The sequence below is a fragment of the Chitinophaga sp. sic0106 genome (assembly GCF_019219075.1).
GTDB lineage: Bacteria > Bacteroidota > Bacteroidia > Chitinophagales > Chitinophagaceae > Chitinophaga.
Genome location: NZ_JAHUWJ010000008.1, coordinates 1 through 230686 on the forward strand (window position 1 = coordinate 1; position 230686 = coordinate 230686).

The following is a 230686-nucleotide window of genomic DNA, read 5'->3' on the forward strand; positions in this document are numbered from 1 at the left end:
AACTACTACTATTGGAAAACAACCCACCAAATGAACTTATTCTAACAAACCGCCGTATGCGGAACCGCATGTACGGTGGTGTGAGAGGACAGTGAGGGAAATAATCCCTCACTTCCTACTCGATTTTATCGCCGGGAGGCGACGAATTATTTACCCAGTTTCACTTTCAGGTTGTTATCCAGTGCTTCCAGGAATTCTTCTGTATACAGGTAATCTTTACCGTGTTCTACTTTATTTCCATGGATACAAACAGCGAGGTCTTTGGTCATTTTACCACTTTCAACTGTTTCGATACAAACTTGTTCCAGTGCCTGGCAGAAGTTGATCAGTTCCTGGTTGTTATCCAGTTTACCACGGAATTCCAGACCGCGGGTCCATGCGAAGATGGAAGCGATTGGGTTGGTAGAAGTTGGTTTACCAGCCTGGTGATCGCGGTAGTGGCGGGTTACGGTACCATGAGCTGCTTCTGCTTCCATGGTTTTACCATCAGGTGTAACCAGGGTGGAAGTCATCAGACCGAGGGAACCAAAACCTTGTGCAACGGTGTCGGATTGAACGTCACCATCGTAGTTTTTACAGGCCCATACAAAGTTGCCATTCCATTTCAGGGCAGATGCAACCATGTCATCGATCAGGCGATGTTCGTATACCAGGCCGTTTTTATCGAATTCAGCTTTGAATTCGTTCTGGTAGATTTCTTCGAAGATATCTTTGAAGCGGCCATCGTATTTTTTCAGGATGGTATTTTTGGTGCTGAGGTACAGCGGCCATTTTTTCATCAGGGCCTGGTTGAAGCAGGAGCGTGCAAAACCTTTGATAGACTCGTCGGTATTGTACATAGCGAGGGCAACGCCATCACCTTTGAAGTTGTAAACTTCAAATTCCTGTGTTTCGCCGTTTTCGCCTTCGAATTTAATGGTCAGTTTGCCTTTACCTTTCGTTACGAAATCGGTTGCACGGTACTGGTCACCAAATGCGTGACGACCGATACAGATAGGGGCAGTCCAGTTAGGCACCAGGCGAGGAACGTTGCTCATTACGATCGGCTCGCGGAATACAGTACCGTCCAGGATGTTGCGGATAGTACCGTTAGGTGACTTCCACATTTGTTTCAGGTTGAATTCTTTTACTCGTGCTTCGTCAGGAGTGATGGTAGCGCATTTAATACCAACACCTACTTCTTTAATTGCGTTTGCTGCATCGATAGTAACCTGGTCGTTTGTAGCATCACGATGCTCCATGCCCAGGTCAAAATATTTGATTTCAACATCCAGGTATGGAAGTATCAGTTTGTCCTTAATGAATTTCCAGATGATCCGTGTCATCTCATCTCCATCCAGCTCAACTACCGGATTAGCAACTTTAATTTTTTCTGCCATTTCGGGTTTTTTAAAAAATTAGATTAAAAATCTATCACAACAACTTTTCAAGCAAAGTCCCTTGTTAGGGATAATCACGAAAAATACGACAATTTTTATTTCTGCAAAATTTTTTGTGTAAAATTTACATAAAACATTTGTGTGATAGTGATTGCTGTTAAAATAGTAAAGCCCTGACCGGGTAGGTCAGGGCTTTAGTGGAGATATATCCGAAGATTATATTTTGTTTGGCAGATGACACCTTCGGTGCCATCTGATCGGGTGCCGCGCGGCGCGCGGAGATGCCAGGTGCAAAAAGATATTAGTGCATCTGTTTGATCACCTCGTCAGCAAACTCTGATGTTTTCACCAGGGTGGCATCATCCATCAGGTTGTAGAAGTCGATGGTAACGCGTTTGCGGGCGATAGCAGTGCTGAGGCCGTCTACAATGATTTTAGCTGCTTCTTTCCAGCCCATGTATTCCAGCATCATCACACCGGAGAGGATCACAGATGATGGGTTCATGGTGTTGGTGTTGGCAAAACGTGGTGCAGTACCGTGGGTAGCTTCGAAAACGGCATGACCGGTGATGTAGTTGATGTTACCGCCCGGAGCGATACCAATACCACCTACCGCTGCTGCGAGTGCATCAGAGATATAATCACCATTCAGGTTCAGGGTAGCTACTACACTGTAGTCCTGCGGAGCGAGGAGAATTTGTTGGAGGAAGTTATCTGCGATCACATCCTTGATCAGCAGTTTGCCTTCGGCAACTGCCACTTTCAGGGATTTGTTAGCCGCTTCTTCACCTTCTTCCTTCTTAATTTTTTCCCAGTTTTCCCAGGTATACACTTTATCACCGAATTCTCTTTCCGCCAGGGCATAACCCCAGTTTTTGAATCCGCCTTCGGTGAATTTCATGATGTTGCCTTTGTGAACGATGGTAACAGAAGGACGTTTGTGCTCGAGTGCATACAGGATTGCAGCGCGAACCAGTCTTTCAGTTCCTTCAACAGATACAGGTTTGATGCCCAGTGAAGAGGATTCAGGGAAACGGATTTTTTTAACACCCATTTCGTTCTGCAGGAAGTTGAGCAGTTTGTCACACTCAGGAGTGCCAGTCATGTATTCGATACCGGCATAGATATCTTCAGTGTTTTCACGGAAGATGACCATGTTTACTTTCTCCGGATGTTTCACAGGAGAAGGTACTTTGTTGAACCACTGTACAGGTCTAACGCAGGCATACAGGTCAAGTTCCTGGCGCATCGCCACGTTCAGGGAACGGATACCACCACCTACTGGTGTGGATAATGGGCCTTTTATGGATACCAGATACTCTTTCAGTGCATCTAAGGTAGCTTTCGGCAGCCATTCGCCGGTTTCCTGGAAGGCTTTCTCTCCGGCCAGTACTTCTTTCCATTCAATTTTCCTTTCAGTCCCATAGGCTTTTTCAATGGCAGCATCGAACACACGCACACTGGCGTTCCAAATGTCCGGACCGATTCCGTCGCCTATAATAAAGGGAATGATTGGGTGGGTAGGGACCTGTAACAGTCCGTTGTTCATCGTTATTTTTTCTCCCGGCATAAAACAGTTTCTTTATGCGTTACGTAATTGTTGTAATCGGGTGCAAAGGTAGGCATTTTAGGCCGAAAAGCCGGGCTGTTTTTGATAGTTTTAACTTAAAAACTGATGCTGTATATAACTTTTTGCTTATGTTAGGGTTAATACTATTTTGCTGCCTGTTTTCAAGCATCCACACCAATCAACCATTTATGAATTTATCTTATCTCGCCCTGGGCGACAGCTATACCATTGGCGAATGTGTGCCCGCCGCTGAATCCTTTCCTGCACAAACTGTTCAGCAATTGCGGCAAGCCGGCATTGCCATGGACGATCCCCGCATCATTGCCGTAACTGGTTGGACTACCGACGAACTCGAAGCCGGCATTGAGCAGGCAGGAATACGCGGAAACCAGTACGATTTTGTGAGTTTACTGATCGGGGTCAATAATCAATACCGTGGCCGCAGCCTGGAAAATTATGAAAAAGAGTTCACCGCATTGCTGGAACAAGCCATCGGATACAGTAAGCTGGGCGCCGCAAGGGTAGTGGTATTGTCCATCCCTGACTGGGGAGTAACGCCGTTTGCGGCCGACAGAGATGCCGAACAAATTGCCCGTGAAATAGATTTATATAATAACGCCAATCAGCGCATTGCCGCCCATCACCATGTGCAGTACATCGATATCACCCCGTTTACCCGGGAAGCGAAAGCTGATCCATCGCTGGTAGCGTCAGATGGATTACACCCATCCGGCAAGGATTACAGCAGATGGGCAGACCGCATCTCCCTGATATACCAGCAAATGATTTCGGGGAAATAGGCACAAAAGGCGGAATTTTTCATAATTTCAGTAACAATCTCTTACTCCAAAACCCATCACGTCAAATGGAAAGCCATATTGCAAAAATACTGTCCGTGACCCCTGTTACACATGATGTAAAACGATTTAAGGTAGCTAAACCACACGGTTATACGTTTGTGCCCGGACAGGCCACGGAAGTAGCAGTCAACAAACCCGGCTGGCAGCACCACAAGCGCCCGTTCACCTTTACCAGTTTGAACGAATGGGATCACCTGGAGTTTACCATTAAAATATACCCGGAACGTATCGGTGTAACCGACCAGCTGGGGCTATGCCTCCCCGGTGATGAACTGGTGCTGCACGACGTGTGGGGAGCTATTCACTACAAAGGTCCGGGTGTATTCCTGGCCGGTGGTGCCGGCGTAACCCCGTTTATCGCCATCTTCCGCCAACTGCAGCAGGACGGGCTGCTGGAAGGTAACACCCTGATCTGCTCCAATAAAACTGCTGCCGACATTATTTTGAAAGAGGAGTTTGAAAAGATGCTGGGCGCGCACTTCATAAATACGCTTACCAAAGAAGATAACCCAGCCTACGACCACCGCAAAATCGATGAGGCCTACCTGAAAGAAAAAATCACGGATTTTAACCAGCATTTCTATATCTGTGGCCCTGATCCTATGGTGGCTGCCCTAAAAGAGCTGCTCACCCGCCTGGCCGGCGATGAAGCCCTGGTAACGATTGAATTATAGCCGGTGAGTCCGGAGCCAACCTTTTTCCAATCATTTTCACCGGCATTTTCATGTGTTTTACCGGCAAACCACTCTAATTAGCCTAAGCGCTGTTGATACAGGAGGTGGGGCAACCTATTTTTGTATCATAAAATTTCACACATGGCAAACACAGTCACACAAGTCAACAGTTCCAGAAGAGGCAGAAGCGGGGTAGGTGGTATTTTCCTGGCCATCCTCGGCATCGCCCTCCTGGTGAACATCCTCGACCTGGATGTACACCTGGGATTACCGCACTGGGTTACTTCCTGGGAGGTAGTACTGATGGTGGTGGGTTTGCTGGTAGGTATTAAAAGAAACTTCCAGGGTACTGGCTGGGCAATAATGATGGGTATCGGTGGTGTCTTCCTGTTAAAAGATATCCTTAGCGTATCCTTTTTTATTGACCGCTATATATGGCCGGTAGGTCTTATCATCCTCGGTGTGATCCTATTATCCAAACGGGCATCCGCCAGAAAAAGAGGATAATCCTTACAAACCACCATTAATAGTTATAAAATTTTTAAAATGTCAAGTTCAGAAACTGAAATAAAAAAATCCAAAAGAAATGGCAACGCTGTAGGAGGGATCGTCCTGATCCTGGTAGGTGTAGGACTTCTTTTGAAGAGATTGGATCTGGATCTGCCTTACTGGTTATTTTCCTGGCAGATGTTGCTGATCGTAATCGGTTTGCTGGTAGGTATCAAGCATGAATTCCGTGGTGGTGGCTGGCTGGCCATGCTCATGGTAGGTGGTGTGTTTCTCGCCGGCGAAATATTACAATGGCCTTATAACACGGCACGCTTCATCTGGCCGGTAGTGCTGATTGGCGTAGGTATCGTCATCATGCTGAAACGTAATGAAGACTGGAATAACAGCTGTAAACATAAATGGCACAGAAACAGGGACTACGGCAAATGGAAACACGACGAAACACAAGGCTGGATAGAAAATGAAAGCTACAACAGCGAAAGTTACTCTGATGACAGAATCAATGCCACCGCCATCTTTGGCAGCGTAAATAAACTGGTTTTGTCTAAAGACTTCAAAGGAGGTTTTGTCAGCGCCATCTTCGGTGGAGGAGAATTGAACTTCAGCCAGGCCGATATCAAAGATACTGCAGTACTGGATGTTACAGCCATCTTTGGCGGATGCGAAATCATCGTACCATCCAACTGGAATGTGATCATCGATGTGACCACCATACTCGGCGGCGTGGATGATAAACGTAATCCGGAGCTGATGCGCGCCACCACGGCAGAGAAAACACTGGTGATCAAAGGCAGCTGTATCTTCGGAGGCGTGGAAATAAAGAGCTATATATAAGTTGAAATGTCCATCGGTTAACCCCCATTTTTTTCTGAAAAACTAATTATAATCCTGTAAAATCATCGTATATGCATTGGTTCGTTGCAAAAGTTGTTTACCAGATCATCGTTGGAGATGGCAACCATACACCGCAGTTTGATGAACAAATTCGCCTGATCAGCGCTGTCACCAAAAAAGACGCACTGGCAAAAGCTCATGAAATCGGCATCCAGGAGCAATATGCTTTCAAAAATCATCAGCAGGAAATGGTGAACTGGAAGTTCATCAATGTGCCTGAAATATATACACTCGATCAACTGACAGATGGTATGGAATTATACTCCCGCATCGAAGAGCCGGGAGATCCAAAGTCTTATGTAGCCTGGCTGCAAACAAAATCAGCCCAGTTACAGGAGCAACCTATAGCAGAACTTCATTAATATAAAAATCAGCGTGGGAAAAAGCATTTATACAGGCCCTGCAAGTAGAGTTTTCACTGCCACCTTTGCTATTGCATTCGTCGTTTATACGTTCCTGTTATGGCAATGGTTCGACTTCCCCTTCTGGCAGTCGCTTACAGATAGTTCAGTGCATATCTGCCTGCTGGGTTCTGTATGTCTGCTGATCAGCAGCAACCTGGCGTATTATCGCCCTAATCGGGGTCTGGCGCAGTTTGTATATGTGAGCGTAGTCAGTTGTGCCATGACTTTCCTTTGGGTAGCTGCCTCACAGTGGATACTGCACAAAACCTTCACCGGCGACGCATACTACCTCCTGTGGCTCACCAAAGGTATTCCCATCTACTGCATTGTAGGATGGCTCATCATCACCGGTATCGGCTTCCGCAGCATCATGCTGTACGATATGGAAGATCAGCAGGCAGAGCTGCAACGGAAAGAAGATACACAAAAGATAGTGAGAGAGGCGGAGCTGTTTAAACTGCGGCAACAATTACAACCGCACTTCCTGTTTAACAGCCTCAACTCCATCAATGCACTGATAATGCTGCGGCCGCAACAAGCCAGGGAAATGGTGCTGAAGCTGTCGGACTTCCTCCGCGGCTCCATCAAAAGAGAAGATGATCAGTGGATTTCACTAACGGAAGAACTACAGTACCTGGGGCTGTATCTCGATATAGAAAAAGTACGCTTTGGTCACCGCCTTACCACCAATGTTACCCATGACGACGGCGCCGAAAAAATGTTTATGCCACCCATGCTGCTGCAGCCTGTAGTGGAAAACGCCATTAAATTCGGACTGTACGATACCATTGGTGAAATAGCGATTAATATCAAAGCATGGGCCGGCGAAAACATGCTGTATCTGGAAGTGCAAAACCCTTTCGATACGGAATTACAAGCACCGAAAAAAGGAACAGGCTTCGGTCTTTCCTCTATCAAGCGCAGACTGTACCTGCTTTTTGCACGACAGGATTTGCTTGAAACTTCGGTTCACGAAAATATTTATACCACACTCATTAAAGTACCTCAAACACATGATAAAAGCAGTAATAATTGATGACGAGCCACTGGCAAGGGAAGTAGTAAAAGAGTATCTGCTGTCGTATCCGCAGGTACAGGTACTGCAGGAGTGTAATGACGGATTTGAAGGATTGAAGGCTATCCAGCAACATCAGCCGGATATCATTTTTCTTGATATACAGATGCCTAAGATTACCGGTTTTGAAATGCTGGAACTGGTAGAAAATATGCCGGCAGTAATTTTTACGACCGCGTTTGAAGAGCATGCCATCAGGGCGTTTGAGGTGAATGCAGCCGACTATCTGCTGAAGCCTTTTTCCAAAGAACGTTTTGATAAAGCCTTGCAGAAATGGCTGGAGTTAAAAGCTGCTATTGCCGCACCGGCACCTGCACCGGATACCAATGCGTTACTGGATGCTGCCGGTAGTTCACCAGTACAAAGCAACCGGGTGGTGGTGAAAATAAACGGTAAGATAAAGATTATTCCTGTGCACGATATTCACTACCTGGAAGCGGCAGATGACTATGTAAAAGTAGTAACGCAGGAAGGAGCTTTTCTGAAGAACAAGACCATGTCTTTCTTTGAGCAAACGTTGGATGCACAACAGTTTACCCGTGTGCACAGGTCTTATATCCTGAATGTAAATCAGGTGAGCAGGATCGATCCATATGAAAAGGAAAATCATTTGGCCATTCTGAAAAGCGGTGCCAAAGTGTTGGTGAGTAAAACAGGTTACCCAAGGCTGAAATCTGCTTTGGGCTTATAATACATCCGCCGGCATCTGAACTTTTCCCTTCCCCTCCCGGGAAAGGATGGGAAAGGTCAGGCGCCGGCAAATAGTTTCTCCAGTTTCTCCTTTTTTAATATTTTTTGTACCTGTGTGCCGGTAGCGATCAATTTATCGCCCACGTGAGCGGTATAGCTGCAGGTGATGGTGTGATGCAACACACTTTCAATAGTAGCGGTAAACAGTACCCTGCTGCCGTTCAGCGCAGGTGCGTGGTGCTCCACACTCAGCGAAGCACCAATGCCTTCTTCCCCTTCCTCTTTCATTTCCAGCACAAACAGGCGGCAGCACCATTCGGCATCTCTTGCCAATGCGAAAGTAGCATATACAGGATGCACCATACCGCTGTCGAATGCGGCGCAATCGGCCGGAGTAACTATGCGCTCAAACGTTTTGGTGTCGCCGGGTTTGAATAGCTGTTGCATGCGTTAAATTATTGTACAACCAGTACGGGCACTTTTACTTTGTGCCTTACCTGGTTGGCGGTTTCGCCGTAAATAAGATCTTTCAGTCCTTTGTGGCCGTGGCCGCCGAGTACGAGGAAGTCTGCTTTTTCTTCGGCCACGATGCGGGCAATTTCACTGGAGCGCCTGCGGAAGCCGAGTACCCCTTTAGCCTTGATGTTCCTGGACTTCAGCAATGCGAGGTAGGTATCCAGCTGTTCCTGGTCTTTACGTGTTTCGAGGTCGTCGGAGTCTTTTCCAAAATACTTAGCCGACGCACTTTCTACGATATGAATCAGGATATACTCCGTGTGTTCGTTACCGTGAGCAATGGCATTGCGGATAATCTGCTCGTCAAATTTGCCGAATTCCAATGCCATGGCGATACGGTGGTATACCGGTTCATCCAGTTCTCCCAGACTCACCTGGGCCTTGTGGATGTTAGGATTATCAGGTGTTTCCGGATGTTTGCGGATGATAGGGTAGATGATCGTGAAGCCGAGCAGCACCAGGAAGCCGATACCAACAATTATGATGGTTGCATCAATGAGGGTATTACTATTTCCGGAGATGTAATCGCGGGCTTCTTCAAAAACCATTCGTGAGTTCAGGTATACCAGCACGGCAGCAATTACCCAGGCAATGATTTTCGTGGGTGTTTTAATGGCGTAGGTGCCCATGGTGTGTTTATCACTCACGAAATGTATCAGCGGGATGATGGCGAAGCCGAGTTGAAAACTGAGGAGCACCTGGCTGAATACCAGCAGGGCGCCTACTTCCTGGTCGCCGGCGATGATGATCACGAGCAATGCCGGTATGATGGCCAGCAGTCGGGTGATGAGCCTGCGCAGCCATGGATTGATGCGCAGGTGCAGGTAGCCTTCCATTACAATTTGACCGGCGAGGGTACCTGTAACGGTGGAGCTTTGTCCGGCGGCGATCAGGGCTACGGCAAACAGGATAGGGGCCAGTTTGGTACCTAATAATTTCTCCAGCAGTTCGTGTGCATCCTGGATTTCAGCGATGTGGGTGCGGCCGGTGTTATAGAACACGGCTGCTGCGAGGATGAGTATGGCGGCATTTACGAAGAAGGCGAGGTTGAGGGCGATGGCGCTGTCGATAAAGTTAAGTTTGATCGACTGGCGGATACCTTTATCGTCGCGTTTTATTTTCCTGGTTTGCACCAGTGCTGAGTGGAGGTAGAGGTTATGTGGCATTACGGTGGCGCCGATGATACCAATAGCGAGGTAGAGGGCGGTGTTATCCGGGATGCTTGGTATGAAGCCGGTTACTACTTCACTCATTTTTGGTTTGGCGAGCATCAGTTCTATCAGAAAGGAGGTGCCTACGATGGCTACCAGTGCCACAATGAAGGCTTCCATTTTCCGCATGCCGAACCGTTGCAGTACGAGCAGCAGAAACGTATCCAATACGGTCAGACTAACGCCCCAGATGAGTGGCAGGCCGGTAAGGAGCTGGATACCGATGGCCATACCGAGTACTTCTGCGAGGTCGGTGGCGGCGATGGCTATTTCTGCGAGTATGTAGAGGATGAAGTTAACAGCGGGCGGATAGGTTTCGCGGTTGGCCTGTGCGAGGTCGCGCCCTCTGACGATGCCGAGTCGTGCGCTGAGGCTTTGGAGCAGCAAGGCCATGATGTTGCTCATGAGCAGTACCCACAGCAGCGTGTAGCCGTACTTGCTACCTCCGGCGAGGTCGGTGGCCCAGTTGCCGGGATCCATGTAGCCAACGCTCACGAGGTAGGCGGGTCCAAAGAAGGCAAATATTTTCTTCCATTTCGATTTACTTCCGGTGTCTATGCTTTCGTGTACTTCACTTAGTGACGGTCCCATATAGGTTTAATGTTATAGCGGTCTGACCATTATATTTTTAGCCACTTGCTCACTGATGGTGATGGCTGGCTGATTTTTTACTTTTATTTCAATGGAGTTGTCGAATTCGTAGTGTGCGATGATTTCCAGCTGTGTGCCCAGTTTAATGCTTTTGGCATTAAGGAAGGCCAGGAGTGCGGAGGACTGATCACTGACTGCGGTGACTACGAGGCGCTTGGCGTTTGCCTGGTCCAGGGATGTTTGTGGCCTGGGCTTGGTCATGCGGCCGTTAGCGTCCGGGATGGGGTCGCCATGGGGATCTATCACCGGGTTTCCGAGGAAGTCGCTTAGCCGGCTGATGAGTTTTTCGCTGCGTACGTGCTCCAGTTCTTCGGCGAGTTCATGTACTTCTTCCCAGGAGAAGGAGAGTTTATCAACGAGGAAGCACTCCCAGAGGCGGTGTCGTCTCACCACCTGAAGTGCTGTTTTACGGCCTTCGGGGGAGAGGGTGATGCCCTGGTATTTTTCATAGGAGATGAGTTTTTTCTCTTTCAGTTTCTTGGCCATGTCGGTCACAGAGGCTGGTTTGGTTTCCAGTTCATACGCCAGGGCGTTGGTGGTAACGGCCTGTTCTCCTTCCTGTAGCTTGTAAATGGCTTTGATATAATTCTCTTCCGCAACTGATAAATTCATACAACCTAAATTATTATTTAGACAAACTTAAATAATTTCCCCGAACTTTTCTATATCCGGTATGTTTTTTGATTTTGGAGCGCACATATAAAAATTTAGTTTAATTTTCGCCCAAGAATATAAATCTACTAATGAAGCGTTATCTGTTATTATTACTGGCTATAGGTGTATTGGCTGCCTGTAAAACAAAGAAGAACCCGGGTCGTGGCGGTGATGAGCCCATGACGCGGGAGGGCTTCCGGGAGTTGTTTCCGGTGGCTGCGTTGCCATACAAGTTAGTGTCAGACTCCCTGCAACTGAAAATGGCTGATTCGCTGGCATTGGACACAGCGGATGTAAACCGTTTTCTGACGGATACGCTTACAAAAGGGGATTTTCCCAAAAATGAAAAGGTACGTTTATGGCCGCTGCAGCGGATGGAGGGTAATCCGGTGGATTACATGGTAGTAAAGGCGGCAGGTCGTTCCGGCACAGTGGCTTATCTCTGTTTTATGGAGAAGAAAAAGGGCACCTTCCTGCGGCGTATTCGTGTAGCCGATGCCGGTAGAAGCGGGGTATATTCTTCCCTGCAGATAGACAGCAGAAATGTACTGAAACTTTCTACAGAGGTACAGCATGGACCGGTTCGTGACATGCAGCGGGAGGACTTTTACAGTGTGAATCCGGATGGTTCTACCATGCTGATTATGACTAACTCTGCTAACCTCTCTGTACCTGGTCAGATATTCAACCCATTAGATACTTTACCGCGTAAGCATCGTTTTTCTGCGGACTATACCAGTGGCGATATGAGTCTGGTATCTATCCGTGACGGGGAGGATGCGAAGTCGTTCCAGTTCTTCATTACCTTCTCTAAAGACAATGGCAAATGCAAGGGCGAGGTGAGCGGTGTAGGTCAGTATGTGGCGGGCAACCGGGGTGAATTCCGGGATAAGGAAACATCTTGTGGAATATCTTTCCAGTTTTCCGCTGGCCGGGTAAGTATCCGGGAGATTGGTGGTTGTGGTGCATACCGTGGAATCAAGTGTTTCTTCGAGGGTAATTTTGCGAAGAAAGTGGAGAAGAAAAAGAAGAAATAATTGTGCAGAAAACTAACAACTTGTATAAAAACTCATTGGAATCAGGATTGGTGTTACACCAATCCTGATTTTTTTCATACTAATTATAAACCTTATCTGTAAAGGGTTTGAATGTCATTGAAGTAGACGTGTTTGCAAACTTTTAATCGATTTTTCGAAAATTTATTTGGTAGAATAAAAATAGATTATACCTTTGCAATCCCATCGAACGAAAGGCTTGATGGTTACAAAGAAAGAATGGGAGTTTAGCTCAGCTGGTTCAGAGCATCTGCCTTACAAGCAGAGGGTCGGCGGTTCGAACCCGTCAACTCCCACTTCAATTTTACTGTAAAGATCTTTTTTGGGAGTTTAGCTCAGCTGGTTCAGAGCATCTGCCTTACAAGCAGAGGGTCGGCGGTTCGAACCCGTCAACTCCCACTTCAATTTACTGTAAAGATCTTTTCTAGGGAGTTTAGCTCAGCTGGTTCAGAGCATCTGCCTTACAAGCAGAGGGTCGGCGGTTCGAACCCGTCAACTCCCACACAACATGAAAGACCTGTGGTTACCACGGGTCTTTTTTTATCGACATTCAGTTTTCCATCAAGGGAGTTTAGCTCAGCTGGTTCAGAGCATCTGCCTTACAAGCAGAGGGTCGGCGGTTCGAACCCGTCAACTCCCACATAACAAAAAGACCTGTGCGTGGCACGGGTCTTTTTTTGTGCGTAGCGTCGTGCTGTTTGCCGCGATTGAATATTGTCGCGCAAAACTATATCTTCATATATCTATACCTAACTTATGAAAAAATTTGTCACCTTCAAGCGATTTCATACTGTAGAGCAAGCGGCCGAAATTGTAACCTTGTTACAAGAACATAACATCCCTGTTGAGTATGAGGAAGAAGTGGTGTTGATGGACCACGTGTACGTAGGGCAGAACTTTGATCAGCGCCACCTGGTGAAAATTCCTGCCGACTATTTTACCCAGGCGGATACCTTGCTTAAAAGCATGATCACTGTTTCGCCGGAGGAAGTGGAGCCGGATTATTACCTCTTATCTTTTACCACAGAAGAACTAAAGGAGGTGATTGCACAAAAAGATGAATGGGGGGATTTTGATTATGCACTTGCCTTAAAACTGCTGGAGAAACAAGGGATCACTTATACCCCGGAACAATTACATCTCCTCGGAAATAAAAGATTGGAAACATTAATAAAACCGCAGGAGTTGCCAGGTCACCTGGTATTAATCGGATACCTTTCACCACTGCTGATTTTTGTGCCTTTACCTTATGTGACTGTTTTTAGTTGCCTGGGAATTTTTATTGGTGCATTTGTACGGTTAACCAGGAAAACCTTGCCGGACGGAGCTCGTGTTTATGCGTTTTCGGACAAAACGAGGGAGCAGGGCACGCGAATGATTGTAGCAGGTATAGGGCTTTCGGTTATCTGCTGGATTATCCTGTTCAAATATTTCACCGTGTTATAAAGAGCGTGGGCTGACAAAAAAGTAAACTTACTTTTTAGTCAGCCCTAAAAGTTATTTCTTCGGTTTAAAAATCCTTTTCACCGCTTTTCCTAATTTATTCAAATTCTCCAGCTGCTCCTGGATAGGCGCCAGGGTGAGGTCTTCCGGTTGAATGCCTGCTTCTACATAATCCACCGCAATTTGTTCAGGGTATAGTAACAGCACGTTGTTATCTCTGAAATGCCGTTCTATTTTGCCTGGTATATTTTCCATATAGGCGTTGTATGACAAGGTGCCTTTACGGGCTGTAACCACTGCTACCAGGTCGTTTCGGCTTACTTCCCTGCTGATGGCGAGGAAATCCTCTGTACCGTCGTACACGCGGTATTGGATCTCCATGCTCATTTTAGATTGTACAATATAGCCATCAATAATTGTTTGGGTGGAATTGGCGCAAAACACTACCAGCTTTGCTCCTGCTTGTTTTGCGAGCATCAGCATTTTCTGGAGGTAATGCAGGAAGCCTTGTTCGTACTCCGCATTTTTAGGTAAGGCCAGCACCATTTTTTTAGTGGTGTTAAGCGGGTAGAGGAAGCGGCAAACATAAACAGTTTCCCAAACACTTTGCAGTACGTTATCGAGTGTACTACCGAAGAAAGAACCGAGGAAACGGTCGGTGGCGCTGGTTTTATCGGTCCATCCCAGTATAACGTCGCTGACCATCAGTTCGGTGGCAGCGCGGGAAATACCGTCTGAAATATTCAGGTCGATGCGCGTTACTACCTGTAGTTGACTTTCCGTGGCAGCGGCATGGATGATAGCTTTTTCCATCATCTTATTGCTGGCGTGAATACTCTCTTTGGCAGCACTGTTGTCCTGCACAATAGCGAGTGGATAGATCGGTGTATTCGCTTGCGGATCTTTGATCATTACGGCAAAGTCGAGCAGCGCTTCAATACGATCGGGATGTGCAACGGGAATGAGTATACGTTCCGGCTGATCGGGCAGTTCAGGCCGGGCAGAAGCCTCTTCTATGGCCATTTTACGACCGGCATTTTCTGTTACGAACGAGCCTGCCAGGCAGGTAACGAGTATGAGGATCACTGTGCCGTTGAGTACATTCTCATCTACAATATGCATATTAAAACCAATGAGAATAACTGCGATGGTGGCGGCAGCATGCGAACTGCTGAGTCCAAAAATCACCCTGCGCTGCGTGGGTGTATAACGGAATACCAGTTGTGTAAACCAGGCGGCGAGCCATTTGCTGCTAAGTGCCATGATTGTTAGCGCACTGGCAATAATCAATGCCTGCGGGCCTTTCATCAGTACGCGCAAATCTACCAGCATACCCACGCTGATCAAAAAGAAGGGAATGAAAAGGGCATTGCCTACAAATTCAATTCTGTTCATCAGGGGAGATGTGTGGGGTATCAGCTGGTTGAGTGCCAGGCCGGCGAGAAATGCGCCGATGATGCCCTCTACCCCCGCCAGCTCTGCGAGAAACGCGGACAAGAACACCAGCGCCATCACAAATATGAAGTGAGAGGTTTTATCGTCCTTTATTTTCTTGAAGAACCATCTGCCGAGCATGGGCATCAGCCATAGGATGATGGTGGCAAAAACAGCCAGTGATATGCTGAGTCGCACCCAGAATTCTGTGTTGAGGTTGCCAGCTTCCGCGCCGGTGATAACGGCCAGTATGACCAGCACTGCGGTGTCGGTAATGATAGTACCACCTACCGCTACGGTGACCGCTTCATTTTTTGTGATACCGAGCCTGCTTGCAAGCGGATAGGCTACCAGTGTATGTGTGGCAAACATACTGGAGATCAGCAGGGTGGCCATAAAATTAAAATGCAGTACGTAGGTGCATACGAGGTATCCCATCAGGAGTGGGATAAAAAACGTAAATGCTCCGAAAACCATGCTTCTGTAGCGGTTTTTACGGAACTCGTTCATGTCCAGTTCCAGGCCAGCCAGGAACATGATATACAGTAAACCGGCTTTGCCAAATAAGTCGATACTGCCTTTTTCAATGATTTTAAAACCGTGATCACCGATCAGCATGCCGGCCAGGATAAGCCCGATGATACTGGGTATACGAAATTTTCTAAGGATGATAGGGGCCAGCAATATGATGAACAATACCAATGAAAAAATAGGAATAGGATCTTTCAATGGTAAGGAGAAATTCATTAGTAAAACCAGGCTGTGCTTCATAAAACCAATTTTTAGGGATGTGCGGAAAAAATAAGCTGCAAATCAGGTGTGATTTTCAGTCATTATAAACCGTCATCAGGATTATCATTACTCAATAGTGGATAAATTAACGAATATTCCGCGTAATTTTGCATAAAGCTTTCTTTAATAATGATGGAACACACTAATACTGAAGTAATTACGGAGGAACAGGAGGATATTCTGGTAGCGGAAAATGAGCAATTTCCCTTTAATCTGGTGGTGTGGAACGATGAGGTAAATACCTTCGACTGGGTGATTGCCTCTCTGGTAGAGGTGTGTGGTCATACGGCTGAGCAGGCGGAGCAATGTGCGCTTATTATCCATTTTAACGGGAAATATGCGGTAAAGCAGGGAGAATACAGAAAACTACGTCCGCTTTGTGAAGCGCTGCTGGAAAGAGGTTTAAGTGCCACTATAGAAGAATCCGTTAGTCAATAGCATGATTTTCCGTCTCTCAAAAGAACTGATATTTCCGGATGTGAATTTTGCAGAGCCAGATGGACTGCTGGCAGTGGGTGGTGACCTGAAGCCAGAAAGACTGATCCTGGCTTATCAGTCGGGAATATTCCCCTGGTTTAATGAACCACCGATCCTTTGGTGGAGCCCCGATCCGCGGTTTGTATTGTTCCCCGGTCATCTGAAAGTATCTGCCAGCATGAAGCAGGTGTTGAAAAAAAATACCTTCCGCATTACCTATAATCAAAACTTTAAGGGAGTCATCCGCAATTGTCGCAAAATACCACGCAATGACCAGGATGGGACCTGGATTACGGGAGATATGGAAGCTGCTTATATTCGTCTGCACGAAATGAGCATCGCCATGTCGGTAGAGGCCTGGCAGGGGGAGGAACTGGTAGGAGGCTTATACGGTATTCGCCTGGGCCGGGCTTTCTTCGGTGAGTCCATGTTTGCGAAAGTCAGTAATGCTTCCAAAGCTGCCTTTATCACATTTGTACAGGATCATAGGCATGTGCTTGGTATGATCGATTGTCAGGTAGAAACGGATCACCTGCGCTCCCTGGGAGCTGATTTTATTCCGCGCAGTGAATTCCTGCAAACGCTGCGTACCCTGGAAGTTTCGTAACTTGTATTGTAATTACTGCATTTTAACCACCAATAATACCCTTCACGATGAAAATTTCCTATCTGTTAGTATTCGTACTGCTATGCTCCGCATTTGTTGTTCCACGCCCACCGCAGGAAGACAGATCCTTATTGCTCACTCAGTTAAAAGAAACCAAAGCGAACCTGCTAAAAGAAGTAGCCGGCCTTTCTGAGGAGCAACTGAAATATAAGCCTGCACCTGACCGCTGGTCGGTGATAGAATGCGTAGAGCACATCTACAGAACCGAAGGCGGCCTGTTTGCCTGGGAGCAGCAGCTGGTAAGCGCTCCGGCAGATGCTTCCAAAAGATCACTGATTAAACTCACCGATGAACAGATCATCACCGGTGTGGAAGATCGTAGTAAAAAGGCTAAAGCACCGGAAGAATTTGTACCTGCCGGTGGCCAGACTTCGCAGCAGATTATTGCAGGTTTTGTGGCCCGCAGAGATTCACTTATCAGCTATGTCATGAACTCTAAAGATGATTTGCGTAACCACGTGGTAGAGCAATCACCATTAGGACCTATCGATGCGTATCAGTTGCTGCTGCTGGATGCGGCACATACCAACCGGCATACGCAGCAGCTGGTAGAGGTGAAGAATAGCGCGGGGTTTCCTAAGTAAATAGCCTGAACAGGATATAAAGCCAATAAATGCAATTTGAGAGATTGTAGAAAGGATTTTCCCTTTTTACAATCTCTTTTCTTTTTAATCCACAAGTAATAATGCAAAGTTTCCTGGTAGTATACAGTGAGATTGGATTTGTTATCGGATAGTTAAAGAGTTATTCATGTGCTGTTTTAAGGTTGTTATAGCTTAATAACAAAGCCAGGTTTTATAAAAATATCAACATGAAAATCTATCACGATATTGAAATTCCACAGACCGAACCTGTGATTCAGGATTTGGCAACATTAGTAACGTCGTTGCAAGGGGAGCTATTTAAACTCAAAATGATGTGGGCACTAAGGCATTTGGAAAATGAGATTATAAAGGAGGGAGGAATGATAATAATTAAGCAGAATGGTCAGGTCCTTATAAAGGAGTTCACTGCTGAATTAACCGCAAAAATCAAGACAATACTTGGGGCTACGAACTGGGTTCATGATTAATTCAAGCCATTATTTAGATTAATTAAATATTTAGAATATTTATTATAAACTAGTTGTATTAGTGATGTGATTATTTTGTATAGCTAACCAATTTTTTCATAACTTTGAACTTAACTTAAAAGTGAAGTGTACTAAAGGCAAAATTATTCTATATCAGGCAATCGGCCGTTTTACCATTTATACTTTCAAAGTCAGCGGTGAGGAAAATTGTTTCGATCAGTTTATCAACAAATTTGAAAATCATTCTCAATACAAGAAGGAATTTGAAACAATATTGGCTGTGATTAGAGAGTTTTGTAAACGCGGAATAGATTTTAGGAAATTTAGGCTTAACGGTGAAAAGACGGTTGAAGCTTTACTTGCGGGTGCATATAATCTGCGATTGTATTGTATACCTTTAGGCACTTTTGAGTTACTTGTTGGTAACGGAGATGTAAAGACTGCACGAAGAGTGCAAGATTGTATAAACTGTAAACCTCATTGGGAATTAATGGTAGCGCTCGAAGCTGAACTGATGTCGCGCATTCAAAATTCAGAGATTTGGAGAGATGAGTCAGAAAATAGGAAAGATGTTGAAGTGTTAGCAGGTCAACTATTATTTGAATTGGGAAATTGTGATTAATTATGAGTACAAGATTCGAAAAAGTCCTTAGTAATATACCACCTGAAACACAGGCAATGGTATCTAAATCTTTTGATGTGGCGGAAAGAATCATGGATATTCTGACGGAGAAAAATATGTCACAAAAAGAATTAGCAGATCTACTCGGTAAACGAGAATCTGAAATCAGTAAATGGATGAAAGGTGGCCACAATTTTACACTTGAAACAATTGCCAGAATTGAAATTGCTCTAGGAGAAACTGTTCTGACTGTTCCTCGCAAATTGGGCGTAGGAATAACAATCTATAAAAATCAAGGCGCAGATAATGGGAATAGGGAGAACCGACACTCCAATCCCTGTAATTTATCACCCATTATTCCATTTCAACAAAAAGATATCCGCCAGTTCAAAGTGAGGTGACAAGTGATTTTCTTTTAGAAAAAAAGGAGCCGGATGTACACATCCGGCTCCTTTTTGTATTGTCTGGTAGTCAGTTTACCTCAACTCCCAGTCCACAATATTATTACTCCATTCTTCCCTGAATGGCGTTGTAATCTTAATATAGTTATCTGTATAGCCTTCCATCATGCCGTCTTTGTTATGCGATTCAAACAGCACTTTGCGGGTTTGGCCAATATGTTGTTCCGTAAAGTAATTCAGTTTTTTAACGCTGAGGTTACGGAGCATTTTGTTACGCTCGTGACGTACGTTTACCGGTACTACCGGCTGAATATCCAGTGCAAGGGTGTTAGCTCTTTCAGAGTAGGTAAACACGTGCAGGTAAGATACATCCAGACTATGCAGGAAATCGTAGGTCTCCTGGAAGTTAGCATCTGATTCTGCGGGGAAGCCCACAATAACGTCAACGCCTATGGCACAATGTGGCATAAACTGTTTGATCATGCCTACTTTTTCGGCATACAGTTCCCGGCGGTAGCGGCGGCGCATATTACCGAGCACTTCATTGCTGCCACTCTGTAAAGGAATATGGAAATGTGGCATGAACTTGCTGCTGTTGGCCACAAATTCAATGATTTCGGCGGTCAGCAGGTTAGGTTCGATGGAGCTGATACGATAACGCTCAATACCTTCTACCTTTTCCAGTTCCTGGATAAGTTCATAGAAAGTTTCTTCTCGCTTCTTACCACCTTCAAATCCTTTTCCGAAGTCACCCAGGTTTACACCGGTGAGTACGATTTCTTTCACACCGTTTGCAGCCAGGGTCTCCGCATTCTTTACTACGTTGGCAACACTATCGCTGCGACTCTTACCCCTGGCCATTGGAATGGTGCAGAAGGTACAGCCGTAGTCGCAACCATCCTGTACTTTCAGGAAGGTACGGGTGCGGTCGTGCAGGGAATAGGAGGAGTGGAAAGAGTTTACATCCTCAATATCGCAGGAGCAGATTTTTGCGCTGTCGCCCTTGGTGAGGTTCTTCAGGTGTTCGGCGATATTGAATTTTTCTGCTGCGCCGAGTACCAGGTCTACCCCTTCAATGCTCGCAATTTCTTCCGGTTTCAGCTGGGCGTAGCAACCCGTAATGACCACCATGCTTTCAGGGGCGCGGCGTTGTATACGGCGCACCAGCTGACGGCATTCCTTATCGGCATTATCAGTTACCGAACAGGTGTTGATCACATATACATCGGCGGTATTATCAAAATCCGTTTTTACAAAGCCATCCTGTTCCAGTAACCTGCTCAGCGAGGAGGTTTCTGAAAAGTTCAGCTTGCAGCCGAGGGTATGAAATGCTACTGTTTTTACTTGTTCCATAAAGGACGGCAAAGGTAGCAACTTTTTATGTCATAGACAGGTCAGGAATTTTGACTAATTTACGCCGCGTTATAATTTTATGAAATCTGTTCAAAAATATCTTCCGGTGCTGTTGCTGGGCGTTCTGCTCATAGCAGGATGGCACCAGGAATGGTGGAAACGAGAGTCAGGCACTATACCGGGAAGCAAAGGGCATGTTACCAGCCCGCCTACACCGGAACCTAAAATAGCCGGCGCCCTGCTTAACCGCGAGGCCAGGCTGGAATTTACGAAACATGCTAAATGTCGCATGGAATGCCGTCATGTGACGGCGGCTGAAGTGGCTGAAATCCTGCAGAAAGGCGAGGTCAACCTGGAAAAATCCAATCCTAACGATCGTCCCTGCCCAACCTTCGCCCTCGAAGGGTATTCCCATGATGGTCAGCATCTGCGCATAGTTTTTGCACCCTGTGATAAAAGCAGCGCCAGAGTGGTGACCTGTATCGACCTGGATAAGGACTGGACCTGTCATTGTGAATAATTCATAATTAGTAATATAAATCGTAGTTTTCCAGCCTAATTAAAACCATTGTCAAGGGGCGTTTATGAAGTTATTTATGAAATTGTTGCGTCTTATATATGTAGTATACGCCGCCATTATCTTTTTGGGAATCATGTTTCTGATCCTGCCGCCAATTTTCCTGGCTTCCCTGCTGGGTAAAGAGAAAGGTGGAAACATCATCTTCTATTTCCTCCGGTTCTGGGCCCATGCCTGGTTTCCGATGGTAGGAATGCGGGTTACCAAAGAACACGTAGTTGAACACGGCGATAAACCTTGCATTTACGTTGTTAACCATCGTAGCTACCTCGATGCCGCCATCGCTGTAAAGGTGATGCGCCTCCCTTTCCGCCCGCTCGGAAAGGTGGAAATGTCTAAAATCCCGTTTTTTGGGTTCATTTATAAGAATTCTGTAGTGCCGGTAGATCGTTCCAACGCACCTGCCAGAGCAAAAAGTGTTCGTGAAATGATGAGCCGACTCAAAGCCGGCATATCCATCCTGATGTTCCCGGAGGGTACTACTAACGAAACCAACGAGCCGCTGCGCCCATTCCATAACGGTGCTTTCCGTATGGCCATTGAAATGCAGATACCACTTAAACCGGTATTATATGTGGATGCGGGCGACCGCTTTCCTTCCGGTAAAGGGCTGATGCCACTCAATCCAGGCAAATGCCGCGTGGTTTTCCTGCCCGAAATACCGGTAGATGGCCTTACACTCGATGATATTAACACCCTCAAACAACGCGTTTACGAGGTAATGGATGCAGAACTGCGTAAACGTCGTGCTTACCCAACCTTGCAACCGACCGCATGAAGTATGCAGATGTAATATTGCCACTGGCGTTACCCAAGAATTATACTTATTCCATTCCTGAACATATGGAAAATACTATCCAGGTGGGCAGCCGTGTGGCTGTGCAGCTGGGTAAACAGAAAAAGTATGCCGGTATCGTAAAGGCAATTCATCAGCAGGCACCGGCCGATTATAAAACCAAACCATTACTGGACCTGCTCGACAAAGAGCCGGTATTATATCCCACCCAGCTCAATTTCTGGTCGTGGATAGCCAGTTACTATATGTGCAGCGAAGGAGAGGTACTCAATGCCGCCCTTCCCGCACACCTCAAGCTCTCCAGCGAAACACTGCTCCTTTATAATGATGCTTACGGCGACGACTACACGCAGCTGGACGATGATGAATACCTCATCGCAGAGGCACTGCAGATCCGCAAGGAACTGCGCATCGAAGAAGTACAGCTGATCCTCGATAAATCCGAGGTATACAGCGTCATCAAAAAACTGATTGAAAAGAAGGTATGCCTGGTATACGAGGAACTCAGGGAAGTATACAAAGAAAAGACGGAAAACTTTATCCTCCTGCATCCCGACTATCAGCAAGATGCCCAACTGGAAGCGCTTTTCAGCGATTTTGGCCGCGCACCCAAACAAATGGAACTGCTGCTGGCCTACCTGCACCTGTTGAAAACAACCGGTGAGGTCACACAACCTGAACTGCTCAGGAAATCCAACGCCACTACTGCACAGCTCAAAGGCCTGATCGATAAAGGTATCCTGCTCGCGGAAAAACGGGCAGTAGACCGTATCAAGCAACATAAGCTGGATGCCACGCTGGATTTTACACTGAGTCCTTCCCAGGAAACAGCACTCGCAGAAGTGCGTACACACTTTACGACTAAACAGGTAACCCTGCTCCATGGCGTTACCTCCAGCGGTAAAACGCAGGTTTACGTAAAAATGATGGAAGAAGCTGTGGCCGCCGGCAAGCAGGTGCTTTACCTGTTGCCCGAAATTGCACTCACGGCACAAATTATCCGTCGCCTGCAGAAACATTTCGGTAAACATATCGGAATCTATCACTCCCGTTTCAGTAACAACGAGCGGGTAGAAATCTGGAATAAGGTAAAGAACGGCGAGCTGCAAATTGTGCTGGGCGCTCGTTCCAGTCTATTGCTGCCTTTCCGCGATCTTGGCCTCATCATTCTCGATGAAGAACATGATCCCTCTTATAAGCAACAGGACCCGGCTCCCCGCTATCATGCCCGGGATGCCGCTATCTATTATGCCAGCTTGTTCAAGGCGAAAGTGCTGCTAGGCAGCGCCACCCCTTCCCTTGAATCGTACTACAATGCACAACAGGGCAAATACGGTCTGGTAGAACTCTCCGAAAGATACGGCGGTGTAGAAATGCCCGTGATAGATATCGTAGACATCAAGAAAGAAATGGCAGAAAAAACCATGGACGGTAACATCTCCCTGGCCCTAAAAACTGCCGTAACGGAAAGCCTGGCAGCAAAGAAGCAGGTGATCCTGTTTCAGAACCGCCGTGGCTATGCCCCTTTCCTGATGTGTACCACCTGTGGCTGGATACCACATTGCAAACAATGCGATGTATCGCTTACCTACCACAGAAACCAGGATAAGCTGCACTGCCACTATTGTGGTACCCGTTACCCTTACGTATACACGTGCGCCGCCTGCGGCAGCCAGTCGCTCATCCCGAAGAGCTTCGGTACAGAGAAAATCGAGGACGACCTGCAACAGATCTTCCCGGAAGCCCGCATTGCCCGTATGGACGTGGATTCTGTGAGAAATAAGGACAGCCATAACAAAATGATCAAACTCCTGGAAGACCGCGAAGTGGATATCCTCGTAGGTACGCAGATGGTAGTAAAAGGACTTGATTTTGATAACGTAAACCTGGTGGGCGTCCTCAGTGCCGATAGTCTGCTCAGCTACCCCGATTTCCGCGTAAACGAACGGGCCTTCCAGCTGATGGAACAGGTGAGCGGCCGTGCCGGCCGCAAACACGAAAAAGGTAAAGTACTGGTGCAGGCCAGCAATACACGGCATCCTGTATTGCATTATGTGACCAACCACGACTATAAAGCCATGTACGAAGCGGAGCTGGCAGAACGCCAGTTTTTCCATTACCCGCCGTTTTACCGGCTGCTGAAGCTCACGTTAAAACATAAAAACCAGCAAACAGTGGAACAGGCTGCACAGATCCTTGCCAGCTGGCTGAACCCGCATATAGGCCCGCAACTGGTAGGGCCGGCAGCACCTCCTGTTGCCAGAGTCAGAAATAATTATTTACAGGAGATGTTAATCAAACTGCCACGGGATACCAAAGTAATTGCGCAAACCAAACATATGCTGCGCGAATATTTTATACAGTTGCTGGCGGAAAAGAAATTCAGATCGGTGACAATTGTGCCGGATGTGGATTGTGTGTAACAGCTTACGCTGATCTTATAAAAAAGAAGGAAGAACTCATGTTCTTCCTTCTTTTTTATAAATCGTTTTCGGAGCGGATTGGTGAATGATACCTTCGGTGACATTGGCTGGGTTCCGCGCTCCGCGCGGCTTGCCTGCGACGGGGTTTGTAATTATTTCCCCAGAATCAGCTCCTGCTGCTTCAAGATCAGCACCCTCTCCAGTATTTTCTTGAACAGATCTTTATCTGCCCCTTTATAGTCCACTAGTTTGAAGTATTGTACTACAAAAATGTGTGCTTTGTTTCCATCCTGCACCAGGCGCATTTTCATGCCCAGGTTCTCATTTTTATCACCGATGTTGGCAGCAAAATCATCTTTGTTCATCAGCTTATAACCTTCCGGAATATCAATGTGGAGGCGTGTTTCGAAGTAGAACGGAAACGCCAGTTGCACTGGCAGCGTATCGTCCGGCATCACCGGATTGAGGATCAGGCTGCCGCTCAGCAGCTCACCCACTTTAATATTTTTTCCGGCGCCTTTATTCTCCACCATCGTAGGAGTGTTGAGTTTAGATTTCACCACTACCGGTTTATCCAATGGCTGGCTGGTGAATAACTCATTGGTGGCGCTATAGCTGGTAACCTTGCGTGCAGCCGGTTCCAGGGGAAGAATGGAATTAAAAGCAGCGTTTCTTCTGCCTTCATCGTTGCCGGCCCGCTCAAATCCTCTTTTTACATTGATGGCAGCATAGCCGCCATAGGACTGCGTTACGTCCCAGGAAGGATTGTTCAGGCCGGTGAGCGTGGCGTCCAGACTAATGTTGCTCAAGGTATAATCGGGCAGTGGTGTGTTGATCAGGTCAGTGATTACTTCGCTTTTATCGCCGATGAGGGTATCATGGCAGCGTACCGCCAGCAGATTGATCCAGTTGGCAGGATAGCATGGGAAGCGGGATTCCGGTTCACCCGGCGCCATGGCTTGTCCGAGGGTAGGGAAGTACAGCAATACGTTTGATGCCAGTTCCGGATTTACCAAATCCTTTTGCAATGGTATCTCATCTCTGGACGAGGTAAAGAGCACGTGCGTAGGGATGTTGAGATAATACAGGAAAGCATTCATCAGCTTGATCATCCCCATTTTATCTGTCCTTTTGGTGCGTATAGCGGCGGATAAATCGCCGGGGTTGAGGTAGGGATCAGTAGGTATGAGCTGGTAATTGGTTTTCATGTATTGCTCCAGGAGGTAAAGCAGGTGTGGCAGCGGAATGCGTTGTTGCAGGAACGGCAGGTTGCTGAGTTCTTTTTCCACCAGGCGGGCTTCCTGTTTGGTGATGGCGGCGTAAGGAATAAAAGTTTCCTTGCCGAAGTCCTGCCAGTTTATTTTAGTGGTTTTGCTGCCGGTTGTTATTTCCGCCAGGGCAAACTCCAGGCGTGCCAGTGCCGGCTTTATGTTATACAGCGCGTTGTTGCGTATAGGCATCACATTTTCCTGTGTGTACGTATATACGTTGCTGTTACCATCTTCGGTGGCGGTTGGGGTGGCCTGTGGGACGGTGGAGCTGAAAGTAAACTTCATTGTTTTCGGTGCCGTGAGGCGGAACAATGCTTCTGCACAGGGGATTTCCGACTGCATGGTGAACACGCCGGCATATCCGGTGGCTTTGGTGACGAGCTCGTATTCAATTTCATCGCCGGCATTAGCTTCCAGCCCTTCCACACTGATGGTGGTACCTCCTGCATTGTTATTCACAGCCCTGGCATTGCGGGCCAGGTTCACAACGGTACTGTCGGCGCTGATTTTACGAATATTAAAGCTGCGGGTATCCTCATTGGGACCCACAGAAAACTGTATGGAATTGAAAGTATCCCGGTTAAGGGTTTGCTGAATCTGGATACTCTTATACAATTTATGGTAGTAAGCCACTCCTGCGGCTTTATCTTCATTGTTGACGTTGAAGTCGAAGGTTTCGCGGTAAATGAGCGTAAAATACGGCACATTATACTGCGCACCTGCGGGTACAGGATGTTTTACGGCATTTCGCGGCCATACATCCGGAAACTTATTATCCTGGGCTTTACCGGGTTGGGATAAAGTTATCCAGGAGAGCGTGATAAGTAAGAATATAAGTCGTTGCATAAGCATTAAAGATACGTAGTGTTGGCCAAACTCAGCGGGGTGTTTCTCCTGTTTCCTGGATGGCATCAGATTCATAGACGGCGGTACCGGGAATATTCTTTTTTGCCACTTTTAGCATGGCGCTGGCTACTGTGGCGGCTTTGATGCCACGGTATTTTTTCCAGCGGCCCTGCAGCAGGAAGTAAAACAGCTGGATAAGATATTTGCTGAACCATTCGCCCAGCCTGAACTCCTGGCGTTGTCCGATGAGGAAGCTGGGACGGAAGATAGCGACAGAAGGGAAACCAACTCCTTCAATGGCGGCTTCCAATTGTCCTTTTGTACGGAGATAGAAATTGCGGCTATAGAGGTTTGCTCCGATACTGGACATCACGAGAAACTGGCCGACGCCATTTTCATGCGCGATCCGTGCACATCTCACCGGAATATCAAAATCTACTTTGCGAAAGTTTTCTTTGGAACCGGCTTTCTTGATAGTGGTACCTATACAACAAAACAATACATCTCCCTTTATCAAATTCCGCAGGGTGGCTTCGTCTGAGTAGTCAACGATAATACTTTCCAGCCCCGGCCTGGAGTTGAACCAGTGTTTACGCACCAGTACCCTGATGTGGGTATAATACCCGTCGTGCAGCAGTGCTGATACCAGGTGTGTGCCTGTAAGGCCGGTAGCTCCTATTACAATAGCAGTTTTTTCCATGGATAGAATTGTGCTGATGTTAGTAAATCCGGTTTATCTTTGTAGGATATAAAGTTAAGTTTTTTGAATGCTTAGTTATGCTCATATCTGAAAATGTTCTGTTAAAGCCTTATAATACCTTCGGAATTACTGCAACGGCCCGTTACTTTTCCACTTTTGCGAATGCGCAGGAGCTGGAATCCTTGCTGGCAGACGGGCGGGTATCCGGACAGCCCCGTATGATCCTGGGTGGAGGGAGTAATATCCTTCTCACCAAAAACTACGACGGCGCCATGCTGAAAAATGAAATTAAAGGGATTACCGTAGTTGCCGAGGATAACGATTACGTATATGTGAAAGCGGGCGCAGGTGAAAACTGGCACGGTTTCGTGCAGTATTGTATCGGGCAAAATCTGGCAGGACTCGAAAACCTCTCCCTCATTCCCGGTAATGTGGGCGCCAGTCCCATGCAGAATATTGGGGCGTATGGTGTGGAAATCAAAGATTGCTTTCATGAATTGGAAGCTTTTCATCTCCAGGAAAAAAAATTAGTAAAATTTAACAATACAGACTGCAAATTTGGTTACCGGGAGAGTGTGTTCAAGCATGAATATAAGAACCAGTTTGCCATCATTACCGTTACTTACAAACTGAGTAAACAACCGCACTTTAATACCAGCTATGGCGCTATAGAAGCGGAACTGGAGCATATGGGCGTAAAGGAACTTTCTATCCGAGCCATCAGTGATGCAGTGATTAACATCCGCAGTTCAAAGCTGCCAAATCCGGCAGAGATCGGGAATGCAGGCAGTTTCTTCAAAAATCCTTCTATAGACGGTGCCACCTACCGCCGGTTGAAAGAAACGTTTCCTAACGTGGTCGCCTATCCGTTGCCGGATGATCATTTCAAACTGGCTGCAGGCTGGCTGATTGAGCAATGTGGCTGGAAAGGGTTCAGGGAGGGAGATGCAGGTGTTCATGCCAAACAATCACTCGTACTGGTAAATTATGGCCAGGCAAAAGGGAGTGAAATCTACCACCTGTCGCAACAAGTGGTAGATAGCGTGCAACAAAAATTTGGTGTTACCCTCGAAAGAGAAGTAAATATTATTTAGGCCCTGCTGCGGATGTGCTGAATAATTTTATCAGCATGATCGCGGGAGTTTTCAATAAACCACACATGTGTGTCCATTCCGCCACAAACCACGCCGGCTAAGTATATGCGTGGCATATTGGTTTCCATCGTGATGGGATTATAGGCAGGATATTTTTTGGCATCGTCTGAAAGGGCGATGCCTGCTTTTTTCAGGAAACTGAAGTTGGGCTGGTAGCCGGTCATCGCAATCACGAAATCATTAGGAATGGTAACGATACCATCCGGCGTAAGTATATCTGCTTCATTTTCACGTACGGCTGCCAGGCTGGAATGGTAGTAAGCTTTGATACTTCCCTCACTGATGCGGTTTTCTATATCCGGTTTAACCCAGTATTTCACTCTTTTTCCGATCCCATCTTCGCGGATGATCATGGTTACCTGCGCGCCTTTGCGGTAGGTTTCCAAAGCCGCATCCACGGCGGAGTTATTGGCACCAATTACGATCACTTTGCGGGTGGCGTAAAAGTGAGGGTCCTTATAGTAATGCGTTACTTTAGCCAGGTTTTCACCAGGTATGTCCAGTGTGTTGGGGATATCATAAAATCCTGTGGCAATTACCACATGCCGGCCATGATATTTTCCTTTGGTGGTATGTACCGTATATTCGTTTCCGTTAGGAAGTATATCAGTCACCTCTTCAAAAAGTTTTACATTCAGCTGATTGCTGGTAGTCACTCTCCGGTAGTATTCCAGTGCTTCCGGGCGGTTGGGTTTGGGGTTGATACATACAAAAGGAATGTTTCCTACTTCCAGTCTTTCTGATGTGGAGAAGAAAGTCATGTACAACGGATAGTTGTACAGTGAGTTCGTCAAACATCCTTTTTCAATCACCAGGTAAGATAAGCCTGCCCGTTGTGCGGTGAGTGCACAGGCGATTCCTATTGGGCCACCTCCGATAATGATTACATCATATGCCGCGTCCATAGTATTATTTATTTAGCTGCCAGGTAATTTAACAAGTTAACCAGGGCATTGTTGTTGACGGATAATTGTGGGGTGTTAGCCAGGATGTGGTTGCGTTGCTGTACAAACGGCCCTCCGGCTGTGATCTCGGCCTGGCCATGATCAATCATAGCCACCAGGGAGGTGGGCGTGAGTTCGATATGGAATTGCAGACCTATAGCGTTGTCGTACATAAATGCCTGGTTGTTGCAGGCAGCAGAGGCGGCAAACCGTGTGGCGCCGTTGGGGATATCAAAAGTATCGCCATGGTAGTGAAACACATCCATATGTTGCGGCAGCACGTTAATCAGGTCGGCTGCCTGCTCCTGGAAAGTAAAATCAACCGGGTACCAGCCTATCTCCTTTTGCGTGTGTGCGTATACGTTAGCGCCCAGTGCTGCTGCCAGAATCTGTGAGCCCAGGCAAATCCCCAATACTTTCTTTTTTTGTTCCAGTGCTGTTTTAACGATATTGATTTCTGTGGTAAGCCAGGGGTATTGGTCCTGGTCGTATACGCCCATGGGGCCTCCCATGATAATGAGCCAGTCGGCGGTAGCGGCGGCATCGGCGTTGGCATCGGGTTCAAACCATTTGGTAGCGGTTAATGTATGGCCTTGCGTGCGGCACCATTCGGCTATGCATCCTAAGCCTTCGAAAGAAACATGTTGGAAATAATGAATGTGCATACTGGGTCCTGCTCTATGTGAAGAATCCCACAAAGATATTCAATCGGCCCGAGCTGTGGTATTATTTTAATGCGGCGCTTACTACCCTGAAGTATTCATATCCTTTCATGTGCCTGGCCGCTTCTTTATAGTATTGCCGGCGATAATCGCCCGCGCCGCCATCGTAGTTGACCTGCATATTTCTTTCGTTGAAGATGCTGGTCCACGTATCGGGATACATGCCAAAGTCGAAGTGCTCGCCCTTTCGGCCGAGGGTTCGGGATACGGAGCGGAAACCCCGGAATTCGCCTGGATTTTCTACCGCCGCTTTATGCAGGTAGGTCAGAATGATTTGTGTGCCGGCAGGGTAGCGTGTTACATATTCGAAGAACTCATCGATTTCTTTTGCTTTAAGGCTGGAGGTAACGCCTTCCCATAGGAACAGTGTTTTATAGTATTCCCGCTGAAGGTGTGTAATCATTTGGGAAGATAGTCGCTGTGTATGTATGTCCACCGGTACGTAATCAATCGAGGTAACCTGTTCGGGGATGACGTTGAAAAGGATCTCCTGTTTTTGCAGCTGGGATTCCAGCAGGTCTACTTCTACATATTGCACCGGGATGGTTGTTTTAAGCCGGTGTGCGCGGGTATCCAGCCGGGCGTTGATAATAATGACCTGGTTGATGCCCTGGTTATTAACGGCGTCGTGGATCATGTCGTCTATGAGCCGGGTACGCGCTACTGCGGCGGTATAGGCGCCTGGCCAGCGCAGCTGGAGAATGGTAGTGGTGATTTTCCTGAGTGGTCCGTAATGACAGCAGGCAACGACTTTTTGAAACAGGGGCGACAAAAATGCTGCAGCGAAGGGATCATATAGGAGTCTTTTATGTACGGGGGCTGTACTTTCTATAGCCCGTGATAATGCCATGAAAATTGTGGCACGGCCGCCGTGCTTCCAGCTCATAAGGGGATCGAGGTGTAATGGTTATCTAATAGCGATTTGGTTGACTACTAACCGGTGCGTGCGGGGAAATTCCTGACAATCCTTCAGTATTTCAAATATAAGCAAATGCGGCCATTTTTCCCGCAGCATGTCACCGCAGGAAAATAATGGCTGTAAGGGTGGCGGTGCTGATGAATACCCAGAGTAAAATACCCTGCAGCAATGGTTTCCAGCCAATCCCGCTGAGTACTTCCCTGCTCAGGTTACTACCTATTAGGAAAAGAGTGAGTGATAATCCTGTTTTGGCAGCACTGGTGAGGATATAACTGGCATGCCCCAACGGAAAAAAGGTATTGAGCAGCAAGGCTATCACAAACAGGCCAATAAACCAGGGGATTTTGATGTTGGAATGGCCATTCCTGAATAACAGTCCGGTAAGCAGGGATACGGGAATGATCCAGAGAGCACGGCTGAGTTTAACCATGGTGGCCACCTGTAAGGCTTCGGGGCCATATTTACCGGCGGCGCCCACTACGGAGCTGGTGTCGTGAATGGCGATGGCGGTCCAGAGGCCAAACTGGGTTTGACTAAGGTGGAAGAGGTGGCCCAGCACGGGAAAGAGGAACAGGGCTACGCTGTTGAGCAGAAAAATAATTCCCAGGGATACGGACAGCTGTTTATCATTGGCTCTAATCACTGGTGCAATGGCGGCGATGGCGCTGCCGCCGCATATCGCGGTGCCGCTGGATACGAGGTGACTGGTATTTTTATCGATGCCTAATATTTTTCCCAGGAGGTGCCCGAGCAGGAGGGTGGCAAAGATGGAAGCGATGGTGAGCAGCAGTCCTTCTTTACCTGCCTGCACTGCCTGGTGGGCGTTCATGCCGAAGCCGAGGCCTATGACGGAGAGTTGCAGCAGCCACTGCGTGGTGCGGCGTGTTAGCTGCGCATAGGGGTTGCCGGTAGTTTGTGCCAGTGCGATGCCCATGAGCAATGCCACGGGTGGTGATACTACCGGCAGCAGGGTGGCTGCGGCTGCGGTAAAAAACAGTGGCTTGCGAAGCGGGGAAAATCTGATTTTGTTACTGCTGATGTGCTGGTGTGCCATATGCTATACGATGGTTTTATGCAGGCAAAGGTCAGCACCAGCAAGGACGGAGTCAAATCTTTAAAAGTAATTGGTAATAACTAAAAGTTATGACCTTAATCAATTGAAACGATATAGGTGTTAAATTTTTTGCAGAAATCCTCTTTCAGATAATTGTCGATCCCTGGGAGGAAGTTAACGGCAAAGCCGCGCTGGAGGCGGCGCGGTGTAGTGCCTTGCCAGGTCAGCGGGCGGGAATGGAGGATGCCGATCAGCTGTTTGCCCTGGCAGATAAAGGCCAGGCGGTAGCCGGGGCTGGGATCATCGATGCCGCTTTCGTAGTTGTAGTAGAGGGCGTAGGGTTTGATGGCGCTGTCTTCATCCAGCTGAAAGTTGTGGATAAAGGGTTGCAGACCGGCAACGCTGTAGTCCTTATGTTGCTTCAGGAAGTTGATAGCTGCTACCTCAATGATGCTACCGGGACGGATACTGCTTTGTTCGGTGAAGCCATCGATGGTGGCCCACATGCGGTCGCCGTTGGTAGAAACGGGAAGTTTTACATCCCGCAGCAGCGAGCCGGCGGGCACGCCGTTGACAACGAGCTTGCGCCCTTTGCGGAAGCTGGGCTTGCGGTATTCGTCGGCCGTGATATCAAAATCTATACTCACCGGGTACCAGCCTTTGCGGATGGTGGCGCAGCGTACGGGTACATAGTCGAGCAAACTGGCAATGGCTGCCCCGTTTGGCTGCTGACGGATGGTGGCTGTTTTATTGATTCTTTCGCCGCCGATAGGTTTGGCAGCTTTGGCGGGTGTTTTCTTAGTATCGGTCTGCGTTTTGGCCGCACTGGTATCTTCCTCATTATCATACTTGCTGCTGCCTTTACGATCGCAGGCAATCAAAATAACAGCGAGTAACAAATAGGTAATCTTCTTCATAAGTCACACATATACAGGTGACTAAGATAAAGAAAAAAGGTTAGTGTGCCGAATAGATCGTGTGGTGATTCAATTCAATAGATTCTATTTCCTGCATGCTGGAAAATGGGTCGAGGGGCGACCAGTTATCCGCCACTACCAGCTGGGTTTCTTTCCCGGAGAGCTGTTGCAGGTCGGCAGCGGTAATCTGATGGTGTTGTTTGGTGTTGATGAAATAGATTTTCGGATCATTTTTCAGGTGAATGATAATGCCCGGGGAGCCTTCTTTTACTTCTTCAACTGTGGCTGTTCTGACTGCATGTTTTTCGTGGGAAGCCTTGCGGGAGCCGGGAATACCGGATACCAGGAGTCCGCCGATAATAATGGCGGCTAATATAAGTCCGGCAACGCCTTTGAAATTACGTGTAGTCATAGTTGTTGGCATCAGGTTTAGCTGTATAGGTGCATACAATTTAATATTTTTTTGGGAGATAGTAACCGGTATAAAAAGAAAGAGGACGATTTACCCCGTAAATCGTCCTCTTTCCATATATTTTGATAATCGTTATTTTTTGCTGGTATCGTCTTCATCTTCATCTACCCAGTCCTCGTCGATGTATTCATCATCGTCCCAGTCTTCATCATCATCTTCATCGATGAGCAGGCTTGCTTCAGAGCCGGGTTCTACCTGGTTATTGCGCCAGTAGCTGATGATTTCATTTGCTTTGGCACTAACGGGATCGAATGTACGGATGACATTGCCTTCGAAGAGTGCTTCGGTATCCAGGTTGGTGGTGATGGCATCGAAACAGGCCTGGAGGATGGCGAGGCTGCCGGCTGTGTTCCGCAGGGCGTTGTACGACAAGCGGATGGCATCGAAGGAGCCGCTGCTGTGAAATACTTCTTCGCCATTTAGCATAGGGAACAGCCATACGATTACATCGTCGCCGGCTTCTTCACTGTTAAGAATACCAAAAAAGTCGTCTAACTGCTCAAAGCCCAGTGGGGCCAGCTTCTCGAAGGCGTTATTACGAGGGGCAAATTTAGGATGTGTTTCACCCGTAATCAGGAACAAATCTCCGAAGCCAGGTTTCGTTTTAGTAAAACGGAAGTCAATGAGGATGTCATTTTCCATTGATGCGCATTGTAGTTTGTGGCGTAATTTAAAGGAATATTTGCAATATGAAGGGTAAATTATACCAATGGTAATTACGGTGTCGTTATGCGAATGTTATTCAAAAACAAAAGGGGCTGCGGTTGGCAGCCCCTTGCAAGAAATATGTACACTATGCAATTACATAAAATGGTAGCGCACGAAAGCTTCCATGGCTGCATATTGCTGTAATCCGAGTTTATCGTATAACTGAGCGGTATTTGCGTTACGGTCTTCCGCACGCTCCCAGAACTCGCGGCTATCAGTACCCTGGAAAGGTACTACGTCTTTCTGGCTCTGGTGGATGAAGATACCGAGGCGTTTTTGGTATACCTGGTCAGGGCTCATGGCTACTGCCATTTCGATTTCATGGATTTCCCATTCCTGCCATGCACCTTTGTACAGCCATACCCAGCAATCCTTAGCCCAGTCGTCGTTTTTAACGATTTCCAGTGCAGCAAAGATGATGTCCAGACATACTTTGTGGGTACCATGCGGATCGGCGAGGTCACCAGCGCAATATACCTGTTGTGGCTTGATTTTGCGGAGCAGGTCTACCGTCAGTTTCACATCTTCAGGACCCATTGGTTTCTTTTCTACCAGGCCGGTTTCATAGAAAGGCAGGTTCATGAAGTGCTCATTACCTTCGGCGATACCTACGTAGCGGCAGGTAGCTTTTGCTTCGCAGCGGCGGATCAGTCCTTTGATGGAGCGGATCTCTGGGGTATCTTTCTGGCTTGGTTTTTTGCTGTTGATAAACGCTTTGGCGTCAGCCAGAATTTGGGTGGACTTGCTACCATCGATATCGAACATATTTTCGAAACCCACGGCGAAGTCTACGAAGCGTAGTACGAATTCATCTGTAACAGCGATGTTACCGGAAGTCTGGTAAGCTACGTGTACATCATGGCCTTGCTCATGCAGGCGGATGAAAGTACCACCCATGGAGATGATATCATCGTCCGGATGCGGAGAGAAGATCAGCGCCGTTTTTTTGGCAGGCTCTGAACGCTCAGGGTGCTTAGGCAGCTGAGGACCAGGTTTACCGCCAGGCCATCCGGTGATGGTGTCGCGGATAGCGTTGAATTCTTTAATATTCAGCTCATATGCAGAACCGTATTGTACAACGAGGTCGTTCAAACCATTTTCGTTGTAGTCCTTATCGGTGAGCATGAGGATAGGCTTGTTCAGTTTGAGCGCGAGGCCGGTTACGGCTTTGCGGATCAGTTTAGGCGTCCATTCGCAGTCGCCGGTGAGCCAAGGCTCTTTAAAGCGGGTGAGGTCAGCAGCAGCCTGCTCATCGATTACGAATTTGCAGTTAGCATGCTGTTGCAGCAGGGATGCGGGCACCTGGTCGGAGCTCTGCCCTTCTACTGAACGGCGAACGATCTTTGACTTGTGGGAACCCCAGGCCATCAGCAGTACACGCTTAGCCTTCATGATGGAACCGATACCCATGGTGATAGCCAAACGGGGCACCTGGCTCATGTTAGGGAACTCATATGCGTTTGCCAGACGGGTACTGTTGTCCAGCGTGATCAGACGTGTGTGGGAGTTGATGTTCGAACCAGGCTCGTTAAAACCGATATGCCCGTTGTTACCGATACCCAGGATCTGGATATCAATACCACCGGCTTCTTCGATTTTTTTGTCGTACTGCTCGCAGTACTTTTTGATCTGGTCTTTCTGGATCGTACCATCCGGAACGTTGTAATTGCCTTCAGGAATATCCACATGATTGAACAGGTGTTCTTTCATAAAGCGGTTGTAGCTCTGGAGAGCATCCGGCTCTATTGGGTAGTATTCATCCAGGTTAAACGTAATTACATTTTTGAAACTCAGTCCTTCTTCCTTGTGCAGGCGTACAAGTTCGGCATAGAGAAACTTAGGAGTGGAGCCTGTCGCCAGTCCTAATACACATTGTTGATTGGCAGCCTGACGCTCGCGGATCAGCGCGGCGATTTCCCGGGCAACTGCTTTGGAACCCTCTTTGGCAGAGGAATGAATTTCCACAGCAATTTGCTCAAAGCTGTCGATCAGTTCGATTTCCTGATGATTAATCGTCATTTGTAAACGTTTTTGATTAGATGCGGTTTAAAAACGAGCCGGAAAATTAAAAAAAATACTGCTAATATCTACTTTTATTTAGCACTTATTTAATTGAAAATTATTCTGAACGGATAAAACCTTTTTATATCTGATTCCGTTATTATACTTGAATGCTATCGGGAATGCTTTTTTCATAATATAAATTAGGTGTAGGAGTCAACAAAAAAACCGTCTGGTGTATGCCAGACGGTTCTTTTTTTTCTTTCCTGTAGCGGATTTCCGGCATCATTGGGTGGGAGCCCTGCCAAGACAGGCACCGCATAATTCCCGATTAGTTAATTATAATTTCATCAATAAACATCCAGGCCGGGCTACCCGCACCTACAGCTCCCGCAGGGATATTACCGTAAGGAGTGGCTTGCACCTTCACATATTTAGCCCTCACTGGTTCGAATTTTCCTCTCCATCTGTACACACCTTCTTTATTAAAGCTATTCACGACCACCTTCTCCCGGTAAGTTTTACCATCTTCCGAAACAGAAAAAACAACAGACTTTGGTGGATAAATCCAGTCGGATTTAGCATTGACGGTATTAATGCCGAACTCGCTGATATCCTGAATGCTATCCAGTTCCACCACCGCAATGAGCGGAGTGGTTTTATATCCGAACCATTGATTGTCATTATATTCCGGTGCTCCTTCAATGCCATTTACCAGGGCAGCAGGGCTACCGGGGTTATAGTTTTTCTCCGGTTGGTTTGTCAGGGTAATTTTTTTGCCTACACCCTTATGATACAGGAATGCCTGGCTATACTCGGTGCCAAAAGGGATGCCATCCTGGAATACCTGCGCACGAACGGTACCGGTTTTTGTTACCTGAATCGGTTCAGTATACGCAGTGCCTTGTGGCCTAGGAGCTGTGCCATCGGTCGTATAAGTGATTTTACCACCATCCAGCTTGGCATCCAGTTTCACCTGCATACCACCTTTCTGGTTATCTTCCACCACGCCGGTGATTTCAAACACATGTTTAGCGTAGTTAACATGTTTCTGATCCAGGCGTTTTAAATGTACTTTCAACCTTTCTACAAAGTTGTTGTAATCGCGTTTGTCGGCCGGTGACCACAGTACCTCTGCCAGGGCAGTAGCGCGTGGGTACACCATGTATTCCATATGTTCAGGGCTGGCGATGTATTCAGACCAGAGATTGGCCTGCGCTCCCTTGATATATTTAGCTTCGTCGGCAGTCAGCTCCGTAGGAACCGGCTCGTATTCATATACCTTGCTCACCGGCAGGTAACCGCCGATCGCCAGTGGTTCGGTTTTGCTCTTGGACTGGTACTTATCAAAATAGCAGTAGTTGCCAGGTGTCATGATCACATCATGATGCTGTTTGGCGGCGGTGATACCACCTTCGATGCCTCTCCAGCTCATTACGGTGGCATTTGGCGCCAGGCCACCTTCCAGGATTTCATCCCAGCCGATGATCTGCTTGCCTTGTGCGTTGAGGTATTTTTCCATCCGCTGGATAAAATAGCTTTGCAGGGCATGTTCATCCTTCAGGCCAAGGGCTTTAATGCGTGCCTGGCATTTAGGACATTTTTCCCAACGTACTTTCGGACATTCGTCGCCGCCAATGTGAATGTACTTGCTTGGAAACAGCGGCAGTACTTCTTCCATCACTGATTCGAGGAAAGTAAATACGCTGTCGTTACCGGCGCAAAAAACATCGTCCAGTACGCCCCATCCGGTGCCTACTTCGTACGGGCCGCCGGTGCAACCCAGGTGAGGGTATGCGGCGAGTGCTGCCAAGGCATGGCCTGGCATTTCTATTTCCGGAATAACCGTTACGAAATGCTCAGCAGCATATTTCACTACTTCTTTTACTTCTTCCTGGGTATAAAAACCGCCATATGGTTTACCATCGAATTTCCCTTCCCCGTAGTGGCCGGCCATGGTTTCCTTGCGCTTGGAAGCTACTTCCTGCAAGCGTGGGAAACGTTTGATTTCAATTCTCCAGCCCTGGTCGTCGGTGAGGTGCCAGTGGAAAGTATTGTACTTATGCATGGCCATCAGGTCGATGTATTTCTTGATGAAATCCACTGGGAAGAAATGGCGGCTAACATCCAGGTGCAGGCCGCGGTAACCGAAGCGGGGTGCATCCTGAATGCTTACACCCGGTACATACATGGCATTGGCTTTTTCTACCGGCAGCAGCTGTATGAGCGACTGTACCCCATAAAAAGTACCGGCGCCGGTATTACCGTTGATGGTGATTGTTTTGTTATTTACCTCCAGCGTATAGCCTTCTGCGTTAGTAGTGTCATTGCCGCTGTGGAGCAGGATGGCATTGTCGCTGCCTTGGGCAGCAATCTCCAGTTCATAACCGGTAAGTTCTTTCACCCAGCTGTTGAAGAGGGCGGCTGTTTGTTTGTCCGCATCGTTGCCTGCCACGATCACGGTACGTTTGTTCAGCAGGAAAGAGTCGGCTTTTTCCTGCACACTAACCGGCATAGGAATGATGCTCACTTTGCCTTTCGGCGTGCCTGCATTGTTGCTGTTGCTGCAGCTGAACAGTCCCAGGAGGGCTGCTGTGAGGCCCCAGAGCGATAATTTTTTCAATGTCATATTACGGTGATAGTTGTTTAAAAGCTGATCTCTGCAAATACAGGACGGTGATCAGAAGCCATTGGCTCATTGATCACCTTTATCTGCGTGGCTTTCCAGCTGGCAGGTGCTTTTGCAGTCATGATATAATCCAGTTTGATCCGTGGTTTTTCCGAAGGAAAGCTCGGCCCTGAATCGGCAGATATATCGGTAAATAATTTCTTGAAAGTAGCGATGGGCTTACTGTCTGGCAAGGCATTGAAATCTCCGGCGATGATCACCGGCAATTTGCTTTTGCTGAAATGATTGCTGAGCAGTTCCGCTTCCTGGATACGCCAGGTGTCCTCATCTTCCACATCGAGGTGGGTGCTGGCAAAGCGTACGCCTTTGGTGCCTGGGATTTGTGCTACAATAATGCCGGATGCCCTTGGCTCTTTTCCTTCACCTACCGGCATTTGCAGGGTGGTGGCTTCCTTGATGGGATAGCGGGAAAGGATGCCGGTACCATAGCCACCACCATCGTATTTCATGGAGCGGCCAAAGTAACAATGCATGCCGGTGAGCTTAGCCAGTTCTTTCAGCTGGTCAATTTTTCCACTGCGGCCGGTAGCGCTGTCCACTTCCTGTAATGCTACCAGGTCGGGCATTTCCGCATTGATCACTGCTGCAATGGCAGGCAGGTCAATTACGTTTTTCATGTTGGCAGCATGGTGGATATTGTAGCTGAGTACTTTTATTTTATGTTGGGAGATGCCGGCGCTGCTGATTAAGGAGAGCAGCAGGGCGGCAATAAAAACTCTTTTCATTAGCGGCTTATTTAAATGCTTCCATAACAGGACGACCGGTCCATACCTGCGGTGTTTTCAGACCCAAGATCCATGCGATAGTAGCGGCGGTATCGTAGGTCATCACACTGTTTTTGATATGGGTATTCTTTTTAACACCAGGGCCCTGGATGATCCATGGGATCTGCATCTCATCCATAGACTTGCCACCATGGCCTTTCTTAATACCTCCGTGGTCAGCAGTAAGGATGATGATGGAATTTTCCCACATGCCTGCATCTTTTATTCCCTGGAAAATTTTTCCCAGCAGCACATCGTTTTTTTGTACCTGTGCATAGTATTCAGGCGTGTGGTGACCGATGTTATGACCTACCCCATCCGGTTCATCGAAGTGAATGAACAGGAAGTCAGGTTTCTTAGCTTTAAGATAAGTAATTGCTTCGGTGGTTGCAAGCGAATCGTTGTCGTGCGTAGCTACGCTGTGATTAACCGCCTGTTTAGGGAAGAGGTAGCCAATGCCTTGCCAGCTGTAGATCACGCCGATTTCAGCTTTCGGCTTTTGTTCGCGCAGGAGGGTATAGATAGAAGGGAACATGCCGTATTGATCCAGTACGCGGGAGGGCAGTTCAGGTACTTTGCTGTCCCACTCCGTATAGCCGTGCAGTTCAGGGCCAGCACCCATCACCATGGATGCCCAGTTAACAGCACTGGAGGAGGGGAGTACGCTTCTGGCTTCGAGAGTCCAGGCGCCGTCCTGCATCATTTTTTTCATTACGGGATTGTCGGCTTTAGGGAAGGAATAGGCGCCGAAGCCGTCCATTCCGATCAGGATAACATGGCGCACACCTTTAACCTGTGCGTGGGCGAAAGTGCTGCCCAGCAGCAATGCTGCAAGAATCAGTTTTTTCATATTGTTCACGTTTAAATTATAGCGTCGCTGTTAAGGCAAACGGCTAAAATAGGATTATTGGCTGGATATTGCCAATGCTTTTTCAGCTATTTCACGTATTAATCGCACTTCACTTTCCTGGGATTCGGAGATACCGTATTCCGGTACGCCGGGGATGCCGCCCATACTTACGTTTGGGTTGCGGTATTCCATTTTGCTGTCGGTGTAGGCTTTTGCGGAAGTATGAAATTCCGTTACGCCGGTGGTTTTTACCAGGGTATCGATGTTGGTGCTTCGCACGCCAGAACCGGCCATGATGGCTATTCTGTCGTCCGCCCTTTCTACCAGTTCCTTCAGTAGTTCTGCTCCTTCCATGGCGGTGTTGCGGCAGCCGGAGGTAAGTATTCTTTCGCAGCCGATGGAGATGATATCTTCCAGTGCTTCAAAAGGGTTGTCGGTCATATCGAAGGCGCGGTGAAAGGTAACGCCCATGGGCCATGCGAGGTCCACCAGCTCTTTACAGCGGGCTTTATCCACTTTACCGTTGGGGGTGAGTATACCGATGACAACGCCGTTGCAGCCTAGTTGTTTACACAGTAGCACGTCGCGTTTCATGGTATCGAATTCGATATCGGAATATAGAAAATCGCCACCACGGGGGCGTATGATCGGGTAGAGGTCAATTTTTACTTTTTCGCGTGCCAGGGCGATGGTGCCATAGCTGGGGGTGGTGCCGCCTTCCAGGAGGTTATCACAGAGTTCTATTCGGGAGGCGCCGCCTTTTTCTGCTGCGATGCAGGAGGTGACGGAGCCGGCGCAGATTTCCAGGGTGAGCATGGTGTAATGATTTGTGGTTTTCTTGCAAAGCAGCAAAACACCCAAGCAGCTAAGGCTGGTGTTTTGTTGTTTTGCGGCTTGAAAGAGGGCCTTCGGCCCTCTTTCAAGCCAGGGCTTCCACCCGCCGCCGGCGGGTGGAAGCCCCAGGGGAAATTATTTAAAATGCGATTTGCCGTTGATCAGCACATTGTTCTGTTCATTGGACAGCACAGCATAGCTAAAGCCAGGCTGGAGGCAGTAAGCGCCTACCTGTCCTTTTTTATTGAGTGCGAGGAAGCCTACCTGTATTTCTTTTGCTTTTGAAGGGCTGCGTTTAACGATGCGGGTTACCGCTTCTTTGCAGGCAGCTTCAGGCGGGTATCCCTGGCGCATGAGTTCTACTACGAGGTGGGAGCCTACGATTTTAATCACTTCTTCACCAACGCCGGTGCTGGTAGCAGCGCCTATTTCGTTATCCACATAGAGGCCGGCTCCGATGATGGGGGAGTCGCCTACGCGGCCATGGAGTTTGAATGCCATACCGCTGGTAGTGCAGGCGCCGGAGAGGTTACCGTTGGCGTCCATGGCCACCATACCGATGGTATCGTGGTTGTACTGGTTGCCTGGCAGCATGAGTGGGTTAAAAGCGGTGGCGCCTTTGCTGTCGTAAGCTTTATTTTCGATGTTGATAACCGGTTTGTATTCGGATTTTTTCAACCATTCCTGCCATGCTTTTTCAGCTTCCGGAGTGAGGAGGTTTTCTTTCTCAAAACCGTTTGCCAGGGCGAATTGCAGGGCACCGTCGCCGGCGAGCATCACGTGAGGTGTTTTCTCCATTACTTTACGTGCAACGGAGATGGCGTGGGTAACGTGTTCGAGGGCGCATACGGAGCCGGCGTTACCGAATTCGTCCATGATGCAGGCGTCGAGGGTTACGCGGCCGTCTCTGTCGGGAAAGCCTGAATAGCCTACGGTATGGTTGTTAGGATCTGCTTCCGGTACGCGTACACCTGCTTCTACGGCGTCGAGGGCGCGACCACCTTTTTTCAGGATGTCCCATGCGGCGCTGTTGGCTGCGCGACCAAAATCCCAGGTAGAAACAACGATTGGTTTACCGGTTACTCCACCTTTTTTTGCCTGCGCATCTGCTGCGGAGGCAATGCTGTCTAAAGAGAAAACAGCGGCGCCCATGGCCGCTGTTTTCAGAAAACTTCTTCTATCTTTCATTGTGAGATGTTTAATCTTTCATTTCCCAAGCCAGGGCACTGGCGCCCAGGATGGCGGCATCACTTTCCTTTAATTCCGAGAACAGCAATTTAACCTTATTCTGGAATATCGGCAGCATGTTATTTTCCATGTGGATGCGTACAGGTTTCATGAGCATATCGCCGGCTTTGGTGAGTCCACCAAAGAGGATGATGGCTTCAGGGCTGGAGAACATAACGAAGTTGGCCAGTGCTTCTCCGAGGATCTGACCGGTGTATTCGTATACTTCTTTTGCCAGCGCATCATTTTTCATGGCTGCTTCATAAATCATTTTGGAGGTGATTTCGTCCAGTGTGTACTGGCGCAGTGTGCTCTCTACCTCCGGGCGGTTGATGAGGAACTCCTTGGCTGTATTGCAAACGCCGGTGGCGGATGCATAGGATTCCAGGGAGCCGCGCATGCCGGTACCGGGGTGGAGGCGACCGCCGGGCTGCACGATGCAGTGACCGAGTTCACCTGCGAATCCATCGTGACCGTAGATCAGCTGGCCATTGGCAACGATGCCGCTGCCTACGCCGGTGCCGAGCGTGATCATGATGAAATCTTTCATTCCGCGGGCAGCACCATAGGTCATTTCACCTATGGCTGCTGCGTTGGCATCGTTGGTCAGTACTGTGGGCAGGCCGAAGCGCTGTTCCAGCAGGTTTGCCAGTGGTATGATGCCGCGCCAGGAAAGGTTTGGCGCATATTCGATGTTGCCGGTGTAGAAGTTGCCGTTTGGAGCGCCAACGCCTATACCTCTTATATTTTCAGATCCGCCAGCCTGCTCAATGAGTTTGCTGAGGTGACCGTGGAGTTCCGTTAAGAAATCCTCTACATTATCATGGCTTTTGGTTGACATCTTGCCATCACTCAAAATATTACCTCTGCGATCTACGATGCCAAAAACTGTGTTAGTTCCCCCAATATCAATGCCCACCGCTAATTGCTGACTCATAATCAATTCCTTGAGATTTTAGTATGTTTTTAACTTTGAATGCGAAGAATGCCAGGTATGCGAAACATAAGCCCGGGATCAGGTAAGAGTGGTGGATGCCAATTGCAGGAATATCCGCCAGACCGCCTTGTAATGGTGGTACCAGGGAACCGCCGAGGATCATCATTACGAGGAATGCAGAACCCTGACCGGTGTATTTACCCAGGCCGGCAATAGCCAGTGCAAAGATGTTAGGCCACATAACAGAGCAGAACAAACCGCCACTGAGGAATGCGAAAGTAGCCAGTGCACCGGTGGTGAATAAGCCGATTAATACGGAGAGTACACCCAGCAGACCAAAGACCATCAGTGTTTTGGCAGGTTTATCCTGACCCATGAAGAAGCCGACGATCTGGATGGCGATGCAGATAACGTAAGGATACAGTACACTTACATCGTTGCCTTTGATCACGTTAGCTCCGAGAACGATTGCGTAAGCCACAAAAGGAACAATTACACAAAGGATCTTACGGGTATTTTTGGAGACGTTAAATACGCTGATGGCACCAGTCCAGCGGCCAATCATCATTGAACCCCAGAAGAGGGATACATATGGGTCCAGTTCTGACTCCTTCAGTCCATTTGGCGTAAGGAAGCCAGGATGGGTGAGGAGTCCGCCGAGATTACTGGCGATGGTTACTTCCACACCTACATAGATGAAGATAGCCAGCATTCCCAGGATCAGCTGTGGATAGCGCATAGCGCCCCAGCCTTCCGGATTTTTACTGGAGGAAGATTGTGCTACCAGCAGTATACCGATGATACCTACGATACCAACTGTAAAGAATGGCAGTTCCATTTTCAGGGCCAGACCGGCGAGGATCAGAACGAACATCGCGGTGATACCGAGTATGGCGCGGGTTGCTTTAGGAGATGATTCGAAAGATTCGTCAGCCGTTTGGTTATCAGGCATTTTCACAAATGCGAAGATAGCTGCGGCAACGAGGAACAGTCCGATCAGGAGGAAATACAGCGTGTTGATTTTGCTGATATCTGTTTCTGCGGCTGCGCCACCGGACATACCGCCGAAGAGCAGCATGCTCACGATGATTGGTCCGATGGTAGTACCAAAGGAGTTGATACCACCCGCCAGGTTCAGACGGTGCGCTCCTTTTGCAGGATCACCGAGGATGATGGCGAATGGATTGGCGGCCGTTTGCTGTAGGGAGAAACCGAGGGCCACAATAAACAGGGCCATCAGGATCAGGGCAAAGTAGCCGAAGGTAACGGTTTGATTGAAGTCGGTACCTAAAACGGATAACACATTTTGCAGTTTATCTTTTGTAAACGTGCTGCTGTATTCCGTAGCGGATTCCGTGAAGCTGCCACCTACAGCTGCCTGGAGGTTGGTGTTGGACGCGTATTTGGCGCCTGCTTCATTTTTAGATACTAATAATGAGTAAGTATCCGCTTCTTTTTCGCGACGTATTTTCACTTCGCGGTCAGAAGTTTGCAGTTGCTGGCCAACCTGGAAACTGCTGATGTCAGCTTGGGTTTCCACGATGGGAACGATTTTCTCTTTGTTGACACAAGGGATCATGATGGCAGATCCAAGCACAGAAATTAATAAACCGTAAATAATACCCTTTTTATATCCGATCTTATTGAGGATATCTACCTTTCTTGCTGCCGATGCCAGATAGAGGATCAGTGATCCAATAAAGTAAGCACTGTAGAAAGCAAAATCAATCAGCTGAGATTCAAGCTGGGTAAGGTTAAAATGAGTTTTGCAGAACGGGATAAATATACTGTTGGATGCCGCCAGGAAGCCCCAAAAAAAGAACACTAAAATTAGCACAAAGAAAGAAGGATGGGTACTTTGCGCGTTTTGTTTTTGTTGCTGAGACATAAACGTGTTAAGTTACAGTGAATTTTTGCCCGATAAATGTATAAATTATTTTTTATCATTTTCTAAAAAACCGGATAAACACCTGTATTTTTTATAGGCGGTAAAACGTTTTAGCTAAGATATTTATGAAATATAGAAACTGTTTCTTATGTTCGCAAATACTTAAAACAATCTACTCAGCTTATGTCGAACCAAACAGTAACAATGGAAGCGCCCACTGCCAAGAAGGCCGGGTATGGACAGGCAATGGCTATTATCTCCATGCTGTTCTTTGTATTTGGCTTCGTGACCTGGTTAAACGGGGCACTGATCCAGTTTTTTGAAATTGTATGCGAACTGAATGTCTCCCAATCCCTGCTGGTGACATTTGCCTTTTACCTTGCCTACCTGTTTCTTTCTGTACCATCTTCTTATATATTGGAGAAAACGGGCTTTAAAAATGGTATGTCTATTGGACTTGGCATTATTGCCCTTGGTTCTCTGGTATTTATTCCTGCGGCTAATGCCCGTAGTTATCCGATGTTCCTGACTGGCCTGTTTATTCAGGGTGGCGGGTTGTCACTGCTGCAAACAGCGGTGAATCCTTACGCCAGCATTATCGGACCAAAGGAGAGTGCTGCTAAGCGTATCAGTATCATGGGAATATGTAACAAGGTGGCTGGTGCGCTGGCTCCGATTATCCTGGGTGTAATCCTGCTCAGTGGTGCCGAAGAGCTGAAAGGCAAAATTGCGGCTGCTACTGATCCGGTGGTGAAAGCGGGTTTACTGGATAATCTGGCTTCCCGTGTTATCGGGCCTTATACTGTCATTGCAATCGTATTGCTGATCCTGGCCGTTTTGCTGAAGAAAAGCAGTTTGCCTGAAATTGACACCAATGAGGAAGATGCGGCTACTGCTGCGGCTACCATTGGTAAAACCAGCATTTTCCAGTTTCCTCACCTGCTGCTTGGCGTGCTTTGCATCTTCGTTTATGTGGGTGTGGAAGTAATGGCGGGAGATGTGATTGGCTCCTATGGTAAGTCAATGGGTATGAGCCTGGATCAGACGAAATACTTCACCTCCTTCACGCTGGTGGCTATGCTGGCGGGATATATTATAGGTATTATTACTATTCCTAAATACCTGAGTGCGCAAAAATCACTGTTGATTTGCGCGGCGCTGGGTATTGTATTTACAGTACTGGCTTATACCAAAACCGGTTTCTCAGCAGTAACCTGCATTGCCTTGCTGGGGCTGGCTAACTCTCTGATGTGGCCTGCGATTTTCCCCATGGCAATTGATGGTTTGGGTAAATTCACCAAAACCGGTTCAGCACTGCTGGTAATGGGTATCGTGGGTGGTGCCGTACTGCCACAGGTTTATAGTGGTATGTTTAATAAAGAGTCTATGTTCAGCTTCCTGTACAGCCCGAACATCGATTTCAGACATGCTTTCCTGTATTGCATGCTCCCTTGCTACCTGTATATTCTGTTTTATGCAGTAGCGGGTCATAAAATTGGTAAAAAGCAATTAGTATTGGCATAAGCCATATTAAATAACAAGAGATTAAGGAACAAAGCGATTTTTCCACGGAAAAATTTCTTTGTTCCTTATTTTTTTCGCGTATTTTTAGGCGTAAATTTTACGTTTAATTACAGGTACTGAATGATACAAAAAACAAAAGAGCAGTTCATCAAACTATTCGGAAAAGAACCATTGATCGTTGTATCCCCAGGGCGAATAAATCTTATAGGTGAACATACCGATTATAACGACGGGTTTGTTTTACCCGCTGCCATCGATAAAAAAATTGTATATGCGGTAGCGCCAAACGGCACTAATCAATGTAATGTACATGCTGATTTTACCGGAGAAACGGCGTCTTTTTCCCTGGATGCTGTGGTACCCACACCCGGATGGATCAACTACATCATGGGGGTAGTGGCCATGCTTCAACAGCGCGGACTGGAAGTAGCAGGCTTTGATTGTGTGCTGGCAGGAGATATTCCGGTGGGTGCGGGGTTGTCGTCTTCCGCAGCGGTGGAAGGTGGTCTGGTAGCGGCGCTCGACAAACTCTTTGGTTTCGGACTTTCCCGCATGGATATGGCGCTGATAGGCCAGAAGGCAGAACACACCTTCCCTGGCGTGATGTGCGGTATTATGGACCAGTTTGCAAACCTCCATGGTAAAAAGGACCAGGTGATGCGACTCGATTGCCGGAATCTTAATTACGAATATTTTCCATTTGAATTTCCAGGATATAAAGTGGTGCTGTGTAATTCTATGGTGCATCACTCACTGGCGTCGTCGGAATATAATGTGCGCCGTCAGCAATGTGAAGCGGGCGTGAAAGCAATTCAGCAACATCACCCGGAAGTGAAATCGCTCCGCGATGCGAACCTGCAGATGCTGGAAGAAGTGAAGGATGTAATACCTGGAAAAGTTTACGATCGCTGTGTGTACGTGATTGAAGAAATTTCCCGCGTACAGGAAGCCACCGGTTTACTGCAACAAGGAAAGCTGAACGAATTCGGCAAGCTGATGTATGAAACGCATGAAGGCCTGAGCAAACTTTATGAGGTAAGCTGTCCGGAACTGGACTTCCTCGTATCCTTAGCGAGCGAGCGGGAAGAAGTAGCCGGCGCACGCGTGATGGGTGGCGGCTTTGGCGGCTGTACCATCAACCTGGTGGTAGCTGATAAAGTGGAGGAATACACGGAGTTTGTGCGTTCACGTTATAACAAGGAGTACAATAAAGATCCTGAAATCTATGTTACCACCATTGAAAACGGAGTAACAGTTTTATAAGTTCAATAATGCAAGCTGACATAAACCGCCTTTACAGGCGGTTTTTTTTTATTTTGTGGAGATGAGATTGTTTTAAACTCAGATGCGGAAAGAGATTGATAGTTTGAAAGCGAAATAATGCAAAAAATTTAGGTATATGGCGGTCAACAGGCATGTTGACCGCCATTTTATATGTAAATACGTATATTATTTCTGTTTTTTAATGAAATATACGTTTTTGCATATAATTTATTAAAAAAGAGGCAATTTATATCTATTTACATATATTTTTAGTATATTGAAAGAAAGGTGGAAAGAATGGAAACATTAGCGGAATTCGTAAAGCGGAGGCGTAAAAAAGCAAATTTGACGCAGGTCAGATTTGCTCAACTGAGCGGTGTAGCATTAACCGTAATACGAAAAATTGAACAAGGTAAAACTGATCTGCAATTGGATAAAGTGAATCTTGTACTAAGTATGTTTGGCCATAGACTCGCGCCTGTACCTACCAAAGACTTAGCAGAAGAAGTATAAATATTAACCATGCGAAAAGCTGAAATATATTATAAATCCAGTCTTGCCGGGCATCTGACTGAAACGGATGATGGCGAATATATCTTTCAATATACAGCTGAATATGTTGCACAGCATCCAGATGAGTTCCTTTCATTTACCATGCCTGTCAGCCCACAGCCATATATTGATCAACGATTGTTTCCTTTTTTTGAAGGTCTTATTCCAGAAGGTTGGTTACTGAATATTGCTACAAAAAACTGGAAGCTTCACCGGAATGATAAAATGGGATTATTGTTAGTATGTTGTAGAGACTGTATCGGAGCCGTAAGCGTAATTGCAATAGATCATGAAAACGAATAAATGTTTGCACTGCTATAAGCCCCTGTTGGCGGATGAGCAGGATTTTCATAAGCAATGCTGCAAAAAAATTTTTGGCGTGGAATCTCCGCCAGAACTGCCCTATTCCTCTGAAGATTTATTTCTGCTTGCAGAACAGGTAGTACAAAGGGGAGAAACAATACCGGGTGTACAACCGAAGCTATCATTAGAATTGCAGAGAAGACAAGGAGCATCTGAAAAAGAGAACAGGCTGACAATTATGGGTGTTTTAGGAGGGTATTACATCCTTAAACCACCAAATGCTGCTTACAGTCAATTGCCGGAAAATGAGCATCTTTCTATGTTAATGGCAAAGGAGATTTTTAATATCCGCATTGCTGATTGCACATTAGTTAGATTACTTTCGGGGGAGCTTGCCTATCTGACAAAAAGAATGGATCGTGCTGCAAATGGAGAGAAGTATCACATGCTGGATATGTTTCAAATCCTGGATGCATACGATAAATATGTGGGATCAATGGAAAGGGTCGGCAAAGCGATCAAAGCTCATTCAGTAAACGCTCTTCTTAATCTAAGTGAGTATTTTCACCTTACATTATTTTGCTTTTTAATTGGGAATAATGATATGCACCTGAAAAACTTTTCTTTGCTTTCCAAAGAAATTGGTGTGTGGGAACTGTCGCCGGCATATGATCTGCTGAATGCCACCATTGCAAATCCTGAGGATAGTGAAGAGCTGGCGCTCACACTTAATGCAAAAAAGAAGAAGCTAAAACGAAAGGATCTGACTCATTTTGGACTTCAGCTTGGACTAACAGAACGACAAGTCGAAAACGCATTCAATCTGATAAGCCAGAATATTTCACCAGCGCTTGCTTTCATAGATAATTCATTTTTATCTGATGCTAATAAATCAGCATATAAAATATTATTAGAGCAGCGTTTTCAAATCCTTTCCACCTAATACAAACGGCCGGCGGATCACTCCGCCGGCCGTTTCCCGTTAGTACTTTATAATATTCTATTAATACTGATCGTCTAAAGCAAAGATTGGTTTTCTGTTCATCCAGCGACCGCGGGTGAAGTCTGGAATGTACTGTACTCCACCGCCTTCGAGGATTGACTGCTCAGAGAGTGGTGTAATAGCATACCACGTAGCCATATCATACACATCCAGCGCAAATGGTGCACCACGTTTGATGCTTTCTACGAAGGAGTTCATCACAAACCAGTCCATACCGCCGTGGCCAGCGCCAGCAGCGTCTTTTGCATAACGTTTCCACAGCGGATGATCGTATTTACCGTAGTAGGTAGCAGGATCATCTGGTTTGCCGGTGTTTTCGTACACGTCATGTTTAGGACTCTGTTTTTCGATGTAGATCTGTTTCTGATCATCCATCCACAGGCCGTTGGTACCTTGAACACGGAAGTTCAGGGAGTAAGGACGAGGGCTGTTGGTATCGTGGGACAGCATAATCGTTTCACCATTGTTAGTGGTGATCAGGGTAGATACGATATCACCCAGTTTGAAATTCACTTTCGCATTTGGATGGCTTTCGCTGCTGTTGTCCACAATATATTTATGCAGACCACGGGATTTGGTAGCTACTGAAGTCAGTGACAGCAAACGGTTACCGCGATTGATGTTGATCGCATTGCAGATAGGACCCAGACCATGAGAAGGATACAGGTCAGCATTGCGGTGTACAGAGTGGTTTGTTCTCCATTTAGCTTCCGACAATGCGTTGTCACCAAATTCTACACCACCACCATAATATTGTTTACCGTTGTTGAATTTAACTGCGCGCAAGTCATGCTGATAGCCACCCTGCAGGTGAGTCAGCTCACCAAACAGGCCTTCACGCACCATTTGCAGTACAGCCATCACATCTCTGCGGTAGCACACATTCTCCATACCAAACACCGGAATACCAGTTTCTTCACTGGTGTTTACCAGCTCCCAGCACTCCTGGATGTCAGAGGCACCACATACTTCTACCGCAGGAATCTTTCCGGCTTTCATAGCTGCAATAGCCATGATGGAATGCCATTCCCATGGCGTAGCAATGATCACCGCATCGATGTCATCACGTTTCAGCATGTTACGGAAATCTTCCGGACCGTTGGTGTATTCAGCCACTTTACGTTTTGCACCGTAAGCTTTGGTGATCATATCCCTTGCTTTTGGCACCGTGTAAGCAGTATCCGGATCTGCAAAGGCAATCAAATCCACGTCTTCTCTGCGAAGAGCAAGATCCAGATGGCTCAGTCCACGGGCTCCTACGCCAATCAGACCAATTCTAACTTTAGGTTTTTTTTCATTTGCAAAAAGCTTAGCAGAAGAACCCAGCATAGACAGGCCAATACCTGCTGCTGCGGTGTTTTTGAGAAAACTTCTGCGATGCAGTGGTTGTTTCATCATTGTTCAGTTGTTTAAATAGCGTATAATAATACGTTCAGAAGAGGCTAAATTTATAAAATAAGATGAAGCAAAGTAATGTAGCCCAACTATTTTCTTACATTTTTGTGATAAACGGTCTGCAAACCCGCACTGGTTTTGCAATCGATGGATGGGGAAAAAGATAATTACCGCTCCTCATAATGCTAATTTAAGATCATAAATAGCTAAATTACCTGTAGCCGCTGCCGGGATATCTGCCTTATCTTCGCCAGCGACCTAATTAAACAGTGATCCATGAAAATTACACCAATACTTGCAGGACTGCTAGCCTGCAACATGGCAATGGCTCAGGAAATTAAGCCTTACGGCGCCTTACCATCCAAATCACAGCTGGAGTGGAACGACATGGAATACTACATGTTCATCCATTTCGGCCCCAATACCTTTACCAATAAGGAATGGGGACATGGCGACGAAGATCCGAAAGTATTCAATCCCACTCATGTAGATGCCCGCCAGTGGGCCCGCACGGCCAAACTTGCCGGCATGAAAGGTATCGTGCTTACCGCCAAACACCACGATGGCTTCTGCCTGTGGCCCAGCAAATACAGTACACACACGGTCCGAGAAAGTATGTATAAAGGAGATATCCTGAAAGAACTCTCTGCCGCATGTAAGGAATATGGTCTGAAATTCGGCGTGTATTTGTCGCCGTGGGACCGTAACCACCCCGACTATGGCACTCCCCAATACAACCAGACTTTTGTAAACACCCTCACCGAAGTGCTCAGCAACTACGGCCCTGTGTTTGAACAATGGTTTGATGGCGCCAACGACGGTACCAAACCGCAGAAATACGACTTCGAACTTTTTAATAATACCGTACACAAACTGCAGCCTAACGCCGTTATCTTCAGCGATGTTGGCCCAGGTTGCCGCTGGGTAGGAAACGAAAACGGTATTGCCGGTACTACCAACTGGAGCACCCTTAATATTAAAGGCTACCTGCCTGGTAAGGGCGCGCCTTCCCAGCAGTCGCTCAACGAAGGGGTAGAAGATGGCGAAGCCTGGGTGCCGGCCGAATGTGATGTCAGCATCCGCCCGGGATGGTTTTACAGCCCTGATACAGATGATAAGGTGAAATCCCTGCAGGACCTCCTGAAAATCTACTACGGCTCTATTGGCCGTAACGGTAACCTGATCCTGAATGTGCCCGTGAGCCGCGATGGCGTAATTCATAAAAACGACTCCACCCGACTGATGGAGCTGCGCCGTGTGCTGGATGCTACTTTCAAAAACAACCTGGCACGCAAGGCGGTGGCCACGGCCAGCGTTACGCGCAGCAACAACAGCGCAGTGAAAGTTAGTCACCTCAACGATGGAAAGGCGGATACCTATTGGGCTACGCCGGATAATGTGACCAGTGCTTCCTTTACGCTGACCTTCAAACAACCGGTTACGTTCAACAGGATAGGCCTGGAAGAATACCTGAAACTGGGGCAGCGCGTAAAGTCTTTCTCCGTAGAGATCCTGGAGAATGGCCAATTCCGTGAAGTGGCAAAGGCCACTACCATCGGCCATAAAAGAATACTGGAATTACCTAAGCTTACAACCACACAGGTGCGGGTGAATATCCTGGATGCCAAAGCATGTCCGGTGATCCGTGAAGTAGGGTTATACCTTGCGCCGGTATTGGTTACCCAGCCGGTATTAAAGCGTAATAATAAGGGAGATGTGGTGGTTACCAACGCCACGGTGGACCAGCACATTTATTATACTACCGACGGCAGCACACCGGGAATCAAATCCCCTCTCTACAAAATGGGTGAGGTGATTGCGTTACCGCTGGGAGGTACTGTAAAAGCAGTGTCTATCCACAGTGACAATGGCAAAAGCGAAAGCAGTGCCATTACCACGGCCAGTTACGACGTGGCGCCCTCCAAATGGACGGTGCAGCCGTCCGCTGCGGCTAAAGCGATCGACGGCAATGCCGGCACTGCCTGGGTAAGCGAAGCGGGCTATCCGCAGGAGCTGGTAGTGGACCTGTCAGAAACGCTGACACTCAAAGGCTTCACTTACACTCCTGTGACAAATGAGCATACTGGTGGGGTAATCTACGGCTATGAATTTTATACCAGCGGTGATGGCACCACCTGGACAAAAGCAGCCGCGGGCATGTTTGCTAATATTAAGAACAACCCTGTGCAGCAAACGATCACCTTTGGGGCAGTAAAAGCGCACTACATTAAGCTGGTGGCTACCAGACCGGCAGCCGAAGGCGATAAAAAGGTCAGCATAGCTGAGCTGGGAATTATCACGAGATAGTAAACAAATATTATATCTGTAATGCCTCTGTTGCCTGAGAAGTTGGCAGCAGGGGCATTTTCTGTTAAGGCCTTGAAAAAATTTAGCGCAGCAGAAAAAAAATTGGACCAATTAAAATTATAATGTTATAACTTTGCGGATAATCTAAACTAAAGACAATATTTATAACAATTTAACGCTGAACTGAAGTTGGAAAAAACCGCAACTCATACCAACATCTCCGCATATCATCCCGCTTTAAATAAAGGGGTATATTCTGTTGGGTTCAATGTCTTTAGATACCTTTCCCGACGACCTAGAATTTGATAGCGCTCCGTCATACCTGACTCGCTGTCGCACCATGATTCCCGATCATAAGGTGTTTCTCTTTTTTTCCAGCAATGGGAAAATCATTTACGTAGTTTATTGATTCACGATTTCAATTTTAAAAGTTGGAAAATCAGCATATAATCGTTAGGGTAGCCACTCCTGACGATATACACTATTCAAATACCATCACCGACGAGATGGAATCATCTGCAAAAGCCCGTGGAACCGGAATAGCGAAGCGTTCCCCGGCTTATGTAGAGCTGAAGATGCAGGAAGGAAAGGCTGTGATAGCAGTTACGGATAAGGGCGAATGGGTTGGGTTTTGCTATATAGAAGCCTGGGGCCATGATAAATTCGTCGCCAACTCCGGACTGATCGTGAATCCGGCTTTTCGTGGACATGGCGTAGCTAAATCGATTAAGAAAAAAATATTCGAACTCTCCCGTCAGAAATATCCTGATTCAAAAATATTTGGTTTAACCACCGGCCTTGCAGTAATGAAGATTAATTCAGAGCTGGGCTATGAGCCTGTTACCTATTCTGAGTTAACAGATGATGAAGAATTCTGGAAAGGTTGCCGCAGCTGCGTGAATTTCGATATTCTTACAGCCAAAAACCGTAAGAACTGCTTATGTACTGCCATGCTGTACGATCCTACCGAAAAGCTGAAGGAAGCAGAAGAAAAAGCGATGGCTGCAAAAGCTGAAGCCGCCGCTGCTGAAGCGGAAATGGAGAAAATGAAGATGTCGGTAGCCGCCAATGGCCGCATACACCACGAAAGACGCCGCCGCCGCTTTAAAGGCAACATCAAGCTGTATGAGCGCTGGCTGCGATTCAAAAGATTTGTGCTGCTCAACAGCAAAAAAGAAGGCGGTGCCGCGGGATCTAAAAAGAAATTCCTGTTCTTCTTCTGAGAGGTGCCTTACAAAAAGCAAACTATTGTATATCTGAATAAAACGTTGTTATAATGAAAAAAGTAGTACTGGGATTTAGCGGAGGACTTGATACTTCCTATTGTGTTAAATATCTGACCGAGGAAAAAGGTTATGAAGTGCATTCTGTAATCGTAAACACAGGTGGTTTTTCTGAAGAAGAATTACAGGAAATCGAACAGCGCGCCATTAACCTGGGGGTGAAGAGCCATAAGACCGTGAATGCTATCCGCAGTTACTACGACGGCGTTATCAAATACCTCATCTTCGGCAACGTACTGAAGAATAACACCTACCCGCTGAGCGTTTCCGCTGAGCGTATGAGCCAGGCACTCGCTATTGCTGAATATGTGAAGGAAGTAGGCGCAGATGCAGTAGCACACGGTTCTACCGGTGCCGGTAACGACCAGGTTCGTTTTGACATGGTATTCCACATTATGATCCCAGGTGTGGAAATCATCACTCCGATCCGTGATATGAAGCTGAGCCGCGAAGAAGAGATTTCCTACCTGAAATCCAAAGGTGTGGAAGTGAACTTCGAAAAAGCCATGTATTCTATCAACAAAGGTATCTGGGGGACCTCTGTAGGTGGTAAAGAAACATTGACCTCCAACGGTATGCTTCCTGAGGCAGCATGGCCTACACAGCTCACCAAAAATGGCGAAGAGCAGGTGAAACTGGTATTCGAAAAAGGCGAACTTTACGGTGTTAACGATAAGAAATTTACACATCCATCCGAAGCGATTCAGTACCTGCAAACTATTGCCGGCGCTTACGCTATCGGCCGCGATATTCACGTGGGTGATACCATCATTGGTATTAAAGGTCGCGTAGGCTTTGAAGCCGCCGCACCAATGGTGATCCTCAAAGCACATCACGCCCTGGAAAAACATGTACTCACCAAATGGCAGCTGAGCTGGAAAGACCAACTGGCGCAGTTCTACGGTAACTGGATGCACGAAGGTCAGATCATGGACCCGGTAATGCGCGACATCGAAGCATTCCTGCAACACTCCCAGGAAAACGTAACCGGCGAGGTATTTGTAACCCTGATGCCTTACCGCTTCCAGGTGACCGGTATTCAAAGCCCTTACGACCTGATGAGCAGCAAGTTTGGTAAATACGGTGAAATGAACAGTGGCTGGTCTGGCGATGACGTAAGAGGCTTCAGCAAAATTTTCGGTAACCAGACCATGATCTGGCATCAGGTAAATAATGACAACAAATAAGTAATGAGTAATTCACATAAAATAAAAGCAGGAATCGTTGGTGGCGCCGGTTACACCGGTGGCGAAATGATCCGGCTTTTGTTGAACCACCCGGATGTGGAAATTGCGTATGTGCATAGCCGTAGTAATGCGGGCAACCCACTGTACGCGGTTCACGCCGACCTCCTGGGGGAAACAGACCTGACCTTTGCCGCTGAACTGAGCAATGATATCGATGTGATGTTCCTTTGCCTGGGCCACGGTGAATCCAAAAAATTTGTGGAAGCAAATGATATTGCTGACCACGTGAAAATAGTAGACCTGAGCCAGGACTTTCGTTTAGGCGAAAGCGGTAAAGGCAGGGAGTTTGTATACGGCCTTTCTGAAATGAACCGGGAAGCCATCAAATCCGCCAAGAACATCGCCAATCCCGGCTGCTTTGCTACCGCTATTCAATTAGGACTCCTGCCGCTTGCAAAAGCAGGATTACTGAAAGAAGTACATACCACAGGTATTACCGGGTCCACCGGTGCGGGACAGAGCTTACAGGCTACATCGCACTTTACCTGGAGAGCCAATAACATCTCCACTTACAAAGTATTAACACACCAACACCTTAAAGAAATCCGACGAAGCTTACAACAACTGCAGCCTGGATATACAGCAGATGTAAACTTTGTTCCGGTAAGAGGTGATTTCCCGAGAGGTATCTGGGTGACTTCCTATCTGCAGAGCGATCTGTCACTGGAAGGCGCCGTGCAGTTGTACCAGGAATTTTACGCTGGTCATCCATTCACGCACGTGAGCACAAAGCAGATAGACCTCAAGCAGGTGGTGAATACCAATAAAGTGCTGATACAACTGGAAAAGGTGGGAGAGAAGCTGGTGATCCATTCGATCGAGGACAACCTGGTGAAAGGTGCTTCCGGTCAGGCTGTACAGAATATGAACCTGATGTGCGGACTGGATGAAACGGCAGGACTCAAATTGAAGTCCATCGTTTTCTAAACCTTTTTTTCATTGTCAATCTGAAATTACAAATGAAACTTTTCGACGTTTATCCGGTAAATAATATCGTAATCGACAAAGCCCTGTATTCCAATGTTTGGGATGACCAGGGTACAGAATACCTGGACCTGTATGGCGGCCATGCCGTGATCTCTATCGGTCACACGCATCCTCACTATGTGAAACGCCTTACTGACCAGCTGCATAAAATCGGTTTTTACTCCAACTCCATCAAAATGCCGCTGCAGGAACAGCTGGCAGCTTTGCTGGGCAAGGTTTCCGGGAAAGAAGACTACCAGCTGTTTCTCTGCAACTCCGGTGCAGAAGCAAACGAAAATGCACTGAAACTCGCTTCCTTCCATAATGGAAAAAAGAAAGTGATCGCTTTCAGAAAAGCTTTCCACGGTCGTACTTCACTCGCTGTTGCCGCTACTGACAATCCTAAAATTGTAGCGCCGGTAAATGAAACCGATAATGTAGTTTTCCTCCCATGGCAGGATGAGGCTGCGCTGGAACAGGCTTTCAAGGATTACGAAGTTTCTTCCGTGATCATCGAAGGTATCCAGGGTGTAGGTGGTATCAGGGTTGCGGCTGAGTCCTTCCTGCAAAAAATCCGTTCCCTCTGCGATGCCAACAACGCCGTGTTTATTGCCGACTCCGTACAATGCGGTTACGGCAGAAGCGGTAAATTCTACTCTCATGACTATGCCGGTGTAAATGCCGACATCTATACAATGGCAAAAGGGATGGGTAATGGTTTCCCTATCGGAGGCATTATTATCTCCCCAAAATTTGCCCCAAGCTATGGTATGCTGGGAACTACCTTTGGTGGTAACCACCTGGCCTGTGCTGCAGCGCTGGCGGTATTGGAAGTGATCGAGTCAGAAAACCTGATACAGAACGCTGCCACTGTTGGTGAATACCTGATGACCGAACTGAAAAAGTTTGAGCAGGTACTGGAAGTAAGAGGTCGCGGTTTGATGATTGGTATTGAACTGCCGGAAGAGCTGGCCCATGTAAGGAAAAACCTGCTGGGAACCCACAAGATCTTCACCGGTGAAGCAAAACCAAATGTAATCCGCCTGTTACCTTCACTGGCACTCACCCAGGCACATGCAGATCAATTTTTAGAAGCATTCAGAAAAGAAGTGAAATAATAATGAAACAGTTTATTTCAACAGCCGATGTTCCCAGTGTCCCGCGTTTGGTAGACATAGCACTGGAGTACAAAAACAATCCCTTCAAGGATAGAGCATTAGGAAAAGACAAGACATTGGGAATGATATTCCTGAACCCTAGTTTACGTACCCGCCTGAGTACACAGGTGGCGGCCAAAAACCTGGGCATGGAACCGATCGTTTTCAATATTGACAAGGAAGGGTGGCAGCTGGAAATGAATGACGGCGTTATCATGAACGGGAATACTTCCGAACACGTAAAGGAAGCAGCGGCGGTAATGGGACAATATTTCGATATTCTCGCCATCCGTACTTTCCCTGGTCTGAAAAACAAAGAAGAAGATTATACAGAGAAATACATCAACCAGTTCATCAAGTACGCAGGTGTGCCTGTTGTAAGCCTGGAAAGTGCTACCCTGCACCCTTTACAGAGCTTAACCGACGTAATCACCATTAAGGAAAGATGGAATGAACCACGCAAACCGAAAGTGGTAATGACCTGGGCGCCTCATGTAAAAGCGCTGCCACAGGCGGTACCAAACTCTTTTGCACAGTGGATCAACGCCTGGGGGGAAGCCGATTTCGTGATCACTCATCCGGAAGGTTATGAGCTGGATGAGAAATTCACCAACGGTGCACGCATCGAATACAACCAGGAAGAAGCGTTGAAAGATGCTGACTTCGTGTATGTGAAAAACTGGTCGTCTTACAAGGATTACGGTAAAATCACCTGCACTGACAGCAGCTGGATGGTGGATAACGAAAAGCTGAAAAATACCAATAACGCCAAGGTAATGCACTGCCTGCCTGTTCGCAGAAATGTGGTGATTGCCGACGAGGTGCTGGATGGTCCTAACTCCATCGTCATTCCGGAAGCGGGCAACCGTGTATGGGCGGCACAGGCAGTATTGAGTGAAATCTTGAAAGGATAATTATGATCGATCTGTTTATTATCAAAGTAGGCGGTAACGTCATTGATAACCCGGCATTGCTGCAATCTTTCCTCGGAAAGTTTGCAGCAATTTCCGCTAAGAAGATCCTGATACATGGTGGCGGTAAAGTGGCCACCCGTATAGGTGACAAGCTGGGAATCGAATCTAAATATGTAGATGGTCGCCGTATCACCGATGCCGACACTCTTGACGTGGTGACGATGGTATACGGAGGGCTCGTCAATAAACAACTGGTAGCACAGTTACAGTCCAAAGGCTGCAATGCCATTGGCTTAACCGGCGCGGATGGTAATATCATCCCGGCTACCAAACGCCCTGTTAAAACCATTGATTATGGTTTTGTGGGAGATGTAAAACCTGAGCAGGTACAAACAGCGCCTGTGGTAGCATTGCTGGAGGCGGGCATTACACCGGTATTTGCGCCACTTACGCACGACGGTAACGGGCAGATACTGAACACCAACGCCGATACTATTGCCTCTTCCCTGGCAATTGCCCTATCCGCTAAATACAATGTGCGGCTGATCTATTGCTTTGAGAAAAAGGGGGTGCTGAGCGACCCTAACGACGACAATGCCGTGATCAACCTTATCAATAAAGACATTTATCAGCAGCTGATGGATCAGAAAGTATTGTCCGACGGTATTTTACCTAAGCTGGACAACGCTTTCGGCGCTATTAACAATGGCGTGAAAGAAGTGCTGATAGGCCATGCCGAAGATGTGCTGAGTAATACTACAGACACGGTGGCGGGCACCTTAATATGCTAACTATGTGGAACGAAAAACTATATGATGTTGCCGTGGCTCTGCTGAAGCAGATGATTGCGACGCCGTCATTGAGTCGTGAGGAAGACGGTACAGCTACGCTGATCAGCGAATTCCTCACCGCTATGGAGATACCGCATGAACGGCATCTGAACAACATCTGGGCGCTTAACAAGCACTATGATACCGCTAAGCCCAATATCTTACTTAATTCCCACCACGATACGGTAAAGCCTAACCCGCAGTATACCCGCGATCCTTTTAGTCCGGATGTGGTGGACGGTAAATTATTCGGCCTGGGTAGCAATGATGCCGGTGGCTGCCTGGTGAGCCTGATCGCCACTTTCCTGCATTTCTACCATCGTTCCGACCTGCAATACAACATTATTTTATCTGCCACGGCAGAGGAGGAAATCAGCGGCAGCAACGGAGTGGAGAGCATACTCGACAAACTCCCTGCTATTGATTTCGCTATTGTGGGTGAGCCTACGCAAACGCAGCTGGCAGTAGCCGAAAAAGGCTTGCTGGTATTGGATTGCACCAGTACCGGTAAAGCGGGCCATGCTGCCCGTGAGGAAGGCGAAAATGCTTTGTATAAAGCGCTGCCCGACCTGCTGTGGTTCCGTGATTACCGTTACCCTAAGGTGTCTGACACACTGGGGCCGGTGAAAATGAGTGCTACGGTGATCAATACTTCCAACAAAGCCCACAACGTGGTGCCTGCGGATTGTACTTTTGTGGTAGATGTGAGAGCAAACGACCAGTATACCCTGGAGGAACTGCTGGACATCATCCGGGCAAACGTGCAATGTGAAGTAAAGCCGCGCAGCCTGCGTATGCGTCCTTCTTCCATCCCGATGGACCATCCGTTTGTACAGGCGGGCATTGCTGCGGGTAAGACCTGTTATGGGTCACCAACCACATCTGATCAGGCGTTGATTCCCGCCACGAGCGTGAAGATGGGCCCGGGCGATTCCGCCCGCTCTCATACAGCCGATGAATACATATATCTCTCCGAAATAAAAGACGGAATAGATAGTTATATAAAATTGCTGGAGGCTATCAACTGATAGCGCCGGCGCAGAAATTTCTGAATTATGAAATTGTGGCAAAAAGATAAGACAGCACTGGATGCAGTAGAGAAATTCACCGTGGGTAAAGACCGCGAGATGGATGCCTACCTGGCACCTTTTGATGTACTCGGTTCTATGGCGCACATCACCATGCTGCAAAGCATTGGTCTGCTGGAAGCGGAAGAACTGACCGTACTGAAAGCAGAGCTGCGCAAGATATACGAGGAAATCCAGGCAGGTGACTTTGTGCTGGAAGCGGATGTGGAAGATATCCATTCACAGGTGGAACTATTGCTCACACGCCGTTTGGGTGAAGTAGGCAAAAAGATCCACAGTGGCCGTTCCCGTAACGACCAGGTGCTGGTGGACCTGAAACTGTATCTGCGCCATGAGTTGCAGTTGGTGGTGGAAGAAGTGAAATCCCTGTTCGACTTGTTGCAAACGCAGAGCGAGCAATATAAAGACAGGCTGATGCCGGGTTATACGCACCTTCAGATTGCGATGCCTTCTTCTTTCGGTCTTTGGTTTGGTGCTTATGCAGAGAGTCTGGTAGATGACCTCACTATGTTGCAAGGCGCTTACCGCGTAGTAAACAAGAACCCGCTTGGCTCCGCTGCCGGCTACGGTTCTTCGTTCCCCCTTGACCGTGAGTTGACTACTTCCTTGCTTGGCTTCGATTCTCTGAACTATAACGTGGTATACGCCCAGATGGGACGTGGTAAAACCGAGAAACTGGTAGCGTTTGCGCTGGCAGGCATCGGCGCTACCCTTGCTAAAATGGCGATGGATGCTACTTTATTCATGAACCAGAACTTTGGTTTCATCACTTTCCCGGATGAGCTGACCACTGGTTCCAGCATTATGCCACATAAAAAGAACCCGGATGTATGGGAACTGATTCGCAGTCACGGTAACAAACTGCAGGCTTTGCCGAATGAAATCGCGATGATGATCACCAACCTGCCATCGGGCTACCACCGCGACTTGCAGCTGCTGAAGGAAAATCTTTTCCCTGCGTTTAAAGCGCTGAAAGATTGTATCAGTTTGTCGAAGCTGATGCTGGAAAACATCCGCATCAAGGAGAACATCCTGGAAGATGATAAGTACCAGTACCTGTTTAGCGTAGAGGTGGTGAATAACCTGGTATTACAGGGTACGCCTTTCCGTGAGGCTTACAAGCAGGTGGGTATGGATATCGAGAAGGGAACTTTTTCGCCTGCTAAAGAGGTGAATCATACACATGCAGGAAGTATTGGGAATTTGTGCACCGCGCAGATTGCGCAGCAGATGGAGGAAGTGCTGAAAGGGTTTAAGTTTGAAGGGGTGGATAAGGCGCTGGAGGGGTTGCTGAATAGCTAATATTAAGTTTAAGTTTTTGATATAGGGAGAAACCGGGCAATCTGATTGTCCGGTTTCTCTTTTTTGTGATGATCTTTTCTTGATTGTTTGTGTGATAGAATTTGATATTAAATGTTGTAGTATTGCCGGGCCAATTTTAGTTTAACCTATACTAATATGAAAAAAATATTATTATTTCTGGTTGTTGTGTTAATCACACGTGCTGTAGCTTATTCTCAGAGTAATAGCTATTATGAAACGGTTGTGACCTTTCCTAAAGATTACAAGGTAGGGGATTATAAAACATTTGTTGTAGCTACCCCATATGGGCATGGGGCAGGTGGATATTATGAGGTTTCTATCTCTTATGTGCGTGGAAGCATTGCTGCTGCCGCAACGCATTTATTTAGTTCTTCTCACTTTAATCCAAATATTTGGAGAGAAGCCGGAAGAATAAACGATAATCCATACTCCTATGGTAGCACGAAGGCATTTACAGTGGATGTAAATACAGAGACATATAGTTCAAGGATTCGCCTTAGGGCCATTTCTGTAGAAGGCGATATTGCTACAGATCTGGTGGTATATGTGAAAGTTAGAGCTATTGGCATTCTTACGAACTGGGGGCCAGTAGATGAATCTGGCATCGAAAGTTCCCAATTATCGCTTGCACCTATGACTACTGAATGGAATTTATGGGTGGGCAATCCATTTAATCAGGAATCGGCAAAAGTCGCTTTAAAAGCGGATGTAAATGGTAATGTCGGAATCGGCACGCTATCTCCTAAGGAGAGACTTTCCGTTAACGGCACAGTGCTTGCCAGAAAAGTCAAAGTAACTGCGTCAGAATGGCCAGATTATGTATTTGCCAAAGACTATAGTTTACCATCTCTTCTGGAAGTAGAAAAATACATCGGTGAGCATCAACACCTGCCTGGGGTGCCTTCTGCAACAGAAGTGGAGAGAGAGAAGGTAGATCTTGGTGCGATGAATGAAATACTTTTACGCAAAATAGAAGAACTGACATTGTACCTGATTGAGGAACGTAAGGAGCGGGAGGCACTTAAAGCGGAAGTGGAAAAGCTAAAGAAAGTTCAGGATCATAAATAATAGATGAACGTTGTGAGAAAAAGTCCTAATTTCCCTCACAACTTATAATTACAATAGGATGAAGAGGATAATTATTTTCGGATTGGCGTTGATAGCGTTATGGGGATGTCAGCAAAAGCAACAGCACCAACAGGCAACACAAGAAGTGAGTGAAACTGCGGTTACAGCAGCTCCTGTAACACTGCTGGATAGCCTTACATTCGGCTATGTTACGAATGTCTCTAATGCCGATGATTTGAAAATGCTGATGTTGTATGATAAAACACCGGAGCAGTATCGTCAGGATAGCATATTGTATTTTACAGCGGTAAATAATTTTTTTGCAGCTGACAGTAGTGTACTGGATCAGCTGATGGCGTTTGAGGGGGATACAACCAGGTGTAACTGGATTGCGGCTCCCAGTCCGTATTCCTCGTATTCAGCTATCTGGTTTCTGGATCTGAATAAATCAAACGGGGCGAAGCTGTTAATGCATGCTTACATTATGCGTGCGTGTGGTGGTCCTGCTGCGATACCTAACGCATCTGCTACAACGGAGGTGTTGTTGGATAAGTTGGATATGAAGAAGATGGTGCAATGGGTGAAGGCGAATCAAGGCATAAGCCGTGAGCAGCTTTGCAAAAAGTATAAACTGGCGTTTGGCGTTTAGCAGTTTACTGAAAAATAATCATACTAGTCCCGGTGGAATATTCCATTGGGACTTTTTGTTTCTTAACAATCACATAACTTTTTGTTAATCCCCATGTAATAGTACTGTTCTATGTTGCGCTCCATTAACCAAAATGCGAAATGAACTATAAAAAAATCCTACCTGTACTCACGGTAATTGTAGCGCTGTCCTGTAAAAAAGATCATCCCGAAGAATTTTATGTACCTGAGGACCCTGCCACTTTTTCGGAGATTGGCTCCATTGATATTGGTAACGAAGGTGCTGCTGAAATTTCAGCATTTGATCCTAAAACAAATCATTTGTTTGTGGTGTATAATGCTGAAGATGATAACGGTGTTTTCCTGAACCGCATCGATGTGATTGATTTAAAAGATCCTGCCAAGCCGGTAAAACTAACTGAAATCGCCGCTTCAAGTTATGGTGGATATGTAAATAGCTTGTCTGTAAATAACGGTTTGCTGGCAGCTGCTATAGAATCTACCGTAAAACAGGAGCCTGGGAAAGTGGTTATTTTCAAAACCAGTGATAACTCTTTGGTGAAATCCATTACTGTTGGTGCTTTGCCGGACATGCTTACTTTTAGTCCTGATGGCCGTTATATTTTATCGGCCAATGAGGGAGAACCTAATGCTGCTTATACCAATGATCCGGTGGGTTCTATTTCTATCATTGATGTACAGAATAACTATGAAGTGAAGACGATCGACTTCAGTGGGTTTGAATCACAGAAGGCCACACTGATGCAGCAGGGCTTGCGGGTATTCGGTCCTAAGGCTACACTTGCACAAGACATGGAGCCGGAATACATAGCTGTTGCTGATGATTCAAAAACTGCCTGGGTTACCCTGCAGGAAAATAATGTAATCGCCACCATTGATATCGCCGCTAAAACTATTAAGGCTATTAAGCCATTGGGTTTAAAAGATTATAATGTAGATGCAAATGCTGTGGATGTGAGTGACAAAGATAATGTGACAGATTTCAAGAAATGGAATGTAAAGAGCATGTATCAGCCGGATGGTATTGCCGTATTGCATAAAAACGGCGTTCCCTACCTTTTTACAGCCAATGAAGGTGATGTGCGGGAATATGATGGCTTCGAAGAAGCGAAGCGTGTAAGTGCCCTAAAACTGAATCCTGCCGCCTTTCCTGATGCGGCTACCTTGCAGGGGCAAACTATGCTGGGCCGGTTGAACGTTACTACCACGTTGGGCGATACGGATGGTGATGGGTTGTATGAACAACTGTATTCCTTTGGTGCGCGCTCATTCAGTGTATGGGATGGCAATAGTGGTACGCTGGTATTCGACAGTAAAAATGAACTGGAAGTACGTGCCAAAGCGGCTTCGCTGTACGATGATGCACGTAGTGATGATAAAGGTGTAGAACCGGAAGGGTTAACGCTTGGTGAAGCTGGTAAGAAGAAGCTGCTGTTTGTAGGCATGGAGCGTGCGATGCAATGAGAAGGATAATTTAGATATTGACTGTACCTATTGTTCAGACCGAACCTGTCCATAATCTGATATCGATTAAAGTTTATTCTATTAGTTAACCTGTTTTGTGGGCGTTTTGTATGCTTACAAAGTGGGCTGTTTATTTTCTATACCATGCGAAAGTTTTTTAGTGTGTTGTTGGCATTCTGCCTGTGGAATATGCTTGCAAATGCGCAATCCAGTGGATTGAAGCCGCCACAGCTATCCAATTTTATTCCTGTATCTCCTACCCCTGCTTCTCTTGGAAAGTTTGGAGAAGTGCCTGTGGGATATTATACAGGTATCCCAAGCATTAGTGTGCCCCTGCATACGATGAATTTAGGAAAACTAAATATTCCGATCTCTCTAAATTATCATGCAGGCGGAATAAAAGTAGAGGATATTGCGTCTTGGGTAGGTTTGGGATGGGCGCTGAATACCGGTGGTATCATCAATCGCCAAACAAGAGGTTTGCCCGATGAGGAAGTGGGTGGATACCGGACATCCTATGCACTGGTGTATAAGCATATGGATGGCAGAATGAAAGATGACGAAGCCAGACTTTACTTTAGTAATATCACCACTGGTACTCAGGATGCAGAGCCTGATCTCTTTTCCTACAGTACTGCGAGCGGTAGTGGTCAATTTTATTTTGATACAACAGGGCATTTTCAAACGATCCCGGCTGATGGCACGCGTGTGGAAATGACAGCCGACAAAAGTTTTGTAATTACGGATACACAAGGTTACCAATATTGGTATACCAAGAAGGAGCTCACCATAACGGAACTAGTCATGGATAATACGTTGGGTGATCAGAATACTTCTACCACAACGTGGTACCTGACCAGTATTGTGAATCCGCTGCGAACGGATTCAATTACTTATGAGTATGACCCAACCACTCTGTCTAATCGGGCGAATGCAGGTGATACAAAATATCTTAATGAGGAGGATAATGATCCTAAGTGTGATCCGAAATTATATACCCATACAGAATCCCGTTCTCAAATACGTGGCTGGCGGCTGAAGAAGATCAACTTTAGTGAAGGTTTCATTTCTTTCAATGAACAGGCTGAATACAGGAAGGATTATACGTCAGATAAAGCATTAGCCTCAATTGAAATTAAGAGTAACGATGGCGTATATTATAAACAATATGTGCTGCGTCAGACGGCTGTGATGTCGTCAGGATATTCAGGAGGAGCTGCTTCTACTGCTCCTTTTTACAGGCAATATCTGGATAGTATCGAAATTATATCCAAAGCAGGGAAAGAGGCAAGTTATGTCTTTGACTATACAAATCGGGAAACCCTTCCTCACCGGTTCTCTAACGCGCAGGATTATTGGGGTTTTTATAATGGTAAAACAGAAAATACCAGCCTGATTCCTACGGTGTATTATACCAACCCTTTTACTGGTGCCGTATTGATTGAAAAAGGTGCTGACCGCGCTGTAGATGCCGTTGCAGCGCTGGCCGGTACGCTGAAATCCATCAAATATCCAACGGGAGGTAAAACCGTGTTTGAGATGGAAAACAATACCAGCTATACGAATAATCCTTACATGCGAAAGATCATTGGTTCCGGATATTTTATTATTCCTGTGAGCCTGGATCCAGCCTCACAACGTAAATGGGATACGACCTTTACAGTTACTGCGCCCACTACCCTCTCGGCTACAGTGGTGGTGCCGGAACGCTGTAAAAATCCGGCTATTGGTTGTCCTGTCACAAAAATCTGCGGTCCTGAAGGTGGATGTGGAACGTTATCATCCGGTAATTTTCAGGTGAAGGCCGGTACTTATCGGGTGACGGTTGATCTTACAATGGATGTTCCGGAAGATCTGATTAGGAATTACCGTTGTAATTTGTCCTGGCTGATCTATGCATCTACCTCCGATAGTGTAAAAGTGAATGCACCAGTGGGTGGATTGAGAGTGAAGCGCATCTATGATACGGATGGTATGGAGAATATTGTTAATGATAGATATTATACTTACGTTGATGGCAGTGGAGATATATCCAGTGGTCTTATTCAGACATTTCCCATTTATAATGGGAGTATCGCCCGACAAAAGATATTTCAGGAAGGGACGGGGAATAACGGAAGCCCATTCTATTATGAAACCTATTGTAAATATAGAATTTTTAGTTCTTTCAGTAGTGTGGCCATGTTAAGTACTCAGGGAGCTCCGGTAGGTTATAAATATGTGCAGGAGTATTATGGACCCAAAGGAGTAAATGGTAAGAAAGAATTGACATTTACTGCTTCGGATGAGTATCCGGATCTAATAAACCCCAATTATCCTTATCCACCGCCGACATCCCATGACTGGCAACGAGGCAATTTATTGGAAGAAAAGACATTTAAATACAATGCTGAAGCAAATAAATTTGAAATAGTAAAGGATAAGGTAAATCGTTATGAGCTGAGTGAGTCCATTTCCGTCGTTCAGGGAATGAAACTGACGCAGGGGTTGACTGATTATTTAGGTGATGATGCCTGGATACCCGGTAGTTATGAAGTATCCTATTACAACACTGAGTCGGGATGGTTTCCGCTAATAAAAAGTGAGACGACCACTTTTGATACGGATAAGCCGGAAAACCATTTACAGGAGTCTGTTTTTTACAGCTATGATGATGCCGGTGTGACTTTTCAGCCAGTAACGGTTAAACGATTAAGGAGTGGTGGCGACAGCTATATCACGAATTACAAATTCCCGGGACATTTTAATACTCCCCAGCCAGCTGGCAAGCTGGCAGAAGCGATGAAATTGCTCCTGCAACTGAATATCGTGGATAATCCAATTGAGACCACTATTCAGATACAAAAGAATGGAGAGCAGGCGATTAAAACGTTAATGTCTACTTTTACTTCTTATAAATCAAATTTGCCACTACCTGATACTACCTGGACTACTGAGTTTGGAAAGCCTGTTGCAGATTTTGTACCTGCCTATTTTAATACGGCAGGAGAGCTTTTGATAGATAAAGCTTATAGGCCGCAACTGGTTACATCTAAATATAACTCTTATGGTAATATTATAGAACAGCTGGAAGTAAATAATGCACCGGAAGCATATTTATGGGCCTATAAAAACAAGTGGCCAGTTGCTAAGGTGGTAAATGGAAATTATAGTCAGATTAGTTCTTTAGTGGATATAGGCGCATTGGAGGCCTCTTCAGATGATACTTATATCCGTCAGGAGCTCAATAAGCTAAGAAATGGCACTGCAAATAGTCTGGCATTGATGAGTACCTATTCCTACCTGCCTATGATTGGTAAAAGTAGTGAGACCGATCCCGCTGGTAAAACAACCTACTACGAATACGATAATATGCAGCGCTTGCAGGCCATCCGTGATCAGCATCAAAAAATACTGAAGCTGTATTGCTACAATTATGCCGGACAACCTGGTTTATGTAATGGATTATTGGTAGGTAATGCCTTGCGTTCTCAAGCATTTACTAAACAATGTGAGCCCGGCTATACAGGTTCTTCAGTAGTGTATACGGTACCTGCCAACAAATGGGTGGCTTCCACACAGAAAGCTGCTGATAGTCTTGCTGATATTGAGATACAGACAAAAGGACAGGCCTATGCAAATGAAAAGGGTATATGTGATCCTCCAGGTCCATATGTGCGTCTGCGTTATGTTAATCAAACCAGTAATGGAGCATATGTGTATGCAGATGTAGTGGTAGATTTTTATGCTGACAAGGCAAAAACCATTCCGATGAATGTATCAAACCTCGTCGTTAATTACCGGCGATTCCGTCAAAGATGTGATCTATCTACCACCAACACTACCAATTTCTCAAAGGTTTGTACGGGTACATCTTTTGTACTGGAAAGAACAGCAGAGCTTAACGGGGATCCGAATGAAGCAGGTTTATGCTGGCTAACAGAATATTCGCTGCTAGCGGGAACAGGTTACACGCTATGATAACACTTCTTACTAACCACTTAGTTTAATATAAATGCTTAGGCAATATAAATTCTTCTTCACTTTTTTGTTTTTGCTTGCAGGCACTCATTCTCAAATAGCTGCTCAGGTCGTTCCTGCCGGCACAACAGTGCCTGCCGCTACACCGCAACAGTTGCCGGTACCATATCAAAAAGCTACAGGCAATTTTATTCGTACATGGGTCCCGGCTTACCCATCCAGTGATGCAGCATCGATAACAAATGCAAGTTTACCGGCCAGCATGGTACAGACCTCCACCTCATACATTGATGGGTTGGGCAGAACCATCCAACGGGTATCAAAAGGCATTAGTGCCGATGGAAATGATCTCGTATCACCAGTGATATACGATGCATTTGACAGAGAGCAGTATAAATATCTTCCTTATGTCCCATCTGCTGACATGCCAGCATCCGGACAAATGCGCCTGAATCCCTTCCAGGAGCAACAATTGTTTTATAAAGATCTGTCAAAGAATCCAGGAGCAACTAACGAAACGATCTATTATGAACAAACAGACTTTGAAAATTCACCACTTGACCGCGAACTAGCCACTTATCAACCGGGTAACAGCTGGGCTAAATCTGGAGGGAATAAAAGTAGTTCCATTCAGTACCTCTCCAATATTGCTACTGATGAAGTAGTGAACTGGCAAATACCAGCCAATAGCGAGATACCGATTGCCGTGGGAAATTATCAGTCTGGTGAATTGAAAAAGCAACTAACTATTGATCCACAGCAATTGCAGAGAATCACCTTCTATGATAAGGAAGGAAAGGTGATACTTAAAAAAGTACAACAGGAGTCATCCGCCAGTACGGGCCATACCAACTGGTTATGCACCTATTATATTTATGATGATCTTGATAATCTCCGCTTTGTCATACCTCCACTTGCAGTAGCAAACATTGTGGCCAATTGGAATGTAACTGCTGTTGCAGATGAACTTTGCTTTCAATATGCTTACGATGGCCGTGGACGTGTAATAAAAAAGAAAGTCCCAGGCGCCGCTGTTACTGAATTTGTTTATGATACCAGAGACCGGGAAGTATTCAGACGTGATGGCTTACTGAAGCAACAACAACAGTGGCATGTGACCTTTTATGATGCCTTAGACAGGCCAGTTGAAACAGCGCTCTATAATAGTAGCGCAAATAGGGAGGAACTGCAGCAACAAATGGATGCTGTAATCGGTTCGACTGGTACCTTGCAGTATAATATACCACCGGTAGGTGACCTGGTTACAGCTATCAATGATAGAAACGTTTATATAGCATCCAACTCAATACAATTAACATCCGGATTCGAAACCAGAGATAATCAGGATGCAACCTTTCTGATTGAAACACAAGGAGCAGAGAATATTAACCTAACCATTTCAAATCCACTTCCTGCAATACTGGGGGTACAGCTTACCCCACTCACATTCACTTTTTACGATATTTATAGTTTTGCGGGTGTAAAACCGTTCAATATTAACGATGCCGGAAAACCACAACCGGGTATCAATCCGTATAAAGAAAGTATTGTTAAGAGCGACCTCACCAAAGGAAAATCAACGGGTACTAAAACCCGTGTACTAGGTACCAATACATGGCTTACCACTACCATTTATTATGATGAGGATGGAAAAACCATTCAGACAATATCCGACAACAATCTGGGCGGCACAAATAGTGTTACAACGTTATATGACTTCAGTGGAAAAGTGTTAAGTACGTTCGAACGGCAAACGAATACGGTAGATCCTGCCGCACTAGAACAAACGATCCTGACCATTAACACTTATGACCATGGGGGCCGGCTATTAAACATCAGCAAGAAGCTTAATGATGATGAGACTACTTTGCGTACGGTAGTAGCAATGGATTATGATGAATTAGGACAGCTGACCGCTAAAAATCTGGGTGTTAATGAAACTGGGGTACCCGTTGAACCAATCACATATGAGTATAATTTGCAAGGTTGGTTAAAGTCAATAGGCAAGGAATATCTGGCTGGCAATTCAGCCGCCCATTTTGGCATGGAGATCAGCTATGACCAGAACTTTTCAGTACCTCAGTATAATGGTAATATCGCAGGGGTAAAATGGAGAGGTTGGAACAATGCCGATATCCATTCCTATGGCTTTAGTTACGACAGGCCAGGCCGAATTGCCATGGGCAATTATTTGACGCGGCCATTTGGAGGAGGAGAGTGGTCGGCCACTGCCATGGATTTTACTTTTTCCGGTATCACTTACGATGCCAACGGTAATATCAAAACAATGAGGCAGCGTGGGGTGGATATGGGGCAGCCCGTGGATATAGATAATCTTACCTATACGTACTTTGACAACAGTAATAAAATTGTTGCAGTGACTGATGCAGCAGGAACACTTAGCAAACTGGGCGACTTCAAGGATGGAAATAAAGTAGGAAATGATTACAGCTATGATGTGAATGGTAATCTGTCAAAAGACCTGAACAGGAAAATAGACACCATCATATATAATTACCTGAATTTACCGGAAGAGATAAAGGTAAATGGCAAAGGAATTATCAGGTATCAATATAATGCTGCCGGAGAGAAACTGCGTAAAACAGTTGCTGAAAACAATAATAAAATTTCAACTACTGATTACCTTGGCAGCAGTGTGCTGGAAAATGATGTGCTGAAATTTATCGGTCATCCGGAAGGGCGTATAAGATTAGTGCGTAATACCGGTCAGGCGATAAAATATGTGTATGACTATTTTGTAAAAGACCACTTAGATAATACACGACTGGTTGTTACAGAGGAGCCGGCCACGGCGGTGTATATGGCTTCTATGGAAACAGCTACTGCCGGTACAGAAGAGGCGTTATTTAGTAATCTGCCAGAAACCAGGGTAGCCCGACCAGTTGGGTATCCGGATAATGCTGTTGCAAATAAATTTGTTTCGAAACTCAATGCCGGTGGAACCGGTAAAAAGATTGGACCATCGCTGGTACTAAGAGTGATGGCAGGAGATACTGTCAAAATTGGCGCACAGGCATTTTATAAATCTAGTGGTCCTAAGGAAGGAAAGGATGCTACTCCGGAAAACATGTTGGCCGACTTGTTGTTATCATTGAATGGTAAAGCAACAGGCAGTCAGAATTTACATGGCGCTACAGTCAATAGCAACGGTCCAATAAACAGTAACTTTTATAACAATGACTACCAGCGTTTAAGGGAGAAAGGGACGGATCCTGATCAATCCAATCGGCCGCATGCTTATCTCAATTATGTATTGTTTGATGACCAGTTCAAACTGGTCGAGTCCAACAGTGGCGTTAAACAGGTAGCAGCTACTGCCGATGAAATCCAGACATTGGCGGCAAATATTGCCACCATTGAAAAGAGCGGATTTTTGTATGTTTATACCAGCAATGAGAGTGCACAGGATGTCTATTTTGATAACCTTTCCGTTACACAGTCCAGTGGAAGGGTAATTGAAGAAACCCACTATTATCCGTTTGGTCTGACAATGGCAGGACTTAGCTCCAGTGCATTAATGGGCGACCAATATCCGATTAACAGGAGGAAGTATAATGGTAATGAACTACAATCTAATGAATTCAGTGATGGTTCCGGTTTAGAGTTATATGATTTCAATGCCAGGACTTATGATCCGCAGTTGGGTAGATTTATTCAGATAGATCCACTGCTGGAAATGAATCAGGAAGATGTAACGCCTTACCATTTTGCACTGAACAACCCAGCGAGGTTTAATGATCCGGATGGTAAAATATTACCCGTATTAATTCCATTGATCCCAGTTATAGCCGATGCGGTTATTACGCTGGGTGCCGCGGCCGGACTTACAATGGTGGCCTCAAAGGCTATAGACAAGGTTAAGGATGTCGATTTCGACTTCGACCTTGGTGGCGTTAATTATGTGCCAGGTAGTCCGTTTGGTCCGTATTCAGCATTGCCACAGTCTTCTATCAGGCAGGCGGGAGGTACTAATGGAGCAAAAGCACCTGCACCAAAAGCTCCTGCTGCGAAAGGACCTGCTGCGAAAGCACCTGCCGCGAAAGCTCCTGGCAAGACACCGGCAAAAACTACGCAGCCGGCCAAAGGTAAGATAACGCATCAGACTTACAAGAAGGAAAGGCCGGATGGAAAAATATACACAGGCAGAACAAGTGGAAAAGGAACACCTGAGGAAAATGTAGCCAAAAGGGATCAAAATCACCATATGAGTAAGGAAGGTTACGGTCCTGCGAAATTGGATGAATCCTCGGATAATAAAAATGCAATCAGAGGACGTGAGCAACAGAATATTGAGGCCCGCGGTGGTGCTCAAAGCGAAGGTGGGACATCAGGCAATGCGATAAATGGTATCTCTCCTAAGAATCCTAATAAAGATAAGTACATAGATGCTGCAAATAAAGAATTTGGTAAGCCCAAAACTTAATAATTATGGCAAAACAAAGAATAACAGCCGGTGCTGTTTTGAAAATACAATTACCATGTGGTAAAATTGCATATGGAAGAATCTTGGGAAAAGCAAATTATGCATTTTACAATTATTTTACTGACATAGAAGAGACGAATATAGATGTAATCTGTAACGCACCAATATTGTTTATTCTGGCAGTTTATAATGATATTATTACATCCGGGAGATGGATCAAAATTGGGAAAAAGGAATTGGAGCCTTTTTTTGATGTACTACCAATGAAATTCATTTATGATGATTTAGGTGAAAGATATAAATTATATAATCCTATAACCGGAGAAATCAGTCCTGCCAGCCTTGAAGATTGTCTTACGCTAGAGACCGCAGCTGTTTGGGACGCACATCACGTGGAAGGGCGCCTGTGTGATTATATCAACGGTGTACCCAATGAAACATATGAGAAGATGCGCCCAGGAAAATAGAAACATAGCGTTAGCAATTTAAACGTCCTGATATATTTAAGTGAAAATGGCAGGCATTTCGGTCTGCCATTTTCCACTATGCTTTTAATTTTTTACCTATGCTCCAAGTAACACAAAAAATTATTACTTGCCTTATTGTGGGCTTAATATTAAGTATCACTGCTAAAGCACAAACTGATCCTACCACCTTTATCAACCGTGGCTACTTCGACAGCAGCCAACGGGATAACTTGTCTTCCAATGGCGTATACGGTATAGGCTATACGGGGTTACACACTTCCAGCATGTTCATATTCAACATGCCTGGTACATCCACCGGCAGCCTTCAGTTGGAGGCCTTCTTTTGGGGAGATCTGAAATACCGTAATAAGGTAGATGACAAAAGCTGGTCTACCTGGAATAAAATCGCCACCGCAAACGTAGACCTTTGGAACCTGGATGCAAATAGAAATCAACGTTATTATTTTGCAGCAGGTGGTACAACCTACATTCAGGGGTATGGCAATAAGCCGTTTCAGGTTATGAATAGTGTTGGGGCCAGTATTCTGACTATTGGCGCGAATGCGGAGATGTCCATCGGTACACAGCCGGTAGCTGGATATAAATTAGCGGTGGCTGGTGCTATCCTGGCGGAAAAAATTAAAGTAAAAGCAGCCGGCAACTGGCCTGATTACGTATTTGAAACGGGTTATGAGTTGCCAACCTTGCAACAGCTGGAAGCCTTTATCAAGATCAATAAACATTTGCCAGGAGTGCCTTCTGCAACTGATATGAAAAATGCGGATGTTGATGTACTGGAGCTGAATGCTACCTTGCTGAAAAAAGTAGAGGAACTCACTTTGTACCTCCTGCAACAGCAAAAGGAAATCGGAGCCATCAGGGAAGAGAATGTAAGCCTGAGGCAGGAATTGGAAAAAATAAAAATATCTCTTAATAAGGGCAGATAACATCTCCCTAAAAGCAACAGTAGCAGTCATTACTGCTACTGTTGCTTTTACTTCTTCTCCGCTTCCAACTCCTTCACCCGCTTATCCAGCTGAATAATATACAAACTCATCTCTTCTATTTTCTTCAGCAATAACTTATTCATCTCTCCCACATCAATTCCTTCTTTTTCTACCTTTTCAGCAGCGGGCATTTCCGGCAGATGCTGATTAGCAGCAATATAGCCGGCCAGGTCTGAAATTGACCGTAGCTGGAAGTCTTTGGCAAACACGTAATCCGGCCAGTCACTGGTAGTTACTCTTACTTTGGTGGCTTTTATCTCTCCCTTAACAGATAATTTGGAAGATGTACCTGCAGCAGTGCCAATACCCACGTTACCGTTGGAATAATTTACATATAAAGCATTTCCAAGGTTAACGTCATTGAATACACTGTATTGAAAAGGAACGTCATAAGCGGCCGTTCCTGGATCCGTGCTGGTTTGTTCTAAACCCGTCCATTGCCCTCCAACAGATACTACTTCATACATAGAAAAGCCGATATACGGACCGTAGTACAAGTAAATATCATAGGCCGTGGCAGCACCTCCTGGCGCATTCGGCAATATCTTCACCTTCTCCATGGGGGCCAGCCAGCCGGTGCGGAAAGCATATGCTGAAAAAGCAAACCCTTCCGAATTTACATTACTATTGCTGGTGCGGATATGAATCTCGGCGGCTGCCATTTGTTCTTTTAATCCATTATAGCCACTTCCTCCGAAGAACCGGATAACTGCCGAAGTGCCTTCCTGTGGTAATCCGATTGTTCCCAACTTAATCCAGGAAAAAGTGTGATTATTTGCATTAACAGTATGTCTTATGACAGTACTTTGTGCAGCAATTTTGTCCGCACAAAAAAGTATCCCGATCACCAAACCCAGTAGATAGATTTTCTTATTTCCCATTCTTAGAAATTATTTGTTGCTGTTGTTCAATCACCGCCTGCTGTTGTGTTACTTTTTCTTCCAGTTTCTCCACCTGCTTATTCAGTTGAATCAGCAGTAAAGCCAGTTCCTCAATTTTTTCCATTTGCCTTTTTTGCATGTCGCCTATGTCCAATCCTTCTTTCTCTAAACTTGCTGCCGAGGGAATGCCAGGCAAATGACCATTGGATGCTATGAACTGCTCTAAGCCAGCAAATGTTGGCAGCTCATAACCAGGGGCAAATACATAATCAGCCCAACCGGAGGCTGTGACCTTTACCCGCTTTGCTGCAATGGTACCCGAAACCGCCAGCTTGTTATCTCCAGGTTCAGCAGTTCCGATACCTACATTCCCATCAGGCATAATTGTCATTTTTTCTGTAGGCAGCCCACCGTTAGCCGTTGCGAAGGTTAAAAGGGTATAAGGGGCTGTTGAGGATACAGACGTAGTTCTGGATCCGATGTAGGCGCCTAATTGATTATTGTTGGAATTGGTAAGCGCCCATGAAATAGTACCTATACTGCTGCTGGCTCCAGTTGCGCCGCTGCTGAGCATCAGGTGAGCCTGGCTGTTGTTCGCTGTGTTATGATTCCAGATTTCCATAACCCTGTTATTACCACCGTGGGTATAGCTGCTGGCTTGTTTGCCACCTATTGTAACGTTACCACTAAGTTGATCAATAACCATGTCGTCTTTGCCACTGGTGCCCGCATCGTTAAGTGTTCCAAAAACGGTAACGTTATCATGGGTATAGATCCGGTAATTTTTTTGATCTACCGGCCGGCCGATATCCTGTAAAACGAATTCCGGGGTCGGAGCCGATACCGTAAATAAACGAACCGGTTCAAATGTACCAACACCCACGTTTCCATTGGCCGCAATTGTCATACGTATCTGTGGTACGCCACCATTGGCAGTAGCTATCGCAATGTTTCCTATAGCGCTGTTGTTGACATCTGCAGTGAGTATACCTCCAATGTAACCCATGATCTTATAACTGGCAGCACCAGGTGCCACCCATGACAGACTACCAATAGACGTGGAATTGGTGATAGGGCCGGTAAATCCGGTACTTAGCATTAAATGCGATTGGCTGTTTGGGATACTGTTGGCATTCTTTATCTCCAATATCCGGTTATTTCCACCATGGCCATACGCACTTGGCGACAATGTGCCAATGCCCACGTTTCCTTCAGCATTACTATTTTCAAAGGTATTTTGACCTTGCGCAAAATATGCCAGTAATAAAGTTGGCAACAGGAAAATTAATTTTTTCATAAGTAATAGTGAATGCCTGTTTTAAGAATACTCAATTCTTAAGACAGGTCAGTTATTATAGTAAGAATGATCGCTAGAAATTATACCCCATCCGCAACTTAATCGGGTCCGTCCTCGGTACATGGCTGCTATAAAGAAAGTCAAATAATAACGACACATCTCCCTTCATCTTCGCACTAACCTTGTATTTCTTCTTGATCCCCAGTAATGCGCTGGAAGTCCACATCTCCGCATTAGGCACCGCATTGATATGCACCGGCTGATAGTTTTGCTCGTAACCGCCATTCAGGAAAAAAGTATTTTTCAGCTTCCAGTCCACAAAGGAGCGGAGCCCTAAGCCCTCACTGGAAATGGCTATCTTGTTAAATCCCTGGCCTAAACCAAGTTTATAAGCCATACCCACACCTGCAACCCCGTTTTTATGAAACTTATAGGCAATTTGCCCGGCAATATCGCTGGTAGTTGGGTAGAAGCTGGTGTTACGGGCAAACTGAATATTGCCACCATATTCCAGCCTTTGCAGAAAGCGTTTGGACTTCATTTCATTTGGCTTGAAGTTGGGCATTTCACCGGCATTATCCAGGTCAGGGAATTTGCTTTTCAGTTCATTCATTTTGGCACGGGCTTCAGCCATCGACTGACTCACCGCCTGTGAGGCATTGGGGCCGCTTCCCAGTCGCTGCTGGATCAGCTGCTCTACCTGTGCACGGGTTTGTAACCCTTCCAGGTTAGGGGTGGCACCTCCACCGCCCAGATTATTGCCTAACAGACTTCCCAGGTAGCTATGTTTGGCCATGAAATCGTTATAGGCAGGGATTTTCTGAGCAATCTCCAAAGCCTTTTTCTCTATCTTCTTTTTATCACTAAAAGTCTCCTTTAACTCTTTCACTTGTTGAGCATAGTAATAAGCTTCCTTATTAATGCCTTTTAAATTGCCGGCCAGCGCAGGAATTTTCCCTAACTGCGCATTCAGCAACTGCTTACGCTGCTGTATAAACGCTTTTGCCTCATTGAGAATGGCGAGCTTGTCCTGTAAAGCAGTAACGGATTTCAGACTGTTGGTTAGCTGAGGGATCTTATCATTGCCCTGCTTCAGAAAGCTGAGCGTGTTAAATAAACTATCCACCCCGGGAGTATTACTCAGGAGATTTTTACCTGGTATCTTATCGGTTTTGGCTTTCAGCTTATCCTTCAGAGAAGCGAATTTTTGTTGGCTATTCTCGAACAAGGCCTTTGCCTGAGAAGAATCCACCTTCATCATTTTCTTTTTCATCTTCTCTTCGTATTTCGATAACCGGCTGAGGGCTTTCTCCGTACGGGCGGTGAGCTGTTTATTGAGGGCATCTGCTTTGTGCTGCACAGCGGAGTAGTACTTTTGTGGTATTTCCTTCGATTTTTGTAGCAGGCTATCCTGTGCAGATACAATGCTTGCACAGCCTAGTAAAATGGTTATAATCAGGTATACGGGTCGCATTAATTGGTTGTTTATGGCAGGGTAGGTATTGGATGAGGCGCAAATGTAAACAAGACCGCCGGAATATTTAATGCTTCAGGCAGGTGCCGGATACATTTTTTATTTTGTTATTGATGCACCTGTTTCTCCAGCGCTTTTATCCTTTCCCTTTGCTCTTCCAATTCCTTGCTTAATTTAATCAGATATAGGGTCAACTCCTCAATTTTCTGTTGCTGGATAACCTGGATATCCGCTATATCCTGGCCGTTGGCCTTAATCTCCGCTGCTGTTGGTGTTCCGGGGAGATGTTTGTGCTCCTGGATAAAATTATCCAGTTCCTGTAATGATGGAAGTGAGTAATCGCTGGCAAATACATAATCCGGCCAGTTTGCAGGGTTTTTTACCGTTACTTTTGCGAAAATGGCATTTCCGTTAACGGCAAGCATGTACCCTTTATTGTCCATGGTGCCGATGCTTAATGGGCCTGTCATAAGACTTGGTGCTGCATTAACGATACTGAAAGGACGGCTGTTAGTGATACCAGACGATTGGACGTAAGGTTCTTTTGCTGTTTTGTAGGTGAGCGTACCAACGTTATCACCTGCAATAACATAAGGAAGTGGATTTTGAATGCCGTCAAAGCTTTGAGGATTTACTTCACAGGAAGCTCTGTAAAAGTAAGTACTGTTTCCCCTTAGCCATATGATGATGGAATTGTTAGGGCCATAACCGGAAACATCCTCCCAGCCTGCAATAAATGGCTTGGTACTACTATATCCTTCCTGATTAATTTCGGCATCAATAAAATGTGAACCATTTCCCCATGCGGTAACATGATACCTAAACCTGGAAATCATGCTTCCCTGCCAGCCCGGCCCGTTTTGAGGATTATCCTGATGCACATTTGACCGGCCAATTTCAAGTACGGTAGCCACATTTCCCCACCAATTGCAGTCATTAAACTGTACCGGATAAAACTTATCAAAATCTCCTTCCACCCGGAAGCTTCCCACTGTTTGCGCTCCAGCAGTCATGTAGTTGGTTAACACCAGTACGATTGCAACAATAATGTTGCGGGTTACATTTCTAAAAATCATAAGTATACGGGTAATTAAAATTGACACAGTGTTCGGCAAAAGTATTAAAATCAGCAGTCCGATAAATTATTTTTATTGGTCTTTTTATCATGGTTGCGCAAACTTCCTGCTGCTTCCTTCCCACAGTAACCGGCCAATTTAAGTGGTAAAATTGATTCTCTTGTGAAAAAAATTGTATATTCCACTATTGAATTTACCCGTCAGAGAAGGACTTATGAGAGCCGATAGATTCGGAGAATAAATACAGCAGACTGTTTCGACCAAATTAGTATACAATTTCGTTCCACGATATATTGATAACTGACAAATTTAAATAACGATGTATTTTAAGTTTAAGCCTGTTTACATGGAGGCGGTTGCTATCAGAGCCTTGATTTTCTTTGCAGTATTGGCTGTGGGATTGTTTTTACTGGAGCTTGATTTTTCCTCAAAAATGGCCCTGGTTTCCATGATTTTAGGCCTCTCCTCATTTTTGTTATTACGTATGAACCTGAACGAGGTGCTCACTATGGGGGTACAGGAACAGGAACTAAGCCTGTCTTTCGTGAACATGTCTATCTACAAAAAGCTACCAATCAGCGTTTCACTTGATAAGGTAAGTGCCAGAAGAGGAAACAATGTGATCAGGCTCCTGGTAGATGGTAAGCATGTCGCAAACCTACGACGTAAGGCGGTTTCAGCGGAAGATTGGCAGAAAATGACCTCCCTGTTTAGTCCTGCAGTATCGGCAGGGCCAACACAGTGTTGAGTTGATTTTACTATTTTTGGTAAGATTTCCTATGACAGATGAAATCCATTGCCTCTTGGTTGCTCTCGTACCTGGTATGCTTACTGTATAGTTGCACTTCGCCCGATAAATTTATGGTGTTACCGTTGAGTTAGAAATTAGTAATATAATTCAATGAAAAATTTATTTGTAAGTCTATTATACACCTTGGGAAACATACTGCTGTTTTACATACTCTTGTTTATGGCTGTAATGGTAGTATTCGGGTTGTTCGGAGAGGGTGAGTATGCATCCAAACAAGCAGTATGGGTTAGTTTTTGTTTTAGCTTATTCCAGATAGGTGTCATTGTGGTTGCCAATTCAAAACTTAAAAGGTATAAGTCTGTCAATGTATTGGTGTTGAATATACTGATTATAATTGGCCTGTTTGTCTTTACAATATTGATGTAAGTGTTGGTCATAAAAAGATGTAATGACAACAAGGAGTTGTTATTACATCTTTTTATGCGTTTATGACGAGTAGAGATAATTTGTCGCTATTCGCACCAAAAATTCTATCATAGGTTCTGTGCAGAGGAGTTATCATTAGAACCCTACATTCACCCCCACAAAAAAGTTAAACCCAGCCATTGGATAATAATAATTATCCGGTACCACTTTTCCATCTACATATGTCCCATATGTACTGCCATTCGGCTCATACATTTTATTGAAGATGTTATTGAGGAGGAGCTGTACGCCCAATTCACGGAACAGCGACTGTGGAATAGTATAGCCCAATCGCAGGTCGCTCACATAGTAAGCTTTTAAACTAGCATTTTTATCGCCGGTGTTATCCAGGAACTGCCTGCTTACATATTTACCCAGCAGATCTATGTTAAGGTTTTTAACCGGTTTTGCAGAGAGCGTATAACCGCCCACAAAGTTAGGGGAGAAGGAAATGGGCGTGGTGCCAAATTCCACCGTATGGGGGGCATAGTCACCGTCGTAATACACACCATTAAAGTTTTTCACTTTGTTGTCGGAGAGGGCGGCATCAGCTGCAATGGTAAATACATTGCTCAGTTTAGCCGTTGCCGTTAATTCTACGCCCATACGGTAGCTTTTAGGAATATTAGTGCGGATGTAAGCACCTACATCATTCAGCTGACCGGTTTGTACCAACTGGTTTTTATAATCCATATAGTACACATTCGCCTGGATGTTTACATTGCTGTTGTGCCAGCTGTAACCTGCTTCAATGTCGCGTAGTTCCTCGGGTTGAGGCTCTTTAGCACCTATGTTGGATTCGAAGTCGGTGCGGTTAGGCTCTTTATGTGCAACGGCAATGCTGGCAAACAGCCTGCTGTTAGGATTGAGGAAGTAGTTGATGCCAGCTTTTGGATTGAAGAAGTTATACTTCAGTTGTGGCTTATAGTTGGCATCATCATCGAAGCCGTACATGTTGTATTGTACGTTGCGGTATTGCAGGTCAACAAAAAACTGGAAGGCATCAGTGATGTTATATTGTCCTTTCCAGTAAATGTTGAAATCATTCTTATCCGCAGGGAAGCGGTGGTATTCATAGTCTTTATCAATTCCCACGTATGCCCATATTACTTTGTCAATATGTTGCCCTTCATAGCGGTTCCAGCCGCCACCAAGGCTCCAGTTGAATTTCTTACCGGTACGGTTTACGGAAAATACGCCACCGTAGAAATAGTTGTCCAGCCACAGTTGACGCACCAGGTCGGTGGTATATACGCTGTCGCCGTTGATTACTGGTGGTTTCAGGCCATATTTAGGGAAGTCCTGATTTGCTTTGTATTGTTCATAGTAGCCGCGGCCGCGGGTAAGGTGGGCCGCCACATTGAAGTTCAGGTTTGATTTGATTTCCTGGTTATAAAACAACTGGTAATGGTCCTGTTGGTAGTTGTCGGTTTCGTTATCGTACGGTGTGCCTGGTTTTTCGGTACCTGCTGAGTTGTAGGTACGGTCTGTTTTCAGCAGTGCTTCGGGAACGCCGTTCCAGGCCTGGTAAGTGCGTTCCTTACCAGAGAAGATGTTGAGTCGGATAGCCGTTTTTTTGCTGATATAGGCAGCGGAAGTATAGAATGATTTCAGGTCAGATGTAGCGCGGTCTATATAGCCATCAGAAGTGATTTTAGACAGGCGTGCATCGATGGTAAAGTGATCGCCGATGAGGCCGGAACCTGCGCGCACCGTGTTTTTCCAGCTGTTGAAAGAACCGAAGCTGCTGTTGATTTCGCCATATGCTTTTTCTCTGAACTCGTTGGTGCTGAGGTTGAGGGTAGCACCAAATGCACCGGCACCATTGGTGCTGGTACCTACGCCGCGTTGTAGTTCAATACTGCTGACAGAGCTGGCGAAGTCGGGCATGTTCACAAAGAAAGTCCCTTGCGATTCCGCGTCGTTAACGGGAATGCCATTCACAGTAACATTGATACGGGTGATGTCGGAGCCGCGTACGCGCATGCCCGTGTAGCCGATACCGGTACCTGCATCAGAGCTGGACACCACACCAGGTTGCTGATTGAGAATAAATGGCAGGTCCTGTCCCAGGTTCGCTTTTTTAATTTCTTCCGCATTCATGGTGCTATTGACAAACGGAGAGTTTTTTCCGGCGCGGAGACTACTGATCTCCACAGGTTTTACAAAGAGACCTGTTTCCTCCAGGGCGATATCTGCGCGGAGCTGACCATTGGCATTGATGGCGGCAGTGTATGGTTTAAATCCGAGGAAGCTGGCATTAAGCGTGTAGGCGCCGCTTTTTTTAAGAGGAATACTAAAGTGTCCTTTGCGGTCCGTCAGTGCGCCTTGCTGGTTCACGGATACGGATACGCCTTCCATAGGTTGGCCGTTGGCTTTGTTGGTAACAGTGCCGGTAACGACGGATTGTGCTTGTACGGTAGCAGCTGTAAGCAGCAGTACCCACAACAGTAACTGTTTCATGTTAGAATATCTGTTAAGTATTTTAGCTTTCCTAACCAGCATTACCTGGTCCAGGTTCTGTGGGTGTGATCTCAGCCTGAAAGTAAGGCACCCCATGTGAAAGCGGCGTATAGGCCGTTTCCGGTACAAAGGTAGTAACGGACACCTGAAATAAATAAATTATTTTTTGGGCTAGGGGATTTTCGGTATTTTCAATGACTTCTCTCAATCATCATCAATTTTTTTTAACCATTAAATTTTATTGAGATGATTAAGTTGCAGTTAATCGGCCATTTAGGCCGGGATGCCGTACTCCGAGAGGTTAACGGTGGTTCAGTTCTTAGCTTTACGGTAGCGGTAAACGAAAAATTCCGTGACAAGGCAGGAGTGCTCAATGAGCGTACTACCTGGGTGGATTGCAGTATGTGGGATAAACCACAGCTGGCTCCTTATCTGCTGCAGGGAACGCTCGTGCATATCGAAGGCGCTCCCAAAGCGGATTCGTATGTAAGCACTAATTCAGGCGTATTGTCAAATATCCTTCGCCTGAAAGTGTTTTCACTCCAGCTGCTCAGCCGTAAAGACGACGACAAAAGAAAAGCTGCCGTTGCAGTGGCTCCTCCTGTAGGAGAAACGGTACCTGAGCAGGAAACGCCCGCAGACGACCTGCCATTTTAAAAGTGGCCTCAGCTGAAAATCCCGCTGCCCTTCTGAAACTGAATTATGTGCATTCCTATAGAAGTCACGCCATCCGGCGTGACTTTTTTCATGTATGTGGAGGTGTTCGGGCATGATTCAGGCGAGGAGGCGCAAGCATTGCGCCTCTACCGCGATGAACATCAACCCGTGAGGATCGGTATTACGACGTCGATAGCTATCCGCATGACCATGGTGGCCAATATCCGCAATCCCCGGGACGATCACCATCTTCATAACCATGCCGGTCAATCTACACCATAAATTGCCCGGTCATTGTCCGCGTGAATGTCCGGCTGCTGACACCACATCTCCCAACCTCACCGCCGCGCGAAGCGCGGACCCCCCCGGCAAAACCGAAGGTTTTGCATAAAAATAAAATGCATATAATTGAAAATCAAATAATTATGATTTAATTCTTAGATTTTCTCTAAAAATATTTGGCGTTTATGTAAATACTCCTATCTTTGCACCCTCATTGCGAGGTAGAGCAGAGGTAGCTCGTCGGGCTCATAACCCGAAGGTCAGTGGTTCGAATCCGCTCCTCGCTACAAAATATTAGTAAAAGAGCCGAAGAAATTCGGCTTTTTTTATTTGCGGAAGCGCCACCGGACAACCCTCTGCCTAAGTTTGGTGTTTAGTAAAAGAAGATTTCAATTTTTAATAGGGATAAGATGCACAAAGCAGGTTTTGTAAATATTTTCGGGAAGCCCAATGCGGGAAAGAGTACATTGTTAAACGCCATCATGGGCGAAAAACTGGCTATTATCTCTCCTAAAGTGCAAACCACCCGCCACCGCATCACGGGTGTGCTCACAGAACCAGGCTACCAGATCGTATTTTCCGATACCCCCGGTATCATCGACCCTAAGTACAAACTCCATGAAAAAATGATGTCAGCTGTGAAATCCGCCCTCGAAGATGCGGACGTAGCCCTGCTCATCATGGACGCTAAAGATAACCTGGAAGAAAACCTGGAACTCTTCAGCTCACTTAAATTGAAAGTACCCAGCATCCTTATCATCAACAAAATGGATAACCTCACCAAAGAGGAAGTGGATGCCCTCGTTGCTAAATGCCAGGAGTGGGGAAAAGCAAAAGTAGTAGTACCTATCTCCGCCCGCCAGCAAAAAAATGTAAAAGTACTGCTGGAAGAGATCGTAAAACTGATCCCGGAAGCCAACGCATTCTACCCGGATGATACACTAACGGATAAGTCTACACGCTTTTTTGTGGCTGAAATGATCCGTGAAAAAATCTTCCAGCTCTTCGAAGAAGAGATTCCTTATCATACAACAGTAATCGTTACGCAGTTCCAGGAAAAGGATACGCTGACAAAAATTACTGCCGAAATAATTGTAACCCGCGAATCACAGAAAGCGATCATCCTTGGAGAAAAAGGTAAGTCCATCCGTGAAGTGGGAACAAGAGCCCGTCAAGATATAGAGGCATTTATCGAACGCAAGGTTTTCCTCGAACTGTTTGTGAAAGTAAGAGGCAAATGGCGTGATAATGATACCTTCCTGAAAGAATACGGGTACTAATTAATAAATTCCTGCACAGCCCCGCTGCGACAGGTGATTACGACAATCAAATTAATAAAACAGAGAAATGGCAGGATTTACAATTGCTATTGTAGGGCGCCCGAACGTGGGTAAATCAACATTATTTAACCGTTTACTGGAACAACGCAAGGCCATCGTAGATGACCAGAGCGGCGTTACCCGTGATCGCCAGTACGGCATCGCCGACTGGAACGGTAAAACTTTCAACGTAATCGATACCGGCGGATTCGTAGCCGGCAGCGATGATGTATTCGAACGCGAAATCCGTAAGCAGGTAAAAATAGCGATGCAGGAAGCTAACCTCCTCATCTTCATGTGCGATGTGACTACCGGTATCACCGACCTCGACTCAGAAGTAGCCGACCTGCTGCGCCGCAGCTCCAAACCAGTTTACCTCGTGGTAAACAAAGTGGATAACCAACAGCGCGCACTCGAAGCTACCGAATTCTACAGCCTCGGATTTGATAATATCTACTTCCTTTCTTCTATGTCCGGTAGCGGTACCGGCGAACTCCTCGATGACGTGGTGACCAACATCACCGACGATATGGGTGAGGCTTCCATGGAAACCAACATCCCTAAAATCGCCATCATCGGGCAGCCAAACGTAGGTAAATCCTCCCTGCTCAATGCATTGGTAGGTGAAGAACGTAATATCGTTTCTGATATCGCAGGTACCACCCGCGATACCATCCACACCCACTATAATATGTTCCAGAAGGAATTCATGCTCATTGATACTGCGGGTATCCGCCGTAAAACCAAAGTGCAGGAAGACCTGGAATTCTACTCCGTTATCCGCGCCATCAAAGCGCTGGACGAAGCTGATGTGGTTATGCTGCTGCTCGATGCCGAAAAAGGTATCACCGCACAGGACCTGAATATCTTCAGTCTCGCCGCCAGAAAAGGTAAAGGCGTAGTAGTGCTGGTAAACAAATGGGACCTGGTGGAAAAAGCTACCAACACCGCCCGCGACTACGAAAAGGAGCTGAAAAACAGGCTGGCACCGTTTTCTGACGTACCTATCGTATTCACCAGCGTAACGGAAAAACAGCGTATTTTCAAAGCCATTGAAGTGGCATTGGACGTATACGATAACCGCCTTCGCAAGATCCAGACTTCGAAACTCAACGACGTGATGCTCAAGGCCATCGAAGCCTATCACCCGCCTGTAGTTCGTGGTATTCCTATCAAGATCAAATACGTTACCCAGCTGCCAACGCATACACCGGCATTTGCATTTTTCTGTAACCTCCCTGATGATGTGAAAACACCGTACAGGAATTACCTGGAAAACCAGATCCGTACTAACTTTGACTTCCGTGGCGTGCCGCTGAAAATCTTCTTCCGTAAGAAATAATTTAACCAGTTGCAGGTATAAATATTTTGTAATTTGAATTTATTGAATACCTTTGCGCCGGTTTTAAAAAACTATAAACAACACACAAATGAAAAAATTATTCGTATTCGCAATCGCTGCAGGTATGTTCTTTGTAGCTTGTAACGGTGGTAAATCTGAAGCTACTGATTCTACTGCAACTGCAGTTGACACTATGGCTGCTGCTCCAGTAACTGAACCAGCTCCTGCTGATTCTGCTGCTACTGTTGATTCTGCTGCTGCTCCAGTTGCTGATAGCGCTGCTGCGGCTCCAGCTCCAGCTCCTGCTGCACACTAAGAGATTATCATTTCGATAATATTCTTGCAAGAAATTAAGAAGCCCATCGCTTATGCGGTGGGCTTTTTAATTGGTAGTATTTCCGCCGGATTAGACGGGACCTTCGGTCTTGTCTAATCTGGCAGCTTGATGGAATTGATTAATTCCAGCGTTCTTTCCGTAAAATGCTTACATAGGGTATCTGATGCTTTTGCCTTCAAAAGGTAGGTAATGATGACAGGGTAACCTCTCATATTCACATAAGCTTCTGCCTTATTACACAGAATTCCTTCCTTTTCTTTCGGAGCATAGATTACTACTGGAATACACCTGTGATCAATGTTCATCAAGGTGTCCCTGGGCGTTTTTATACCCATTTCTTTCCAGTGTGAGTTTTCCATTGCCAACCATTCTCTGAAAGCTCGTGCAATGGTAGCGTTATCTTGTTTTTGCAGGTGGTCGTACTTTGAAATGGACGAATAAGCCACTGTAATATTATCCACTGAATCTGCTTGTACATGACGGTAGAAAAACCCGGATTCCTTATCAATCGGCTGAGCCTTACGTTGATATCTTAATTTTTCATTACCACAGGTATGACAGTCGGAATGGTGCTTCCATGTAAATGAAGTATCATACCGGTCCGGTATGGCCATTTGCAAGGTGCCTAAACAGGTGTCTTTCAGGTGGATTTCGTTGATGTGTGTATGCAACGGTGGTAAATACGCTGCTGATGGCACTTCACAGGCAAACAGCCCTATCGCTAACAGGGATAATGAAATGTATTTCATAGGGAGATATAACGAAAAATCTTTTTCTATTATTATTACTTCAATCCCGGCCAACCATAGGGCAAAAAAAATCCCCGCCATTGGCGGGGATCAAATTTATTCCTCCAGTATACTACCCAGATTCATCAGCTCATCCTGCCGGTACTGGTCTTTATCCTCCCGGAAGCATTTGGCCAACTCCTCCAGCAATAGCTGAATAATGCGCTTGTTTGACTGTGGTTTAAAATAAGAAGGTACTGACGGCACTGAAACGCGCTTCAGGTAGGTATCCACATCCTGCTGGGTGTAAATCTGCCCTTGCAGGGGGTCAATGTAAAATAAGATGCGGTAATCGTCCGGCTCCACCGGCACCGAAAAATCCACAAAAGAATCGAAATACGCCAGTATAAACTGACGCGGTATGTTTACCGCATACACCGGTAAATCCAGCATGCTGCAAAGCGCCTGATAGATGATACCATTGGTAAACGGATTGCCTTTCTTGGATTCTATCACCTGGTTCAGGAAAAACTGGTTCCTGCGCTGATAGGAAATCTCTTCTCCCTTCAGGCCAAAGTAGTTATAAATCATGCTGTTCAGCACATTTATCTGCTCCAGCGGGGTCAGGTAGTTATTGAGTTCCAGCCAGATGTTACGCTTGATACGCTCAATTTCCGTGGTGATCTGGGTACGTGCCAGGTCAGGAAATTGATAACGGGCGGTAAGTATGGCTCCTTCGAGCAGGTCTTGTTGTTCGGACAGGCTCCAGGTTCGCAGGGCTGCCTGCAAATCCTGGTAGTGCACACGATGAATGAGCAGCTCTATACGCTCCTGAATTGACTCGTCGATGGTATTCTCCCACAAATTCTCCAGGTTCGGGATGATTTCCTTACCATACAGCAAAATCTTGCTGGCCACGGTATCAAAAACCTCCTGATCCGGATCATCCAACAGGTGGAACAAAGCGTTTATTTCTCTGTTTTCGTGCATGTCAACTGTGTAACAATGGTCAATCCCGCCGCCAATGTTCCCTTGAAACCGGCCTCACTAGGCCTTTTTCTTCCTTGGCGGGGCTTTCTTTTTCGGTGGATTCGCTTTTACATCTTCAATGATGGCCTTAGCTTCTTCCACAGTAATATCTGCGGCCTGGTCTATCCTCTCTTTGGGGATCTTATAGTTTTTAAGACCCTGCTTGATGTAAGGACCATAAGGGCCTTTCAGGATCTGTATTTTCTCTTTTTCAAAAACCTTGATGGTACGCTCATCCTTGGCAGTACGCTTTTCCACAATCAGCGGTGCTATCTCATCCAGCTCCACCGTGTAAGGGTCCATTTCCTTTTTCAGGGAATAGAACTTCTTGTCATGCGCCGCATAAGGGCCGAAACGACCTATATTAATAATAACATCTGAATCTTCAAATTGGCCGAGATTGCGCGGAAGTCTGAACAACTCCATCGCTTCTTCCAGTGTAATGGTTTCGATGCTCTGGGTCTGTTTCAGCTTGGCGAAGCGCGGTTTTTCCTCATCTTCGACCTGGCCGATCTGAATCATCGGACCATAGCGGCCCATACGTGCCACAATCGGTTTACCGGTGCCTTCTTCCACACCCAGCGGACGCTCACCTTTTACACGTTCTGCATTTTCCAGCGTGTTCTCCACATCCTTATGGAAAGGATTGTAGAATTCGGCCAGCATCTTATTCCAAACCTTCTTACCGTTGGCGATTTCGTCAAACTCTCCTTCAATCTTAGCTGTGAAGCCATAGTCCATTACGGAGTTGAAGTACTGATTCAGGAAGTCCGTCACGATCATACCAAGGTCAGTAGGGAATAGCTTAGACTTTTCCGCACCGGTATTTTCGCTGTCAGTTTGTTTGCTGAGCTTATCCGCTTTCAGGGTCAGAATGCGGTATTCTCTTTTAATACCTTCTTTATCTCTCTTTTCCACATACCCGCGTTTCTGCACGGTAGTAATGGTAGGAGCATAGGTAGAAGGTCGGCCAATGCCAAGTTCTTCCAGCTTTTTAACGAGGCTGGCCTCTGTATATCTTGGTGCAGGACGGGAGAAACGCTCGGTTGCTTTCATCTCCTTCAGGTCCAGCGACTGCTTCACCGTCAATGGAGGCAGCGAACCTTCCTGGGTATCTTCTTCGTTTACATCTTCATCATCATGGCTTTCCATATATACTTTCAGGAAGCCGTCGAATTTCAGCACTTCACCACTGGCAGTAAGCTCTTCGTGGTTGGTGGAGATATCGATTTTAGCGATGGTTTTTTCCAGCTCTGCGTCCGACATCTGGCTGGCAATGGTACGCTTCCAGATCAGCTCATAGAGTTTACGGGTATCGCTGTCGTCTACCGTGGTGTTTTCCATGTAGGTAGGGCGGATGGCCTCGTGCGCTTCCTGAGCGGATTCGTTCTTGTTCTTGAACTTGCGGTGCTGATGGTATTTATCTCCCCAACTGCCTACAATCGCTTTCTGGATATCTCCCAGAGCAGTATCAGAGAGGTTTACGGAGTCAGTACGCATGTAGGTAATGTTACCGCTTTCATAGAGTTTCTGCGCCAGCAACATGGTTTTGGAAACGCTGTAGCCCAGTTTGCGGCTGGCTTCCTGTTGCAGGGTGGAAGTGGTGAAAGGGGCCGCCGGCGATTTCTTACCTGGCTTTACCTGTATATCTTTAACCGTATAAGCGGCGCCTACGCATTGCGTAAGGAACTTCTCCGCATCTTCGGCTGTTTTAAACTTGTTAGGGCCTTCTGCTTTGAAGGAAATACTCTTACCATTAATATCCTTGCCGGTAAACCAGGCTTCCACTTTAAAGGTGCTCACAGCGGTGAAGCCGTTGATCTCCCTTTCTCTTTCCACGATCAGGCGAACGGCTACCGACTGTACACGGCCGGCCGACAAGCTGTTGCGCATACTCATCTTGCGCCAGAGCACGGGCGACAGCTCAAAACCCACGATACGGTCCAGTATACGACGCGCCTGTTGCGCATTTACGCGGTCCATATCCAGCTTGCGCGGATGTGCCACCGCATTTTCAATGGCAGGCTTAGTGATCTCGTGAAAAACAATTCTTTTGGTGGTTTTAGGATCCAGACCCAACACCTCACATAAATGCCATGAAATGGCCTCCCCTTCACGGTCCTCATCCGTTGCAAGCCATACCTCATCGGTATCCTTGGCCAGCTTCTTCAGGTCTTTTACTACCTTTTCCTTATCTTCCGGTACAACATATTTTGGCTGAAAGTTATTATCTATGTCTATCCCCATGTCGTCCTTCTCGAGGTCACGTATGTGACCGAAGCAGGATTTGACTTCAAAGTCCTTTCCCAGGATCTTTTCAATGGTTTTGGCCTTTGCTGGGGACTCAACTATAACTAAATTTTTTGCCATGTATGCTTCTTTAATATGCTGCTAAATACGCAAAATTTCGTAAAATAAAGGCTTACGAATTCTGCAAGTATATAAAAGTACCTTGAAAATAAAAAATAAGGTGCTCGTATTAGTTTAAATTCACTTGTAATGTAATGAAAAAACGGATACCGGCGTAAACGCTGTATATTGGCGGGCTGAATCCCTGTTTTAATCCACCAACAAATAAATTAATATTAATGGATATCGTAATAGTTGGCACTGGCAATATCGCGCATTGTTTCGGGCACCTGCTAAAAATTCACGGACACCAGGTTATACAAATTGTGGGACGCAACCAGGCCCGCGCTGCTGAACTGGGCGAAATGCTGCACGCTCCTTATATTACTGACCTGTTGGATATTAATATGGAGGCAGACATGTACCTGCTCGCCGTTTCCGATGCCGCCTATCCGGTGCTGAACGACGAACTGCGCCTCGGCCGCCGCATGGTAGCCCATACCGCCGGCGCCGTGCCCCTCAGCGCCATCGCTAAGATCTCCTCCAACACCGGCGTTATGTACCCCCTGCAATCCATCCGGAAAGAAATAAAGAACTATCCGCCAATACCTATCATGCTGGAAGCCAGCAATGATGAGGTCATGAAACGCCTCCAGGCCCTGGCCCAGAGCATAGCCTCCAGTATCACGGTCACGGATTCCCATCAGCGGCTCCAATATCACCTCACCGGCGTGCTGGTCAATAATTTTACCAACCACCTCTTTGCCCGGGCAAAAGCCTATTGCGAAAAGGAACACCTCGACTTCACCCTGCTGCAGCCTATTATAAAGGAAACCTTCGACCGCCTGGAGAAATTTGCACCTGAAACGGTACAAACAGGTCCGGCCCTGCGCCAGGATGAAACCACCATGGCACTCCACCGGGAACTCCTGGCAAACGATGAATACCTGCAATTGGTATATAATGTGATGTCGGACAGTATTTTTAACTTTCACGATAAAGCAGGGAAGTAGCATAATTCGTATTTTCGCCGCCGACTATGAACATTTTAGCATTATTTAAGCCTATCACCACCTTCGTACTGGATGTGGATGGGGTATTGACCGACGGAACCGTGCAGCTGCTGCCGGGAGGAGAGCTGTCCCGCAAGATGAACATTAAAGATGGCTACGCCATGCAGCTGGCCGTAAAGAAAGGTTACCGGGTAGTCATCATCTCCGGAGGCAAGTCCGAAAGCGTGGTGAGTCGCCTGCAAGGCCTCGGCATTAAAGATATTTATGTTGGGATTGTGGATAAGAAAGAAAAGCTGCAGGATTACGTCTTTGAAAATGACCTTCGCTGGGAGGAAATTTTATATATGGGAGATGATATCCCTGACTATGCCCCGATGCAGCTGGTAGGCCTGGCTACCTGCCCGGCAGATGCCGCGCCTGAGATCAAAAGTATTTCCAGGTATGTATCTCCGTATGGCGGAGGACTGGGCTGTGTACGTGATATTATGGAGAAAGTGCTCAAACTGAATGACCACTGGATGATGGATGAAGGAATTGCATCCCGCTAATGCCATACACTCACAACACAAATTTTAACTCATTTATCCCATGAAACTCTGGGCCGCATTTTTCAGACTGATAAGATACCCCAACCTGGTATACATCGCACTGACGCAGTTTTTGCTGCAGTATTGTGTGGTGGCGCCCGTGTTGCACAGCGCCGGCGAAGAGCCCAGCCTGTCAGTACCTCAGTTTATCCTGCTCTGCCTGTCTACCGTGTTTGTAGCGGCAGCAGGCTATATCATCAACGACTACTTTGATATCAATATAGATATCGTCAACAAGCCCGATAAAATGGTGCTTGATAAAGTCATCTCCCGTCGCTGGGCCATGGCCTGGCATACCATATTAAATATGGCGGGTGTATCACTGGGCTTTATCGTTGCCTGGAAAACAGGCCAGATCTACCTGGGCTTCACACAGGTGATCTGCTCACTGCTGCTGTGGTTTTACTCTACCTCCTTTAAGCGCCAGGCGCTGATCGGTAATGTGGTGATCTCCCTGCTAACGGCTTTATCCGTAGTAGTGGTAGGCTTTTATGAAAAGCAGATCTATCATAGCTTTGAGGCCATTATGTCGCCCATAGGCCGTAAACTCATTCAGATCATTGGCGTGTATGCGCTGTTTGCCTTCATTATTTCCATGGTGCGTGAAATCGTGAAAGACCTGGAAGATATGATCGGCGACAGTAAAGATGGCTGCCGCACCCTTCCCATTCTCTGGGGGGTACTGCCTGCCAAAAGGCTGTGTTACGCCCTGCTGCTGGGTTTGCAGGTAACTATTATTTTGGTAGAGATAAGAGTGTGGCTGTTGGGATGGTCCGTCGCCATTATTTACCTGCTGCTGTTAGTGCAACTCCCTTGTCTGTACATTTATCAGCGACTCAAAAAAGCGACTACCGCGGCCGACTACCATAAGGTGAGCTCCCTGGTAAAGCTGGTGATGCTGACAGGTATTTTGTCTATGATCTTCTTTAAATTATTCTTATAAATGTATCAAGGTGCGCCCGTGGTGCTGGCTTCACAGTCGCCACGCAGGAAACAGCTGCTGGAGCAGGCAAACATACCCTTTACCATTCAGGTGGCCGATACGGACGAATCGTTCCCCGCCGATATGCCGATCCCCGATGTACCGGTGTATATAGCCCGTCAAAAGGCGGTGGTCATTGCGGCGCTAACATCTCCCGAAAAAATAATTATAGCTGCCGACACCGTGGTAGTACTGGATGACACCATTATTGGCAAACCCCGCGACCGGGAAGATGCCATCCGCATTCTTACTGCCCTCAGTGGCCGTGAGCACCGGGTGATAACCGGCGTGGTTATACGAAATGCAGAAAAGGAAGTAGCCTTTTCCAAAGAAACCGGGGTTTTCTTCAACCCACTTACGCAGGAGCAGATTGCCTTTTATGTAGATGCATTCAAGCCTTACGATAAAGCCGGTGCCTATGCGATCCAGGAATGGATTGGCGCCGTGGCAATTGATAAGATTGAAGGTTGCTTTTATAATGTGATGGGGTTGCCGGTGAGTAGGGTAGTGGAGGAGTTGGAGAAGTTTTAGTCGCGGATTCTCCTGCGCCTGCGGCACAGGAGAATCCGCTGGTAGGCGGGACAGCTGCCCGCCTACCAGCGCAATGAGCGTTGGATGGTGGCGCCCGCAGCTTGCGAAGCAAACCGCCCTTTACCTGCGGAGCAACAAAATACTACTGCAACAAATCATAAACAGCATCAGCTGCTGATCACTAAACCTCAAACGCAGCTGCTGCAAGGCTTTCGCCTTATGCTCTTTCACGGTAAACACCGAAATTCCCAGCTTCTCCGCTATTTCATCATTTTTCATTCCCTCCAGGAAAATCATACGGAATACCTGCTGCCGCTTCTCCGGTAACTTTTCTATCTCTAAATATATAGACTGCATGAGCTCCGACTGAATCATCCGCTGGAGGATGAGCTCATCCCCTTTCTTATCATCCAGGTACAGCATCTCCTGTTGGAAGTGGTCATGCACCTTTTGATGCCGGAGGTGGTTGAGGCTGGCGTTTTTGGTAGTAGTATATAAAAAGCTTTTAATGCTTTTAGGATGATTGAAATCTTCTTTTTTGTTCCAGAGTTTTACGAAACCGTCTTTTACAATGTCCTCCGCATCTGCCATATTACCCAGCAGTTGTTCCGCAAAAAAACACAATGGCCTGTAATACTCTCTGAAGAAAGTATTAAATGCGTGCGATTCACCTTGCTGAAATGCAGGTATAAGATCTAATAATAGATCGGCATTCATTGACAAAAGCGGATTTAGACAGTTTAGTTGTAGTGGGAAAAGTGAGCTAAGCTATATAATCCCCTGCAAATTTAATAGGCCATGTTAAAAAATTATTTTTTTTCTAAAATGAACTAGTTCAATTCAACCCCTACCGTGTTTGAGGTATAGTAAAGAATTCGAAGCTATGCCGAAAAGGAATCTCGATTATTATATGAAATACGCACTGGTACTGGCTTTGCCATGTGTGTTATCAGCCTGTTCCGACCTGCCGACGGAAAAGGAGAGCCGGAAAAAGATGCCGCATTTATATATGCCGCAAACAGAAATTCCTGGCTTGCCAGGCATTTGCAACTTTGCCGGCGATGCGGCGAGCGAGTTATTTCCATTTCGCACCACAGCCGTCAACTGGTCCATGGATGGTGGTACCAACGCTTTTACCCTGGTAGCTATTCCTGATGCCAGCAAGGACTCCATCGCATTTGATATGGCCCGCACCTACCGGCCGGTAGTAACCACCTTGCTGCAACGCTGGGCTGCCACTTCCGGAAAAGGCATCATGCTGGACCTCCGCCGCAGTACCGAAACTACACAAGGGGCCCAATACAACGTGAATGCAGGTGGGATGAATATTCCCGTGGTGCTCCTGTGGGACAAATCATCTGCCTGGCGCGCCAATGCTTACAAGGAATTGCTTGCATCCGTTCCTGACATGCAGCTGGTAAATGACCCGAATCCTGCTAAGTATAAAACGCTTCACTGTTTCGAATAAGACAATCATTATTTACAAGTAAACCTGTCATGAAACGCTACACATATATTTCGCTGGCGGCGCTGATGGCTTCCTGTGCTGTGTTTAAGAACAGTCACAAAAAGAAAGCACAGCCTGCTGCCACTACTACCGCTGCCGCCAAACCGGCAGCCCTGCCTAATAAAAACGGCGTGAAATCCTTTGCGGAGGTGATCACTAAAAACATGGTCACCAAACCTGGTATGTTTACTGTACATGCCAGCGCCGACCTGGATAGTATCTATCTCGAAATACCTGACAGTCTCCTGAACCGCGACATCCTCGTACTGAACAGGATTGTGAAGAGCCCGGGTAATATCAACGTATATGCAGGCGAAGAGCTCTACAATGGTGTTTACCACTTTGAAAAAGGTGCGGACGATAAGATTTGCATCCGCGAGGTAGACATGGAAAACATCGCGGATCCTGGTAGCCTGTTTTACAACAACGTAAAAGACAATAACCTTGGCCCGGTGGTGGCAACGCTGCCTATCAAAGCCTATGGTAAGGACTCTGCGTCGTCTGTGATACTGTTTTCCGCCTATGTAAAAGAAACCAGTAGTTTCATGCACCTCGTGGATAAGAATGACTCGCTCAGAAGAAGAGTCGCCTATCCCCTGATTAAGAATATTGAAATTACGGACGTACGTGCTTATCCGCTCAACCTGGAACTGGCGGTGAACAAAGACTGCCCGGACAGAGATGAAGCAAGTATTTATTCTCTCGAATCAAATACCTCCCTGGTATTACTGCCGGCAAAACCAATGGTACGCAGGATTATAGATACCCGTGTAGGTTATTTTCCAATGTACCAGAGCTATTTTGAAGATGATCAGCAAAAGGCAGAGCGACTCGCCATTGCCCGCCGCTGGCGCCTGGAGCCTAAACCGGAAGATGCAGACAAATATAAAAGAGGGGAACTGGTAGAACCAGCTAAACCAATTGTTTACTATATCGATCCTAAAACACCTAAGCTATGGCGCAAATACCTGATCATGGGTGTGAACGACTGGCAGGTAGCCTTCGAAAAAGCAGGGTTTAAGAACGCCATCGTGGCCAGGGAATGGCCGGAAGGAGATACCACCATGCATATGGACGACGCCCGCTTCTCTTTCATCAACTACTTCCCTTCTGAAGTATCCAATGCCTACGGTCCGAATGTAATAGACCCGCGCAGCGGCGAAATCATACAAACGCATATCGGTTGGTATCACAACGTGATGCAACTGCTGAGAAACTGGTATATGCTGCAGGCAGGTCCTAACGACCCGCAGGCACGCCACGCCAAATTTGATGATGAGCTGATGGGACAGCTGATCCGCTTTGTATCCAGCCATGAAGTAGGCCACACGCTTGGCTTACGTCATAACTTCGGCAGCAGCAGTATGACACCGGTGGATAGCCTGCGCAGCATTACTTACCTGCGGGCACATGGGCATACCGCCAGCATCATGGACTACGCCCGCTTTAACTATGTGGCACAGCCGGAAGATCGTATTCCGCAACAGTTACTGTTTCCACGCATTGGAGAGTATGATCAGTGGGCGATTAAATGGGGATATACTTATACCGGCAATAACATGCATGCCGACAATAAACAATTCCACGATATGACGAGTGCCGCGCTGGCAGCTAATCCACGACTGTGGTTTGGAGACGGGGAAATTAAAAAGGTGGACCCGCGCTGCCAGACCGAAGACCTCGGTGATGATGCTGCCAAAGCAGGCACCTACGGTATCGAAAACCTGAAGCGTGTTATGAAAAACCTGCCGGTGTGGACGTACAATCCGGAAGGGTTACACGATGATCTGTCCAGCATGTACCGTCAGGTGCAAAGTCAGTACTTCAGGTATATGAACCATGCCTTGCAGTATATAGGTACGCTTACTTATACATTCCGCGCTGATGGCGACAAGCAGCCGGTGATAGCAGCGGTGTCAACAGAAAAACAACTGGCCGCACTTAGCTTTTTGGATAAGCAATTGTTTACCACACCTACCTGGCTGATTGATCCGCAGATTATGTCGATGACGGCAAACCCTGCACCGGTAGGCCAGGAGTTTCTGGGCGACCTCCAGGCACGCGTGATGAACTCCCTGCTGGATTACAAGCGCCTGGATTATCAGCAAACCAACTACGAGCGCTTTGATAAGAAATCATTAGGAGTAGATAAATTATTATCAGTGCTGCATGGCATGACCTGGCGCGAACTGGGTAATGGTGCTATTAAAATGGACCCTTACCGCCGTGATCTGCAAAAGAATTACGTAGGCGCCTTACTCGATAACCTGAGTAATCCGGCCTATGCGGAAGGGGAGTCGGACGTGTTTTCTCTCCTGCTGGCAGAAGCAGATAACCTGCATCACCAGATCAAGCAAGCTATGCCAAAAGCCGCTACCACTGTGGATAAAGCCCACCTGGCGGACCTGGATGCAAGAATGACTCAATTCGAAAATAAACGGAAAAAATAAACTTTAGCAGTGTTGATGAGTACAGGCCTCCTGCCTGGTTAGCAGGAGGCTTTTTGTTACACTGTTGTAGAGAGAAGAAAATTTCCAGTAATGACTAGTTCAAAGATACCGGTCAGGTGTTTTAGTCAGTATTACAAACTGTATAACCTATTCGCTATGCCGTTTAAAATGAAAAATATATTGCTGGCAGCGGCTTTGCCGTTGATGCTGGTAAGTTGTGATAGCGGGGTGAAGAAGGCGCCACCACGTAAAAGTATGCCGGGGGCTTATATACCAGGCGCGGAAACGGAGGAAAGTTCCGGTACTGTGAAAAAAGAATGGGACAACACTTTACCTTTTGAAACGCGTGTAGTAGATTTGTCGGCAACAGCTATTTCTACTACCTACTATAGTGTTGCCTTACCGGACAACTTCTACGATTCAATCGCCTTTAGCCTGGCGGACAGGTATCGTCCTATCGCCATGAATTTGCTGGAAGGGTGGCTGCAAGCGGATCAGAAGGGTATTATCCTGGATCTGCGGACTACCAACGGCAGTAATAAGAGTGCCAACTATTCTATCAGGCTGGATAAAAAGCAGGTGCCATTGCAGCTCCTATGGGACGATGCATCTGAAAAAAGGTCTGAAAAGTATATCAACCTGATAAAAACGGTTCCGGAAATACAGGCAGTCACGCAATAAGTATGGACTATACTTCCATTATTTACTCATTCCAAAATCCTTAATAGTAGATCTGTGATGAAACACTATGCATATATTCCTTTAGTTACACTGGTGGCTTCCTGCGCGGTGTTTAAAGGTGGAAATAAAAAGAAGCAGAAAGCCGCCGCCGCTACAGCAGCGGCCGCAAAGCCTGCAGCACCGGTAGCAAAACCTAATAAAAACGGCGTACTGCCTTTTGATAAAGTAGTGACCAGCAGCTTGATTAAAAAAGCCGGGATGTTTACTTTATACAAAACCGCTTCGATGGATACCCTGTATATGGAAATTCCGGACAGCCTGCTGGGCCGCGATTTCATGGTGGTAAACCGGTTGAAAAAATCACCGGCAGGTTCTGGTCTGTTTGCCGGGGAGTCGCTGGATGAAAACACCGTTTTCTTCGAAAAAGGTGCCAATGAAACCCTGAAGATGCGCCTGAATCTGGTGATTGCAGATGCAGATACCAGTGATGTTATTTATAAAGCCGTACTTCAGTCTAACAACGCGCCGGTGGCCGCCAGTCTGCCTATTAAAGCATACGGCAAGGATTCCGCCAGCTATGTAATCGATCTGGGTAAGTATTTAAAAGAAGCATCGGCCATATCCAATGGTGTAAGCAATAATAGGCTGACCAGTATGGTGATGGTCAAAAGCTTTAAAGATATTGAGGTAGTGTCCTCAGAAAGTTATCCGGAGAATCTGGAAATCATTACCCGCAAAAACGGTAACAGCAAGCCTACGGAGAAACAAACAATGGGTGCGCCAGTATCCCTGGAATCTTCCACTTCCATTGTGTTATTGCCTAAAACACCTATGCAGCGCCGGTTCACGGATTTTCGTGTAGGCTTCTTTGCTGATTACCTCACCGAGTTTGGGGATAGTCAGCAGCGTGCGGAACGCCGCGACTTCATTGTTCGCTGGCGCCTGGAGCCCAAGCCGGAAGATGTGGAGAAATATAAAAGAGGGGAGCTGGTAGAACCTGCCAAACCTATAGTGTACTATATCGATCCGGCTACGCCTAAGCAATGGCGCAAGTACCTGATCCAGGGTGTAAACGACTGGCAGGTGGCTTTCGAGAAGGCGGGATTCAAAAATGCCATCCTGGCAAAAGAATGGCCGGAGAACGATTCTACAATGAGTATGGATGATGTGCGTTATTCGTTCATCAACTATTTCCCGTCACCTGTAGCCAACGCTTATGGGCCAAATGTGCATGATCCGCGCAGTGGCGAAATTATTCAGACGCATATCGGCTGGTACCATAACGTGATGAGCCTGGTGCGTAACTGGTATATGATCCAGGGTGCGCCTAATGATCCGATGGCACGTAAGCCTAAGTTTGATGATGAGCTGATGGGACAGCTGATCCGCTTTGTGTCCAGTCATGAGGTGGGCCACACACTGGGCCTGCGCCACAACTTCGGCAGCAGCGCGATGACGCCGGTAGACAGCCTGCGTAGCATTTCTTACCTCCACAAACACGGTCATACCGCCAGCATCATGGACTATGCCCGTTTCAACTATGTAGCACAACCGCAGGATAACATCCCGCAGGAGCTCCTGTTTCCACGCATCGGAGAATACGACCAATGGGCGATTGAGTGGGGGTATAAACTGATCTATGCACCTACGGCAGCAAAAGACAAGGAAATCCTGGATCAGGTAGTTACCAAACGCCTGAACGAAAATCCACGCCTTTGGTTTGGAGATGGTGAAAGCCGCCAGGATGATGCCCGCTGTCAGACAGAAGACCTGGGTGATAATGCTGCCAAAGCCAGTGCCCTGGGTATTGAAAATCTGAAACGCGTAGTAGCCAACCTGCCGGAGTGGACCCGCGAGGAAGCAGGCCTCAATAAAACCCTGGATGAAATTTATAAGGAAGTGAAAGGCCAGTACGAGCGTTACATGAATCATGTAATTAAGTATGTAGGTACTACCAATTACACCGCCCGTCCTGAAGGAGATAACCGTCCTGCATATACGCCGGTGCCGAGGCAGTTGCAGATAGATGCCGTGAAGTTCTTCAATGAGCAGCTGTTTACTACGCCTACCTGGATACTGGACGCTAAAGTTACAAGTATGGTAGGTGCGCCAGCTATCAAGGATTATGTGCAGGATATGCAGAAAAAAATAATGGCTTCCCTGTACGGTGCCGGGCGCCTCAACTTCATACTGAGTAATGAGCGCAGGTTTGGTAAAGAAGCGATGGGTGTGGAAGAGTTTATTGCGATGGTTCATGAGGGTATCTGGGGGAATATGAAAGGTGATGCTTACCGCCGCAACCTGCAGAAAGTATACCTGAATGCGGTTAATAATATCCTGAGCTCAGCAGCATCAGATGATACTGAAACAGATGTTTCTTCCCTGGTACGCCTGGATGTGGTAAAAATTCAATCACAGGTAAAGCAGGCAATGAACAGTAATAATGATGCCATTACCAAGGCGCACCTGGCAGATATCAATGGCAGGATAGAAAAAATATTGTCGAAAAAGTAAAAGATAGATAATTTGTCAACACCATTATCCGAGCAGCAGGAAATTGAAATCATGGAAAGAATTGCCGGTTTGCTATTGGGCAGAGAACAGGGCGCGCTGAGCGAAGCGGAAGCGCAGGAGCTGCAGCAGTGGCTGGATCAGCAGTCCGATGATCACCGTGCCTTCTATGATGATATGACCACATCGCCAGTGCTGGAGGCATCGCTACGAACGATGCAGCAGGTAGACGAGGTGGCTGCGCTGGATGATGTATGGAATCGTATAGGCGTTCCTGTTGACGAAAAAATGATTCCCGCAAAGCGGGTATGGATGCGATGGGCTGCTGCGGCAGCCATCGCATCTGTGATTGTAATCACTTCCGCCATACTATTCCTTCATAAGCAAAGCAAAACCCTGGAAACTCCAATGGCCGCACGTTACACCAGTGACGTGTTGCCCGGAGGAGACAGAGCAGTGCTGGAGCTTGCCGACGGTAGCCAGATTGTGCTGGACAGCGCACATAGCGGCGTGCTGGCAGTCCAGGGCAATGCCAGCGTGTTGAAGAAAGAGGACGGAACGATTGCCTACACTGCTTCCGGCAATGCCGTAGCACAGGAAATTACCTATAACAAAATGAGTACACCCCGAGGCGGCCAGTATAAACTGATGCTGCCAGACGGTACACGGGTATGGCTAAACGCAGCTTCTTCGCTGCGTTATCCTTCCGCATTTACGGGCAATAACAGAACCGTTGAACTCACCGGCGAGGCTTATTTCGAAGTGGCGCCAGATGCATCCAAACAATTTTATGTAAATGTAGCAAGAGGGGAAAAAGCACCATTGAGCGTGCAGGTATTGGGAACCAGCTTTAATATACAAGCCTATCCGGACGAACCTGTGCATAGTGCTACCCTTGAAACGGGTAAAATCCGTGTCATTAATAACGAAAACGACGTGGTGCTGACGCCAGGCCAACAGGCGCAGACAGCCACCAATGACCAGTTTAGAGTAATAAATGCCGACCTGAATGAAGTATTGGCCTGGAAAGCAGGGTTATTCTATCTGCAGGATGCCTCCATCCAGGAGATTATGCGCCAGGTAAGCCGCTGGTATGATGTAGATGTAATTTATGAAGGTAACATCACACAGCAGTTTATTGGCAAGATACCGCGTAATACGAATTTATCAGATGTCTTAACTATACTTGAATCAACAGGATACGTACACTTTGAACTGAAAGGAAAACAATTGACCGTTCGACCATAATCATAAAATCTAAATCGCTTACAACATGAATGAATGTAACTTTTTACCAACTGCGAAGCCCGGCGCTTCTGCTCTGCTGTGTATATGACCACCACAGCTCATTTTTGCTTATTACCTATTATTCAAATTTTTGAAATTCTTCTGCCTGATGAAGTCAAAGAAAATAGGGGTGTTGTGTGCCAACACCTGCCTGGCCTTCCTGCAACGAGGGTATTATTTCGCTATACTTTTCCTGGCGTCATTGCTTGCATTTACGCCGGCGCTATCTGCGCAAACCGTTAATCTCTCCCTAAAAAATACGCCGATTGAGAAGGCTTGTAAGGAGATAGAAAAACAAACGGGGTATAATTTCGTATACCCGAAAGAGTTAAGAGACAAAAACTACCAGGTAAATGTAGACCTGAAGAATGAAGATGTAAAGACAGCTATAGAAAAGGTATTTCATGGTTCGCCGTTTGAGTACAGGGTGGTAAATAAAGTTGTATCCATCAACACTGCGGCTCAAAAAAAGAATAGCGCACCGATAGCAGATACGGTTAATATCATTGGTACTATTCGCGATGAAAATGGTCGCGGCATGTCTAATGCGTCCGTCACTTCTTCCTACACTAAAAAAACTGCCCTGACCGATGTAAACGGTAATTTTAGTTTGAAAGGTGTAAAACTGGGGGAAGATATTATTGCCACCTTCGTGGGTTATAACGCAGGCAGATTTACCCTGATATCTACCACCGAGCGGCAGTATACTATTTACATGAAAGTGGCTACCAATGACCTGGATAATGTAGTGATCAAAGCTTACGGTAAAACGAGTAAACGTTTGAACACGGGTAATATCACGACTGTTTCAGGAAAAGAAATTGAAGAGCAGCCTATTCAAAATCCATTGGTAGCATTGGCTGGAAAAGTTCCCGGACTGGTGGTTACTACTAACTACGCGGACCCGACAGCGCCGGTACGCATGGAAATCAGGGGGCGTAATACGATCAATAGCAAATTTTCTACAGAACCCCTGATTATAATTGATGGGATACCTATTGTAGCCTCCGAGGATTTCTCTGGTGCAGCAGGAGGCGTTACGCCCATTGCTACCGGCTTGAATCAAAGCCATATCGGTCCTGCCATGAGTGCATTCTACGGCATCAATCCACGTGATATTCAATCCATAGAAGTCTTGAAAGATGCGGGTAGTACGGCCATCTATGGTAGTCGTGGTGCTAACGGTGTCATCCTCATCACCACTAAAAGAGGCAATGGTTACCGTAGTGATTTTTCTCTGAACCTTGCACAGGGACTAACCAACGGTGCTATATTTACCAGGTACCTGGACACAAAGGACTATTTACAGATGCGCAGGGAAGCATATGCCAACGAAGGCCTAACTCCCTCCGCGGTACCAGGTGTTAATTATGCACCTGATCTATTCCAGTGGGATACTACGAGAAATACCGACTGGGGGAAATACTTCTACGGGGGCACCGGTAAAAGAACCAGTGTAAGTGCAGCGCTAACTGGTGGTGGCATTGCAATTAATTATCGTGTAAGCGGTAATTACGTTAAAACAACTGCTATCGACAACCTTTCCGGAGGTCAGCAATCAGGAGGGCTTAGTACTGCATTAACCGTTTATAGTTCCAATCAGCGGTTTAAACTGGACCTGACATCCAGCCTGTCTAAAATGAGTAACGACGAGCTTAATACCGCCGGTAGTCTGCGAAATGCCCCTAATATGCCATTACCATACCTGCCGAATGGGCAGGTTGACTTTGAGGCCTTCCGCAACAGTACCTTCCCGTATGATTTTCTATTCAGAAAGAGTGCGACTGCATCCACCAATATGCTGACCGGCATGAATGCTTCTTATGCCATAGCTGATGGATTAAGAATTGGAACTTCCGTAGGTTATAACTGGTCTAACAGTAGATCAGAATATAAATCATATCCTTATAAGCGCCCTTCAGGTCCAAACATTGTCAATCTCCTTGGTCAGGCTACCTGGGGTAATTCCACTAACAGTACGATCTCTGTAGATCCTAGGATTAACTATGATAAAGTGGTAGGAGAAGGTACTTTAAGTGTAGTGGCAGGTGGTACCTGGCAATATACTGCTACTGGTTACACCACCATCAAGGGGGATCGGTATGCAGGTAAAGAGCTGATGGGGTCCATTCTGAATGCTCCTATAATATCCGCTACTGATTACTCCTCTCAATATAAATACGTTGGGGTATTTGCCTCGATTAACTATAACTATGGCAATAAGTATCTGGTTGATCTTGCAGCCAGAAGAGATGGCAGCAGCCGATTTGGAACAGGCAATCAGTTTGGAAACTTCGGCTCTGTAGCTGCTGCATGGATTGTAAGTGAAGAACCATGGGCAAAATATGTACTGCCAAAAGCGTTTAGTAGTTTTAAACTCAGAAGTAGCTATGGCGTTACCGGTACAGATGCGGTGGGGGAATACAAGTACCTGACTCAATGGAGTGGCCTTGATCCAGGTTCGATCTACAAAATGTACAATTACGATGGTACAACTGTATTGGTATCACAGATCCAGGCAAATAAAAATTATCACTGGCCAGCCAGCCATCAATTTGAAGCCGCAATGGAAGCTACCTTGTTTAATAGCAGGTTGTCGGTAGATGTGGCCTGGTATCGGAAAAATTGCGATAATCAATTGTTGAGTTACGGTACATCCGCAATCACGGGATTTGAATCTGTGGTGACTAACCTCCCGGCAAACGTAGTTAACAAGGGTTGGGAAATTTCTATCAGTGGCAGGATCGTGGATAAAAGGGACTTTAAATGGTCGGCTAGCCTGAATACCAGCTTTGTTAAAAACATCATGAAAGATTATCCTGAGATTGAAAAATCCTCCTACTACAGCCAATACAAAATTGGAGGCTCTTTGGATGATCGCTTTTTATATAATCAGCTGGGAATAGATCCACAAACGGGCCTGCCTTTTTACCAGGATTATAACAAAGATGGAGTTATTACTACAGATAATACCTCCTTTCCGGGCGCTGCGGATAACAGGATTGTAGTGAATACAGTTCCTAAATTATATGGCGGAATCAGTACCACCCTTCAGTATAAGGCTTTTTCATTGAGTGCTAATATGGATGCCAGAAGGTATTATGAGTCTTTACCTGCCAGTGCAATGGGAGCACTGAATGTTAATGTGCCCTACTATATATATAATAACAGGTGGAAAGGCGTTGGTGACAGTACAGCGAAGTATGCCAAGCCATTAATATCAGGTAACAAAGAGGTTAATAGTGTTGGTAGTTCGCAAAAAGCTTATCAGCTGATCAATCTTTTCAGGATACAATCCCTGGTAATAAGTTATGCCATGCCTGCCACGTGGGTTACAAAGGCACATATGAAAAATGTAAACCTGAATATATCCACCAATAACTTATTTATGTTCAGCAACTTTATCGGGGCTGATCCCCAGGCAACTGGCTCCAGGCCTTCACTGCGTGTGATCAACTTCGGAATTAACTGCACCTTTTAATTCTAGCCATGAGAAATAAAATTCGATATATCATTTACGGAGGGCTGCTGTTAGTAAATTTGAGCGCCTGTAAAAAATTAATAGAAGTAGATCAGCCAATCAGTACGGTGAGCACGGAGTCCGTGTTCAGTTCAGATGAGAAGGCATCTAATGCAGTAGCGGGGGTGTATTCTTCCATGATCAATGACCGAAGTGAGACAGGTATTCTGAATAGTGTGCTGGACGTGTATACCAGTTTGTTAAGTGGTGAATGTCAACCATATATTCAGACGTCAGGTAGTGCCTATGACGCCTATTACAACGGACATTTGTTGAATACAGATGGAGTTAGCAATTTCTTCTGGCAAAATGGCTACAAGATTATTTATAATGCCAATGCTGTGATGGAAGGAATCGCGAATTCAACTTCTTTAGACCTTACTGCGCCGGCTCGCGCGCGGTACCGGGGGGAGATGCTTTTTTCCCGTGCCATCGCTTATTTCATGCTGGTAAATCTGTACGGAGATGTTCCTTTGGTGCTCACAACAGATATAAACCAGAACATCGCCAGGGGACGTGCACCTTTAGCGGATGTTTACCATCAGATGGAGCTGGATCTGACAGATGCTATTACACTGATGGAAGGCAGTGATGCAGAAACAAATACCAATAAATATTATCCAACAAAGTATGCGGCAAAGGCTTTGTTGTCACGGGTGTATCTTTTCCAGGAAAAATGGGATAAAGCGGCTGAATTTGCAGATGCAGTCATTAATGCTGGCAAATTCTCGCTGGAGCCGCTTAATAAGGTGTTTAAGCATGCTAACAAAGAATCTATCTGGGTATTGCACCAGGAGATGAATACACCTAAGTCGTTGCTGGCCGGGTATCACTTTCTGCCGGTGGTATCATCCACTGCCATACCAGAGCTGGATGAATACATGAAAGATTCAACCACGTACGAATTGATGCTCGCTGGTGGTATATATCCCATCATCGGTGCAACTAACGAACTGGTAAATTCTTTTGAGGCAAATGATCAGCGTAGCAAAGCGTGGTTAGGGCATGTGCTTTCTCCTGATGTGGCGCCGTACAATGGATATATTTTTTATTATCCTGAAAAGTACATGGGGCCGGATCGTGACGTTAAAGACCCCATTCTTGACCTGATTATGTTACGTTTGGGAGAAGTATATCTCATCCGCGCAGAAGCAAACGCACACCTGAATAAATTGACGGAAGCTGTTGCCGACATAAACGTTATCCGTAACAGAGCGGGTTTGGGAAATGTGAGTCCTGAAGGTCAGGATGCCGTGCTACAGGCCGTTGCGCAGGAGCGTAAAGTGGAATTATTTGCAGAAAATTCCAGCCGGTTTTTTGACCTGAAACGTACCGGTAAAGCAAAAGAAGTATTAGGAGCCTTATCCTATAAACAGCCTTTTGCTGAGTACACGCTGCTACTGCCTATCCCGGCCCCAGATCTCTCAAAAAGCCCTGTTATCAAACAAAATCCAGGTTACTAGTTATGCAGGAGTTTTTTAAATATGTTTTTACGGAGACGGTATTGAACCTGTTACGGTATTTTACTATAGCCGGCATCATGTTCTACCTGTTTTATAAATTACTGACCCATAAGGTCACCAAAAACAAAATCCAGCCTACCAAATTTGCGCAAAAAAAGGATTTTTTCAGGGAGATATTACATTCCGCGATGAGCACTTTCATCCTGGCGGGGATGGCCATCCTGGCTTTTACGCCCTGGATAAAACCGCATACGTTTATCTATACTAACCTGAACGACTACCCGATATGGTGGATACCAGTTAGTGTAGGTCTGGCGCTGGTGGTTCATGACACTTACTTTTACTGGATGCACCGCACGTTGCACCATCCTAAGTTGTTCAATATCACCCATTTACTGCACCATAAATCCACCAACCCTTCCCCCTGGACGGCTTACTCCTTCCATGCGCTGGAAGCCGTGGCGGAAGGTGCGGTTGTGCTGGTGCTGGTATTTGTAATGCCTATGCATCCGTTGTCACTGGCACTGTTTAATGTGGCTGCCTTGATTATCAATGTCTACGGTCATTTAGGCTATGAAATCATGCCTAAGGGTTTCAGGAAATCTTTTTTATTTGAGATACTGAACTCCTCTACTTACCACAACGTCCATCATGCTAAGTTTAAAGGTAATTACAGCCTTTATTTTCGTGTATGGGACCGCGTGATGGGTACCGAGCATCCGGATTACGTGAAGGTGTATGATGCTATACAGGAACGGCGCTTTGGCTCCGCCCCTGAAAAGTAAGCGGGCCTTTGGCCCGCTTACTTTTCAGGGGTTTCCCCGTCGCCGATGGCGACGGGGAAACCCCTGAAATCGACTCCAATCTTTTCAATTCCTCCGAATTTTATTACTATTGTGTATAACATAAGCCTATACACCTATGAGCCCCATTTTTGGCAAGCGAATAGCCTTGATAAAGCATGTCCACGTTGCCGATACCGCCTGTCCGGAGTGCCGCGCCAGCCAGCTGCAGGTGCGCGTGATGCGGGATTACCACCATTTTCTGAGCATACCTTTATACCCCACCGGCAAAAAAATGGTAACCATTTACTGTGCAGGGTGCGGTAGTGGCCAGCGGGTACCGGCTATCCGGGAAAAATACCTGCAAACGGGAACGCCTATACTCCTTTATACCGGCGTGGTACCTTTTTTCTGGATGTCGGCCTACGCTTACCTGTCGGATAAGGCCACCAGCAACCGTATACAACACTACGCCAACAACCCGCAGCCTGGCGATGTGTATAAAATGAAGGCTTTTTCCAATGGTACGCCCATGTTTTTCTTCCTGCGCCTGTTAAAACTGGATGAGGACGGGAAGGCGCATTTCTATCTGGCCCCGGCCATCTACCGCCACCATATACGTAGTATTGATAAAAAGGATAAGCGAAACTACAGTGATATCCCAAACTGGACTTATCTGCGTACGGACCTGCCGGAAAAGGTGGCGGATGGTATTGTGATGGATATACGGAGAAATGGATTATAGATTTTCTGAAAATAAATACGGCGCAGAAAACTGCGCCGTCGAGATGGTTGGTTCCGCTTTGCGGAAATGCATTGCGGTTGGTTTTTGATTTTGTTTTCTATATCTAACTTAACAATAGTTACTGTTATTCCAGCACCAGCAGGTTCACATCTTTGTTTTTCAGCCATGCGGCATCTTTCAGTTTCTGCAGGTTAATGCTACCTACTACATAACGCCAGGTGGAGGACTCATATTTTTCTTCGATGCTGAAGAACTCGGTCAGGTCTACCTGATCAGGTGTTTTGTAGCGGAGGTATACTTTCAGCTTCACATCGTTGGTGAAAGCCGGCTGGTTGTTTTGTTTAATCTTCTTGTATTCGTAGCGGTAGTTGTACAGCAGTGCGGAGATGTCGGACAGCACCGCGCTACCGGTAGCGGTACCACCGGCACCTTTACCTACAAAGAATTGTTTATCGGTGAAGGCACTTTCCAGCAGGATACCGTTGTATTCATTGTATACATCGTAGAGCAGGTTGTGTTCTTTCACCAGGTGAGGCAGTACAAACGCAAATACGTTTCCGTTGTTGCGGCGGCAGTGCCCAATGAGTTTAATCGTAGAATTACGTTGTTTCGCGAACTGGATATCGAAATCATTCAGGTGATGAATACCGAAGTTGAACACTTCCTCCGGTTTTACGAACGTACCGAAAGCGTGCAGCAGGAGGATAACGATTTTGAATTTAGGATCGTATCCTTCGATATCAAGGGTAGGGTCAGTTTCTGCGAAACCGAGGTCCTGCGCCTGTTGCAGAGCCGTTTCGAAGCTCAGGTTTTCTTCGAATATTTTAGTGAGAATATAGTTGGTAGAGCCGTTGCAGATTCCCTCTACTGCATTGAGCAGGTCGTTGTCGTAGTATTCTTCCAGGTTACGGATAATTGGAATACTGGCGCAGCTGGATGCTTCGTAGAGGAAAGGTACTTTGTTTTCTGCCTGCAGCTGATAGAGGGAAGCGAGGTTTTCAGCAATCATACGTTTGCTGGCGCTCACTACTGCTTTACCATTGCGCAGGGCGGTGCTTACAATTTCAAAAGCTGCTTCTGTTTCATTGATGAGTTCCACAACCACGTCAATGGTAGGATCTTCGAGAATTTCATTTTTATCAGTAGTAAAATAACTGCTGTCGATAGGTCTTGATTTGTTAGGGTCTTTAATACAGATTTTTTTGATTCTTGCATTAATACCTTTTGTTCTGTTCAAAACTTCGTACAGCCCTTGTCCTACACAGCCGAAACCGAAAATGCCTAAATTGATGATCTTGTTTTCCATATCTAATTATAACTTATTGTGGTCATCAATCAGCTTTTCAGCTATTTGCGCCACATTATTGTAAAACAGTAATTTGTTTGCCGGCTGGAGAGTTTAACCTGTCCAGTGCCTGTTTGAGGTCGTTGATCAGGTCTTCTGCATCTTCAATGCCCAGTGACAGGCGGATACAGGAGTCCTGGAGACCCGTTTTTTTCCGGAAGTCTTCCGGGATGTTGCGATGCGTCATGGTAGCCGGGTGAGCCAGCATACTTTTCACGCCACCAAAGCTTTCCGCGAGCTTAAACAGCTTGGTAGCATTTACGATGCGGATGGCATTTTTGATGTTATCGCTTTTTAAGGAGAAGCTGACAAGGCCGCCATAACTTTTTTGTTGTTTGCGTGCGATGTGGTGATTTTTATGGGTGGCCAACCCGGGATAATACACTTTGTCGATCGCAGGATGTGTGCTGAGCCACTGTGCTACGGCCAATGCGTTGGCGCATTGTTTTTCCAGGCGCAGTGCCAGCGTTTCAATACCGCGGATGGTAAGCCAGGCATCGAACGGACTGAGGATACTACCGGAAATATTCTGGTTGTACCGGATCTGATCGGCCAGTGGTTTGGAATTTACCACTACCAGTCCTGCAATTACGTCGCAGTGTCCTGCGAGGTATTTGGATGCGCTGTGGATCACAATATCAGCACCGAGTGTGATAGGTTGCTGCAGCAACGGGGTACTGAAGGTGTTGTCCACTACGAGCAGGATATCGTGCTGTTTGGCAATTTTGCTGACAGACTTAATATCTGAGATGCGCAACGTAGGATTGGTAGGTGATTCCAGCCATATCACCTTTGTTTTAGGAGTGATAGCTGCCAGCACCTTGTCGGTATTGCTGGTATCAACGAAGTTGACCTTGATACCAAAGCGTTCGAACATGTGATTGAAAATCTGGAAAATACCTCCGTAGGTATCTTCCACTGCCATGATCTCATCGCCGGTTTTCAGCAATTTGAGAACAGCATCAATGGCGGACATACCGCTGGCAAACGCGAAACCTGCGTAGCCTTCTTCCAGGTTACAGATCAGGTCTTCCAGTACCTTCCTGGTAGGATTGTTGGCCCTGGAAAATTCGAAGCCTTTGTTAATGCCCGGTGATTCCTGCACAAAGGTGGACGTTTGATAGATAGGCACGGAGATGGCGCCTGTCAGTTCGTCTACCGGTATGCTGTGAATCAGTTGTGTTGCTGTTTTCATTGTCAGAACTGTTTTAATGATGTCAGAATATGGAAATACATTCTGCAACTTTATCACTAAAATCTAACTTAAACAACCACAAATCCATGAAGGGAGAGAGAGGAGCAAAAAAAAAGCTCTTCCTTTTGTTGGAAGAGCCTTTCAAATATATTATAAGGTGAAGATTAATCTCTGCCAACTTATCTTTCCCCGGTACACCGGGGCAGGAATTAGCACCTTTTTCCTGACTTGCAATTCAGGAAAGGTTGCTAAGGCATCGTAGGGCCAGACCCTCCGCCTTTCTGGATAAGTGATGTGTAAGAACTGGGTGCAAAGGTAATGGCAGTTACACCAGATTTCCAAATCCCTTTAAAAAAAAATTTTTCGGCCCCTGATTTTTTATCGGGATAACTGACATAATTTTAAAGAAACCAACCATATCTGTATGTCTGTTAACCCTTTGCTCCGTGAGGAGTTACTCCAGTTTATCTGGCAGTATCGCCTGTATAATCAGCGTAACCTGCAATCTACCCATGGTGAAAAAATTTTAGTGCTGCATCCGGGTTCCCGGAACCTGCATGATGGTCCTGACTTTACGGCAGCCAGCATCCGCATTGGTGATACCCGGTGGATGGGCAATGTGGAGCTGCACCTGCGGAGTACGGACTGGTACCGTCACCGCCACCAGCATGATAAGCGGTATGCCAACATCATCCTGCATGTGGTATTTTACCACGATGATGACCGCCTGCAGGTGCCTTGCCTGGAATTACAGCAGTATGTGCCCAAAATGCTGCTGCAGCATTATAATACCCTCAAAAACGCAGTGGGTTTTGTGCCTTGTGAGCACCAGGCGGCCACCGTGCCGTGGTTATGGTGGCAGTCGTGGCTGGAGCGGCTACTGGCCAACCGCTGGGAGCAAAAAATGCTGCAATGGCAGGCCTGGCTGCTGAGTACGGGCAACAACTGGGAAGAACTGCTGTACCGTATCATGGCCGAAGGCTTTGGCCTGCCCCTGAATGCCGCGCCGCTGCTGGATGTGGCGCGATCGCTGCCCTACCGGGTATTGCTGCGCTACCGCCACCAGTCGCTGCTCACGGAGGCATTGCTGTTTGGCCAGGGCGGCTTGCTTCAGGGCGATTATAAAGATCCCTATATGGTATCTCTTCAGAAGGAGTTCCGCTGGCTGCAACATAAGCACCGCCTGGTGCCCATGGCGGCGACGCGCTGGGAATGGCTCCGGGTGCGGCCTGCAGGCTTCCCGACCATGCGCATAGCGGCATTTGCGGCGCTCTGGCACCAGCGGCCCCGTTTATTAGCCAATTTGCTGGAGGCAGCTACCGTGGAAGATCTGCGGAAGCTCCTCACCACTACACCCACATCTTACTGGCAAACCCATTATAAACCCGATAAGCGGGTAGCCAAAACCGTTAGCATGGGCATAAACGGGGTAAACGGCCTCCTGATCAATGTGGTATTACCTTTCCTCTATTTTTACGGGAAGATGAAATCTTCCCTTTTCCAGCAGCAAAAGGCACTGGACATGCTGTTCAGGCTCCCTGCGGAGGATAATGTGGTGATTCGTAACTGGAAGAAACACGGGATCGTGGCAGAAAATGCCCTGGAATCACAGGCGTTGTTGCAGTTGAAGAAGTGGCATTGCGATCAGAAAGGTTGTTTAGGATGCGCGATAGGGGTAAAGTTGCTGAAGGGGAGCGTGGGGTAGGGAAAGAAACCGGTTGTTAGCCGGTTTCTTTTGGCGTGGTTTCGCCCATAATCGGAGGTCGCCGGCTAAGGTTTTCATATCGGTGAAAGCCTGATGCCGTTTATCGCGCCGATGGACCAATAACCCTAGCGAATGGGCTTAAACCCTGCTGTTTTAGGCATGCTTCGCAATTCTTTCTGTGCAAATGAAATAAAGTCCTTCTGAAGTTGGCTCTGATCTGCAAGGGTAACCAGGTACCAGGCTCTTTTGGAGTAGTTATGCTGTAATGGCAGCATCGTCATATCATCGCTTACTTGCGGCGCTATCAGCCACTTCGCCATCACGGCTATCCCAAGATTCAATTGTACCATTTCAAGAATCACTTCTGTTAGGGGCATTTTGATCACACGGGCAGGCTCAGCTTTGTTGGGTTTTAATACATTTTCAATCAGGTCGTTTTCTCTGTCTTCTATATCATAGGCAATCAGGGTCTGCTCCCTGAAATCCTTTGGGGATATGAGTTTTCGTTTGGATAATGGGTTGTCTTTACTTATGACGACCACCAGTTCATCCTGAAAAACTGGGGTGTATTTAAAAGATGGATGATCGTCCAATGGTTCGTTGGCAGGCTTGCTGACCAACGCTACATCAAGCGTTCCATTTTGGAGATGCATTAACGGCGCTCGAGTGGCGCCATCAGCTATTTTTACTGTTACACGCGGATGTACCTGATGATACTTTGTAATGATGCGCGGCAACCAGTTGTAAGTGGTATAACATTCCGTGCTAATGTTGATGGTGCCGTAGTTACCAGCTTTGATGGATTGGATTTCATGCCCCAGTTTTTGCAGTTCTGTCAGCACCACCTCGGCGGTATCCATCATTTTCCTACCTACGGGGGTGAGGTATAACTTTTTGTTCCTTCTTTCAAAAACCTTTGCATCAATCTTTTTTTCCAATTCCTGTACATGGTGACTCAGCGCGGATTGTGAGATATAGAGCGTTTCGGCCGCGCGGGTCATAGAGCCTTCCTTTTCAATGGCGCTAATAACTTTCAGGTGCTGCAGGTTGATATTAAACATGAGTAATTTAGATTGATAATTCAAAATTAATTCATTGTTTTCATAAATGGGGGTAATATATTTTTACGGGCATATTCATCAATTAAATCTTTTATGAAAACATTCCTGATCGTCTTTGCTGTATTACTTATTTCCAATTATGCACATGCCCAGCAGCTGCCTGCCCGCTGGGATGAATTAACAGCAGATGATTTTCCTGCTGCATTACAAAAATCCTCCAGGACCTGTATTTTGCCTATCGGTATTCTCGAAAAGCATGGTTTGCATGCACCTATTGGTACGGACCTGATCCATGTGCGTGAATGGGCCGCACACGCAGTAACGCAGGAATATGCGGTGGTGTTTCCTGACTACTTTTACGGGCAAATCAATGAAGCCCGCCACCAACCCGGCACGTTTTCCTTACCCAATAAATTGATACTCGAATTACTGGAGGCTACCTGTGATGAAATTGCCCGCAATGGTTTCGAAAAAATCATTCTCCTGAACGGGCATGGAGGGAATCCTGAATTCCTGGAATTCTTTATGCAGGGATTGCTTAATAAACGGCGCAGTTATGCAGTGTATCTGTACCGGCCTGAAAACGATTCCGCATTCGTGAAAACCTACAACCAAATGCATCGCAGCGATTTGAGCACCGACCTCCATGGAGGTGAAAGCGAATCTTCTATCATACTACATTACCGTCCGGATCTGATGCATATGGAGCGCGCCACTGCTGATAACGGTGAAAATCAGCATAGGTCATCCCTCCCAGACCTCTATACCCCTATCTGGTGGTATTCTTCCTTTCCTAATCACTATGCCGGTGATGCTTCAAAAACGAATGCGAAACTGGGGAAGTTAATTACGGATCATGAAATAGCGCAGTTTGTGAAGGCGCTGAAGGCGGTGAAAGCGGATAGTAAGACGATTGAATTGCAAAAGGAGTTTTATGGGGCGGTGGATAAGGTGAAGTAGGAGGGTTATGGGGCCATTACTTAAAGAATGGCCCCATAATACTTATTCTTTGTGTATTTCGGGAGTCTGACTGCAATAAAACAGGTGAACCATCGTTAGGCGTCTTAATGCTCCAGTTTTGCTGTCGTAAAATTTACAAATGTTAATTTTCAAGTTGAGGTTCTTGGTTACTTCTTCTGAAGCGAATGCGGGATTTGCTATCTCCGATTGTACGATTAATCATCTCATAGAGTTCTCCCAAGCTTGGTATATAGACATTGGAAATGGTTAGTTTTTTATCAATATTTCTATATCTCAACCTGATTTCCTTTTGGTCGCCATCCTCCACAGCTGGGTTTATATATTCTAATCTAAAGGTATCAAGCCTTAGTTGTGAAAAAAAATTGCAAATGCTATCACCTTGATTTTGGGATAAAGCCTTACTGAATAACATCGTGTTTTTACCACCTTCAAGGCCATCCTGAAAGAATACAAAGAGACTATCATTTGTGATCTGATAATGGGTAGAATAAGCCATGGAACTATTCATATCCCAAATTTCAATCTGAAAGTCTGTTTGGCAATGCGGTTGCCTCCGTGGGGCACAGGCAACGAGTAATACTACTCCCCAAAGCACAATTTTCTTCATTTTTTTAGAGCAATTTTCACATCTTAGAATATTATTCATCTAGTAAGAAGGTTATCCTTTATCTATTTAATGACAGGTTCAACAAACCTGGTCACGGGTGCGTCATCCTGATTTTTCCAGAACGATTCGTCATTCATTATTTGAAATAACAATGCAGATAAGACATGGTCTGTTTGCTTTGTGGATTTGCCATTGAGTAATTCATACCATCTCCAGGTATTCGATTTTATTGCGATGAGCCCAGATTGTATTGTCATAAAGTAAGTAATTTCACCATCGGTAAGCCCAGGGTCCCTCCTTAATTTATAGACCCTATAGTTTATACCGTTGATAGTATAAGCCTGTTGTTTTGCCAGGATAAGCTCGCATGAATCTCTCCCAAAGACACCCGACCAGTGATAATGTAGTGAGTCGAACAAAATAGTAAAAGTATCCGGAAGAAAAATAGGTATAGCTATAATGTTCCTGAGATGTTTTAGATTGGAGGTGATAGTTTATCAACCAGGCACTGTCTTTCCGGATGTTTAAAAATGTCAGGCTATCTGTTGGCAGCGACGAGTCAGTTGAAGGCCTGAACTCAGTACATGCGGCTAGTACCCCAAAAAAGCTAATTGATTTAAGAATTTTCATTTTAAGAAGTTGCTTATCCCTGATTACAGTGTTGCATAATTTTCATCCGTGTTCTCCTGCATTAATACTCCATTGGTTGAGCAGATTGAATGATATTGATCTCTATTAAGATGTTACACTCCCTGGCAGGTTGTTTTAATTCACTTCTATCACATACTGCCAATTACGATTTTCTTGATCCCAGCTATCCCGCTTCTTAGCAAACTGACTATAGCTTACCGTTTCCCGATCTATATCACCATACAAAAACAAATACCTTGAAAAATCAACTTGCTGGTTATTTAATGCCACCTCAAAGAAAAAGGTTCCGTCCATTGTTCAGTAGTTCTTCCTTTTCCCCATATGGCAATGCCACCAAGAGACAACTCTTTGTCAGTTAACCCAAAAGCTGTTATAAGGCAATCATCCATCCACTTTGCCGTATCCCATCCGTTTCCATTTGATCTCAGATGGGTTTGTAGTAATGACACCAGTATGGAAGAAGCTCCGTCGAGGTATTGATTGTAGTATACTTCGGGCTTCAGGAGATTGCTGAGGTATGGAATGCCGGCATTGAGTTTTTCCGCGATCAGCTCCTGTATTGATTTCAATGATTTCATTATTTTCTAATATATTCATGCCTGACAGCTATCAGAACAAAAAAGGGCAGGATATCCCTATCCTGCCCCAATAACGTTCAATTACCGGATTACCAGTTAAACACCACCGTCTGCTTAATATCCGGATGCACACTATACGCCACAGGACAAGTATGCGCCGCCTTTTCCAGCACGGTCCTTTCCTTCTCGCCCAAACCATGACCGGCAGGGAAATCGAAAGTAATATCCACGCCTACAATCCTGCGGGGGTCGGTACCCATAATCTTTTTGATGCTCACTTTGGTGCCGTCAATGTTCCACTTGCTCTCACGGGCACGCATACCCATAATCGTCAGCATGCAGGAGCCCAGGGCAGTAGCTACCAGGTCAGTTGGAGAAAACCTTTCCCCGCGGCCATTGTTATCTACCGGAGCATCGGTTTCAATCACGGAGCCGGATTGCAGGTGGGTAGCAGTGGTGCGGAGTTCGCCGGTGTATATAATTTCAGCTGTATTCATGGTTATGTTTTTAGATTTGAATGCAAGTTACATATTGTAAACAAACCATAAAATAAGTGTATTTTTAATTATCATAACATAACAATACCTTTAGCAAAGCGTTTAATAATTATATCAACAGCCCATTACTGTGAAAAAATTATACTTGATCATCCTTATTTCAGCGATCAGTGGCTTAGTTTCAGCACAAACCACGTCTACCAATTCCGGCAAAACAGAAAAAGAACAGCGTAAGCTGAAGAAAATAAAGGTTTTCAAGGAACAGGAAGAAGGGGAAAACGTATTCCAGCGCGATTTCTCCCTGGGAGGTCGCCTGAATACCGACGGCTGGAGCGGTTTCTTCGAGCTGGGCTATCGCAAAAGCCGGAAAATCGTGAATTATTTCCAGTTTGAAATCTCCGAAAAGAAAAGTCCCAAGGAAGATAAGCTCCAGGCCATCACACCACTGGGCTTTAGCGCCCGTCCATTTATCTACGGGAAGCAAAATAACTTCTACCCGGTGAAATTTGGCGTGGGCCAGCGCTACCTGATCGGCGGCAAAGCCAATAAAAATGGGGTAGAGGTATCCGGTATCTATTACGGTGGTATCTCCATTGGCCTGCTGAAACCCTACTATCTGAGCGTAAATGCCGGCAACGACCGCCTGGAAGATATTAAATATGATCCTAATGGACCCTACGCGGATGTATTCCTAGACGATGCCTCCATCTACGGTGCAGGCGGATTCGGGAAAGGCTGGGGCGAGCTGAGCGTGATCCCCGGCGTACATGCCAAGCTGGGCCTGCGGTTCGACTGGGCACACTTCAACGAAGTAGTAAGTGCACTGGAATGTGGCGTGAACTTCGAAATGTATACCAAGAAAGTACCTATTATGATTAATGATTATAATAAACAGTTCATGTTTAACGCTTATGTAGGTCTTCAATTCGGGAAGCGCTGGAATAAGAGATAAGTATTACCTTTGTTTTTCTAAAGAAAGGAGTAAGCGATGCAAGAATTACCCGTATTAGCTGCCGAACCGGCCACCACCAGAGTGAAAAAACCAGACTGGCTGCGCGTAAAATTACCGATAGGCGAGAACTACAAACAGGTGCGTAACCTGGTAGATACCCATAAATTACATACCATCTGCGAAAGCGGAAACTGCCCCAACATGGGTGAGTGCTGGGGTGCCGGCACTGCCACCTTCATGATCCTGGGAAATATCTGTACCCGTAGCTGCGGATTTTGCGCCGTAGCCACCGGCCGTCCTGATCCGGTGGATAACGACGAGCCACAGCGTGTAGCAGAAGCTATCTACCTCATGAAAGTGAAACATGCCGTTATCACTTCCGTGGACAGAGATGAGCTCAAAGATGGCGGTTCCATCGTATGGGCCAACACCATCAAAGCGGTACGTGCCCTCAACCCGGATACCACCATGGAAACGCTCATCCCCGACTTCCGCGGCCAATGGGAAAACCTCCAGCGCATCATCGATGCAGCGCCGGAAATCGTTTCCCATAACCTGGAAACAGTAGAGCGCCTGACCAAACAAGTACGTATCCAGGCTAAATACCACCGCAGCCTCGAAGTGATCCGCCGCCTCAAAGAAGGTGGTATGCGCACCAAGAGCGGTATCATGCTCGGCCTCGGCGAAACCAAAGAAGAAGTGGTGCAGGCTATGCAGGACCTGTACGATAACGGTTGCGATGTAGTAACCCTCGGACAATACCTCCAGCCAACACCTAAACACCTCCCCGTGGTACGCTTCGTACACCCGGACGAATTTGCAGAATTACGCGAAATAGGATATAACATGGGCCTCGACTACGTAGAGGCCGGACCGTTAGTACGTTCCTCCTACCACGCAGAAAAACATATTGTTAGCGGTCGGAATAAATGATGACCGGCGGCTAACTTCATCTAATTGTTAAAATCCACCCATATGGGTGGATTTTTCTTTTTAGTATACTATCTTAGCGCCTCGTTTAAATTTACCTAAAACGGCAGCATAAACCCGTTGCTAACCTACTACCTGAGTGTGTTAACTTAAACACCTACCTGTTATCTGCGACTGCACAGCATTAGTAATTGAATGCACTGAACTTTTTGCAGGTCTTATGGATTTGCATTATAAAGGACGATAATCTGGCCATACATACTATGTATCTACGTATACACCTGTACGTTACCTCCCTTTTATTGTCTGAGATTGGAACAACGAAGAACTGAATGTCAAAAGCCTTTTATGAAAAGAGCATTTTACCTGTTAGCTGTGTCGTGCGGAATGTTATTCTCCGGCCAGCTTCACGCGCAGCAATCATCGGACTCTCTGCTGACTTCCGCCTCCCTGCAGGATTGTATCCGTTATGCACTGGCCAATCAGCCACTGATCCATCAGTCGCTGATCGATGAAGCCATCACCGACCGCACCATCAAAAGTAAACTGGCCGACTGGTACCCGCAGGTACAGCTGGACGCAAACCTGCAGCACTACCTGGAACTGCCTACTTCTATCTTCGGTGGGAATCCTACCAAAGTAGGCGTAGCCAATACCTCCGGTGCCACGTTTACCTTAAATCAAAACCTGTTTACCCGCGATCTCCTCCTGGCAAGCAATACCGCCAGAGATGTACGTAAGCAAACCAAACAAACCACCACCAGCAACAGGATAGAAGTGGTGGCCAGCGTTAGCAAAGCCTACTACGACGTGCTGCTTACCCACCAGCAAATTAATGTGCTGAACGAAGATATCCTTCGCCTGGAACGCTCGCTCAAAGACGCAGTGAATCAGTACGAAAGTGGTGTGGTCGATAAAACTGACTATAAACGCGCCAGCATCTCCCTAAACAATGCTAAAGCCCAACGCAAAACTGCGCTGGAACTGGTAACCGCCAAACAGGCCTACCTCAAGCAACTCATGGGATACCCCGCCACCAGCCCGGATGTACCTATCTCCAGCGATACCTCCCGACTGGCAGCGGAAGTAAACAGCAGCGATACCAGCATAGTCGCCGACTATCATAACCGTATCGAATACCAGCTGCTCCAAACGCAACAGAGCTTGCTGCAGGCAAACATCCAATACAATAAATGGAGCTTTATCCCCAATGTTTCGGCTTTTGTAAACTATGCCTTCGCATGGCAAAACCAAAACTTCGGACAGCTGTACAGCACCAACTACCCTAACTCCCTGTTAGGCGTAAAATTCTCTGTACCTATCTTCCAGGGTGGTAAACGCGTGCATAATATCAGAATGGCCGAACTCCAGCTGCAACGCAACGAATGGGATTTCGAAGCCCTGGATAAAGCTGTAAATACGGAATACACACAGGCAATGTCGGCCTACAGAAGTAACCTCAACGACTATACGACGCTGAAAGAAAATGTAGCCATGGCACAGGACGTATATAACATGCTGCAGCTGCAATACAAGGAAGGGATCAAAACTTATCTCGAGGTGCTCGTATCCGAAACAGAACTGCGTACGGCTCAACTGAGCTACTACAACGCCATGTACCAGGTATTGAGCAGCAAAATTGATCTGCAGAAAGCATTAGGAACATTAACAGTAAACTATTAAATGGTAACCGGAACGGATATGAAAAAAATGAATCACTTTGTCTTTTTAAGCGCTGCCGGCATGCTTGCCTTCTCTGCCTGTAAAGGTCCTGGACAAAAAGGCGCACCCGCTTTGCCCCCTACAGCGGTAAACACCGTGGAAGCCAACATTGCCCCGGCGGTGTATTACGATAAGTTCCCGGCCAGCGTGGTAGCACTCAACCAGGTGGAACTGCGCTCACAGGTATCCGGCTTTATCACCGGCATCTTCTTCCAGGAAGGAGAAGTAGTGCAGAAAGGCAAAGTCCTCTATGAAATCGACCGCCGCAAATACGAAGCTGCCTACCGCCAGGCGGAAGCCAGCATCGCCAGCGCACAGGCTAACTATAACAAAGCTAAAAAAGATGACGACCGCTATAAACGCCTCGCCGAACAAGATGCCGTAGCCCGTCAGATCCTCGATAACGCGGAAGCAGCCCTGGAAACTTCCCGCAGCCAGCTCGCTGCTGCCCAGGCCAGCCTGCTCGCCGCCCGCACGGATCTGGACTACTCCCTCATCAAAGCGCCGTTTACCGGCCGTATCGGTATCTCACAGGTTCGTTTAGGCGCACAGGTGAGTCCGGGTACCACGCTGCTCAACACCATCTCCAGCGAAAACCCGATTGCAGTGGATTTCGTGGTAAACGAAACCGATATCGCCCGCTACGCGGAATTACAAGGTAAGTCCACCGCCGGCGATACCACGTTCCGCCTCCAATTATCCGATGGCTCCATGTATCCGCTCAACGGCCGCCTGCTGGCAGTAGACCGGGGCGTGGACAACCAAACCGCCACCATCCGGGTACGTATCGAATTCAACAACCCGGATGATAAACTGAAAGATGGTATGAGCTGCGTACTCAACGTACTCAACCAACAATCCGGCGATCGCCTCATCATCCCTTACAAAGCCCTCACCGAGCAAATGGGTGAATACTTTGTATTTGTGGCCAAAGACAGCATCGCCATCCAACGTAAAGTGCATCTCGGACCAAGAATGCGCGATCAGATTGTAATCATGGAAGGACTCCAGCAAGGTGATAAAGTTATTACAGAAGGATTCCAGCGCCTTCGTGATAGCAGCAAGATTCAATTAGGTACACCTGCCGCTCCGCAAGGCGCCGCAGCAGCGAAGAAATAAGTTCACGAGACTCAACACTAGATCATGATTGCAAATACTTTTATCAAAAGACCGGTAACAGCGATAGTGATTTCTATCGTACTGGTGCTGGTGGGATTATTGGCGATGACGAGCCTGCCGATCGGGCAGTATCCGGAAATCTCCCCGCCCACCGTACAGGTAACCGGCACATACACCGGCGCCGATGCCCAAACCGTGGAGCAAACCGTAGCTACCCCCGTAGAAGTACAGGTAAACGGTACCCCCGGTATGACTTATATCTCTACCAATAATACAAGTGCCGGTCAGATGAGTATGACCGTTAACTTCGAAGTAGGTACAGATATCAACATCGCCGCCCTCGACGTACAAAACCGCGTAGGTATCGCACAGCCTACCCTGCCACAGGAAGTACAGCGTTTAGGCCTTACCGTGAGAAAGCGTAACCCGAGCATCCTCATGCTCGTAGCCCTGTACTCACCCAAAGGCACACACGATATCACCTTCCTGGATAACTATACCAACGTATATGTGAAAGATGCCCTGCTCCGCGCAAAAGGAGTAGGTGATATCTTCACCCGCGCGGATGACTTCTCCATGCGTATCTGGCTCAAGCCTGATAAGCTGGCGCAAATGGGCGTAACCGCTGATGAAATCCGCGCCGCCCTGCAGGAACAAAATGCCCAGATCACCGCAGGTTCCGTAGGAGCCCCGCCACAGCCGGTAGGGCAAACATTTGAATACAACATCTTCACCAAAGGTCGTTTGCAAACACCGGAGGAATTTGGGAATATCATCATCAAAACCCGCCCCAGCGACGGGTCCATCGTATACCTGAAAGATGTTGCCCGCATTCAGCTGGGTAAATTCAACTACTCCGGTAACAACTTCGTGGATGGCCGCCGCGCTGCCTATCTCCTGGTATACCAGGCACCAGGTAGTAACGCGATAGAAACTGCCGCCAACGTAACCGCAGCTATGGAAGACCTGAAAAAGGCATTCCCTAACGACGTGGAATACGTAGTACCATTCGAATCTGTTTCCGTAGTGAAAGTATCTATCGAAGAGGTGGTACATACGCTCGTGGAAGCACTGATACTCGTGGTATTGGTGGTGTTCCTCTTCCTGCAAAGCTGGAGGGCAACCATTATCCCGATCCTCGCGATTCCGGTGTCCATCATCGCCACCTTCATCTTCTTCATCCCACTCGGCTTTACCATCAATACGCTGACCCTCTTCGGTTTCGTACTGGCCATCGGTATCGTGGTGGATGATGCCATCGTGGTGGTGGAGGCAGTGCAACATAATATAGATCATGAGAAGATGTCGCCCAAAGACGCTACCATACAGGCCATGAAAGAGATTTCCGGGCCGGTGATAGCGATTGCGCTCATCCTCGCAGCGGTGTTCGTACCGGTAGGTTTTATACCTGGTATCGTAGGCCGTCTGTATCAGCAGTTTGCGATCACCATCGCTATCTCTGTACTGATCTCTGCGTTTGTGGCATTATCACTCACACCAGCACTGTGTATCCTGATCCTGCGTCCGATGCATCTCGACAAAGATTCCAAAGGTCTGAACAAGTTCTTCTTTAAGTTCAACCGCTGGTTCGGACATACTACCTCCAGGTACTCCATGGGCGTGAAGAAAACGATCAAGTACTCCCGCCTGGCACTGGTGCTGCTCCTTTGTATTTTCGTAGGTACGGCCATGTTATTCAAGGCCAAGCCAAGCGGCTTTATTCCTACAGAGGATGAGGGACGTGTGATCATTACCTTCGACCTGCCGGAATCTTCTTCCACAGAGCGTACGGTATCCGTCATGCAGCAGATGATGAAGGACCTCGACGAAACGCCTGGTATTGCGCACTACGCAGCACTGGGAGGCCTGAACGCGGTGAACTTCTCCACAAAATCCAACAGTGGTACCATCTTCTGTCAGCTGAAACCATGGGATGAGCGTAAACCTGATTCCTTACAGGTATTCGGCCTGGTAGCTACCTTGCAGAAAAAACTGTCGAAATATAAAGAGGCCAACCTCGTCGTGATTCCACCGCCTGCGATTCCGGGGCTGGGTCAAACGGCCGGTTTCTCCTTCGTATTACAGCAGCGTACTGCCGGCGATATCAAAGCATTTGAAAGCGTGCTGCAAAACTTTGTGGCCAAGGTGAATCAACGTCCGGAAATTTCCAGGGCTTTCTCCTTCTTCACTGCACGTACGCCGGGGTATCAGCTGGACATCGATCGCGAAAAAGCGAAGAAAATGGGCGTGAAAATCTCTGATATTGCAACTGCCCTGCAAACGTATATGGGTAGTGCTTACATCAACGACTTCACCATCTACGGCCGTAACTTCCGAGTGGTAACACAGGCGGATTCTTCCTACCGTGGAGATATCAAGAACCTCAGTCAGCTGTTTGTCCGCAATACTGCCGGTAACATGGTGCCCCTGAGTGCATTAACATCTTACAAAGTAGTAGAAAACGCGCCGGTTATTTCTCACTATAACCTGTTCCGTTCCGCGGAAATCAACGGTAACCCTGCACCGGGCTACAGCTCCGGCGATGCTATCAAAGCACTGAAAGAAGTGGCTGCCCAGGAATTACCGGAAGGTTATGGGTACGAGTTCTCTGGTTTGAGTAGGGAGGAGTTGTTATCGGGAGATAAAACCGTATACATTTTTGCGCTGTCAATTATATTCGTATTTCTGTTCCTGGCGGCGTTGTACGAAAGCTGGTCCGTACCGTTCTCCGTACTGCTGGCAGTACCTATCGGTGCATTCGGTGCCATCCTCGTACTAACGTTCTTGCCTAAACTGAGTAACAACGTATATGCACAGATTGGTCTGATCACGCTGATCGGGTTGGCGGCTAAAAATGCGATCCTGATCGTAGAGTTTGCGAAAGAGCGTGTGGATAAAGGAATGGACGTAGTCACCTCCGCTGTGGAAGCCGCCAAGCTGCGTCTGCGACCTATCATCATGACCTCCCTGGCTTTCCTCCTGGGTATTATGCCGCTGGTACTGGCCTCCGGTGCCGGTGCGGAAGCACGTAAAACCATGGGTTGGACGGTATTGGGTGGTATGTTTACCGCTACCTTCCTGGCGATCTTTATTGTACCGGTACTGTTTGTGGTGATCACCAAACTGGCCTATGGTAAAGCCAAGCTGGAAGAAATGAAGAAAATGTATAACAATGTGCCTGATCATGATATTCAGGGAAGACCATAATCTTTGACCTGAGCAGTTCCAATTGACACCCTGGGTGTTAATTGGAACTGCCCGGGAAAAATTATTTTAGCGTAGCTAATTCTTTTCTAGATAGCCAAACCCACTTGCGAATAGTCCTTCGTACATACCTTGGATGTAATCCGATCTCCGCTTTCGTTCTCTCAAATTGCTCCCTGGCTTCCTGCGTGAGGCCCTGCCTTTTCAACAGCAGCCCGTAATAATACATTGCTTCCAGGGAATGATGTACCTGGATAATTTTCCTATAGGCTTCTTCTGCTTTTGCTGTGTTGTCAGTGGCTTCAAGCGCCTGTGCATACATCAGTTCATCTGCAGTATTCACCATGCGAACGCCTTTAAAACTATTCACTTTATCAAAGGTGGCGAGACTTTCAGCAAATTGATTGTTCATAAACTGCAAGCGTGCCAGCTGTAAAAAAATCCCCTGATCGGCGGCATAGGACTGGGCACATTCCTGCGTAAGCTGAATGGCTTTATCATATGCTTTGCGATGTCCGTAAGCAGCTGCCAGCTGCATTTTATTGGTAATGGTGCCTGCCATCTGCACCTTTTTTTCCCACTCTTTTACCCTGCCATCAGGCCATAAAGCAAGCTGGAGATTCTGAACGAGTGTACCACTGGTAATGTCCGGCAGTATCTCCTGGAAGAAATAAATGAGGGAGCCGATTACCGGCAGGAATAGCGTGAGGTATATGCCTTCACGGTTATTGTGGCGGTAGGCGTGGTATACACAAAGAAGCTGGAAAATGATGAAGAGAAAATAATAATCGCTCCAAAATGGAAATGGAAACATAGGTTTGGGCATCAGGGTTAAAGCACTGATGGGGGGCTAAAATAGAAAAAAAATGTAATTAGCGAAATGTAGAGACGGACTGCGTCCGTCTCATCCGTAGAGGAGACGGACGCAGTCCGTCTCTACAGAGCGACTTTTTTACTTATCACATTCACCCGCCACATCACTGCTATCGACGCCAGTATCAGCACCAGATAGCTCACCCCCAGATTCCCACCATCACCTGCCGGAATGATGGCAGTCATCACATAACTCAGCAGTGACACAATTACGTTGCACAAACCACCGGTTAATCCACCCGCGATGGCCGCATTTTTCGGGAATTTCGACAGGCAGTAGGTGAAATAGTTATTATGTGTGAAACCTGCACTCACATGAATCAGAAACGCAAACAACAGTATTACCGGCAGTGTATGCAGGCGTTGTAAGGTGAGCAGCATGATCACGGCATATAGTAGCTGCAACACTACATTGGTAGTTATTTTCCGATTGAAAGGCCTGTTGATGAGGGCTTTGCCGGTGAACCCGCCTACCAGCCAGGCGAAGCCCAATAGCAGTGAACAGTAGCCGGTTACCACCGGGGAAAAGTTGAAGTGGTGTTCAATGATAAACGGGCCGGACATATTGTACACCATTACCATGCTGTAGCCAAGGCCCAGCATGAGTATACCCAGTACAAAACTCCCGGTTTGCAGCATTTCAGTGTATATCCTGGTAATTTTGGTGAGATGAAAAACTGTCGCATGCTTTAATGTTTCGCCACTGAAAATAGCTTCCAGCACAAAAAGTACTCCCGCAATGATCGCCAGGAAGTAAAAATTAGATGCCCATCCAAAGCTCACTTCGAGATATCCCCCGATGAAGGGCGCCACAATAGGGCCAGTGGACCAGATAATGGTAAATAAACTCAGGTAGTGTTTTAATCTCTCCCCGGAAAATAAATCCACAAAAAAAGCGCGCTTGGCTACCACGGTGGCTGCAATGGTAATGCCGTGTACCACCCGCATGGCGTAAATGACGTATATGCTGTTCGTGTTGGCAATCACAACGCAACTCAAACCAAATATCAGAATGGAGAAAAGCGAAATTTTATAACGGCCGTAGCTATCGAGCAGGCCACCCACAAATAGTTGTGCCACGCCGTAGCTGATCAAAAATAAACTTAAGGTAAGCTGTGCCTGGCTGTTGCTGATGCCGAGGGCGGCAGTCATCCCCGGAAGGGAGGGGATGTAAATGTCGGTGGCAAAGCCCGACAGGGGTATCATAGCAAAAGCCAGCAGGGTGGCTATTCCTATGTTTTTTTCCTGGATGGGTTTCAACTGAATTGTGCTGTCTGTCATAGATTCCTTTATTGATTCTTCAGACAGCAAAGTTTGCTTTTTATATAATAAGAAGTGTCATATTTCTACAATTTCGGGGGACTCTTGCGATTACCATCATCGTCAAATTCATTGCTGAGCATCCACTCCGTATCGCCTACAATATAGAGTACACCTGCCACCAGCGTGCCTACGGTGATGTACATAAACCAGTCGGACTGGCGGTCAAAAATCAGGGCGCAGCAAATGCCTATCAGCATCAGTACAAATCCTACTTTTTTGGAAACGAAGGCGGCGTCTTTGTTGGCAGCTTCCCACATTTCCTGGTTGCGGGTGGAGAGAAAGCTGCGGTAGCCGTACCACGCATTCACGCTTTTCGGCGGGAAGCGTGCAATGAGGTATCCCATTATAACAAACAACAGGCCTCCAAACAGGGCTGCATTGCAATAGGTGCTGTGCACAAATGAGGTGATCATGGCTGTCCGGTTTTGGGTAGTAAAAGTTACGAAAAAACCTGGACTCATCCTATTTTACGGACGAAGAAATAGCCTGCTGTCACTCATGTAATTAACAGCATGCTGCATGTACAGAATGGCGCCTGTGAGCTTTTCTGTTCGTATTGCTTTAATGCCATTTATTTTTAACCGGACAAATTTGCGGCACAAAAAAACCGATAGCCTACGCTATCGGTTTAATATTTGAGTTTATGTAAGAAACTAATTCTTCGTACTATCCGTTGCCGCTGGCTTCTTCTTACCAAACAGGCCTTTGATCACGCCTTTGGCGGATTCGCCTGCCTGCTTGCTGATATCCTGCACAGCATTACCACTGCTGGTGGTGGTGCTGTCTTTTTTACCCAGCAGCTGATTTTTCAGTTCATTTTTAGCAGCAGCTACAGCGTTGTTTTTCAGGTTGTTTACGGAATCGCGCACGGCGCTTTTCAGGGTATCCACCTTATCTTTTACGAGTGCGGTAGCCTGTGATTTAATATTGTTGGCACTTTCGCGGAGGTCTGTTTGTAGGGAAGGCTTCAGCATGAAGCCACCCATTGCTACGGAGAGGTGTACGCTGTCGCCCAGCTGTACCGGAATACCTTTGCTTTGCGCCTGTGATGCCAGGTTGTTAACCAGGGTATTCCCGGCGGAGCCCATTAAACTGCGTGGCAGTGCCAGTTGCAGGCTGTAATCGAGCGACTGGTCGAAGCCATGGCTGCCGGCAATATCCATTCGTACGCCGTTCACCGTTATCTTAAATGGATTCACTTTAACGCGACCATTTTCGAAGGCGAAGTAGTTTTTGATATCGCGCAGGCTGATATCTTTCAATTGAGAAATATTCAGTTTGCTGGCGAGCTGGTCCACGGGAGCAAACTGTTTCAGAACCCCTTCGATGAGCAGCAGGTTACCGTCGCCGGTGAGGGTTTTGAGGTCCGGCATCATGTCTTTCCCCAGTTTGCCATGCATGGTGAGTTGTGAGGAGATCTTACCATTCAGGAACTTACCGATAGGCATGAGGCTTTGTACGGTATTGAAGGCATTGAATGTTTGCTGAATATCCACGCGCTGTACGTCGTAGGTAAGATCGATATCCGGATTGAGTTTGCTCACTTTGGTGCTATAGCTACCGCTGATGGCCATGGTTCCCTGCAGTGCATCGGCTTTCAGCTGGTTCATGGTCACGGTTTCATCTTTTACGGAGAGTGCGCCGGCAACGTTGTTGAGGTCTACCTTATCGTAGTGTACTTTGCCAACATTCGCCTGCAGGGCGATGTTGAGGTTGGCGGGTACCGGGAAAGGTGCGTCGCTGGCAGCTGCAGCAGGTTGTTCTGCTGCCGGGGCAGTGGTAGTGGTGGCCATCCATTTATCCAGGTTGATCTGGTCTGCTTTCAGATTGAATTTACCGTCCAGTGCTTCATTTTTCAGCGTATAGGCGAGGAGGTTATTCACTTCACCGTTGGCTTCAAAATGTGACCCCAGGTAGTCGGCGCTGAGGTCTTTTACTGTTACATTTTTAGGATTGAACTGGAGGAAAAGGTTATTCACCTTTACGCCGTCCGGGTAGTCTTTGCTTTTATACAGCAGGTTGCTGAGTTGCAGGGTACCGGCGGCGTAGAATTTATCATACTGTGCTTTTTCCACTGCGCTCATATTGCCTTTGGCGCTGATATCAGCGTCCAGTATACCCTGTAAGGCAGTACCGGCTTCCAGTTTTACGTATTGGGGTATAGTGGAGAGATCTAGTTTTCCTTTGGCGGCGGCGTCCACGTACATGTCGGATACCGGCGTTTTAACGAGCATGCGAAGGTCCAGCGGTGTATTATCCATTTCGAGGTGACCTTTAGGCATGTCTACCACGGTATGATCCGGTACGCCGTCGGGGTTGGTAATATTTACCACCAGCTGAATGTTTTTCACTGGTTTTGGCAGGTCAGGGTATTGGAAGAAACCATCTGTTACGGCCAGGTTGAGGCCGAAGGCAGGCATTTGTACGCTGTTGTAGTTACCTTTTACAAAACCTTCAAAGGCGGCTTTACCACTGGTTTTGATCTTTTCAAAATCACTGGCGTAGATGGCGGGTACTAAAGACAGGAGGTCTTTAAATTCGTTGCCGGGCGATTTAAATTTGAAGTCCATACCATAGGTGGTATCATTTACAAATTTGAAGAGGCCTTTGAAATTGAGTACCAGGTTGTTAAGAGATGCTTTGGCATCTTTCAGCGTGTAGGTGCTGGTGTTGTTATCAATCTGGATAGTGGCATCCAGGTTGGTTTTTACCTGGCTGAGGTAGGGGATCAGTCCATATTTGAAGGTAACGCCGGCGGCGTCGGTATGGGTGTTGAGGGTAAACTGGTCTTGTGTGAAGTCGCCGTTACCGGAGTGATTAAGGCCGGCTACTTCCATAAACATATTACCCTGGCGGTCATCGTAGCTCACATAGGCGTCAGAGATACTGTATTTGCTGAGGCTAAGCGCGAAGCTGCTTTTGTTGGTATCAGCGGGCGACTGGGCACTGCTGTCTGGCTTGGTGATATCCCAGTTGGCATGTCCGTCTTTATCCACAATTGCGTGTATGCGTGGCTGTTCGAGGGCGATGTTATAGATTTCCATTTTATCTCCCTTAATAACACTCATTAGATTGAGTGCCACATCAATGTTCTTAACTGCTACCAGGGTGTCTTCCTTAAAGCGGTCTTTCCCGGTAACACTGAGGTCTTCCAGGGCCACGGACAGCTTGGGAAAATGCCTGATAAGGCTGATGTCCACGTCTTTAAAGTCCACTTTGGCATTGAGCTGGTTGTTGAGTTCCGACTTCACCTTGGCCATAATCTTGTCTTTAAAGAAGTATGGAATGGCAATAACAGCGAGAATCAAGACGATAATTGTGATACCCACAATTTTCAGGATCTTCTTGAGCATAGGTTTGTATAGATTTAATAATGTGGGGTGAAATTACCTTATTTCGTAATTTTACGGCCTTCAGGATAAATATTTTTTTTGATATGACACCAGAAAGACGGGAAAGATTATTGTCTGTTCTAAATAAGCGACAAGGAAATTTGACGGTAGTGCTGGAAAATGTGCAGGACCCGCACAATATTTCCGCAGTAATGCGTACATGCGATGCCGTTGGTATACAGGAAATCTATGTATTGAATACGATGATTCCCCGCCACAAGAAATGGGGGGCCAGAAGCAGCAGTTCAGCAGCCAAATGGCTCACCGTACATCAATTTGATAATTTAGAGGCCTGTATGGCAGCGCTACGAGCCAAATACGACAAAATAATGGCTACTCATCTGGCACATGATGCGGTGAGTTTGTATGATATTGATTTTACCGGCTCTGTGGCGTTAGTATTTGGTAATGAGCATTTTGGTGTAAGCGAGGAGTTGCTTAAGCGGGTGGATGGTAATTTCATCATTCCGCAGATGGGGATTATTAAGTCGCTCAACATTTCTGTAGCCTGTGCAGTGAGCATTTATGAAGCGATGCGACAAAAAACACTGGCAGGGCATTATGATCAGCCGGGATTGCCGGAAGCGCAGTATAATGCGTTGCTGGAGCAATGGGGGTTTGAGGAAGGTGAGTAGTCGTTTAGATTAATATAATTGATCATAATCCCCTGGTATCTCCAACCGGGGGATTATTGTTACAGCGGTATCAGTTTCCTGCCTTTGATACGATAATGCACATTTTTCATTACAACGAAATTGTTCAGCGGCTCCCCTGTTAATATTTTTAACGCCACCTTACGATTTCCGGGTGCAATGGGGATAATAGGTGTAGCCACACCGTAGGGATACACCACTTGCACACGTTTTAATATTTTGGGCGGAGTACTCCAAAAGGCGCCGAGGTTAGGTTCACATAAAATGGAGTCATTTAGTACAACCTGTATCTTTTCCTCCAGATCACTATTATTTCTTACTATCGCAATGGGAATATCGTTTATATAGTGTCCACTGGTAGTATCCGCCAGTATAACAGGAAGGTTTCCATGTTGAAAGGTGCTGTTCAGTGTTAGAACATGATTATTAATTTGCCACGTACCATGACTGTTTAGTTGATCGGTGCAGTCACTGATGGTTCTTGTAAAATGTCCATCTTTTTTGAGGGCCATGTATTCTATGGTATACATGTATTCACCATAGTACTTTCTGATAATGCCTGCTTTTGTTTCTTCAGCGGTGCATTTGACGCGTTTAAGCTCAGGTACAGGCACCGTTTTGACCAGTTCAAATGGTAATTGTGCTAATACATCGGCGCTAATTGCAATGCAGCAAATGAGGATGGAAAGAGAAATTTTATTATTGGCCAGGCTCATATCTTTATAAGTATATAAGAGTATTTCCAACGACCTATCTATCCTCCGGGTTATAAACCTGATATGCATTAACTTGGCCTTTAGGTGCTGCTGGCGTTTGTAAACGAGTACTGGAGTGAAGATGCGGCTGTCATTGGCGACACCCGCATCTCCCTAAATTAATATCCTGGATTTTGTATAGTATTCGGATAGTTATCCACAAACGACTGCGGCACCGGCATCAGCGCATTATAAGGTTTGAAGCCAAGTGGTCCCAACGTGTTCAGCTGAATATTCCAACGTCTGAGCGATAACATGGTATAGCCATCGCCTGACTGATCCGCTCTTGTCTGTAATATTACTTTTTCCATTGCCTGTTGCTGGTTCATGGCAGTAGGCTGCGGATAGCTGGCGATTCCAGACCTGGCGGTGATCATATTGAGCATGCCAATGGCCTGATCTATATAGATGGCATCATACTGGCTGGATTTTATATACTTTTCTGCCTGGAGAGTGATTACCTGGTTGAGGTTAATGATCGGTAGGTATTTACCTTTAGTGAAAATGGTCTTCAGATCAGCATTGCTGATTTCTTTAGTGTCGCCCCATATAATTTCGCGACTATTGCTGGAGGTATAGGAGTTGTACCTGCCGTTTTCCAGCACGACTGCACTGTCATTATTAAGGGGAAGGTTGTAGTTTAATACATTGTTACCGTTGTTAATATCATTGCGAAGCATGAGTGCCTGTAAAGCTTCAATTGAAAGCCTGCTGCGGTCAGGATTATTTTTATTCAGGTGTGGCAGGTACGCCGAAGGAATCCCGAAGAAACTACCTATCATATCGCGGGCTTGACTCTCGGGGTATAATGTGAGGTTTGCCGGAGGTTGCAGGGAATAATAAATCGGAGCATTACCATATAAATCGATAAGCTGCATCAGCACATATCCGGTCAGGCCCTCTGCATGTGAAGAAGTAATACTGTCCTTTGTTACTGCAGGTGCATATCTCCAGATACGATTTGCTTTGTTGATGATATTAATACCGTTGTTCCAGATAGAGGCAATGCTGTTGCTGTGAGCGCCAAATGTGTAATTGTCAATCTCGCATAATCCTGGAATGCCTGAGCAGTTGGCATCATCTGTAAGTACTGCGTCAAAAACGGCTACCTGCTGGTGCCACAAGTGCACATCGTTATAAAGGGAAGTAAGTGCTTCTTCTGCTGCCTGTCTTGTAGCAAATGGCTGATATTCTGAATTGGTACCTACTCCAATGATTATCCTTGTGCTGGTACTTTTTAAGCTGTCTGCCTGGATATGCTGGTAAGGGAGATCAGTATAATCATTGTTGTTCAGTAAGCCGTCCCCATTCAGGTCTTTATAGATGAAATTGCCTCCGTAAGGTAGCTGCTCGGGTTCCAATGCTATTGCATTGTATTGCTGGAATAGGGAGTCGCAGGCGAACCCTTTGTTGCCGTTACGTACGGGCATGTTGGTGAGTGTATCCAGTTTTGCCTCAATGTAGTATTCCGCATTTGGAATGCGGGAGAAAGAAGCTTTTCCGGAGGCATCGGTTACCCTAGTGTATGCAACTTTGTTTTGCGCAAAATCTGTTTGTGATTTGTAAAGATTTACGGTTACACCTGCGCGTTCTTCACCATATGGTTTATTACTCGCCCATTTGGTACCGTCATACACTATGATTTCTACTTTTGCGGAATCTTTGACAGGCGGTGTGATTGGTGACACGGGGTCTTTTGTAGAGCAGGCTGCAAGAAATAATAAGCAGGCAGCTACTGAAATTTGTTTCATGTAGGATAAGGATTTATCCAGCGAAGTTAATTATTATGCACATTGCTGAATAGAAAAAAGCCACCTTGATAAGAAGGTGGCCTTTTCTGTACTTACTAATTTATAACCCGTTGTTATTACGCGGAGCAGGTAACGCAACCTTCTTCCATGGTGCAAACAGCACCTACAGGAATATCGTCGATAGAAGGCTCTTTAGTGCCTACTACAGGTTGTACTTGTTGTCCGGCCTGTTTTTCAACAGTGAACTGTACGGCCTGAGCGGCTGCCTGTGTACGCAGATAGTACATACCGGTTTTGAGACCTTTTTTCCAGGCGTGGAAGTGCATGGAAGTAAGTTTACCGGTGGTAGGTGTATCTACGAACAGGTTGAGGGATTGCGACTGGCAAATAAATGCACCGCGGTCCGCAGCCATATCGATGATGTTACGTTGTTTGATTTCCCATACTGTTTTATACAATTCCTTGATATTGGTAGGGATTTCGTTGATATTCTGGATAGAACCATTGTAAGCAATGATTTTATTCTTCATATCGTTATCCCACAGGCCCAGTTCTACAAGGTCTTTGAGGAGGTGTTTGTTTACTACCACAAATTCACCACTCAGTACGCGACGGGTGTAGATGTTGGAGGTATACGGCTCAAAGCACTCGTTGTTACCGAGGATCTGTGAAGTAGAGGCGGTAGGCATTGGTGCCAGCAGCAAAGAGTTGCGGATGCCGTCTTTTTTCACTGCTTTTTTCAGATCTGCCCAGTTCCAGCGTGTGGAAGGTGTTACGCCCCACATATCAAACTGGAAGATACCTTTTGAAGCAGGGGAGCCTGCGTAGGTTTCGTAGGCGCCGTCTTTTTTCGCCAGGTCGTTGGAGGCCGTCATGGCAGCGAAGTAGATGGTTTCAAAGATTTCGCTGTTGAGTTGTTTGGCTTCCTCGCTTTCGAACGGATAGCGCATGAGGATAAAGGCATCTGCCAGTCCCTGCACACCCAGGCCTATCGGGCGGTGACGTCTGTTACTACGTTCTGCTTCTTCAACAGGGTAGTAGTTTTCGTCGATGATTTTATTCAGATTGATGGTAGCCTGGTAGGTTACATCATATAATTTCTGGTGATCAAACTGACCATCTATCACGAAGCGTGGCAGTGCCAGGGAAGCCAGGTTACATACGGCTACCTCGTTGGCATCGGTGTATTCGATGATTTCTGTGCAGAGGTTGGAGCTCTTGATGGTACCCAGGTTTTGCTGGTTGGACTTACGGTTGGCCGCGTCTTTATACAGGATGTATGGGTTACCGGTTTCAATTTGCGCATCGAGGATGGCAAACCAGAGGTCCTGTGCCTTTACTGTTTTGCGGGCACGTTTTTCTTTTTCGTATTTCTCGTACAGTGCTTCAAACTCTTCACCCCAGCATTCGTGGAGTCCTGGTGCTTCGTGAGGGCAGAACAGTGACCAGTCACCATTTGCTTCTACACGTTTCATGAACAGGTCTGGTGTCCAGAGGGCGTAGAACAGGTCGCGTGCGCGCAGCTCTTCTTTACCGTGGTTTTTACGCAGGTCCAGGAATTCGAAGATATCGGCATGCCATGGTTCGAGGTAAATAGCGAAGGCGCCTTTACGTTTACCACCACCCTGATCCACGTAGCGTGCGGTATCATTAAATACGCGCAGCATTGGGATGATACCATTGCTGGTACCGTTGGTGCCGCTGATATAAGAACCCGTAGCGCGGATGTTGTGGATGCTTAATCCGATACCGCCGGCGCTCTGGGAGATTTTTGCCGTTTGTTTGAGGGTGTCATAGATACCTTCGATACTGTCGTCCTGCATGGTGAGCAGGAAGCAGGAGGACATCTGTGGCTTTGGTGTACCTGAGTTGAACAGCGTTGGTGTAGCGTGTGTAAACCAACGTTCGCTCATCAGGTTATAGGTTTTGATGGCAGATTCGATATCGTTTTTGTGAATACCTACAGACACACGCATGAACATGTGTTGCGGACGTTCACGGATACGGCCGTCGGTTTTCAGCAGGTAAGATCTTTCCAGTGTTTTAAAACCGAAATAGTCGAATGCGAAATCGCGGTCGTATATGATGGTAGAATCCAGCAGTTCTGCGTTTTTCTCGATGATCTCGTATACTTCATCAGAGAGCAATGGTGCAGGCTTGCTGATTTTTGGATCGATGTATTCGTACAGGGTTTTCATCGTTTTGGAAAACGACTTCTCTGTATTTTTATGCAGATTGCTAACTGCTATGCGGGAAGCCAGCAGGGCATAGTCCGGGTGCTTTGTTGTAAGGGAGGCAGCAGTTTCTGCGGCCAGGTTGTCCAGTTCGGTTGTTGTTACGCCATCATACAATCCCTGAATCACTTTTTTAGCTACATCAATTGCGTCAACATATTCTGTGTTGAAGCCATAGCAGAGCTTCTCGATGCGGGCAGTGATTTTATCGAATTTCACTGCTTCTTTCCTGCCATCTCTTTTAATTACGAACATGGGTGGTGAATTTAAGAGGTTAGAAAAACTTTAGATTAGAAATCTTCTTCCAGACTGAAAGTCTGTGATTCTTTATTGCCGCCGAGTACGCCGGCTTTTTGATAGTCACCTACACGTTTTTCAAAGAAATTGGTTTTACCCTGGAGGGAAATCATTTCCATGAAGTCGAAAGGATTGGTAGCGTTGTAAATTTTGCTGTAGCCCAGTTCAGACAACCATCTGTCGGCAACAAATTCAATATATTGTTGCATCAGGCGGGCGTTCATTCCGATCAGATCTACAGGGAGTGAATCCGTCACAAATTCTTTTTCGATGGCTACTGCGTTACTGATAATATTATGCACCTGTTCTTCGCTCAGTTTGTTTTCCAGCATGCTGTAGAGTAGGCAGGCGAATTCGCAGTGGAGGCCTTCGTCGCGGGAGATCAGCTCATTGGAGAAGGTGAGTCCTGGCATCAGGCCACGCTTTTTCAGCCAGAAGATAGAGCAGAAGCTACCGGAGAAGAAGATACCTTCTACAGCGGCGAATGCTACCAGTCTTTCTGCGAAAGAACCATTCTCAATCCAGCGGAGTGCCCACTCTGCTTTTTTCTTCACCGCAGGTACGGTATCGATCGCATGAAACAGGCGGTCTTTTTCAACCGGATCTTTAATATATGTATCAATCAGGAGCGCGTAGGTTTCAGAGTGGATGTTTTCCATCATGATCTGGAATCCGTAGAAGCAGCGCGCTTCAGGGATCTGCACTTCGCTCATGAAATTCACCGCCAGGTTTTCGTTAACGATGCCGTCACTAGCTGCGAAAAATGCCAGTACATGTGAAATAAAGTGACGTTCGCCATCATTCAGATTGCCCCAATCCTTTAAGTCACTGCCCAGATCAATTTCCTCTGCGGTCCAGAAACTCGCTTCGTGCTTTTTATATTGCTCCCAGATTTTAGGGTAGTTGATCGGCAATAACACAAAACGGTCCTTGTTCTCTTTTAAAAGAATTTCATTCTCGTTGTTCATATAAATATTTTATGGGTACTGTCGAAGGTTTCTGATTTTCCATTAGGGGGTTAGCATGACTAAAAATCTTTATACCACGCTACATCAATTCCAATTCTTTCTTTCGAAATCCATACGCCCAGGATTACAAATGTAAGTGCGATAAGTTAGTAGGGGAGATATAGTTTTCAACAGGTGTGGAAAAAGAGTGTGGGTATTATTAAACATCAAGCTGGTACTATGTTTTGATGTATTTTTAGCAAAGCACATTGGAATATTTTTTATGTGTGTAAACTAACAAGATATATGCCTGATTTTTATACTGAATTATCTAAGTGAATGATGGTCAATGGAAAAAAAGTAGATGAAAAAATGTGACAATTTGAGGATATTTATATACAATTTTTCATATTTACAGCATTAATAATTTTCATATGGCCGATAAGGTTATTGCGATGCAATCGGTGCGCAAGCGGTACCAGGAGTTTCCTGTGCTGGATATTCCTGCGCTGGAGCTATCCCGGGGAATATACTGGTTAAAAGGGGAGAATGGCGCCGGAAAAACCACTACCATGAAGGTCCTCGCCGGGCTGCTGCCCTTTCAGGGGGAGATTTTGCTGAACGGGGCGGTGAATAGTCGCAGCCAACCGGTTCAATACCGCCGGCTGATCAACTATGCCGAGGCAGAGCCGTTATACCCGGCTTATTTGACTGGGAAAGACTTACTGGAGCTGTATTTCAGGACTAAAGGAGGGGACCGGCAACCGGTATTGGAGATGTTGGCGCAAATGGGTGTGGATAACTTTGTGAATAACCCTGTAAGCAGCTATTCCAGTGGTATGCTGAAGAAATTGAGCTTGTTATTGGCTTTTGTGGGAAACCCTTCCGTTATTCTGCTGGATGAGCCTTTGATTACGATTGATACCAAAACGGTGGCACAGCTTTATGCGTTTATCCGGGATAGTTATGCCACCGGGGTGACTTTCATCATTACTTCCCATCAGCCGCTGGATGGTGCTCAGTTAAGCGTGGCGGGTACACTTACTATTGAAAATAAAAACCTCATACTGAACTAGCATGAGTGTATTAAACCGGATTTTCGTCCGCCGATTTTATGTGGAAAACACCGGGTTTTTCCTGGTACTTTTTTATTTCCTGTTTGGCGTAGTAAATGGGGCTAACCTGTTGTATTACCATATGGGGCTGATGGAAGGGTTTTTGTCGAACAGTGGATTCCTGGCCCTGGTATTGGGACTGTGGTTACTGTATAATCTGAAATGCATCGGATTTATTATAAAAACATTGCAACTGCCGCAATACAGTTTTTTGTATGATACGTTGACTTGTTTATCGGACAGTGATCGGAAGGCTTTATGGCTACGCCAGCATTTCCGGATGTATCTGCCGGTTATTATCTACGGTGGTATCGCGGCAGTCTTTGGAATATATAAACATTATTATATCCCGGCAGCAATAATACTGTTATTTAATGTGGCTATGTGTATCTGGCCCATGTGGGTTTATGAGAAGAAATTGTGGCAGCCGGATGTATTTTTTCTGAGTACCTGGTTTTCGCGTTGGTTGAATAAGTTATTTGTAAAGCCACCGGTATTGTACTTCTATTATGAGTTGTTTACCGCTTTTCCCCGGAAAATATTTACGACGAAGTTATGGTCGGCGGCAGTGCTGTGGCTCACATTCTTCCTGATGGGGCAGAGTGAATTTTATGACGTACGTGCGTTACAGTTAGGGATGATTGTATGTGTGTTGTTGCATACGCAATTGATGATTCACCATCGGGCTTTCGATGAGATTTACCTGCCATTTATGCTCAATTTGCCTATCAGTACCTTGCGGCATTACAGCAGGGTACCAGGTATTTACGCTTTGATGCTGATTCCGGAAGCTATCATTTTATATTTTCAGTCGGCCGGACATTTTACACTGTTACCATTGTTGACCAGTATTATTACCGGCATATCTATGCTCATTTTGTTCCGGGTATTACTCTATTATCCGCGTATGAATGCGGAGGTACATTTGCGTTGGATACTGGTGATCAGTTTTGTGTTGTTATTTATGATTTTGGGAGATGTTAACTGGTATGCTGTCGGCATGATGCACGTAATGTCGGCGATGATATTTTTCAGGAAGTTCCCGGAATATGAGCCATGGATAGAGGTGGAGTAAGGGAGGTAAGGGCCTGTGGAAATATTGGGCAGGGGTAAGCGTCCGATAATACAGTTTACCATATTTATTGTTCATCCCTGTGAATGCGGTTGCCCCCGCGAAGTGACCCTCCGGAGCAACAACCGCACAAATGATTACATCTTCTAAAATGCAATCTTCTGCTGTCTACTTTTCAATGCTGCAACGACAGGGGAATCTATAAACACCCCCGTGAGGATGTCGTACGATAATACCCTTAATCTTGCGATGGCGGGTAAATACCCAGCCGTTTTTACAATTGAATGGACATGTTGTCATTTAAAAAAGTATTATGAATGCTATCACTCGACCACCCTGATAGCTATGGGTGATTTCACCTTGTGGTAAAACAAAATAAAGGGTGGAAAAAAAGCCTGGATGTTAGAAGCTCACCAGGCTATTAATTTGTTCATAATTACATCATCAGGAATGACGACGTTATCTTCTTAAATGACAAATTAAAAGTACCTGATTTTATTAATAAAAACAAATAAAACTACAGGATTTTTTCTTATTAAATCCTTTGTGGTATTACATTGTATCAAATTTATAGCTTGCGTGTAAACATGAAAATCCCATTATCATTACTTGTCATAATGACCCTCCCAACAACCCTTTCTCTTACTTTGGTTTTCATCTTCCTAAACAAAATTTATCCAAGCAATTCCTCATGGCCCATAGTGGCATAAAGCACACTACACGCCTATGGCTGCATGAGCTAACAAAATTTTTACAAGCAATCCTTCATAGCCCGTAGTGGCATAACGCACACTTTACACCCTTGGCCGCATGAGCTAACCACTGCGCATCTTTTACCTCAATTATACTGGTGATAAACTGGCGCTATCATCGGCTATTTCATCATCACAAAATCAACAGCCCGGAGTTACATGCGGTTGCCCCCGCGAAGTGACCTTCCGGAGCAACAACCGCACAAATGATTACATCTTCCAAAATGCAATCACCCGCTGTCTACTTTTCAATGCTGCAACGACAGGGAAATCTATATACACCCCCGTGAGGATGTCGTACGATAATACCCTTGATCTTACGATGACGGGTAAATACCCAGCCGTTTTTACAATTGAATGGACATGTTTTCATTTGATTGGATTATGCGTGCTACCTATCGATCACCCTGGTAGCGCTGGGTGATTTCACCTTCTGGTAAAACAAAATAAAGGGTGGAAAAAAAGCCTGGATGTTAGAAGGCAACCAGGCTAAATATTACGTATAATCACATCAACAAGAATGATGATGTCCTTCAATCAAATGATAAATCTAAATTACCTGGTTATTTTTGAATTGCCAAAAAAATTAGTAGTTTATTTTTTAGCTTAAAGTGCAGTGTGGTAAGTAGTTTTATTATTATGATACTCCCGTTGTTAAAACTATAATACTAATATTATTAGTGCTATCGCGCCCAAAAAAAACGACCATCTTCCGATGGCCGTTCCTATGCTAAATTCTTCTCTCCTTATTCAAAAATTTCCTTTGTATCACATCCTGTACCGGTATCCCGTCAATCTTACTCTCCAGCCACGAAATTATGTCTAAATACAAAAACGAACGCCGCTCATAAGGATCCTGCGAAATCACCTCCAGCCTGTCCTTCAGATCAGTGAACGCATTGCGCAACTCCTTCGGATTCGCATAAATGTATTTACGCAAAAATTTCATAATCTCCTCCATCACCAATCCCAAATCCTTGTGCTTGGAAATAAAGTGATAAACAGATTTAATCAGGTATTCTACCAGACTATAATTCTCTAACTCATAATGCGCTATCAGATGCAGAATGCGGGCAAAACACTGAATGTCGGCACGCAGGTTGCCTATCTTCAGATTAATGATCTTATTCAGATACACTATTGCCTTACTGTTATCCCCACTGCCGAAATACAAGCACGCAATCTTGTAGTAAAATACCAGCACCCGGTGCTGGTCTATCTTCAGCGAATGATTGCCAATCTCTGTTTCCAGCTCAGGCACCATTGCCAAGCCTTGTGTGAACGTGCCTTCCAGGAAATATCTGTTTATCTTGGCCGTGTACAGATACACAAACGCAGAGGTACGGGTGTTCTCATGGAAATCCTCGCCGTTGGTAGCAATAAACTGCTCCAGCTCACATAACGCAGTCTTGAACTTCTCAGAATTGGAAGTGTAAAAATGCGCCGTCAGCAAATTGTGCTGCGCCTTGATGTACAAATCCATATCGGTATGCTGCAGCGACGGATACTGCCTGAATAAGTCCACCCACTTCTGGGTATACCGATAGTACATCAAGAAGTCCTGCAGAATATAGTAATACCAGCAACTAGCCTGGTACATATATACTTTCTCGTAAAAACTCATCTCCGCTAGTCCCCGCGGTGGTAACTGACTCTCAAAAAAAGATTTCACCATCTCCGCATCCCGCTCATTGCGGGCATGCCCCAACTTCAGATATAACCCGTACATCCGCAGCGACAACGTCGATAACATGCTGATATTGGTAATCTGATGCTGAATCTGCTTCGATTCGGCACTCAACGCCTCGGCCCGGTTTTCCAGACTGCGGGTGATATGCCGGGATTCAATCAGTTTCTCAAATTCCACAATCTCATACGCCAGCATCACCTCCTCCTGCTCAAAAGCCATAGATTTAGCCTTTGCCAGTACCTTCAAACTCTGATTATACAAGCCTTTATTGTACAACACCCGGGCATAGTCCAGCTGCTCGCGGAGATCTATCACCGCATCCTTCTGCTTGTAAAGCTGGCGTAAACTCGTCAGTAAATGTTTGTACAGATGAGCCTTTACATTCGATAACTGCTGCTTCTTCAGGTCGGGAACCTTCCTCAGTATCTGCTCCTCATCATAATCTTTCATCTTGTCCAGCGTATTGAACAACTGGATGAAAAGTACATCTTCCTTCGTGTTATTCTTATTAAATGCCAGCTGAAAACTCCTTTTTTCAGCTTTTGTTAGCGTTTTTATTAATATGAATAAAGCATCACTTTGACTGTTGGGCATCGTTAATAAAATCTTATAAATGATTGAAAAACAATTGATTGATGTTATTCAATCGTGTTTATAGGTTGTAATTAATACAAATTTAACGATATGTCAAATAAATATCGTCCATTAGATTTGAAGGTATAAACAATTTAAAAAGGAAGCAAAAAGGATGGGAAAAACGTTATTTGACAAAATCTGGGACAGTCACATCGTGATGAGCAAGCCGGGTCACCCGGATGCCGTGTACATCAACACGCACTTTATCCACGAAGTAACCAGCCCGCAGGCATTCGATGGTCTGCGCAAGCGTGGTATCCCTGTTTTTCGTCCCGCCAAAACCAGAGCCACTGCCGATCATAACGTGCCAACGATGGATCAGCACCTCCCGATCAAAGAAGCATTGAGCCGCCTCCAGGTTGAAATGCTGACCAAAAATACCGCCGAATTCGGCGTGGAACTCTACGGTCTGGGCCACCCATACCAGGGTATAGTACACGTAATCGGCCCTGAGCTGGGTATCACCCTGCCGGGTATGACCATCGTGTGCGGCGACAGCCACACTTCCACCCACGGAGCCTTCGGCGCCGTAGCCTTCGGCATCGGTACTTCAGAGGTAGAACAGGTACTCGCTACCCAGTGCATCCTCCAGTACAAACCTAAACGCATGAAAATTGAGGTGAACGGTACCCTGAAAAATGGCGTTCTCTCTAAGGATATCATCCTCTATATCATCTCTAAAATATCCGCTTCCGGCGCTACCGGCTACTTTGTGGAATATGCCGGTGAGGCGATCCGCAACCTCAGCATGGAAGCCCGCATGACCATCTGCAACATGAGCATCGAAATGGGTGCCCGTGGCGGTATGATCGCTCCGGATGAGGTGACCTTCGACTATATCAAAGGCCGCGAATTTGCGCCTAAAGGTGCGGAATGGGATAAAGCCCTCGAATACTGGAAAACCCTGTTTTCCGACGCAGACGCCCGGTTCGACCAGGTGCTCACCTTCGACGCCGCCGATATCGAACCACAAATTACCTACGGTACCAACCCAGGCATGGGTATGGGTATCTCCCAACATATTCCTGCCCTCGACCAGCTGGACGAAAAAGAACGCCCTTCCTTTAAGAAGTCGCTCGATTACATGGACCTCCAGCCAGGGGCAGCACTCCTCGGTAAGAAAATCGACTATGTATTCATCGGAAGCTGCACCAACTCCCGTATCGAAGATCTTCGCCTCGTGGCCGACTTCGTAAAAGGGAAACAGAAAGCGGAAGATGTAGTAGTATGGATCGTGCCAGGCTCCAAACAGGTAGAGGCACAAGCCATTGCAGAAGGCCTGGATAAAGTGCTGACCGCCGCCGGCTTCCAGCTCCGCGAACCCGGATGCTCCGCCTGCCTCGGCATGAACGAAGATAAAGTACCTGCCGGCATGTACTGTATCTCCACCTCTAACCGCAACTTCGAAGGTCGACAGGGTCCTAACGCCCGCACCTTCCTGGCCAGCCCGCTGACCGCCGCCGCCGCCGCTATCACCGGCCGCGTGACTGATGTAAGAGAATTGGTGTAAATCACCGCCACGGCTAAACGTAATACTATGAACCAGTGGAATGCTGACTTATATAGAGAAGAACATGCCTTCGTATTTGAATATGGCGACAGTCTGGTAGACTGGCTGCAGCCACAGGCTGGCGAAGAAATCCTGGACCTTGGCTGCGGTACCGGTGAACTCACCGCCCGTATCGCCGAATCAGGTGCGCATGTAATCGGTATCGACGCGGCTGCAACCATGATAGAAAGCGCTAAACAGCACTTTCCGGATGTGACTTTCAGAGTAGCCGATGCTACCAGGTTTTCCCTGCCCCTCCAGTTCGATGCCATCTTCTCCAACGCTACCCTCCACTGGGTACGTGAAAAAGAAAAAGCTATCGAAAGGATGTACACCCACCTCAAAAAAGGAGGACGCCTCATCCTGGAAATGGGTGGAAAAGGAAACGTGGAAAGCATTCTCCGGGAACTGGAATACGTAATGCAGGAAAAAGGATACACCTACCAGCCCTTCTGGTACTTCCCTTCTCCGGCGGAATATACCACCCTGCTGGAAAAAGCCGGCTTCACCGTTGAAAAAGTACAGTACTACGAAAGACCTACCAAACTCAGTAACCCTGAACATGGAATCATCACCTGGCTGGAAATGTTTGGCGATCACTTCTTCACCGGAGTGCCCGCACACATCAGATCCGCCATACTCAGGGAAGTACAGGAACAACTGGCCCCGGCATTAACCAGAGAAGGTAATTTATATGCAGACTACGTCCGACTGAGAGTGGCTGCCGTCAAAAAATAATCATAATGAGCAAGATATTTCAACACTTAGTTTCTTCTGCGGTACCAGTACCGATCGAAAATATTGATACAGACCAGATCATCCCGGCGCGCTTCCTCAAAGCTACCACCAGGGAAGGCTTCGGCGAAAACCTGTTTCGCGACTGGCGCTTCGAATCTGACAACACACCTAAAGCAGATTTCGTTCTCAACAATCCTGTCTACTCCGGAAAAGTGCTCGTAGCAGGCAAAAACTTCGGCTGCGGCTCCTCCCGTGAACACGCCGCCTGGGCTATCGCCGACTATGGCTTCAAAGTAGTAGTAAGCTCCTTCTTCGCTGATATCTTCAAAAACAATGCGCTGAACAACTTTATCCTGCCTATCACCGTAAGTGAAGGTTTCCTGGATAAGATCTTTTCCGCTATTGAAAAAGATCCTAAAGCAGAGCTGGAAGTTGACCTGGAAGGCCAATACATCAAAATAAAAGCCACCGGTGAACAGGAGAGCTTCGATATCAACCCGTATAAAAAAACCTGTCTGCTCAATGGCTACGATGATATCGACTACCTGCTCAGCTTACGCGAAGAAATCGGTAAATACGAGGAGTCCAGACCTTTCAATTTTTAGTACACAGCATAAACTCAACATAAAGTACACTCTACATGGGCGTTGATAAAAAAATATTAGTTATACCGGGTGATGGCATCGGACAGGAAGTTACAGCCTGGGGACAGAAAGTACTGGCTACCATTGCCAAAAACTACAACCATACTTTTCATTTCGACGAAGGCATCATGGGCCACGTAGCTATTGAAGCTACCGGCGAACCACTGCCCGACAGCACACTGGACAAAGCCAGAAACAGCGATGCCATCCTGTTCGGCGCAATCGGACATGCGAAATATGACAACGACCCTACCCTGAAAGTAAGGCCGGAACAAGGTTTGCTCAAAATCCGCAAGGAACTGGGCCTCTATGCTAACCTTCGCCCGATCAAATTATTTGATGAGCTGCTGGAAGCCTCCAGCATCAAGCCGGAAATCCTTCGCGGAGCAGATATCCTCTTCTTCCGTGAGCTTACAGGAGATGTATACTTTGGAGAAAAGAAAAGAACAGAAGACCGCAATAGCGCTTCCGACCTCATGATCTACCATCGCTACGAGGTAGAACGTATTGCCCGCAAGGCTTACGAAGCTGCACGCACCCGTCGTAACAAACTCTGCTCTGTTGACAAAGCAAATGTGCTCGAAGCCAGCCGCCTCTGGAGAGAAGTGGTACAGGAAATCTCCAAAGATTATCCGGATGTGGAAACAGAACATATGTTTATCGACAACGCCGCTATGCAACTGATCAAAGATCCTAAGCGCTTCGATGTAGTGCTGACAGGTAACCTTTTTGGTGATATCCTCACCGACGAGGCCTCGCAGATTGCCGGATCAATGGGTATGCTGGCTTCTGCTTCCGTAGGAGATAAAGTTGGTTTCTATGAGCCTATTCACGGTTCCGCACATGATATTGCCGGTAAAGGTATTGCCAACCCGCTGGCATCCATCCTTTCTGCTGCCCTCATGCTGGATATTTCCTTCGGCCTGAAAACAGAATCACAACGCGTTATCAAAGCCGTGGAAGCTACACTGCGCCAGGGTTACAGAACAATGGATATCGCCAACAAGCATACTGAAAACGAGTTTATCATGGGTACAGACGCCATGGGTGCGAAAGTACTGGAGAACCTGAACTAATCTTACTAAACCGAAAATAGTTACACTATCATGGATAATAACCGTGTATACGTCTTTGATACCACCCTGCGCGATGGTGAACAGGTACCAGGTTGTCAGCTGACAACCGTAGAAAAAATCGAGGTCGCAAAGAAACTGGAAGCACTTGGCGTAGATATCATCGAGGCTGGTTTCCCCATCTCCAGCCCTGGTGATTTCCAGAGTGTGGTAGAGATTTCTAAAGCCATCAGCGAACCGGTGATCTGCGCGCTTACCCGTGCTAATACCAAGGATATCGACGCTGCCGCTGAAGCCCTGCGCTTCGCTAAACGCGGCCGTATCCATACCGGTATCGGTGCCTCTGATATGCACATCAAGTACAAATTCAACAGCACCCGCGAAGATATTCTCGAACGTGCCGTGAAAGCAGTGACCTACGCCCGCAAGTTTACAGATGATGTGGAATTCTATGCGGAAGATGCAGGTCGTGCGGATAACGAATACCTCGCCCGTATGATCGAAGCTGTAATTGCTGCAGGTGCCACTACCGTAAACATCCCGGATACAAACGGCTATTGCCTGCCTGACCAATACGGTGCTAAAATCAAATACCTGGTAGATAACGTTGCCAATATTGATAAAGCAATCATCTCTGTACACTGTCATAACGACCTCGGACTGGCCACCGCCAATACCATTGCAGGTATTCAGTACGGTGCCCGCCAGGTGGAATGTACCATCAACGGTATCGGAGAACGTGCCGGTAACACTTCCCTCGAAGAAGTGGCCATGATATTAAAAACACACCATACACTGGGTTATTATACCAACATCAATTCCAAAGGAATCTACGAAATCTCTAACATGGTATCTTCTATGATGCGTATGCCAGTGCAGCCAAACAAGGCGATCGTAGGTCGTAACGCTTTCGCACACAGCTCAGGCATCCACCAGGATGGTATCCTGAAACACCGCGAAAACTACGAAATCCTCAATCCGGAAGATGTAGGTATCAACTCCAACTCCATCATCCTCACCGCACGTAGTGGTCGCCACGCGCTGAAACACCACCTGGAACGCCTCGGTTATAAACTGGATAAAATTAATCTGGACGAAGTGTACGAACGCTTCCTCGTAATGGCCGATAGTAAAAAAGATGTTTCCGATGCAGATCTGCTGCAGCTGATGGGCGATGGCGATAGTAAAGTATATGATGACGATAAAGGTATCAAAGTTACCTTGCTGCAGGTTGTTTGCGGAGATCCGCTGCGCCCTATGGCTACCGTGAAACTGATGATCAATGGCGAAGAAAAAGAAGCCAGTGCCGCAGGTAACGGTCCGGTAAACGCCACCATCAACGCCATCCACGAAATCATCAAGGATGATATTGACCTGGACGAATTCAGCATCCAGGCCATGCACGGCGGTAGCGAAGATGTGAGCAAAGTGAACATGCGCGTAAAATATAACGGGCAGTCCTACTACGGCTTCGGCTACTCTACCGATATCGTGAACGCTTCTGTAAATGCCTATGTAGATGCATTGAATAAAATCTACTAGTATTCATAACGATTGATTACGTTTGAATTTTCAGGCCGCTGATTTAGTGCATCAGCGGCCATTTTTTTCTTATTTAGCCCCTATTGTGATTATTTCCTGCCTTACCTGGCATATCTCTTATTTTTCCCTTATTTTCGCTACCGTTACAATCACACTGAATTACACCTATACGAAATATGCCAACTGCTGTGTCAACCAGTAGTATATTCTAAATCACTCATATTCCGACTGAAAATTATATATGAAAAATTATTTTCTGGCGATAGTAGCTGTGCTGACTGTAGTGTGCCTGACTGCCTGTTCAAAAACCGAAAGATTATCCCTGCTGAATGATCCCTGGACTTACCCTCCCGCGGACTCCATGCCAGTGGCCATTACATCTCCCTATAACAGTACCTCAGTTGAATTTAATGCACAACGCCAGGTGGGCCGGATCGTGATGAAAACTAACCTGGGGGAAAAATGGACGACAGAGGAAGATGTGCTGGTAACGTATGAAAATAACAGACCTGTGCAGTTTACCACCAATGGCAATGCAAAAGACTATCGTACCATTACTTATTCCGCTGATGGCGATGCGGTGCTGGTTAAGTCGTTTCCTTCCGGCATAGTTGATTCGTTGGTCTATGATAATCATAAGCCGGTGAGATGTTACCGTACAGGCACTACGGGTACGCGTATCATATACGAATATACGTGGACAGGTACCAACATTACTACCGTGGCCACTTACACAGTCGATAATAACGCGAAACTGCTGATTGCCAAAGAGGCATACGAGTATGATAGCCGCAAATCGCCCAATGCAGCATTTAAATTAACGGCCATGCTGCGTCCTTCCGAGCCAACTATGTTGTCTGAAAATAACATCACTAAAGAATTGATATACACAGGTGATGTGGTTACACTTACCTGGACCGCCACTGATATGCAATTCAACAAGAATGGTTTTCCCGTATCATGGATTAACGCTGATAATCAAGGTAGTGGTTTCCCGAAAACAGAATATAAGGTACTGGTGAAATACCTGCCTTAATATACTCCCGGAGCTAATGCAACATCCCTAAAACACAATATCCATCAGCGGGTATTTTTTATAATCCGGGAGATAGTAATGCCACCACTCCGTACGACTACCTTTAAATCCCAGCTGCTTCATCGTATCACGCAATAATTTACGATTAGCCGTTACCGTAGGATCTGATGGCTGGTAGTTCTCATGCGCTTTATATGTGAAGTCATCAAAGTCTGTTGGCATCGCTACGGGCTTGCCGGTTTTCAGCTCCACCATGCTCAGGTCTACTGCCACACCGCGGTTATGTCCCGATCCTTTCTTCGGATCGGCTGCATACAAATCATTGGGTACTATCTTAAACATCAGCTCTGTACAGCGATAAGGGCGGTAGGCATCATAAATTAGTAATCCATATCCTTTCTTATTCAATATCGCCTGTACTTGTTTGAGTTTGTCCGCAGCCGGTTTGCGGAGATATATGGCCGTGGAGCTGTATAGTTTCTGATGTGTGAAATTGTTGGTGGTGGCATACCGCACATCTTTTTTGATACCTGGAATGTATTGTTCCAGGTTTACCAGTTGCTGTGTAGGATCTTTTTTAACCAGCTGCTCGTATTGTTTTTTGTCCTGAAGCACGGCGAGGCCGTATTTATTCAGTGGAATATTTTGTGCATGGACGTTAGTTGTAAATCCTATGGTAAATACTATCGTAATTACAGTTTTTAAAGTCATAATGATGATAATTAAATCAAAGCTAATTAAAATATTGCCCAGCCCACCGCGCGCAGCGCGGAACCTACCCCAATGACACCGAAGGTGTCATTGCCAATACAATTGAAAGCTGACAATTTTATCTCAATTCCTATATTTATCTCAAAAAAAGCCTGTTTTCCGTAAAAAAGGTTAATAAAATACAACAGTCAGCGAAAATACAGTCGCAATACACTCGGATATAATCCTATTTTAGAACCCTTAAATTCTTTAAAAAATGGAGCTGTTCAGATTAGATAATAAAGTGGCAGTTATCACCGGTGGTGGTAGCGGTATAGGACAGGCGATAGCAAAAAGTTTTGGCGCACAGGGTGCACAGGTGCATATCCTGGAATTGAACGAAGAAGGTGGTAAAGGTACTGCCGCTGAAATTATTGCCGACGGCGGCAAAGCACAGGTACACGCCTGCAACGTGGCCGACCAGGCCGCAGTAATTGCCGTAATGAATAATATTATCCAATCTGCCGGAAAACTGGATATCCTCGTTAACTGCGCCGGTATTGCCCACGTGGGTAAGCTGGAATCCACCGCAGAACAGGATTTCGACCGTGTATACCAGGTAAATGTGAAAGGTAGCTACAACTGTATGTACGCAGTAATAGGCCAAATGAAAAAACAAGGCGGCGGCGTGATCCTCAATATCGCTTCCATCGCCAGCAGCGTAGGTATTCCTGACAGGTTCGCCTATTCCATGAGTAAGGGCGCAGTACTCACCATGACGTTATCCGTAGCAAAAGATTACCTGGGCGACAATATCCGCTGCAACTGCGTATCCCCGGCAAGGGTACATACACCCTTTGTAGATGGCTTTATCGCTAAAAACTACCCCGGCAAAGAAGCAGAAATGTTCGATAAACTGAGCAAAACCCAGCCTATCGGACGTATGGCCAAACCTGCCGAAGTTGGCAACCTGGCCCTCTACCTCTGCTCCGACGAAGCCGGATTCATTACAGGCTGCGATTACCCGATCGACGGCGGATTTATTCGTCTGAATAACTAAAAAGTTTAATGTGATGGACGTAACTTTAGGCCGAATGCCTATATTTATTCATCACAAACTAATGATATACATGAAAAGAATTCCCGTTTATCTGGCGATAGCCGCTTTAGGGTTTACTGCCGCCTGTAATAACGCTCAGCAATCAGGAAAAAGCACCGCTCAGCAATCGGATTCCGTACCTATGACGCCTGCCACCGCCGCAGGTAAAGTAGAGGTAGTACTGAAAGACAGAAATAAAGATACCGCCCGCGTAGTTATCAAATTTGAGATCAACGGGGAAGTAAAGGAAAAGTCCTTTGACCAGGCCATCCTTCAGGAAGGCAGTGATGAAGATGTGGTACGGGTAGCATGGGACAAGCCCAACAGCGCCTACATCGGCGTAGTAAAGCCTAACCGCGCACCACGTTACTACCACGCCAGCGTTGACAGCAGCAAAGGCCACCTGAAAATTTTCTGGGCCACCGTACCGCCTAAACCAGTATGGCTGTATATGGAAAATGTACAAGGCCTCGGAAAAGTATCGCACTCAGGAGAAATCGTTACCAGCTACCGGAAGAATATCCAGTCTGCAAAAATTATTGAAGATTTTATTGTAGACATCAAGCCAGGTAAATCACCGGAAGAAGTGATACTCTATGTGGAATTTGCAGGTGTCAATAAAACCATGACCATGCCGGTTCCCAAAGGATATAAAGCCACCATTCAGAAAACTGCTACCCCTGATCACGTCTACTTCTCCATGGAAAAAGACGGTCAGCTGGACGCAGTAATGGACTTAAAAGTAGAAGATGGCCGCCTGCAGGTAGAACATCTCAAAGAAATAAAATAATAGCAAAACAATAAAAACAGCGTAATGAAACTTATCAGGTTTGGTTTACCAGGTGCCGAAAAGCCAGGTGTTGTAACGGATGCCGGCATGTTTGATGTGAGTGCATTTGGTGAGGATTTTGGAGAGAAATTTTTTGAAACAGATGGCCTGGGCCGCCTCGCCACCTGGTGGGCTGCCAACAGCTCCAGCTGTCCGCAGGTGCCCGCAGGTACCCGCCTCGGCTCCGCTGTACAGCGCCCCTCAAAAATTGTGTGTATTGGTTTGAACTACGCCGACCACGCCAAAGAAACCAACGCACAAATCCCAACTGAACCCATCGTATTCTTCAAAAGCACTTCCTCACTGGTAGGCCCCAACGATGACCTGATCATTCCACGCAACAGCGAAAAAACCGACTGGGAAGTGGAACTGGCCGTTGTAATCGGTAAAAAAGCCAGCTATGTTGATGAAGCAGAAGCTATGGACTATGTGGCCGGCTACTGCCTCCACAACGATTATAGCGAACGCGCTTTCCAGCTCGAAAGAAATGGTCAGTGGGTGAAAGGTAAAAGTAGCGACACCTTCGCGCCACTCGGCCCATGGCTCGCTACCAAAGATGAAATCGCCGATGTAAACAACCTGCGCCTCTGGCTCACCGTGAACGGTAAAGCCATGCAGGACGGTACCACCGCCAACCTCATCTTCAAACTGCCTTTCCTCATCTCTTACCTGAGCCAGTTTATGACACTGCTCCCTGGTGATGTGATCTCCACAGGAACACCTGCCGGTGTAGGCCTGGGTATGAACCCGCAGGTATACATCCAGCCAGGTGACGTTATTGAACTCGGTATCGATGGCCTGGGTACTTCCAAACAAACGGCTGTAGCCTACAAAAAGTAAGTATGAACAGATATTGCCTGGCATTGGATCTGGTAAACGAACCGCAGCTGATCAGTGAATACGAAGCTTATCACGCGGACGTATGGCCGGAAATCAAAAAAAGTATCACCGACAGCGGTATCACCAGCATGGAAATTTACCGTGCCGGTAACCGCCTGTTCATGATCATGGAAACCGACGCGACCTTCTCCTTTGATCGCAAAGGTGCCATGGATGCCGCCAATCCTAAGGTGCAGGAATGGGAACAACTGATGTGGAAATATCAGCAAGCCATTCCCGTAGCCAAACCAGGAGAGAAGTGGGTGATAATGGACAGAATATTTTCTTTATAAGATATAAAACGCCGCGCAATACCTGTAATTACGTACTGCGTGGCGTTTTTTTGTAAACACTCGTTATGATCATTGATGCTCACCAGCATTTCTGGAAATATGATCCTGTAAAGGACGCATGGATAGATGATACCATGGAAGTGATCCGGAAAGATTTCTTCCCGGAACAACTGTTACCAATGCTACAGGCACACCATTTTCATGGCTGCGTGGCCGTGCAGGCAGACCAGTCCGAAAAAGAAACTGCTTTCCTGCTGGACCTCGCCAATAAACATGACTTTATTAAAGGAGTAGTAGGTTGGGTGGACCTCTGCTCCCCCGATATAGAGGCGCGACTGGCCCACTACGCACAGTTCCCGCGCCTGAAAGGTTTTCGTCATATTGTACAGGGGGAACCAGATCCCATGTTCCTGCTGAGGGATGATTTTTGCCGTGGGATTCTGGCCCTTGCACAATATGATTTCACCTACGATATTCTCGTATACCCGAAACAGTTACCGGCCGTGGTGGAATTCGTGAAAAAGTTCCCGAACCAGCGATTGGTCATTGATCACCTGGCTAAACCGGATTTTAAATCTGGTGATATAGAGACATGGGCTGCGCAAATGCGCGAAATCGCGGCCTCGCCAAATGTCTACTGTAAAGTGAGCGGACTGGTAACCGAGGCAGATTGGGAAAACTGGCACCCTGACCACTTTCAGCCGTTCCTGGAGGTAGTGCTGGAAGCATTCGGCTGCGACAGGCTGATGTTCGGTTCCGACTGGCCCGTATGCCTCCTGGCAGCAGATTACGATACGGTAAAGCTGATTGTAACTAACTACATCAGCAAGCTTACCCCTGCTGAACAACAAAAAATAATGGGTGGCAACGCCATCGCATTCTATCATTTATAATTATTGAGTACAATGGATTTAGGATTACAGGATAAAGTGATTATCGTTACAGGCGGAGCCAAAGGAATTGGAGAAGCTATCAGCCGCATCATTGCACAGGAAGGCGGTATCGCCGTGATCGCCGGTCGCAACGCTGCTGATAACGAAAAAACTGCTAACGCTATCATCGCGGAAGGTGGAAAAGCCCTGGCGGTACAGGCCGAACTGGGGAAAGTGGAAGACTGTAAAAAAGTAATCGACGCTACCGTTGCCGCCTATGGGAAAATAGACGGACTGGTAAACAATGCCGGCGCCAACGATGGTGTAGGCCTGGAAAGTGGCAGCCCGGAGCGCTTTATGCAGTCACTGCAAAATAACCTGTCGCACTACTACAACCTGGCTCATTACGCCCTGCCTTACCTGAAAGCCACCAAAGGTAATATCGTAAACATTGGTTCTAAAGTAGCAGCTACCGGACAAGGCAACACCTCTGGTTACGCCGCCTCCAAAGGAGCCATCAACGCGCTTACCCGCGAATGGGCCGTGGAATTGCTGCCGTTCTCTATCCGCGTTAATACCGTGATTCCTGCTGAAGTATGGACGCCACTCTACGAAACCTGGATTAATTCTCTCCCTAATCCAAAAGAAAAACTGGCAGCCATTACCTCCAAAATTCCATTTGAAACCAGAATGACCACTTCCGAAGAAATCGCCAACACCACCGTGTTCCTGCTCTCCGGAAGATCATCCCATACAACCGGACAAATTCTTTATGTTGACGGAGGTTACACGCACCTCGACAGATCCATCAGCTAGGTAATTCCACTGATACAAAACATACATTCACCTGATCACAAAAACTCGTTATGGCCGGAGGCGCAGTAAGTAATTCCACCTATGCCAGTACAGCTCCTGCTGGAGGGAAAAAACAGAACTACCTGTTTCCCTTTATACTGGTAACAAGTCTTTTCTTTTTATGGGCGCTGATCCACAACCTCAGCCCCGTACTGATCCCGCACCTGAAAAAAGCGTGTCAGCTCACAGACCTGCAATCATCATTCATTGATTCAGCCGTATTTGCCGCCTACTTCCTGATGGCGCTGCCTGCGGGTGCAGTCATGCGCAAATTCGGTTACAAAGCCGGAATCATTTTTGGCCTCCTGGTGTATGCCGCCGGTGCATTCTTATTCATTCCGGCAGCCAACAGCGGGGAGTACCTGTACTTCCTCGGCGCCCTGTTTGTGATTGCTTCCGGACTCACCTTCCTGGAAACAGCTGCCAATCCGTATGTTACCATCCTGGGTAAACCGGAAACAGCTACCATCCGGCTCAACCTCGCACAGTCCTTTAACGGCGTAGGCGCCGTGGTAGGCCCGCTGCTGGGTATGAAGTTCATCCTCTCCGGCACGGAACACTCCAAAGAGGAACTAGCCGCCATGACGCAGTCACAACTGCAGGCATACCTGCATAGTGAAGCTGCCACCGTTAAAACACCTTACCTGATCATCGGTTTGGTAGTACTCCTGATAGGTGTATTATTTATGGTGACTAAAATGCCTGAAGTACAGGAAGTAGCAGATGAAAACGCGGATACTACCGGTTCCAAAGGTTCCATCTTCCGTCATAAACACCTGATTGCCGCCGTAGTAACACAGTTTTGCTACATCGGCGCGCAGGTAGGCGTAAACGCTTTCTTTATCCGCTTTGCTAAGTTTTCTGCGGATATACCTGAGAAAGAAGCGGCCCTGCTGCTGGGAACAGTTGCCGGCCTTGGCTTCATGATCGGTCGTTTCTTCGGTACCTTCCTGATGAGCAAGGTTAAACCGCAAGTGCTGCTGACCATCTACGGCCTTATCAACGTAGTGCTGGTATTACTGGCCATGACCACCAAAGGCACCATCGCTATCGGCGCCGTGCTGGCAGTGCCGTTCTTTATGTCTATCATGTTCCCTACCATTTTCTCTTTAGGTTTGAGAGGTTTAGGGGCAGATACTAAATTCGGCTCTTCATTGCTGGTAATGTCTATCGTAGGTGGCGCTATCTGTCCGCCGCTGATGGGCGTGATCTCCGATGCTTCCAACATCCAGATGGCCTACGTGGTGCCGCTGATCTGCTTTGCAGTAGTGGTATGGTTTGGTACCAAAGGCTATAAGCTCGACCAGGCACATCGCTAGTTAATAAATAACTGAAATCCGCAAAATCATCGTACCTTCCTGATAACAAAAAGGAACACCATGATTTTGCGGATTTTTAGTTCCAGAACGTTTATTATCCTGAGTTTTAGCAGTATCCTCTGCCTGATATCCTGCTCAAAATCAGAGACCAGCCAAACGATAGTTCCCCCCACCACTTATGCCTCCCTGCAGCTAACCTTCAGCAACTACGTAGGTAATGTACCGTTAGTGCGTAATACAGGTACCTATACCAACGCCGCCAGGGAAAACTACACGATCTCCAAATTCCTTTACTATCTCAGTAATTTCCAGCTGGTGGACAGTGCCGGTAAGGTAACCACCCTGCCACAACGATATTTCCTGGTAGATGATGCTATAGATTCTACCAAAAAAATAATCCTCGACAGCGTGCCTGTGGGCCGGTATACGGCCGTCAGATGGCTGATTGGGGTGGACAGTATCAGAAACGTCAGCGGCGTACAGGCGGGCGCGTTAGCACCGGAAAACGGCATGTTCTGGACCTGGAACAGCGGGTATATCATGGCTAAACTGGAAGGTAATTCCCCGGCAGCTACCACTGTACTGAAGGAATTCCAGTTACATGTAGGTGGATTTAAGTCTCCCTACAACGCCCTGAAAACCGTTAGCTTAAACTTACCCGCTACCGTTACAGTAGCCACAGGCGCACAACCAAAACTCAGCTTCCGGGCAGATGCCGCCAAATGGCTGGATGCCCCCAATACCATCAGCTTCGCTACCACCACCATCGTGATGGCAGCCGGAACAGACGCTTTGAAAATTGCCGAAAACTATCAGCAGATGTTTACTGTTATGACAGTAGCCAATTAAGCTGGTATTCACAACCTATGAATCGGAAAATTACATACATCGCAGGCCTGGTATGCCTGGTTATACTCCTGGCACACGCCTGTAAAAAGGACGGTGCAGGTAACACCGGCACCATCCCGTTACCACAGCCGGTAACGCTGCAGCTGCCTGCGGGCTTTCCGGACCCTGTGTACGACTTCACCCAAAACCCGCTCACCAAAGAAGGCATCGCGTTGGGCAGGTACCTGTTTTATGATTACCGCCTGTCGGCAGACAGCACCATCTCCTGCGGCTTCTGCCACCAGCAGTTTGCAGGCTTCGGGCATTTTGATCACCCGCTGAGTCACGGCGTACTGGGGCGACAAGGCTCGCGAACAGTACCCGGCATTTTCAACATGATTTATATGAAAGCGTTTATGTGGGATGGTGGGGTGAATAACCTGGAAATACAGCCACTCACTCCGCTTACAGATCCCAACGAAATGGGCGTGGATCTGAAAGAACTGCTGAAAAAAATGCAGGGCGATCCCAACTACCGGAAAATGTTCCTGGCGGCCTTTGGTACGGAGGAAGTAACCAGCCAGCGTATGTTCCGTGCCATCACTCAGTTTGTGGCCACCATGGTATCCGGCAATTCAAAATATGATAGTGTGATCAATAAGGTAGGAGGGGCCACCTTCTCCGCAGAAGAACAGGCAGGCTATAACGTGTTTCAGCTCAAATGCGCCGCCTGCCATAAAGAGCCGCTGTTCACCGATCAGACTTACCGCAGCAATGGCCTGCCCATCAACGTACTACAGGATGTAGGCCGCATGCGTATCACCAACAATACTGCTGATTACATAAAATTCAAAGTGCCCACTTTGCGCAATGTGCTGAAAAGTCAGCCCTATATGCACGATGGCCGCTTTTATGATATCTACCAGGTATTTGACTTTTATGACCACGGCGTTGTAGTCACGGCTACTACTGACCCGCTGGTAAAGAACGGCATTTCATTGACGGATGCTGAAAAGCGACAGCTGTACTTTTTCCTGAACACGTTAACGGATTATACCTTACTGCAAAATCCAGCCTTCAGCGAAGTGCCTATTCAATAGTTATTTCTTTGCTTTCCAGCAGCCGTCCACATGGTCGTTTACCATGCCGGTGGCCTGCATATAGGCGTAACAGATAGTGCTGCCTACAAATTTAAATCCGCGCTTCAGCAGGTCCTTGCTCATGGCATCAGAAACAGCTGTTTTAGCAGGTACTTCACGCATGGATTTGAATTTGTTATTAACTGGCTTATGGTCCACAAACGACCAGATATACTGGTCAAAAGAGACAAATTCTTTTTGCACCGCCAGAAATGCCTTCGCATTGCCGATGGTGGCATTGATCTTTAAACGGTTTCTGATAATGCCGGCATTCTGCATTAGTTCTTCCACCTTTTTTTCGTCGTATTTAGCAATCTTTTTAGCATTCCAGTTGTCGAATGCCTTGCGGTAATTTTCTCTTTTTGTAAGCACGGTATACCAGCTCAAGCCGGCCTGTGCGCCTTCCAGGTTAAGCATTTCAAACAAATGCACATCGTCGTGCTGTGGGGTGCCCCATTCACTGTCGTGATAATCGATATAGAGCTGATCTTTTGTACACCAGCCGCAGCGCGCTTTTTCTGTTGTTGCCATGGGAGTGAGATATTGAAATCGAAGGTAGGTATTTTTGTTTCTTGAGTGAAGCCGAAATATTTGTAAGTTATTGCTTCTTTTCAATAAATAGTATTTATTAGCTCTTTCAGTCAAAAGGTAAGGCTGACCTATTTAGCCAGCCCCATAAAATTATTATTACTATCGTTTCTGAATGTACGAAGTATCGTTGTGTTGTCAGTGGCTTACTATTTTAGAATCATTTTTCTTTTCCTGATTTATTAGTTTTAGACGATTCAGTTGGAATATTATCAAATTTAGCATCTAAGCAAATGACAGAACCTTTAACAGCAATACGATTGCTGGAATGCGCAGATGCCTGCAAATCTGGTTGGTTATGATCTAATACTCCAAAAAGAAAAATAAACTCATTACAATTTTCAACGGGCTTTTGTGATTTTGAACTCTGATTGGCAAACTGACAGCCATTCCAGGGGTCGGAGGTGTCTTGCACTGTGCTGTCTACAAAAAAAGTAGAATTTTTTTTGCTCCCACCTGTTACCTCACTGGTAGTTAGTATAATTTCTCCTGTTACTCTGGTATCCACTTTATCGGATGAAATAACGATATCCCGGGCTCCTAAGTTTATCAGGTTATTTTTTGATGTTTTCCTTAGGGAAAGTTCTGCGAAAGGGTCAATTTTATCTATAGATTTTATCATAAAGTAAAACATAGCCTTCACTGGCTGACTCATCGCACGCTTATCATTTAACCAGGCAGACAAATTTGTCTTATCTATACCAGTTAACTTCTCTATATCCTTAATTTTAAGCCCTTTATCCTCCATGTAATTTCTGATTTCAGCAGTAGAAATCTGATCAACTTCAGGATGCGAATAGGGGATCGCATGGACATGGATTTTAAAATCCGGAAAATATCGGCTGAATAAATCTTTCGTTAGCTTAATCAGCTTTGCTAAGTCAGCATAATTCTCGGATAAACTTTTGCCTTGAATGGTCTGTACTGTAATAGATTTCTCCCCGGTGTCAACTTTTAATATTTTAAATTCAATACTGGAATACCGGCGATGCTGTAATGCACCATAATCGAGCTTTTTAATTGATTCTGCATCAAGGAAATCAATTTTCTGTGAATTCTTAATTTCCATAAACTATAGTTTTAGAGGTTTATATATTATATCAGGATAAAAAGCAGGGGGAGTACTCCCCTGCTGCTTTTTACAACATTTTTAGTTCGTTGTTCTCAATGTTGTAGATAGCAATTTGTTCATTGGCAATGCCTGCCTCTGTTGCCTCTTCTTCATTGTCGAACACCATTACTGCATCCCAGTAAAACGTTCCCTCATTGTCCCAAAATCCAACAATACGAGTGGTAGGTATTGCATATTTCAGAACTTTTTCCAAGCCCTCATCGCCAAAACTGTTTTGAGTTTCAATTGAAGCGACTACCCAGCCTTTTTTCACAGGTTCCAAACTCGGAACATAAACTGTGAATCCTCGTGGATTCTCTTCTGCTAAATACTTTAGCTTGACTAAAATGTTTATCATGATAAAATGCCACTTATATCCCGTAGGCGCGGTTATTGGTTCAAAAGAACAATGTAAAAATAATAAAAAGTTTGTAATAAACAAACTTTTTAGGATTTGGGCCTTGAAATGGACATGGGCTAGGCAAAAAAAGGAGTCTGTATCAGAATTGATACAGACTCCAACATCAGAAATTAATTTCTATGCGTATTAATGGACTGAGAAGATATCAAAGTTCCCAATCAATAACCGTTCTCCTCACTTTCTCCTTATATGTTTCCAGCTCTTCTTTAGTAGCATTAATAAAACTATTATTTTCAAGGCTACCTACCACTACATCCATTTCTTTCTCATTACTGTAAGTCATTTTACGGAAAGGATTTTTATAATCTTTTTCTCTGGATTTAAAAATTCCTTCCGCCATCCATTCCATGGTGGTAACGCTGTCTACCAGCCATTGCTGCAAGTGTTCGGTGCTGAAATTTTTCAGTGGCACCTCTTTAATTTCCAGCATGCAGGCTACGGCGTGTTGCAGTTTATCGGAAGCATATTCCTTACCAATTTCCCGGTAGGCATCATGGAGCTGATCCCAGCTGCTGATACGGTTTTTACGGATGCGTTGCTTCAGGCCGTCCACTATTTCGGCTTTCATCAGCTGGCCGCCCACGTTTACCCATGGGGTGCGTTTGGCTGTTTTTACCGCTGCCTGTAAAGCCACAAAGGATGGTTTGGCGGCCGCAATGATATTTTTGATACCGTAAAATACGATCAGTTCTCTGAAGATCGGGTATGCTTTATGCACTTTGGTAAGTACTGTTTTGCGGCTGCTGTTTTCCATGCCTTCGGCATAGATGGTGAGCCGGCTAACATCTTCTGGTTTTTCCAGCAGCAGTTCTTTCCCTTTTTTGCGGAGATCTTTGTCTGTTAAGGTTTTCCTGGGTTCGTTTTCCGGAAGTGCATACCATGCTTTGGCGGTGGCGATTTCCATAATGGCCAGCGCGGTAAACATTTCTTCAACGGAATCAGGTGCAAGGAAATCATACTCAATGAGCTGTTTTTTGTCGATCCTTTTGTCGCGGTCCACATACTTCCAGGAGTTGCGGGCAATGGCGTACATGTTGTACAGGAACCAGTAGCCCGGCATAATCTGGAGCACGTTTTCGTGTTCATCGTTGCTGACCAGACTAAAAGGAATGGTGATATTCAGTTCAGCGAGATAATTACCTTTTGATATCAGTGTAAAGTTGGCAAACTGTGAATTGTGTTTCAGACTTACGCATAAGCCCGGCCAGAACCCTCTGCCGGCAATGATTTCGCCATCAGCACCGCGGGAGTTGTGGTTGGACCCTACTGTTGCACCGGCTGCCATATTGCTCTGCCCCATGATCAGGGATGCACAGAGAAACGAGTTGTTATGGTGCTGCTCATGTGCCGGAAATATCAGTGAATTTAATACTTCGCAGCAAGAGATGGTAGAGTTGTTGCCCAGGTAGGAGTTGATCAGCCTGGCACCATATTTCAGCTGGCTATGGGATGCCATTATAAAGCGTACTGCTTTTACACCGTAGAAGATGCGGCAGCCGTAACCTACAATGCCATTCACCATTTCCGTACCTTCTCCAATCTGTGAGCGGGCTTCTGCCGTGCTTTTGATGGTGAGGTTCTTCAACTTGTTGGCGCCTTTGAGATAAGCGTCGGTACCGATGGTGACATCTTTGATCATGCGACAGTTTTTAATCACTGTGCGATCACCTACCATTCCATAGTAACCTCTGCGTTTGTCGAACTGTTTTTCAGTGAACGTGCGGAACTGTTGCTGTAACTGGTTGTCATCGCGGTTGCGGGTCCACAGGTAAGCATCCCCGGGCAGCATGCCATCAAATGGCAATACGGACCGGCCACCGTTTTCATTACATAGTTCCAGTTCAATGCGGAGGTTTTCCGGCTCATTGCTCTTTACAATACCATTCCCGAATTTAGCAACATCAGAAGTAACCATTTCGTTTACGTTGGCAACGATCACTTCATTGCCAAGGATGTAGTGCGATAAATAGTTGACGTTATGTACTACTACGTTATCGCCGAAATCGCAGGCGCAGATGGTGCTGTTATACAGGCCTACCGGCAGTTTGAGGTTGCGGTATTCCAGGTAGTAAGGCTCCAGCTTGCCGATGCGCACCATCCCGAAAAAGTGACAGTGCTGTACCAGCTGCGGATTAAATTCATTGGATACGAAGATGTTGTTCCAGTTGTCAGAGGTGTTGTCGTTGCGGACAAGTGCCTCTATTTCATACGCGGTTAGCTGACGAAACTGGTCCTTGCTCTGCCATTGCTCATTGCGCAGGTAGTATTCGTCTTTACCTTTTGGAAGTTCATCTTCAATAAAGTTATACCCCAGGCCTGCCAGGGGCATTTTTCGGATGTTGTTCATGGATACTTTCTTAAGTCTATTCTACTGTTACACTCTTCGCGAGGTTACGGGGCTTGTCTACATCGTATCCTTTGGATACACCGATGTGATAGGCCAGTAACTGCAAAGGTATAACACTAATGATTGGTGCCACCAGTTCATCTGCTGCAGGTACCACAATTACGTCATCAACCATAGGAGGGATTGTGGTGTCACCTTCGGTTACTACCGCGATCACCTTGCCTTTGCGGGCTTTGATCTCCTGAATGTTACTTACTACTTTTTCGTAGAAACTATCTTTGGTGGCTACTATTACTACCGGTAAATTTTCATCTACGAGTGCAATAGGTCCATGTTTCATTTCCGCAGCAGGGTATCCTTCTGCGTGGATGTAAGAAATTTCTTTCAGCTTAAGTGCGCCTTCCAGTGCTACCGGGAAGTTGTATCCACGGCCCAGATAAAGGAAGTCGCGGGCATCTTTATATTTCTCTGCAATTTCTTTTACCTGGTCATTTAATTTCAGTGCGGTCGCTACTTTTTTAGATACCTGGTCCATTTCATTGAGCAGGTGCTGGAAGCGCTGGCCGGTGATAGAACCTTTTTCCATGGCTACTTTCAGGCCAATCAGTGCCAGCACGGTGAGCTGTGCGGTAAAGGCCTTGGTAGAGGCCACACCGATTTCAGGACCTGCGTGCGTGTAGGCGCCAGCGTCAGACATACGTGCAATAGAAGAACCTACTACGTTACATACACCCAGAATGATAGCGCCTTTTTGCTTGGCACTTTCTATGGCCACCAGGGTGTCGGCCGTTTCGCCGGATTGTGATACTGCAATAATAACATCTCCCTTACCAATCACCGGATTGCGATAACGGAATTCGGAAGCATATTCTACTTCAACCGGCGTACGACAAAGCTCCTCAATCATGTATTCCGCTACGAGTCCGGCATGCCAGGAGGTACCGCAGGCTACTATGATAATACGGTTGGCATTTTTCAGCAGGTCCATATGTTCACGGATACCACCGAGTGTAAGGGTGCCTTTTGGTGCATCCAAACGGCCACGTAAGCTATCATGGATGGTTTGCGGCTGCTCAAATATTTCTTTCAGCATGAAGTGATCATACCCGCCTTTTTCAATGGCAGCCAGATCAATATCCAGTTTCTGAATGTACGGCGTCTGACGTTCGTTGCTGATGTTTTTCAGGATCAGCTCATCCGCTTTTATGATGGCAATTTCGTAATCGTTTACATACACTACTTCTTTGGTGTATTCCACGATAGGAGAGGCATCGGAGGCCAGGAAGTGTTCACCTTTACCTACGCCGATTACGAGCGGACTACCTTTACGTGCAGCGATGAGCGTGTCAGGGTTATCTTCATCAACCAGTACGATTACGTAGGCACCTACCACACGTTTCAGCGCAATACGCAGCGCTTCTTCCAGCGTGGAGTTATTGCTTCTTTTAATTTCTTCAATGAAGTGCAGTAAAACTTCGGTGTCAGTATCACTCTCGAATACATGCCCTTTGCTTTCCAGCTCCTGTTTGAGTTGTACATAGTTTTCGATGATGCCGTTGTGCACCATTGCTAATTTACCGTCGCCGGATCTGTGAGGGTGGGCGTTACGGTCGCAGGGTTCTCCATGGGTAGCCCAACGGGTGTGTCCGATGGCGATGTGGCTGCGCATATCTTTGCTGGAAGCGTATTCTTCCAGTGCCGCCACTTTGTCTTTTTTCTTGTAGATTTTGAGTCCATCATTGATGATAGCAACTCCTGCGCTGTCATACCCGCGGTATTCCAGTCTCTTTAGGCCTTTCAATACGATCGGATAAGCTTCACGCTGCCCGATATAAGCTACGATTCCACACATATGGTTTCTTGTATTTTAGATGAGGTTTGGTTGCGAAGAAATAATAAAATAAACTGCCAATAGCCTGGCAGCTAGTTTAACATGACGCGTGCAATTTTTGTAAAAAATAAAATAAAAAAAGGGATACGGTGAGATGATAAGCAGTTATTAACGTACTGTTAATACTGTTTTTCATCGTTCACCGTATCCCTGTATGTCTTGTTTTAAGACCGGGTCAGCGGATGGAGATTATTTGAGGAGTGTTTCGTTGAATAGTTTCAAGATCCTTTTATATTCATCCGTCCAGCTGGCTGGTGTGGTAAACCCGTGGTCTTCTACGGGGTATACAGCCAGTTCCCAGTTGTCTTTTTTAAGTTCAATGAGTCGTTGCGACAAACGCACAATGTCTTCAAAATGAACATTGGTGTCTACCATTCCATGACACATGAGCAATCTGCCCTTCAGCCCTTCTGCATGATAGATCGGGGAGGAGCGAAGATAAGCAATACTGTCCTTATATGGTTCATTCAGTATGTTACTTGTGTAGCCGTGATTGTAATGGGCCCAGTCTGTAACACTGCGTAAAGCAGCACCGGCGGCAAAGGTACCTGGCTTTGTGAACATTCCCATGAGGGTCATAAAACCACCATAGCTTCCTCCGTATATCCCTATACGGTTGGCATCCACTCCTGTTTTGCTGGCCAGGTATTTTGCTGCATCCACTTCGTCGTCCAGGTCTTTACCTCCCATAAAGCGGTAAATACCTGTGCGCCAGTTACGGCCGTAGCCGGCGCTGCCGCGGTAATCCACGTCCAGTACGGTGTAGCCGAGGTCTGTCAGCAAGTTATGGAACATATATTCTCTAAAGTACTGACTCCACCAGCGGTGTGCATTCTGCAAATATCCTGCCCCATGTACAAAAATTACGCCTGCGCCATTTTTTTTCGCGGGATCGGGCGTGAAAAGTCTGGCGTAAATCGGCTGATTGTCGCTGGCTGTAATGGTTATAAGCTCCGGCACTCTCCAGGAATAATTTTTAAATTCTTCCGTTTGCGCCTGTGCGGTCACCTGTTTTGCTTTAGCCCCCGCCGTGTTTGGCTGTATATACAGCTCCCATGGCTGGTTAGGTGAGGAGTAACGGAAAGCAATCCATTTTTCATCCGGACTCACACTCACCTCATGTGCGCCCTGCATGGTGGTAATGCGCTCCTGTTTGCCGGTGGCGATATTCAGTTTATAAAACTGTTTTTCCCCCGGATGTACTTCATTGGTAACGATATAAAATGCTTTTTTATCGTTGGATAACTGTGCTTCCTGTACCTCGTAATTACCGGTGGTGAGTTGTTTTAGCTCTTGGGAGATGACATTGGCCGTATATAGATGTGAGTAACCGGTGGCTTCGGATTGGAACCAGATAATATTTTCATCTACCCAGCCCAGATTTCCGCCGCCCATGCTCCAGCCAATCCCGGGGCCGGCAATCCAGGCCTCATCGCGCTGGCGGTTGATAGCAGTAAGTTTGCCCGTAGCGCCATCCAGTAAAGCAAGCCAGCGGTCTTTGTTGTCCATGGAACGGATGTCCACGATGGCGTGCGTACCTTTGTCGGACCAATAAGGACCATTGATGATCACCTCACGTACCACCACCGAATCTTTTTTCGTATAGTCTTTCACGTAATCAGGCTGATCCTTGATGCCCGGCAGATCTTTGGTGCTGATTGCTATCACGGTATCGGCTACACGATCATATACATAGCTGGTAAAGCTGCCACGTGGTGCCCCTACTTTTTCGCGGGAAGGGATGTCGGTGGTAAAGCCAGTGCTGGTTACATAGTCCGGCACAATAGTTCCTTTGGCATCTTTAGCTTCGGCATACAAACGGTAGGTGATAAAACGGCCGTCAGGACTGATTTTCACTGACTGTAACTGTTTGTCTTCTGTATATAAGTTACGTAATGGTTTTGGAGAGATGTAATCGTAATATCGCTTAGAGGCATCGGCCTTGGCTTTTCTATCACGTATGACCTGCAGCAGCTCCAGTTGTTGTTGCTTCAGCCATTTTTCCTGGGCATTACCTTTTTGTAAATCATCCTTTTCCGGTGGAGGAGGAGGACCCTGTTTAAAGCTGCTGAGCTGTGTGAGACTCCCATCCGCGCGGTTCCAGGCGAATACATCGCGGCCCTGCTGAAAGGCAATGGCAGTAGTGCCGTTGAGAAACGCCGGTGCGCTTTCCTGCAAGGCTGTGTTGGTGATACGGATTACCTTACCGGTTTTCAGCTCCTTCAGATATATATCACCCTGGAGCGAAAATACCACCATCGAACGGTCGTTGCTGTAAACCCCGTTGTTGGCGGCCAGCAGCATGCTGCGCTCAGCAGCCACTGTCTTCTTTGGTGTGGCATCTTTCAGCTGGAGGAAATAAAGAGAATCGGCCGGCGCTTTCTCCGGGTTCCAGTTGAAATAAACAGTCTGATTGTCGGCGCCCCAGAAAACCTGGTCTGGAGAAGTGCCGATCCACTTCGGATCGCGCATGATTTTATCCACGGTAAGTGGCGACAGCTGGGCATAGGCGCTGTTGGTTGATAAAAAAATAATGGCAGGGAGAAACCATTTTCTCATAGCAGTTGAGTATTTTGTTAGGGAATAAAAATAATGGATTAATCCCTAAAATGGGGAATATTAGGGATGTCTGGTACGATGAATATATGCCTTAACTTTACTGTATGCGTTTTTTCCTGCTTATAACCATGATTGCCCTGGTGGCCTGCAAGCCTAAACCCGCTGTGCGGCAGCCAGTTCCGGTTTCGGAAGACACTACCTTCCTCACAGGTACCTTTTACGTGGTGCGCCATGCCGAACGGTATGAAGGCCCTGATTCAACGCTTACGCCGGCAGGCTTTGAAAGAGCAGGCTGTTTGTACCGGCTGCTGAAGGATTCGGCATTGAATAAAATATACGTAACGCCCTACCGCCGCAGCCGGCAAACTGCCGACAGCCTCCGGTTACACTTAAACCTGGATACAGCCGTATACAAGCCGGATACCACCGGCGAGTCAGTCATTTATACCCTCACCCGTCATGACGACTGGGGAAAGCACATCGTAATAGTAGCCCACGCCAATACCATGCTGCCTATTGTGAAGGCGCTGGGAGGTAAGCCCGCGGTGGATTCAATACGGGATAATGAATTTGACAGGGTGTTTGTGATCAGGAAATTGAAAGGGGGTACGAAAGTGAAGAGTTTCAGATATTAAATGGTTGGAGCCCCCAAAAGTCGAGACTTTTGGGGGCATCACAGCTGTTGATACAGTCGCTTTTGGTGTTTGAGCACCTACCTTATAATAAGACGCCTTTCATCAACGTATACGCCACCGTAAAGTAAATCAGCAACCCGGTAACATCCACCAGTGTAGCCACAAACGGTGCGGAAGAAGTGGCCGGATCGGCGCCCAGCTTCTTCAGAATCAGCGGCAGCATAGAGCCCGAGAGTGTGCCCCATAATACCACGCCAATCAAGGAAATACCTACGGTAAAGCCTATCAGCACGGTATGGTCCCCATAGGTATGGAAGAGTGAATTCCAAAGCAGGATACGGGTAAAACCAATGATCCCCAGCACACTACCCAGCAGGATGCCTGATATCAGCTCCCTGCGCATTACTCGCCACCAGTCGTTCAGAGAAATTTCCCCCAGGGCCATGGCCTGAATAATAAGGGTGGAGGCCTGTGAGCCACTGTTACCGCCACTGGAAATGATCAGCGGCACAAACAGGGCCAGTACTACGGCTTTGGCTATTTCATCTTCGAAAAAACCCATCGCAGTAGCGGTGAGCATCTCCCCTATAAACAAAACTACCAGCCAGCCTACACGTTTTTTTACCAGTTTAAGCAAGGGCATATCGAGGTAAGGCTCATCGAGGGCCTCGGTACCACCAATCTTTTGGATATCTTCTGTATGTTCTTCATTGGCAATCCACAACATATCGTCGATCGTAACGATACCAAGCAGGATACCCTGATCGTCTACCACGGGAAGGGCTACACGATTTTCCATACGGAACACCTGGATGGCTTCTTCCTGATCGTCGCTGGCGTGGAGGGATACAAATCGGTCGTCCATGAGTGTATGCACTACCGTATCCGGCGCTACCAGCAGGAACTCCCTGATACGAAAGTCATCCAGCAGGTGGCCGTTGCCATCTATCACATAAATAACATCAATGGTTTCACTATCCTTGCCATGCTCGCGGATATAATCCAATACCTGTTTCACGCTCCACTCTTCGCGAACGGCAATATAATCGGGGGTCATTATACGACCCACACTGTTTTCCTTATAACCCAGCAGGGAGAGCGTAATGCGTCGTTCTTCCGGGTCGAGCAGCTTAATCAGTTCCTTCACAGCCTCGCTGGGTAACTCTTCCAGGAACGAGGTACGGTCATCCGCCGGCAGCTCGTTGAGCAGCTCCGCAATCTTTGCAGGTGCCAGCAATTTTATCACATCCTCCTGTAATGGAAAATCCAGGATACGGAAAGCAGCAGCAGCACGGCTGATCGACAAGGTATTGATGATAATACCCGCCTCGTCCGGCTCCTCATGAATTAACTCTGCTATGTCCGTAATCAGCTGATCATCCAGGTATACGCTTAATTCACGGAAATTTTTCTCTTCCGCCAGTTCCATGAATTTCTCCTGTAAAGCTTCATTTTCCATGTACAAATCGACTCTAGCTGCGAAATTAAGTTAAAATAGTACGCATCCGGGCAGGGCCTATAAGATTTCTCCTACATGCAGGCGGATATTGTTACAAATGGTATCTGTAGGCAGATCATTGGCATCCTTGCCAAACGGATCTTCAATCTCTTCCGCAATCAGTTCCAGACTCGCCAGTACAAAGAATATGAATACAATCATGGGGATGATCAGGTAACCCAGACTGAACACATAACCGAAAGGCATCGTCATGATGTAGAAGAAAATAAATTTCTTTATAAATACAGAATAGGAAAATGGAATCGGGGTGTTCTTGATGCGCTCACAGGCACCACATATTTCTGTGAGAGATGCCAGTTCCGTGTTGAGGATGATGAGCTGGTCGCCACTGAGCTGCCCGGCACGGTGCAACTCCATCGTTTTGTTCATGATCATACCCGCCAGCTGGTTAGGGATATGCTTGTCCGTATCGGGGGCCAGGACCTCATTGCCAGGGAGGTTTTCCATCTCCTCCGGTAAATATGTTTTACGCAAATGATTTTTTAAACTGAAGGCATAGTTGGGAATCATGGCCCTGAACCAGGCCTTGGCCGCTTCATTGCCGGCAGGCAGCATGGTATTGAATTTTAAGGCCAGGTTGCGGCTGCTGTTTACCAGCGTGCCCCATTGGCGCCGGCCTTCCCACCACCGGTCATATGCTGTATTGGTGCGGAATACCAGCAACAATGATATCACAAAGCCCAGCAGGCCATGCATCAATGAAATATTCTTCAATTCACTGTTGGCCGAGAGCTTCCATACCTCCAGCTCCAGCCAGGCAATCAGCCCGGAATAGATGGACAAGGCAATAAACATGGGAAACAGCTTCCTGACAGTGTCCGCTTTGTGAATGCGGAAAATGAACGTAAACCATTCCTTCGGGTTGTAATTGATCATTTGTATTTTTTAATCCAGTACAAAAATACCGGCCGGAGTATCCTCCTTCCGGGCCGCAAACCTAAAATTTTTCAAGATGATTTTGATAACTTCCCGCTTTAACTTTACTTTACGCCTTCTTTTATACGAAATAGTGCTATGATAAAGCCATACTTGTACGTGCAAAAATCAAAAGGTAAAGGCCGAGGCGTTTTTACCACTGAAGACATTCCCGCAGGAACGAGGATCGAAACTTCCCCGGTACTGGTACTCGATCACGAAGATACCGTACTTGCCGACAGAACCTTCCTCCACAACTATATTTTCCTGTGGGGCGAAGATGAATCCGAATCCTGCATAGCACTTGGTTTCTGCTCCATCTATAACCACGATTACACACCTAATTGTAAATACGAGATGGACTTCGAAGAAGAAACAATGAGCATCATCACCCGCCGCGTTATCAAAAAAGGCGAAGAACTGCTCATTAACTATAACGGCGTGCCTACCAGCAAAGATCCGCTATGGTTCGATATCAAATCCGATAATCCGGAACCTAAGAAGGCAAAGAAAACTAAAGAAAAGAAAAAGTAATACGAATCTTTTGCAGATTACCGGAACCTTCCTGATAGTCAGATAATTTCCGGTAATCTGTAATTATGCAGATTCGTTATTATTTTGTAATATTGTATAAGTGCTTATATAATTTTTACCAACATGTCGTTTTACGCCTCACTAGGCCACCTGGTTTTTGGAACCCGGCTGCGCCGCCTCAGCGAATACTTCCTCATGGAAGTGAATAAAGTTTATGAGCAGGAAGGCATCCCCTTTGATGCCAGCTGGTTCCCGGTATTTTATATACTCTCCCAGGGACAGCCCATGCCCATGATCGACATTGCCGAACAACTCGAAATTTCCCATAGCGCCGTAAGCCAGATGGTGACCAACCTTCGCAAAAAAGGACTGGTGAAAACTGACTCCTGCAACGACGACCGCCGCCGGCAACTGGTGGTGTTCACGCCGGAAGGAGAGGAGCTGCTCAAACGCGTACAGCCCATCTGGAAAGCGATCACCAAAGCCATGGAAAACGTAGCCATGGAACATAAACACAGCCAGCAAATACTAGCCGCCATCAAGGAAATAGAAGAATCCGTGCAGGAAACCTCCCTGGCTGAAAGAGTCCGCAAAGAACTATAAAGATCATACACCAAATCAATATCACCATTAACAGCAGTTACCAATGAACAACGTTTTCAAATATGGTATCGACACCCTTACGGTATCCACCGTAATCGATATCGCCAGTGGCAAGGTAAAAGGTGTACTGGCACCGGAAGCCATTGAACGTATCCAGGCAAGCGCCGGTTACGTCCAGGCCATCGTGGCACAGCATACTACGGTATATGGTATCAACACCGGGTTTGGCCCACTCTGCGATACCAAAATCTCCGAAGAAGATACCCGCACCTTACAATATAACATCCTGCAAAGTCACAGTGTAGGCGTTGGCGATAGTATCCCGGAAGAAATATCCCGGTTCATGCTCATCACCAAGGTACACGCGCTGGCACAGGGGTTCTCCGGTGCGGCCCTCGCCACCCTGGAACGCATTATCTGGCATATCGAAAACCGCGTAACCCCGCTGGTACCCGAAAAGGGCTCCGTAGGTGCCTCCGGCGACCTTGCCCCGTTATCGCACTTATTTCTCCCTTTAATAGGCCTGGGAAAAGTATGGTATAAAGGACAGCAAACAGATATGCAGTCGGTACTGCAACAGGAAAACCTGCAGCCGGTAGCACTCGGACCAAAAGAAGGCCTGGCACTGATCAACGGTACACAGTTTATCCTCTCTTTCGCGGTTAAAGCAGTGACGCGACTCCACAACGCCCTCGATGCCGCCGATATCATCGGCGCCCTTTCACTCGAAGGCCTCATGGGTACTTCCAAACCATTTGATCCACGCTTACATACCATCCGCCCATACCCGGGCAACCAGCTGGTGGCACATCGCCTGAAAACCATGCTGGACGGTAGTGAGATCATGTATTCACATGTGGACTGTGGCCGCGTACAAGACCCGTACTCCCTCCGCTGCATGCCGCAGGTACACGGTGCCTCCCGTACAGCCTGGCAGCACCTGCATCACCTTACCTCCATTGAGCTAAACAGCGTAACAGACAACCCGATCATCTTCAGCGCAGATGATACCATCAGCGGTGGTAACTTCCACGGCCAGCCAATGGCACTTCCGCTGGATTACGCTACAGTAGCGGCTGCCGAGCTGGGTAACATCTCCGATCGCCGTTGCTATATGATGATCGAAGGTCGATTTGGACTACCGAAATTATTGATTCAGGATGCCGGCCTTAACTCCGGTTTCATGATTCCGCAATACACCACCGCTGCACTCGTAACCGAAAATAAAACGCTGTGCTTCCCTGCCAGCGCGGATTCTGTACCTACCTCCCTCGGGCAGGAAGACCACGTATCCATGGGCTCCATCAGTGGGCGCAAATTAAACCAGGTGATCTCCAACCTGGAATATATCCTCGCCATTGAGCTGCTGTATGCCGCACAGGCTATGGATTTCCGCCGCCCGCTGAAATCCGGTCCGGTGCTGGAAGCCGTGCACCAATTTACGCGGGAGCATGTACCCTTCGCTAACAAAGACCGCATCTTCGCCAACGATATTGCGGCTTTACATAACATCATCACCAATCAATCACTGGTAAACGTTGCCAACGAAGCAGCCACCAGCCATCAATTATCCTTAAACGGTATTTATCATGAACAGTTTGGACTTTATTAAATCCTATGCGGCACACCCGCATTATAAAGCACCACACGGTGCCACCCTGCATGCAAAATCATGGCAAACGGAAGCACCGCTGCGTATGCTGCTCAACAACCTGGATCATGAAGTAGCCGAAAACCCGGATGAACTGGTGGTGTACGGCGGTATCGGCCAGGCGGCACGCAACCGCGAAGCATTGGAAAAAATTATTAAAATATTACTGGAGCTGGACGATCAGCATTCCCTGCTGGTACAATCCGGAAAACCGGTGGGTATTGTGCGTACCCATCCGCAGGCGCCACGCGTAATGCTGGCCAACAGTAACCTGGTGCCTAAATGGGCTACCTGGGAGCATTTCAACGAACTGCGTGCTAAAGGCCTGATGATGTACGGCCAGATGACCGCAGGCAGCTGGATCTATATCGGTACACAAGGTATCCTACAAGGTACCTACGAAACCTTTATGGAGTGCAGTCGTCAGCACTTCGGTGGTAGTCTTAAAGGTAAGCTGCTTGTAACCGCCGGTATCGGTGGTATGGGTGGTGCGCAACCGCTGGCAGCCACCATGGCAGGCGCGGTATTCCTCGGTGCTGACGTGGATGCTACCCGCATTCAGAAACGCATCGACACCCGCTACATCGACCGGATGACGCACTCCTACGAAGAAGCCATTCAATGGGCCAGAGAAGCCATGGAAAAAGGTGAAGCACTGAGCATTGGCCTCGTGAGCGATGCCGGCGATATGCTGCAACGCCTCCTCAACGATAACATCATTCCTGATATACTCACCGATCAGACCTCCGCACACGATCCTATCAATGGTTATGTGCCGAATGGCATGACGCTCGAAGCCGCGCTCACACTGCGTAAGCAGGACCCTGCGCAGTATAAGCAGCTGTCGCTCAAAAGCATGGCCCGCCACGTAGGCTTTATGCTCGACATGCAGCAACGCGGCGCCGTTACTTTCGACTACGGCAATAATCTCCGCGAGTTTGCCAAAGAAGGCGGTGAGCCTAACGCCTTTAACTTCCCGGGATTCACGCCGGCGTATATACGCCCGCTGTTCTGTGAAGGGAAAGGCCCTTTCCGCTGGGTGGCCCTTTCCGGCGACCCTGAAGATATTTATACTACCGACCGCGCACTCATGGAAGCATTTCCGGAAAATACCCACCTGATCAACTGGCTCAAACAGGCACAGGAAAAGGTAGCCTTCCAGGGCCTGCCGGCACGTATCTGCTGGCTCGGGCTGGGTGAGCGTGAAAAAGCCGGTCTGATTTTTAATGAACTGGTAAGAACAGGTAAGGTAAAAGCGCCTATTGTAATTGGCCGCGACCACCTCGATTGCGGTTCCGTAGCATCTCCCAACAGAGAAACAGAGTCAATGAAAGACGGCTCCGACGCAGTGAGCGACTGGACGCTGCTCAACCTGATGTCCAACACCGGTGGCGGCGCTACCTGGGTATCCTTCCACCATGGTGGTGGCGTGGGTATGGGCTACTCCCAGCATGCCGGTATGGTGGTGCTGGCAGATGGTACCGACCGCGCAGAAGAATGCCTGCGTCGCGTGCTCTTCAACGACCCTGCCATGGGCATTTTCCGCCATGCAGATGCTGGTTATGAAAAGGCGCAGGAATGGGCGGAAAAATTTGGTATCAACCTCTAAAATCTGAAATATGTTAATAGGGCCTTTCACACAAATTCTCCCGATGACCGGCATGCCGCTTAAAGGAGCTTTGCAGGATGAACAACTGCCCGTTATACATAATGGCGGTGTGGTGGTGGAAGATGGTAAAATCCTTGCAGTAGGCGATTACAAGGCCTTACAGCAGGAATATCCGGATCAGCAGTTGCAGTTCATTGATCAGCCGATGGTGCTGTTGCCCGGGTTCATCGACTGCCATACCCATATCTGCTTCGATGGTAATCGCAGCCGTGATTATGCCATGCGCATTGCCGGAAAAAGTTACCTCGAAATTGCCCGCGCTGGTGGCGGTATCTGGGACTCGGTGACCAAAACGCGTGTAGCCGATGCCGTTACCCTGGCAGAAAATACTGTGGCCCGCGCGAACCGTCACCTCATGGAAGGTGTTACTACCATAGAAGTGAAGAGTGGTTACGGCCTGGATTTCGACAGTGAGGTGAAAATGCTGCGTGCCATTCATCAGGCATCGCTGCATACGCCGGCAACACTTATTCCTACCTGCCTGGCGGCGCATATGAAGCCAAAGGACTATTCCGGCACTGAAACGGAATACCTGGATTGGGTGGTATCAGCGTTGCTGCCGGTACTGAAAGCGGAATCACTTACCAACAGGGTGGATATTTTTATAGAAGAGACGGCATTTTCGCCGGCAGCGGCCACCAGTTACCTGCAAGCCGCTGCAGCGCAAGGTTTCGCAGCTACAGTACATGCAGACCAGTTTACCGCAGGAGGTTCCGAAGTAGCGGTAGCTACCGGAGCTTTATCTGCAGATCACCTGGAAGCCAGCACCGACAAGGAAATTCAGCTGCTGGCACAATCCAACACCGTAGCCGTAGTGCTGCCCGGCGCTTCCCTCGGTTTAGGCATGCAATATGCCCCAGCACGAAAATTGCTGAATGAGGGTGCCTGTGTGGCGATAGCGAGCGACTGGAACCCGGGATCGGCCCCAATGGGTGATCTGTTGTTGCAGGCTGCCGTGATGAGTGCCGCTGAGAAGTTGTCGGCCGCAGAAGTATTTGCCGCCCTCACTTTCCGCGCTGCACCTGCCTTACAGCTGGCCGACAGAGGTCGCCTCGAAGCAGGTATGCTGGCAGATATGCAGGCTTATCCTACGAACGATTACAGAGATATTCTGTACTTTCAGGGTAAGCTGAAGCCATGCAGCATATGGAAAAATGGTGAAACAGTTACAGCACTATGATAACAAAAGAATTTTATCATCCTACCCAGGCAGGAACCTGGACGGGACGTACGGACGGAACTGCGGATGACCTGTTGCGCTGGCATCAGGTCATCCGCCTGGTGGACCTGCTGAAGGAGCCATTGCCGCCGCTGACCGAAGGTCAGAAGGGAGTGGCTATTTTGGGGTTCGCCTGTGATGAAGGCGTACGTCGTAATAAAGGCCGCATGGGCGCAAAAGATGGTCCTGCTGCGATCAGAGCAGTGTTAGGCAACCTGCCGGTGCACCTCACCGAAGATGCCGTACTGCTGGATGCCGGCGACATCGCCTGTATGGACGGTCGCATGGAACTGGCACAACAGGTACTCAGCGAAGCGGTGAAAGCCGTTATCCAGGCAGGCTACCTGCCGGTAGTGCTGGGTGGTGGTCATGAAATTGCGTATGGCCATGGCTGTGGTGTCCGGGAAAATGCCCGTAAGCAAAATGCCCGCGTAGGATATATCAACTTTGATGCACACTTCGATATTCGTGTGCCAGGCACTGAAGGCCCCACCTCCGGTACCAGCTTTTATCAGCTCGCACAGGATGCTAAGGCGGCTAACGAACCGTTTAACTACCTCGCCCTTGGCATACAGAAATTGGGAAATACACGCCAGCTGTTTAACCTGGCCGGGGAATCCGGTGCTACCTATGTAGGCGCGGATGCTTTCCACCTAAACGATAAGGATACACTCTTTGCCGCCATACAGCATTTTCTTGGTCAGGTAGATCATGTATACCTTACCACCTGTCTGGATGTATTTGCCTCCTCTTTTGCCCCGGGAGTAAGCGCTACTGCTTACAACGGCATCCTGCCGCAAGGTCTGTTCCTGGAAAGCTTCCGGACCATACTGGCCAGCGGTAAAGTGAAAGGAACTGACGTAGCAGAGCTGAACCCCGCTTTCGATTATGATAACAGAACTGCTAAGCTGGCAGGAGCGTTGATTTTTGAAACGGTGATGGCGTACTGCGGGGAGGATTAACCATACTCAATTTGGTGAGCCATGGCCTTTGGCCCCGGCTCACCAAATTCTCCGTCTGCCGAAGGCATCCTTCACCCATGGGAAAGGGGCGAAGCCCCTCCCATACTTCCAGCGCCGAAGGCGGTGGAACATCCCAAAATCAATATGATCCATAAAACCTTATATCACTATCTCCGCAAAGAATGCGAAGCCCTGGACACCGCACACAACAAACTGCGGAGTCAGCCCCGCAACCCTGCGGCAGTACACGAGCAGCGTGTTGGCGTGAAAAAGTTACGCGCCTTTTTTGCGCTCGTAGATCACATCCCCGACTTTTCGTTTAAGTATAACCGTTATCTCAACAAGCTAAGGTTTCTGCAAAATATTGCCGGCATCTCCCGCGATGCACAGCTGCAGGCACGCGCGCTCACTGCGCACGAGCGGCGGAGCAACTGGAGGTTTGGTTATGCACATTTGTTGCTGCAGGAACGGCAGGCATTGGCAGCGGAACTGATGGTGGCCGCTTCGAAGCGACTGAAATTAGGTAGTTTTAAGGAGCTGCCGGACCGATTCCGGGAAGAACTCGAAGAAACAGATGAAAAGCACCTCACCACAAAACTATTGGAACAGGTGGAAAATAATTTCCGTGAAATCAAGCCACCGGTGAGCCGCGCAGGCCATATCGCCTGGCATGAGGTGCGCAAAAAAGTAAAGGAAGTATACTATCAGCTAACCATTTTAAAGGATGTATTTCCGGAAGATCCCAGGTATACTTATATGCTGAATTTTTCCCGGAAGGCAGGAGAGCTGCTCGGCAAATGGCACGACAGCAGCGAGCTGTCTCTCTTTGTGAGTAGCACCATCCGCAAAGCACGGAAGGAACAACTGCCGGTACACTTAAAAGCCACAAAATTGCAGGAGGTGCTGAAGCAGGAAGCACAGGAACAGCTGGCGCTTTGTGCCAGTCACCTCCGTAATAGGAAAGAAAAATTTTAGAACACAATCGTTTTGTTCCCCAGCACAATCACGCGGTCGTCGATATGAGCTTTCACGGCACGGGTTAATACCTGCCGCTCGATATCTCTGCCCAGCATTACCAGGTCGTTAAGCGCATGCTTATGGCTTACCCTGGCTACATCCTGCTCAATGATAGGTCCTTCATCGAGTTCATCCGTTACATAGTGTGCCGTAGCCCCTATCAGCTTTACTCCACGCGCATAGGCATGGTGGTAAGGGCGGGCACCCGCAAATGCCGGCAGGAAGGAATGGTGAATATTGATGATACGCTGCGGAAATAAACTCACAAATTGTGGCGACAAAATCTGCATATAACGCGCCAGTACGATAAAATCGACTTGTTGCTCTGCCATTAATTTAGCGATGGCTGCTTCCTGCGCCGCTTTCGTTTCCCCATTCACCGGCAGGAAATAAAAGGGGATTCCCAGTGCCGTACAATCTTTTTCCAACGCGGAGTGATTGGAGATCACCACCGGAATATCTACGTCCAGCTCGCCACTACGCCAGCGCCATAGCAGGTCCATCAGGCAATGATCATAGGCAGAAACCAATATGGCCATTCGTTTCCGTTGGTGGGTATAACTGATTTTCCATGTCATGCCTAAGGGGGTGGCAACCTGTTCCTCAAAAGCTGTTTTAAAGTGATCAGAGTATGGCATCCGCACTTCCATGCGCATAAAAAAGAGTCCTTCTAAAGGATCGGTACTGTGTTGGCTTGCATCCAGTATATTTGCACCTGACTGGAAGAGAAACTGTGAAACGCGGGCAACTATTCCAGGTTGATCAGGACAGGTGATTAATAACCGGGCAGTATCGGGAGTACTATAATTATTTTCCATAGGGGTAATGCAGTGTATGCCACCCAAAATAGCTAAAATAGATTGAAAAAAATAGGACTGATGTCGGATACGCATAGCTATCTGCATCCACAGGTATTCAAATATTTTGAGGGCGTTGATGAGATCTGGCATGCCGGTGATATTGGCGATGCGAAGGTAGCCGATGAGCTGGAGGCTTTTAAACCATTTCGGGCCGTATGGGGTAATATAGATGGAAAAGATATACGTATCCGTTATCCGGAGACGCTGCATTTTTCTGTGGAGGGGGTGGAGGTAATGATCACCCATATTGGTGGTTATCCCGGCAAGTATGCCCCCGGTGTAAAGGCCCAGATCCTGGAGCATCGCCCTAAGTTATTTATCTGTGGGCATTCCCACATCCTGAAGGTAATGCCTGATCCGGCACTGAACTTGTTACATATGAATCCGGGTGCCTGCGGACAACAGGGATGGCATAAGGTGAAAACCTTATTGCGTTTCCAGTTGGATGCCGGGAATATCCAGCAGCTGGAAGTCATAGAATTGCCTAAATAAGGCTAAAATCGGGACTTTTGTCTATTATTTAATCATTTTTGACATAGGAATGCGTATCTTGGCCCGCCCTACAATTGGAGTCTGCGTATGGTAAAAAGAATATTTTTGTTTTGCTGCCTCATTTGGTTTGCCCTGACACAGGCAAAGGCACAAAGTGCATTCCTCACCTGGCTCAAAACTGAAACTGATACCAATTATGTAAAAGACTATACTGATAAAGTTACTTTTAGATTATATGGGTCCCGTAAGTTCAACAGCTACGACATTGTAGATACCAGGCAAAATAAGGATATCAAGTACCGTCCCAATTCCCCGTTTAATATCGGGTTTGGTGCTAACTATAAATTTCTCGGACTCAATCTCGGTTTTAACCTGCCGTTTGTAAATAAACATAACGACAAGTACGGTAAAACCAAATACCTCGACCTGCAGACGCACATTTATCTCCGTAAACTGGTAGTAGATTTTTATGGGCAATCCTATAAGGGATACTATGTGGCTAATCCAACGGAGGTGTTCGGGAAAGCCTATGCTTTGCAAAATCCTTATCCACAGCGGCCGGATATCAAGAGTCTGGCTATAGGACTGGCAGGGCAGTATGTGTTTAATGACAAGCGCTTTTCTTACCGGGCGCCTAATCTACAGAATGAATACCAGGCTAAGAGTGCCGGCTCCTTCCTTGCCGGCGGCGACGTTTTTTATGTGCAGGTGGCAGGAGATTCTTCGCTGGTGCCTTCCAATCTTGCCGATACCTCCTTTCTTCATGATATACACTATTATAAGTCCAATATCATGAGTACCACCGCCAGTGTGGGATATGCCTATACTTTTGTGTATAAGGCGCATTGGTTTTTATCGTTGTCGCTGACCGGTGGCCTGGGTATCAACCGCACCAAGCTTTTCCTGGAGAGCGGTATTATCACCCGCGATTTCGGCTGGCAGATCAACAATAATATCCGCGCATCGCTAGGGTATAATTCCCCGAAATACTTTGCAGGTATACATTATGTGGCTAATACCAACCGTAGTGAGATGTCGCTCCCTAATACCTTCCAGACTTTCAGTGCCGGCAACTTCCGCGTGAGCATGGTGCGCAGGTTCACGCTGAAGCATAAACTATTTTAGCTTTCTTTTTCGGACGGAATCCATTTGGGGCCTTCCAGTGGCTTGTAATTTTCCATAATATCAATCAGCTGGTTGATATTATGGCTGTGTAGCAGCATGTTTTTATTTCCGGGAGACAGAAACCCTTTTGTGGTCATGTTTTCCGCCAGGGTTATCAGTGCGTCATAGAAACCCGCTGTATTCAAAAGACCGATTGGCTTATGGTGCAGCCCTAACTGCCCCCAGGTAAGCATTTCAAACAACTCCTCCATGGTACCGAAGCCGCCGGGAAGGGCTACTACACCATCGCAGAGCTCATTCATTTTTGCTTTACGCTCATGCATGGTGTCTGTAAGAATCAGGTCCGTGAGGCCGTTATGTGCGAGTTCCTTTTTTTGCAGGAAGTGAGGTAGTACCCCTATTACTTCACCGCCTTCCGACAGCGCACCATCGGCTATAGCGCCCATCAGGCCTACGCGGGCCCCGCCGTATACTACGCCGATTCCTTTCTTTGCAAGTGCGGCACCCAATAGCATGGCCTGTTCTTTAAAAATATCGTTGCTGCCCATACTGGAGCCGCAATACACTGCTATTCTTTTCATACGTTATAATGTTGCAATTTCGTTCTCAATGTTTTTTCGGGCTGCTGATTCCAGCTGTTCCCTGAAAGTTTCCGTACAGTAAATAAAGGGCTTTTCGAGGAAATGATGCAGCACTTTCTTTCTGCCTGCATGATATAATTGATCGGGATATACTGAATATTCCTGGCGGATCTGCTGTGCATAAGTTTTGTACGTGGCATCATCCGCACCCAGTATTTCCAGGTCCAGGTCCAGCAGGATACCCATGTCCGGGTGATCGCCAGCTGTATGGGTTTTAGTGGCCATGATCAATGCTGAAACTGCTGCTATTTCATCTCCCCAAAAATTAATTTTATGTAGAAATTCAACAGCTGCGGCCGCACTTTTTTCTTCATTATCCTTTGCAGAGGCGTCGTACACCACATCATGAAAAAATATGGTAAACAGCATGGCATCTTTATCGCGGATCAGCGCTTCATGCAGGTAGGCGCTGCTGATCATATTGCGTATATGCGTGAGCGTATAATAATGGCGGCCATTTTCGCTGTATGCTGCCACCAGTTGCGCATAGGTAGTTTTTATGAGCGCTTCATCAGCGGTGTACCTGCTGCAAAGGTCCGTCCAGAGGTATTCGAGAATGAATGGTTTCATGATAAGTTAAAGATAAGGTACATTTTGTTTGCAGGCGTGGTTTTCAGGGAGATAATACTAATCGGTTATTTAACATTCTGCCTGGATGCATTATATTGTATTACAATTAATCCTTTACCTATGATCAAGAAAAGTCTGTTACTATTGGGCTTTTGTTTGCTGATTGTCCCCGTAGCAATTTTTGCCCAAACCCCTGTCATCGAAAAGAGTACTGGCTTTGAGGAGCCGGAAGATGGTGCCAGTAAGCTCATCCTGTTGAAAAATGGAAACACGATGCTGATTCATTTTACAAAAAATGACGGCATAGAAACCACCGTTTACAATGCCAAACACAAAAAGTCAGGTAGCGTACAAAATGAAATAAAGTCGTGGAGGGCCAAGAAGATGGCTACTGCAACGCTGGAAGGCTTATTCGATATCAATGGCGATGTGGTGGCATTCATGACACAAATGGTAAATCGCACACCTACTTTATTTCGTTTAACCTTTGATGGGAAAACGGGTAAGTTGAAAAGTGAGGATGTGGTAAGTGAAACCAATCGTTTAGGCCTGGGCGCTGGTTATTCCATGCTATTTGGGCAGGTAGATGAGCCGGGATTTATTGTACGAAAAGACCCGGAGTCTGAATACTATGCAGTAGCTACTTACAATTCATTTACACACGACAAAAACGAGCGCGTAAAAGTCACGCATTATTCACCCGAACATCAGGTGCTGAATGAGGCATATTATGAATCGCCTGAAAATAAATTTAAATACCTGAAGATAGAAGATATGTATGTGAGGGGAGATGAGTTTGTATTTGTGACTTCCTTCTCCTACAACACTATTACGAGCGGTGGTAAACAATCAAGGGTAATGGTATCACGACTCACGAAAGGGGAGAAAGAATTTAAATCTGAGTACCTTTCTGGTAGCAGTTCTACAGTAGAGCCGCTGGTGGCCTTAAAATATCAGCCTGCAAATAAACAACTGTATATGTTGTCGGCATTAAGTGCGAAGAGTTTGAATATGGATTATACCATGTGGACCAGCAAAGTGAATTTCGTGCTGAAACTAAATGTAATCGATCCGGTAGCGTTAAAAATTGGAAAGGAAATTTACATTAACCACCCTGGGCTTAATAACTATGCCAAGGATCGCTTGGGATATAAAAAGCATTATTATGGGGTAATCCAGGATTTTCGTATTCACGATGACGGATCGCTTACGCTTATGTTCGAGGAGCTGGATGCGCAGATCAAACAGTCTGAACAACGTTATTTTAATCCAACAGGCAACAATGTTGGATTTTCGAATGTCGCTACCTCTACCGCAAGTGTTTCCACCGGAAGGATGTCGGCTGTAATGACCAAACTGGGCGATATGGGCATTGTGCGGCTGAGTGCAGAAGGCAAGGAACTGCCGGGGAGCTATGCTATTGCAAAAAGGCAGATGGCTTATTCCTGGTTGAACCCCTATTACGTATACGAGCGTAGCAATGGTGGTTTTAACTTTAAGAAAGGCTTCTTCGGTAAGTCACCGAATGATGGGTTCTTTTCATTTGATTGTGTTTATTCGGGAGATAAGTTGTTAACCATTTTCAATGATAACCCGCAAAATATGGATGAAGATAATGAAAGCTATAAGGGGAAGAAAACGATGAAATTTATGGGAGATGCCAACACTGTGCTAGCCTGGGAAGAAGGTGGGACTGTAAAGAAGATTTACCTGTTCGGAGATCCGGGAAAGAAAGATGAAGCAAGGTTTTGCAAAATGGAAATGAATGCATTCAGCGCTGATAAGAAAACGCTGGCTACTATGCTGATTGAAAGGAAGGGGAAGGAGAAGCGGGCTTATCTGGCGTGGATGCAGTTTTAGTTTTAATTTTTTAAAAAAATAGCTGCATAAGTTTATACCTTCACCTCATAATTTTATATCTATTCCTATGATTAAGAAGTTAGTGGTGGCAGCTAGTTTATACTGCGTCTTGGCGTCAGGTGTTGTTTATTCACAAATACCCAAGGTTACACTTAGTGAGGCCATTGAAGAACCCAGAGTTGGCTTAAGTAAGTTATTACTGTTGAAGAATGGGACAACCATGTATTTCCATTTTCCGGAACAGGGAGGAATTGCTACCGCAGTTTACGATCAGAATTATCGCAAAACAGCTTCTGTACAAAATCAGATTAAATCATTCCCGCTCAGTAAAATGCATGACGGGATGTTTGAAGGAATATTCGAAATTAATGGACAAGTAGTAGCTTTTTTCACTCATGTTGATCATAGGGTGCCGACATTGTATCGTTTTGTTTTCGAGGAGCAAACCGGGAAAATCTTGCATGAAGATGTGGTGACGTCGGCACCTCAGATACCTAAGAAGGCTGGATATGGGATATTAGGAAGAATAGAAGAACCTGCTTTTTTGATTGAAAAGGATCCGCTGTCAGGCTATTATGCAGTGGCTACCCTAAATGAATATCCTCATGAAATCAACCAGAGGATTAAGATTACACATTATTCACCTATGCACGAGGTGATAAATGAAGGTTACATTACTACACCCACTGATAAATTCAGGTACATGAATTTGAAGACAATGACTGTGCATGGAGATGAATTTGTTTTGGCGGGTACCAGTATTCACAATCCTGCAGTGTATGGTAGTAGAGATAAAGAGTTCAGCGTAATCGTTTCACAGCTGACAAAGGGAAATAAGGTAATCTCGAATCAATTGTTGGCTTCCAGGAAAGCTTTTGTCCCACCAGAGATTGTAGCAAAATTTAATCCATCCAGGAACCTGGTTTTCATGATGTCTGTGGTGAATGATGGCCGAACGATATATCTGAACACTGTTGATCCGTATAGCAGCAAAATCAGCGATAGTAAGTGGATTCAACATCCTGGATTAACTAACTATTCGATTTATCATCTGGGCGATGATAAACCGTACAGAGGTACAATTCAAGATTTTTATCTCCATGAGGATGGCTCAGCTACAATGATGTATGAGGAAATGGTGGTATCGCAAGGAGGCGGAGCTAACGCTTATTATGTCACCAGGATGGGAGGTATGGGCATTAGCAGGATATCGGATAAGGGAGAGGAATTGCCTGGCAGTTATTTTTTGGCCAAAAATCAGTACACATCTTCTGAGCAACTCCCATTATTAATGTATAGACGTGCAAAGGGATGTCTGGATAATAAAGGTAATGGGGGATTTGACTCTTACGATTTTATACAAGCTGGCAACCATGCCTACTTCATCTATAATGATTTGAAGGAAAATATTGATACTGATAGTGTGCAAATCACAAGAGGAAGAGCAATGGTAGCAGTAAGTGGTACAAATACTGTACTGGCCTGGAAGGAAGGAGAAGAAATAAAGCGGATTTATCTTTTTGGAGATCCTGGTAAAGCTGATATATCAAGGTTCAGTAACCTGGCTATAAATGCGCATGCCAGTGATGGCAAGAGCTACGCAACGCTGTTGATAGAACGTAATGGAAGCAACAAAAAAGCTTACATCGCCTGGGTTAAATTTTAATAAACACCTGGCTAAATTAAAAAGGACCGCAATTGCTGCGGTCCTTTTTTTATGCATTTCGCCTAACAGTTTAATTAAGCTTTTTTAGCAGCTTCTGCACGGATTACGTTCAGCGCACCACCAGCTTTAAACCACTCGATCTGTTGTTCGTTGTAAGTGTGGTTAACAGGGAACTCGTCTTTGCTGCCATCTTTGTGGTTCAGCACAACGGTCAGTTGTTTACCAGGAGCGAAGGTAGTCAGACCCAGGATATCGATGTTGTCATCTTCCTGTACTTTATCGTAGTCTTCTTTGTTAGCGAAAGTCAGACCCAGCATACCTTGCTTTTTCAGGTTAGTTTCGTGGATACGGGCGAAAGATTTCACCAGGATAGCACGAACACCCAGGTGACGTGGTTCCATGGCAGCGTGTTCGCGGCTGGAGCCTTCACCATAGTTTTCATCACCTACTACTACCGCACCTAAACCAGCAGCTTTATAAGCGCGCATGGTAGCAGGAACTGCACCATATTCGCCCGTCAGCTCGTTCTTAACGGTATCAGTTTTATCGTTGAATGCGTTTACCGCACCGATCAGCATGTTGTTGGAAATGTTATCCAGGTGACCGCGGTATTTCAGCCATGGACCAGCCATAGAGATGTGGTCAGTGGTACATTTACCTTTTGCTTTGATCAGCAGTTTCAGTCCTTTCAGATCAGTACCTTCCCATGCAGCGAATGGAGCCAGCAGTTGCAGACGATCGGAAGTAGGAGAAACAATTACCTGAACACCGCTACCATCTTCAGCAGGAGCCTGGTAACCGGCATCTTCTACTGCAAAACCTTTCACCGGCAGCTCAAAACCTTTAGGTTCATCCAGTTTCACCTGTTCGCCGTTCTTGTTAGTGAGGGTATCAGTGAGTGGGTTGAAAGTCAGGTCACCAGCGATAGCCAGTGCTGTTACGATTTCAGGAGACGCTACGAATGCGTGGGTAGAAGCCAGACCATCATTTCTTTTCGCGAAGTTACGGTTGAAGGAAGTGATGATAGAGTTCTTACGGTTAGGATCATCTACGTGACGAGCCCATTGACCGATGCAAGGTCCGCAAGCGTTAGCCAGTACAACACCACCTACCTGAGCGAAAGTGTTCAGTAAACCATCTCTTTCGATAGTGTAACGAACCAGCTCAGAACCTGGAGTGATAGTATATTCAGATTTCATACCCAGGCCTTTGTCGATCGCTTGTTGAGCCAGGGACGCAGAACGGGAGATATCTTCGTAAGAAGAGTTGGTGCAGGAACCGATCAGGGCAACTTCCAGTTTCTCTGGCCAGTTGTTTTCTTTCACTGCCTGAGCAAATTTGCTGATAGGCCATGCCAGATCCGGAGTGAAAGGACCGTTTACATATGGTTCCAGTTCGTCCAGGTTGATTTCAATCACCTGATCGTAGAATTTCGCAGGGTCAGCGTACACTTCAGCATCCGGACGCAGGTGATCTTTTACCGCGTCAGCTGCTGCTGCAACTTCTGCTCTGCTGGTGAGCTTCAGGTAATCAGCCATTTTCTCGTCGTAAGCGAACAGAGAGCAGGTAGCACCTATTTCAGCACCCATGTTACAGATAGTAGCTTTACCGGTTGCGCTGAATGAATCAGCACCTTCGCCAAAGTACTCAACGATAGCACCAGTACCACCTTTTACGGTCAGTATACCGGCAACTTTCAGAATGATGTCTTTTGCAGAAGTCCAGCCACTCATTTTACCGGTCAGTTTCACACCGATCAGTTTAGGCATTTTGAGCTCCCAAGGCAGGCCAGCCATCACGTCTACCGCGTCAGCACCACCAACACCAATGGCCACCATACCCAAACCACCTGCGTTAGGCGTGTGAGAGTCAGTACCGATCATCATACCACCAGGGAATGCATAGTTTTCCAGCACTACCTGGTGAATGATACCAGCACCTGGTTTCCAGAAACCAATACCATATTTATCAGAAATGGAGGATAAGAAAGCGTAAACTTCTTTGTTTGTATCGTTAGCTATCGCCAGATCCTCAACGGCACCAACTTTAGCTTGTATCAGGTGATCGCAGTGAACAGTAGAAGGAACCGCAACTTTGTCACGACCAGCAGTCATAAACTGGAGCAAAGCCATCTGGGCAGTAGCATCCTGCATCGCTACACGGTCAGGAGCAAAATCTACATATGATTTACCTCTTTCATAAGGAGTAGATGTAGGTGCGGATAAGTGTGCGTATAAAATCTTCTCAGCCAGTGTGAGTGGGCGACCTAACATCTTACGGGTCGCTTCCACCTTACCCGGTAATGCCGCATACACTCCTTTAATCATGTCAATATCAAACACCATGGAAAAAAATATTTAAGAGCGGTTAAAAATTGGTTGCAAAATTACACATAAATCAACAAGTTTTTAAATTAAATCGGGTGAATATGAAACCTCACAACGTTAATGTTAATTATTATATTTAATTTTTGAACAACGTTCATTACTGCGACTATACGGCAGGATCAGGTAATTGAATGATAATCAACCAATAATTGGACCGCTAAAATGGCAGCCTCTGTCTTGCTTTTCCGGTGGAAAATTGATAAATTTGAACCATGAACCGTATTAAAGACTTCGTGGAATGGAAGGCCTTCGGAGTTTGCAATGCTATTGGTGACCGATTAGGTGTTGCAACTTCCCGGATCCGCCTCTTTTTCATCTATGCCACTTTCCTGACCATGGGATCACCACTCATCGTGTACATGATCCTCGCTTTCTGGATGAATATGAAAAATTACATCCTGAACGCACGCCGTAACCCGGTGCGTTACCTGTAATTGTTTAAAAATCAATTTGTTTGGTTAAATTCGCCGCCCTAAAGAATTTGACCGATGAGATTTTATGCCTTACTATGCGCAATGGCTGCAATTTTGGGAATAGCTGCATGCTCCTCAAAAAACGAAACCATTTCCCCTGCCACTCCACCAACAGCAAAAGACCAACGTATTACCTTTTATGAGGTTTTTGCAGGTAATGATACCATTAGATTTAACCATGCCCGTATGACCTACGACGCGTAAGGGCGCATCCTAACATTGGATGATGGCTACGGAATCACTACTTACACTTATACGAACGGTATTATTTCTTCCCTTTACAAAATCCCTGTGGGAGACGGCAGATTCTACCAATTAGCCACCACATCTTACATACACAAGGTAACAGGAACAACAGATTCACTGATCGCTATTAACTGGATAGGAGAGGCTGTCCCATACCTGAAAACACTCACCAAACATACCTATAATAGCCAGAACGGCCTGGTGGAAAGTGTCACCTACGACATGCTGCGTAATAATCTCTATCTCAAAACAGATAAAATTATAAGAGATCATCTGAACAGGCCTATCACTGTTATATCTGGTAATTACGTCAGCAATTACATCTTCGAAGATGAACCTTATGTTGGACAGGCGTCCATTTATTTTCCCAACCAGGGAGTGACTACCACCAATCACTGTTACCTCGCCACCGATCTGACGATTACCGATACCCTCGGTGTTGTATGGAGTAAATGGAAATATGAAACTACCAGGAATGCTGCCGGGTTAATAACAGAAATTAATACTCATACGCTTAACGCTTCCGGCGTTGTCCAGGATACAACACGATACAATTATCAATACGCATCTAACTAAAACAAAAAGCCCCGGACATCACTATCCGGGGCTTTCTGTTAATTATTTTTTCACTGCTATTCCAAATGGTAATTAGTCATCCCATGATAATGATTCTGCAATTCATTCAGGGTAATGTCATGCTTCAACTGCCTGAATTCATCCCTGAAATGTAACACCAGCAAAGGATCATGCCCTGCAGGATACCAGCGCACCGAAAAAGGTCCTCTTACATATAAAGTCCCTTTTCCGTTGCCGGACTGTGCATCCTCTACATGAAACTGTAGCCGCAGCAACGTTTCCGGTGTCAGCGGAATTGATTTCAGGTTGTCAAGATCATACCAGAACTCATTTTCATTTTCTGTGGAAACAAGTACCTTCTTTTCTTCGTGGTCCACCTCCAGAATTGTGCCTTCTCTCTCCACTCCTCCGTAACTAGTAATAACAGTATCACCCGATTTTAAATGGTGTAAGTTTATCATAGCGAGAACGATTTAAAGTGTTATATGAATATACATAAAACGCATCAAATCATCAAGATGTTCGAAAGGCTTATTTTACCACTTTCCGGATAGCCACCAGCTGTTCCAGCAGCTCTTCCAGTAAGTCTAAACGCAGCATGTTAGCGCCGTCAGATTTAGCACAGGCCGGATCAGGATGCGTTTCAATAAACAACCCATCCGCACCGGTAGCAATGGCCGCCTTGGCAATAGTACCAATCAGCTTTGGATTACCACCCGTTACACCGCTGGTTTGATTAGGCTGCTGCAGGGAATGCGTACAGTCCATCACCACCGGCTGACCCAACTCACGCATGATAGGAATATTACGGTAATCAACTACCAGATCCTGGTAGCCAAAAGTGGTACCGCGCTCCGTCAGCATAATATTATCGTTGCCTGCTCCCTTGATCTTTTCTACGGCAAACTTCATCGCCTCTCCACTAAGGAACTGGCCTTTCTTTACATTCACCACTTTACCGGTTTCCGCAGCTGCCAGCAGGATATCCGTCTGACGGCAAAGAAACGCAGGAATCTGCAGCACATCCACATAAGCCGCTGCCATAGCCGCTTCCGCGGCACTGTGTATATCTGAAGTTACAGGAACATTAAACGTCTTTCCTATTTTCTGCAACAGCTCCAGCCCCTCCACATCACCAATGCCGGTGAAAGAATGAATGCTGGTACGGTTAGCTTTACGATAAGATGCTTTGAAAATATAAGGAATCTCCAGTCGCTTGCAAATGCCTGATACCTTTTCGGCTACCTGCATCAGCAATTCTTCTTCTTCAATCACACATGGGCCCGCAATCAGGAAAAAGTTATCCGGATTGTACTGCTGCCCCTGGAACAATGTTTTTAAATGCTTCATCTTGAAATTTTTTCTGTTGATTCAGTTTGCAAAGGTAACTTTTAAATCTTAGTTATAGGGAGACATAAATGCCGCTTGTAAGCGAAATGTCATATAATTGTAATGGAGCAACAATTCCTTTCGTGATTGGTAATTGGTATTGTTAAAGCATTGTCATCCAGTGCAGGGCGTTGATCGAAAATAGCGGGGAACCCTTTAATATTACGTCCGTTTAGAAAAATACTGAACTTGTTATGAAGAAAGATAAGATTCTGGTTATTGGTGCCTGCGGACAAATTGGCGTGGAGCTGACCCTGGCCTTGAGAAAAATGTACGGGGAATCAAATGTACTGGCTTCCGACCTCCGTGAAGAGCATGACCTGCTGAAAGGTACCGGTCCGTACGTGTCACTCGATGTGATGAACAAAGAAATGCTGCACGTACTGGTGATCCGCCACAATATCACCCAGATCTATCTGCTGGCCGCTATCCTTTCGGCCACCGGCGAAAAAAATCCATTGCTGGCATGGCATATCAATATGCAATCCCTGCTCAACGTACTGGATATCGCCAAGGAAGAACACCTCGATAAAGTATACTGGCCAAGCTCCATCGCGGTATTCGGTCCTAACTCACCTATGCAGGATACACCGCAGCATACCATTATCGAACCTACCACCATCTACGGTATCAGCAAATTCGCCGGCGAACGCTGGTGCGAATATTATAATCACCGCTATGGCGTTGATGTAAGAAGTCTCCGCTACCCTGGCCTTATCAGCTATAAATCAGCACCAGGCGGCGGTACCACTGATTACGCGGTAGAGATTTTCCACGAAGCCAAAGAAAATAAGAAATATACCAGCTTCTTATCGGAAAATACTTATCTCCCTATGATGTATATGCCAGATGCCATCCGCTCCACCATCGAACTGATGGAAGCCGATGCAGCCAAAATATCCATCAGATCGGCTTATAACCTTTCTGCCATGAGTTTCTCTCCAAAAGAGATCGCCGCAGAAATCAAAAAACATATTCCTGATTTTACCATCTCCTACGAACCAGACTACCGCCAGCAAATCGCTGACGGATGGCCAAACAGCATGGACGATACCCAGGCCCGCACCGATTGGGGCTGGAAGCCGGAGTACGACCTCGCTAAAATGACCAAAGATATGCTGGACCATATCTAAGCATCTGAAAAATATCTTAAAGGCAAAAAAGCCGCCAATCGCAGGATTGGCGGCTTTCTTATTTTTATTGTTCAGCGAAGAATCTACTCAATAAATCCTACCGCAACAGTCGTATTATTAAACTCATCAATCAGGATAAACGCGCCATTGGCGGGGTTTACACTGTATGGATCTGCCAACACCGGTGATGCCGTTTTCACAGTAATTTTACCGATATCATTCAGCCCCATGGATGTTTTATCAGTTGTTTGCTGATAGCTGGTGACATCAATCACATAATTGATCTGTTGCACTTTCGCCTTCACGCGGTTGATCCCATGTTGCAGGAGATAGGTTTTACCCGGTGTGAGTGGCTGTGCATCCATCCAGCAGATTTGCGCAGCAATTTCTTTCAGCTGTTGCGGTTGTGCGTCGGTTTTCACGAGCATGTTACCGCGACTACTATCAATTTCATCTTCGAGGGTGATCACCACGCTTTCTCTGGCGCGGGCGGTGTCCAGCTGTTTTTCGAATTGCTCAATTGTTTTGATTTTGCTTTTCTGGCCGGAAGGCAGGGAGATCACTTCATCGCCTATACTAAAATGTCCGCTGGCTACTTTACCGGCAAATCCACGGAAGTCGTGGTATTCGGTGGTACGCGGGCGGATCACGCTCTGAATCGGGAAGCGGGCAGGGTGTACGCTGTCGGCGTGGTCAAACTGCACCTGTTCCAGGTAATCCAGCAGGGTAGGGCCCTGGTACCAGTTGATGGCGCCGTTGCTGGTGGCCACGTTTTCGCCGTACAGGGAAGACACCGGAATAAAGGCTACATCCTGCGCTTTAAAAGAGGCGTTTTGCAGCAGCTGCTGGAATTCTTCCACGATCTGGTTGAAGCGTGCTTCGCTGTATTCTACCAGGTCCATTTTATTTACGCAAACCACCAGGTAAGGAATACGGAGGAGGCTGGCGATGAAGAAATGGCGGAAAGTCTGTTCCACAATGCCTTTGCGGGCGTCAATGAGAATCAGGGATACCTGGGCGTTAGAAGCGCCGGTCACCATGTTACGGGTATATTCCACGTGGCCGGGTGTATCGGCAATAATATACTTGCGGGTAGGCGTGGAGAAGTAGATGTGCGCTACATCAATGGTGATACCTTGCTCACGTTCTGCTACCAGCCCATCTGTGAGCAGGGAGAGGTCAGTAAAGTCCAGTCCCTTGCGCTTGCTGGCAGCATGCAATGCTTCCATTTTATCCTGTGGGATGGAGTTGGTGTCGTAAAGTAAACGGCCTATAAGTGTGCTTTTACCATCGTCTACACTACCGGAGGTGGCTATACGTAATACTTCCATTATTAAATATTTTTTTGCAGTGCCTTCGGCCCTGCTGTTGTTTTTAGGGAGATGTTAGTGCTGTGCGGGCATATTAAAAGTAACCTGCCTGTTTGCGCTTTTCCATAGCGGCTTCAGAACGTTTATCGTCAATACGGGCACCTCTTTCAGATATTTTCGCTTCCATAATTTCAGCGATAATATCTTCGAGCTTGTCGGCATCGGAGATAACAGCAGCCGTACAGGTCATATCACCTACGGTACGGAAGCGTACTTTCTGGCGGTATGGCACCTCTTCAGCAGTGGTGTTGAGGTATTCAGAGTAAGGCCAGTATAAACCGTCTCTTTCAATGATTTCTCTTTCATGTGCGAAGTAGATGGAAGGAATTTCCAGCTTTTCGCGGCGGATATAATTCCATACATCCAGTTCAGTCCAGTTGGAGATCGGGAAAACTCTAACGTTTTCGCCTATATTAATTTTTCCGTTGAGGATATCAAACAGTTCAGGGCGCTGCATCTTAGCGTTCCATTGTCCAAATTCGTCCCGAACGGAGAATATTCTTTCCTTGGCACGTGCTTTTTCTTCATCGCGGCGGGCGCCTCCGATGCAGGCATCAAATTTACCTTCCTCGATGGCATCCAGGAGGGTAACGGTTTGCAGCGCGTTACGGCTGGCATACTTGCCGGTTTCTTCCTGTACTTTACCCTGGTTGATACTATCCTGCACATTGCGTACAATGATATCCAGGCCAAGGTTATCTACAAGCCAGTCACGAAACTGAATCGTTTCCGGGAAATTGTGTCCGGTATCCACATGCAATAAAGCAAACGGAATTTTACCAGGGTAAAACGCCTTTTGGGCGAGGCGAACGAGTGTGATAGAGTCCTTGCCACCTGAAAAAAGGAGTACAGGCTTCTCAAACTGGGCGGCCGTTTCGCGTAAAATATAAATGGCTTCATCCTCCAGTGCCTGCGGAAATTCCCAATTGATCTGATTCGTCATTGGACTATAATTAAGTGAATGCAATATTGTTAGTTAGTAATGGAACTTAGCCATGGAGGCCGCATTCCTTGTGAGACTCTTCCCACCACCAGCGTCCGGCTCTCGGCTGTTCGCCTGGTTCGATGGCGCGGGTACAAGGGGCGCAGCCTATGCTGATAAAGCCTTTGTCGTGCAATTTGTTATAAGGTACATTATTTTCTGATAGATACTGGATTACTTCATCATATCCCCAGTGGATCAGCGGATTGTACTTGTATAACCGTCGTTGCTCATCCCACTCTATTACTTTCATATCATGTCGGTTATCTGATTGCTCGGCACGCAGTCCGGTAATCCAGACTTTCACCCCTTCGAGTGCCCTGTTGAGCGGCACGATCTTACGTATGCCACAACACTCTTTCCTGTTGGCCACTGAATCATAAAAGCTGTTTGGTCCCTTTTGTTTGATCAGCTGCTCTACTGCAGCAGTCTCCGGGAAATACACGTCAATAGGTTGCTTGTAACGTGCCATTGTCAGATCTATGAGGTCATAGGTTTCCTGAAACAGGCGCCCTGTATCCAGGGTAAATACCCGAACGGGCAGTTGGTTCTTCCAGATAATATCTGCTATTACCTGGTCTTCCTGGCCAAACGAGGTGCTGAAGGCTACCGCTCCCGGATATTGTTCGGTGAGATATTGGATGCCCTCCGCTACCGACAAGTTGTCCAGCGCGGTGGTAATGTCTGTCATGTAATACTTCCTTATAGTGATATGCTTGTGCCAGCAGTATACAAAAATACATAAATCCTATAAAAAAGATAGACTAAATAGGTATAAGTGGAAAAAAAATGCTCCTGCGAAAACAGGAGCATTTTAATTGCTTGAAAATGAATCTCTTAACTTTTGGTTAGGATGTCCTTCAGTGTTTTATTTTCTAATATTTTCAGCGCGGAGTCCCTCACTCTTCCCATTACCTCGTTCAAACCACAAACGGCTTCATCGCGGCAGTTCTCACAGCGCTCATAATAATTCAGGCTCACGCAGGGAAGCAGGGCAATAGGACCATCCAGCAGGCGGATGATCTTGGCCAGGGCAATCTCCTTTGGAGGTTTCATCAGGTAATATCCACCACCTTTACCCTTTTTACTACCCAGAATACCGGAGTTTTTCAACTCCAGCAGGATATTCTCAAGGAATTTAATGGAGATACTTTTTTCCTGTGCAATCTCGGAGATCAGGATTGGACCTTTATCTACATTCTCGGCCAGGTAAATTAAAGCGTGAAATGCGTATTGTGTTTTCTTCGATAACATATCGTCTGATTTGCATCCCTCCCGGATGAACTTTAAGTTGCAGCGAACATTATTTAATGCAACAAATATAAGTTGTTCCTGCGTCTTTTAGACATTTCCCTTACAGGTTGAGTACATCCTTCATGGTGTATACCCCTTTTTTCCCCTTCAGATATTCCGCTGCCACCACGGCACCGGCTGCAAAACCTTCGCGGCTGTGGGCAGTGTGGGTGATGCTGATATCATCGATCGCAGAGGTATAAGTAACGGTATGCGTGCCCGGAGCAGGGTCGATACGTTTGGAGATGATGCTGAGTTGATCGGTTGCTGACGCTGCTTCGTTTACCCATGCATGTTTGCGGGTAACGGCGCCCAATACCTGCTCGGCCAGGGAAATAGCAGTGCCGCTCGGACTATCTTTCTTCTGGGTATGATGAATTTCTTCCATCTGCACATCGTACTGTGGCTGGCTGGCCATCAGTTCTGCCAGGCGCTTATTTACCTCAAAAAAGATGTTTACACCGATGCTGAAGTTGGTAGTCTGCAAAAAACCCTTGCCTTCCTTCTCCGCTATCGCCTTTACTTCCGGCAGCTTTTCCAGCCAGCCGGTAGTACCGGAAACTACTGGTACACCCGCTTCAAAGCATTTCATGACATTTTCGAATGCTGTTTCCGGGGTGGTAAATTCAATCGCTACATCTGCCTGGCCCAGGTGTTCCTTTTCCAGCAAATGCTTGCTGTTGATATCAATGCGGAGAATTACTTCGTGTCCTTTGGCGGTGGCGATGGCATCAATGGCTTTACCCATTTTACCATATCCGATTAACGCAATTTTCATGACCTGACTCGTGTTTTTTATTGTTGGTTGAATGGTGTCAGCGACCTGCGTAAAACAAGCCCTGTCTGGTTTTTTTACCTCCTCCAATGGAAATATTCACACCTATTCCTAATGTACGGTTATTAATGATCGTAGGAGAAACCCGCATCGTAAGATCGTTGGATACATCGAATGAACGCAGGTGCGCAAATACAGTGGCGTCAATGATATTGAGGCCATACGACAGCACAAAAAACAACACGGATAAATCCACATACTGCCGGTACTGATCCCGGATCACCTTAATGGCTTCGGCCGGGTAGGTGCGGGGATAGATGTCTTCAAACTCGTCGTGAATATCCGGGTTATTCAGCATCCGGATGCGGTAGGCATCCCGGTAACGCTTATACTCCTTCATGTTAAAGATGAAAAATCCGGTACAGGTACCTATGGCTGCATATACCAGCGGAATCTTCCAGTATTCCTTGTTGTACGCCTGTCCGAGGCCCGGCAGGACGGCAGAATACAACGCTGCCTTGCGGGGACTGTGAACGCTGGGTTGATTGAACCTGGTATCTACGGCGGATTGTGTGCCGGAAATAGCTGTATCGGCCTGCATAACAAGGCCTCCGGTAGTATCAGCGGCGTGTTTGATCACCGGCGCTACCGTATCTTGTTGCGGAGGTAAGGACGCAGCCATTGCAGGCAATGCCGCCATCACCAACAGCAATAAGCATAAATTTCTGATGAAAGAATAAATCTGTGCAGGCTTAGCCACCGTATAAGTCTATTTTTTCCAGAATTCCGTTCAGCTCTTCATCTGAATAGAATTCGATCATGATACTTCCTTTTCCGTTCTTATCTCTGTCCAGTTTAACTTTAGTGGAGAAGTGCGACGCCAGGTTATCCTGAATTTTCATAAATGCCGGCGCCAGTTTAACCTTTGCCTTCTGCTGGTTGCCTTTCTCACCTGCCTGATGCATGCGGCGGGCCAGTTCCTCCGTTTGACGTACAGATAAACCGCCTTTCATGACCTCACCAAAGAGGAAAAGCTGGTTTTCTACCTGGTCAATGCCGGTGATCACGCGGGCATGCCCCATGCTGAGCTGGCCGTTGCGCACTGCAACCTGGATATCTGGTGGCAGTTTCAGCAGGCGAATATAGTTGGTTACGGTACTTCTTTCTTTACCCATGCGGTCAGCCACCTGTTCCTGGGTGAGGCTGCACTCTTCCATGAGGCGTTTGTAGCTGAGGCCCACCTCAATAGCATTGAGGTTTTCGCGCTGCAGGTTTTCCAGCAGGGCTAGTTCCAGCAGCTCCTGATCGTTTACCTGGCGTACATATGCCGGGATGTCTTTCAGTTCAGCCATTTTACTGGCCCTGAGCCTGCGCTCTCCGGCAATCAGCTGGTATTTTTTATTGCTGATTTTAGCTACAGTGATGGGCTGTATGATATCATGCAGCCTGATCGACTGACTCAGCTCCTGTAAGGCTACCTCATCAAAATCACGGCGTGGCTGTTTGGGGTTGGTCACAATCTGATCCAGCGGTATACGTTCAATACCGGTAACAGCAGCAGCCGGAATAGCGCTCTTGTCGCCAAGTGCGCCTGCAGTTTGCTTTAAATCTGTTTCAATGTTCTGGAGCAGTGAGCGGATGCCTTTACCCAGCGCCTCTTTCTTACTTGGATTGGTCATCGTTTATAGCTAAGATTTTATCTTTAGTTTTTATTTTAGTGAAATTATGCTTCTGCAGGATTTCCTTTGCCAGGTTGAGATAGTTGATCGCCCCGGTGCTGGCTGCATCATACATAATTACTGATTTTCCAAAGCTCGGTGCCTCACCCAGCTTGGTATTGCGATGTATAATAGTATTAAATACGCTCTCTTCAAAGTGCTGCTTCACCTCATCTACCACCTGGTTGCTCAGGCGCAAACGACCATCGTACATCGTCATCAGGATGCCCTCAATTTCCAGCTCAGTATTGAGCCGGCTCTGTACGATTTTAATGGTGTTCAGCAGTTTTCCCAAACCTTCCAGTGCAAAAAACTCACACTGTACAGGAATAATAACCGAGTTGGACGCTACCAGTGCATTCACCGTGATCAAACCCAGCGATGGTGAACAATCCAGGATAACGAAATCATAGTCAGCCTGCACACTGTCAATCACCTGCTTCATTACCCGCTCCCTGTTGGGATGGTTAATCAGTTCCAGCTCAGCACCAACCAGATCAATATGGGAAGGGAGTACTTTTAAATTGGGGGTATCAGATTCCAGGATGACGTCTTTGGCCTGCACATCGTTTACCATACAGTCATAAAGGCTCTGCTGCACATTGCGCAGGTCAAAGCCAAGTCCTGTGGTGCTGTTAGCCTGAGGATCAGCATCTACCAGCAGCGTTTTGAACTCCAGTACTGCCAGGCTGCTTGCCAGGTTAATTGCACTTGTAGTTTTTCCTACGCCACCTTTCTGGTTAGCGATTGCGATTATTCTTGCCATTGTCTAATTTAAAAATTCAAGGTTATTTATAGGATAAGGATAAACCAATATTGCTGCCTCTTCCTCAAACCTCAATCGTACTGCCGATTTCAGGTAGCAGCAACTCCAGACCTGCGTCTGAAAACTGCGCCTGTGCGGACTCATGGTTAATCTTAATATAACCAAAAGTATCGTAGTGTACGCCAATAATCTTTGCACATTCGATCATCTCCGACGCTGCAATAGCATCTTCGACACCCATGGTAAAGTTGTCCCCGATCGGCAAAATGGCAAAATTCAGTTTAGCCGCTGCCGGTACCAGCTCCATGTCGTAAGTCAGCGCCGTATCCCCGCTGTAATAGAAATTACCCTCATCCGTGATGAAAATAAAGCCCATCGGGTTACCGCCGTAACTGCCATCAGGCAGGCTACTGCTATGCTGCGCTACCGTACATTTCACCATACCAAAGTCAAACTTCCATTTACCCCCGGTATTCATTGGATGTAACAGCTCCAGTCCCTGCTTGCCGGCCCAGGTCACAATCTCAAAATTGCTCACCACCGTAGCACCAGTCCTTTTTGCCACTTCTACCAGGTCCGCCGTATGATCATCATGACCATGGGAAACAAATATGTAATCAGCCTTAATGGCTTCAATATCAATCTTCTTTGCGAGTTCGTTGTGACGGATAAACGGATCAAACATGATCTTTTTACCCTTAATCTCCACAACAAAGCATGAATGTCCGAAATAGGTGAATTTCATAAATTAATTATTTGAATGAATTACAAGGCCCTACGCCAGTAATTTGGATATCAATATTAATTTCACACAATTAAAAGTAACCCCAATCGGACAAAAATACAACGATTAGGTAAAAATCAGACGAGGCGGTATATTTATTTATTCACAACTTCCCTTCCGGTACCCTGTTTTCCAGATTGGTTCAAATGTAATCGTTTCTTTTTCCATGGAAAAAAAATAAAACATACAATTAACTGGATTGTTATTCGTCTATATAACGAACTACATGACTTTTAACTTTTTGTACCGACCCGAAATCGGTACCTTGCTTCATTAATCATATTAATATAATGTATAATAATGCGCCCTGGCTCTAATTCGTTCCTACTGGTCATATTCCTCCTGCTGCTGGATATCTATGTGTTTCAGGCTGTTCGTGCAATTGTGTATATGTCCAGCCCCCGGGTGAGAACCATCACCTTTAGCACCTACTGGATCATTTCCATCGCCTGCCTCGTAACCGTAATACTCCTCCCATATATTAAATGGCATAACTGGCCCACCGCCGTACGTTCTTATGTACTGGCCATCATCATCGGTCTCGTAGTTGCCAAATTGCTGGCTACTGTATTCCTCCTCATTGATGATGCCCGCCGCGGTATCACCTGGATCATCCGCAAGTTCTCCACACCTAAGGACGTGACCATGGAAGCCATCAATGGCGTCACCCGCTCCCAGTTCCTTAACAGACTCGGACTCATAGCCGGAGGGAGCCTCTTCGCCACCCTCGTCTATGGCTTCTCCAATAAGTATAATTATCATGTTCATAAGATAAAACTGAACTTCAAAAACCTGCCCGCCGCCTTCAAAGGCTTGCGTATCGTGCAGATCTCTGATATCCACTCCGGCAGCTTCGCCAACCGCGAAGCGGTGCTGAAAGGAGTGAAAATGATCAACGACCAAAAAGCGGACCTGGTCCTGTTTACCGGCGACCTCGTCAACGACCGCGCCGCCGAAATGGAACAATGGATGGACGTTTTCCGCCAGGTTAAAGCACCAATGGGCGTGTACTCCACGCTGGGTAACCACGACTATGGCGACTACTACCCATGGCCGGACAAGCAGCCAAACGGCTACAGCGCCATGCAGCACGAAAACCTGGAAACACTTAAAAAGGTGCATGCCGACCTCGGCTGGCGCCTGATGATGAACGAAAATACCATCCTGCAAAAGGGAGACGATAAAATCGCCCTACTCGGGGTGGAAAACTGGAGCGCCATGAGCCGCTTCCCTAAATACGGAGATCTCAAGCGCGCCTACGAGGGCGTTGCCGATGTGCCATTCAAAATCCTGCTGTCACACGATCCCACCCACTGGGATGCACAGATCAGACCCGAATATCCGGATATTGCCCTCACCCTCGCAGGCCATACGCATGGTATGCAGTTCGGTATCGAAATCCCAGGCCTCCGATGGAGCCCCGCCCAATACATCTATAAAGAATGGGCAGGCCTGTACAAGGAAGGAGAACAATGCCTGTATGTCAACAGAGGCTTTGGTTTCCTCGGATATCCCGGCAGAGTAGGGGTGCTGCCGGAAATTACCGTGATAGACCTGGCTTAAGGACAAATTTTCCCCGGTCATCGACAAATATGAATCCTACACCTATAGTTAAGGCCACTTGACCTTTTAATTCCAAAAGGAGTGCACAGGATCTACTATATTGCACGCACGAAATTCCGCAAATAGCATTTCATGCGTGCATACTTTATATTCTTGTTGCTGTTGGGTAGTCAACTGGTAAAAGGACAGTCCCTGGCCGATCTGGAACGTCAGCTGGATTCGCTGCTGCGCAAAAACGCCAAAAGTGAACTGGTAGCCAGCCTGGGCTATGGGAATAATCCGGCGTATGGCAGTAAGGTGCCCGACTATAACGCAGCACTGGTCATGAAAACTTTTGTAGCACCTTCCCTGACCTATTACCATAATTCCGGATTTTATGCAGGCTTCAGCGGGTATTACCTCTTTGATGCCTACCAGCAACCATGGTTCGAGTGGGATGCATCTATAGGGTACGACTATACGAAAAATAAAAAGTTGCTGACTGGTATCTCCTATACCCATTACTTCTTTGCCGATAGCAGCGATGTGCCGTTATCCCCCATCAATAACGAAGTATTTGCTTATTTCTATTATCGCGGCTGGTGGCTGGAACCCGGAGTCAGCCTGGATTACGGCTGGGGCACTACTACTGCGGAAGGACTTTATGTAAAAGAAACCATGCGTGGTACTGACTTTAACGTGATCACCACCTTAAGGCATCCCTTTATTTTTACCGATATATTTTCTTCGAAAGATGCGGTGCTGCTCACGCCTTCCGTTTCACTGACCACCGGAACGGCTAACTACTACAGCAACCTTAAATCATTTCAGTACTTCCCGCGATCTCCTAAAATGAAGCGATTCCCGTCCCAGTTCCCGTTTGGCCGGGAGTACACCGTTAGCCAGGTGACAGATTTCCAGCCGAGAGCACTGGATCTCACCGTCAGTATGTCGTACCTCTTCGGAAAAATTAGTTTATCCCCTTCCTATACCATATTCAAAACTTTTAATATGGATGAAACCGGCCTCCTGAGCTACTTTACGGCCCGCCTGTCCTACATCTTCTGAAAAAATTAACATATAGCACGGATTTTGTATAAAAGCCGGTCACGGATAGCACGTAGGGGTAAAACACTTCCCTGCACGTCTATATTTTAACCATGACAAATAATTGTTTTATGAAAAAGTTCCTACTTGCTGTTGTCCTGCTGACTGCAACAGCTGTTTCGTCTGTAAATGCGCAATCTTTACTCCGTTGGGGTGTTAAAGGTGGTGCCAACCTTGGAAAACTCGATGGTCAAGGCTTTGACGATGGTTTTAATCTTGGTTATCACCTGGGTGGCTTTGTTCAGCTCAACCTGGTAAAAGGTTTTGGTGTTCAGGGAGAATTGATTTTCTCTTCAACAAAAACAAAAACTACTGATCAATTCAGTGATATCTACGAAGATGTGAATTCATCTGACGATCGTAAGAATATCAAATTGAATTACCTGAGCATTCCGCTCCTGGCAAACATTGACCTGGGTACAAAACGTCTGAAACTTCAGTTAGGTCCTCAGTTTGGTGCGCTGGTGAGCGACAAGAAGGTATTTGGTGCTGCACAGAATGCCTTCAAAGGCGGCGAAATCTCTGGTGTGGCTGGCCTCTGGCTGCAACTGCCAATCGTTAACGTGAGTGCCCGTTATATCATTGGCTTCAATGATGTGCAAAACATTAGCAGCGTAACAAATACTGGCAACTGGAAAAACCAGGCTATCCAGCTGGGCGTGGGTGTTACCCTCTAAACATATTAGCTTAAAACAAAAGTAAGGGCTTTTATTTCTGCACCGCAGAAGTGAAAGCCCTTACTTTTGGCAGGGATTTCACTTGGCATTAATCTTGACAAGGTACCCATGCTATAAATCTCAGGCGTTTTGGAAAGATAATCTGACAGAATGTCCTCAGAGGCTTTTAAATATTTCAGATGAATAGATTTTATTTAGGAAATTCAGAAGATGAAATGGAGTTCATGCCTATTATCCCACTCAGTGAAGACGGAGAGGGAGAACAGGATGAGAAAATCCCCGATGAACTGGCATTATTACCTTTACGAAATACAGTACTATTCCCTGGCGTGGTGTTACCCATCACCGTTGGCAGGGATAAATCCATAAAGGCAGTTAACGACGCTTACAAGACTGACAAAATGGTTGGTGTAGTAGCGCAAAAAGACAGTACGATCGAAGATCCTACGGTGTCTGATCTCAGTGAGGTGGGTACCGTGGCCCGTATAGTAAAACTGATTAAAATGCCGGATGGTGGCACTACCATCATTATTCAGGGCCGTAAGCGCTTTAAGATCAATGAAGTAGTAACCGAAGATCCTTATTTCAAAGCTAAAATTGAGCTGCTGCAGGATGAACTGGTAGAAGATGATACCGAGTTTGATGCCTACATCTCCTCGATTAAGGACCTCGCTACACAGATTATTCAGTTATCGCCCAACCTGCCTTCCGAGGCAAGCATTATCCTCAAAAACATTGAAAATGCTTCTTTCCTGGTGCATTTCGTGTCTTCCAACCTTAATTCTGAACTGAAGGATAAGCAATTATTGCTGGAAACCAATAACCTGCGCCATAGGGCAGAGCTATTGATGAAACTCCTGCAAACAGAATTACAGCTGGCGGAACTGAAAAATAAAATTACCAATAAAACCAAGGCTGACCTCGATAAACAGCAGCGCGATTACTTCCTGCAACAGCAGATGAAATCGATTAAAGAGGAGTTAGGCGGAGATAGTAATGATCGCGAGATCCGCGAGATGAAGCGTAAGGCGGAAGACAAAAAATGGCCGGCTGCTGCTGCCGAAGCTTTCACCAAAGGCATCGAGAAACTCGAGCGCATGCATCCCAGCACACCGGATTACAGCGTGGTGTATAACCACCTGGACTTGTTGCTGGACCTGCCGTGGAACGAATATACCACTGATAGTTACGACCTGAAAAAGGCGAAAAAGGTACTGGATAACGACCATTACGGTATGGAAAAGATCAAGGAGCGTATCCTTGAATACCTGGCGGTGCTGAAGCTGAAAGGTGATATGAAATCACCTATTCTTTGCTTTGTAGGCCCTCCGGGTATCGGTAAAACCTCTTTGGGTCGCTCTATTGCCAATGCAGTAGGCCGTAAATATGCCCGTTTAAGCTTGGGTGGTATGCACGACGAAAGCGAGATCCGCGGCCATCGTAAAACCTATATCGGTGCAATGCCTGGCCGTATTGTACAATCCATCCGTAAAATCAAATCTTCCAATCCGGTAATGATACTGGACGAGATTGATAAATTAGCCAATGATCACCGGGGAGATCCAAGTTCCGCTATGCTGGAAGTGCTCGATCCGGAGCAAAACAGCACTTTCTACGATAATTACCTGGAGCTGGAATATGACCTGAGCAAGGTCCTGTTCATTGCCACAGCAAACAATGTAGCTGCCATTCCGGCGGCATTGCGCGACAGGCTGGAGATCATCGATCTTACAGGGTATTCAATCGAAGAGAAGGTAGAGATAGCGAAGCGTCACCTGATACCAAAGCAGAAAGATGCGCATGGCCTGAAGGATTATAAAATCCGTATAGCCAACAGCGTTATTGAACATATTATTGCTGACTACACCCGTGAAAGCGGTGTACGTGAGCTGGACCGGCAGTTTGCTGCCCTGATGCGTAACCTTGCTAAAGAGGTGGCATTGGGTAATCCTTTACCAGACGCAGTTACCAACGAATTCGTGGAAAAAGTACTGGGTAAATCCAGGTATTCCAACGAAATCTACAAGGTGGGTAATCCGCCGGGAGTGGCCGTAGGCCTCGCCTGGACTTATGTAGGCGGAGACATCCTGTTTATCGAAAGTAGTCTGAGTGAAGGCAAGGGCGATCTGAAGCTGACCGGTAACCTTGGCAATGTGATGAAGGAATCCGCAGTAACTGCAATGACTTACCTGCAGGGCAATGCGGCTACTTACAAGATTGATCCTAAAATGTTCAGGGAAAAGAGTGTGCATGTGCACGTACCGGAAGGCGCCGTACCTAAAGATGGTCCAAGTGCCGGTATCACCATGCTCACCGCGCTGGCATCTGCCTTTACCGGCCGCCGCGTGAAATCATATCTGGCCATGACGGGTGAAATAACGCTCCGCGGACAGGTACTGCCGGTAGGTGGTATTAAAGAGAAAATTCTGGCTGCCAAACGCGCCGGTATTCGCGAAATCGTCCTCTGCTGGCAAAATGAAAAAGACATAAAAGACATTAATCCGGATTATATCAAGGGGGTTAAGTTCCATTATGTGAGAGAAATGAACCAAGTGCTGGATATTGCGTTATTAAAGAAGTAACAAAGTGTATCATTACTGTCACTCCTGACGGTAACCTATAAAAATTCATATCGGTTTGTTGTGACCCCGGTATGAATCATGTTGATTGTTTTAAGGGTTCGATAAAGCCATTTGCGGAAGCGAGTGGCTTTATCGCTTTTGTTAAGCTTATACCGAAAACAGCAAAGGGGCCATTGGCCCCTTTGCTGTTTTCGGCTTTCCGTCTGGCTGAAAGCCGAAGGAAAAATTATGCTAATCTACCAGCTGGCGTTTATACAGCTGAATCGTATTCTCCAGTCCGAAATAAATGGCATCCGCCACCAGTGCATGCCCAATTGAAACTTCCTTTAACTGCGGGATATGCAGTTTAAAGAAGCGGAGATTATCCAGGTTGAGGTCGTGACCGGCGTTAAGGTCGAGTCCTATATCGGAGGCTGCGCGTGCAGTGTTTTTGTAGTCATTAAACAGCTGCAGGTTTTGCGGCTGTGTACGGGCGTTAAAGTATTCTTCCGCATATGGGCCGGTATAGAGTTCTATACGGTCGGCACCGGCAGATTTAGCACCTTCCACGAGGTTTACGTCTGGGTTCAGGAAGATGGAAACACGGATGCCGGCTTTTTTGAAGGCACCGATCACATCTTTCAGGAATGACTGATAAGTAATGGTATCCCATCCGGTGTTGGAGGTGATCGCATCCGGTGGATCTGGTACCAGGGTAACCTGTTCTGGTTTTACTTTCAATACCAGGTCCATAAAATCTGGTGACGGGTAACCTTCTATGTTGAATTCAGTGGTGACAAGTGGTTTCAGGTCGAGTACGTCCTGGTAACGGATATGCCTTTCATCGGGGCGAGGGTGTACAGTAATACCATCAGCGCCGAATCGCTCACAGTCCTGGGCTACCTTTAAAATATCTGGAACGTTGCCACCGCGAGCATTGCGCAGTGTTGCAAACTTGTTGATGTTAACACTCAGCTTTGTCATGCCGCAAAAATATTGATTTTTTTTTGGAAGTAACTGTATTAAGATGCTTGCCGCAGGCTGTCCGCAGGCGGTGTGTTCTGCGGTGTCTACGCCACCGCCTACACGATCGGCTGCGCCAGCAGTTACAATACCGTCTATACTGCGCTTACACGGTGCTTACACTACGCCTACACGATCGGCTACGCCAGCAGTTACATTACGCTTACACTACGCCTACGCTATCACCTTATGCTCCCCGCGCGTAGCGCGGAATCTCCCCACCGATGCCGAAGGCATCGGTATTCTGGTGACATAAAAAAAGCGGGTACCGGAAAGGCACCCGCTCTGTACTATGTTTACAGTACGATTAGTATCTGTAGTAATCTGGTTTGAATGGACCTTCCACTGGCAGGCCGAGGTATTCGGACTGGCTAGGAGTGAGTACGTCCAGTTCTACACCTACTTTTTTCAGGTGCAGGCGGGCAACTTTTTCATCCAGATGTTTAGGCAGTACGTAAACTTTGTTTTCGTACTTATCTGCGTTCAGCCAGAGTTCCAGCTGAGCCAGGGTTTGGTTGGTGAAAGAGTTGGACATTACGAAAGATGGGTGACCAGTAGCGCAACCCAGGTTCACCAGGCGGCCTTCAGCCAGCAGGATGATATCTTTACCATCGATAGTGTATTTATCTACCTGTGGTTTGATTTCAACTTTAGTATTGCCGTAGTTTTTATTTAACCATGCAACGTCGATTTCGATATCGAAGTGACCGATATTGGAAACGATGCATTTGTCTTTCATCAGTTTGAAGTGTTCGCCAGTGATGATATCGCGGCAGCCGGTAGTGGTAACTACGATGTCAGCTTCTTTGATAGCGTCGCTCATTTTTTTCACTTCATAACCTTCCATAGCAGCCTGCAGGGCGCAGATTGGATCGATTTCAGTAACGATTACACGTGCACCGGCACCGCGGAGAGACTCAGCAGAACCTTTACCCACGTCACCGAAACCAGCAACTACAGCCACTTTACCGGCGATCATTACGTCGGTAGCGCGACGGATAGCATCTACGCAGGATTCGCGGCAACCGTATTTGTTATCGAATTTGGATTTGGTTACAGAGTCATTGATGTTGATCGCTGGCATTGGAAGCGTACCGTTTTTCATGCGCTCGTAGAGGCGGTGAACACCGGTAGTAGTTTCTTCAGACAAGCCTTTGATATGCTGGATCAGCTCAGTGTATTTATCCAGTACCATGTTGGTCAGGTCACCACCATCATCCAGGATCATGTTCAGCGGACGGTCAGCACCACCGAAGAACAGGGTTTGTTCGATACACCAGTCAAAGTCCTGCTCATTGAGGCCTTTCCAGGCGAATACAGGTACACCTGCAGCAGCTACAGCGGCAGCAGCATGGTCCTGGGTGGAAAAGATATTGCAGGAGCTCCAGCGTACCTCTGCACCCAGGTGAACCAGGGTTTCGATCAGTACGGCAGTCTGGATAGTCATGTGCAGGCAACCAGCAATACGCGCACCTTTCAGTGGCTGGCTGGTACCATATTCCTCACGGAGAGACATCAGACCTGGCATTTCAGCTTCTGCCAGTTCAATTTCCTTGCGGCCCCACTCAGCGAGGGACATATCTTTTACCTTATATTTCAGGTCAAAGTCAATGTTAGAGTTTGAAACAGTAGACATTCTTACTTTTTTTTGCAAATCTATGGTTATTTTTTCTTTCTACATAGCTTCCGATACCCCATTTTTTCTTTTTAAACGTTAAAAATTCTGAAAAAATCCTTCGCAGGCTGCATTTTCTTCTCCCTATATTTTTATTTGAATAAATATATTTTATGTTTTAAATTTGTAAATTAAAATATATGATTTTATATTTTATTGTTGTGATTTAGAATACAGAGAGAAGTAGATATAATAATCTATATAAATCATCCCACTGCTTAAGTATTGCAGGTACTTTGTTTGCTCCACGTTGGATATTTCAACGGAACTTATTAATGCCAATGGCCGGTTTTTCAGCACTTCCTTAATAAGTGTATGCCATTGGAGAGCCATTTTACGGAATCCGCATATAGGGTTTTACAAAGGACTGTTTTCATTACTGACTTAAAATCTATATGTATAAATAGAAATTTTACAAACTTATATGTTAGTCCTGTCCTATCCTACGAAAGTATCTAAGACAGCTATGCGCCAACGTTTAGCCTTCTCCGTGAGGAAAGTGTTGCTGATAGCCATCCTCCTGCTGCCTGCTTTCGCTGCCGTTAGCCAGCAGGTAGTAATAAACCCCTCCGGAGGTAACACCGCCACGGATGGGTTGAGAATCACCATAGAAGCAGATGGTAAAATCAATGTTTATCGTAACGGCAGAGCTGAAACAGGAACCAATCCGGATACCGGAAACAAAGGGATATGGACTTTCTGGAAGGGCCTTTTCTGGAGTGCAGGTGTGCCAGGAACAGTTAACTATCAACCCAATAATATTTCCGTCACAGATGTAATGGGAGATGGTACCCCCGCCAATCCCTATAAAGTAGCCATATTTTCCAAAATAGACTATGTTTATTCTGTTGCACGCACCGCCTACATTCGTACCGTCATCAGTTACGAAGCGCCAAAAAAATATTTTACCTATAACGTAACGATTTATGGAACGGACTTTACAAGAGTAAGCCCATTCCTCTATATCACAGAGTTCGTAGCCTTACAGGATAACATAGGTACCCCGCAAGTTGAAAACAACCTCAACGCCCGAGGCTTTTATGAAATAGGACAGCCTTATACCAACACCCTTGGTGCGCCTGGCACTATCAATACTTTACCCGGGATTGTACGCTTTACAGATGATCATGGGACTTACCCGCAGTCAAACAATGGGGATTATGCACACGTATACCGCCTCAAAGACAATGAAAGTTTTAACTCTGTAAGTCTGGGACTATATGCCACCACTACAGCCGTGGATGGAAGCTCCGGCGCATTGAACGGAGATGTCAATAATGGAACCGGCACACTCAGGGCCATGGCAGTAGGCATAAAAATGCCGGAAACAGGCCCTACCACCAACAGATTTGCATCAGGAAGCGTACTGCGTATAGGCTATGACGATACACGCGATATGCTCGCTACCACTACCGTCAGAGAACCAATGACAGACGTGAGCGGATTAAACAGTAAACCGGTAACGGTCGAATTTACCGCCGCTACACAGTCCCAAAGCGAAGGCAATACCACCGCTCCCGCCACCGGCATGACCATAAAGGTGAGTGCCGGGATTCTTACGGCACCCGCTTACATAAAATTCGCTCCCGATGCAGCAGACGCAGGTGAGCAACATCCGGCCATCGAAGGGGTAGACTACTCCTACGATCACGCCGGCTTCTGGATTCCGGCAGGCGATTATACCACCGCCAAAAATATCACCGTTAACACACTCAAAATCATTGGTAATACAAAACTGGAATACGCCAGAAACCTGAACTTTAAGTTGTTGCCAGCTGTAGACCCACTCGTGGTGCTCGGCACAAGAACCACTACCAAATACACCATCCTCGACGATGAACCAAGCGATATCTCCGCTTCCGTTACCTCTGCAACCGTAACAGAGAACAACGACGCAATCATCCATGTGAAATTGCCGGATAACGTAAACGCGACAGAACAAATCACCGTCACCGCTACCATCGATAACACCGGCGCCACTCACCCGGCAACGGAAGGTACCGACTTCCCCGCCATCGCTGTTGCTACCATCGAACCAGGACAAAATGGTACAGACCTTATACTCCACGCTACCCTGGACCAGATCATCGAATATGATGAACTGGCGAAAATTAATATCTCCGCTGTAGTAATGGGTAATACCAAAACTACTAACCAGGATATCACCATAAAAGATGGTACCAAACTCATTGCAGCAAATACCGCCATCACCTTTTCAACCATTCCTTCCAGCGATCTGTACGAAGGATATGACGGTTTGCTGGCCTTCTCCCTGCCAGCAGGCATCAGCACCGATGTGCCCATCACCCTGTCGCTTGCAGGTATAACGGGAACGGCTAAACCGGCTGATTATACCATTGGCACACCACTGACCATCAGCAGCGGCAATTCAGGATCAACCTCCCTGCAACTCACTGATGATAACCTGGTGGAAAAAACAGAGACCATGATCCTCGGTGGTACCGCAACAGATGCCGACGGCTTCAATGGCTATACCGTTACCGCACATACCATCAATATACTTGACAGCGAATATCCGTTACCTTCCCCTGTGGTGGTACACCTCGACCAATCGGCCATCAGGGAAGGTAATCCTACCGGTGCTAATTACCGGATAGAATTACCAGCAGGACTGGCCGCAGGCTATAACATGTCGTTTACCCTTACGCCAGGTACCGGCACCACAGCTGGTACTGACCGATACACCATGCCGGCCACCTTTACCATCAACGAAAATGCAACCGGCAGCGATCCCACAGCAGGGAAAATTACCGCGAGCAGCAATACTATACTGGGTGATGACGCCGTATTGAATTTATTACTTAGCAGCGGCGATGCTAACATCCCGGTTCCGGCAGCACAGCAGCTGAATATCCAGGATGATACCCGCAATACCTCTCCAGGTAGTAACGTGCTCACCATCACCCCTGTGCAAGCCACACTTGATGAAGGTGAAGCCACCGCATTCAAAATAGCTTTGCCAGATAATATTACCAGCACACAGGCCATAAATGTGACACTGACAGTGGCAGCTACCTCCACCGCCAACGCGGCGGGTGACTATACCCTGCACACCACCACATTGACGTTACCAGCAGGCAGCACCTCCATCACCACCACTGACCCGGTAGTAACTGCCGCCACCGATAAAATCATTGAAGGCACCGAAACAATGGTAATTACCGCTACCGCCGATAATAATATTACGGTAGCAGGCCCGGTTACCATCAGCATTAATGACCTCACCCACACTGATCAGGCTAACCTGAACCTGACCATCAGCACCACCGCTGAGGCTGACCAGCTGAAAGAAGGTTTTACCGCTCCATTTACCATCTCATTACCTACCGGTGTTACAACAGAAGTAGACCTCACCGTTACGCTGAAAAATAACACAGGCTCCGCCAGCAACCTGGACTACCAATATACGCCTGCCACTTTCACTATGCAGGGCAATAGCGCTGATTTCCAACTGGCACTCCTGACAGATCAATTGCTGGAGCGTGCAGAAACATTGGTGATTGACGCAACCGTTAGTGATGCTAACGGGACCGCCTACGGGGTTACCGGGCAATCGATCGATATACTGGATGCAAATTATCCGCCAGCTGCGGTGATCCTGCATACCAGCAAAACATACGTGAAAGAAGGGGAAACACCAGGTACAGAGTTCTGGCTCGAACTACCGGACGGACTCACCGCCGATTTCCCGCTTGCCTTCAGCATAGCCAAAGCTGCCGGTACTACCATAGCAGATGGTATGTATGCTTTCGAAAATACCACTGTCACCATCCCTAAAGGCGCACAAACTTCTAATCATATCCATATAATGACAAATGTCAATATGGTATTGAACGATGATAAGGTTTTATATATAGGTGCTACCTGCACCACAGATGCTGCCATCACCACCGCCGCTCCCCTGAAACTGGATGTGCTGGATGATACCCGCAATGTGTTTCCGGGTGGTGATGTAATTAGCATCACAACCAACAATACTACGCTCGCAGAAAACAGTACTGCTACTTTCACGATCTCTCTGCCCGCAGGATTTACCTCAGCCACAGAAATTCAGGTGCCGGTAGCTGCTACAGCAGGTACTGCATCCGCCACTGACTTCGCCTTTGCAGGTACCGTGCTGACGCTGCCCGCTGCTACTAATAATATCGCGGATGCAACCGTTTCGGCCACTGCCAATGCCGACATGATACTGGAAGCTGCTGAAACGTTTACCGTGCAGGCAACCGCTGTAGCTGGATTTACATTAGCTACTTCCAGCTGGACTTATACCATCACCGACGAAACCCGCAAGGATGCCAATAATCTGAAACTGCATTTTGTAGTTCCACCTGCCGCCGACCTGAAAGAAGGCTTCAGTGGTAAAGTGAGTTTGAGTCTGCCCGCCGGCGTTACTTCCGAAGTACCACTGTACTTCACCATGAAGCCGAATACCGGCGCTGCAAGCACTTCCGATTATACACTCACATTCCCTGCCGGTAACTTCACCGGTAATAATATTGAAGGTGATCTCGTAATACCGCAGGATGGTTTAATGGAAGGCGATGAGGATGTAATATTAAATGCGGATGTAACGGATCATACCAGTTCCACATTCACCGTTACCAGCAGCCAGTTCACTATCATCGACCATGACTACCCACCGGTAAATCCCGTGATTTATCACCTCAGTAAAGCAAGTATTGCAGAGGGAGATGTAGATGGTGCTGAATTCTGGGTGGAGCTGCCGGATAATATTGCCGCCGGTAGCAACCTGAGCTTCGCTATCACGGCAGGAGCCGCTACCACCGCCGCTTCCGCCGGATATGTGCTGCCCACAAGTGTCACTATCCCAATGGGCGCTAAAATCTCTGACAAAATAAAAATAACAGCAGGTACCAACCAGGTATTAAACGACCCTGCTGCATTATATATTAAAGCTGCCTGCGCCGATCCGGTGATCGGCTCACCTGCCGATGTTAAACTGGATATTACAGATAATACCAGGGTTACTTCTCCGGGTAGTGATGTAATCACCATCACACCAGCAAAAACGACCTTGAAAGAAGGGGAGTCCTCCGCCTTCAACATCGCGCTGCCAGCGAACATCACCTCTGCCACGGCTATCACCGTGACCATGGGTGCTACAGCGGGAACCGCTGCCACTGATGACTACAGCTTCAGCGGTACTTCCCTCACCCTGCCTGCGCTCACCAATAATACGACGCCGGCGGATGTAACGGTTTCAGCTACTTCAGATCTGGTACTTGAAGCAACCGAACAAATGCAGGTGACCGCACAAACAGTAGCAGGTTATTCCTTAGCCACTGCCACCTGGAATGTGACCATTACGGATGAAACCCGTAATGATGCCGCCAACCGTGTTATATCGTTCAGTACACCAGCAGCCTCCCTGCTCACAGAAGGCTACACCGGGAAAGTGAATATCAGCCTGCCAACCGGTGTAACTACCCAGGTACCTGTCACCATAAACTTTAAACCAAACACCGGCAGCGCTAACGCGGCCGACTATACGTTGACCTTCGCAGCAGGCAGCTTTACCGGCAACAACGCAGATGCTGACCTGGAACTTAAACTGGATGGACTGATGGAAGGTATTGAAGGTGTGGTAGTAGCTGCCACTGCTACCGACGGCACTGCTTCTGTATTTACCGTGGTACCGCATACTTTCAACATCATCGATAAGGACTATCCACCAGTAAATCCGGTAATATTCCACCTGGATAAAACAGCGATAAAGGAAAACGAAACACCAGGAGCTGCCTTCTGGATTGAATTGCCAGACGGTGCTACTGCCGGCCGCCAGTTTACCTTCAGCCTGGCCGCCGCTACAGGCACTACTGCTGCCAGCGACAGATATACCCTGCCAGCCACCGTTACCATCGAATCAGGTAAACAAACTTCTGATCCGGTTTATATTACGGCCACCGCCAACAAGGTGCTGGACGATGATGCCCTATTAAAAATAACTGCTACCTGCACTGATCCTAACCTCACTGCCGGCACCCCCGTTTCACTGGATATCCAGGATAATACCCGGGTGACTTCACCAAACAGTGACGTGATCACCATTTCAGCAGTTACAGCTCCGCTCACAGAAAATAATGCAACTAAGTTCAATATCAGCCTGCCTGCAGATATCACCTCTGCAAAAGATATCGTGATATCACTGGGCGCAGCATCATCCACTGATTACAGCCTGCTGACCAGTACAATTACACTGCCGGCTACCTCCAATGCTACCACTACCGTGGCAGATGTATTGTCGGCCACAGCGGATGATATTATTGAAAACGATGAGCAGGTAACCATCACCGGTAATGCAGGTGCGGGATATACCGTAAACGACTACACGCTCACCATCAATGATGCTACCAGAAGAAATGCCGCAAACAGGGTGATAACTGTGAGTCCTGCTACAGCCCTGCAACTGCAGGAGGGTGATGCCCAGTCATACACATTCAGCCTGCCTGCTGGTATCACCACGGAAATTCCTATCTCCCTAAACTTTACTACAAGTGGTACCGCAACAGCAGGTACCGGTAACGACTATACGATAGCTACTACTGCTACTATCAGCAGCGGCAGCACCGTAACAGAACCATTAACGGTATTAACGGATGACCTGGTAGAGGGTACCGAAACCATTATTATCACTGCCACCGGATCTGATAATACCGGTAACGCCTATACGGTATCAGGCATAAACGCGGAAATCATAGATGCACAGTATCCGGTAACACTGGAATTAACAGCTTCTCCGGACCATATACTGGAAGGATTTACCTCCGCCGTTTCCGTAAAACTGCCTAACAACTGGCGTGCTGCGGAAAACATGACCATCACCATCAACAAAGGAGCCGCCTCCACACTGGATGCTGCCGAGCATGGCCCGCTGCCACTTACCCTGCAAATTCCAAAAGACGGGAATGCTGCTACAGCAGTAAATGTGCTGGCAAACAGCAACAACATGCTGGGCGATGGCGGTACCATTGTACTGGAAGGCAACAGCGCCGATCATAATATTACTGTAACACCGGTGACGATCACTGTACAGGATAGTACGATCAAACGTCCGGGCTCCAACATCCTGAACATCACCAGCAACAAGACCACACTGAACGAAGGCGAACAGGCCGGCCTCACCGTGGCACTGGGTGGCAGCATGACGTCTAAATCAGACATCATCGTAACACTGGGTCGTAAGGCTACTTCTACTGCCGCTACCAGCGATCTGCAATTTGCTACGGTGACGGCTACACTGAAAGCGGGCGATCACAGCGTTACCATCCCGAACTTCTTCACCGGCGTTTCGGATCAGATCCTGGAAACGAATGAGCAATTTATTGTAACCGGCGAATCCGGAGAATTCAGCATCGCTGATCTGCCATTTACCATCAATGATATTACCAGAACCATCCCGGCCAACCTGGTGTTCTCCATCACGCCATCTACAGCAGGTCAGCTGCTGGAAGGCGACGACGTGCAGCTTCAGGTGAGCCTGCCTGCAGGTGTAACCACCGAAGTACCGGTTAACGTAACCATGAATGTTACCGGTGCCGCTAACACGGACGACTACACGCTGCCAACCGGGTTTGTATTTAATAAAGACACCACCCTTGCGTTACATATTAATAATGATGACCTGGTAGAAGGAAATGAATCCCTGAACATCGGTATTTCTGCTACTGATGGCATCAGCACCTATACAAATACACCTGCTGCATTTACTATCAAAGACGCACAGTATCCGGCCCGCATTATCCTGGAGGCAATACCTACCCAGATAAATGAAGGTGGTGCCGGCACTGCACTTACCGCAAGGTTTGAAAACAACTGGAAAGCGGGAAGTAATTATGTAGTCACCCTGCATAAGGATGCCAGCAGCACTGCTGCGGATACTGACCACTCCGCACTGCCTGCCAGCATCACCATCATTAAAGGCCAGAACGCAGGAACCGCTGCTGCTACCATCAATGGTTCACCGGACCTGATTTTGGAAGATGATGAGGATATCCTTATCAATGGAGTTTGTAATGATACCAATCTGCCGGTAGACGCCACCCGCGTGACTATCCTCGACAGAACACACGATGATCCTGCTACAGGAAGAATTTATATGTCGCGCGTGACGCCGGGTCCGAATGTAGTAGAAGGACATAGCTATACCGTAAATGTTTCCCTGGCACCTAACGTTACTTCCAGCAAGGACATTACCGTATCCCTCAACGTGTCGGGTAATTCCACCGCGGCTTTATCTGACGTAAACGGACTGCCAACTACCATTACCATTCCGGCAGGCTCTACAGATTATGCCTTTGCTTTCACCGCACTGACCGATAATATCATTGAACGTCCGGAACTCTACCGCATAGTAGCTACACCGGTTAACTACAACGGTATGAAAGGAGACTCCATTGATGTAACCATCGTGGATGCTACCAGTGCAGATCCGCAGAACCTGAGAGTGAAACTCGCGCTGGATTCTACCTCCCTGATGGAAGGTAACAGCAGCAAGATGACGATCAGCTTTGTTACGCCGAACATCATCGCCGGGGAAGACCTGGTGGTGGCCATCGCACCTGATGCTACCTCCACCGCTGATGCGGCTGATTACACCGGGGTACCAACTCAGGTGATCATCCCTGCGGGAGCGCCTTCCGCAACCTATACGCTCACCGCTACCGCGGATAAAATAATAGAAGGTACAGAACAACTGTTGCTGAAAGGCAGTATCCCTTCCAGCTATTTCTCCTACCAGCTGGAACAGCCGCAGCTGCTGACCATTCATGAATCGGTGCCTACCACGGTGCAGTTGCTTAAAAAGAACGATGGTTCCGAGCCTGCTACCACCGGCGCTTACACCGTGAAGTTGCCACTGGATTACACTGCCGCAGCCGATGTGAACGTGACGCTGTTTATAGGTACAGTGCCGGGTGCTACCAACATTGGTAGTATAGCCAACACCGTTACCATCCCTGTGGGCGCAAACAGTGCAGATGTGCTGGTAAACGTAATCGACAATGTGGTGATTGAAGGTGATGAAATACTGCCGGCAGCCCTGAAAGCAGCCAGTATGAACAGAGGCAATGGCATCTATCCGTATACAGTAAATACCCTTGATACGGTGAAAATGATCATCCATGATGATGAAAGCGCCGCTACCGGTACCAAAGCTGCCGCCAGAACCATGCTGGTGGAAAAAGTTAAAGATGCCGCTGAACCTGCGGTACAAGGCGCCTTTACCGTACGCTTTACCGATCCGTTGCTGACGGCCGTGAAAGACGTACAGGTAAACTACACCGTAGCTGGTACCGCCGTAGCCGACAGTCGCTATAAAAAACTGAGCGGCACCGTTACCATTCCTGCTGGCAACAGCAGCGCCACCATTAACGTAGATCCGATCGATAATAACATCGTGGAAGGCGATGGCACGGTATCGCTGCAGATAAAAGATATCAACAGCAGCCTGACAGGCGTAACCTGGCCGGTAGCCAGTCAAACCGCTCCGGAAGTTATTATTGCCGATAACGATACGCTGGTTGTAAACCTCAGCACCATAGTCACCACCGCCGCTGAAGGCAGTCCGGTACAGTTTACACTGAAGTCGCCAAGTCGCGCCGCTATAGCCGTACCAGTTAGAATACAGGTGGCACAGGATGCCGTTAGAACCTTCTCTGCCAGCGAAGGCCAGATCAACGGAAATATCCTGACAGTGAGCCTGCCGGCCATGCAGTCAGAACATACGTTTACCATCACCGCCTCCGATGATGCCGTAAATGATGACGACGGATTCCTGCACACCACCTTGCTGCCATATGCTGGTAGCAACAGCACACCGCTGTATGTTACCGGTAATGCTACCACCGCTAATGTGACTATAACAGATAATGATCCCCTGGTGCTTTCTTTTGCAGACGCTAAGTTCTCCGTGAAAGAAGGGGATAAGGGAGAAACGAACCGTCTCCGATTCGTAGTGGCCCTCAGTAATAAGAGCAGTCGCGCGGTAACGGTGAAATTCGATACCGAAGCTGCTACTGAAGGAGTAAGCTATCCGTTCTTCGACTTCAAAGCCACACCAGGTGAGGATTATAACATGACGGTACATGAACTGGTGATTCCACCGTTCAGCACAGAAGGCGAGTTCTTTATCGATATCATCGGTGATACCACCTTTGAGCAGAACGAAACATTTGTACTGAAAATGCTCAGTGTTACCGCCAACGCTGCCACTAACCTGCCAACCATCGGAGAGCCAGGCAAAACCACCGGCGTAATCCTGAACGATGATCCGATGTGCGGTGAATGTGATACGGACGGCGATGGCCTTACCAACGCCCAGGAAGACATCAACAAAAACGGTGATCCTTTTGATGACGATACCGACGGTGATGGCATCCCTAACTTCCTCGACCTGGATTCGGACGGCGACGGTGTACCTGATTCCGTGGAAAGATGGACTACCGATGGGCGCCAGCTGAGTAATAACGAAGGTAAGATCCGTGTACACCCAGCCCTCTCACCAAACAACGATGGTCAGGGTAATGACTTTATGTACATAGAAAACATCGAGCAATATCCGACTAACCAGGTGGTGATCTTTAACCGCTGGGGTGGTACGGTGTATAAAACAAATAACTATAACAACAAGTCCAACAATTTTAGAGGGAAGTCGAATACCGGCGGTGCGTCCGGCAGCGATGTGCCCGATGGCTCTTACTTCTACAATATCCAGATTTGGATAGATGGCAGGGTAGAAAGCAAAACGGGCTTCATTGTAATCAAACGCTAATATTCAAAAGTTGAACCTATGCGTAACTTTTTGATAAAAACAGGCTGTTTACTTTCGGTAATCCTGGGCACGGGCTCTTATGTGCAGGCCCAGCAGGAACCGATTTATTCACAGTACATGTTTAACGGTATGGTGATCAATCCTGCCTACCCGTCAATGGATGAGTCCTCCAGCCTTACGGCTGTGGGGCGTAACCAGTGGGTAGGCGTGGACGGTGCTCCCAGAACTTTATCGGCCTCGTTTTATACGCCGATAAAAGCCACCAATACGAGTCTGGGCGTATCGCTGATCAATGAAAAGATCACAGTCAATTCACAAACCCAGCTGAATTTCAACATATCTCAACGTGTAAAGCTGAACGAAAAAGTGTATATAGCACTCGGTTTGAAAGGCGGGATGGCGCAGTACAAAGAAGATAACAGCGCCCTTTCCACTACCGACCCGGTATTTGCACAGAATCAGAGCTACTGGAAATCGGATGTTGGATTTGGTATAATGTTATTTACGGATAAATTTTTTGTTGGCTTATCTTCGCCTACCTTTCAGAGCTTTGACCTGGGAGGGAAATTGTACAAGGTGACGGCCAAATCTCACTATTATCTGCAAACAGGTTATCTGTTTACCCTTACCGATGATGTGAAATTCAAGCCAAACCTCTTACTCCGAGCCGTTACCGGTGCGGGCGTAGAATATGACATAAATGCCAACGTATTGCTTAAGAACCTCGTCTGGCTGGGTGCTTCCTGGCGTTCGGAAAAAACGATCACCGGGCTGGTACAAATCCAGGCGACCAAAAATCTGCAGATAGGCTATTCCTATGATACACCGTTGCAATCCAATCTTAGAGGTGCGCAAACCGTATCGCACGAGTTAATGATCAACTACCGCTTCGCCTGGAACAAATGGAAAGTGGTGGCGCCTCGTTATTTCTAATTGTATAATTGATGATTCTATGCCAATGAAGCCCTTAACATCCCTTATACTCCTGCATGGTGCTGCCCTGCTCATGGCATCATGTTCCGTGGTGAACAACCAGTCTGCCGGCTCTTTCGGCGATATGGCAAAAGTAAACCGCGCGGAAAGACTGCTGAAACGCCAGGACTATGAACATGCCATCTCCCTGTGTAATACAGTAATTAATAAAGGTAGCAGTGAAGCAGTCATGAGAAAAGCCAAGCTCCAGCTGGCACGGGTATACTATGAAACCCGGCAGTTTGAGAAAACCATTGCCCTCTACGATGAGCTGCTGTACAAGCCTGGCAAGGATGTGGAAGTATCTGACGTAACCACCTATACCGACCTCCTGAAAAGAACAGGTCGCATAGCAAAGGCGAAAGAAGCGGCCACATTATATGCCTCCACCTATACGGATAATACCCGGTTCACCAACATACAGCGCTCGCTGGAAAATTATTACAGCTTCTTTAACCGCAATCAGTCCGACAAAATGAAGGTGGACAGTTTGCAAACCAACCTGCCGGGCTATCAGTACGGGCTGGCATTATACAAGGATAACCTGGTTTTCCTGTCTAATGATATAAAGAAGAAAGATGCCCAGTCGCTGTACACCAACTCTAAACTATATATGATTTCTGAATCAGGAGTTGCCCCGTTCAGCAACAGCCTGAAAGGAATTTTGCAGATAGGACCGGCTTCGTTTTTTGAAGAAGGAAATAAAGTGATTTATACTTCCAACCGGTTTACAGATGTAAGAAACGAGAAGAATTCATTTATCAACTATAATAACGGCACCCAGCTGTTAGCGGCCAGCTTCCAGGCAGAACATAATTCCTGGAGCCGTCCGGTACCTGTGGAAATTGGCAAAATTGGCAGTGCTGTTTCAATTTTGCATCCTTCTGTTGCTCCTGATGGTAAACGTTTGTATTTTGCATCCGATATGCCGGGAGGCCTTGGTGGCACCGACATATACTATGCCGACTGGGATGCCAGCGAAAAGCGCTGGAAAGCTCCTGTGAACATGGGCCCTAAAGTCAATACCAACGGAAACGAACTGTATCCCTTCATCAGCGGTGAGAAACTGTTTTTCTCCTCCAATGGCCTGGAAGGATTCGGTGGCCTGGATATATTCGTGATCAATACCAATGAACGGGAACAAACGCCTGAACATTTACCTTTCCCGGTAAATACACAGTTCGACGACCTGAACCCGGTGCTCGATGACAAAAAATGGTTGCTCTACTTTACCTCCGATCGCTCGGGCGTACATGACAACGACCATATTTATGTGATGAGCCTGAACAATGATCCTCTGAAAGAAGTAGGTATCTCCAATCCGGATGCACCTAAAGAGGAGAACTTGTCCCTTACCGTAGTGAAAGCCGACGATCGCCGTCAGGAAACCATTATTGGCGATGCACGTTACGACAATCTCGTCATCAAAGACACCGCTCAGCAGGCAACTCCAGCACCAAAAGCGCCGGAAACAGTGGTGGTAACGGATACCCGCACTACTATCGACTATGGTAACTCTGCCGCCAACAGCGCAGGTCCGGAAGTTATTTCCTGGCAATACGAAGCCGGTAGTCCGCAGGCTGCTGCAGCCAAAACGGTGGCCGCTGCGCCTGTTGCCAAACCTGCTCCTGAAAAACCAGTGAACAGCAATCCGGAAATGGTAGCCTGGCAAAAAGCCGGTAACGCCAACGCCAGCACGAAAATCACGGTTGCTAACGGTAATGCCGGCACGAAAAAGCCGGAAACTTCAGGTTTACAGCAAATAAATGGAATTTCTGCCGCCAAAATGGACAGCATACTGCGTGCTGCCAATCTGCTGCTGACTATTCCAGGCATCATTTACTTCGACCTGAATTCCTATATCCCACTGGACCAGGAATGGAAAAAACTGGATTCCATCTTCGGGGTATGGAAACAGCATCCGCAGCGCCTGATCCTGATTAACGGTCATGCAGATGTTATCGGTGATGAAAAGTATAACCTGGCACTTTCTAAAAACAGGGCCGTATATATCCAGGAATGCCTGAAAAGCAGGGGAGTAGATGCGGATAAAATCCGGATTAACTATTACGGCTCTACGAAGCCGGTATGGGTAGCAGGCCAGTTCAATATCGACAACGACCGGGATATCTATATCCAGTTGCAGGGAGTGAACCGCCGCTGTGAAGTGAAAATATTGTAAGTATCAATTTAGCGTATATCAAAATTACAGAAATGAACAAGATTGCTTCCTTAATGCTTTTTCTGGCGGTAGGCTCACAGGCCATTGCCCAGGAAATGCCAGTAGTGTTCAACAAGAGTTTTAGTGCAGTGAAAAACCAGTATAAGAAACTGGCCATCGCTGACAATAACTCGATTGTTGCTATCGGAGGAGGGTCTGATAACGGTTGTATTACCAAGTTATCTCCTACCGGAAACCTTATTTATAATGCCAAACTGAATAAAGGCGGTCTGGTAGCATACCTGGATATGCTGTTGCTGCCTAAAAATGAACTGGTGGCAGTGGGTGGCGGTACCATCGCATATGGTAACGCGCGTATCACCAAACTGAACTCCGCCGGTGAGGTGATTTTCGATAAAAGCATCGGAAATGGCCAGGGTGGCTATTTTACAAAAGTAATCACCGATCGTCACGGCAACTACATCACTGTAGGGGTGGACGGGAGCAAACCTGCACAGGCACGTATCACCAAAATGGGCGCTGATGGCAAAATCATTTTCGACAAAGGTTTTGGCGCACATAACGTTTTTAATAATGTGCTGATCGATGAAGATGAAAACATCATTGCCGTGGGTGGCGACGTTGGCGATGGCCAGGGTAAAGCTTTCCTCGTAAAAGTTGACGGTAAAGGTGAAAAACAATACGAACTGAACTTTGGTAAGCCAGGTGCCATTTTTGAAGAAATGCTGCTCCTGGACGATGGCTCCGTACTGGCCATGGGCGGTGGTGCCTATGGTACCGGCAACGCAAGCCGCATTGCTAAAGTGAATGCAGAAGGTCAGGTGGTATTCGATAAAGAATACAGCACGGTAGACGGTAAGTTCAACGCCATCCGTGTAAACGACCTCGGTCAGATCTTCGCCTGCGCAGAAGAAAGAGAAAGAGGCCGCATCGTGAAGCTGCGTCCTGACGGTACAGAGCTGTTCAACAAGGAAATAGATGCAGCCCTGTATGCCCTGGAAGTAGGTAAAAATGGTAAAGTGGTGGCTACTGGTGGTAATACCAGCACCAACACCGGTAAGATTGTGAAACTGCTGCCGGATGGTATGGAAGTGGTAAACAAAAATGCCGGCTCCGTATTCCAGCACTTACTCCTCACCGAAGATGATGAAATCTGTGTGGTGGCTAAAGATGGCTACCGCCTCACTAAATTCAGTCCTGATGGCGAACAGATGTTCGACAAACAGCTGGGTAAATACGATGCCAAAACTTCGCTTGCAGCCCTGCTGATGAGCCCTAGTGGTGAAATTATTGCTGCCGGCGGTGGCGATGAAGATGGTAACCGTATCATCAAAATCAGCCATGGTGTTTCTATCAACGATATCGCGGTGTCTGAGCCACTGAACGGTTTGTCCAATGCTTCACTCACCATCACCCTGTCGGGCTTCCTGCGCAACAACGGTGTTCGTACACCCGTAAACGTGCATTACAAAACTATCCCGCATAAAGGTGGTGCCAGCACGGGCGACTTTGATGCCACCGAAGGAACGATTTCTTTCGTGCCATCTGAGTTTGCAGCAGGCGCTATCATCTCCAAAACAATCCAGATCCCTGTAAAAAGTGATAACCTGCTGGAGGGCAAAGAAGCTTTTCACGTAGAAATCATGGATGCGAGTGAACTATATCTCACCAAATCAAAAGGAGAAGTAACGATCCTGGACCAACCGGCTATTGTGAAATTTATTGGTGGCAATAATGGTGGAGAACCAGCTACGGATGTAGTATTTTCTGCCGGTTTGTTTAAGAGAGACGGAACGCCGCTGATCAATGCTACCAGCAAACCGGTACGCTTGACCTACAAATTCGGTAACGGCACTGCTTTACCCGGACAGGATTTTGTGAACAGCATCAAAGCACCGTTTGTAATCGATACTGCCATGAGTACTGCAAATCTGAACGTAAAAGTGAAAGATGATAACCGCTTCGAACTGGCCGAAACTGTGGTGCTGGTGCTGAGCGAAATCAAGGCGGAAAACGAAGCCATCGTAGGCTACAATGGTGATGTAACCAGCATTTCCGCTTCCCAATATATCCAGGATCAGGCAGCGCATATCACCCTGGTTCGACTCACCGATGCCAACGAATCTGCTACTGCTCCGGTGAGCATGTTCAAATGTATCCTGGTGAAAGCTTCCGATCAGTCCGTACAAACCAACTGTACAGGTAGCGATATCAACATCTTCTTTGGGGTAGATTCACTGTCTACCGCTATCTATGGTAAGGATTACGTGATCATGAACGGCGACATGGTGAAAATCACCGGCGACTGCGCCTTCAGTGAAACTGATATACAGGTAGCCTTGGTAAACGACCGTATCAAAGAAAATGATGCGCTGGTAGCGGTGAAACTGCGTGATGCAACGGCTGCCGCAAACGCAGGTGTGCTCAGCATTGCTCCTGATCTGAAACTGAATAAGGCTGTAGCAGTTATCCACGATGATGATAACGATGAGAAGGGTGCCGTAATTACAGCTAAATAAGCCCGGCTTGATTAATTAACCGATATACGCACTCAAGCACCTACTGTCCCGCATAGCTTGCTATGCGGGATTTTTATTTTACCTGTCAGCCGTTCGGGGACGATGAGTCCACGAACGGCATTTTATCGACCTCTGAAGGAGGTCGATAAAATGAAAAATAGTCACTTACGTATTAGTAAAAAGAAATTATAAAAATATCTACCTCTAAAAAATCCAAAGGGATGATGCTTCGCGTATATGAATGAAAGCGATCTGGTAAATACTATATCCTTAGAATAAATCAAGTTCTTTTTTTCAGCTGTAAAAGATTGTCATGTTTTTATTCATCTCAATAACAACGATGGTGGATAAGGGCAGAGTGCTAACCCCCACAAGATATTTTAATGACCTGGAAAAGGGTCAGCGTCTGTTGGTGGTTACCTCATTATTATCAATTCAGCGATAGGAAAATGAACCCTTCATTTTTTGAATTGCAAATTATTATATCAAGAGTAGAAAACTTAATAAAGAGTTGTGTCTTTTAATGGTTAACTTGGGAATAAGCCTGGTATATCCTTACCGGGCTTTTTTTATTTTAAGGCACGTTGCAGCACATAATCTTCCATCAGGTAGCCGTTACCGATGTCTGTATTTTTCTCTTTTATGATGGAAAATCCCACTTTTTCGTAGAAATGAAGTGCTTTATTGAAGCGGTTTACGTCCAGCTCCAGGATTTCAGCACCTTTTTCTTTCACCATATCAGCGATGGCATTGATCATAAATTTGCCGGCGCCTTTTCCCTGGCAGGCTGGGTCGAGGTAAATTTTATGCAGTTTATATACGGTGGGTTCGTCCGTAGTGCTGTAGGAAGCGTAAGCCACCGGCTGATCATCGTCTGTCATGATCAGGAACTGGTGTTGCTTTTCGGTCATCTGTTGGGTGAGGGCCTCATCGCTGTACATCATCTTCATCATGAAGGTGAGCTGTTCAGGACTCAGGATGGACTGATAGGTTTGCGGCCATACTTTATCGGCCAGTGACTGTATCAGTGCTATATCGTTGGTGTTGGCCAGGCGTACTTGAAGCATGTTATTTTTTACTGTTTATTTCTGCGAGAATATTATCGATGGTTTGTTGTAGTCGTTCAAGCGGGGTAAAGCCTCTGGCGCAGAGATAGAGTTGTTCATCTGCATCCAGGATGGCGGCCGGAAATCCGGTGATCCCCCAGTTTTGTACTACCTGGAATTCCTGTTGTGTTTCGTAGCGCATTTTCTCGTCATTCATTTTTTGCAGGAATTCCTCTGCAGGGAGGCTATACTTTTCAACCAGGCGGCGGTAAGTTTCGTCGTCATTTAAACTTTCGCCGTTATAGTTGAGTGCTACCTGTATATCATGTACAAAATCCAGTGCTTTTTCAGGGAGATATTGTTTAAACACCGTCAGTGCTACCGCGGGTTTTTCCGAGTCCATCTTTTCATCGGAAGCCAGCAGTTTATGCAGGAAGGCTTCACCGAATTGTACGCCAGTCATTTCTTCCACGGATTTGTGCGCCTCCTGGATATAAGCCTGCATGGCGGACCATGGGCGGCGGTTGGCACCGAGGATCATACCGCCGGAAAGCACTTCTACTTCCATGTCGGGATGAGCTGCCTGCAATTGCTGTACTACGGGAGTAAAACCGTAACACCATCCGCAGAGGGCGTCGGTAACATATATTAGTTTCATGGGAACTGGTTATCGTTGAATCGTCAAATTACTTAATTATAGGGAGATGGCATGACTGCTTAACTGTGGCCCCGGCTATCCTCCTCGCTGAAGTAGTGATTATCGTACAGCTTTTCGGAGAGCGACCGGTCCTTTTTTATGGCCCTGATAGCGTTTCTTACGGCAAATATCAGCGTAACCACAGCAGCGCCCAGCAGGAATATGTTGTTGCCGGTAAACAGGAAGAAGTCGTAGGTACCATGGAAAAAGATCGCGATCAGCAGGCCTTTTCTGAGCAGGTGGTTCTTCTTCTGTGGAACAAACTTGGCGAGGCCTACGTAATAGCCCATTAGCACCGCAAATGCGGCATGTGCCGGCACAGACAGGAACATGCGCGCTACGCCTGTTCCGAAGCCATATTGGCCCACATATGCGATGTTTTCGAGGGTCGCAAAACCCATTCCTACCATCACCGCATATACGATGCCATCAAAGGGTTCATTGAAAGCTTTTTTGGGATAGGCGTAGAGGTATAATACGAGGAACTTCGCGGTTTCTTCCGAGAAGCCTACGACGGCGTAGGCGAAAAAGGCGGTATTGAGCAGGCCGCCGCCGGTTTCGCGGAAGCCGAGCAGCAGTGCTCCCGCCTGAAAGGCAAGCGGCAGCACTATGCAAGCCATTCCCAGCAAGAAACTTTTTAAGAGCAGGCCCACGGGCTCACGGTCGTATTTATCAAGGGCATAGATAAGCAGGGAGATTGCCAATCCCGGTGCTACGGCCAGGGCCAATAATGTCATGAGATCAGATTTTTCTGTTTTTTCCTTTCGGAGAGGAAGGTGTTCAGCATTTCAACAGGGAAGCTGCTCAGATTGTTTGCTTTTACGATGCCCCCTTTCTGCGCAGCGAGCGTGCCGTAGTAGGTATCATGAAATCCTTCCACACTGTGTGCATCCGGATCAATGGAGATCAGCACATTTTTTTCAATCGCATAGTGCAGCCAGGTCCAGTCGATATCGAGCCGGCGTGGGTGCGCGTTTAACTCAATCACTACCTGGTTGGCGGCGCAGGCATCAATAATTTTTTTATGATCTACGGGGTATCCGTTGCGGCTCAGGAGGAGTCGGCCGGTCATATGCCCGAGGATGGTCGTATACGGATTTTCAATGGCTTTCAGGAGTCGCGCCATAGCTTTTTCCTCTGTCATCTTCAGCGTGGAGTGCACAGAAGCGATCACCAGGTCGAACGTGGCGAGGATATCATCCGGATAATCGAGACTACCATCATTGAGGATATCTGCTTCAATACTTTTGAAGATCCTGAAGGGGGCCATTTTAGCGTTGAGTTCATCTACCTGCGACTGCTGAGCGAGCACACGTTCCACATGCAGGCCGTTAGCGTAGAAGGCGGAGCGGGAGTGGTCGCTGATCACCAGGTATTCAAATCCTTGCTTTCTGGCGGCTACGGCCATTTCTTCGAGGGTGTTCACACCGTCACTCCACTGGCTGTGGGAGTGGATGATCCCTTTGATGTCTTCCGGCTGGATGAGGGTGGGCAGTTGCCGGTTGCGGGCCAGCTCAATTTCGTTTATGCCTTCCCGTAAGCAGGGGAGGATGTAGTCCATATCCGCTTTGCTGAAGATTTCTTCTTCGCTGGCAGCGCCTGCGATGGCGGTATGGCCGCCGCCGGCATTGAATTTATCAATAAAGGCGGTGGACCCGGTGGTAAGAAACAACTGGGAATAAAACGCTGCCTGCATGCAGGAGTGCGTGATCACTTTTACTTTTTCTTCGTTGGTCCATACCAGGTGGGTATCGTTGCTGGCTTCGAGGTGAAAGCCGGGGAGCAGCGACAATTGTTCCTGGATATTGCTGGTGGAAGCGGCAATGAGCACTTCAATTTCATCGATGATAACGGCATTTCTGCGGAAGGCGCCGGTGACACTTACCGGTGCTGGTGCAAACAGTGTCTGCAGTTGCTTTTCGAGGTCTTTCCCTATTTTTTCCACTTCTGCGTAGAGGAAGCGGTGTTTATTGGAGAGATAGAATTCTATATTCTGCTTTACGCTTTCCTGTGTTTTCTGGCCGAATCCTTTGAGCAGGAGGAGTCGGTTTTCGTTGCAGGCGTAGAGGAGTTCACCCATGGATTCCACTTCCAGCTCTTTCCAGATGGTGGCAATTTTTTTTGGTCCCAGTCCTTTGATTTTCATGATTTCGAGGATGCCGGGGGGCGTCACCTGGATATAATGTTCCAGGAGGGCGAACTGTTGTTTTTCCAGCATTTCGAGGATGGCTTTTCCGGTGGATTCACCGATGCCTTTGATCTTGAATATCTGATCCTGGGGGGTATCCTTGAGTTGTACGGGTAATTTTTCTATAGTAAATGCTGCGGAGGCAAATGATTTTGCTTTGAAACTGTTTTCGCCATGTATATCCATCAATTTGGATAGCAGGGCGAAGTTATCGGCTATTGCGTAATTGTCCATGGAATAAAATTACGGTTTCTTGTCGGCCTTCGGCAGATTTGGAGGGAGGTTTTTTTCACGGAGAGCGCATAGGGAGCGTAAGCAGTAAAGGCCTGCATTTTGTTTCCAATGGGTTTTTAGCGAAGGAAGTCTTCGGTATTATTTCTCCGTGGGATTACCTCCCACCGACTATGGGAGGTAATCCCACAGAGAAATAGTCCATAGTGTACTTAACCAGGTACAAAAGAAAAAGGTTCTGATGAAGAACATCAGAACCCTTATAACTACATTTTGTAAATCCGGTCTTAGTTAGCTGGATTTGCTGGAGCTGCAACTGGTGCAGGAGCAGCTGCCTTTTTCTTAGCAGCAGCTTTCTTTTTAGGAGCAGCTTTCTTAGCAGCAGCTTTTTTAGGAGCAGCTTTCTTAGCAGCGGCTTTTTTAGGAGCAGCTTTCTTAGCAGCAGCTTTCTTTTTAGGAGCAGCTTTCTTAGCAGCGGCTTTTTTAGGAGCAGCTTTCTTAGCAGCAGCTTTTTTAGGAGCAGCTTTCTTAGCAGCAGCTTTTTTAGGAGCAGCTTTCTTAGCAGCAGCTTTTTTAGGAGCGGCTTTCTTAGCAGCAGCTTTTTTAGGCGCAGCTTTCTTAGCAGCAGCTTTTTTAGGAGCAGCTTTCTTAGCAGCAGCTTTTTTAGGAGCGGCTTTCTTAGCAGCAGCTTTTTTAGGCGCAGCTTTTTTAGCCGCTTTTTTAATTGTTGCCATTGTTTTTTGAATTTGGGTTAGTAAAAAATAATTGGGTATAAAAAAACTTTATGGCAAACACTGATTAGGCTTCAGCCTGAGCAGTGGTGTCAAATGCTTTAACAGAAACGTAGGTTTTGTTTTCGCGACCTTTTCTGAATTCCACAACACCGTCTGCTACTGCGAAAATGGTAAAATCTTTACCAATGCCTACATTTGAACCTGGATGGTAAACAGTACCTCTCTGGCGAACGATGATGTTACCAGAAATGGCAGGTTGACCACCGAATATTTTAACGCCCAGCCTTTTGCTTTGGGAGTCACGGCCGTTCTTTACACTACCTTCACCTTTTTTATGTGCCATTGTATAATAACTTTAAAAAACTTTGTCTAAAAATAAGTTAAGCTTAACGTACAAATTAAGCTATTTCATTGATTCTGATCTTAGTAAAGTGGGTACGGTGACCAACTTTCTTTCTGAAGCCTTTTCTTCTCTTCATTTTGAAAGCGATGACCTTATCACCCTGAACAAATCCTAAGATTTCTGCTTTTACTACTGATTTTACATCAGTACCTACAGCCAGCGTACCAGCGTTATCTGTCAACAGTACATCAGAAAACTCCACTTTATCTCCGATATTTCCTTGTAACTGCTGTACAAAAATTTCCTGGTCTTTTTGTACTTTAAATTGCTGACCTGCGATTTTTACAACTGCAAACATAATTATCCAAAA

At 46.7% G+C, this 230686-nt stretch carries 188 protein-coding genes, 5 tRNA genes, 1 pseudogene and 2 riboswitches; of the genes and pseudogenes, 112 read left to right on the forward strand and 82 right to left on the reverse strand.

The genetic code is table 11. The features are described from left to right. Window positions 1–146: 146 nt before the first annotated feature. On the reverse strand, window positions 147–1379 hold the full coding sequence (locus KW844_RS13485) for an NADP-dependent isocitrate dehydrogenase (RefSeq protein ID WP_218377276.1): 1233 nt from the start codon (window positions 1377–1379) through the stop codon (window positions 147–149). A gap of 301 nt (window positions 1380–1680) precedes the next feature. Further along, window positions 1681–2949, reverse strand: coding sequence for an NADP-dependent isocitrate dehydrogenase (gene icd, locus KW844_RS13490; protein WP_218377278.1), 1269 nt, complete (start codon window positions 2947–2949; stop codon window positions 1681–1683). Window positions 2950–3137: 188 nt separating this feature from the next. On the opposite strand from icd, the gene KW844_RS13495 reads away from it, so the two are divergent. The 7 genes from KW844_RS13495 to KW844_RS13525 all read left to right on the forward strand — a co-directional run bounded on the left by KW844_RS13495 (window position 3138) and on the right by KW844_RS13525 (window position 8057). Beyond that, on the forward strand, window positions 3138–3749 hold the full coding sequence (locus tag KW844_RS13495; RefSeq protein WP_218377280.1) for an SGNH/GDSL hydrolase family protein: 612 nt from the start codon (window positions 3138–3140) through the stop codon (window positions 3747–3749). Between the two features lie 65 nt (window positions 3750–3814). Beyond that, complete coding sequence (locus KW844_RS13500) at window positions 3815–4483, forward strand: flavodoxin reductase (RefSeq protein ID WP_218377281.1); 669 nt, start codon at window positions 3815–3817, stop codon at window positions 4481–4483. Between the two features lie 141 nt (window positions 4484–4624). Continuing rightward, window positions 4625–4990 (forward strand): hypothetical protein, encoded by a 366-nt coding sequence (locus KW844_RS13505; RefSeq protein ID WP_218377282.1) that lies wholly within the window; start codon window positions 4625–4627, stop codon window positions 4988–4990. 39 nt (window positions 4991–5029) lie between these two features. Continuing rightward, complete coding sequence (locus KW844_RS13510) at window positions 5030–5827, forward strand: LiaI-LiaF-like domain-containing protein (protein ID WP_218377283.1); 798 nt, start codon at window positions 5030–5032, stop codon at window positions 5825–5827. Window positions 5828–5898: 71 nt separating this feature from the next. Next, window positions 5899–6249, forward strand: coding sequence for a DUF4288 domain-containing protein (locus KW844_RS13515; protein WP_218377285.1), 351 nt, complete (start codon window positions 5899–5901; stop codon window positions 6247–6249). A 13-nt stretch (window positions 6250–6262) separates the two neighbouring features. Further along, on the forward strand, window positions 6263–7327 hold the full coding sequence (locus tag KW844_RS29415; RefSeq protein WP_218377287.1) for a histidine kinase: 1065 nt from the start codon (window positions 6263–6265) through the stop codon (window positions 7325–7327). Further along, window positions 7305–8057: a LytTR family DNA-binding domain-containing protein gene (locus KW844_RS13525; protein ID WP_218377288.1), complete on the forward strand. Its 753-nt coding sequence runs from the start codon at window positions 7305–7307 to the stop codon at window positions 8055–8057. Before KW844_RS29415 ends, KW844_RS13525 begins: the two co-directional genes overlap by 23 nt. A gap of 56 nt (window positions 8058–8113) precedes the next feature. Here KW844_RS13525 and KW844_RS13530 read toward each other — a convergent pair whose 3' ends face one another. The 3 genes from KW844_RS13530 to KW844_RS13540 are packed head-to-tail and all read right to left on the reverse strand — an operon-like array spanning window position 8114 to window position 11046. Continuing rightward, complete coding sequence (locus tag KW844_RS13530; RefSeq protein WP_218377289.1) at window positions 8114–8503, reverse strand: thioesterase family protein; 390 nt, start codon at window positions 8501–8503, stop codon at window positions 8114–8116. 8 nt (window positions 8504–8511) lie between these two features. Then, window positions 8512–10374 (reverse strand): Nramp family divalent metal transporter, encoded by a 1863-nt coding sequence (locus tag KW844_RS13535; RefSeq protein ID WP_218377290.1) that lies wholly within the window; start codon window positions 10372–10374, stop codon window positions 8512–8514. 12 nt (window positions 10375–10386) lie between these two features. After that, window positions 10387–11046, reverse strand: a complete 660-nt coding sequence (locus tag KW844_RS13540; RefSeq protein ID WP_218377292.1) for a metal-dependent transcriptional regulator — start codon at window positions 11044–11046, stop codon at window positions 10387–10389. Window positions 11047–11177: 131 nt separating this feature from the next. On the opposite strand from KW844_RS13540, the gene KW844_RS13545 reads away from it, so the two are divergent. The 6 genes from KW844_RS13545 to KW844_RS13570 all read left to right on the forward strand — a co-directional run bounded on the left by KW844_RS13545 (window position 11178) and on the right by KW844_RS13570 (window position 13589). Continuing rightward, window positions 11178–12125, forward strand: coding sequence for a hypothetical protein (locus KW844_RS13545; RefSeq protein WP_218377294.1), 948 nt, complete (start codon window positions 11178–11180; stop codon window positions 12123–12125). A 239-nt stretch (window positions 12126–12364) separates the two neighbouring features. Further along, window positions 12365–12439 (forward strand) — tRNA-Val (locus KW844_RS13550). A gap of 28 nt (window positions 12440–12467) precedes the next feature. Next, window positions 12468–12542: transfer RNA gene (locus tag KW844_RS13555), tRNA-Val, on the forward strand. Window positions 12543–12570: 28 nt separating this feature from the next. Next, a tRNA-Val gene (locus KW844_RS13560) sits at window positions 12571–12645 on the forward strand. 63 nt (window positions 12646–12708) lie between these two features. Beyond that, a tRNA-Val gene (locus KW844_RS13565) sits at window positions 12709–12783 on the forward strand. A gap of 116 nt (window positions 12784–12899) precedes the next feature. Beyond that, window positions 12900–13589 carry a hypothetical protein gene (locus KW844_RS13570; RefSeq protein WP_218377296.1) on the forward strand — a complete coding sequence of 230 codons (690 nt, stop codon included), beginning with the start codon at window positions 12900–12902 and terminating at the stop codon, window positions 13587–13589. A gap of 51 nt (window positions 13590–13640) precedes the next feature. On the opposite strand, the gene KW844_RS13575 is transcribed toward KW844_RS13570, so the two are convergent. Continuing rightward, complete coding sequence (locus KW844_RS13575; RefSeq protein WP_218377298.1) at window positions 13641–15791, reverse strand: cation:proton antiporter; 2151 nt, start codon at window positions 15789–15791, stop codon at window positions 13641–13643. Between the two features lie 150 nt (window positions 15792–15941). Here KW844_RS13575 and KW844_RS13580 point away from each other — a divergent pair, with 150 nt between their 5' ends. The 6 genes from KW844_RS13580 to KW844_RS13605 all read left to right on the forward strand — a co-directional run bounded on the left by KW844_RS13580 (window position 15942) and on the right by KW844_RS13605 (window position 19051). Continuing rightward, complete coding sequence (locus KW844_RS13580; RefSeq protein ID WP_255578419.1) at window positions 15942–16250, forward strand: ATP-dependent Clp protease adaptor ClpS; 309 nt, start codon at window positions 15942–15944, stop codon at window positions 16248–16250. 1 nt (window position 16251) lies between these two features. Continuing rightward, on the forward strand, window positions 16252–16896 hold the full coding sequence (aat, locus tag KW844_RS13585) for a leucyl/phenylalanyl-tRNA--protein transferase (protein WP_218377312.1): 645 nt from the start codon (window positions 16252–16254) through the stop codon (window positions 16894–16896). A 47-nt stretch (window positions 16897–16943) separates the two neighbouring features. Next, window positions 16944–17540, forward strand: a complete 597-nt coding sequence (locus tag KW844_RS13590; RefSeq protein ID WP_218377314.1) for a DinB family protein — start codon at window positions 16944–16946, stop codon at window positions 17538–17540. 227 nt (window positions 17541–17767) lie between these two features. Beyond that, window positions 17768–18028: a hypothetical protein gene (locus KW844_RS13595; RefSeq protein WP_218377316.1), complete on the forward strand. Its 261-nt coding sequence runs from the start codon at window positions 17768–17770 to the stop codon at window positions 18026–18028. Window positions 18029–18149: 121 nt separating this feature from the next. Next, complete coding sequence (locus tag KW844_RS13600; RefSeq protein WP_218377318.1) at window positions 18150–18650, forward strand: hypothetical protein; 501 nt, start codon at window positions 18150–18152, stop codon at window positions 18648–18650. 2 nt (window positions 18651–18652) lie between these two features. Then, window positions 18653–19051: a helix-turn-helix transcriptional regulator gene (locus KW844_RS13605; RefSeq protein WP_218377320.1), complete on the forward strand. Its 399-nt coding sequence runs from the start codon at window positions 18653–18655 to the stop codon at window positions 19049–19051. A gap of 75 nt (window positions 19052–19126) precedes the next feature. Here the strand turns inward: KW844_RS13605 and mtaB are convergent, their stop codons facing one another. Next, a complete protein-coding gene (gene mtaB / locus KW844_RS13610; RefSeq protein ID WP_218377322.1) occupies window positions 19127–20404 on the reverse strand; it encodes a tRNA (N(6)-L-threonylcarbamoyladenosine(37)-C(2))-methylthiotransferase MtaB in 1278 nt (425 codons plus the stop codon). 79 nt (window positions 20405–20483) lie between these two features. Between mtaB and KW844_RS13615 the strand changes: the two genes are divergently transcribed. The 3 genes from KW844_RS13615 to priA all read left to right on the forward strand — a co-directional run bounded on the left by KW844_RS13615 (window position 20484) and on the right by priA (window position 24200). Next, window positions 20484–20924 carry a DUF4258 domain-containing protein gene (locus KW844_RS13615; protein ID WP_218377324.1) on the forward strand — a complete coding sequence of 147 codons (441 nt, stop codon included), beginning with the start codon at window positions 20484–20486 and terminating at the stop codon, window positions 20922–20924. A gap of 76 nt (window positions 20925–21000) precedes the next feature. Further along, the gene (locus KW844_RS13620) at window positions 21001–21759 is read left to right on the forward strand and encodes a 1-acyl-sn-glycerol-3-phosphate acyltransferase (protein ID WP_255578420.1); all 759 of its coding nucleotides are present in this window, start codon (window positions 21001–21003) and stop codon (window positions 21757–21759) included. Next, window positions 21756–24200, forward strand: a complete 2445-nt coding sequence (priA, locus tag KW844_RS13625; RefSeq protein WP_218377327.1) for a primosomal protein N' — start codon at window positions 21756–21758, stop codon at window positions 24198–24200. Before KW844_RS13620 ends, priA begins: the two co-directional genes overlap by 4 nt. A gap of 152 nt (window positions 24201–24352) precedes the next feature. Here the strand turns inward: priA and KW844_RS13630 are convergent, their stop codons facing one another. Both KW844_RS13630 and KW844_RS13635 read right to left on the reverse strand, forming a co-directional pair. Continuing rightward, entirely contained in the window at window positions 24353–26317 is a 1965-nt protein-coding gene (locus KW844_RS13630; RefSeq protein ID WP_218377329.1) for a hypothetical protein, read from the reverse strand. Between the two features lie 31 nt (window positions 26318–26348). Continuing rightward, on the reverse strand, window positions 26349–27017 hold the full coding sequence (locus tag KW844_RS13635) for an NAD(P)H-binding protein (RefSeq protein WP_218377332.1): 669 nt from the start codon (window positions 27015–27017) through the stop codon (window positions 26349–26351). A gap of 77 nt (window positions 27018–27094) precedes the next feature. Between KW844_RS13635 and murB the strand changes: the two genes are divergently transcribed. Then, complete coding sequence (murB, locus tag KW844_RS13640; protein ID WP_218377334.1) at window positions 27095–28111, forward strand: UDP-N-acetylmuramate dehydrogenase; 1017 nt, start codon at window positions 27095–27097, stop codon at window positions 28109–28111. Here the strand turns inward: murB and KW844_RS13645 are convergent. The 15 genes and pseudogenes from KW844_RS13645 to KW844_RS13715 all read right to left on the reverse strand — a co-directional run bounded on the left by KW844_RS13645 (window position 28108) and on the right by KW844_RS13715 (window position 45097). Then, window positions 28108–29076 (reverse strand): YpdA family putative bacillithiol disulfide reductase, encoded by a 969-nt coding sequence (locus KW844_RS13645; RefSeq protein WP_218377336.1) that lies wholly within the window; start codon window positions 29074–29076, stop codon window positions 28108–28110. The genes murB and KW844_RS13645 overlap by 4 nt on opposite strands. 8 nt (window positions 29077–29084) lie before the next feature. Further along, window positions 29085–29780: a type 1 glutamine amidotransferase gene (locus KW844_RS13650; RefSeq protein ID WP_218377338.1), complete on the reverse strand. Its 696-nt coding sequence runs from the start codon at window positions 29778–29780 to the stop codon at window positions 29085–29087. A gap of 61 nt (window positions 29781–29841) precedes the next feature. Beyond that, complete coding sequence (locus KW844_RS13655; RefSeq protein ID WP_218377340.1) at window positions 29842–30723, reverse strand: SAM-dependent methyltransferase; 882 nt, start codon at window positions 30721–30723, stop codon at window positions 29842–29844. Between the two features lie 130 nt (window positions 30724–30853). Next, window positions 30854–31810: a YeiH family protein gene (locus tag KW844_RS13660; RefSeq protein ID WP_218377342.1), complete on the reverse strand. Its 957-nt coding sequence runs from the start codon at window positions 31808–31810 to the stop codon at window positions 30854–30856. 95 nt (window positions 31811–31905) lie between these two features. Continuing rightward, window positions 31906–32727: a hypothetical protein gene (locus KW844_RS13665; protein ID WP_218377344.1), complete on the reverse strand. Its 822-nt coding sequence runs from the start codon at window positions 32725–32727 to the stop codon at window positions 31906–31908. Between the two features lie 40 nt (window positions 32728–32767). Next, the gene (locus KW844_RS13670) at window positions 32768–33139 is read right to left on the reverse strand and encodes a hypothetical protein (protein WP_218377345.1); all 372 of its coding nucleotides are present in this window, start codon (window positions 33137–33139) and stop codon (window positions 32768–32770) included. A 132-nt stretch (window positions 33140–33271) separates the two neighbouring features. After that, window positions 33272–33841 (reverse strand): hypothetical protein, encoded by a 570-nt coding sequence (locus tag KW844_RS13675; protein ID WP_218377346.1) that lies wholly within the window; start codon window positions 33839–33841, stop codon window positions 33272–33274. Between the two features lie 159 nt (window positions 33842–34000). After that, window positions 34001–35932: pseudogene (nagB, locus tag KW844_RS13680) on the reverse strand (glucosamine-6-phosphate deaminase); the annotation flags it as partial. Between the two features lie 307 nt (window positions 35933–36239). Beyond that, a complete protein-coding gene (locus KW844_RS13685; RefSeq protein ID WP_218377348.1) occupies window positions 36240–38537 on the reverse strand; it encodes a family 20 glycosylhydrolase in 2298 nt (765 codons plus the stop codon). Between the two features lie 17 nt (window positions 38538–38554). Beyond that, complete coding sequence (locus tag KW844_RS13690; protein ID WP_218377349.1) at window positions 38555–39322, reverse strand: endonuclease/exonuclease/phosphatase family protein; 768 nt, start codon at window positions 39320–39322, stop codon at window positions 38555–38557. A 7-nt stretch (window positions 39323–39329) separates the two neighbouring features. Then, window positions 39330–40211, reverse strand: coding sequence for an alkaline phosphatase (locus KW844_RS13695; RefSeq protein ID WP_218377350.1), 882 nt, complete (start codon window positions 40209–40211; stop codon window positions 39330–39332). A 54-nt stretch (window positions 40212–40265) separates the two neighbouring features. Then, the gene (locus KW844_RS13700) at window positions 40266–41027 is read right to left on the reverse strand and encodes a copper homeostasis protein CutC (RefSeq protein ID WP_218377351.1); all 762 of its coding nucleotides are present in this window, start codon (window positions 41025–41027) and stop codon (window positions 40266–40268) included. A 153-nt stretch (window positions 41028–41180) separates the two neighbouring features. Further along, window positions 41181–42233 (reverse strand): N(4)-(beta-N-acetylglucosaminyl)-L-asparaginase, encoded by a 1053-nt coding sequence (locus KW844_RS13705; protein ID WP_218377352.1) that lies wholly within the window; start codon window positions 42231–42233, stop codon window positions 41181–41183. A 10-nt stretch (window positions 42234–42243) separates the two neighbouring features. Next, window positions 42244–43209, reverse strand: coding sequence for an ROK family protein (locus tag KW844_RS13710; RefSeq protein ID WP_218377353.1), 966 nt, complete (start codon window positions 43207–43209; stop codon window positions 42244–42246). Next, window positions 43181–45097 carry an MFS transporter gene (locus tag KW844_RS13715; RefSeq protein ID WP_218377354.1) on the reverse strand — a complete coding sequence of 639 codons (1917 nt, stop codon included), beginning with the start codon at window positions 45095–45097 and terminating at the stop codon, window positions 43181–43183. Before KW844_RS13715 ends, KW844_RS13710 begins: the two co-directional genes overlap by 29 nt. A gap of 183 nt (window positions 45098–45280) precedes the next feature. Between KW844_RS13715 and KW844_RS13720 the strand changes: the two genes are divergently transcribed. The 5 genes from KW844_RS13720 to KW844_RS13740 all read left to right on the forward strand — a co-directional run bounded on the left by KW844_RS13720 (window position 45281) and on the right by KW844_RS13740 (window position 49682). Next, complete coding sequence (locus KW844_RS13720; protein ID WP_218377355.1) at window positions 45281–46621, forward strand: sugar MFS transporter; 1341 nt, start codon at window positions 45281–45283, stop codon at window positions 46619–46621. A gap of 120 nt (window positions 46622–46741) precedes the next feature. After that, window positions 46742–47884, forward strand: coding sequence for a galactokinase (gene galK / locus KW844_RS13725; protein ID WP_218377356.1), 1143 nt, complete (start codon window positions 46742–46744; stop codon window positions 47882–47884). Between the two features lie 297 nt (window positions 47885–48181). Beyond that, window positions 48182–48397, forward strand: coding sequence for a helix-turn-helix domain-containing protein (locus tag KW844_RS29420; RefSeq protein ID WP_218377357.1), 216 nt, complete (start codon window positions 48182–48184; stop codon window positions 48395–48397). 9 nt (window positions 48398–48406) lie between these two features. Next, window positions 48407–48739: a HipA N-terminal domain-containing protein gene (locus KW844_RS13735; protein ID WP_218377358.1), complete on the forward strand. Its 333-nt coding sequence runs from the start codon at window positions 48407–48409 to the stop codon at window positions 48737–48739. Next, complete coding sequence (locus tag KW844_RS13740) at window positions 48726–49682, forward strand: HipA domain-containing protein (protein WP_218377359.1); 957 nt, start codon at window positions 48726–48728, stop codon at window positions 49680–49682. The genes KW844_RS13735 and KW844_RS13740 overlap by 14 nt, the downstream gene beginning before the upstream one ends. Before the next feature lie 60 nt (window positions 49683–49742). Here the strand turns inward: KW844_RS13740 and KW844_RS13745 are convergent, their stop codons facing one another. Continuing rightward, a complete protein-coding gene (locus tag KW844_RS13745; protein WP_218377360.1) occupies window positions 49743–51140 on the reverse strand; it encodes a Gfo/Idh/MocA family protein in 1398 nt (465 codons plus the stop codon). A gap of 273 nt (window positions 51141–51413) precedes the next feature. On the opposite strand from KW844_RS13745, the gene KW844_RS13750 reads away from it, so the two are divergent. The 16 genes from KW844_RS13750 to KW844_RS13825 all read left to right on the forward strand — a co-directional run bounded on the left by KW844_RS13750 (window position 51414) and on the right by KW844_RS13825 (window position 75271). Further along, complete coding sequence (locus tag KW844_RS13750; RefSeq protein ID WP_218377361.1) at window positions 51414–53444, forward strand: alpha-L-fucosidase; 2031 nt, start codon at window positions 51414–51416, stop codon at window positions 53442–53444. A 431-nt stretch (window positions 53445–53875) separates the two neighbouring features. Next, window positions 53876–54667 (forward strand): GNAT family N-acetyltransferase, encoded by a 792-nt coding sequence (locus tag KW844_RS13755; RefSeq protein ID WP_255578424.1) that lies wholly within the window; start codon window positions 53876–53878, stop codon window positions 54665–54667. Between the two features lie 53 nt (window positions 54668–54720). After that, the gene (argG, locus tag KW844_RS13760; protein WP_255578425.1) at window positions 54721–55914 is read left to right on the forward strand and encodes an argininosuccinate synthase; all 1194 of its coding nucleotides are present in this window, start codon (window positions 54721–54723) and stop codon (window positions 55912–55914) included. 3 nt (window positions 55915–55917) lie between these two features. Beyond that, window positions 55918–56901, forward strand: a complete 984-nt coding sequence (gene argC / locus KW844_RS13765; RefSeq protein WP_218377362.1) for an N-acetyl-gamma-glutamyl-phosphate reductase — start codon at window positions 55918–55920, stop codon at window positions 56899–56901. Window positions 56902–56933: 32 nt separating this feature from the next. After that, complete coding sequence (locus tag KW844_RS13770; RefSeq protein ID WP_218377363.1) at window positions 56934–58058, forward strand: aspartate aminotransferase family protein; 1125 nt, start codon at window positions 56934–56936, stop codon at window positions 58056–58058. A gap of 2 nt (window positions 58059–58060) precedes the next feature. Further along, entirely contained in the window at window positions 58061–59011 is a 951-nt protein-coding gene (locus tag KW844_RS13775) for an N-acetylornithine carbamoyltransferase (protein ID WP_218377364.1), read from the forward strand. Window positions 59012–59013: 2 nt separating this feature from the next. Further along, on the forward strand, window positions 59014–59802 hold the full coding sequence (gene argB / locus KW844_RS13780; protein ID WP_218377365.1) for an acetylglutamate kinase: 789 nt from the start codon (window positions 59014–59016) through the stop codon (window positions 59800–59802). 2 nt (window positions 59803–59804) lie between these two features. Then, complete coding sequence (locus KW844_RS13785; RefSeq protein WP_218377366.1) at window positions 59805–60869, forward strand: M20 family metallo-hydrolase; 1065 nt, start codon at window positions 59805–59807, stop codon at window positions 60867–60869. A gap of 27 nt (window positions 60870–60896) precedes the next feature. Next, window positions 60897–62231 (forward strand): argininosuccinate lyase, encoded by a 1335-nt coding sequence (gene argH / locus KW844_RS13790; protein ID WP_218377367.1) that lies wholly within the window; start codon window positions 60897–60899, stop codon window positions 62229–62231. 156 nt (window positions 62232–62387) lie between these two features. After that, window positions 62388–63320, forward strand: coding sequence for a hypothetical protein (locus tag KW844_RS13795; protein ID WP_218377368.1), 933 nt, complete (start codon window positions 62388–62390; stop codon window positions 63318–63320). A gap of 58 nt (window positions 63321–63378) precedes the next feature. Then, entirely contained in the window at window positions 63379–63969 is a 591-nt protein-coding gene (locus KW844_RS13800) for a hypothetical protein (protein ID WP_218377369.1), read from the forward strand. A gap of 140 nt (window positions 63970–64109) precedes the next feature. After that, the gene (locus KW844_RS13805) at window positions 64110–65453 is read left to right on the forward strand and encodes a choice-of-anchor I family protein (protein WP_218377370.1); all 1344 of its coding nucleotides are present in this window, start codon (window positions 64110–64112) and stop codon (window positions 65451–65453) included. Window positions 65454–65795: 342 nt separating this feature from the next. Continuing rightward, window positions 65796–69413, forward strand: coding sequence for a DUF5977 domain-containing protein (locus tag KW844_RS13810; protein WP_218377371.1), 3618 nt, complete (start codon window positions 65796–65798; stop codon window positions 69411–69413). A 262-nt stretch (window positions 69414–69675) separates the two neighbouring features. After that, window positions 69676–73857, forward strand: coding sequence for a DUF6443 domain-containing protein (locus tag KW844_RS13815; RefSeq protein WP_218377372.1), 4182 nt, complete (start codon window positions 69676–69678; stop codon window positions 73855–73857). A gap of 5 nt (window positions 73858–73862) precedes the next feature. Then, window positions 73863–74324, forward strand: a complete 462-nt coding sequence (locus tag KW844_RS13820) for an Imm26 family immunity protein (protein WP_218377373.1) — start codon at window positions 73863–73865, stop codon at window positions 74322–74324. 137 nt (window positions 74325–74461) lie between these two features. Continuing rightward, window positions 74462–75271: a hypothetical protein gene (locus KW844_RS13825; RefSeq protein WP_218377374.1), complete on the forward strand. Its 810-nt coding sequence runs from the start codon at window positions 74462–74464 to the stop codon at window positions 75269–75271. A gap of 47 nt (window positions 75272–75318) precedes the next feature. On the opposite strand, the gene KW844_RS13830 is transcribed toward KW844_RS13825, so the two are convergent. The 4 genes from KW844_RS13830 to KW844_RS13845 form a co-directional block, all read right to left on the reverse strand. After that, window positions 75319–76080, reverse strand: a complete 762-nt coding sequence (locus tag KW844_RS13830) for a hypothetical protein (protein WP_218377375.1) — start codon at window positions 76078–76080, stop codon at window positions 75319–75321. A gap of 121 nt (window positions 76081–76201) precedes the next feature. Continuing rightward, a complete protein-coding gene (locus KW844_RS13835) occupies window positions 76202–77509 on the reverse strand; it encodes a hypothetical protein (protein ID WP_218377376.1) in 1308 nt (435 codons plus the stop codon). Window positions 77510–77582: 73 nt separating this feature from the next. Continuing rightward, window positions 77583–78983, reverse strand: coding sequence for a hypothetical protein (locus KW844_RS13840; protein WP_218377377.1), 1401 nt, complete (start codon window positions 78981–78983; stop codon window positions 77583–77585). 107 nt (window positions 78984–79090) lie between these two features. Beyond that, window positions 79091–80059, reverse strand: coding sequence for a hypothetical protein (locus KW844_RS13845; RefSeq protein WP_218377378.1), 969 nt, complete (start codon window positions 80057–80059; stop codon window positions 79091–79093). A gap of 319 nt (window positions 80060–80378) precedes the next feature. On the opposite strand from KW844_RS13845, the gene KW844_RS13850 reads away from it, so the two are divergent. Next, window positions 80379–80807 (forward strand): hypothetical protein, encoded by a 429-nt coding sequence (locus KW844_RS13850; RefSeq protein ID WP_218377379.1) that lies wholly within the window; start codon window positions 80379–80381, stop codon window positions 80805–80807. A 564-nt stretch (window positions 80808–81371) separates the two neighbouring features. Here KW844_RS13850 and KW844_RS13855 read toward each other — a convergent pair. Further along, window positions 81372–83738 (reverse strand): TonB-dependent receptor, encoded by a 2367-nt coding sequence (locus KW844_RS13855; RefSeq protein WP_218377380.1) that lies wholly within the window; start codon window positions 83736–83738, stop codon window positions 81372–81374. A gap of 11 nt (window positions 83739–83749) precedes the next feature. Then, window positions 83750–83843: riboswitch (TPP riboswitch) on the reverse strand. Window positions 83844–83984: 141 nt separating this feature from the next. On the opposite strand from KW844_RS13855, the gene KW844_RS13860 reads away from it, so the two are divergent. From KW844_RS13860 to KW844_RS13885, 6 genes are all read left to right on the forward strand, one after another. Then, entirely contained in the window at window positions 83985–84395 is a 411-nt protein-coding gene (locus tag KW844_RS13860; protein WP_218377381.1) for a single-stranded DNA-binding protein, read from the forward strand. A 45-nt stretch (window positions 84396–84440) separates the two neighbouring features. Continuing rightward, window positions 84441–84677, forward strand: coding sequence for a hypothetical protein (locus tag KW844_RS13865; RefSeq protein ID WP_218377382.1), 237 nt, complete (start codon window positions 84441–84443; stop codon window positions 84675–84677). Window positions 84678–84892: 215 nt separating this feature from the next. Beyond that, a tRNA-Met gene (locus tag KW844_RS13870) sits at window positions 84893–84964 on the forward strand. 123 nt (window positions 84965–85087) lie between these two features. Beyond that, window positions 85088–85957 (forward strand): GTPase Era, encoded by an 870-nt coding sequence (gene era / locus KW844_RS13875; RefSeq protein ID WP_218377383.1) that lies wholly within the window; start codon window positions 85088–85090, stop codon window positions 85955–85957. 67 nt (window positions 85958–86024) lie between these two features. Continuing rightward, window positions 86025–87338, forward strand: coding sequence for a ribosome biogenesis GTPase Der (gene der, locus KW844_RS13880; RefSeq protein WP_218377384.1), 1314 nt, complete (start codon window positions 86025–86027; stop codon window positions 87336–87338). 88 nt (window positions 87339–87426) lie between these two features. Then, complete coding sequence (locus tag KW844_RS13885; protein WP_218377385.1) at window positions 87427–87654, forward strand: hypothetical protein; 228 nt, start codon at window positions 87427–87429, stop codon at window positions 87652–87654. A 113-nt stretch (window positions 87655–87767) separates the two neighbouring features. Here the strand turns inward: KW844_RS13885 and KW844_RS13890 are convergent, their stop codons facing one another. The 3 genes from KW844_RS13890 to topA are packed head-to-tail and all read right to left on the reverse strand — an operon-like array spanning window position 87768 to window position 91802. Continuing rightward, window positions 87768–88505, reverse strand: coding sequence for a hypothetical protein (locus tag KW844_RS13890; RefSeq protein ID WP_218377386.1), 738 nt, complete (start codon window positions 88503–88505; stop codon window positions 87768–87770). A 15-nt stretch (window positions 88506–88520) separates the two neighbouring features. Further along, on the reverse strand, window positions 88521–89393 hold the full coding sequence (locus tag KW844_RS13895) for a transglutaminase-like domain-containing protein (RefSeq protein ID WP_218377387.1): 873 nt from the start codon (window positions 89391–89393) through the stop codon (window positions 88521–88523). A 57-nt stretch (window positions 89394–89450) separates the two neighbouring features. Beyond that, window positions 89451–91802 carry a type I DNA topoisomerase gene (gene topA / locus KW844_RS13900; RefSeq protein WP_218377388.1) on the reverse strand — a complete coding sequence of 784 codons (2352 nt, stop codon included), beginning with the start codon at window positions 91800–91802 and terminating at the stop codon, window positions 89451–89453. A gap of 218 nt (window positions 91803–92020) precedes the next feature. On the opposite strand from topA, the gene KW844_RS13905 reads away from it, so the two are divergent. From KW844_RS13905 to KW844_RS13920, 4 genes are read left to right on the forward strand one after another with little or no spacing between them, the layout of a single operon-like run. Continuing rightward, a complete protein-coding gene (locus tag KW844_RS13905; RefSeq protein ID WP_218377389.1) occupies window positions 92021–92794 on the forward strand; it encodes a Rossmann-like and DUF2520 domain-containing protein in 774 nt (257 codons plus the stop codon). Between the two features lie 26 nt (window positions 92795–92820). Continuing rightward, window positions 92821–93342 carry an HAD family hydrolase gene (locus tag KW844_RS13910; RefSeq protein WP_218377390.1) on the forward strand — a complete coding sequence of 174 codons (522 nt, stop codon included), beginning with the start codon at window positions 92821–92823 and terminating at the stop codon, window positions 93340–93342. A gap of 40 nt (window positions 93343–93382) precedes the next feature. Beyond that, the gene (locus KW844_RS13915; RefSeq protein WP_218377391.1) at window positions 93383–94324 is read left to right on the forward strand and encodes a geranylgeranylglycerol-phosphate geranylgeranyltransferase; all 942 of its coding nucleotides are present in this window, start codon (window positions 93383–93385) and stop codon (window positions 94322–94324) included. Further along, entirely contained in the window at window positions 94325–94894 is a 570-nt protein-coding gene (locus KW844_RS13920; protein WP_218377392.1) for a nucleoside triphosphate pyrophosphatase, read from the forward strand. A 120-nt stretch (window positions 94895–95014) separates the two neighbouring features. Here the strand turns inward: KW844_RS13920 and KW844_RS13925 are convergent, their stop codons facing one another. Then, window positions 95015–95611, reverse strand: a complete 597-nt coding sequence (locus KW844_RS13925) for an RNA polymerase sigma-70 factor (protein WP_218377393.1) — start codon at window positions 95609–95611, stop codon at window positions 95015–95017. 166 nt (window positions 95612–95777) lie between these two features. On the opposite strand from KW844_RS13925, the gene KW844_RS13930 reads away from it, so the two are divergent. The 9 genes from KW844_RS13930 to KW844_RS13970 all read left to right on the forward strand — a co-directional run bounded on the left by KW844_RS13930 (window position 95778) and on the right by KW844_RS13970 (window position 109840). Further along, entirely contained in the window at window positions 95778–96362 is a 585-nt protein-coding gene (locus tag KW844_RS13930) for a hypothetical protein (RefSeq protein ID WP_218377394.1), read from the forward strand. A gap of 29 nt (window positions 96363–96391) precedes the next feature. Next, a complete protein-coding gene (locus KW844_RS13935; protein WP_218377395.1) occupies window positions 96392–98851 on the forward strand; it encodes a zinc-dependent metalloprotease in 2460 nt (819 codons plus the stop codon). Window positions 98852–99019: 168 nt separating this feature from the next. After that, window positions 99020–99532, forward strand: a complete 513-nt coding sequence (locus KW844_RS13940; RefSeq protein WP_218377396.1) for a hypothetical protein — start codon at window positions 99020–99022, stop codon at window positions 99530–99532. 57 nt (window positions 99533–99589) lie between these two features. Beyond that, the gene (locus tag KW844_RS13945) at window positions 99590–102046 is read left to right on the forward strand and encodes a zinc-dependent metalloprotease (protein ID WP_218377397.1); all 2457 of its coding nucleotides are present in this window, start codon (window positions 99590–99592) and stop codon (window positions 102044–102046) included. A 12-nt stretch (window positions 102047–102058) separates the two neighbouring features. Continuing rightward, complete coding sequence (locus KW844_RS13950; protein WP_218377398.1) at window positions 102059–103291, forward strand: FecR family protein; 1233 nt, start codon at window positions 102059–102061, stop codon at window positions 103289–103291. A 148-nt stretch (window positions 103292–103439) separates the two neighbouring features. After that, on the forward strand, window positions 103440–106811 hold the full coding sequence (locus tag KW844_RS13955; protein WP_218377399.1) for a SusC/RagA family TonB-linked outer membrane protein: 3372 nt from the start codon (window positions 103440–103442) through the stop codon (window positions 106809–106811). An 8-nt stretch (window positions 106812–106819) separates the two neighbouring features. Next, complete coding sequence (locus KW844_RS13960; RefSeq protein ID WP_218377400.1) at window positions 106820–108313, forward strand: RagB/SusD family nutrient uptake outer membrane protein; 1494 nt, start codon at window positions 106820–106822, stop codon at window positions 108311–108313. Window positions 108314–108315: 2 nt separating this feature from the next. Then, window positions 108316–109098, forward strand: a complete 783-nt coding sequence (locus tag KW844_RS13965) for a sterol desaturase family protein (protein WP_218377401.1) — start codon at window positions 108316–108318, stop codon at window positions 109096–109098. A gap of 136 nt (window positions 109099–109234) precedes the next feature. Next, entirely contained in the window at window positions 109235–109840 is a 606-nt protein-coding gene (locus KW844_RS13970; protein WP_218377402.1) for a hypothetical protein, read from the forward strand. 124 nt (window positions 109841–109964) lie between these two features. Here KW844_RS13970 and KW844_RS13975 read toward each other — a convergent pair whose 3' ends face one another. Next, window positions 109965–111146 carry a homoserine dehydrogenase gene (locus KW844_RS13975; RefSeq protein WP_218377403.1) on the reverse strand — a complete coding sequence of 394 codons (1182 nt, stop codon included), beginning with the start codon at window positions 111144–111146 and terminating at the stop codon, window positions 109965–109967. A 55-nt stretch (window positions 111147–111201) separates the two neighbouring features. Continuing rightward, window positions 111202–112380, reverse strand: a complete 1179-nt coding sequence (locus KW844_RS13980; RefSeq protein ID WP_218377404.1) for a PLP-dependent aspartate aminotransferase family protein — start codon at window positions 112378–112380, stop codon at window positions 111202–111204. Between the two features lie 176 nt (window positions 112381–112556). Beyond that, window positions 112557–112672, reverse strand: a riboswitch (SAM riboswitch). A gap of 132 nt (window positions 112673–112804) precedes the next feature. Here KW844_RS13980 and KW844_RS13985 point away from each other — a divergent pair. Further along, on the forward strand, window positions 112805–114085 hold the full coding sequence (locus tag KW844_RS13985) for a DUF2851 family protein (RefSeq protein WP_218377405.1): 1281 nt from the start codon (window positions 112805–112807) through the stop codon (window positions 114083–114085). Window positions 114086–114210: 125 nt separating this feature from the next. Here the strand turns inward: KW844_RS13985 and KW844_RS13990 are convergent, their stop codons facing one another. Continuing rightward, window positions 114211–115146, reverse strand: a complete 936-nt coding sequence (locus tag KW844_RS13990) for a LysR family transcriptional regulator (protein WP_218377406.1) — start codon at window positions 115144–115146, stop codon at window positions 114211–114213. A gap of 93 nt (window positions 115147–115239) precedes the next feature. On the opposite strand from KW844_RS13990, the gene KW844_RS13995 reads away from it, so the two are divergent. Beyond that, complete coding sequence (locus KW844_RS13995) at window positions 115240–116106, forward strand: creatininase family protein (RefSeq protein WP_218377407.1); 867 nt, start codon at window positions 115240–115242, stop codon at window positions 116104–116106. A gap of 142 nt (window positions 116107–116248) precedes the next feature. On the opposite strand, the gene KW844_RS14000 is transcribed toward KW844_RS13995, so the two are convergent. The 3 genes from KW844_RS14000 to KW844_RS14010 form a co-directional block, all read right to left on the reverse strand. Beyond that, window positions 116249–116734, reverse strand: coding sequence for a hypothetical protein (locus tag KW844_RS14000; RefSeq protein ID WP_218377408.1), 486 nt, complete (start codon window positions 116732–116734; stop codon window positions 116249–116251). 911 nt (window positions 116735–117645) lie between these two features. Next, window positions 117646–117963 (reverse strand): hypothetical protein, encoded by a 318-nt coding sequence (locus KW844_RS14005; protein ID WP_218377409.1) that lies wholly within the window; start codon window positions 117961–117963, stop codon window positions 117646–117648. An 89-nt stretch (window positions 117964–118052) separates the two neighbouring features. After that, entirely contained in the window at window positions 118053–118460 is a 408-nt protein-coding gene (locus KW844_RS14010; protein ID WP_218377410.1) for an OsmC family protein, read from the reverse strand. 130 nt (window positions 118461–118590) lie between these two features. On the opposite strand from KW844_RS14010, the gene KW844_RS14015 reads away from it, so the two are divergent. The 5 genes from KW844_RS14015 to KW844_RS14035 all read left to right on the forward strand — a co-directional run bounded on the left by KW844_RS14015 (window position 118591) and on the right by KW844_RS14035 (window position 126390). After that, window positions 118591–119412, forward strand: a complete 822-nt coding sequence (locus tag KW844_RS14015) for a hypothetical protein (protein ID WP_218377411.1) — start codon at window positions 118591–118593, stop codon at window positions 119410–119412. A 36-nt stretch (window positions 119413–119448) separates the two neighbouring features. After that, complete coding sequence (lipA, locus tag KW844_RS14020; RefSeq protein ID WP_218377412.1) at window positions 119449–120345, forward strand: lipoyl synthase; 897 nt, start codon at window positions 119449–119451, stop codon at window positions 120343–120345. Window positions 120346–120690: 345 nt separating this feature from the next. After that, on the forward strand, window positions 120691–122025 hold the full coding sequence (locus tag KW844_RS14025) for a TolC family protein (RefSeq protein ID WP_218377413.1): 1335 nt from the start codon (window positions 120691–120693) through the stop codon (window positions 122023–122025). An 18-nt stretch (window positions 122026–122043) separates the two neighbouring features. After that, the gene (locus tag KW844_RS14030) at window positions 122044–123183 is read left to right on the forward strand and encodes an efflux RND transporter periplasmic adaptor subunit (protein WP_218377414.1); all 1140 of its coding nucleotides are present in this window, start codon (window positions 122044–122046) and stop codon (window positions 123181–123183) included. 24 nt (window positions 123184–123207) lie between these two features. Next, window positions 123208–126390 (forward strand): efflux RND transporter permease subunit, encoded by a 3183-nt coding sequence (locus KW844_RS14035; protein ID WP_218377415.1) that lies wholly within the window; start codon window positions 123208–123210, stop codon window positions 126388–126390. A gap of 61 nt (window positions 126391–126451) precedes the next feature. Here the strand turns inward: KW844_RS14035 and KW844_RS14040 are convergent, their stop codons facing one another. The 4 genes from KW844_RS14040 to KW844_RS14055 all read right to left on the reverse strand — a co-directional run bounded on the left by KW844_RS14040 (window position 126452) and on the right by KW844_RS14055 (window position 131936). Continuing rightward, window positions 126452–127201: a tetratricopeptide repeat protein gene (locus KW844_RS14040; protein WP_218377416.1), complete on the reverse strand. Its 750-nt coding sequence runs from the start codon at window positions 127199–127201 to the stop codon at window positions 126452–126454. A 122-nt stretch (window positions 127202–127323) separates the two neighbouring features. Continuing rightward, on the reverse strand, window positions 127324–128541 hold the full coding sequence (locus KW844_RS14045; protein WP_218377417.1) for an MFS transporter: 1218 nt from the start codon (window positions 128539–128541) through the stop codon (window positions 127324–127326). Window positions 128542–128606: 65 nt separating this feature from the next. Next, on the reverse strand, window positions 128607–128996 hold the full coding sequence (locus KW844_RS14050; protein ID WP_218377418.1) for an SdpI family protein: 390 nt from the start codon (window positions 128994–128996) through the stop codon (window positions 128607–128609). Window positions 128997–129236: 240 nt separating this feature from the next. Then, entirely contained in the window at window positions 129237–131936 is a 2700-nt protein-coding gene (locus tag KW844_RS14055; protein WP_218377419.1) for an AsmA-like C-terminal region-containing protein, read from the reverse strand. Between the two features lie 83 nt (window positions 131937–132019). Here KW844_RS14055 and KW844_RS14060 point away from each other — a divergent pair, with 83 nt between their 5' ends. Continuing rightward, window positions 132020–132610, forward strand: a complete 591-nt coding sequence (locus tag KW844_RS14060) for an RNA methyltransferase (protein ID WP_218377420.1) — start codon at window positions 132020–132022, stop codon at window positions 132608–132610. A 59-nt stretch (window positions 132611–132669) separates the two neighbouring features. Here the strand turns inward: KW844_RS14060 and KW844_RS14065 are convergent, their stop codons facing one another. The 4 genes from KW844_RS14065 to KW844_RS14080 all read right to left on the reverse strand — a co-directional run bounded on the left by KW844_RS14065 (window position 132670) and on the right by KW844_RS14080 (window position 138633). Then, complete coding sequence (locus KW844_RS14065) at window positions 132670–133344, reverse strand: hypothetical protein (RefSeq protein WP_218377421.1); 675 nt, start codon at window positions 133342–133344, stop codon at window positions 132670–132672. A gap of 158 nt (window positions 133345–133502) precedes the next feature. Next, entirely contained in the window at window positions 133503–135134 is a 1632-nt protein-coding gene (locus KW844_RS14070; RefSeq protein ID WP_218377422.1) for a hypothetical protein, read from the reverse strand. Between the two features lie 116 nt (window positions 135135–135250). Then, entirely contained in the window at window positions 135251–137623 is a 2373-nt protein-coding gene (locus KW844_RS14075; RefSeq protein ID WP_218377423.1) for a ribonucleoside-diphosphate reductase subunit alpha, read from the reverse strand. Window positions 137624–137658: 35 nt separating this feature from the next. Further along, entirely contained in the window at window positions 137659–138633 is a 975-nt protein-coding gene (locus tag KW844_RS14080) for a ribonucleoside-diphosphate reductase small subunit (RefSeq protein ID WP_218377424.1), read from the reverse strand. Between the two features lie 413 nt (window positions 138634–139046). On the opposite strand from KW844_RS14080, the gene KW844_RS14085 reads away from it, so the two are divergent. Both KW844_RS14085 and KW844_RS14090 read left to right on the forward strand, forming a co-directional pair. Then, entirely contained in the window at window positions 139047–139688 is a 642-nt protein-coding gene (locus tag KW844_RS14085; protein WP_218377425.1) for an ABC transporter ATP-binding protein, read from the forward strand. 1 nt (window position 139689) lies between these two features. Beyond that, window positions 139690–140802: a hypothetical protein gene (locus KW844_RS14090; protein ID WP_218377426.1), complete on the forward strand. Its 1113-nt coding sequence runs from the start codon at window positions 139690–139692 to the stop codon at window positions 140800–140802. 1479 nt (window positions 140803–142281) lie between these two features. Here the strand turns inward: KW844_RS14090 and KW844_RS14095 are convergent. Continuing rightward, on the reverse strand, window positions 142282–143835 hold the full coding sequence (locus KW844_RS14095; protein ID WP_218377427.1) for a hypothetical protein: 1554 nt from the start codon (window positions 143833–143835) through the stop codon (window positions 142282–142284). Between the two features lie 154 nt (window positions 143836–143989). On the opposite strand from KW844_RS14095, the gene leuC reads away from it, so the two are divergent. The 6 genes from leuC (at window position 143990) to KW844_RS14125 (ending at window position 150459) form a co-directional block, all read left to right on the forward strand. Next, entirely contained in the window at window positions 143990–145387 is a 1398-nt protein-coding gene (leuC, locus tag KW844_RS14100) for a 3-isopropylmalate dehydratase large subunit (protein ID WP_218377428.1), read from the forward strand. Between the two features lie 27 nt (window positions 145388–145414). Next, a complete protein-coding gene (locus KW844_RS14105) occupies window positions 145415–146164 on the forward strand; it encodes a class I SAM-dependent methyltransferase (protein WP_218377429.1) in 750 nt (249 codons plus the stop codon). Window positions 146165–146169: 5 nt separating this feature from the next. Beyond that, the gene (gene leuD / locus KW844_RS14110) at window positions 146170–146769 is read left to right on the forward strand and encodes a 3-isopropylmalate dehydratase small subunit (protein ID WP_218377430.1); all 600 of its coding nucleotides are present in this window, start codon (window positions 146170–146172) and stop codon (window positions 146767–146769) included. Window positions 146770–146804: 35 nt separating this feature from the next. After that, window positions 146805–147884, forward strand: coding sequence for a 3-isopropylmalate dehydrogenase (leuB, locus tag KW844_RS14115; protein WP_218377431.1), 1080 nt, complete (start codon window positions 146805–146807; stop codon window positions 147882–147884). A 30-nt stretch (window positions 147885–147914) separates the two neighbouring features. Next, window positions 147915–149423, forward strand: coding sequence for a 2-isopropylmalate synthase (locus KW844_RS14120; RefSeq protein WP_255578432.1), 1509 nt, complete (start codon window positions 147915–147917; stop codon window positions 149421–149423). 241 nt (window positions 149424–149664) lie between these two features. Further along, window positions 149665–150459, forward strand: a complete 795-nt coding sequence (locus tag KW844_RS14125; protein WP_218377432.1) for a hypothetical protein — start codon at window positions 149665–149667, stop codon at window positions 150457–150459. Window positions 150460–150486: 27 nt separating this feature from the next. Here KW844_RS14125 and KW844_RS14130 read toward each other — a convergent pair whose 3' ends face one another. Next, the gene (locus KW844_RS14130; RefSeq protein ID WP_218377433.1) at window positions 150487–151170 is read right to left on the reverse strand and encodes a M15 family metallopeptidase; all 684 of its coding nucleotides are present in this window, start codon (window positions 151168–151170) and stop codon (window positions 150487–150489) included. A 256-nt stretch (window positions 151171–151426) separates the two neighbouring features. On the opposite strand from KW844_RS14130, the gene KW844_RS14135 reads away from it, so the two are divergent. The 9 genes from KW844_RS14135 to KW844_RS14175 all read left to right on the forward strand — a co-directional run bounded on the left by KW844_RS14135 (window position 151427) and on the right by KW844_RS14175 (window position 159223). After that, the gene (locus tag KW844_RS14135) at window positions 151427–152209 is read left to right on the forward strand and encodes an SDR family NAD(P)-dependent oxidoreductase (protein ID WP_218377434.1); all 783 of its coding nucleotides are present in this window, start codon (window positions 151427–151429) and stop codon (window positions 152207–152209) included. 70 nt (window positions 152210–152279) lie between these two features. Next, window positions 152280–153038 (forward strand): hypothetical protein, encoded by a 759-nt coding sequence (locus KW844_RS14140; protein WP_218377435.1) that lies wholly within the window; start codon window positions 152280–152282, stop codon window positions 153036–153038. Between the two features lie 24 nt (window positions 153039–153062). After that, window positions 153063–153917 (forward strand): fumarylacetoacetate hydrolase family protein, encoded by an 855-nt coding sequence (locus KW844_RS14145; RefSeq protein WP_218377436.1) that lies wholly within the window; start codon window positions 153063–153065, stop codon window positions 153915–153917. A gap of 2 nt (window positions 153918–153919) precedes the next feature. Then, entirely contained in the window at window positions 153920–154249 is a 330-nt protein-coding gene (locus tag KW844_RS14150; RefSeq protein ID WP_218377437.1) for an L-rhamnose mutarotase, read from the forward strand. 65 nt (window positions 154250–154314) lie between these two features. Next, window positions 154315–155142, forward strand: a complete 828-nt coding sequence (locus KW844_RS14155; RefSeq protein WP_218377438.1) for an amidohydrolase — start codon at window positions 154315–154317, stop codon at window positions 155140–155142. Window positions 155143–155154: 12 nt separating this feature from the next. Then, a complete protein-coding gene (locus KW844_RS14160; protein WP_218377439.1) occupies window positions 155155–155937 on the forward strand; it encodes an SDR family oxidoreductase in 783 nt (260 codons plus the stop codon). Window positions 155938–155987: 50 nt separating this feature from the next. Then, window positions 155988–157295, forward strand: coding sequence for an L-fucose:H+ symporter permease (gene fucP, locus KW844_RS14165; RefSeq protein ID WP_218377440.1), 1308 nt, complete (start codon window positions 155988–155990; stop codon window positions 157293–157295). 60 nt (window positions 157296–157355) lie between these two features. Continuing rightward, a complete protein-coding gene (locus KW844_RS14170; RefSeq protein WP_218377441.1) occupies window positions 157356–158144 on the forward strand; it encodes an MbnP family protein in 789 nt (262 codons plus the stop codon). 17 nt (window positions 158145–158161) lie between these two features. Beyond that, complete coding sequence (locus tag KW844_RS14175; protein WP_218377442.1) at window positions 158162–159223, forward strand: cytochrome-c peroxidase; 1062 nt, start codon at window positions 158162–158164, stop codon at window positions 159221–159223. Here the strand turns inward: KW844_RS14175 and KW844_RS14180 are convergent, their stop codons facing one another. The 6 genes from KW844_RS14180 to KW844_RS14205 all read right to left on the reverse strand — a co-directional run bounded on the left by KW844_RS14180 (window position 159224) and on the right by KW844_RS14205 (window position 168179). Then, the gene (locus tag KW844_RS14180; protein WP_218377443.1) at window positions 159224–159793 is read right to left on the reverse strand and encodes a DNA-3-methyladenine glycosylase I; all 570 of its coding nucleotides are present in this window, start codon (window positions 159791–159793) and stop codon (window positions 159224–159226) included. A 217-nt stretch (window positions 159794–160010) separates the two neighbouring features. After that, complete coding sequence (locus KW844_RS14185; protein WP_218377444.1) at window positions 160011–160919, reverse strand: helix-turn-helix transcriptional regulator; 909 nt, start codon at window positions 160917–160919, stop codon at window positions 160011–160013. Between the two features lie 70 nt (window positions 160920–160989). Then, window positions 160990–161403, reverse strand: a complete 414-nt coding sequence (locus KW844_RS14190; protein ID WP_218377445.1) for a hypothetical protein — start codon at window positions 161401–161403, stop codon at window positions 160990–160992. Window positions 161404–161527: 124 nt separating this feature from the next. After that, window positions 161528–163729 (reverse strand): DUF4954 family protein, encoded by a 2202-nt coding sequence (locus KW844_RS14195; RefSeq protein WP_218377446.1) that lies wholly within the window; start codon window positions 163727–163729, stop codon window positions 161528–161530. Window positions 163730–163745: 16 nt separating this feature from the next. Then, complete coding sequence (glmS, locus tag KW844_RS14200; RefSeq protein WP_218377447.1) at window positions 163746–165581, reverse strand: glutamine--fructose-6-phosphate transaminase (isomerizing); 1836 nt, start codon at window positions 165579–165581, stop codon at window positions 163746–163748. Between the two features lie 228 nt (window positions 165582–165809). Continuing rightward, window positions 165810–168179 (reverse strand): prolyl oligopeptidase family serine peptidase, encoded by a 2370-nt coding sequence (locus KW844_RS14205; protein ID WP_218377448.1) that lies wholly within the window; start codon window positions 168177–168179, stop codon window positions 165810–165812. Between the two features lie 104 nt (window positions 168180–168283). Between KW844_RS14205 and KW844_RS14210 the strand changes: the two genes are divergently transcribed. After that, window positions 168284–168814 (forward strand): histidine phosphatase family protein, encoded by a 531-nt coding sequence (locus tag KW844_RS14210; protein ID WP_218377449.1) that lies wholly within the window; start codon window positions 168284–168286, stop codon window positions 168812–168814. A gap of 82 nt (window positions 168815–168896) precedes the next feature. Here the strand turns inward: KW844_RS14210 and mgtE are convergent, their stop codons facing one another. Then, complete coding sequence (gene mgtE, locus KW844_RS14215) at window positions 168897–170273, reverse strand: magnesium transporter (protein ID WP_218377450.1); 1377 nt, start codon at window positions 170271–170273, stop codon at window positions 168897–168899. A gap of 57 nt (window positions 170274–170330) precedes the next feature. Next, entirely contained in the window at window positions 170331–171209 is an 879-nt protein-coding gene (locus tag KW844_RS14220; protein ID WP_218377451.1) for a bestrophin family protein, read from the reverse strand. A 138-nt stretch (window positions 171210–171347) separates the two neighbouring features. Here KW844_RS14220 and KW844_RS14225 point away from each other — a divergent pair, with 138 nt between their 5' ends. The 7 genes from KW844_RS14225 to KW844_RS14255 all read left to right on the forward strand — a co-directional run bounded on the left by KW844_RS14225 (window position 171348) and on the right by KW844_RS14255 (window position 178861). After that, a complete protein-coding gene (locus KW844_RS14225) occupies window positions 171348–171782 on the forward strand; it encodes an SET domain-containing protein (RefSeq protein ID WP_218377452.1) in 435 nt (144 codons plus the stop codon). Window positions 171783–171905: 123 nt separating this feature from the next. Next, window positions 171906–172385, forward strand: a complete 480-nt coding sequence (locus KW844_RS14230; RefSeq protein WP_218377453.1) for a MarR family winged helix-turn-helix transcriptional regulator — start codon at window positions 171906–171908, stop codon at window positions 172383–172385. 43 nt (window positions 172386–172428) lie between these two features. After that, the gene (gene hutH / locus KW844_RS14235) at window positions 172429–173997 is read left to right on the forward strand and encodes a histidine ammonia-lyase (RefSeq protein ID WP_218377454.1); all 1569 of its coding nucleotides are present in this window, start codon (window positions 172429–172431) and stop codon (window positions 173995–173997) included. Then, complete coding sequence (hutU, locus tag KW844_RS14240; protein WP_218377455.1) at window positions 173975–175645, forward strand: urocanate hydratase; 1671 nt, start codon at window positions 173975–173977, stop codon at window positions 175643–175645. The genes hutH and hutU overlap by 23 nt, the downstream gene beginning before the upstream one ends. 10 nt (window positions 175646–175655) lie before the next feature. Beyond that, window positions 175656–176885, forward strand: a complete 1230-nt coding sequence (hutI, locus tag KW844_RS14245; protein ID WP_255578433.1) for an imidazolonepropionase — start codon at window positions 175656–175658, stop codon at window positions 176883–176885. After that, window positions 176882–177886: a formimidoylglutamase gene (gene hutG, locus KW844_RS14250; protein WP_218377456.1), complete on the forward strand. Its 1005-nt coding sequence runs from the start codon at window positions 176882–176884 to the stop codon at window positions 177884–177886. Before hutI ends, hutG begins: the two co-directional genes overlap by 4 nt. Before the next feature lie 21 nt (window positions 177887–177907). After that, a complete protein-coding gene (locus KW844_RS14255) occupies window positions 177908–178861 on the forward strand; it encodes a CHAD domain-containing protein (RefSeq protein WP_218377457.1) in 954 nt (317 codons plus the stop codon). Here the strand turns inward: KW844_RS14255 and purU are convergent. Further along, entirely contained in the window at window positions 178858–179721 is an 864-nt protein-coding gene (purU, locus tag KW844_RS14260) for a formyltetrahydrofolate deformylase (RefSeq protein WP_218377458.1), read from the reverse strand. The two genes, KW844_RS14255 and purU, sit on opposite strands and share 4 nt — an antisense overlap. 42 nt (window positions 179722–179763) lie before the next feature. On the opposite strand from purU, the gene KW844_RS14265 reads away from it, so the two are divergent. Then, a complete protein-coding gene (locus tag KW844_RS14265) occupies window positions 179764–180255 on the forward strand; it encodes a metallophosphoesterase (RefSeq protein WP_218377459.1) in 492 nt (163 codons plus the stop codon). An 87-nt stretch (window positions 180256–180342) separates the two neighbouring features. Next, entirely contained in the window at window positions 180343–181380 is a 1038-nt protein-coding gene (locus KW844_RS14270; RefSeq protein ID WP_218377460.1) for a DUF4421 domain-containing protein, read from the forward strand. On the opposite strand, the gene KW844_RS14275 is transcribed toward KW844_RS14270, so the two are convergent. After that, a complete protein-coding gene (locus KW844_RS14275; protein ID WP_218377461.1) occupies window positions 181377–181961 on the reverse strand; it encodes a TIGR00730 family Rossman fold protein in 585 nt (194 codons plus the stop codon). The genes KW844_RS14270 and KW844_RS14275 overlap by 4 nt on opposite strands. Before the next feature lie 3 nt (window positions 181962–181964). After that, window positions 181965–182591, reverse strand: coding sequence for a hypothetical protein (locus KW844_RS14280; RefSeq protein ID WP_218377462.1), 627 nt, complete (start codon window positions 182589–182591; stop codon window positions 181965–181967). A 120-nt stretch (window positions 182592–182711) separates the two neighbouring features. On the opposite strand from KW844_RS14280, the gene KW844_RS14285 reads away from it, so the two are divergent. Together KW844_RS14285 and KW844_RS14290 are read left to right on the forward strand one after the other, a co-directional pair. Beyond that, entirely contained in the window at window positions 182712–184451 is a 1740-nt protein-coding gene (locus KW844_RS14285) for a hypothetical protein (protein WP_218377463.1), read from the forward strand. Between the two features lie 67 nt (window positions 184452–184518). After that, entirely contained in the window at window positions 184519–186117 is a 1599-nt protein-coding gene (locus tag KW844_RS14290; protein ID WP_218377464.1) for a hypothetical protein, read from the forward strand. 74 nt (window positions 186118–186191) lie between these two features. On the opposite strand, the gene KW844_RS14295 is transcribed toward KW844_RS14290, so the two are convergent. Further along, window positions 186192–188462, reverse strand: a complete 2271-nt coding sequence (locus KW844_RS14295) for an aconitate hydratase (protein ID WP_218377465.1) — start codon at window positions 188460–188462, stop codon at window positions 186192–186194. 254 nt (window positions 188463–188716) lie between these two features. On the opposite strand from KW844_RS14295, the gene KW844_RS14300 reads away from it, so the two are divergent. Both KW844_RS14300 and KW844_RS14305 read left to right on the forward strand, forming a co-directional pair. After that, on the forward strand, window positions 188717–188938 hold the full coding sequence (locus KW844_RS14300; protein ID WP_073076881.1) for a PspC domain-containing protein: 222 nt from the start codon (window positions 188717–188719) through the stop codon (window positions 188936–188938). Between the two features lie 258 nt (window positions 188939–189196). Beyond that, window positions 189197–189799: a hypothetical protein gene (locus KW844_RS14305; protein ID WP_218377466.1), complete on the forward strand. Its 603-nt coding sequence runs from the start codon at window positions 189197–189199 to the stop codon at window positions 189797–189799. A 56-nt stretch (window positions 189800–189855) separates the two neighbouring features. On the opposite strand, the gene KW844_RS14310 is transcribed toward KW844_RS14305, so the two are convergent. Together KW844_RS14310 and kdsA are read right to left on the reverse strand one after the other, a co-directional pair. Next, a complete protein-coding gene (locus KW844_RS14310) occupies window positions 189856–190260 on the reverse strand; it encodes a hypothetical protein (protein WP_218377467.1) in 405 nt (134 codons plus the stop codon). 70 nt (window positions 190261–190330) lie between these two features. Next, window positions 190331–191149: a 3-deoxy-8-phosphooctulonate synthase gene (gene kdsA / locus KW844_RS14315; RefSeq protein WP_218377468.1), complete on the reverse strand. Its 819-nt coding sequence runs from the start codon at window positions 191147–191149 to the stop codon at window positions 190331–190333. A gap of 233 nt (window positions 191150–191382) precedes the next feature. Here kdsA and KW844_RS14320 point away from each other — a divergent pair, with 233 nt between their 5' ends. Further along, on the forward strand, window positions 191383–192321 hold the full coding sequence (locus KW844_RS14320; RefSeq protein ID WP_218377469.1) for an L-threonine 3-dehydrogenase: 939 nt from the start codon (window positions 191383–191385) through the stop codon (window positions 192319–192321). An 83-nt stretch (window positions 192322–192404) separates the two neighbouring features. Here KW844_RS14320 and KW844_RS14325 read toward each other — a convergent pair whose 3' ends face one another. From KW844_RS14325 to KW844_RS14365, 9 genes are all read right to left on the reverse strand, one after another. Continuing rightward, entirely contained in the window at window positions 192405–193652 is a 1248-nt protein-coding gene (locus KW844_RS14325; RefSeq protein WP_218377470.1) for a sulfate adenylyltransferase subunit 1, read from the reverse strand. Between the two features lie 73 nt (window positions 193653–193725). Beyond that, entirely contained in the window at window positions 193726–194634 is a 909-nt protein-coding gene (gene cysD / locus KW844_RS14330; protein ID WP_218377471.1) for a sulfate adenylyltransferase subunit CysD, read from the reverse strand. 46 nt (window positions 194635–194680) lie between these two features. Further along, window positions 194681–195364, reverse strand: coding sequence for a phosphoadenylyl-sulfate reductase (locus KW844_RS14335; RefSeq protein WP_218377472.1), 684 nt, complete (start codon window positions 195362–195364; stop codon window positions 194681–194683). A 146-nt stretch (window positions 195365–195510) separates the two neighbouring features. Beyond that, window positions 195511–195927: an Rrf2 family transcriptional regulator gene (locus KW844_RS14340; protein ID WP_073076870.1), complete on the reverse strand. Its 417-nt coding sequence runs from the start codon at window positions 195925–195927 to the stop codon at window positions 195511–195513. A gap of 100 nt (window positions 195928–196027) precedes the next feature. After that, window positions 196028–196744, reverse strand: coding sequence for a 4-hydroxy-tetrahydrodipicolinate reductase (gene dapB / locus KW844_RS14345; protein ID WP_218377473.1), 717 nt, complete (start codon window positions 196742–196744; stop codon window positions 196028–196030). 37 nt (window positions 196745–196781) lie between these two features. Next, window positions 196782–197501 carry a DUF5683 domain-containing protein gene (locus KW844_RS14350; RefSeq protein ID WP_218377474.1) on the reverse strand — a complete coding sequence of 240 codons (720 nt, stop codon included), beginning with the start codon at window positions 197499–197501 and terminating at the stop codon, window positions 196782–196784. Continuing rightward, window positions 197494–198420: a ParB/RepB/Spo0J family partition protein gene (locus KW844_RS14355; RefSeq protein ID WP_218377475.1), complete on the reverse strand. Its 927-nt coding sequence runs from the start codon at window positions 198418–198420 to the stop codon at window positions 197494–197496. The genes KW844_RS14350 and KW844_RS14355 overlap by 8 nt, the downstream gene beginning before the upstream one ends. Then, window positions 198404–199225 carry a ParA family protein gene (locus tag KW844_RS14360; protein ID WP_218377476.1) on the reverse strand — a complete coding sequence of 274 codons (822 nt, stop codon included), beginning with the start codon at window positions 199223–199225 and terminating at the stop codon, window positions 198404–198406. Before KW844_RS14360 ends, KW844_RS14355 begins: the two co-directional genes overlap by 17 nt. Before the next feature lie 64 nt (window positions 199226–199289). Beyond that, the gene (locus KW844_RS14365) at window positions 199290–199970 is read right to left on the reverse strand and encodes a metal-dependent hydrolase (protein ID WP_218377477.1); all 681 of its coding nucleotides are present in this window, start codon (window positions 199968–199970) and stop codon (window positions 199290–199292) included. Window positions 199971–200309: 339 nt separating this feature from the next. Here KW844_RS14365 and KW844_RS14370 point away from each other — a divergent pair, with 339 nt between their 5' ends. From KW844_RS14370 to lon, 4 genes are all read left to right on the forward strand, one after another. After that, window positions 200310–201572: a metallophosphoesterase gene (locus KW844_RS14370; protein ID WP_218377478.1), complete on the forward strand. Its 1263-nt coding sequence runs from the start codon at window positions 200310–200312 to the stop codon at window positions 201570–201572. 132 nt (window positions 201573–201704) lie between these two features. Continuing rightward, on the forward strand, window positions 201705–202619 hold the full coding sequence (locus tag KW844_RS14375) for a hypothetical protein (protein ID WP_218377479.1): 915 nt from the start codon (window positions 201705–201707) through the stop codon (window positions 202617–202619). Window positions 202620–202729: 110 nt separating this feature from the next. Then, the gene (locus tag KW844_RS14380) at window positions 202730–203335 is read left to right on the forward strand and encodes a porin family protein (protein ID WP_218377480.1); all 606 of its coding nucleotides are present in this window, start codon (window positions 202730–202732) and stop codon (window positions 203333–203335) included. Between the two features lie 179 nt (window positions 203336–203514). Further along, window positions 203515–205917 (forward strand): endopeptidase La, encoded by a 2403-nt coding sequence (gene lon, locus KW844_RS14385; RefSeq protein WP_218377481.1) that lies wholly within the window; start codon window positions 203515–203517, stop codon window positions 205915–205917. 231 nt (window positions 205918–206148) lie between these two features. On the opposite strand, the gene KW844_RS14390 is transcribed toward lon, so the two are convergent. Further along, window positions 206149–206880: a pyridoxine 5'-phosphate synthase gene (locus tag KW844_RS14390; protein WP_218377482.1), complete on the reverse strand. Its 732-nt coding sequence runs from the start codon at window positions 206878–206880 to the stop codon at window positions 206149–206151. Between the two features lie 346 nt (window positions 206881–207226). Continuing rightward, window positions 207227–208555 (reverse strand): adenosylhomocysteinase, encoded by a 1329-nt coding sequence (gene ahcY, locus KW844_RS14395; protein WP_218377483.1) that lies wholly within the window; start codon window positions 208553–208555, stop codon window positions 207227–207229. Between the two features lie 505 nt (window positions 208556–209060). Here ahcY and KW844_RS14400 point away from each other — a divergent pair. The 4 genes from KW844_RS14400 to KW844_RS14415 are packed head-to-tail and all read left to right on the forward strand — an operon-like array spanning window position 209061 to window position 225077. Further along, window positions 209061–219404 carry a Calx-beta domain-containing protein gene (locus KW844_RS14400; protein ID WP_218377484.1) on the forward strand — a complete coding sequence of 3448 codons (10344 nt, stop codon included), beginning with the start codon at window positions 209061–209063 and terminating at the stop codon, window positions 219402–219404. 18 nt (window positions 219405–219422) lie between these two features. Continuing rightward, window positions 219423–220337, forward strand: a complete 915-nt coding sequence (locus KW844_RS14405) for a type IX secretion system membrane protein PorP/SprF (protein ID WP_218377485.1) — start codon at window positions 219423–219425, stop codon at window positions 220335–220337. 25 nt (window positions 220338–220362) lie between these two features. After that, window positions 220363–222558: an OmpA family protein gene (locus KW844_RS14410; protein WP_218377486.1), complete on the forward strand. Its 2196-nt coding sequence runs from the start codon at window positions 220363–220365 to the stop codon at window positions 222556–222558. Between the two features lie 32 nt (window positions 222559–222590). Then, window positions 222591–225077, forward strand: a complete 2487-nt coding sequence (locus KW844_RS14415; protein ID WP_218377487.1) for a Calx-beta domain-containing protein — start codon at window positions 222591–222593, stop codon at window positions 225075–225077. A gap of 569 nt (window positions 225078–225646) precedes the next feature. On the opposite strand, the gene KW844_RS14420 is transcribed toward KW844_RS14415, so the two are convergent. From KW844_RS14420 to rplU, 7 genes are all read right to left on the reverse strand, one after another. Beyond that, entirely contained in the window at window positions 225647–226144 is a 498-nt protein-coding gene (locus KW844_RS14420) for a GNAT family N-acetyltransferase (protein WP_218377488.1), read from the reverse strand. A 1-nt stretch (window position 226145) separates the two neighbouring features. Then, complete coding sequence (locus KW844_RS14425; RefSeq protein ID WP_218377489.1) at window positions 226146–226781, reverse strand: DsbA family protein; 636 nt, start codon at window positions 226779–226781, stop codon at window positions 226146–226148. A 59-nt stretch (window positions 226782–226840) separates the two neighbouring features. Next, window positions 226841–227557, reverse strand: coding sequence for a PrsW family intramembrane metalloprotease (locus KW844_RS14430; protein ID WP_218377490.1), 717 nt, complete (start codon window positions 227555–227557; stop codon window positions 226841–226843). After that, window positions 227554–229242, reverse strand: coding sequence for a helix-hairpin-helix domain-containing protein (locus tag KW844_RS14435; RefSeq protein ID WP_218377491.1), 1689 nt, complete (start codon window positions 229240–229242; stop codon window positions 227554–227556). The genes KW844_RS14430 and KW844_RS14435 overlap by 4 nt, the downstream gene beginning before the upstream one ends. 284 nt (window positions 229243–229526) lie before the next feature. Then, the gene (locus tag KW844_RS14440; RefSeq protein WP_218377492.1) at window positions 229527–229973 is read right to left on the reverse strand and encodes a histone H1-like repetitive region-containing protein; all 447 of its coding nucleotides are present in this window, start codon (window positions 229971–229973) and stop codon (window positions 229527–229529) included. 64 nt (window positions 229974–230037) lie between these two features. After that, window positions 230038–230316 carry a 50S ribosomal protein L27 gene (gene rpmA, locus KW844_RS14445; RefSeq protein WP_073076832.1) on the reverse strand — a complete coding sequence of 93 codons (279 nt, stop codon included), beginning with the start codon at window positions 230314–230316 and terminating at the stop codon, window positions 230038–230040. A 55-nt stretch (window positions 230317–230371) separates the two neighbouring features. Then, window positions 230372–230674, reverse strand: coding sequence for a 50S ribosomal protein L21 (gene rplU / locus KW844_RS14450; protein WP_073076831.1), 303 nt, complete (start codon window positions 230672–230674; stop codon window positions 230372–230374). Window positions 230675–230686 lie beyond the last annotated feature (12 nt).

What these genes read in the sequence shown, in the direction of transcription:
- KW844_RS13485 (WP_218377276.1), bottom strand. Translation starts at nt 1,379, where the DNA reads ATGGCAGAAAAAATTAAAGTTGCTAATCCGGTAGTTGAGCTGGATGGA.
- icd (WP_218377278.1), bottom strand. Translation starts at nt 2,949, where the DNA reads ATGCCGGGAGAAAAAATAACGATGAACAACGGACTGTTACAGGTCCCT.
- KW844_RS13495 (WP_218377280.1), top strand. Translation starts at nt 3,138, where the DNA reads ATGAATTTATCTTATCTCGCCCTGGGCGACAGCTATACCATTGGCGAA.
- KW844_RS13500 (WP_218377281.1), top strand. Translation starts at nt 3,815, where the DNA reads ATGGAAAGCCATATTGCAAAAATACTGTCCGTGACCCCTGTTACACAT.
- KW844_RS13505 (WP_218377282.1), top strand. Translation starts at nt 4,625, where the DNA reads ATGGCAAACACAGTCACACAAGTCAACAGTTCCAGAAGAGGCAGAAGC.
- KW844_RS13510 (WP_218377283.1), top strand. Translation starts at nt 5,030, where the DNA reads ATGTCAAGTTCAGAAACTGAAATAAAAAAATCCAAAAGAAATGGCAAC.
- KW844_RS13515 (WP_218377285.1), top strand. Translation starts at nt 5,899, where the DNA reads ATGCATTGGTTCGTTGCAAAAGTTGTTTACCAGATCATCGTTGGAGAT.
- KW844_RS13525 (WP_218377288.1), top strand. Translation starts at nt 7,305, where the DNA reads ATGATAAAAGCAGTAATAATTGATGACGAGCCACTGGCAAGGGAAGTA.
- KW844_RS13530 (WP_218377289.1), bottom strand. Translation starts at nt 8,503, where the DNA reads ATGCAACAGCTATTCAAACCCGGCGACACCAAAACGTTTGAGCGCATA.
- KW844_RS13535 (WP_218377290.1), bottom strand. Translation starts at nt 10,374, where the DNA reads ATGGGACCGTCACTAAGTGAAGTACACGAAAGCATAGACACCGGAAGT.
- KW844_RS13540 (WP_218377292.1), bottom strand. Translation starts at nt 11,046, where the DNA reads ATGAATTTATCAGTTGCGGAAGAGAATTATATCAAAGCCATTTACAAG.
- KW844_RS13545 (WP_218377294.1), top strand. Translation starts at nt 11,178, where the DNA reads ATGAAGCGTTATCTGTTATTATTACTGGCTATAGGTGTATTGGCTGCC.
- KW844_RS13570 (WP_218377296.1), top strand. Translation starts at nt 12,900, where the DNA reads ATGAAAAAATTTGTCACCTTCAAGCGATTTCATACTGTAGAGCAAGCG.
- KW844_RS13575 (WP_218377298.1), bottom strand. Translation starts at nt 15,791, where the DNA reads ATGAAGCACAGCCTGGTTTTACTAATGAATTTCTCCTTACCATTGAAA.
- KW844_RS13580 (WP_255578419.1), top strand. Translation starts at nt 15,942, where the DNA reads ATGATGGAACACACTAATACTGAAGTAATTACGGAGGAACAGGAGGAT.
- aat (WP_218377312.1), top strand. Translation starts at nt 16,252, where the DNA reads ATGATTTTCCGTCTCTCAAAAGAACTGATATTTCCGGATGTGAATTTT.
- KW844_RS13590 (WP_218377314.1), top strand. Translation starts at nt 16,944, where the DNA reads ATGAAAATTTCCTATCTGTTAGTATTCGTACTGCTATGCTCCGCATTT.
- KW844_RS13595 (WP_218377316.1), top strand. Translation starts at nt 17,768, where the DNA reads ATGAAAATCTATCACGATATTGAAATTCCACAGACCGAACCTGTGATT.
- KW844_RS13605 (WP_218377320.1), top strand. Translation starts at nt 18,653, where the DNA reads ATGAGTACAAGATTCGAAAAAGTCCTTAGTAATATACCACCTGAAACA.
- mtaB (WP_218377322.1), bottom strand. Translation starts at nt 20,404, where the DNA reads ATGGAACAAGTAAAAACAGTAGCATTTCATACCCTCGGCTGCAAGCTG.
- KW844_RS13615 (WP_218377324.1), top strand. Translation starts at nt 20,484, where the DNA reads ATGAAATCTGTTCAAAAATATCTTCCGGTGCTGTTGCTGGGCGTTCTG.
- KW844_RS13620 (WP_255578420.1), top strand. Translation starts at nt 21,001, where the DNA reads ATGAAATTGTTGCGTCTTATATATGTAGTATACGCCGCCATTATCTTT.
- priA (WP_218377327.1), top strand. Translation starts at nt 21,756, where the DNA reads ATGAAGTATGCAGATGTAATATTGCCACTGGCGTTACCCAAGAATTAT.
- KW844_RS13630 (WP_218377329.1), bottom strand. Translation starts at nt 26,317, where the DNA reads ATGCAACGACTTATATTCTTACTTATCACGCTCTCCTGGATAACTTTA.
- KW844_RS13635 (WP_218377332.1), bottom strand. Translation starts at nt 27,017, where the DNA reads ATGGAAAAAACTGCTATTGTAATAGGAGCTACCGGCCTTACAGGCACA.
- murB (WP_218377334.1), top strand. Translation starts at nt 27,095, where the DNA reads ATGCTCATATCTGAAAATGTTCTGTTAAAGCCTTATAATACCTTCGGA.
- KW844_RS13645 (WP_218377336.1), bottom strand. Translation starts at nt 29,076, where the DNA reads ATGGACGCGGCATATGATGTAATCATTATCGGAGGTGGCCCAATAGGA.
- KW844_RS13650 (WP_218377338.1), bottom strand. Translation starts at nt 29,780, where the DNA reads ATGCACATTCATTATTTCCAACATGTTTCTTTCGAAGGCTTAGGATGC.
- KW844_RS13655 (WP_218377340.1), bottom strand. Translation starts at nt 30,723, where the DNA reads ATGAGCTGGAAGCACGGCGGCCGTGCCACAATTTTCATGGCATTATCA.
- KW844_RS13660 (WP_218377342.1), bottom strand. Translation starts at nt 31,810, where the DNA reads ATGGCACACCAGCACATCAGCAGTAACAAAATCAGATTTTCCCCGCTT.
- KW844_RS13665 (WP_218377344.1), bottom strand. Translation starts at nt 32,727, where the DNA reads ATGAAGAAGATTACCTATTTGTTACTCGCTGTTATTTTGATTGCCTGC.
- KW844_RS13670 (WP_218377345.1), bottom strand. Translation starts at nt 33,139, where the DNA reads ATGACTACACGTAATTTCAAAGGCGTTGCCGGACTTATATTAGCCGCC.
- KW844_RS13675 (WP_218377346.1), bottom strand. Translation starts at nt 33,841, where the DNA reads ATGGAAAATGACATCCTCATTGACTTCCGTTTTACTAAAACGAAACCT.
- KW844_RS13685 (WP_218377348.1), bottom strand. Translation starts at nt 38,537, where the DNA reads ATGACATTGAAAAAATTATCGCTCTGGGGCCTCACAGCAGCCCTCCTG.
- KW844_RS13690 (WP_218377349.1), bottom strand. Translation starts at nt 39,322, where the DNA reads ATGAAAAGAGTTTTTATTGCCGCCCTGCTGCTCTCCTTAATCAGCAGC.
- KW844_RS13695 (WP_218377350.1), bottom strand. Translation starts at nt 40,211, where the DNA reads ATGAAAAAACTGATTCTTGCAGCATTGCTGCTGGGCAGCACTTTCGCC.
- KW844_RS13700 (WP_218377351.1), bottom strand. Translation starts at nt 41,027, where the DNA reads ATGCTCACCCTGGAAATCTGCGCCGGCTCCGTCACCTCCTGCATCGCA.
- KW844_RS13705 (WP_218377352.1), bottom strand. Translation starts at nt 42,233, where the DNA reads ATGAAAGATAGAAGAAGTTTTCTGAAAACAGCGGCCATGGGCGCCGCT.
- KW844_RS13710 (WP_218377353.1), bottom strand. Translation starts at nt 43,209, where the DNA reads ATGAGTCAGCAATTAGCGGTGGGCATTGATATTGGGGGAACTAACACA.
- KW844_RS13715 (WP_218377354.1), bottom strand. Translation starts at nt 45,097, where the DNA reads ATGTCTCAGCAACAAAAACAAAACGCGCAAAGTACCCATCCTTCTTTC.
- KW844_RS13720 (WP_218377355.1), top strand. Translation starts at nt 45,281, where the DNA reads ATGTCGAACCAAACAGTAACAATGGAAGCGCCCACTGCCAAGAAGGCC.
- galK (WP_218377356.1), top strand. Translation starts at nt 46,742, where the DNA reads ATGATACAAAAAACAAAAGAGCAGTTCATCAAACTATTCGGAAAAGAA.
- KW844_RS29420 (WP_218377357.1), top strand. Translation starts at nt 48,182, where the DNA reads ATGGAAACATTAGCGGAATTCGTAAAGCGGAGGCGTAAAAAAGCAAAT.
- KW844_RS13735 (WP_218377358.1), top strand. Translation starts at nt 48,407, where the DNA reads ATGCGAAAAGCTGAAATATATTATAAATCCAGTCTTGCCGGGCATCTG.
- KW844_RS13740 (WP_218377359.1), top strand. Translation starts at nt 48,726, where the DNA reads ATGAAAACGAATAAATGTTTGCACTGCTATAAGCCCCTGTTGGCGGAT.
- KW844_RS13745 (WP_218377360.1), bottom strand. Translation starts at nt 51,140, where the DNA reads ATGATGAAACAACCACTGCATCGCAGAAGTTTTCTCAAAAACACCGCA.
- KW844_RS13750 (WP_218377361.1), top strand. Translation starts at nt 51,414, where the DNA reads ATGAAAATTACACCAATACTTGCAGGACTGCTAGCCTGCAACATGGCA.
- argG (WP_255578425.1), top strand. Translation starts at nt 54,721, where the DNA reads ATGAAAAAAGTAGTACTGGGATTTAGCGGAGGACTTGATACTTCCTAT.
- argC (WP_218377362.1), top strand. Translation starts at nt 55,918, where the DNA reads ATGAGTAATTCACATAAAATAAAAGCAGGAATCGTTGGTGGCGCCGGT.
- KW844_RS13770 (WP_218377363.1), top strand. Translation starts at nt 56,934, where the DNA reads ATGAAACTTTTCGACGTTTATCCGGTAAATAATATCGTAATCGACAAA.
- KW844_RS13775 (WP_218377364.1), top strand. Translation starts at nt 58,061, where the DNA reads ATGAAACAGTTTATTTCAACAGCCGATGTTCCCAGTGTCCCGCGTTTG.
- argB (WP_218377365.1), top strand. Translation starts at nt 59,014, where the DNA reads ATGATCGATCTGTTTATTATCAAAGTAGGCGGTAACGTCATTGATAAC.
- KW844_RS13785 (WP_218377366.1), top strand. Translation starts at nt 59,805, where the DNA reads ATGTGGAACGAAAAACTATATGATGTTGCCGTGGCTCTGCTGAAGCAG.
- argH (WP_218377367.1), top strand. Translation starts at nt 60,897, where the DNA reads ATGAAATTGTGGCAAAAAGATAAGACAGCACTGGATGCAGTAGAGAAA.
- KW844_RS13795 (WP_218377368.1), top strand. Translation starts at nt 62,388, where the DNA reads ATGAAAAAAATATTATTATTTCTGGTTGTTGTGTTAATCACACGTGCT.
- KW844_RS13800 (WP_218377369.1), top strand. Translation starts at nt 63,379, where the DNA reads ATGAAGAGGATAATTATTTTCGGATTGGCGTTGATAGCGTTATGGGGA.
- KW844_RS13805 (WP_218377370.1), top strand. Translation starts at nt 64,110, where the DNA reads ATGAACTATAAAAAAATCCTACCTGTACTCACGGTAATTGTAGCGCTG.
- KW844_RS13810 (WP_218377371.1), top strand. Translation starts at nt 65,796, where the DNA reads ATGAATTTAGGAAAACTAAATATTCCGATCTCTCTAAATTATCATGCA.
- KW844_RS13815 (WP_218377372.1), top strand. Translation starts at nt 69,676, where the DNA reads ATGGTACAGACCTCCACCTCATACATTGATGGGTTGGGCAGAACCATC.
- KW844_RS13820 (WP_218377373.1), top strand. Translation starts at nt 73,863, where the DNA reads ATGGCAAAACAAAGAATAACAGCCGGTGCTGTTTTGAAAATACAATTA.
- KW844_RS13835 (WP_218377376.1), bottom strand. Translation starts at nt 77,509, where the DNA reads ATGAAAAAATTAATTTTCCTGTTGCCAACTTTATTACTGGCATATTTT.
- KW844_RS13840 (WP_218377377.1), bottom strand. Translation starts at nt 78,983, where the DNA reads ATGCGACCCGTATACCTGATTATAACCATTTTACTAGGCTGTGCAAGC.
- KW844_RS13845 (WP_218377378.1), bottom strand. Translation starts at nt 80,059, where the DNA reads ATGATTTTTAGAAATGTAACCCGCAACATTATTGTTGCAATCGTACTG.
- KW844_RS13850 (WP_218377379.1), top strand. Translation starts at nt 80,379, where the DNA reads ATGTATTTTAAGTTTAAGCCTGTTTACATGGAGGCGGTTGCTATCAGA.
- KW844_RS13855 (WP_218377380.1), bottom strand. Translation starts at nt 83,738, where the DNA reads ATGAAACAGTTACTGTTGTGGGTACTGCTGCTTACAGCTGCTACCGTA.
- KW844_RS13860 (WP_218377381.1), top strand. Translation starts at nt 83,985, where the DNA reads ATGATTAAGTTGCAGTTAATCGGCCATTTAGGCCGGGATGCCGTACTC.
- KW844_RS13865 (WP_218377382.1), top strand. Translation starts at nt 84,441, where the DNA reads ATGTGCATTCCTATAGAAGTCACGCCATCCGGCGTGACTTTTTTCATG.
- era (WP_218377383.1), top strand. Translation starts at nt 85,088, where the DNA reads ATGCACAAAGCAGGTTTTGTAAATATTTTCGGGAAGCCCAATGCGGGA.
- der (WP_218377384.1), top strand. Translation starts at nt 86,025, where the DNA reads ATGGCAGGATTTACAATTGCTATTGTAGGGCGCCCGAACGTGGGTAAA.
- KW844_RS13885 (WP_218377385.1), top strand. Translation starts at nt 87,427, where the DNA reads ATGAAAAAATTATTCGTATTCGCAATCGCTGCAGGTATGTTCTTTGTA.
- KW844_RS13890 (WP_218377386.1), bottom strand. Translation starts at nt 88,505, where the DNA reads ATGGCGGGGATTTTTTTTGCCCTATGGTTGGCCGGGATTGAAGTAATA.
- KW844_RS13895 (WP_218377387.1), bottom strand. Translation starts at nt 89,393, where the DNA reads ATGCACGAAAACAGAGAAATAAACGCTTTGTTCCACCTGTTGGATGAT.
- topA (WP_218377388.1), bottom strand. Translation starts at nt 91,802, where the DNA reads ATGGCAAAAAATTTAGTTATAGTTGAGTCCCCAGCAAAGGCCAAAACC.
- KW844_RS13905 (WP_218377389.1), top strand. Translation starts at nt 92,021, where the DNA reads ATGGATATCGTAATAGTTGGCACTGGCAATATCGCGCATTGTTTCGGG.
- KW844_RS13910 (WP_218377390.1), top strand. Translation starts at nt 92,821, where the DNA reads ATGAACATTTTAGCATTATTTAAGCCTATCACCACCTTCGTACTGGAT.
- KW844_RS13915 (WP_218377391.1), top strand. Translation starts at nt 93,383, where the DNA reads ATGAAACTCTGGGCCGCATTTTTCAGACTGATAAGATACCCCAACCTG.
- KW844_RS13920 (WP_218377392.1), top strand. Translation starts at nt 94,325, where the DNA reads ATGTATCAAGGTGCGCCCGTGGTGCTGGCTTCACAGTCGCCACGCAGG.
- KW844_RS13925 (WP_218377393.1), bottom strand. Translation starts at nt 95,611, where the DNA reads ATGAATGCCGATCTATTATTAGATCTTATACCTGCATTTCAGCAAGGT.
- KW844_RS13930 (WP_218377394.1), top strand. Translation starts at nt 95,778, where the DNA reads ATGCCGAAAAGGAATCTCGATTATTATATGAAATACGCACTGGTACTG.
- KW844_RS13935 (WP_218377395.1), top strand. Translation starts at nt 96,392, where the DNA reads ATGAAACGCTACACATATATTTCGCTGGCGGCGCTGATGGCTTCCTGT.
- KW844_RS13940 (WP_218377396.1), top strand. Translation starts at nt 99,020, where the DNA reads ATGAAAAATATATTGCTGGCAGCGGCTTTGCCGTTGATGCTGGTAAGT.
- KW844_RS13945 (WP_218377397.1), top strand. Translation starts at nt 99,590, where the DNA reads ATGAAACACTATGCATATATTCCTTTAGTTACACTGGTGGCTTCCTGC.
- KW844_RS13955 (WP_218377399.1), top strand. Translation starts at nt 103,440, where the DNA reads ATGAAGTCAAAGAAAATAGGGGTGTTGTGTGCCAACACCTGCCTGGCC.
- KW844_RS13960 (WP_218377400.1), top strand. Translation starts at nt 106,820, where the DNA reads ATGAGAAATAAAATTCGATATATCATTTACGGAGGGCTGCTGTTAGTA.
- KW844_RS13965 (WP_218377401.1), top strand. Translation starts at nt 108,316, where the DNA reads ATGCAGGAGTTTTTTAAATATGTTTTTACGGAGACGGTATTGAACCTG.
- KW844_RS13970 (WP_218377402.1), top strand. Translation starts at nt 109,235, where the DNA reads ATGAGCCCCATTTTTGGCAAGCGAATAGCCTTGATAAAGCATGTCCAC.
- KW844_RS13975 (WP_218377403.1), bottom strand. Translation starts at nt 111,146, where the DNA reads ATGGAAAACAAGATCATCAATTTAGGCATTTTCGGTTTCGGCTGTGTA.
- KW844_RS13980 (WP_218377404.1), bottom strand. Translation starts at nt 112,380, where the DNA reads ATGAAAACAGCAACACAACTGATTCACAGCATACCGGTAGACGAACTG.
- KW844_RS13985 (WP_218377405.1), top strand. Translation starts at nt 112,805, where the DNA reads ATGTCTGTTAACCCTTTGCTCCGTGAGGAGTTACTCCAGTTTATCTGG.
- KW844_RS13990 (WP_218377406.1), bottom strand. Translation starts at nt 115,146, where the DNA reads ATGTTTAATATCAACCTGCAGCACCTGAAAGTTATTAGCGCCATTGAA.
- KW844_RS13995 (WP_218377407.1), top strand. Translation starts at nt 115,240, where the DNA reads ATGAAAACATTCCTGATCGTCTTTGCTGTATTACTTATTTCCAATTAT.
- KW844_RS14000 (WP_218377408.1), bottom strand. Translation starts at nt 116,734, where the DNA reads ATGAAGAAAATTGTGCTTTGGGGAGTAGTATTACTCGTTGCCTGTGCC.
- KW844_RS14005 (WP_218377409.1), bottom strand. Translation starts at nt 117,963, where the DNA reads ATGAAATCATTGAAATCAATACAGGAGCTGATCGCGGAAAAACTCAAT.
- KW844_RS14010 (WP_218377410.1), bottom strand. Translation starts at nt 118,460, where the DNA reads ATGAATACAGCTGAAATTATATACACCGGCGAACTCCGCACCACTGCT.
- lipA (WP_218377412.1), top strand. Translation starts at nt 119,449, where the DNA reads ATGCAAGAATTACCCGTATTAGCTGCCGAACCGGCCACCACCAGAGTG.
- KW844_RS14025 (WP_218377413.1), top strand. Translation starts at nt 120,691, where the DNA reads ATGAAAAGAGCATTTTACCTGTTAGCTGTGTCGTGCGGAATGTTATTC.
- KW844_RS14030 (WP_218377414.1), top strand. Translation starts at nt 122,044, where the DNA reads ATGAAAAAAATGAATCACTTTGTCTTTTTAAGCGCTGCCGGCATGCTT.
- KW844_RS14035 (WP_218377415.1), top strand. Translation starts at nt 123,208, where the DNA reads ATGATTGCAAATACTTTTATCAAAAGACCGGTAACAGCGATAGTGATT.
- KW844_RS14040 (WP_218377416.1), bottom strand. Translation starts at nt 127,201, where the DNA reads ATGTTTCCATTTCCATTTTGGAGCGATTATTATTTTCTCTTCATCATT.
- KW844_RS14045 (WP_218377417.1), bottom strand. Translation starts at nt 128,541, where the DNA reads ATGACAGACAGCACAATTCAGTTGAAACCCATCCAGGAAAAAAACATA.
- KW844_RS14050 (WP_218377418.1), bottom strand. Translation starts at nt 128,996, where the DNA reads ATGATCACCTCATTTGTGCACAGCACCTATTGCAATGCAGCCCTGTTT.
- KW844_RS14055 (WP_218377419.1), bottom strand. Translation starts at nt 131,936, where the DNA reads ATGCTCAAGAAGATCCTGAAAATTGTGGGTATCACAATTATCGTCTTG.
- KW844_RS14060 (WP_218377420.1), top strand. Translation starts at nt 132,020, where the DNA reads ATGACACCAGAAAGACGGGAAAGATTATTGTCTGTTCTAAATAAGCGA.
- KW844_RS14065 (WP_218377421.1), bottom strand. Translation starts at nt 133,344, where the DNA reads ATGAGCCTGGCCAATAATAAAATTTCTCTTTCCATCCTCATTTGCTGC.
- KW844_RS14070 (WP_218377422.1), bottom strand. Translation starts at nt 135,134, where the DNA reads ATGAAACAAATTTCAGTAGCTGCCTGCTTATTATTTCTTGCAGCCTGC.
- KW844_RS14075 (WP_218377423.1), bottom strand. Translation starts at nt 137,623, where the DNA reads ATGTTCGTAATTAAAAGAGATGGCAGGAAAGAAGCAGTGAAATTCGAT.
- KW844_RS14080 (WP_218377424.1), bottom strand. Translation starts at nt 138,633, where the DNA reads ATGAACAACGAGAATGAAATTCTTTTAAAAGAGAACAAGGACCGTTTT.
- KW844_RS14085 (WP_218377425.1), top strand. Translation starts at nt 139,047, where the DNA reads ATGGCCGATAAGGTTATTGCGATGCAATCGGTGCGCAAGCGGTACCAG.
- KW844_RS14090 (WP_218377426.1), top strand. Translation starts at nt 139,690, where the DNA reads ATGAGTGTATTAAACCGGATTTTCGTCCGCCGATTTTATGTGGAAAAC.
- KW844_RS14095 (WP_218377427.1), bottom strand. Translation starts at nt 143,835, where the DNA reads ATGCCCAACAGTCAAAGTGATGCTTTATTCATATTAATAAAAACGCTA.
- leuC (WP_218377428.1), top strand. Translation starts at nt 143,990, where the DNA reads ATGGGAAAAACGTTATTTGACAAAATCTGGGACAGTCACATCGTGATG.
- KW844_RS14105 (WP_218377429.1), top strand. Translation starts at nt 145,415, where the DNA reads ATGAACCAGTGGAATGCTGACTTATATAGAGAAGAACATGCCTTCGTA.
- leuD (WP_218377430.1), top strand. Translation starts at nt 146,170, where the DNA reads ATGAGCAAGATATTTCAACACTTAGTTTCTTCTGCGGTACCAGTACCG.
- leuB (WP_218377431.1), top strand. Translation starts at nt 146,805, where the DNA reads ATGGGCGTTGATAAAAAAATATTAGTTATACCGGGTGATGGCATCGGA.
- KW844_RS14120 (WP_255578432.1), top strand. Translation starts at nt 147,915, where the DNA reads ATGGATAATAACCGTGTATACGTCTTTGATACCACCCTGCGCGATGGT.
- KW844_RS14125 (WP_218377432.1), top strand. Translation starts at nt 149,665, where the DNA reads ATGAAAAATTATTTTCTGGCGATAGTAGCTGTGCTGACTGTAGTGTGC.
- KW844_RS14130 (WP_218377433.1), bottom strand. Translation starts at nt 151,170, where the DNA reads ATGACTTTAAAAACTGTAATTACGATAGTATTTACCATAGGATTTACA.
- KW844_RS14135 (WP_218377434.1), top strand. Translation starts at nt 151,427, where the DNA reads ATGGAGCTGTTCAGATTAGATAATAAAGTGGCAGTTATCACCGGTGGT.
- KW844_RS14140 (WP_218377435.1), top strand. Translation starts at nt 152,280, where the DNA reads ATGAAAAGAATTCCCGTTTATCTGGCGATAGCCGCTTTAGGGTTTACT.
- KW844_RS14145 (WP_218377436.1), top strand. Translation starts at nt 153,063, where the DNA reads ATGAAACTTATCAGGTTTGGTTTACCAGGTGCCGAAAAGCCAGGTGTT.
- KW844_RS14150 (WP_218377437.1), top strand. Translation starts at nt 153,920, where the DNA reads ATGAACAGATATTGCCTGGCATTGGATCTGGTAAACGAACCGCAGCTG.
- KW844_RS14155 (WP_218377438.1), top strand. Translation starts at nt 154,315, where the DNA reads ATGATCATTGATGCTCACCAGCATTTCTGGAAATATGATCCTGTAAAG.
- KW844_RS14160 (WP_218377439.1), top strand. Translation starts at nt 155,155, where the DNA reads ATGGATTTAGGATTACAGGATAAAGTGATTATCGTTACAGGCGGAGCC.
- fucP (WP_218377440.1), top strand. Translation starts at nt 155,988, where the DNA reads ATGGCCGGAGGCGCAGTAAGTAATTCCACCTATGCCAGTACAGCTCCT.
- KW844_RS14170 (WP_218377441.1), top strand. Translation starts at nt 157,356, where the DNA reads ATGATTTTGCGGATTTTTAGTTCCAGAACGTTTATTATCCTGAGTTTT.
- KW844_RS14175 (WP_218377442.1), top strand. Translation starts at nt 158,162, where the DNA reads ATGAATCGGAAAATTACATACATCGCAGGCCTGGTATGCCTGGTTATA.
- KW844_RS14180 (WP_218377443.1), bottom strand. Translation starts at nt 159,793, where the DNA reads ATGGCAACAACAGAAAAAGCGCGCTGCGGCTGGTGTACAAAAGATCAG.
- KW844_RS14185 (WP_218377444.1), bottom strand. Translation starts at nt 160,919, where the DNA reads ATGGAAATTAAGAATTCACAGAAAATTGATTTCCTTGATGCAGAATCA.
- KW844_RS14195 (WP_218377446.1), bottom strand. Translation starts at nt 163,729, where the DNA reads ATGAACAACATCCGAAAAATGCCCCTGGCAGGCCTGGGGTATAACTTT.
- glmS (WP_218377447.1), bottom strand. Translation starts at nt 165,581, where the DNA reads ATGTGTGGAATCGTAGCTTATATCGGGCAGCGTGAAGCTTATCCGATC.
- KW844_RS14205 (WP_218377448.1), bottom strand. Translation starts at nt 168,179, where the DNA reads ATGAGAAAATGGTTTCTCCCTGCCATTATTTTTTTATCAACCAACAGC.
- KW844_RS14210 (WP_218377449.1), top strand. Translation starts at nt 168,284, where the DNA reads ATGCGTTTTTTCCTGCTTATAACCATGATTGCCCTGGTGGCCTGCAAG.
- mgtE (WP_218377450.1), bottom strand. Translation starts at nt 170,273, where the DNA reads ATGGAAAATGAAGCTTTACAGGAGAAATTCATGGAACTGGCGGAAGAG.
- KW844_RS14220 (WP_218377451.1), bottom strand. Translation starts at nt 171,209, where the DNA reads ATGATCAATTACAACCCGAAGGAATGGTTTACGTTCATTTTCCGCATT.
- KW844_RS14225 (WP_218377452.1), top strand. Translation starts at nt 171,348, where the DNA reads ATGATAAAGCCATACTTGTACGTGCAAAAATCAAAAGGTAAAGGCCGA.
- KW844_RS14230 (WP_218377453.1), top strand. Translation starts at nt 171,906, where the DNA reads ATGTCGTTTTACGCCTCACTAGGCCACCTGGTTTTTGGAACCCGGCTG.
- hutH (WP_218377454.1), top strand. Translation starts at nt 172,429, where the DNA reads ATGAACAACGTTTTCAAATATGGTATCGACACCCTTACGGTATCCACC.
- hutU (WP_218377455.1), top strand. Translation starts at nt 173,975, where the DNA reads ATGAACAGTTTGGACTTTATTAAATCCTATGCGGCACACCCGCATTAT.
- hutI (WP_255578433.1), top strand. Translation starts at nt 175,656, where the DNA reads ATGTTAATAGGGCCTTTCACACAAATTCTCCCGATGACCGGCATGCCG.
- hutG (WP_218377456.1), top strand. Translation starts at nt 176,882, where the DNA reads ATGATAACAAAAGAATTTTATCATCCTACCCAGGCAGGAACCTGGACG.
- KW844_RS14255 (WP_218377457.1), top strand. Translation starts at nt 177,908, where the DNA reads ATGGCCTTTGGCCCCGGCTCACCAAATTCTCCGTCTGCCGAAGGCATC.
- purU (WP_218377458.1), bottom strand. Translation starts at nt 179,721, where the DNA reads ATGGAAAATAATTATAGTACTCCCGATACTGCCCGGTTATTAATCACC.
- KW844_RS14270 (WP_218377460.1), top strand. Translation starts at nt 180,343, where the DNA reads ATGGTAAAAAGAATATTTTTGTTTTGCTGCCTCATTTGGTTTGCCCTG.
- KW844_RS14275 (WP_218377461.1), bottom strand. Translation starts at nt 181,961, where the DNA reads ATGAAAAGAATAGCAGTGTATTGCGGCTCCAGTATGGGCAGCAACGAT.
- KW844_RS14280 (WP_218377462.1), bottom strand. Translation starts at nt 182,591, where the DNA reads ATGAAACCATTCATTCTCGAATACCTCTGGACGGACCTTTGCAGCAGG.
- KW844_RS14285 (WP_218377463.1), top strand. Translation starts at nt 182,712, where the DNA reads ATGATCAAGAAAAGTCTGTTACTATTGGGCTTTTGTTTGCTGATTGTC.
- KW844_RS14290 (WP_218377464.1), top strand. Translation starts at nt 184,519, where the DNA reads ATGATTAAGAAGTTAGTGGTGGCAGCTAGTTTATACTGCGTCTTGGCG.
- KW844_RS14295 (WP_218377465.1), bottom strand. Translation starts at nt 188,462, where the DNA reads ATGGTGTTTGATATTGACATGATTAAAGGAGTGTATGCGGCATTACCG.
- KW844_RS14300 (WP_073076881.1), top strand. Translation starts at nt 188,717, where the DNA reads ATGAACCGTATTAAAGACTTCGTGGAATGGAAGGCCTTCGGAGTTTGC.
- KW844_RS14310 (WP_218377467.1), bottom strand. Translation starts at nt 190,260, where the DNA reads ATGATAAACTTACACCATTTAAAATCGGGTGATACTGTTATTACTAGT.
- kdsA (WP_218377468.1), bottom strand. Translation starts at nt 191,149, where the DNA reads ATGAAGCATTTAAAAACATTGTTCCAGGGGCAGCAGTACAATCCGGAT.
- KW844_RS14320 (WP_218377469.1), top strand. Translation starts at nt 191,383, where the DNA reads ATGAAGAAAGATAAGATTCTGGTTATTGGTGCCTGCGGACAAATTGGC.
- KW844_RS14325 (WP_218377470.1), bottom strand. Translation starts at nt 193,652, where the DNA reads ATGGAAGTATTACGTATAGCCACCTCCGGTAGTGTAGACGATGGTAAA.
- cysD (WP_218377471.1), bottom strand. Translation starts at nt 194,634, where the DNA reads ATGACGAATCAGATCAATTGGGAATTTCCGCAGGCACTGGAGGATGAA.
- KW844_RS14335 (WP_218377472.1), bottom strand. Translation starts at nt 195,364, where the DNA reads ATGACAGACATTACCACCGCGCTGGACAACTTGTCGGTAGCGGAGGGC.
- KW844_RS14340 (WP_073076870.1), bottom strand. Translation starts at nt 195,927, where the DNA reads ATGTTATCGAAGAAAACACAATACGCATTTCACGCTTTAATTTACCTG.
- dapB (WP_218377473.1), bottom strand. Translation starts at nt 196,744, where the DNA reads ATGAAAATTGCGTTAATCGGATATGGTAAAATGGGTAAAGCCATTGAT.
- KW844_RS14355 (WP_218377475.1), bottom strand. Translation starts at nt 198,420, where the DNA reads ATGACCAATCCAAGTAAGAAAGAGGCGCTGGGTAAAGGCATCCGCTCA.
- KW844_RS14360 (WP_218377476.1), bottom strand. Translation starts at nt 199,225, where the DNA reads ATGGCAAGAATAATCGCAATCGCTAACCAGAAAGGTGGCGTAGGAAAA.
- KW844_RS14365 (WP_218377477.1), bottom strand. Translation starts at nt 199,970, where the DNA reads ATGAAATTCACCTATTTCGGACATTCATGCTTTGTTGTGGAGATTAAG.
- KW844_RS14370 (WP_218377478.1), top strand. Translation starts at nt 200,310, where the DNA reads ATGCGCCCTGGCTCTAATTCGTTCCTACTGGTCATATTCCTCCTGCTG.
- KW844_RS14375 (WP_218377479.1), top strand. Translation starts at nt 201,705, where the DNA reads ATGCGTGCATACTTTATATTCTTGTTGCTGTTGGGTAGTCAACTGGTA.
- KW844_RS14380 (WP_218377480.1), top strand. Translation starts at nt 202,730, where the DNA reads ATGAAAAAGTTCCTACTTGCTGTTGTCCTGCTGACTGCAACAGCTGTT.
- lon (WP_218377481.1), top strand. Translation starts at nt 203,515, where the DNA reads ATGAATAGATTTTATTTAGGAAATTCAGAAGATGAAATGGAGTTCATG.
- KW844_RS14390 (WP_218377482.1), bottom strand. Translation starts at nt 206,880, where the DNA reads ATGACAAAGCTGAGTGTTAACATCAACAAGTTTGCAACACTGCGCAAT.
- ahcY (WP_218377483.1), bottom strand. Translation starts at nt 208,555, where the DNA reads ATGTCTACTGTTTCAAACTCTAACATTGACTTTGACCTGAAATATAAG.
- KW844_RS14400 (WP_218377484.1), top strand. Translation starts at nt 209,061, where the DNA reads ATGCGCCAACGTTTAGCCTTCTCCGTGAGGAAAGTGTTGCTGATAGCC.
- KW844_RS14405 (WP_218377485.1), top strand. Translation starts at nt 219,423, where the DNA reads ATGCGTAACTTTTTGATAAAAACAGGCTGTTTACTTTCGGTAATCCTG.
- KW844_RS14410 (WP_218377486.1), top strand. Translation starts at nt 220,363, where the DNA reads ATGAAGCCCTTAACATCCCTTATACTCCTGCATGGTGCTGCCCTGCTC.
- KW844_RS14415 (WP_218377487.1), top strand. Translation starts at nt 222,591, where the DNA reads ATGAACAAGATTGCTTCCTTAATGCTTTTTCTGGCGGTAGGCTCACAG.
- KW844_RS14420 (WP_218377488.1), bottom strand. Translation starts at nt 226,144, where the DNA reads ATGCTTCAAGTACGCCTGGCCAACACCAACGATATAGCACTGATACAG.
- KW844_RS14425 (WP_218377489.1), bottom strand. Translation starts at nt 226,781, where the DNA reads ATGAAACTAATATATGTTACCGACGCCCTCTGCGGATGGTGTTACGGT.
- KW844_RS14430 (WP_218377490.1), bottom strand. Translation starts at nt 227,557, where the DNA reads ATGACATTATTGGCCCTGGCCGTAGCACCGGGATTGGCAATCTCCCTG.
- KW844_RS14435 (WP_218377491.1), bottom strand. Translation starts at nt 229,242, where the DNA reads ATGGACAATTACGCAATAGCCGATAACTTCGCCCTGCTATCCAAATTG.
- KW844_RS14440 (WP_218377492.1), bottom strand. Translation starts at nt 229,973, where the DNA reads ATGGCAACAATTAAAAAAGCGGCTAAAAAAGCTGCGCCTAAAAAAGCT.
- rpmA (WP_073076832.1), bottom strand. Translation starts at nt 230,316, where the DNA reads ATGGCACATAAAAAAGGTGAAGGTAGTGTAAAGAACGGCCGTGACTCC.
- rplU (WP_073076831.1), bottom strand. Translation starts at nt 230,674, where the DNA reads ATGTTTGCAGTTGTAAAAATCGCAGGTCAGCAATTTAAAGTACAAAAA.